Origin of the sequence: Nocardia suismassiliense (assembly GCF_900269665.1) — a bacterium.
Classification (GTDB): domain Bacteria; phylum Actinomycetota; class Actinomycetes; order Mycobacteriales; family Mycobacteriaceae; genus Nocardia; species Nocardia suismassiliense.
In genome coordinates, this window is sequence record NZ_LT985361.1 from 1068726 (window position 1) to 1299411 (window position 230686).

Annotated in this window: 179 protein-coding genes, 5 tRNA genes and 2 pseudogenes (2 of these 186 only partly in view); 96 read left to right on the forward strand and 90 right to left on the reverse strand. The window is 68.2% G+C overall.

The window, feature by feature from the left end:
• The 4 genes from DBO33_RS04895 to DBO33_RS04910 form a co-directional block, all read left to right on the forward strand.
• Nucleotides 1–222, forward strand: the 3' portion of a protein-coding gene (locus tag DBO33_RS04895; protein WP_199856931.1) for an ABC transporter ATP-binding protein. The gene continues 630 nt to the left of window position 1, outside the view; the window shows 222 of its 852 coding nt (coding positions 631–852); the start codon falls outside the window, past its left edge; it ends in the stop codon at nt 220–222.
• Nucleotides 219–1439 carry an ABC transporter permease gene (locus DBO33_RS04900; RefSeq protein ID WP_107653965.1) on the forward strand — a complete coding sequence of 407 codons (1221 nt, stop codon included), beginning with the start codon at nt 219–221 and terminating at the stop codon, nt 1437–1439. Before DBO33_RS04895 ends, DBO33_RS04900 begins: the two co-directional genes overlap by 4 nt.
• A 105-nt stretch (nt 1440–1544) precedes the next feature.
• The gene (locus DBO33_RS04905; protein WP_159080120.1) at nt 1545–3008 is read left to right on the forward strand and encodes a S1 family peptidase; all 1464 of its coding nucleotides are present in this window, start codon (nt 1545–1547) and stop codon (nt 3006–3008) included.
• 28 nt (nt 3009–3036) lie between these two features.
• Nucleotides 3037–4332 carry a M18 family aminopeptidase gene (locus DBO33_RS04910; protein WP_107653967.1) on the forward strand — a complete coding sequence of 432 codons (1296 nt, stop codon included), beginning with the start codon at nt 3037–3039 and terminating at the stop codon, nt 4330–4332.
• Here DBO33_RS04910 and DBO33_RS04915 read toward each other — a convergent pair.
• Entirely contained in the window at nt 4284–5603 is a 1320-nt protein-coding gene (locus DBO33_RS04915; RefSeq protein WP_107659987.1) for a glycosyltransferase 87 family protein, read from the reverse strand. The genes DBO33_RS04910 and DBO33_RS04915 overlap by 49 nt on opposite strands.
• 198 nt (nt 5604–5801) lie before the next feature.
• Between DBO33_RS04915 and purL the strand changes: the two genes are divergently transcribed.
• Nucleotides 5802–8096, forward strand: a complete 2295-nt coding sequence (purL, locus tag DBO33_RS04920; RefSeq protein WP_107653968.1) for a phosphoribosylformylglycinamidine synthase subunit PurL — start codon at nt 5802–5804, stop codon at nt 8094–8096.
• Nucleotides 8096–9856: an alpha/beta hydrolase gene (locus tag DBO33_RS04925; RefSeq protein WP_107653969.1), complete on the forward strand. Its 1761-nt coding sequence runs from the start codon at nt 8096–8098 to the stop codon at nt 9854–9856. Before purL ends, DBO33_RS04925 begins: the two co-directional genes overlap by 1 nt.
• A 57-nt stretch (nt 9857–9913) precedes the next feature.
• On the opposite strand, the gene DBO33_RS04930 is transcribed toward DBO33_RS04925, so the two are convergent.
• Nucleotides 9914–10204: a YiaA/YiaB family inner membrane protein gene (locus DBO33_RS04930; RefSeq protein ID WP_107653970.1), complete on the reverse strand. Its 291-nt coding sequence runs from the start codon at nt 10202–10204 to the stop codon at nt 9914–9916.
• A 283-nt stretch (nt 10205–10487) separates the two neighbouring features.
• On the opposite strand from DBO33_RS04930, the gene DBO33_RS04935 reads away from it, so the two are divergent.
• From DBO33_RS04935 to DBO33_RS04945, 3 genes are all read left to right on the forward strand, one after another.
• Nucleotides 10488–12203: an alpha/beta hydrolase gene (locus tag DBO33_RS04935; RefSeq protein WP_107659988.1), complete on the forward strand. Its 1716-nt coding sequence runs from the start codon at nt 10488–10490 to the stop codon at nt 12201–12203.
• Nucleotides 12200–12835 (forward strand): CPBP family intramembrane glutamic endopeptidase, encoded by a 636-nt coding sequence (locus DBO33_RS04940; RefSeq protein WP_107653971.1) that lies wholly within the window; start codon nt 12200–12202, stop codon nt 12833–12835. The genes DBO33_RS04935 and DBO33_RS04940 overlap by 4 nt, the downstream gene beginning before the upstream one ends.
• Nucleotides 12836–13039: 204 nt before the next feature.
• The gene (locus tag DBO33_RS04945; protein WP_107653972.1) at nt 13040–14500 is read left to right on the forward strand and encodes a serine hydrolase domain-containing protein; all 1461 of its coding nucleotides are present in this window, start codon (nt 13040–13042) and stop codon (nt 14498–14500) included.
• Nucleotides 14501–14558: 58 nt separating this feature from the next.
• Here DBO33_RS04945 and DBO33_RS04950 read toward each other — a convergent pair whose 3' ends face one another.
• From DBO33_RS04950 to DBO33_RS04960, 3 genes are all read right to left on the reverse strand, one after another.
• The gene (locus DBO33_RS04950) at nt 14559–15719 is read right to left on the reverse strand and encodes an FAD-dependent oxidoreductase (RefSeq protein ID WP_107653973.1); all 1161 of its coding nucleotides are present in this window, start codon (nt 15717–15719) and stop codon (nt 14559–14561) included.
• Entirely contained in the window at nt 15716–16366 is a 651-nt protein-coding gene (locus DBO33_RS04955; RefSeq protein WP_107653974.1) for a TetR/AcrR family transcriptional regulator, read from the reverse strand. The genes DBO33_RS04950 and DBO33_RS04955 overlap by 4 nt, the downstream gene beginning before the upstream one ends.
• A gap of 136 nt (nt 16367–16502) precedes the next feature.
• Nucleotides 16503–17036 carry a hypothetical protein gene (locus tag DBO33_RS04960; RefSeq protein WP_107653975.1) on the reverse strand — a complete coding sequence of 178 codons (534 nt, stop codon included), beginning with the start codon at nt 17034–17036 and terminating at the stop codon, nt 16503–16505.
• Between the two features lie 205 nt (nt 17037–17241).
• Between DBO33_RS04960 and DBO33_RS04965 the strand changes: the two genes are divergently transcribed.
• Nucleotides 17242–18012 carry a phytanoyl-CoA dioxygenase family protein gene (locus DBO33_RS04965; RefSeq protein WP_107653976.1) on the forward strand — a complete coding sequence of 257 codons (771 nt, stop codon included), beginning with the start codon at nt 17242–17244 and terminating at the stop codon, nt 18010–18012.
• A gap of 10 nt (nt 18013–18022) precedes the next feature.
• Nucleotides 18023–18415, forward strand: coding sequence for a sterol carrier family protein (locus DBO33_RS04970; RefSeq protein ID WP_107653977.1), 393 nt, complete (start codon nt 18023–18025; stop codon nt 18413–18415).
• Nucleotides 18416–18490: 75 nt separating this feature from the next.
• Here DBO33_RS04970 and DBO33_RS04975 read toward each other — a convergent pair whose 3' ends face one another.
• The gene (locus DBO33_RS04975; RefSeq protein WP_107659989.1) at nt 18491–19759 is read right to left on the reverse strand and encodes a YhgE/Pip domain-containing protein; all 1269 of its coding nucleotides are present in this window, start codon (nt 19757–19759) and stop codon (nt 18491–18493) included.
• A 235-nt stretch (nt 19760–19994) separates the two neighbouring features.
• Here DBO33_RS04975 and purF point away from each other — a divergent pair, with 235 nt between their 5' ends.
• The 6 genes from purF (at nt 19995) to purM (ending at nt 29063) form a co-directional block, all read left to right on the forward strand.
• Nucleotides 19995–21575, forward strand: a complete 1581-nt coding sequence (gene purF / locus DBO33_RS04980; RefSeq protein WP_107653978.1) for an amidophosphoribosyltransferase — start codon at nt 19995–19997, stop codon at nt 21573–21575.
• 649 nt (nt 21576–22224) lie between these two features.
• Nucleotides 22225–23841 (forward strand): ABC transporter substrate-binding protein, encoded by a 1617-nt coding sequence (locus DBO33_RS04985; protein WP_107653979.1) that lies wholly within the window; start codon nt 22225–22227, stop codon nt 23839–23841.
• A 122-nt stretch (nt 23842–23963) separates the two neighbouring features.
• Nucleotides 23964–24974, forward strand: coding sequence for an ABC transporter permease (locus DBO33_RS04990; RefSeq protein ID WP_255528054.1), 1011 nt, complete (start codon nt 23964–23966; stop codon nt 24972–24974).
• 92 nt (nt 24975–25066) lie between these two features.
• The gene (locus DBO33_RS04995) at nt 25067–26077 is read left to right on the forward strand and encodes an ABC transporter permease (protein ID WP_234391329.1); all 1011 of its coding nucleotides are present in this window, start codon (nt 25067–25069) and stop codon (nt 26075–26077) included.
• Nucleotides 26078–26088: 11 nt separating this feature from the next.
• Nucleotides 26089–27765, forward strand: a complete 1677-nt coding sequence (locus DBO33_RS05000; RefSeq protein ID WP_407670598.1) for an ABC transporter ATP-binding protein — start codon at nt 26089–26091, stop codon at nt 27763–27765.
• Nucleotides 27766–27986: 221 nt separating this feature from the next.
• Nucleotides 27987–29063 (forward strand): phosphoribosylformylglycinamidine cyclo-ligase, encoded by a 1077-nt coding sequence (gene purM, locus DBO33_RS05005; RefSeq protein WP_107653981.1) that lies wholly within the window; start codon nt 27987–27989, stop codon nt 29061–29063.
• Between the two features lie 149 nt (nt 29064–29212).
• On the opposite strand, the gene DBO33_RS05010 is transcribed toward purM, so the two are convergent.
• The 4 genes from DBO33_RS05010 to ygfZ all read right to left on the reverse strand — a co-directional run bounded on the left by DBO33_RS05010 (nt 29213) and on the right by ygfZ (nt 32520).
• Complete coding sequence (locus DBO33_RS05010; protein WP_107653982.1) at nt 29213–29419, reverse strand: DUF3073 domain-containing protein; 207 nt, start codon at nt 29417–29419, stop codon at nt 29213–29215.
• A gap of 176 nt (nt 29420–29595) precedes the next feature.
• A complete protein-coding gene (locus DBO33_RS05015; protein ID WP_107653983.1) occupies nt 29596–30549 on the reverse strand; it encodes an asparaginase in 954 nt (317 codons plus the stop codon).
• On the reverse strand, nt 30546–31286 hold the full coding sequence (locus tag DBO33_RS05020) for an MOSC domain-containing protein (protein ID WP_407670474.1): 741 nt from the start codon (nt 31284–31286) through the stop codon (nt 30546–30548). Before DBO33_RS05020 ends, DBO33_RS05015 begins: the two co-directional genes overlap by 4 nt.
• Nucleotides 31287–31407: 121 nt before the next feature.
• Complete coding sequence (gene ygfZ / locus DBO33_RS05025) at nt 31408–32520, reverse strand: CAF17-like 4Fe-4S cluster assembly/insertion protein YgfZ (protein ID WP_234390698.1); 1113 nt, start codon at nt 32518–32520, stop codon at nt 31408–31410.
• A 194-nt stretch (nt 32521–32714) separates the two neighbouring features.
• Between ygfZ and DBO33_RS05030 the strand changes: the two genes are divergently transcribed.
• The 5 genes from DBO33_RS05030 to DBO33_RS05050 all read left to right on the forward strand — a co-directional run bounded on the left by DBO33_RS05030 (nt 32715) and on the right by DBO33_RS05050 (nt 40001).
• Nucleotides 32715–33635 carry an aminodeoxychorismate lyase gene (locus tag DBO33_RS05030; RefSeq protein ID WP_107653986.1) on the forward strand — a complete coding sequence of 307 codons (921 nt, stop codon included), beginning with the start codon at nt 32715–32717 and terminating at the stop codon, nt 33633–33635.
• A gap of 292 nt (nt 33636–33927) precedes the next feature.
• On the forward strand, nt 33928–35424 hold the full coding sequence (locus DBO33_RS05035; protein WP_107653987.1) for a cytochrome ubiquinol oxidase subunit I: 1497 nt from the start codon (nt 33928–33930) through the stop codon (nt 35422–35424).
• A gap of 9 nt (nt 35425–35433) precedes the next feature.
• Nucleotides 35434–36456, forward strand: a complete 1023-nt coding sequence (gene cydB, locus DBO33_RS05040) for a cytochrome d ubiquinol oxidase subunit II (protein WP_107653988.1) — start codon at nt 35434–35436, stop codon at nt 36454–36456.
• 3 nt (nt 36457–36459) lie between these two features.
• Entirely contained in the window at nt 36460–38265 is a 1806-nt protein-coding gene (locus tag DBO33_RS05045) for an ABC transporter ATP-binding protein/permease (protein ID WP_107653989.1), read from the forward strand.
• Nucleotides 38266–38348: 83 nt separating this feature from the next.
• Nucleotides 38349–40001 carry an ATP-binding cassette domain-containing protein gene (locus DBO33_RS05050; RefSeq protein ID WP_107659991.1) on the forward strand — a complete coding sequence of 551 codons (1653 nt, stop codon included), beginning with the start codon at nt 38349–38351 and terminating at the stop codon, nt 39999–40001.
• Between the two features lie 267 nt (nt 40002–40268).
• Here the strand turns inward: DBO33_RS05050 and DBO33_RS05055 are convergent, their stop codons facing one another.
• The 6 genes from DBO33_RS05055 to DBO33_RS05080 form a co-directional block, all read right to left on the reverse strand.
• Nucleotides 40269–40976, reverse strand: a complete 708-nt coding sequence (locus DBO33_RS05055; RefSeq protein ID WP_107653990.1) for an FABP family protein — start codon at nt 40974–40976, stop codon at nt 40269–40271.
• A gap of 191 nt (nt 40977–41167) precedes the next feature.
• The gene (locus DBO33_RS05060) at nt 41168–41473 is read right to left on the reverse strand and encodes a DUF1416 domain-containing protein (RefSeq protein WP_040730884.1); all 306 of its coding nucleotides are present in this window, start codon (nt 41471–41473) and stop codon (nt 41168–41170) included.
• A gap of 5 nt (nt 41474–41478) precedes the next feature.
• Nucleotides 41479–42312 carry a sulfurtransferase gene (locus DBO33_RS05065; protein ID WP_107653991.1) on the reverse strand — a complete coding sequence of 278 codons (834 nt, stop codon included), beginning with the start codon at nt 42310–42312 and terminating at the stop codon, nt 41479–41481.
• A gap of 29 nt (nt 42313–42341) precedes the next feature.
• Entirely contained in the window at nt 42342–42839 is a 498-nt protein-coding gene (locus DBO33_RS05070; protein WP_107653992.1) for a DUF4395 domain-containing protein, read from the reverse strand.
• A gap of 288 nt (nt 42840–43127) precedes the next feature.
• Nucleotides 43128–43568 carry a thioredoxin family protein gene (locus DBO33_RS05075; RefSeq protein WP_107653993.1) on the reverse strand — a complete coding sequence of 147 codons (441 nt, stop codon included), beginning with the start codon at nt 43566–43568 and terminating at the stop codon, nt 43128–43130.
• On the reverse strand, nt 43565–44362 hold the full coding sequence (locus tag DBO33_RS05080) for an LmeA family phospholipid-binding protein (RefSeq protein ID WP_107653994.1): 798 nt from the start codon (nt 44360–44362) through the stop codon (nt 43565–43567). The genes DBO33_RS05075 and DBO33_RS05080 overlap by 4 nt, the downstream gene beginning before the upstream one ends.
• Before the next feature lie 195 nt (nt 44363–44557).
• On the opposite strand from DBO33_RS05080, the gene DBO33_RS05085 reads away from it, so the two are divergent.
• From DBO33_RS05085 to pstB, 6 genes are all read left to right on the forward strand, one after another.
• The gene (locus DBO33_RS05085; RefSeq protein ID WP_107653995.1) at nt 44558–45322 is read left to right on the forward strand and encodes a winged helix-turn-helix transcriptional regulator; all 765 of its coding nucleotides are present in this window, start codon (nt 44558–44560) and stop codon (nt 45320–45322) included.
• 196 nt (nt 45323–45518) lie between these two features.
• Nucleotides 45519–46439, forward strand: a complete 921-nt coding sequence (mshD, locus tag DBO33_RS05090) for a mycothiol synthase (protein ID WP_107653996.1) — start codon at nt 45519–45521, stop codon at nt 46437–46439.
• Nucleotides 46440–46681: 242 nt separating this feature from the next.
• Nucleotides 46682–47794 carry a phosphate ABC transporter substrate-binding protein PstS gene (gene pstS / locus DBO33_RS05095; protein WP_107653997.1) on the forward strand — a complete coding sequence of 371 codons (1113 nt, stop codon included), beginning with the start codon at nt 46682–46684 and terminating at the stop codon, nt 47792–47794.
• 93 nt (nt 47795–47887) lie between these two features.
• The gene (pstC, locus tag DBO33_RS05100) at nt 47888–48859 is read left to right on the forward strand and encodes a phosphate ABC transporter permease subunit PstC (RefSeq protein ID WP_199856932.1); all 972 of its coding nucleotides are present in this window, start codon (nt 47888–47890) and stop codon (nt 48857–48859) included.
• Nucleotides 48859–49761: a phosphate ABC transporter permease PstA gene (pstA, locus tag DBO33_RS05105; protein ID WP_107653998.1), complete on the forward strand. Its 903-nt coding sequence runs from the start codon at nt 48859–48861 to the stop codon at nt 49759–49761. The genes pstC and pstA overlap by 1 nt, the downstream gene beginning before the upstream one ends.
• 9 nt (nt 49762–49770) lie before the next feature.
• Entirely contained in the window at nt 49771–50547 is a 777-nt protein-coding gene (gene pstB, locus DBO33_RS05110; RefSeq protein ID WP_107653999.1) for a phosphate ABC transporter ATP-binding protein PstB, read from the forward strand.
• A 68-nt stretch (nt 50548–50615) separates the two neighbouring features.
• On the opposite strand, the gene DBO33_RS05115 is transcribed toward pstB, so the two are convergent.
• From DBO33_RS05115 to DBO33_RS05185, 14 genes and pseudogenes are all read right to left on the reverse strand, one after another.
• Nucleotides 50616–51041 carry a hypothetical protein gene (locus DBO33_RS05115; RefSeq protein ID WP_107654000.1) on the reverse strand — a complete coding sequence of 142 codons (426 nt, stop codon included), beginning with the start codon at nt 51039–51041 and terminating at the stop codon, nt 50616–50618.
• 144 nt (nt 51042–51185) lie between these two features.
• A complete protein-coding gene (locus DBO33_RS42590; protein ID WP_159080122.1) occupies nt 51186–52700 on the reverse strand; it encodes a hypothetical protein in 1515 nt (504 codons plus the stop codon).
• Nucleotides 52697–52990 (reverse strand): type VII secretion target, encoded by a 294-nt coding sequence (locus DBO33_RS05130; RefSeq protein WP_159080123.1) that lies wholly within the window; start codon nt 52988–52990, stop codon nt 52697–52699. Before DBO33_RS05130 ends, DBO33_RS42590 begins: the two co-directional genes overlap by 4 nt.
• Nucleotides 52991–53149: 159 nt before the next feature.
• On the reverse strand, nt 53150–53812 hold the full coding sequence (gene phoU, locus DBO33_RS05135) for a phosphate signaling complex protein PhoU (RefSeq protein WP_107654002.1): 663 nt from the start codon (nt 53810–53812) through the stop codon (nt 53150–53152).
• Nucleotides 53813–53913: 101 nt separating this feature from the next.
• Nucleotides 53914–56244, reverse strand: a complete 2331-nt coding sequence (locus tag DBO33_RS05140) for an LCP family glycopolymer transferase (RefSeq protein WP_107654003.1) — start codon at nt 56242–56244, stop codon at nt 53914–53916.
• Nucleotides 56245–56435: 191 nt separating this feature from the next.
• Nucleotides 56436–57578 (reverse strand): tRNA dihydrouridine synthase DusB, encoded by a 1143-nt coding sequence (dusB, locus tag DBO33_RS05145; protein WP_107654004.1) that lies wholly within the window; start codon nt 57576–57578, stop codon nt 56436–56438.
• 97 nt (nt 57579–57675) lie between these two features.
• Nucleotides 57676–58092: a hypothetical protein gene (locus DBO33_RS05150; RefSeq protein WP_107654005.1), complete on the reverse strand. Its 417-nt coding sequence runs from the start codon at nt 58090–58092 to the stop codon at nt 57676–57678.
• A gap of 18 nt (nt 58093–58110) precedes the next feature.
• A complete protein-coding gene (locus DBO33_RS05155; protein ID WP_107654006.1) occupies nt 58111–58899 on the reverse strand; it encodes a hypothetical protein in 789 nt (262 codons plus the stop codon).
• Nucleotides 58900–58928: 29 nt separating this feature from the next.
• Nucleotides 58929–59246 (reverse strand): hypothetical protein, encoded by a 318-nt coding sequence (locus DBO33_RS05160; protein ID WP_107654007.1) that lies wholly within the window; start codon nt 59244–59246, stop codon nt 58929–58931.
• 17 nt (nt 59247–59263) lie between these two features.
• Nucleotides 59264–59902, reverse strand: a complete 639-nt coding sequence (locus DBO33_RS42595; protein WP_159080124.1) for a hypothetical protein — start codon at nt 59900–59902, stop codon at nt 59264–59266.
• 612 nt (nt 59903–60514) lie between these two features.
• Nucleotides 60515–61393 carry an SDR family oxidoreductase gene (locus DBO33_RS05170; protein ID WP_107654009.1) on the reverse strand — a complete coding sequence of 293 codons (879 nt, stop codon included), beginning with the start codon at nt 61391–61393 and terminating at the stop codon, nt 60515–60517.
• A gap of 29 nt (nt 61394–61422) precedes the next feature.
• The gene (locus DBO33_RS05175) at nt 61423–61857 is read right to left on the reverse strand and encodes a type II toxin-antitoxin system Rv0910 family toxin (protein ID WP_107654010.1); all 435 of its coding nucleotides are present in this window, start codon (nt 61855–61857) and stop codon (nt 61423–61425) included.
• Between the two features lie 45 nt (nt 61858–61902).
• A pseudogene (locus tag DBO33_RS05180) lies at nt 61903–62127 on the reverse strand (thiolase C-terminal domain-containing protein); the annotation flags it as partial.
• On the reverse strand, nt 62100–63116 hold the full coding sequence (locus DBO33_RS05185; RefSeq protein ID WP_234390700.1) for a MaoC/PaaZ C-terminal domain-containing protein: 1017 nt from the start codon (nt 63114–63116) through the stop codon (nt 62100–62102). The pseudogene DBO33_RS05180 and the gene DBO33_RS05185, both read right to left, overlap by 28 nt.
• Before the next feature lie 122 nt (nt 63117–63238).
• Here DBO33_RS05185 and DBO33_RS05190 point away from each other — a divergent pair, with 122 nt between their 5' ends.
• Nucleotides 63239–64282, forward strand: coding sequence for an AraC family transcriptional regulator (locus DBO33_RS05190; RefSeq protein ID WP_159080125.1), 1044 nt, complete (start codon nt 63239–63241; stop codon nt 64280–64282).
• Between the two features lie 58 nt (nt 64283–64340).
• Here DBO33_RS05190 and DBO33_RS05195 read toward each other — a convergent pair whose 3' ends face one another.
• From DBO33_RS05195 to DBO33_RS05215, 5 genes are all read right to left on the reverse strand, one after another.
• Nucleotides 64341–65207 carry an SDR family oxidoreductase gene (locus DBO33_RS05195; protein WP_107654012.1) on the reverse strand — a complete coding sequence of 289 codons (867 nt, stop codon included), beginning with the start codon at nt 65205–65207 and terminating at the stop codon, nt 64341–64343.
• A gap of 150 nt (nt 65208–65357) precedes the next feature.
• Nucleotides 65358–66503 (reverse strand): acyl-CoA dehydrogenase family protein, encoded by a 1146-nt coding sequence (locus tag DBO33_RS05200; RefSeq protein ID WP_107654013.1) that lies wholly within the window; start codon nt 66501–66503, stop codon nt 65358–65360.
• Nucleotides 66504–66957: 454 nt separating this feature from the next.
• Nucleotides 66958–67929, reverse strand: a complete 972-nt coding sequence (locus DBO33_RS05205) for an acyl-ACP desaturase (protein ID WP_107654014.1) — start codon at nt 67927–67929, stop codon at nt 66958–66960.
• A gap of 283 nt (nt 67930–68212) precedes the next feature.
• Nucleotides 68213–68818 carry a DUF937 domain-containing protein gene (locus tag DBO33_RS05210; protein ID WP_107654015.1) on the reverse strand — a complete coding sequence of 202 codons (606 nt, stop codon included), beginning with the start codon at nt 68816–68818 and terminating at the stop codon, nt 68213–68215.
• Between the two features lie 162 nt (nt 68819–68980).
• Nucleotides 68981–69053 (reverse strand) — tRNA-Lys (locus DBO33_RS05215).
• Nucleotides 69054–69915: 862 nt separating this feature from the next.
• Here DBO33_RS05215 and DBO33_RS05220 point away from each other — a divergent pair.
• The 7 genes from DBO33_RS05220 (at nt 69916) to DBO33_RS05250 (ending at nt 73234) form a co-directional block, all read left to right on the forward strand.
• The gene (locus DBO33_RS05220; protein ID WP_107654016.1) at nt 69916–70581 is read left to right on the forward strand and encodes a TetR/AcrR family transcriptional regulator; all 666 of its coding nucleotides are present in this window, start codon (nt 69916–69918) and stop codon (nt 70579–70581) included.
• Nucleotides 70582–70676: 95 nt separating this feature from the next.
• A tRNA-Glu gene (locus DBO33_RS05225) sits at nt 70677–70749 on the forward strand.
• A 28-nt stretch (nt 70750–70777) separates the two neighbouring features.
• Nucleotides 70778–70851, forward strand: a tRNA-Asp gene (locus DBO33_RS05230).
• 59 nt (nt 70852–70910) lie between these two features.
• A tRNA-Phe gene (locus DBO33_RS05235) sits at nt 70911–70984 on the forward strand.
• A gap of 643 nt (nt 70985–71627) precedes the next feature.
• Complete coding sequence (locus DBO33_RS05245; protein ID WP_407670477.1) at nt 71628–71975, forward strand: hypothetical protein; 348 nt, start codon at nt 71628–71630, stop codon at nt 71973–71975.
• Between the two features lie 113 nt (nt 71976–72088).
• Complete coding sequence (locus DBO33_RS43495; RefSeq protein ID WP_199856532.1) at nt 72089–72256, forward strand: hypothetical protein; 168 nt, start codon at nt 72089–72091, stop codon at nt 72254–72256.
• A gap of 276 nt (nt 72257–72532) precedes the next feature.
• On the forward strand, nt 72533–73234 hold the full coding sequence (locus DBO33_RS05250) for a polyprenol monophosphomannose synthase (protein WP_107654018.1): 702 nt from the start codon (nt 72533–72535) through the stop codon (nt 73232–73234).
• A gap of 72 nt (nt 73235–73306) precedes the next feature.
• On the opposite strand, the gene DBO33_RS05255 is transcribed toward DBO33_RS05250, so the two are convergent.
• The 3 genes from DBO33_RS05255 to DBO33_RS05265 all read right to left on the reverse strand — a co-directional run bounded on the left by DBO33_RS05255 (nt 73307) and on the right by DBO33_RS05265 (nt 77776).
• Nucleotides 73307–73741, reverse strand: coding sequence for a DUF6069 family protein (locus DBO33_RS05255; protein WP_107654019.1), 435 nt, complete (start codon nt 73739–73741; stop codon nt 73307–73309).
• A 160-nt stretch (nt 73742–73901) separates the two neighbouring features.
• Nucleotides 73902–75317, reverse strand: coding sequence for an HAD-IB family hydrolase (locus tag DBO33_RS05260; protein WP_107654020.1), 1416 nt, complete (start codon nt 75315–75317; stop codon nt 73902–73904).
• Complete coding sequence (locus DBO33_RS05265; RefSeq protein WP_107654021.1) at nt 75314–77776, reverse strand: glycerol-3-phosphate 1-O-acyltransferase; 2463 nt, start codon at nt 77774–77776, stop codon at nt 75314–75316. Before DBO33_RS05265 ends, DBO33_RS05260 begins: the two co-directional genes overlap by 4 nt.
• 130 nt (nt 77777–77906) lie before the next feature.
• Here DBO33_RS05265 and DBO33_RS05270 point away from each other — a divergent pair, with 130 nt between their 5' ends.
• Both DBO33_RS05270 and DBO33_RS05275 read left to right on the forward strand, forming a co-directional pair.
• Entirely contained in the window at nt 77907–78674 is a 768-nt protein-coding gene (locus DBO33_RS05270; protein ID WP_199856933.1) for a DUF2127 domain-containing protein, read from the forward strand.
• Between the two features lie 103 nt (nt 78675–78777).
• Entirely contained in the window at nt 78778–80094 is a 1317-nt protein-coding gene (locus DBO33_RS05275; RefSeq protein WP_107654022.1) for a salicylate synthase, read from the forward strand.
• A 28-nt stretch (nt 80095–80122) separates the two neighbouring features.
• On the opposite strand, the gene DBO33_RS05280 is transcribed toward DBO33_RS05275, so the two are convergent.
• On the reverse strand, nt 80123–81736 hold the full coding sequence (locus DBO33_RS05280; protein ID WP_107659995.1) for a (2,3-dihydroxybenzoyl)adenylate synthase: 1614 nt from the start codon (nt 81734–81736) through the stop codon (nt 80123–80125).
• 131 nt (nt 81737–81867) lie between these two features.
• Between DBO33_RS05280 and DBO33_RS05285 the strand changes: the two genes are divergently transcribed.
• Nucleotides 81868–85389, forward strand: a complete 3522-nt coding sequence (locus DBO33_RS05285; protein ID WP_107654023.1) for a non-ribosomal peptide synthetase — start codon at nt 81868–81870, stop codon at nt 85387–85389.
• A 27-nt stretch (nt 85390–85416) separates the two neighbouring features.
• Nucleotides 85417–86295 carry an oxidoreductase gene (locus DBO33_RS05290; protein ID WP_107654024.1) on the forward strand — a complete coding sequence of 293 codons (879 nt, stop codon included), beginning with the start codon at nt 85417–85419 and terminating at the stop codon, nt 86293–86295.
• A 12-nt stretch (nt 86296–86307) separates the two neighbouring features.
• Here DBO33_RS05290 and DBO33_RS05295 read toward each other — a convergent pair whose 3' ends face one another.
• A complete protein-coding gene (locus DBO33_RS05295) occupies nt 86308–86937 on the reverse strand; it encodes a disulfide bond formation protein B (RefSeq protein ID WP_107654025.1) in 630 nt (209 codons plus the stop codon).
• On the reverse strand, nt 86937–87101 hold the full coding sequence (locus DBO33_RS43500; RefSeq protein ID WP_199856534.1) for a DUF5993 family protein: 165 nt from the start codon (nt 87099–87101) through the stop codon (nt 86937–86939). The genes DBO33_RS05295 and DBO33_RS43500 overlap by 1 nt, the downstream gene beginning before the upstream one ends.
• 174 nt (nt 87102–87275) lie before the next feature.
• Between DBO33_RS43500 and DBO33_RS05300 the strand changes: the two genes are divergently transcribed.
• The 4 genes from DBO33_RS05300 to DBO33_RS05315 all read left to right on the forward strand — a co-directional run bounded on the left by DBO33_RS05300 (nt 87276) and on the right by DBO33_RS05315 (nt 90687).
• Nucleotides 87276–87746, forward strand: coding sequence for a carboxymuconolactone decarboxylase family protein (locus tag DBO33_RS05300; RefSeq protein WP_107654026.1), 471 nt, complete (start codon nt 87276–87278; stop codon nt 87744–87746).
• A gap of 293 nt (nt 87747–88039) precedes the next feature.
• A complete protein-coding gene (locus tag DBO33_RS05305) occupies nt 88040–89131 on the forward strand; it encodes a 3-deoxy-7-phosphoheptulonate synthase (protein WP_107659996.1) in 1092 nt (363 codons plus the stop codon).
• Nucleotides 89132–89266: 135 nt separating this feature from the next.
• Complete coding sequence (locus DBO33_RS05310) at nt 89267–89911, forward strand: LysE family translocator (protein WP_107659997.1); 645 nt, start codon at nt 89267–89269, stop codon at nt 89909–89911.
• Nucleotides 89912–89979: 68 nt separating this feature from the next.
• Complete coding sequence (locus tag DBO33_RS05315) at nt 89980–90687, forward strand: trimeric intracellular cation channel family protein (RefSeq protein WP_107659998.1); 708 nt, start codon at nt 89980–89982, stop codon at nt 90685–90687.
• A gap of 30 nt (nt 90688–90717) precedes the next feature.
• Here DBO33_RS05315 and DBO33_RS05320 read toward each other — a convergent pair whose 3' ends face one another.
• From DBO33_RS05320 to DBO33_RS05330, 3 genes are all read right to left on the reverse strand, one after another.
• Nucleotides 90718–91266, reverse strand: coding sequence for a dihydrofolate reductase family protein (locus tag DBO33_RS05320; RefSeq protein WP_107654027.1), 549 nt, complete (start codon nt 91264–91266; stop codon nt 90718–90720).
• 67 nt (nt 91267–91333) lie between these two features.
• Nucleotides 91334–92503 (reverse strand): pyridoxal phosphate-dependent aminotransferase, encoded by a 1170-nt coding sequence (locus tag DBO33_RS05325; protein WP_107654028.1) that lies wholly within the window; start codon nt 92501–92503, stop codon nt 91334–91336.
• Nucleotides 92504–92598: 95 nt separating this feature from the next.
• The gene (locus tag DBO33_RS05330; protein WP_107654029.1) at nt 92599–93504 is read right to left on the reverse strand and encodes a sigma-70 family RNA polymerase sigma factor; all 906 of its coding nucleotides are present in this window, start codon (nt 93502–93504) and stop codon (nt 92599–92601) included.
• A gap of 107 nt (nt 93505–93611) precedes the next feature.
• Between DBO33_RS05330 and DBO33_RS05335 the strand changes: the two genes are divergently transcribed.
• The 5 genes from DBO33_RS05335 (at nt 93612) to DBO33_RS05355 (ending at nt 98854) form a co-directional block, all read left to right on the forward strand.
• Nucleotides 93612–94214: a GNAT family N-acetyltransferase gene (locus tag DBO33_RS05335; protein ID WP_107654030.1), complete on the forward strand. Its 603-nt coding sequence runs from the start codon at nt 93612–93614 to the stop codon at nt 94212–94214.
• A gap of 104 nt (nt 94215–94318) precedes the next feature.
• Nucleotides 94319–95977: a DNA repair helicase XPB gene (locus tag DBO33_RS05340; protein WP_107654031.1), complete on the forward strand. Its 1659-nt coding sequence runs from the start codon at nt 94319–94321 to the stop codon at nt 95975–95977.
• 41 nt (nt 95978–96018) lie between these two features.
• Nucleotides 96019–96687: a DUF3239 domain-containing protein gene (locus DBO33_RS05345; protein ID WP_107654032.1), complete on the forward strand. Its 669-nt coding sequence runs from the start codon at nt 96019–96021 to the stop codon at nt 96685–96687.
• A 53-nt stretch (nt 96688–96740) separates the two neighbouring features.
• A complete protein-coding gene (locus DBO33_RS05350; protein ID WP_107654033.1) occupies nt 96741–97379 on the forward strand; it encodes a LysE family translocator in 639 nt (212 codons plus the stop codon).
• Nucleotides 97380–97450: 71 nt separating this feature from the next.
• Complete coding sequence (locus tag DBO33_RS05355) at nt 97451–98854, forward strand: M1 family metallopeptidase (protein ID WP_107654034.1); 1404 nt, start codon at nt 97451–97453, stop codon at nt 98852–98854.
• Between the two features lie 10 nt (nt 98855–98864).
• Here DBO33_RS05355 and DBO33_RS05360 read toward each other — a convergent pair whose 3' ends face one another.
• The gene (locus DBO33_RS05360) at nt 98865–99686 is read right to left on the reverse strand and encodes a hypothetical protein (protein WP_107654035.1); all 822 of its coding nucleotides are present in this window, start codon (nt 99684–99686) and stop codon (nt 98865–98867) included.
• Nucleotides 99687–99987: 301 nt separating this feature from the next.
• On the opposite strand from DBO33_RS05360, the gene DBO33_RS05365 reads away from it, so the two are divergent.
• Nucleotides 99988–100518 carry an LppU/SCO3897 family protein gene (locus DBO33_RS05365; protein ID WP_167768924.1) on the forward strand — a complete coding sequence of 177 codons (531 nt, stop codon included), beginning with the start codon at nt 99988–99990 and terminating at the stop codon, nt 100516–100518.
• Here DBO33_RS05365 and DBO33_RS05370 read toward each other — a convergent pair whose 3' ends face one another.
• Nucleotides 100519–102813 (reverse strand): helicase-associated domain-containing protein, encoded by a 2295-nt coding sequence (locus tag DBO33_RS05370; protein ID WP_107654036.1) that lies wholly within the window; start codon nt 102811–102813, stop codon nt 100519–100521.
• Nucleotides 102814–103014: 201 nt separating this feature from the next.
• Here DBO33_RS05370 and DBO33_RS05375 point away from each other — a divergent pair, with 201 nt between their 5' ends.
• Complete coding sequence (locus DBO33_RS05375) at nt 103015–103203, forward strand: hypothetical protein (protein WP_040731009.1); 189 nt, start codon at nt 103015–103017, stop codon at nt 103201–103203.
• Between the two features lie 72 nt (nt 103204–103275).
• Here DBO33_RS05375 and DBO33_RS05380 read toward each other — a convergent pair whose 3' ends face one another.
• Nucleotides 103276–103914 carry a resuscitation-promoting factor Rpf1 domain-containing protein gene (locus tag DBO33_RS05380; RefSeq protein WP_107660000.1) on the reverse strand — a complete coding sequence of 213 codons (639 nt, stop codon included), beginning with the start codon at nt 103912–103914 and terminating at the stop codon, nt 103276–103278.
• A gap of 459 nt (nt 103915–104373) precedes the next feature.
• Nucleotides 104374–104640, reverse strand: coding sequence for a hypothetical protein (locus tag DBO33_RS05385; protein WP_407670479.1), 267 nt, complete (start codon nt 104638–104640; stop codon nt 104374–104376).
• A 201-nt stretch (nt 104641–104841) separates the two neighbouring features.
• Here DBO33_RS05385 and DBO33_RS05390 point away from each other — a divergent pair, with 201 nt between their 5' ends.
• Nucleotides 104842–105273 (forward strand): cold-shock protein, encoded by a 432-nt coding sequence (locus DBO33_RS05390; RefSeq protein WP_186818879.1) that lies wholly within the window; start codon nt 104842–104844, stop codon nt 105271–105273.
• 40 nt (nt 105274–105313) lie between these two features.
• Here DBO33_RS05390 and DBO33_RS05395 read toward each other — a convergent pair whose 3' ends face one another.
• The 3 genes from DBO33_RS05395 to DBO33_RS05405 form a co-directional block, all read right to left on the reverse strand.
• Nucleotides 105314–105820, reverse strand: a complete 507-nt coding sequence (locus DBO33_RS05395) for a DUF2771 domain-containing protein (protein ID WP_107660001.1) — start codon at nt 105818–105820, stop codon at nt 105314–105316.
• Between the two features lie 64 nt (nt 105821–105884).
• Nucleotides 105885–107774: an MFS transporter gene (locus DBO33_RS05400; protein WP_234390701.1), complete on the reverse strand. Its 1890-nt coding sequence runs from the start codon at nt 107772–107774 to the stop codon at nt 105885–105887.
• Nucleotides 107775–107924: 150 nt separating this feature from the next.
• A complete protein-coding gene (locus DBO33_RS05405) occupies nt 107925–108698 on the reverse strand; it encodes a glutaminyl-peptide cyclotransferase (protein WP_107654039.1) in 774 nt (257 codons plus the stop codon).
• Between the two features lie 17 nt (nt 108699–108715).
• On the opposite strand from DBO33_RS05405, the gene DBO33_RS44550 reads away from it, so the two are divergent.
• Nucleotides 108716–110056, forward strand: coding sequence for a DUF3027 domain-containing protein (locus tag DBO33_RS44550; RefSeq protein ID WP_107654040.1), 1341 nt, complete (start codon nt 108716–108718; stop codon nt 110054–110056).
• 32 nt (nt 110057–110088) lie between these two features.
• Complete coding sequence (locus tag DBO33_RS05415; RefSeq protein ID WP_107654041.1) at nt 110089–112908, forward strand: sacsin N-terminal ATP-binding-like domain-containing protein; 2820 nt, start codon at nt 110089–110091, stop codon at nt 112906–112908.
• A gap of 30 nt (nt 112909–112938) precedes the next feature.
• Here DBO33_RS05415 and DBO33_RS05420 read toward each other — a convergent pair whose 3' ends face one another.
• Entirely contained in the window at nt 112939–113553 is a 615-nt protein-coding gene (locus DBO33_RS05420; protein WP_228540917.1) for a TetR/AcrR family transcriptional regulator, read from the reverse strand.
• 124 nt (nt 113554–113677) lie between these two features.
• Between DBO33_RS05420 and DBO33_RS05425 the strand changes: the two genes are divergently transcribed.
• Nucleotides 113678–115735, forward strand: coding sequence for a neutral/alkaline ceramidase (locus DBO33_RS05425; RefSeq protein WP_107654042.1), 2058 nt, complete (start codon nt 113678–113680; stop codon nt 115733–115735).
• Nucleotides 115736–115740: 5 nt separating this feature from the next.
• On the opposite strand, the gene DBO33_RS05430 is transcribed toward DBO33_RS05425, so the two are convergent.
• Complete coding sequence (locus DBO33_RS05430) at nt 115741–115986, reverse strand: DUF2530 domain-containing protein (RefSeq protein ID WP_107654043.1); 246 nt, start codon at nt 115984–115986, stop codon at nt 115741–115743.
• Between the two features lie 56 nt (nt 115987–116042).
• On the opposite strand from DBO33_RS05430, the gene DBO33_RS05435 reads away from it, so the two are divergent.
• A complete protein-coding gene (locus DBO33_RS05435; RefSeq protein ID WP_107654044.1) occupies nt 116043–116480 on the forward strand; it encodes an Rv0880 family HTH-type transcriptional regulator in 438 nt (145 codons plus the stop codon).
• Between the two features lie 28 nt (nt 116481–116508).
• Here DBO33_RS05435 and DBO33_RS05440 read toward each other — a convergent pair whose 3' ends face one another.
• Together DBO33_RS05440 and DBO33_RS05445 are read right to left on the reverse strand one after the other, a co-directional pair.
• Nucleotides 116509–116910, reverse strand: coding sequence for a YccF domain-containing protein (locus tag DBO33_RS05440; RefSeq protein ID WP_107660004.1), 402 nt, complete (start codon nt 116908–116910; stop codon nt 116509–116511).
• 74 nt (nt 116911–116984) lie between these two features.
• On the reverse strand, nt 116985–118190 hold the full coding sequence (locus DBO33_RS05445; protein WP_107660005.1) for a GNAT family N-acetyltransferase: 1206 nt from the start codon (nt 118188–118190) through the stop codon (nt 116985–116987).
• A gap of 151 nt (nt 118191–118341) precedes the next feature.
• Here DBO33_RS05445 and DBO33_RS05450 point away from each other — a divergent pair, with 151 nt between their 5' ends.
• Both DBO33_RS05450 and DBO33_RS05455 read left to right on the forward strand, forming a co-directional pair.
• Nucleotides 118342–119142 (forward strand): TrmH family RNA methyltransferase, encoded by an 801-nt coding sequence (locus DBO33_RS05450; protein WP_107654045.1) that lies wholly within the window; start codon nt 118342–118344, stop codon nt 119140–119142.
• Nucleotides 119139–119423 carry a DUF2537 domain-containing protein gene (locus tag DBO33_RS05455; RefSeq protein ID WP_107654046.1) on the forward strand — a complete coding sequence of 95 codons (285 nt, stop codon included), beginning with the start codon at nt 119139–119141 and terminating at the stop codon, nt 119421–119423. The genes DBO33_RS05450 and DBO33_RS05455 overlap by 4 nt, the downstream gene beginning before the upstream one ends.
• A gap of 7 nt (nt 119424–119430) precedes the next feature.
• Here the strand turns inward: DBO33_RS05455 and DBO33_RS05460 are convergent, their stop codons facing one another.
• From DBO33_RS05460 to serC, 3 genes are all read right to left on the reverse strand, one after another.
• Nucleotides 119431–120174: a DUF6928 family protein gene (locus DBO33_RS05460; protein ID WP_107660006.1), complete on the reverse strand. Its 744-nt coding sequence runs from the start codon at nt 120172–120174 to the stop codon at nt 119431–119433.
• A gap of 281 nt (nt 120175–120455) precedes the next feature.
• Complete coding sequence (gene sepH, locus DBO33_RS05465; RefSeq protein WP_107654047.1) at nt 120456–121526, reverse strand: septation protein SepH; 1071 nt, start codon at nt 121524–121526, stop codon at nt 120456–120458.
• A 201-nt stretch (nt 121527–121727) separates the two neighbouring features.
• Entirely contained in the window at nt 121728–122852 is a 1125-nt protein-coding gene (gene serC, locus DBO33_RS05470; protein WP_107654048.1) for a phosphoserine transaminase, read from the reverse strand.
• Nucleotides 122853–123020: 168 nt separating this feature from the next.
• Here serC and DBO33_RS05475 point away from each other — a divergent pair, with 168 nt between their 5' ends.
• Nucleotides 123021–123698 (forward strand): hypothetical protein, encoded by a 678-nt coding sequence (locus DBO33_RS05475; protein ID WP_107654049.1) that lies wholly within the window; start codon nt 123021–123023, stop codon nt 123696–123698.
• Nucleotides 123699–123705: 7 nt separating this feature from the next.
• On the opposite strand, the gene DBO33_RS05480 is transcribed toward DBO33_RS05475, so the two are convergent.
• Both DBO33_RS05480 and DBO33_RS05485 read right to left on the reverse strand, forming a co-directional pair.
• Nucleotides 123706–124581, reverse strand: coding sequence for a polysaccharide deacetylase family protein (locus DBO33_RS05480; RefSeq protein WP_234390702.1), 876 nt, complete (start codon nt 124579–124581; stop codon nt 123706–123708).
• A 97-nt stretch (nt 124582–124678) separates the two neighbouring features.
• Nucleotides 124679–125827: a citrate synthase 2 gene (locus DBO33_RS05485; RefSeq protein WP_107654051.1), complete on the reverse strand. Its 1149-nt coding sequence runs from the start codon at nt 125825–125827 to the stop codon at nt 124679–124681.
• Nucleotides 125828–125990: 163 nt separating this feature from the next.
• Between DBO33_RS05485 and pdxH the strand changes: the two genes are divergently transcribed.
• The 4 genes from pdxH (at nt 125991) to DBO33_RS05505 (ending at nt 129973) form a co-directional block, all read left to right on the forward strand.
• Nucleotides 125991–126719: a pyridoxamine 5'-phosphate oxidase gene (gene pdxH, locus DBO33_RS05490; RefSeq protein ID WP_107654052.1), complete on the forward strand. Its 729-nt coding sequence runs from the start codon at nt 125991–125993 to the stop codon at nt 126717–126719.
• 70 nt (nt 126720–126789) lie between these two features.
• Nucleotides 126790–128073, forward strand: coding sequence for an MFS transporter (locus DBO33_RS05495; protein ID WP_107654053.1), 1284 nt, complete (start codon nt 126790–126792; stop codon nt 128071–128073).
• 187 nt (nt 128074–128260) lie between these two features.
• A complete protein-coding gene (locus tag DBO33_RS05500) occupies nt 128261–129571 on the forward strand; it encodes a citrate synthase (RefSeq protein ID WP_107654054.1) in 1311 nt (436 codons plus the stop codon).
• A gap of 42 nt (nt 129572–129613) precedes the next feature.
• The gene (locus DBO33_RS05505; protein ID WP_107654055.1) at nt 129614–129973 is read left to right on the forward strand and encodes an FKBP-type peptidyl-prolyl cis-trans isomerase; all 360 of its coding nucleotides are present in this window, start codon (nt 129614–129616) and stop codon (nt 129971–129973) included.
• Nucleotides 129974–130030: 57 nt separating this feature from the next.
• Here DBO33_RS05505 and DBO33_RS05510 read toward each other — a convergent pair whose 3' ends face one another.
• The 5 genes from DBO33_RS05510 to DBO33_RS05530 all read right to left on the reverse strand — a co-directional run bounded on the left by DBO33_RS05510 (nt 130031) and on the right by DBO33_RS05530 (nt 136068).
• Entirely contained in the window at nt 130031–131203 is a 1173-nt protein-coding gene (locus DBO33_RS05510) for a YhgE/Pip domain-containing protein (RefSeq protein ID WP_107654056.1), read from the reverse strand.
• A gap of 121 nt (nt 131204–131324) precedes the next feature.
• Nucleotides 131325–132695 (reverse strand): sensor histidine kinase, encoded by a 1371-nt coding sequence (locus DBO33_RS05515; RefSeq protein ID WP_107654057.1) that lies wholly within the window; start codon nt 132693–132695, stop codon nt 131325–131327.
• Nucleotides 132692–133402 carry a response regulator transcription factor gene (locus tag DBO33_RS05520; RefSeq protein ID WP_107654058.1) on the reverse strand — a complete coding sequence of 237 codons (711 nt, stop codon included), beginning with the start codon at nt 133400–133402 and terminating at the stop codon, nt 132692–132694. Before DBO33_RS05520 ends, DBO33_RS05515 begins: the two co-directional genes overlap by 4 nt.
• Before the next feature lie 48 nt (nt 133403–133450).
• Nucleotides 133451–133837, reverse strand: coding sequence for a hemophore-related protein (locus DBO33_RS05525; protein ID WP_107654059.1), 387 nt, complete (start codon nt 133835–133837; stop codon nt 133451–133453).
• A gap of 179 nt (nt 133838–134016) precedes the next feature.
• Complete coding sequence (locus tag DBO33_RS05530; RefSeq protein ID WP_234390703.1) at nt 134017–136068, reverse strand: AMP-binding protein; 2052 nt, start codon at nt 136066–136068, stop codon at nt 134017–134019.
• A 316-nt stretch (nt 136069–136384) separates the two neighbouring features.
• On the opposite strand from DBO33_RS05530, the gene DBO33_RS05535 reads away from it, so the two are divergent.
• The 6 genes from DBO33_RS05535 to DBO33_RS05560 all read left to right on the forward strand — a co-directional run bounded on the left by DBO33_RS05535 (nt 136385) and on the right by DBO33_RS05560 (nt 144077).
• Nucleotides 136385–140071, forward strand: coding sequence for an ATP-binding protein (locus DBO33_RS05535; protein ID WP_199856535.1), 3687 nt, complete (start codon nt 136385–136387; stop codon nt 140069–140071).
• The gene (locus tag DBO33_RS05540; protein ID WP_011207200.1) at nt 140068–140481 is read left to right on the forward strand and encodes a roadblock/LC7 domain-containing protein; all 414 of its coding nucleotides are present in this window, start codon (nt 140068–140070) and stop codon (nt 140479–140481) included. The genes DBO33_RS05535 and DBO33_RS05540 overlap by 4 nt, the downstream gene beginning before the upstream one ends.
• Nucleotides 140482–140488: 7 nt before the next feature.
• A complete protein-coding gene (locus DBO33_RS05545; protein ID WP_040731099.1) occupies nt 140489–140863 on the forward strand; it encodes a DUF742 domain-containing protein in 375 nt (124 codons plus the stop codon).
• Nucleotides 140844–141446, forward strand: a complete 603-nt coding sequence (locus DBO33_RS05550) for a GTP-binding protein (protein WP_014981574.1) — start codon at nt 140844–140846, stop codon at nt 141444–141446. Before DBO33_RS05545 ends, DBO33_RS05550 begins: the two co-directional genes overlap by 20 nt.
• Before the next feature lie 52 nt (nt 141447–141498).
• Nucleotides 141499–143025, forward strand: a complete 1527-nt coding sequence (locus tag DBO33_RS05555) for an acetyl-coenzyme A carboxylase carboxyl transferase subunits beta/alpha (RefSeq protein WP_107654060.1) — start codon at nt 141499–141501, stop codon at nt 143023–143025.
• Nucleotides 143026–143219: 194 nt separating this feature from the next.
• Complete coding sequence (locus tag DBO33_RS05560; protein WP_107654061.1) at nt 143220–144077, forward strand: aldo/keto reductase; 858 nt, start codon at nt 143220–143222, stop codon at nt 144075–144077.
• Nucleotides 144078–144080: 3 nt separating this feature from the next.
• Here the strand turns inward: DBO33_RS05560 and DBO33_RS05565 are convergent, their stop codons facing one another.
• Nucleotides 144081–145184: an NAD(P)-binding domain-containing protein gene (locus tag DBO33_RS05565; RefSeq protein WP_107654062.1), complete on the reverse strand. Its 1104-nt coding sequence runs from the start codon at nt 145182–145184 to the stop codon at nt 144081–144083.
• Nucleotides 145185–145274: 90 nt separating this feature from the next.
• Between DBO33_RS05565 and DBO33_RS05570 the strand changes: the two genes are divergently transcribed.
• From DBO33_RS05570 to DBO33_RS05595, 6 genes are all read left to right on the forward strand, one after another.
• Complete coding sequence (locus tag DBO33_RS05570) at nt 145275–146003, forward strand: enoyl-CoA hydratase (protein ID WP_107654063.1); 729 nt, start codon at nt 145275–145277, stop codon at nt 146001–146003.
• The gene (locus tag DBO33_RS05575; RefSeq protein WP_107654064.1) at nt 146003–147145 is read left to right on the forward strand and encodes an MBL fold metallo-hydrolase; all 1143 of its coding nucleotides are present in this window, start codon (nt 146003–146005) and stop codon (nt 147143–147145) included. The genes DBO33_RS05570 and DBO33_RS05575 overlap by 1 nt, the downstream gene beginning before the upstream one ends.
• A 37-nt stretch (nt 147146–147182) precedes the next feature.
• Nucleotides 147183–147467 (forward strand): antitoxin, encoded by a 285-nt coding sequence (locus tag DBO33_RS05580; RefSeq protein ID WP_107654065.1) that lies wholly within the window; start codon nt 147183–147185, stop codon nt 147465–147467.
• A 51-nt stretch (nt 147468–147518) separates the two neighbouring features.
• Nucleotides 147519–149852: an ATP-dependent DNA ligase gene (locus DBO33_RS05585; RefSeq protein WP_107654066.1), complete on the forward strand. Its 2334-nt coding sequence runs from the start codon at nt 147519–147521 to the stop codon at nt 149850–149852.
• Nucleotides 149853–149933: 81 nt separating this feature from the next.
• Nucleotides 149934–150113, forward strand: a complete 180-nt coding sequence (locus DBO33_RS05590) for an antitoxin (RefSeq protein ID WP_107654067.1) — start codon at nt 149934–149936, stop codon at nt 150111–150113.
• A gap of 432 nt (nt 150114–150545) precedes the next feature.
• On the forward strand, nt 150546–151766 hold the full coding sequence (locus tag DBO33_RS05595) for a lipase family protein (protein ID WP_159080126.1): 1221 nt from the start codon (nt 150546–150548) through the stop codon (nt 151764–151766).
• 103 nt (nt 151767–151869) lie between these two features.
• Here DBO33_RS05595 and DBO33_RS05600 read toward each other — a convergent pair whose 3' ends face one another.
• From DBO33_RS05600 to DBO33_RS05615, 4 genes are all read right to left on the reverse strand, one after another.
• Entirely contained in the window at nt 151870–152517 is a 648-nt protein-coding gene (locus tag DBO33_RS05600; RefSeq protein WP_107654069.1) for a hypothetical protein, read from the reverse strand.
• Between the two features lie 433 nt (nt 152518–152950).
• Nucleotides 152951–153688, reverse strand: a complete 738-nt coding sequence (locus tag DBO33_RS05605) for a CbiQ family ECF transporter T component (RefSeq protein WP_107654070.1) — start codon at nt 153686–153688, stop codon at nt 152951–152953.
• A gap of 209 nt (nt 153689–153897) precedes the next feature.
• Nucleotides 153898–156030: an ABC transporter ATP-binding protein gene (locus DBO33_RS05610; RefSeq protein WP_107654071.1), complete on the reverse strand. Its 2133-nt coding sequence runs from the start codon at nt 156028–156030 to the stop codon at nt 153898–153900.
• Between the two features lie 72 nt (nt 156031–156102).
• A complete protein-coding gene (locus DBO33_RS05615; RefSeq protein WP_107654072.1) occupies nt 156103–157569 on the reverse strand; it encodes a flavin-containing monooxygenase in 1467 nt (488 codons plus the stop codon).
• Nucleotides 157570–157759: 190 nt separating this feature from the next.
• Between DBO33_RS05615 and DBO33_RS05620 the strand changes: the two genes are divergently transcribed.
• Nucleotides 157760–158818 (forward strand): AraC family transcriptional regulator, encoded by a 1059-nt coding sequence (locus DBO33_RS05620; RefSeq protein WP_107654073.1) that lies wholly within the window; start codon nt 157760–157762, stop codon nt 158816–158818.
• 4 nt (nt 158819–158822) lie between these two features.
• Here the strand turns inward: DBO33_RS05620 and DBO33_RS05625 are convergent, their stop codons facing one another.
• From DBO33_RS05625 to DBO33_RS05635, 3 genes are all read right to left on the reverse strand, one after another.
• Entirely contained in the window at nt 158823–159500 is a 678-nt protein-coding gene (locus DBO33_RS05625) for a phosphodiesterase (protein WP_107654074.1), read from the reverse strand.
• A gap of 77 nt (nt 159501–159577) precedes the next feature.
• Nucleotides 159578–160357 (reverse strand): metallophosphoesterase, encoded by a 780-nt coding sequence (locus tag DBO33_RS05630; protein ID WP_107654075.1) that lies wholly within the window; start codon nt 160355–160357, stop codon nt 159578–159580.
• Between the two features lie 152 nt (nt 160358–160509).
• A complete protein-coding gene (locus tag DBO33_RS05635) occupies nt 160510–160947 on the reverse strand; it encodes a MarR family winged helix-turn-helix transcriptional regulator (RefSeq protein ID WP_107654076.1) in 438 nt (145 codons plus the stop codon).
• 88 nt (nt 160948–161035) lie between these two features.
• Between DBO33_RS05635 and DBO33_RS05640 the strand changes: the two genes are divergently transcribed.
• Nucleotides 161036–161680 carry a TIGR03086 family metal-binding protein gene (locus DBO33_RS05640; RefSeq protein ID WP_107654077.1) on the forward strand — a complete coding sequence of 215 codons (645 nt, stop codon included), beginning with the start codon at nt 161036–161038 and terminating at the stop codon, nt 161678–161680.
• A gap of 1 nt (nt 161681) precedes the next feature.
• Here DBO33_RS05640 and DBO33_RS05645 read toward each other — a convergent pair whose 3' ends face one another.
• The 3 genes from DBO33_RS05645 to DBO33_RS05655 all read right to left on the reverse strand — a co-directional run bounded on the left by DBO33_RS05645 (nt 161682) and on the right by DBO33_RS05655 (nt 165766).
• Nucleotides 161682–162446, reverse strand: coding sequence for an RluA family pseudouridine synthase (locus DBO33_RS05645; RefSeq protein WP_107660008.1), 765 nt, complete (start codon nt 162444–162446; stop codon nt 161682–161684).
• 51 nt (nt 162447–162497) lie between these two features.
• On the reverse strand, nt 162498–163505 hold the full coding sequence (locus tag DBO33_RS05650) for an adenylate/guanylate cyclase domain-containing protein (protein WP_107654078.1): 1008 nt from the start codon (nt 163503–163505) through the stop codon (nt 162498–162500).
• A gap of 110 nt (nt 163506–163615) precedes the next feature.
• On the reverse strand, nt 163616–165766 hold the full coding sequence (locus DBO33_RS05655; RefSeq protein ID WP_107660009.1) for a galactose oxidase-like domain-containing protein: 2151 nt from the start codon (nt 165764–165766) through the stop codon (nt 163616–163618).
• A 113-nt stretch (nt 165767–165879) separates the two neighbouring features.
• Here DBO33_RS05655 and DBO33_RS05660 point away from each other — a divergent pair, with 113 nt between their 5' ends.
• A complete protein-coding gene (locus DBO33_RS05660) occupies nt 165880–167340 on the forward strand; it encodes an aminotransferase class I/II-fold pyridoxal phosphate-dependent enzyme (protein WP_107654079.1) in 1461 nt (486 codons plus the stop codon).
• Between the two features lie 79 nt (nt 167341–167419).
• Here DBO33_RS05660 and DBO33_RS05665 read toward each other — a convergent pair whose 3' ends face one another.
• The 3 genes from DBO33_RS05665 to DBO33_RS05675 all read right to left on the reverse strand — a co-directional run bounded on the left by DBO33_RS05665 (nt 167420) and on the right by DBO33_RS05675 (nt 170412).
• A complete protein-coding gene (locus tag DBO33_RS05665; RefSeq protein ID WP_107654080.1) occupies nt 167420–168079 on the reverse strand; it encodes a DJ-1/PfpI family protein in 660 nt (219 codons plus the stop codon).
• A 101-nt stretch (nt 168080–168180) separates the two neighbouring features.
• The gene (locus DBO33_RS05670) at nt 168181–169329 is read right to left on the reverse strand and encodes a lipase family protein (RefSeq protein ID WP_107654081.1); all 1149 of its coding nucleotides are present in this window, start codon (nt 169327–169329) and stop codon (nt 168181–168183) included.
• Between the two features lie 159 nt (nt 169330–169488).
• Nucleotides 169489–170412 (reverse strand): LysR family transcriptional regulator, encoded by a 924-nt coding sequence (locus DBO33_RS05675; protein ID WP_107654082.1) that lies wholly within the window; start codon nt 170410–170412, stop codon nt 169489–169491.
• Nucleotides 170413–170482: 70 nt separating this feature from the next.
• On the opposite strand from DBO33_RS05675, the gene DBO33_RS05680 reads away from it, so the two are divergent.
• Nucleotides 170483–171370, forward strand: coding sequence for an SDR family NAD(P)-dependent oxidoreductase (locus tag DBO33_RS05680; protein ID WP_107654083.1), 888 nt, complete (start codon nt 170483–170485; stop codon nt 171368–171370).
• A 93-nt stretch (nt 171371–171463) separates the two neighbouring features.
• Here the strand turns inward: DBO33_RS05680 and DBO33_RS05685 are convergent, their stop codons facing one another.
• Complete coding sequence (locus DBO33_RS05685) at nt 171464–174733, reverse strand: AfsR/SARP family transcriptional regulator (RefSeq protein ID WP_199856537.1); 3270 nt, start codon at nt 174731–174733, stop codon at nt 171464–171466.
• A gap of 97 nt (nt 174734–174830) precedes the next feature.
• Here DBO33_RS05685 and DBO33_RS05690 point away from each other — a divergent pair, with 97 nt between their 5' ends.
• Together DBO33_RS05690 and DBO33_RS05695 are read left to right on the forward strand one after the other, a co-directional pair.
• Nucleotides 174831–175709: an alpha/beta fold hydrolase gene (locus DBO33_RS05690; protein WP_107654084.1), complete on the forward strand. Its 879-nt coding sequence runs from the start codon at nt 174831–174833 to the stop codon at nt 175707–175709.
• Nucleotides 175710–175874: 165 nt separating this feature from the next.
• Nucleotides 175875–176117: a helix-turn-helix transcriptional regulator gene (locus tag DBO33_RS05695; protein ID WP_107654085.1), complete on the forward strand. Its 243-nt coding sequence runs from the start codon at nt 175875–175877 to the stop codon at nt 176115–176117.
• 53 nt (nt 176118–176170) lie between these two features.
• On the opposite strand, the gene DBO33_RS05700 is transcribed toward DBO33_RS05695, so the two are convergent.
• Complete coding sequence (locus DBO33_RS05700; protein ID WP_107654086.1) at nt 176171–177436, reverse strand: helix-turn-helix domain-containing protein; 1266 nt, start codon at nt 177434–177436, stop codon at nt 176171–176173.
• Nucleotides 177437–177445: 9 nt separating this feature from the next.
• Nucleotides 177446–177874, reverse strand: a complete 429-nt coding sequence (locus tag DBO33_RS05705) for an NUDIX hydrolase (RefSeq protein ID WP_107654087.1) — start codon at nt 177872–177874, stop codon at nt 177446–177448.
• Between the two features lie 97 nt (nt 177875–177971).
• On the opposite strand from DBO33_RS05705, the gene DBO33_RS05710 reads away from it, so the two are divergent.
• From DBO33_RS05710 to DBO33_RS05730, 5 genes are all read left to right on the forward strand, one after another.
• A complete protein-coding gene (locus DBO33_RS05710; protein WP_107654088.1) occupies nt 177972–178718 on the forward strand; it encodes a TauD/TfdA family dioxygenase in 747 nt (248 codons plus the stop codon).
• Nucleotides 178715–178957, forward strand: a complete 243-nt coding sequence (locus DBO33_RS05715) for a hypothetical protein (RefSeq protein ID WP_107654089.1) — start codon at nt 178715–178717, stop codon at nt 178955–178957. Before DBO33_RS05710 ends, DBO33_RS05715 begins: the two co-directional genes overlap by 4 nt.
• Nucleotides 178954–179232: a hypothetical protein gene (locus tag DBO33_RS05720; RefSeq protein WP_107654090.1), complete on the forward strand. Its 279-nt coding sequence runs from the start codon at nt 178954–178956 to the stop codon at nt 179230–179232. The genes DBO33_RS05715 and DBO33_RS05720 overlap by 4 nt, the downstream gene beginning before the upstream one ends.
• A 243-nt stretch (nt 179233–179475) precedes the next feature.
• Nucleotides 179476–180135 (forward strand): type IV toxin-antitoxin system AbiEi family antitoxin domain-containing protein, encoded by a 660-nt coding sequence (locus DBO33_RS05725; protein ID WP_407670481.1) that lies wholly within the window; start codon nt 179476–179478, stop codon nt 180133–180135.
• Nucleotides 180136–180249: 114 nt separating this feature from the next.
• The gene (locus tag DBO33_RS05730) at nt 180250–180672 is read left to right on the forward strand and encodes a nucleotidyl transferase AbiEii/AbiGii toxin family protein (RefSeq protein ID WP_325050793.1); all 423 of its coding nucleotides are present in this window, start codon (nt 180250–180252) and stop codon (nt 180670–180672) included.
• Nucleotides 180673–180774: 102 nt separating this feature from the next.
• Here DBO33_RS05730 and DBO33_RS05735 read toward each other — a convergent pair.
• The 6 genes and pseudogenes from DBO33_RS05735 to DBO33_RS05765 form a co-directional block, all read right to left on the reverse strand.
• A tRNA-Arg gene (locus DBO33_RS05735) sits at nt 180775–180847 on the reverse strand.
• Nucleotides 180848–180912: 65 nt separating this feature from the next.
• Nucleotides 180913–181931: pseudogene (locus DBO33_RS44650) on the reverse strand (SAM-dependent methyltransferase).
• A gap of 86 nt (nt 181932–182017) precedes the next feature.
• Nucleotides 182018–183391 (reverse strand): S41 family peptidase, encoded by a 1374-nt coding sequence (locus DBO33_RS05750; RefSeq protein ID WP_107660012.1) that lies wholly within the window; start codon nt 183389–183391, stop codon nt 182018–182020.
• A gap of 119 nt (nt 183392–183510) precedes the next feature.
• Nucleotides 183511–184308 (reverse strand): DUF1542 domain-containing protein, encoded by a 798-nt coding sequence (locus DBO33_RS05755; protein WP_407670599.1) that lies wholly within the window; start codon nt 184306–184308, stop codon nt 183511–183513.
• 20 nt (nt 184309–184328) lie between these two features.
• Nucleotides 184329–185888 carry a flavin-containing monooxygenase gene (locus DBO33_RS05760; RefSeq protein ID WP_234390704.1) on the reverse strand — a complete coding sequence of 520 codons (1560 nt, stop codon included), beginning with the start codon at nt 185886–185888 and terminating at the stop codon, nt 184329–184331.
• A 146-nt stretch (nt 185889–186034) separates the two neighbouring features.
• A complete protein-coding gene (locus tag DBO33_RS05765; RefSeq protein ID WP_107654092.1) occupies nt 186035–187177 on the reverse strand; it encodes an acyl-CoA dehydrogenase family protein in 1143 nt (380 codons plus the stop codon).
• Between the two features lie 183 nt (nt 187178–187360).
• Between DBO33_RS05765 and DBO33_RS05770 the strand changes: the two genes are divergently transcribed.
• The 5 genes from DBO33_RS05770 to DBO33_RS05790 all read left to right on the forward strand — a co-directional run bounded on the left by DBO33_RS05770 (nt 187361) and on the right by DBO33_RS05790 (nt 193320).
• Nucleotides 187361–188317, forward strand: coding sequence for an extracellular catalytic domain type 1 short-chain-length polyhydroxyalkanoate depolymerase (locus DBO33_RS05770; RefSeq protein ID WP_159080127.1), 957 nt, complete (start codon nt 187361–187363; stop codon nt 188315–188317).
• A 357-nt stretch (nt 188318–188674) separates the two neighbouring features.
• Nucleotides 188675–189061 (forward strand): ArsR/SmtB family transcription factor, encoded by a 387-nt coding sequence (locus DBO33_RS05775; RefSeq protein ID WP_107660014.1) that lies wholly within the window; start codon nt 188675–188677, stop codon nt 189059–189061.
• A gap of 173 nt (nt 189062–189234) precedes the next feature.
• A complete protein-coding gene (locus tag DBO33_RS05780; RefSeq protein ID WP_107654094.1) occupies nt 189235–190224 on the forward strand; it encodes a cation diffusion facilitator family transporter in 990 nt (329 codons plus the stop codon).
• A gap of 201 nt (nt 190225–190425) precedes the next feature.
• Complete coding sequence (locus tag DBO33_RS05785; RefSeq protein WP_234390705.1) at nt 190426–191652, forward strand: serine hydrolase domain-containing protein; 1227 nt, start codon at nt 190426–190428, stop codon at nt 191650–191652.
• Between the two features lie 30 nt (nt 191653–191682).
• Nucleotides 191683–193320 (forward strand): long-chain fatty acid--CoA ligase, encoded by a 1638-nt coding sequence (locus DBO33_RS05790; protein WP_107660015.1) that lies wholly within the window; start codon nt 191683–191685, stop codon nt 193318–193320.
• 70 nt (nt 193321–193390) lie between these two features.
• Here DBO33_RS05790 and DBO33_RS05795 read toward each other — a convergent pair whose 3' ends face one another.
• Nucleotides 193391–193783: an SCO5389 family protein gene (locus DBO33_RS05795; protein WP_107654096.1), complete on the reverse strand. Its 393-nt coding sequence runs from the start codon at nt 193781–193783 to the stop codon at nt 193391–193393.
• A 60-nt stretch (nt 193784–193843) separates the two neighbouring features.
• Entirely contained in the window at nt 193844–194890 is a 1047-nt protein-coding gene (locus DBO33_RS05800) for a nitronate monooxygenase (RefSeq protein WP_107654097.1), read from the reverse strand.
• Between the two features lie 248 nt (nt 194891–195138).
• Here DBO33_RS05800 and DBO33_RS05805 point away from each other — a divergent pair, with 248 nt between their 5' ends.
• The 5 genes from DBO33_RS05805 to DBO33_RS05825 form a co-directional block, all read left to right on the forward strand.
• Nucleotides 195139–195960: a M23 family metallopeptidase gene (locus tag DBO33_RS05805; RefSeq protein WP_107654098.1), complete on the forward strand. Its 822-nt coding sequence runs from the start codon at nt 195139–195141 to the stop codon at nt 195958–195960.
• Nucleotides 195961–196051: 91 nt separating this feature from the next.
• Nucleotides 196052–197038 carry a helix-turn-helix domain-containing protein gene (locus DBO33_RS05810; protein WP_107654099.1) on the forward strand — a complete coding sequence of 329 codons (987 nt, stop codon included), beginning with the start codon at nt 196052–196054 and terminating at the stop codon, nt 197036–197038.
• A 295-nt stretch (nt 197039–197333) separates the two neighbouring features.
• On the forward strand, nt 197334–204680 hold the full coding sequence (locus DBO33_RS05815) for an amino acid adenylation domain-containing protein (protein WP_107654100.1): 7347 nt from the start codon (nt 197334–197336) through the stop codon (nt 204678–204680).
• A 200-nt stretch (nt 204681–204880) separates the two neighbouring features.
• Complete coding sequence (locus DBO33_RS05820) at nt 204881–217090, forward strand: non-ribosomal peptide synthetase (protein ID WP_234390706.1); 12210 nt, start codon at nt 204881–204883, stop codon at nt 217088–217090.
• Nucleotides 217091–217363: 273 nt separating this feature from the next.
• Nucleotides 217364–230686: the 5' portion of a non-ribosomal peptide synthase/polyketide synthase gene (locus tag DBO33_RS05825; RefSeq protein WP_407670482.1), read on the forward strand. It continues 3504 nt past the right edge of the window; only the first 13323 of its 16827 coding nucleotides appear in the window; it begins with the start codon at nt 217364–217366; its stop codon lies off the right edge, out of view.

Consider the following 230686-nt stretch of genomic DNA (forward strand, 5'->3'; position numbering starts at 1 on the left):
CCGGGCCTGGACGACGACTGGATCACCCGAATGCCCGGAGTGTCGGTGCGCGGGCGCGAAGCGTCCCGATGGATCCTGCGCCTGGAAGACCACGTCGACGACCATCTGGTGCTGACCACCGCGCTGGCCGCCGGGCCGGTGCGCGAATTCGGCCGGGTGCAGCCCACTTTGACCGATTTGTTCCGGGACGCGACCGTCGACTCGGCCGAGGTGGCGGCATGAGTGAGCGGATGAGTGACCCGAAGCTGTCTCCGACACAAGCGATTCGCATCGTCGCGGGCCGCGAGATCAACGTGCGGGTGCGGTCGAAAGCCTTCGTCGCGATCACCGCCATCCTCGTGCTCGCCGTCGCGGGCACGGTGCTGCTGTTCCACTTCATCGATCGCGGCACCACCGCCGCCGTGGAAAAGGTTGGCCTGACGGCGGATACGGCGCAGTTCCAGCCGTTGCTGGTCGCCGCGGGCGCGGCGGCCGGTCAGTCGATCGAGACCACCGTGGTCGACCGGGCCGCCGGTGAAGAGCAGATCCGGGCGGACGATCTCGCGGCCTTGCTGGTCGGCGCCGCGGACGGGCAGCTGCAGGTGGTGGTGAAATCGGCGCTGCCGGACGGGCTGCGCACGGCGTTCGGCCTGGTGGCCAGGCAGGCCGCGCTGCATCAGGAAATCAGTTGGCTCGGCGGGGATCCGGCCACCGTCGAGAGCGCGATCGCCGCGGCGAAGATCGCCGTGCAGCCGCTGCAGCCGGCCGACGCTCATCGTGGCGCGCGCATCGGCATGGCGGCGGTGATCGGCGTGCTCACCTACGTGATGCTGCTGATCAGTATCCAGCTGACCGGGCAGGGGGTCGTCGAGGAGAAGGCCAATCGCATCGTCGAGCTGCTCCTTGCGACGATCCGTCCGTGGGAGCTGTTGGCGGGCAAGGTGATCGGCATCGGGATCGTGACGATTATCCAGGTCACGTTGATTGCCGTGGTGGGTATGGCCACCGCTTTTGCCACCGGGGTGCTGGACCTTTCGACCGCGATGGTCGGCAGCGTGGTCGGCTGGGCGGTGGTGTGGTACCTGCTCGGCTACTTCCTCTACGCCCTCGTCGTCGCGGCGGCCGCGTCGCTGGTGTCGCGGCAGGAGGATCTCGCGTCGGTGGCGGTCCCGGTGTCGGTGGTGTTGATCGCGGCGTATCTGATCGGGCAGTCCATCGTGCCCGCGGATCCGCACGGGACCTCCGCGACCGTGCTGTCGATGATCCCGCTGCTGTCGCCGGTGGTGATGCCCATGCGGGCGGCCTACGACGTACCCGGCTGGCAGATGACGGGCGCGCTGGTGGCCATGGTGCTGACCATCGCGCTGGTGGCCCGGTTGGCAGGCCGGATCTACGGCAACGCCGTCCTGCTCACCGGCAGCCGGGTGTCGCTGCGCACCGCGCTCCGCGCGCACGCATAGTGAAACGGCAATGACACGCGACTGGACCGGATAGTCCGTTTTGTGACTGGTGTGACTAATAGCATCGGGCGACACCCACTGTCAGGTCTGGTAGGAGGCTCATCGATGTCGTTCGGTCCCCGTCTACGCGACAAGACGCTAGGTCGCGGCACAGCACTACGTCGCTGCCGACAGGCGGCGCTGATGTGCTGTGTCGCCCTGGCCGCGGGATCGGCGGCCGTCCCTGTCTCGGCCGCCCCGCCGTCCGGGGCAATCTCCTTGCCGCCGAGCCTGATCGACGCGTTGGGGCGCGACCTCGGCATCGACGCCGCGGAGTACGCACGCCGGGTCGCGCTGACGACTCGACTGTCCGAGTTCGCCAGGTCGGCCCGGATCGCGCACCCGGCCGCCTTCGCGGGCGTCCGGATGGACGGCGGTCGCCCGATCGTCTCGCTCACCGACGGGGTGAGTTCCCGGCACGCACGGGCGGCCGCCGAGGCGGCGGGCTTCACCGTGGAAACGGTGTCCGCCAGCGAGGCGACGCTGCGGGAGCGGCGCGCCGCGTTCGAACGCTGGCTGGCCGCGCAGACCGGCGCGGTCGCCGAGTCGATCTTCGGGTACGGAATCGACCTGGCGGACAACAGTTTCGCGGTGCGGGTCGCCAAAGACACGCAGCTGCCCGCCGAGGCGGGGCCGGTGCGAGCGATCGCGGCGACGATGCCGGAAACCTGGTCCGACAACACCGCCGACGAGGTGCGGCCCATCGCGGCCGAGGGGCCCGACGACGCCATCGTCGGCGGCCAGTCCTACGCCTTCGAGGTCGACGGTGAGGTCCATCGGTGCTCGTTCGGCTTCCACGCCACCGACGCGAAAGGCCGCGCGGTCAATATCACCGCGGGCCACTGCGACCCCAACAACCTTGTCGCGCAGGCGAAACGCAAGCAGGGACCGCAGCGCGTCTTCACCGTGCGTGGCACGTCCGACAAGGAGTATGTGCCCGGCGAGAAGCCGAAGCTGGGCACCGAACTCGGCTACTTCGAGGTATCCAGCTTCAGCCCGTACGACTACGGGATCCTGCGGATCAACGAGGCGGCCGCGCCCCGATTCCGGAACAACCTGGTCTCGGCGGGCGAGCTGTCGCCGCCGACCCGGTCGGTGGTGCCGCCCACGCTGGATACCGGCAGCAACACCAGCCAGGTGCCGGACGCGTCGATCCGCGAGAGCGGGGTGGTGCCCATCGACGGCACGGCGGATCCGATCGACGGCGCCGTGGTGTGCAAGGCCGGATTCCGGTCCGGCTACTCCTGCGGCGTGGTGCTCGCGTCCGGCCAGGTCGCCCGGCTGAAAGGCGTACCGGGCCACGGTGATCCGGTCCAGTTCGAGGACATGTTCATCACCACCCTGTGCGGGCATCAAGGTGACAGCGGCGGGCCGATCATGGCGGGTACCAAGGCGGTCGGCATCACCAGCTCCATCGTCACCACCGCCACCCTGTTCGACGGCACCTGCGGGCACCTCCCGGTGCTGCTCGGTCAGCCGCTGAGCAGGGTGCTGCGCGACCATCCCGGCTTGAAAGTCCGCACCAGCTGATCCGGCGGTGCCCCCTAAGATCGCGAGCATGCCCGTTTCCACGACCGCCGCTACGGCCACCGGATTGTGCGCGTTCATCGACGCGTCGCCCTCGCCCTTCCACGTCTGCGCGACGGTGGCCGCCGAGCTGGACGCCAACGGCTTCACCCGGCTGGACGAATCGGCGCCGTGGCCCGCGGACGGCCCGAGCAAGCACTACGTGGTGCGCGGCGGCTCGCTGGTCGCGTGGGCGACGGCGGACGCCGCGGGGGTGACACCGTTCCGGGTGGTCGGTGCGCACACCGACAGTCCGAACCTGCGGGTCAAGCAGCACCCGGATCTGACGTCGGCGGGCTGGCAGCTGGTCGGCCTCGAGCCCTACGGTGGCGCCTGGCTCAATTCCTGGCTGGATCGCGAGCTCGGCTTGTCCGGGCGGCTCAGCGTGCGCGACGGAAACACCGTGCGCGAGCAGCTGGTTCGCATCGATGAGCCGATCCTGCGGGTGCCGCAGCTGGCCATCCATCTCTCCGACGACCGCAAGGGCGTCACGCTGGACCCGCAGCGGCACGTGAACGCGGTATGGGGCGTCGGCCACGAAGCACGCTCCTTCCTGGCGTTCGTCGCGGAGCAGGCCGGCCTCGACCCGGACGCGCTGCTCGGCTGGGAACTGATGACCCACGACCTGGCGCCGAGCCGGCTCGTCGGCCGCGACCAGGATCTGGTCAGCGCGCCCCGGCTGGACAACCAGGGCACCTGCTACGCGGGCCTGCAGGCCTTCCTCGCCGCAGTCGCCGAGCCCGGTGCGGCCATTCCCGTGTTCGCCACCTTCGACCACGAGGAGGTCGGCAGCCAGTCCGATCGCGGCGCGCAGTCCGATCTGCTGCCGACGGTGCTGGAGCGCATCGTGCTGTCCCGCGGCGGCGATCGCGGCGAATTCTTTGCCGCCCTGGCCGGTTCGATCTGCGCCTCCGGTGATATGGCGCACGCGACGCACCCCAACTACCCGGAGCGGCACGAGCCCGCGCACCGTATCCAGGTGAACGGCGGACCGGTGCTCAAGGTCAACCAGAACCTGCGCTACGCCACCGACGCGGCGGGTGCGGGCGCGTTCGCGCTGGCCTGCGAACAGGTGGGAGTTCCGTTGCAGCGCTACGTGCATCGCGCCGATCTGCCGTGCGGATCGACCATCGGCCCGATGACGGCGGCGGGCACCGGTATGACGACAGTCGACGTCGGCGCGGCCCAGCTGGCCATGCATTCGGCGCGCGAAATAATGGGCGCCGCCGATGTTCCGGCCTACGCCGCGGCGCTGGCCGCCTTCCTGACACCCGCCGTCACGGGGTGATAGGTCGCCACCGCGACCACGAACACCGCGAGGGTGGCGAGCACATAACTGCTACCGATGAGCTGCTGCCACCAGGCCCAGCCGAGTTCCTTGTCCTCGGAGTGCGGCAGCAGCCACTGCGGTCCGATGAGGAACATGACGCTCATGGCGCCGACGGAGCCGAGGAACAGCGGGCTGCGGGTGTTCCAGGTGCCGCGCTCGCGCGCGGGTCCGGCACTCCGGCCGCGTGCGATCGCGTCCGCCGTCACCACCAGCGCGGGCGCGATCCACACCCAGTGGTGCGACCAGGAGACCGGCGAAACCAGCAGCACCACCGCGGCATTCACCATCAGCGCGGCCACGGACGCACCCGTGTCGATCAGCCTGCGCATCCAGACGGCGGCCAGCACGACCGCCACCAGTGACAGCGTGATCCACAGCAACGTGGCCACCGAGTCGGCGACGCCGAGCCGGAACACCATGCCCTTGATCGACTGGTTACCAGCGAAGTACGGCGGCCCGATCCGGCCGGTGTCGGCGAGCGTGTGGAACCAGTACTCGGCCGAATCGCTCGGGAACAGCAGGAAACCCAGCCCGACGGCCCCGATCGCGGAGACGACCAGCGCGCCCGCCGCCTTCCAGTCCTTGCGCAGCAGGAAGTACAGCAGGTACCCGCCGGGAATCAGCTTCACCGACACGGCGATGCCGATCAGCATGCCGCGCGGCCAGAACGGCTTGCGCACCAGGCAGTCCAGCGTGATCGCGGCCATCAGCACCAGATTGATCTGGCCGAAACCGAAGGTCTGGCGCAGCGGTTCGAACGTCTGCAGCAGGGCGACCGCGCCGATGACAATCGTCCAAGCGGTGACCCGGGACAGCTCGGGCCGGATCCGCGCGAGCACCACCCGGAGCGTGACGGCGAGGCTGGCCAGCGAGGTCACCAGCACCAGCACCTCGGCTACCGGCAGCGGCATCAGGGCCAGCGGGGCGAAGAACAGCGCGGCGAGCGGGGGATAGGTGAACGGCAAGCCGATTCCGGCGACCGGCGGCATCGGCCCGTACAGTTCGCCGTCGTCGAGCCAGACCCGGGCACCGTTGCGGTACACCTGTAGATCGATGTAGCCGGACCACCAGTGCACGAGTAGCGACAGCGCCGCCGACGCGGCGAACAGGCCGACCGCGATCAGCAGCCAGCGCAGCTGCTCACGCGACAACGGGACGCGCGCCGTCGAGGTGGGGTTCTTCGAGGCAACCGGCTCAGCGGAATCCGCAACCCCCGATCGTTCGTTCACGGGGCCCAGCGTATCCGTGGCCGGTGTGTGACCCTCGTCGGCGCGCACGGTAGCGCTCGCGGCCTGTGACCTGGCGCACAGGATTCCGGCGAACCGGGCGCGGGGCCGATGCGGCCCGTTGCCCGCCAACGGTCACGGCTAAACTTCCAGGCGAATCCCCAGCTTCGCGCTCCCGGCCCGAAAGGACCCTGGTACCCCGTGACTTCGCAGGTCGACACCGTCAGCGCAGCCGCAGCAACTCCTGACGTGCCGCAACCCTATAAAGAGCTGGGTTTGAAGGACGACGAGTACGCGCGCATCAAGGAAATCCTCGGCCGCAGGCCGACCGACGCCGAACTGGCGATGTACTCGGTGATGTGGAGCGAGCACTGCTCCTACAAGTCGTCGAAGGTGCATCTGCGCTACTTCGGCGAGACCACCACCGAGCAGATGCGGGCCTCGATGCTCGCGGGCATCGGTGAGAACGCCGGCGTCGTCGATGTCGGCGACGGCTGGGCCGTCACCTTCAAGGTCGAGAGCCACAACCACCCGTCCTATGTCGAGCCGTATCAGGGCGCGGCGACCGGCGTCGGCGGCATCGTGCGCGACATCATGGCGATGGGCGCGCGCCCGATCGCGGTGATGGATCAGCTGCGTTTCGGCGCGGCGGACGCGGCCGATACCCGTCGCGTGGTCGACGGCGTGGTGCGTGGTGTCGGTGGTTACGGCAACTCGCTCGGCCTGCCCAATGTCGGCGGCGAGACCGTGTTCGACCCGTCCTACCAAGGCAATCCGCTGGTGAACGCGCTGTGCGCGGGCGTGATGCGGGTCGAGGACCTGCACCTGGCCTTCGCCTCCGGCACCGGCAACAAGATCATTCTGTTCGGCGCGCGCACCGGCCTCGACGGCATCGGTGGTGTCTCCGTGCTCGCCTCGGACACCTTCTCCGGTGACGAGTCGGGCACCGGCCGCAAGAAGCTGCCCAGCGTGCAGGTCGGCGATCCGTTCACCGAGAAGGTGCTCATCGAGTGCTGTCTCGAGTTGTACGCGGCCAAGCTGGTGGTCGGCATCCAGGACCTCGGCGGCGCCGGACTGTCCTGTGCCACTTCCGAACTGGCCGCCGCGGGCGACGGCGGCATGCGCATCGAACTGGACCAGGTGCCGATGCGGGCCACCGGGATGACCCCGGCCGAGGTGCTCTCCAGCGAATCGCAGGAGCGTATGTGCGCGGTGGTCACCCCCGAGAACGTGGACGCGTTCATGGCGGTGTGCCGCAAGTGGGACACCCTGGCCACGGTGATCGGCGAGGTCACCGACGGTGACCGGCTGATCGTCACCTGGCACGGCGAGACCGTGGTCGACGTGCCGCCGCGCACCGTCGCGCACGAGGGCCCGGTCTACGAGCGCCCGGTGCGGCGCCCGGACGAGCAGGACGCGCTGATCGCCGACAGCACCGACAAGCTGACCCGCCCGAAGACCGGCGACGAACTGCGCGCGACGCTGCTGCAGATGCTGGCCAGCCCGCAGCTGTGCAGCCGCAAGTGGATCACCGAGCAGTACGACCGGTACGTGCGCGGCAACACCGTGCTCGCCGAGCACGCCGACGCCGGTGTCATCCGGATCGACGAGCAGACCGGTCGCGGTATCGCGCTGGCCACCGACGCGTCCGGCCGCTACACCAAGCTGGACCCGTACACCGGCGCGCAGCTCGCGCTGGCCGAGGCCTACCGCAATGTCGCCACCACCGGCGCCACCCCGAAGGCCGTGACCAACTGCCTCAACTTCGGTTCGCCCGAGGATCCCGGCGTGATGTGGCAGTTCCAGCAGGCGGTCCGCGGTCTCGCGGACGGCTGTGTGGCGCTCGGCATTCCGGTCACCGGCGGCAACGTGAGCTTCTACAACCAGACCGGGCAGACCGCCATTCTGCCGACCCCGGTGGTCGGTGTGCTCGGCGTCATCGACGACGTGCACCGGCGCATCCCGACCGGGCTCGGCCTGGAGCCGGGGGAGACGCTGATCCTGCTCGGCGACACCCGCGACGAATTCGGCGGCTCCATCTGGTCCCAGGTCGTGCACGACCACCTCGGCGGCGTGCCGCCCACGGTGGACTTCGCCCGCGAGCAGTTGCTGGCCGAGGTGCTCACCGCGGGTTCGCGCGACGGCATGATCAGTGCCGCGCACGACCTTTCGGAGGGCGGGCTCATCCAGACCGTCGTCGAGGCCGCGCTGGCCGGCGAAACCGGTTGCCGCATCCTGCTTCCCGAGGATGCCGATCCGTTCGTGACGCTGTTCTCCGAGTCGGCGGGTCGCGTGCTCGTCGCGGTGCCGCGCTCGGAGGAGACCCGGTTCACCAAGATGTGCACCGCCCGCGAACTGCCGTGGGTGCGCATCGGTGTGGTCGATCAGGGCACGGACTCGGTTGAGGTGCAAGGACAGTTCACCGTCCCCATGGACGAGCTGCGGGCCGCGCACGAGGGCACGCTGCCGAAGTTGTTCGGAGCAAGCGCCATCTGATGACAGCTGAGGCTGGAGCGGTCTCAGTAAGTCAGCGCAACGGCGCCGGTCGATTTGCCGGCGCCGTCGAGCGCTTCTTTCGCCCGAACTATGTCGGGCTGGTCGTTGCCACTCTGTTCTTCTCGTTGTCGCTGACACCGTCACTGCTGCCGCGGGATTGGCTGTTCGAAGGGCTGATCGGCGGGGTCAACGCGGCCATCGGCTACGGCGTCGGGTGCCTGCTGGAGTGGGTGTACCGCAGGTGGATTCGGCCGAAGGTGCAGTTACCGCCCGCCGTGGCAAAGGTATTCGCTGATCTGCCCGCGTGGTTGCCGACTGTGGTCAAGGTGGCGGTGCTGCTCGGCTGCGTGATCGTCGCGATCGTGATGCTGGTGCAGTCGGCCCGGTGGCAGCGCGAGATCACCGCGTTGATGGGCATGGACGACATCACGACCACGGGCTTCCTGCGCACCGGTGCGCTGAGTGCCGCCGTGATCGCGCTGGTGATCGGGGTGTTTCGGGCCGTCCGATGGCTGATCAGATGGGTGGCGGGCGAATTGACCGCGCGGGTGCGCATCCCGCGTCAGTTCGCGTTGCCCATCGGCGCGCTGATCGTCACCATCCTCGCCGTCACACTGTTCAACGGCGTGCTCGCCAAAGCCTTTTTCGCGGCGGCCAATTCGGCGTTCAGCGTGCGCAACAGCCACACCTCTCCCCACGCCACCCAGCCGCAACTGCCGGAACGGTCCGGCAGTCCGAGCTCGCTGGCCAAGTGGGAGACCCTCGGCTCGGAGGGCCGCTGGTTCGTCTCCTACGTGCCGAGCGCCGACGACATCGCCAGGGTCACCGGCAAACCCGCGCGCGAACCCATCCGGGTGTACACCGGTCTTGAATCGGCGGACGGACCGGAGGCGCAGGCCGAGCTGGCCGCCGCCGAGCTGGAGCGCACCGGCGCCTTCGACCGCAAAGCGCTGGTCGTGGTGACCACGACGGGCACCGGCTGGGTCGACTCGACCAGCGCCGAATCCGTCGAGCTGATGTACGGCGGCGATACCGCGATCGTGGCCACCCAGTACTCGTATCTGCCCAGCGTGCTGTCGTTCCTCTCGGACAAGGAGAAGGCGACGCGCATGGGAAAGCTGGTGTTCGACAAGGTGTATGAGCACTGGTCGGCACGTCCGGCGAACGCCCGTCCGAAACTGCTCGTCTACGGGGAGAGCCTCGGCTCGCAGGGTTCGGAGGGCGCGTTCACCGGCCTGTCGGATCTGCGGACCAAATCCGACGGGGTGCTGTGGGTCGGTCCGCCCAACTCGAACCGGCTGTGGCGCGAATTCGTCACCCGTCGCGACCCTGGCTCACCCGAGGTATTGCCGACCTACGCCGACGGCCTGGTGGTGCGGTTCGCCGACGGCCGCGGCGACCTGTGGCGGCCGTCGAGCACCTGGCTCACCCCGCGCATCGCCTATCTGCAACACGCGTCCGATCCGGTGATCTGGTGGTCGCCGGATCTGCTGTTCACCGAACCGGATTGGCTGCGCGAGCCGCGCGGCGCGGATGTGTCGCCGACCATGGCGTGGTATCCGATCGTCACCTTCTGGCAGGTGGCCGCGGATCTGCCGAACGCGCAAGGCGTCAACGACGGGCACGGGCATCGTTACGGCACGCTGGTGCTCGATGCCTGGGCCGCGCTCGCCGAGCCGCCGGACTGGTCGGCGGAGCTCTCGGATCGGATCCGAAACTACTTGGAAGCGTCGGCGGTTCGCGAACGCTCGCTGAAATAGGACGCGGTCCTGGGCGGGCCGGGACCCCTCGTGCACAAGGCCCGCCCAGGCGCGTCGTCAGGTCACGGTGTTGAACGGATCGTGCTCTGCGAGCAGCTTTTCCAACCGTGCCTGATCGATGCGACCGTGTACGGTCGCGGCCTCGTGCTGGTCACGCACCACCTTCGCCAAGGTGAAGGTGCTGGTCACCAGGAACAGCAGCGACATCGCGAGGAAGCCGCGCTGCCACATGTCCAATGGGAGATAACAGATTCCGATGCCCGCCCCGAGAAAGCTGACACCGAACGCGATCGCGGCCTGCGCGATGAAGGCCGAGGTGGTCTTCGACTGTGCGTTGGGAGTGCTCATAGGTAGGAAGTCTGCCGACACGCGCACGCGCGCAACCGCGTACAACTACTCGAGCGGTCTGGGTAGTTGCCGATCGAGGTCGGGGACTCCGTGACGGCGTCGCGTTGCGCATCCGATCTTCGGCGTCGGCCGACCAGGCGGCCCGGCGGCAACATCGCCTCGGCCCACCGTGTCAGAAATATCCGTGGGTCGCCCGCCATACTGTTGCGGTGATGATCGCAACGGACCCGCCCGCGCCCGAACTCCGCGCGCGCTGAGTCCCGTGCTCGTGCCCGCCTCCACCATGACGAAGCTGCGTGCCCGCGGCGTCGTCCTCGTGCGGCGCGCGGAAGACATCATCGATCTGAACTATGCCGGGCTGGTCGTCGCGACGGTGTTCTTCGCCCTGTCGGTGACGCCGTCGCTGCTGCCGCGCGACTGGCTGTTCCAGGGCCTGATCAGCGGGATCAACGCCGCGCTCGGGTACGGCGTCGGCTGCGTGCTGGAGTGGCTGTTCCGGCTGTGGGTGCGGCCCCGGCTGACCCGGATTCCGCCACCGCCGACCTGGGTGCGCTACGCGGTGAAGTCCGCAATCCTGTTCACGGCCGCGCTGAGTGCGGCGCTGATGCTGGTCCAGTCGGCGCGCTGGCAGCGCGAGATCACCGCGTTGATGGGCATGGAAGGCACCACGACACCCGCCTACCTGCGCACGGGCCTGCTGAGTCTGGCAGTCGGCGTGGCGGTGGTCTCGGTGTATCGCACGGTGCGCGAGATCATCCGGTTCTTCGCCCGGCTGCTCAACCAGTGGGTGCGGGTGCCGCGCGAGCTGGCGCCCGCCGCCGGGTTCCTGGTACTCGTCCTGCTGGCCGTGACGATTTTCAACGGTGTGGCCTCGCGCGCGTTCTTCGCCGTGGCGAACTCCGCGTTCAGCGTGCGCAACGATCACACCTCGGCGAACGCGATCCAGCCGGTGCAGCCCGAACGCTCGGGCAGCCCCGCCTCGCTGGCGAAATGGGAGACCCTCGGGTACGAGGGGCGGTGGTTCGTCTCGCACGGGCCGACCGCGAGCAAGATCGGCGAGGTGACCGGCAAGCCGGCCCGCGAACCGATCCGCGCCTACGTGGGGCTGGAATCGGCCAAGGGAGACGAGGATCCGGCGGAACTGGCCGCCGCGGAGCTCGAGCGCACCGGCGCGTTCGATCGCAAGGTGCTCGTGGTGATGACGACCACCGGCACCGGCTGGGTGAACGCCATGGCGGCCGGCGCGATCGAGTACATGTACGGCGGGGACAGCGCGATCGTCGCCTCGCAGTATTCGTATCTGCCCAGCGTGCTGTCGTTCCTGGCGGACCGGGGCAAGGCGATGACCGCGGGCCGGGCCATGTTCGACGCGATCTACCGGCACTGGAGCGCGCGGCCGCGGGAGCAGCGCCCCAAGCTGCTGGTGTACGGGGAGAGCCTGGGCTCGCAGGGCTCCGAGGCCGCCTTCGACGGGCTGGCCGACCTGCGGACGAAGGTGGACGGCGCGCTGTGGGTGGGCCCGCCGAACTCGAATCGACTATGGCAGCAGTTCGTTTCGCGGCGCGATCCCGGTTCGCGGGAGGTCCAGCCGGTGTACGCCGACGGGCTGGTGGTGCGATTCGCCTCCGACAGTGCCGATCTCGCGCGACCGTCCACCGAGTGGCGGCCGCCGCGGATCGCCTATCTGCAGCACGCGTCCGATCCGATCGTCTGGTGGTCCACGGATCTGATCTTCTCCCAACCGGATTGGCTGTCCGAACCGCGCGGCGCCGACGTCTCCTCACAGATGCGCTGGTGGCCGTTCGTCACCTTCTGGCAGGTCGCCGCCGACCTCACCAATGCGCAGGGCGTCACCGACGGGCACGGGCATCGCTACGGCAGCCTGGTGCTCGACGGATGGGCGGCCATCGCCGCGCCGCCGGACTGGAACGCGGGCCTGTCCGACCGGATCAGGGCCGAGATCGAGGCCACCGAGGACTTCGAGCGGAAGATCAAGTGAGTAGAGTTCCGGAAACTGTTGTCGCCGTCGGGATTCCACTGGCGTGGAGCAACTGGGTGCTACCCGGGCTCGGGCTCGGTGTGCGCGGTAGGACCGCCGCCAATGCCGGATTCGCCACCGCCTATGCCATCGCTTTCCGTGGCGAGCCGAAGTGGTTCTCCGCGAAGGCATTTCGATACGGTGCTGTGTCCGCCGCGCTGGTCGCCGCCGGTTACGGGGTGGCCTTGGCGATTCCCTCGGTGCGGAAAGGGCTGCGCGAGTTCATCGATCGCGGGCCGGAGGTCGACGCCGCCGAATGGATCATGGTGCATATCCCGATCGGCACTGTCTACGGCGAAGAGATGATCTTTCGGGCCACCTTGGAACCGTTGCTGGACAACGTCTTCGGTTCCCGTGCCGGATCGGTGCTGGGTGCGTTGACCTTCGGGCTCTGGCATGTGCATCCGGCCCGTGCCGCGGGTGACAGTGTTCCAGTCACCGTGGCCGCCACGGCTGCGGGTGGTTTCGCGTTCGGCTGGTTGCGCCGCCGCACGGGAAGCATCACGGCGCCGGCCATGCTGCATCTGGCCACCAATGCGGGTGGCGCTGTCGCGCCTCGTCTGGCTCGGCTGATCGGTACTGCCGAAAAGTAAACCGGCTCAACACATCCGGGCAGCTGCTGTCGGCGGGCCAGGTCCTTCCTCGCCCCACATGACGTCTGCGCAACTCTCCGACCGCTTACGAGGCAAATATCGAGGAACACCATGCGCACTTGCGCACAGCGTTCCGCTGTGCGTACAGTGTTCGCAACAGGAGAACGGCGTACACGCCGACTGGATGTAGAGCAGGAGAACACAATGTCGAACACCGTGAGCTGGGACACCGAGGGTGACTGGAAGGCGCAGGGCGACTGGGGCAGCACCGATTCGACCGGGCGAGATTTCTCGGTTGCGCGCTGGCAGCGGCGGCTCGACGAACTCCGGGCCACCCATCATGTGCCGGGTGCGGCGCTGGCGATTCTGGTCGACGGCAAGGTCTACGAGCTCGCCAGTGGCGTCCTGCACCGCGGTACGGGCGTGGAGGTCACCCCGGACTCGGTGTTCCTGTGCGGCTCGGTCGCCAAGGTCTACACCGCCACGATGATCATGCGACTGGTCGATCAGGGCAAGCTCGACCTCGACGCCCCCGTCGTCGACGTGCTGCCCGAGTTCGCCACCCCGGACGAGGAAGCCACCGCGACCATCACCGTCCGGCAGTTGCTCAGCCACACCGGCGGCGTGACCAACGACTTCAACTACGACGGCGGCCGCGGTGACAACTGCCTTGCCGAATATGTCCGGGCCGCAAGAGAAGTCGCGCTCGACTGCACGCCGGGCGCCGGGACGTCCTACGGCGGACTCGGTTTCGTGGTGCTCGGCCGGGTGATCGAGGTGCTGACCGGCAAGACCTTCGACGAGGCCGTGCAGGACCTGCTCGCCACCCCGCTGGGTCTCGACCAGCTGATGACGTTGCCGGAGCAGGCCCTGCGGTTCCGCGTGGCGATGAGCCACCTGGGCGAGCCGGGTAGGTACCCGGACCCGGCGCCGCAGTGGGACATCATGCCGCGCTCGGCCGCGCCCGCAGCACGGGTCATCAGCTCCGCGGGTGACATGGTGCGGTTCGCCCGGATGCACCTCGAGGGTGGCCGCGCCGCCGACGGCACCGTGGTGATGTCGCCGGAAACCGTTGCGGCGATGCAGCAGCGGGAGGTCGACGTGCCGGACAAGTGGACCGTCAGCGCGGACGGCTGGGGCCTGGGCTGGACCCTGTACGACTGGGACGGCATCAAGGGCTTCGGTCACGACGGCGCCGCGATCGGCCAGTACGCCTACTTGCGAGCCATCCCAGAGGCGGGCGTCGCCGTCGCTCTGCTCACCAATGGTGGTGGCGCACGCCAGCTTTACGCCGCGCTGTTCCGGGAACTGCTCGCCGAACTGGCCGGGGTGCGGATGCCGGAGCCCTTCGCTCCCGCGAATCCGCCGGTCCAGGTGGACATCGCACCGTTCGCCGGCACCTACCGCCGCGCGGGCGTTGTCGTCACGGTGAGCAAGCGCGACGACGGCTCCGCGCACATGCTCTACGAATTCGTGGACGAGATGAAGGACATGTCGCCGCCGCTGAGCATGGAGCTCACCCCGGTCGCCGAGGCGGTGTTCGCCGCCTCCGGTGCGGGCCCGTCGTTCAGCGAGGACTATATGCCGGTCGTCTTCGCCACCCTCGCCGACGGCACCGAGGTCTGCTACGTCGGTATGCGCGCCACCCCGAAGCAGTCCGTCTGATCAATCCGAAACCGAAGGGCCGGGCCATAACCCGGCCTTTTCGGCATGCCGCCAGCGGTCAAGCTCCGGTCTTCGTGACCGATATCGCCGCTCGGTGAGCCGCTTGCAGCGCGCTGTTGATCGCGATTTCGCCACGCATGCCCGGGGCGGCGACTTGGTCGCCGATCAGGTAGACGTCGTTGCCGCGGTCGATGGCGGGCCGGTCGCGCCAGGTCTGACCGGGTAGGTCCAGTGCGCCGGTGCGGCCCTTCGCGGCCCCGGTGCGGTGGAATGTGGTGCGGTCCCGCCAGCCGGGCAGCACGGTGTCGGCGAACCGGCCCAGCCGCAGTTGCGTATCGCCGGGGGATTCGCCCGCGCGGGTGGGCATTTGCAGTTGGAACAGCGATTCACCCGGCGGCGCGATGGTGTCGTCCTGCATGGTGTAGCTCTCGTGGAACCCGCCCTCGTCCAGGTCGAACACCAGGGTGCGGTCGCCGCGAGACGCGGTGACCGCGATGTCGAGCAGGGCGCACTGGCCGCTGGTCCACTGGAGGCTGTCGTCGCCGAGCAGCATTCTGGCGGAGCTCAATTCGGTGGCGACCAGCACCGGCCCGTCGGTCGGCAGCTGATCGACCCGCGCGCCGGTCTCGATGGTGACGCCGAGTTCCGTTGCGCGCTCGGCCATTCGGCCGATGACGCGTTGCCAGCCGCCGCGTACCCAGCGCACCGCAGGAATATTCGGTCCGAAGACACGCTGGAACAAATCCCATACGAAGGCTGCGGACAGGCGGCCGGTGTCGGCGTCGTAGGTCACCACGCTGATCGCGTTGGCCAGTTGCTCGGCGGTGCGCTCGCCCCAGCGGGCCGAGGCCCAGCCGCGGAAGTCCTGATCGACCGGGGCGCGCAGCCTGCCGCGGGCCTGGGCACGCAGCATCCGGATCGGCGGCAGCGCGCGCACCCGGCCGTCGACCCGGAAACCCGCCCGCGTCCAGTCCCCGAGGCTGGGCCAGCCCAGATCACTGACGAAGCCATGCTTTTTCAGCCACGTGTAGTGCGGGCCGTCGGCGTAGAAGACATGCGCACCGTCGTGTGCGACATACGGCGGCGCGGTGGCCCGGCCGCGGCCGCCGAGGGTGTGGTGTGCCTCGTACAGGCGCACCGCCGCACCCGCCTCGGCCAGTGCGATGGCCGCGGTCAGGCCGGCCAGGCCGCCGCCGATCACCGTGACGTGTGTTGTCATGCTGTTCCCTCTCCCTGTGTGCCGGTCCACCCCAGTCGGGCGACGACCATCTCGGCGATGGAGCGCAGATAGCGGTCCGGGTCGACCGCGGTGGGGTGTTCGCCGCCGAAGGTGTCACTGATCAGCCAGTAGTGCGCGACCGCGCCGACGACCACCGCCGCGGCGGCCTCCCAATCCTGGTCCTGCCGTTGCGGATCGGTGAGCTCCAGCAGTCCGCGCAGTACCGCCGAGACGAAAACCAGGTACTCCTCGCGCCGGAACACCTCGAGCGCAGCGGTCCCGATCGAGTTGTCGCGCATCAGGATTCGGTTCACATCGCGGTCGTGCTCGAGCCTGGCCAGCCCGATCCGGCACAGCATTGTCAGCTTGTCGACCGTGGAGCCCTGCGGCTCCAGCGAATCGAGCCAGGCCAGCACCGAGAAATCCGGGTTGAGGAACGATGCCCATTCGCCCCGCTCGGTCAGCCGCGACCGCACCGCCTCGACCAGCAGCTCGTCCTTGGACCGGAAATGCCGGTACATCGCCCCGGACCCGCCCGAGAGTCCTGCGGCCCGTTCGATCTGCGTCACGGTGGTCCGCGCGAAACCCTGCTCCCCGAACAGCCGCAGCGCCGCCGCCATGACCCGTTCTCGCGTCGAGTCAGCCATCCGCACTCCTGTAAGTAACTACTTACTTACAGTATGAGTGAGCGGCGCAGCCGCGCAAGCATTTCCACGTTTCGTGCGCGGGTGAGTGCGGCGGCTTGCCTCGAAACCGGTGAGTAGCGGCTCCAGTTCCCGACGGCTATTCGGTCGGCATTTCACCGCGTGCCGCCAATGCGGCAAGAACGTGTGGGGCAGCGAGCTGCTGGAGCACGGCGAGTGGCCCCATGCCCTCGAAATGTGCGGCCGCCGCAGCGAAGTCGTCATCGAGCGGTAGCCCCGCCGCCTGTAGTTCCGCGGGGAGACGGCGGACGGCGTCGAGAATGGCCGGTGCCGGCAGCCATTCGTCGTCTTCGACCGGCTCCACCGTGCCCGCCTGGTACGCGGCGGCGAGTGCTGCTCCGGTCCGCTGCACGTCGGGGTGTTCGGAGAGCCGCTCGAAGCGCGCTTCTTCGTCCTCGAGGTTCTCCCACTCCAGGGGATACCACGCGTCTTCCGGTGCCACGTCGGCTCGTTGCTCGGAGTCGAGCACATGGACGCCGAGATTCAGCGGGTTGTCTTCCTCGAACCAGCGGATCACGACACGCACGAGCGCACCCGCAGGTGGATGCGCTCTCAGGTCTTCGGCGATGGCCCGAGCCAAGGCTGCGGCGAACTGGACTTCCTGCACAATCACCGTCGCAGCGTATTCGCCACGTGCGACATTGCCGAGACGTCGACAGCAGGGGAGTAGCGCAGCCGCGCAGGCATTTCCACGTTTCGCCTGGTCACCGCAGGTGACCGTGTTCAGGTCGGCCGCCCTGGGATGCCGCCGCGGCGGGACAAAATCGGTGGCGATACGTGCCCGCTCTCGGCCATGGTTGGGGCGACGAAAGGATCTCATGCTCGACGACACGCAGATCGAATCCTTCATCAGCGATGGCTTCGTCAAACTGGAGCAGGCGTTTCCGGGCGAAGTGGCGGCTGCGGCCCGGGCGATTCTGTGGCGCGCGACCGGCTGCGACCCCGACGACCGCTCGACCTGGACGCAACCGGTGATCCGGCTCGGCGACTTCGCCGACGAACCTTTCGCGCGCGCAGCCACCGCGCCCGCCTTGACGGCGGCGTTCGATCAGCTCGTCGGCCGGGGGCGCTGGTTGCCGCGAAACAGCCTGGGCACCTTCCCGGTTCGCTTTCCGGTCGGCGGGCCGCCCGGTGACGACGGCTGGCATATCGACGTCAGTTTCCCCGGTGACGACCCGGCCGACTACTTCACCTGGCGGGTGAATCTGTGGTCGCAAGGCCGCGCCCTGCTAATGCTGTTCCTGTTCTCCGATATCGGCGCCGACGACGCGCCGACCCGCATTCGGGTCGGGTCGCACCTTCGGGTGCCCGCTCTGCTGGCACCGTTCGGGGAAGCGGGTGCGGACCTGGCGCAGTTCCCGTACGTGCGGGCGACCGCCGACCTACCCGAGGCGGTGGCCACCGGCCGGGCCGGCGACGTCTACCTCTGCCACCCCTTCCTGGTACATGCCGCGCAACGACATCGGGGCACGTCGGCGCGTTTCCTGGCGCAGCCGCCGTTGCTGTCGCGCGGCCCCTGCGTACTGGATCGCGCGGACGGCGCGTACTCGCCGGTGGAGCGCGCCATCCGCCGCGGACTCGACCGGTAATCTCGGTTACGTGGCTCGACAAGCGGTAAGTCCGGCCGAGCTGCGGTCGGCGGTGGATGCGGTGAGTGCGTGGCTGCGGGACGACTCGGTGGACGCGCCCGCGCGCACCGAACTCGCGGCGGCGGTCCGCACGACCGCGCGCACTTTGGCGGCCGCGGCCCCCGGGCATTCGGTGGAGGTGCGGGTCCCGCCGTTCGTCGCGGTGCAGTGCATCGAAGGTCCGCGGCACACCAGAGGCACCCCGCCGAACGTCGTCGAAACCGACCCGCGCACCTGGCTGCTGCTGGCCACCGGCCTGCTGGACTTCGCCACCGCCCTCGACTCCGGCGCCCTCACCGCCTCGGGCAGCCGAGCGACCGAAGTCGCGCGCTGGCTCCCCATCGCCCGTCCCGCCGAGGACTGACCCGCACGCTTTCGCGGGATCCGCACCCGCCCTCAGCGAGTGCGGCTCCCGCGACCGAGTGCGGATCCGCCCTGATCAGGCGGCGACGCGATTGCTGCGGTGCAGACCCTTGTGGTCGTAGAAACGGGTGATGATGGCGCCGAAGGCCAAACCGATGGCCAGTCCGGCCACGGCCATCCAGACGCCGCGGGCCAGGCCCGCTTCGAAGTTGGCGTCGAAGTAGAGGATGGCGCGGATCCCCAGGAACACCTGGTGCATCGGTTCGAAGGAGGCCAGCCAGCCGAAGTACTGCGGCGTCGCCTCGATCGGCACGGTGCCGCCGGAGGAGGGCAGGCCCAGAATGATGAACAGGATCAGGTTCACCAGCAGGCCCGCCGAGCCGATCGCGGCCAGCGTGGACAGACCGGTGACGCCGACAGCGATCATCGCGAGCGCGCTGTAGAGGAACAGCGCCAGCGGATGATCGATCGGCATGTCCAGGATCTTGCCGACGATCAGGAAGACCGCCGAGACGATGTTCGCGGTCACCACCATCACGCCCCACTTGATCAGCAGGGTGCGGAAGCGGGAGATGGGCGTCGGCGGATAGTGCACGTACCACGGCCCGTACTCGGTGGGGATGAAGCCGAGCTGGGCATCGATCATGGTGTGGATGACCATCGCGCCGACCACCCCGGCGAGCAGCAACAGCAGTGCGTAGAAGAACGCGCTCAACCCTTGGCCGGTGCCGTCGGGCAGTGGATGGTACTGCTGGACAACCACTTTCACCGGATCGGCGAGCGCGACCCGGGCCGCGCCGGACAGCTCGGGCCCGGGCGGCGCACCGGCCTGCGGCTTCAGCTGCTCGGTCACCTGATCGGTGAGCTGCTTGCCGACCTGCTTGTTCACCTCGGTCAGCGCCTGGTTGCCCACCCGCAGCACGATCTGGGTGCCGAACGCGCCGGTGCGCGGGTTGGTCTGCAGGGTGATGATCGGGCGTTCCATGTCACCGGGAATCACGCTGCCGACGCCGAGGATGCCGAGGCGCTTGCTGAAATCGCTCGGGATGACCAGCGCGCCGTAGACCTCGCCGGACTGCAGCTGCCGCTCGGCCTCGCTGATGCTGATCACCCGCAGGTCGACCTTGTCCGCGGGCACGCCCTTTTCCAGCGCCTCGGTGATCTGGTTACCGAAATTCACCTGCTGCTGGCTGTCGGCCTTTTTGATGACATCGCCCACATCTTGGTTCACCAGGGCGATGGGGAAATCGTGCAGATTTTTCTCCGGATCGACGACGTAATCCAGATACATGATGCCGAGCAGAGCCGTCAGCAGCGTCAGCACGCCGATGGGAAACAGCACCAGCCGTGCCCATGGCCTGCGCTGCGGCGTGCTGCCTCCGGTGTTCGATCCCGCCCCGCTGCCTGAATCCGCGCTGTCGGTAGTCGTCACGGATCGCACCGTAACAGCTACCGTCACCGAATTCCCCGGCCGCTGCGCCACGCCGGATTGCTACTGGTATGCGGTGGCGGTGATCGCGATCGAAGTTTCACCCGTAGAATGAAACGTGCCCCCAGCCCGCCCGAACAGGGAGCAAACGGTGACCAACGCCGAACTGCCGGTTGACGCTACTTCCGCCACCCCCGATCAGGACGAGAACGAGCCACGCGAAGAGTGTGGCGTGTTCGGAGTCTGGGCGCCGAGCGAGGACGTGGCGAAGCTCACGTACTACGGCTTGTACGCGCTGCAACACCGCGGACAGGAGGCGGCGGGCATCGCGGTATCCGACGGTTCGCAGATCTTGGTCTTCAAGGATCTCGGCTTGGTCAGCCAGGTGTTCGACGAGCAGACGCTGGCCGCCATGCCGGGCCACATCGCCGTCGGGCACTGCCGCTACTCCACCACCGGCGGCGTGACCTGGGAAAATGCCCAGCCGATCTTCCGGACCACCTCGGTGGGTTCCGGACTTGCCTTGGGCCACAACGGCAATCTCGTCAACACCGCCGAATTGGCAGGCCGCGCAAGGGAACTCGGGCTCATCGGCGCGACGGTGGCCAACGGCCGCCCGCAGCCGATCGCCGCGACGTCGGACTCCGATGTGATCACCGCGCTGCTGGCGCACGCCTCCGCCGACTCCAGCATCGAGAAGGCGGCGATGGAGCTGCTGCCGACGCTGAAGGGCGCGTTCTGCCTGACCTTCATGGACGAGCACACGCTCTACGCCGCGCGTGACCCGCACGGCGTCCGCCCGCTGTGCCTGGGCAGGCTGGACCGTGGCTGGGTTGTTGCCAGCGAAACCGCGGCACTCGACATCGTCGGTGCGGCGTTCGTCCGGGAGATCGAGCCCGGCGAACTGCTGGCGATCGACGCCGACGGCGTGCGCTCGATGCGCTTCGCCAATCCCGAACCCAAGGGCTGCGTCTTCGAGTTCGTCTACCTGGCCAGGCCGGACAGCACCATCTCGGGCCGCTCGGTGCACGCCACCCGCGTCGAGATCGGGCGCCTGCTCGCCAAGGAGCATCCGGTCGACGCGGATCTGGTGATCCCGGTGCCCGAATCCGGTACCCCGGCCGCGGTAGGCTACGCCCAAGGGTCGGGCGTGCCCTACGGCCAAGGCCTGATGAAGAACGCCTACGTCGGACGCACCTTCATCCAGCCGAGCCAGACCATCCGTCAGCTCGGCATCCGACTGAAACTCAACCCGCTGCGCGAGGTCATCCGCGGCAAGCGGCTCATCGTGGTGGACGACTCGATCGTGCGCGGCAACACCCAGCGCGCGCTCATCCGCATGCTGCGCGAAGCGGGCGCGCTGGAGATCCACGTCCGGATCGCCTCGCCGCCGGTCAAGTGGCCGTGCTTCTACGGCATCGACTTCGCCTCGCCCGCCGAACTGATCGCCAACGGGTCCGGCGCCGAAGGCAGCTTCGACGAGATGGTGGAGGGCGTGCGCCGTTCCATCGGCGCGGACACCCTCGGCTACATCTCCACCGAGGGCATGATCGCCGCCACCGAACAGCCCCGCTCGCGACTGTGCTGCGCCTGCTTCGACGGCAACTACCCGATCGCCCTGCCCACCGAGGCGGCCATCGGCAAGAACGTGCTCGAAGGCATGCTCACCGGGCAGCCGGAGGCGCTGCTGCTGGGCGAGAACGCGAATGCGAGTGCGCTGAGTCGTCCGTAGTGCTTGGGCGGGCCGTTGATTCGGGCCGTGCCGTCACGGTCGTCAGTCCGGCCCCGGGGCGTCCGCGCTGTGGCCGTCGCGCGGTGGACGGTCGTCCTGCCTTGGCAGCCTCCATTGCCGGCGGTCACTCGCGCATGCGCCTGCCGGGTACTCGTGCGCACGCCGGGTAGGTATGCGCAACCGCCCGTCATCGTCGGTCTGTCATGCGCCGGATGACTGTTCTTGCAGGCTTCGCGCTGCCGCGTGTCGGTAACTGCGACACCCAGCCGCCTATCTCGGCCCGGTCTCTTCCGCCTTGGTACGAACCACCATCCGGTGCACCGAAACGCGCCCATTTCGCGCAGCACACACGGCGAGTCGATTTCGCGCGTCGCGGTAAACGCCCATGTTTGTCCTGCCATGTGCCGTGGCGTCTTCGAGACGCCCATATCGGCGATCCAGTGCGTTCCTGGACATTCGTCCGGTGATCTGGCCCCCTCGGTGCACTATTTGCAACGCCTGCTAACGGCCCGGTGATTTTTTCTGTGAAAACGCAACGTGCCGGAAATGGTTCGTGGGTACGGTGCCCGTCAGATCGGAAGTTCATTGCGTCCGCACCTGTCCTGCGATCCAGGACAGCGCGGTGCGGCGCTCGAGAAGTGGGGCCCTGATGTTGGTTTCTAGAACACCTGGGGGCCGGACCCGGACGCGAACTATCGCGGCCGTCGGCCTGGCGACGCTGGTGGCGTCGTCATTGGCAGGCTGCGGTTCCGGCCGGACCGGTGATGGTGGTGACGGTGGCGGCTTGCTGGCCGGCACCACGGACAAAATCTTCTCGCTCGACCCGGTAGCCGCCTACGACAACGGCTCGCTGGTCGCGGAGACGCAGTTCTACCAGTACGTGCTGAACTTCGCGCCCGGCGACGCGACGCCGAAGCCGGACGCCGCGGAGAAGTGCGAGTTCACCACCCCGACGGTGTACAGCTGCACCATGAAGCCGGGTCTGAAGTTCGCCAACGGAAACCCGTTGACCGCCAAGAGCGTCAAGTTCTCCTTCGACCGCATGGTCAAGATCAATGACCCGAACGGGCCCGCCTCGCTGCTCGGCAACCTCGAGAAGACCGAGGCCCCGGACGATCGCACCGTGAACTTCACGCTGAAGGTCGCCAACGACCAGACCTTCCCGGCGATCCTGCCGACCCAGGCCGGGCCGATCGTCGACGAGAAGGTGTACTCGCCGGACAAGGTGATGGCCGACGAGGACGTGGTGAAGAACAAGGGCTACTCCGGCCCGTACACCATCGCGAGCTACGACAAGAACAAGCTGGTCGAGTACAAGGCGAACCCGGATTACAACGGGATCCTCGGCACCCCGAAGACCAAGACCGTCTCGACGAAGTACTACGCCACCACCGACAACATGAAGCTCGACCTGCAGAACGGGTCGCTCGACGTGGCCTACCGGTCGCTGACGCCGACCGACATCGAGTCGCTGCGCGGCGACAGCAAGGTCACCGTGCACGAGGGCCCCGGTGGCGAGCTGCGCTACATCGTGTTCAACATGAACACCATGCCGGGCGGCACGCCGGAGCAGAAGCTGGCGGTGCGTAAGGCGCTCGCCTCCACGGTGGACCGGGCCGCGCTGGCCAAGAACATCTACAAGAACACCTACACGCCGGCGTATTCGTCGGTGCCGCAGGGTGTTCCGGGCGCGACGGAGCCGTTCAAGGACATCTACGGCGCCGATCCGAGCAAGGAGAAGGCCGCCAAGTTCCTCGCCGACGCGGGTGTCGCGACGCCGGTCGAGCTGAACCTGCAGTACAACCCGGACCACTACGGTTCGAGCAGCTCCGAGGAGTACGCCTCGATCAAGTCGCAGCTGGAAGCCAGCGGGCTGTTCCGGGTGAACCTGCAGTCCACCGAATGGGTGAGCTACCAGCGGGAACGGGCACGCGATTCGTACCCGCTCTACCACTTCGGCTGGTTCCCGGACTTTCCGGACCCGGACAACTACCTGACCCCGTTCTTCGGTCCGAACAACTTCCTGCAGTCGCACTTCGAGAATCCCGGCGTCACCGCGCAGCTGATCGCCCAGATCACCGAACGCGACAAGACCAAGCGGATGGAGATCCTCAAGAACGTGCAGCAGGATCTGGCACAGAACCACCTGCCGATCGTTCCGCTGTTGTCCGGCAAGCAGATCGCCGTCTCGGGTAAGAACGTGCAGGGAGTGGAGCAGACTCTCGACGCGTCGTTCAAGTTCCGTTACACGGTGCTGAGCAAGTGACATCCGGCGAAGCCGGGCCCGGGACGACAGCTGCTCCAGAAACGAAGCCAGCGCCGGCCCGGGCCCGGCGCTTCGGCGTGCCACGAGCACGGAAGGGCGGCGGCGATTCGCGCCAGCTCGCCCTGCTGCGCTACTTGGGTGTGCGATTGATGTTGATCCCGGTGACCGCGTGGATTCTGGTCACCGTCGTATTCTTCCTGATGCGCGTGGCCGGCGACCCGATCAGTGCGGCCATGGGTGGGCGGATGACCCAGGAGCAGATCGAGGTGCGCAAGGAGGCGGCCGGGCTGAACCGGCCCATCCTGTCGCAGTACTGGGAGTACATCACCGGCCTGCTGAGCGGGGATTTCGGTAAGTCGCAAGACAATCGGCAGATCAGCGAAGTGGTGATGACCTACGGCGCCGCCTCGCTGGAGCTGATGTTCTGGGCGCTGATCGTGGCCTTCGCGGTCGGTATTCCGCTGGGTAGATACGCGGCGACCCGGCGCGATTCGCCGACCGACACCGGTCTGCGGCTGTTCGCGATCCTGGCCTACGCGGCGCCGGTGTTCTTCGTCGGTCTGCTGCTGAAGCTGGTCTTCGCGGTGCAGCTGGGCTGGCTGCCGGTGGCGGGCCGGGCCAGCACCAATGTCGAGCTGCAGCTGCAGCACGTCTCACCGAAGACCAACATCATGCTGATCGACGGAATCCTCTACGGCGACATGGGTTACCTGCTCGACGTGCTGAAACACGCTGTGCTGCCCGCGATCGCGCTCGGGCTGCTCACCGCGGGCATCTTCCTGCGGCTGGTGCGGATCAACCTGATCCAGACCCTGCGGGCCGACTACGTGGACGCCGCGCGGGCGCGTGGACTCTCGCAGCGGGTGGTCACCGGCCGGCATGCCTTCCGCAACGCGATGATTCCGATCGTCACGGTGATGGGCATGCAGATCGCCATGATGCTCGGCGGTGCCGTGCTGACCGAGACCACCTTCGAATGGAAAGGTCTGGGTTATCAGCTCGCGACGTATCTGTCGGCGCGTGACTTCATCGCCGTGCAGGGCATCGTCGCGTTCATCGCGCTGGTCGTCGCGGTGATGAGCTTCCTGGTGGATGCCCTTGTGGCACTGATTGATCCGAGGGTGAGGTTCTGATGACCGCACCGGAATTGCTGAACGAACCGGTGATCGCGCCGCCGGTGCCCGTGAAGGCGCGCCGGGGCATACCCGGTCTGCGCTTGTTCTCGATGACCGCGGGCTTGCAGCGGGTGACGTTGATCTTCGGGCTGAGCCTGGTCGGGTTCTTCGTGCTCGCGGCCATCTTCGCTCCGCTCATCGCGCCGTACGGCTTCGCCCAGAGCACCGCCGACGGTGTCGATTTCGCACGGCAGCAGGCGCCGTCGGCCGAGCACTGGTTCGGTACCTCGGTCCGCGGCGAGGACGTGTTCTCCCGGGTGATCTTCGGCGCCCGCACCGCGCTGTTCGTCATCGCGATCTCGCTGGTGCTCTCGCTGTTCGTCGGGGTGCCGCTCGGCTTGCTGTCCGGCTACGTCGGGCGCTGGCTGGACCGCGTGCTGGTGCTGTTCATGGACGCGATGTACGCGTTCCCGACGCTGCTGCTGGCGATCGTGGTGTCCATCGTGGTCGCGGGTGGCCGGTCCACCAGTTTGGGTGGCGTGCTGTCCGCGGCGGTGGCCATCACGGCCGTCTTCGTGCCGCAATACTTTCGGGTGGTGCGCAACGCGACCATCGCGGTGAAGAACGAACCGTACGTGGACGCCGCCCGGGTGACCGGCGCGTCCACCACGCGAATCCTGTTCCGGCACATCTTCGCCAACGTCACGCAGTCGCTGCCGGTGATCGTCACCCTCAACGGGTCCGAGGCCATCCTCACGCTGGCCGGGCTCGGCTTCCTGGGATTCGGCATCGAGCCGACCCAGGCCGCCGAGTGGGGTTACGACCTGAACAAGGCGCTGTCCGACGTCTCCAACGGCATCTGGTGGACCGGTATCTTCCCCGGTTTCGCCATCGTGCTCGTGGTGCTCGGCATGACCCTGGTCGGCGAGAGCCTCAACGAGGTGCTCAACCCGATCCTGCGTACCCGGCGCTCGGTCGCCTCGGCGCCGGGCGACGCCATCACCGTCGCGGGCATCGAAGTCGCCGACCCGGCCGAACTCGACCGTGCCGCCGTCACCCAAACCGACGGCAAGAACGTCGATTTGGTCAAGGACGGCACTGCCGGGAAGGAGACACCATGACCACCCCAGCGGTGACCGTCGATCGCGGGCAGCCTGCGCTGTCCATCGAGTCGCTCTCGGTCACCTTCGCCACCGACGCCGGACCCGTCTACGCGGTCTCCGACGTCTCCTACGAGGTGTTCCCCGGCGAGGTGCTCGCCATCGTCGGGGAGTCCGGTTCGGGCAAGTCGGTCAGTTCGCGCACCGCGATGGGTCTGCTACCGCAGACCGCACGGGTGCGCGGTCTGGTCACCCTCGGCACCGAGACCATCACCTCGATGAACGAGCGGCAGCTCACCGCGCTGCGCGGTGGCGCGATCTCGATGGTGTTCCAGGAGCCGGGCCTCGCGCTCGACCCGCTGTTCACCGTCGGCTTCCAGATCGGCGAGGCGCTGCGCGCGCACTCGCAGATGAGCAAGAAGGACGCGAAGGCCCGCGCCATCGAACTGCTTCGCATGGTCGGGCTGCCCGACCCGGAGCATCGGGTCAACTTCTACCCGCACCAGCTCTCCGGCGGGCAGAAGCAGCGCGTGGTGATCGCCATCGCCATCGCCTGCGAGCCGAAGGTGATCATCGCCGACGAGCCGACCACGGCCCTCGACGTGACGGTGCAGGCGGAGATCCTGGAGCTGCTGCGCGACCTGCGCGACCGGATCGGCAGCGCCATCGTGCTGATCACGCACAACATGGGTGTGGTGGCCGACCTGGCCGACCGCGTCGTGGTGATGCGCAACGGCCGGGTGGTCGAGCAGGCTCCGGTGGACGAGCTGTTCGCGAATCCCAAAAAGGACTACACCCGGGCGCTGCTCGCGGCCGTCCCGCACCTGGGCACCGAGCAGCTGGCGCACGGTCCGGCCGAAGAGGTGGCCGCGACCGCCGAGCCGGTGCTCGAGGTGTGCGATCTGGTCGTCGAGTTCCCCGGCTCGTTCGGGCGGCCGCCGTTCCGCGCGGTCGACGAGGTGAATCTGTGCATCGGGCCCGGCGAAACCCTGGGCCTGGTGGGCGAATCGGGCTCGGGCAAGTCGACCATCGGCCGCTGTGTCGCCGCGTTGCAACGCCCCACCTCGGGCGTGGTGAAGATACGCGGGCAGGACATCGCGGGCCTGTCCGGGCGCAAGCTGCGGCCGATCCGGCGGCGCTTCGGCTTCGTCTTCCAGGATCCGGCCAGCTCGCTGAATCCGCGGCTCACCGTCGGCGAGTGCGTCGCCGAGCCACTGCTCGTGCACAAGATGGGCAGCGCCGCGGAGATCAAGGCACGGGTGCGCAAACTGCTCGACGATGTGCAGCTGCCCGCGGGCACCGAGCGGCGGTATCCGCACGAGCTGTCCGGCGGTCAGCGCCAGCGTGCCAGCCTGGCCAGGGCACTGGTCCTGGATCCGGATCTGCTGGTCGCCGACGAGCCGACCAGTGCGCTCGACGTCTCCGTGCAGGCCGCGGTGCTGGAGCTGTTCGGTCAGCTGCAGCGCGAATGCGGGTGGGCCTGCCTGTTCATCAGCCACGATCTCGCGGTTGTCGATCAGCTGGCCGACCGGATCGTGGTGCTGCGCAACGGCGCGGTGGTGGAGCAGGGCGATCGCGATCGCATCCTGCGCGCACCGACCGAGGAGTACACCCAGCGCCTGGTCGCCGCGGTGCCGGTGCCCGATCCGGTGGAGCAACGCAGACGCCGGGCGGAGAGCGCGGCATTGTTCGCGACCGAGATCACGTGACGCGACAAGTGGTCTCGTAGGTATATGGGTAGCTCGTCGGGTACGCCCGGGACCCGACGAGCAACCTCCGGCCGGTCCGGTTGTCAAGTCCCACGACGCTTTCGACCGGCAAAATACGCGCAGAGGCGGATCAGCGGCGGGACAGCTGCGAGGTCGTTATCCGGTTCCGGTAGCGTGAGCAGGCATCTATCCGCCGATTCGGTTTGGAGCTTTCCCCGAAAATGACTGAACAGACCCCCAGTGGTGGTGCCTCCTACGCCGCGGCAGGCGTGGATATCGAGGCAGGTGACCGCGCAGTCGAGTTGTTCGGGCCATTGGCGAAGAAGGCGAGCCGACCCGAGGTGCAGGGTGGCCTCGGCGGGTTCGCCGGGCTGTTCGCGCTGAAGGGCGGCTACCGTGAACCGCTGCTCGCCGCGTCCACCGACGGGGTCGGTACCAAAATCGCGGTAGCGCAGGCGATGGACAAGCACGACACCGTCGGCCTCGACCTGGTCGCGATGGTCGTCGACGACCTCGTCGTGTGCGGCGCCGAGCCGCTGTTCCTGCAGGACTACATCGCCATCGGCAAGGTCGTGCCGGAGAAGGTCGCCGAACTGGTCTCCGGCATCGCCGAGGGCTGTGTACGGGCCGGCTGCGCGCTGCTGGGCGGCGAGACCGCCGAACATCCGGGCCTGATGGACCCGGACGACTACGACCTGTCCGCGACCGGCGTCGGCGTGGTCGAGGCCGACGCGGTGCTCGGCCCGGACCGGGTGCGCCCCGGTGACGTGGTGATCGCGATGGGCTCCTCCGGCCTGCACTCCAACGGCTACAGCCTGGCCCGCAAGGTGCTGCTCGACATCGACCGGATGTCGCTCACCGGCCACGTCGAGGAGTTCGGCCGCACGCTCGGCGAGGAACTGCTCGAGCCGACCCGGATCTACGCCAAGGACTGCCTCGCGCTGATCGCCGAGACCGACGTGCGCACCTTCGCCCACGTCACCGGCGGCGGCCTGGCCGCCAACCTGGGCCGGGTGCTGCCCGCGGGCATGGTGGCCGAGCTCGACCGCGGCACCTGGAACCCGGCGCCGGTGTTCAAGATGATCGCGCAGCGCGGCCGGGTCGAGCGGGTCGAGATGGAGAAGACCTTCAACATGGGCGTCGGCATGGTCGCCATCGTCGCCCCCGAGGACGTCGACCGTGCCCTGGCCGTGCTGACCGCCCGGCACATCGAGTGCTGGACCCTGGGCACCGTCAAGAAGGCCAAGGATTCCGACGCCCTGCGCGCTGTATTGGTGGGCGAACACCCCAGGTTCTGAGCTTCACCCAAATACAACAAACCAGCGTCCCGCATCGCTCAGATGCGGGACGCTGGTGTGTTGTAAGCCTTTTCGGCGGTATCCGTCAACGCGCGGCAACGCCTGAAGGGGGAGGAACGCTGTCCTCCCCCTTCAGACGTTGCTCCGAGTCAGCGGCGCCAGTCGTCGTAGTCGTCCTCTTCCCACTTGGATGAGGACTTGTCCGCGTCGTGCTCATCGGACAGCACACCACTCCGTTGGGAGTTGGGGCTTCCCGAAAGCTCGCGCTGAAGGCTCGCGAAGTCGCTCGGCGGGCTGCTGTACTTCAGCTCGCGTGCGACCTTGGTCTGCTTTGCCTTAGCCCGGCCACGGCCCATGGCTGACCCCCTCGCGTCACTGCGGGGCGGCCTGGGGTTTGGTTGGCGGCCCCGTTCGAATTAATACTCTTCCTGACAGACACTTTAGCGTGTGTCCGGCCGTCCCGCTTCCAGGAGTGCCTGAAGAACCTTCGAAGTGGTTCCGTTTGCCCGGTTGTCGCCCTCGGTCCGCCCGGCTAGAGCACCCCGGGGATCGCCCGGATCACGCCGACCCTGGCCCCGCCGCCGAGCACCGGAGGTGCCGCGAGCTCGGCGTGCGCGTCGGTCCAGTCGATCCCGATCCGGTGCAAAATGGCCAGCGTCAGGGGCATTCGAGCACGGTCGCTACCGTCCTCGATCTTGTATGCGAACGCGGTGCCGTCGGGCAGCGCACCCGCGTGCACACCGTCCGCGCCGATCTTGCAGACCAGTCCCGGGGTGGCCTCCATGGTCAATAAATCGGGGGCGTTGGTGCCGGAAATCACTCGCGGATGGGCGCGGATGGCGTCGGCGACGCGGCGCTCCGGCGCGTCGGGCGCGGCGGTCGCCATGGTCGCGAACACCCGAGCCAGGTTCACCAGCGACACCGGAATGATCGGCAGGCCACAGCCATCGATGCCGAGATCTGTCTCGGGTTCGCCGGTGAGATCGGCGACGGTGGCGAGCACCGCCTGCTGCAGCGGATGGCCCTCGTCGAGGTAGCCCTCGGTCGGCCAGCCGTTGATCGCACAGGTCGCCAGCATCGCGGCGTGCTTGCCCGAGCAGTTCATGTAGATGCGCCGAGATCCCTGCGAACCCGAAAGCACGGCCGCGCGCGCCTTGTCGTCGACCGGCAGATCCGGCGGGCACTCCAGCGACTTCTCGTCGAAGCCGAAGCGGTCGAGCAGCCTGCGCACCAGCGCGACATGATCGGGTTCGCCGTAGTGCGAGGCGGTCGCGATGGCGAGCTCGGCATCGTCGACGGGCTCGAACCCGTGGCGCAGCAAGGTGATCGCCTGCATGGGCTTGTTGGTGGAGCGCGGGAAGATCGGCAGGTGCACCTCGCCGAGGGTGAGCGTCGGCTCGCCGTCGGGATCGAGGATGACCGCCGAGCCGCGGTGTACGCACTCGCGGAATCCGGAGCGGACTACTTCGACCAGTTCCACACTCACAGTTGTGCTCCCGTGTCGAGTTCGGCGCCACGTCGGGTGGCCGGATCTGCTGGTTCGTCGGCGCGCTGCCGGACCGCGCGGTCGGCGTTGGCCTGCCTGCGCGTATGACGTTCGATCTGCATGCGGATGTCGTCGGAGAGGGTCGGCTCCGCGGCCGCGAGGAACACGAGCCGGTCCGGGTCGGCGCCGGTGAAGACGTCGCGCACGGTGATGCCGTGGTCCGGCACGTGCACCACCGACACCGGGTCGCCCGCGCCGATCGTGCCCTCGGTCAGCACCCGCAGGTAGGCGCCGGTGTCGCTGCGCAGCGCGAATCGCTTGACCCACTTGGCTTCCCCGGCCCAGTGCTGGAAGGTGGCGCACGGCACCCGCGGCGCGCTCACCTCGAGCAGCGTGTCGCCGATGGTCCAGCGGGCGCCGACCACCGCGTCGCTGACCGCGAGTCCCTCGATGCGCAGGTTCTCGCCGAACCAGCCCGCGGGCAAGTCCCGATCCAGCTCGCTGCCCCAGCGCTGGGCGTCCTCGTCGGCATAGGCATAGACGGCCTGGTGCACACCGCCATGATCCTTGACGTTGCAGACGTGATCTCCGTCGAGCCCGAGCGCGCGCACTGGTACCCGGCCCGGCCTCGGCCGCTTGTCGATCGCGGATTTGCCGACGCGGCCCGGCACGTCGAGGTCGGCGTGCACCACGCAGACGGCCAGCACCTGGCCGGTATCACCTGGTCGCACAGTCACTTCCTCTCGTCACGTGGTCGGGTGCCGTCGGTACGCCGGAATGGCGGATGCGGTCGCTCGGCTGGTACCCAGCGGGCGACGCGGGGCCGGTGCCCCTGCGGTATTCGATGGCCATGGCGGGTCAGCGGCCGCGGGGCCGATCGACGGCGAGCCTGCCCGCCTGCGGTTCGTCGTCCCTGGGGACGGAGTCGGGATCGATGGCCGCTGCGGTCGTTCCGGCCGTCAGCGCGGTGTCCGCCGGGACGGTGCGTTTGACCAGTGCGAGCGCGATGGGGCCGAGTTCGTAGTGGTCGATGACGGTGCCGAGGCGACCGATGGTGCGGCCGCCCGCGGTGAGGTCGTCGCCGGTGGCGGGGCGCTCGTCGGCCGAACCGTCCAGGTGCAGCAGCACCAGGTGCCGCGGCGGCTTGCCGAGGTTGTGTACCCGTGCCACCGTCTCCTGGCCGCGGTAACAGCCCTTGTCCAGGTGCACGGCGCCGTATTCGGCGACTCCGCCGATCCAGCGGGCCTCGTGCGGGATGGTGCGCTCGTCGGTGTCCAGGCCGATGCGGGGTCGCACGGCGGCGACTCGCAGCGCCTCGAACGCCCACATGCCCGCCGGTTCGGCCCCGGCCTCGGTCAGCCGGGTCCACCACTCGGCGAGCCGGTCGCGGGGGACCAGCAGATCGAAGGAGTCGGCGGTCGGCCACGGCATGCGCCGCAGGAAACCGCCGTCGGGCAGCGGCACGGCCTCGTAGGTGCCGGGCAGGGTCGCGACGCCGACGGCGGCGGCCACCTCGGCGGCCTTGGGTCCGAGCAGGCTCAGCACCGTGTACTCGGACTCCGCCGGCTTGGCATCGGCCCAGAAGACCATCTTGCGCAGGAACTCCAGCAGCGCGGGGCCGCGGTCGCCTTCGGTATCGATCCAGACCGTGTTGTCCAGCTCGGTGAGTACGAAATGGTTCAGCACCCGGCCGTTGAGATCGAGGTCCAGGTTCTCCGCCGACTGCCCGTCGCTCAAGGCGGCGATGTGCTGGCTGCTGATGGTGTGCAGCCAGGTCAGCCGCTCGGCGCCGGTGATGGTCAGGACGAAACGGTGCGAGCGATCGACGACCGCCGCGCGCTGGACGGCGGCGCGTTGTTCACCGAGCGGGTCACCGTAGTGCCACGCGACGGCGGCGTCGGGCGAACCCGGCGCTCCCGCGACGGCTCCCGAAACAGCGAGGATGGGGCTGGGCGCAACGACCACGGACACGTTTCCACTGTAGGCGGGGCCGGAGTCGGGTGCCCGAACCGGGGCTGTGCGGGAGTGTGCGCGCGGCCGTTCGGAGACGTTCATGACGGCGAGTACGCGGCGTCCGGGTGAACCTCGGGCGGCAGCTTGTAAAAGATGCCGCGAAGTCTGCCGTGACATAGGCGAGACATAGCAACACCGCCTACTCTCGACGCATGGTAGATCGGGTTCTTGTCTCACTCGACGGCGCTGTCCGGGATCCGGACGCGCCGTTGTTGTATGCGGACGATATCGGCGTATTGCGGGGCGACGGTATTTTCGAAACAGTTCTGGTGCGCGCGGGCAACGCGTGTGCGATCGAGTTTCATCTAGGCAGGCTGCGCCGGTCGGCGCAGGCGCTGGATCTGCCCGAGCCCGAACTGGGGCGGTGGCGGGAGGCGGTCGAGCGGGCCGCGAAAGAGTGGGGTGCAGACCGCGAAGGGGTGATGCGGCTGGTGCTCACCCGGGGGCGCGACTCGGAGCTATCGGGCGTGACGGAGAAGGTGACGACCGGTGATCTCGCGGCCGCCGTTCCGGTGCCCACCGCGTACGTGCTCGTGCTACCCGTGCCGGATCGGGTGCAGAAGGCGCGGACCGACGGTGTCGCGGTGGTGACGCTGTCCCGCGGCATCTCGATCGACCTGGCGCAGGCCGCGCCGTGGCAACTGCTCGGCGCCAAGACGCTGTCCTACGCGTCCAATATGGCGGCCCTGCGGTTCGCGGCCCGGATGGGCGCCGACGACGTGATCTTCACCAGCACCGAGAACCGGGTGCTGGAGGGTCCGCGCTCGTCCGTGGTGATCGCGCGGGACAAGCAGCTGATCACCCCGCCCGCCAAGAACGGTGTGCTGCCGGGTGTCACCCAGCGTGCGCTGTTCGCCGAGGCGGAGAAGGCGGGGTGGGAATGTATCTACAAGTCGCTGTTCACCGCCGACCTGCTCACCTGCGACAGCGTGTGGATGATGTCGAGCGTCTCGCTCGCCGCGCGGGTGAACTCGCTGGACGGCTTGCGGATGTCGGCGCCCGATAACGCGCAGGAAATCATCGACCTGGTCGACCGTGGCGTCGAACGGGCCGGAGCCATCGGCGACTGGTAACGCTCTGCGGCGACCGGTGACTGCCCGCACCGGCCGCCGACGGGTAGCCGTCGACGTGATGTGCGTCCTACTCGCCCGGCCGCAGGGCGGTAGGAGCTCGCAAAAGCGCTGTTGAAGGCCGAAAGTCCCCGTGTGTCGTGTCCTACGACTCACTGCTGCCGACCCTCCTCCGACGTAGTATTACTACGTCATGTCGTAGACGACGAGGAGGTCGTGGCACCGTGAGCGAGCGAACCGATGACGGAGCCGCCCCGGCGGTCATGACGCAGCCGAGCGCCGGCGAGGTCCGGCGATGAACGCACTGGACATCTCGCGGTGGCAGTTCGGGATCACCACGGTCTACCACTTTCTGCTGGTGCCGCTGACCATTGGACTCGCACCGCTGGTCGCCGCCATGCAGACCGCGTGGGTGATCACCGGTAAGGATCACTGGCTCCGGCTGACCAAGTTCTTCGGCAAACTGTTCCTGATCAACTTCGCGCTCGGTGTCGCCACCGGCATCGTGCAGGAGTTCCAGTTCGGGATGAACTGGAGCGAGTACTCCCGCTTCGTCGGTGACGTGTTCGGCGCGCCGCTCGCGCTCGAGGGTCTGGTCGCCTTCTTCATGGAGTCGACCTTCCTCGGGCTGTGGATCTTCGGCTGGTCCCGATTGCCGAAACTCGCGCACCTGGCCGCGATTTGGATGGTCGCCATCGGGGTGAACGCCTCGGCGTACTTCATCGTCGCCGCGAACTCGTTCATGCAGCATCCGGTCGGCGCGCGGTTCAACCCGGAGACGGGCCGGGCGGAGTTGGAGAGCATCGTCGCGGTGCTCACGAACAACACACTGCTGGCTGCCTTTCCGCACGTGGTCGCCGGATCCTTCGTCACGGCAGGCACTTTCGTGGCGGGGATCGCCGGCTGGTGGATGGTGCGTAAGGCGCGCAGCGGGGACGGCGCCCAGTTGGCGGAGGCGCGCACCATGTGGCGGCCCGCGGCGCTGGTCGGCACCTGGGTGATGCTGGTGTCGCTGGTGGCGTTGTTCTTCACCGGCGACACCCAGGGCAAGCTGATGTTCGAGCAGCAGCCGATGAAGATGGCCTCGGCGGAGTCGTTGTGCCACACCGAAACCGACCCCGACTTCTCCATCCTCACGGTCGGCACGCACAACAACTGCGACAGCGTCGTCCACGTGCTCGAGGTGCCGTTCGTGCTGCCGTTCCTGGCCAAGGGCGAGTTCAGCGGCGTCACGCTGCCAGGCGTGGTCGACCTGCAAAAGGAATACAACGAGAAGTACGGCGTCGGCGACTACCGGCCGAACCTGTTCGTCACCTACTGGTCGTTCCGCGCGATGATCGGCCTCGCGGCGGGCTCGGCGTTGCTGGCGCTGGCCGGGTTGTGGCTCACCCGCCGCGGCCGGGTGCCGAACCAGCGCTGGTTCTCCTGGCTCAGCCTGCTGATGATTCCGACGCCGTTCCTGGCCAACAGCGCGGGCTGGGTGTTCACCGAAATGGGCCGCCAGCCTTGGGTTGTCGTGCCGAACCCGACGGGTGACCCGAACGTGCGGCTGATGGTGCAGCAGGGTGTGTCGAACCATTCGGCCGGGGTGGTGCTGTTCTCGCTGATCGTCTTCACGCTGCTGTACGGCGCGCTGGCGGTGGTCTGGTTCTACCTGATGCGGCGCTACGTGGTGCACGGGCCCGATCCGGCGCCGGTGGTCGCCGGCGACGACAAGCCGGGCGATACCGGCGGACCGGGCGGGCCGCGGACCGAAGAGCCTGCCGTCGAACAACTTTCGTTCGCCTACTAGGAGCCGACGATGAGTTTGCAAGAGTTCTGGTTCGTGCTGATCGGCGTGCTGTTCACCGGTTACTTCGTGCTGGAGGGCTTCGACTTCGGCGTCGGCATGCTGATGCCGATCCTGGGCCGCGGCTCCGACACACGAAGGCGGGTGGTGCTCAATACGATCGGGCCGGTGTGGGACGGCAACGAGGTCTGGGTGATCACCGCGGGCGGCGCCATGTTCGCCGCCTTCCCGGAGTGGTACGCCAGCATGTTCTCCGGTTTCTACCTGGCGCTGCTGTTGCTGCTCGTCGCGCTGATCCTGCGCATCTGCGCCATCGAATATCGCGGCAAGATCAACGATCCGCGCTGGCGGGCCCGCTGCGATCTCGGGATCGGCATCGGTTCCTGGATTCCGGCGCTCGCCTGGGGCTGGGTCTTCGCCAATATCGTGCGCGGGGTGCCGCTGAACGAGAAGAAGCAGTTCGCCGGCTCGGTGTGGGATCTGCTGGGCCCCTACGCCTTGCTCGGCGGATTGACCACCGCACTGTTGTTCGCGCTGCACGGCGCGGTGTTCCTCGCGCTGAAGACCGGCGGCGAGGTGCGCGACGACGCCCAGCGCACGGCCAGGCTGCTGCTGGCGCCGACCGCCGTGATCGTCGGCGCCTTCGGGCTCTGGACTCAGCTGGCCTACGGCACCGGATGGACGTGGATTCCGCTGGGGCTCGCGGTACTCGGGCTCGTCGGCGCCTGCGCCGCGGTGCTCGCCGATCGCGACGGCTGGGCCTTCACCGGCACCACCGTCACGGTGGCGGCGGCGACCACGCTGCTGTTCGGGTCGCTGTTCCCGAATGTGTTGCCCTCCACCATCGATGCGGCCTTCGACCTGACCATCCACAACGCGTCGTCCACCCCGTACACGCTGAAGGTGATGAGCTGGGCGGCGGTGATCGTCACGCCGGTCGTGCTGCTCTACCAAGGCTGGACGTACTGGGTGTTCCGCAAGCGGATCACGGTCGACCAGATCCCGGCCCCGGTCGGGCTACCGCTGAAGGACTGAGCCATGGCCCGCCCGCCCGTCGACCCGCGCCTGTGGCGGTATGCCCGCTCGGCACGCCGTTACCTGGTGGTGAGTGTCGCACTGTCCGTGGTGATCACCGGAACGATCGTGGTCGCGGCGGTCATGCTGGCCCGGGTGCTGTCCGGGGTCGTCACCGATCCCGGGCAGCGCAGCCTCGGCGCATGGACGACCGAGCTGCTGGTGCTCACGCTCGCCATCGCCTGCCGGGTGCTGGCCACCTGGCTGCAATCGCGGCTGGCGCACCGGGCGGGCGCGGGCGTGGTGGCCGAGCTGGAGACCGCGGTGCTCACCGCCGGTGCGCGGTTGCCACCGCGGGAACTCGAAACCCGCAGAACCGAACTCGCGGTGGTGGTCGGCACCGGACTGTCCGGGTTGCGCGGCTATCTCATCGGTTACGTTCCGGCCCTGCTGCTCGCGGTCCTGGTGCCGCCGATCGTATTGGCGGTCATCGCGATCCATGATCCGCTCTCGGGCCTCATCGTGGTGATCACGCTGCCGCTGATTCCGATCTTCATGATTCTGATCGGGCTGCTGACGCAGGGGCGCGCCGAGGCAACCCTCGCCGCAACCACCCGGCTGTCGGATCAACTGCTCGACCTGTTCGCGGGGATGCCGACGTTGCAAGCGCTCGGGCGGGAGCGGGGCGGAGTGGTTGCCGCGGAACGGGTTCCGGAGCACGACGCGGCCGATTCGCTGGCGGTCCGCCCGGGCACCATGGCCGACCGCGTGCGTGCGCTCGGCGATGCGTTGCGGCAGCGCACGATGCGCGCGCTGCGGATCGCGTTCCTGTCCTCGATGGTGCTCGAGCTGCTCGCGACGTTGAGCGTCGCGCTGATCGCGGTGTCCATCGGACTGCGGCTGGTGTTCGGTGAGATGAGCCTGTACGCGGGCCTGGTTGCCCTGGTGCTGGCCCCGGAGGTGTATCTGCCACTGCGAATGGTGGGGGAGCGGTTTCATGCCGCACAGGACGGAATGGCGGCCGCGGACAAGGCCTTCGCGGTGCTCGAGTCGGTACCCGATGCAGCGGAGTCCGGTCGGCCGGATAGTGGCAGCCTGGGTGCCGGTGGCGTAGCGCCGTCGCGGGTTGCTGGAGTTGTCGAACTGCACGAGCTGTCCGTCCGGGCGCGTGGCGGTTTCGCTCCCGACGGGTTGTCCGCGGTGCTGCGGCCCGGTGTCGTCACGGTCCTCGCCGGGCCCAACGGCAGCGGGAAATCTACAGCGGTGCAGGCGATTCTGGGACTGATCGAGCCGGACCAGGGCGCGGTGACCGTCGACGGCATCGATGTCCGTGAGCTGGATCAGGATGCATGGTGGGCCCGCGTCGCGTGGCTGCCGCAGCGCCCCGTCCTGGTGCCCGGCACGTTGCGCGAAAACCTCGAACTGTTCGGCGCGCAGGCCGGGCCGTCGAGCGCGCACGGAGCGGCCCGTGTGGTCGACGACCTCGAAGCCGCTTGTGTGGCCACCGGATTCGACACGGTGCTGGATGAACTGCCCGATCGGTGGGACACCGTGGTCGGTCCGGGCGGCGTCGGGCTGTCCCTCGGCCAGCGCCAGCGACTGGCGTTGACCAGGGTGCTCGCCGCGGACCGGCCGATCCTGTTGCTGGACGAGCCGACGGCCCACCTCGACGCCGACAGCGAGACCGCGGTCCTCGCGGCACTGAAGCAGCGCGCTCGCGACGGCGCGACGGTCATCGTGATCGGCCACCGGCCAACGGTTCTCGCGGCGGCCGATCAGGTGGTTCGCGTACGCGCCTCGATCGATGAGCGGGCGGAGGTGGGTGTCTGATGAGTGTTCGGGCGGACGGCGTCGCAGCGAAGACGCCCGGCGCGGCAACGGAAAGTGTGCCGCTGCTCGGCGATCTGCGGCGCATGTGGGCATTGCTCGAACTGTCCCGCTGGCGGGTCGTGGTGGCTGTTGCCTGGGGCGTGCTCGCGCTCGGCAGCGGGCTCGGGCTGGCGGCGCTGGCCGCGTGGCTGATCGCCCGTGCGTGGCAGATGCCGCCGGTGCTGGATCTGAGCATCGCCGTGGTGACCGTGCGAGCGCTCGGTATTTCGCGCGGACTGTGCCGATACCTGGAAAGGCTTGCCACTCATGATGTCGCGCTGCGTGCGATGGCGACGGCACGCACCTCGGTCTATCGCACGCTGGCCGGATCCGACTTCTGGCTGCGCAGGCCGTCGAGCGGCCGACGAGCAGCCGTTGTAGGTGCGGGGCGGCCGAACGGGCAGCTGCGCCGGGGCGACCTGCTCGTCCGAATCGGTAGCGACATAGACGATCTCGGCGCCGTCGTGGTGCGGGTGTTCGTCCCAGTCGCGGTCGCTGTCGTGCTTTCCGCGGTCGCGATCGGCCTGCTGGCCACGATTTCGATGGCCGCGGCCGCGATTCTGGCCGGGGCGCTGGCGCTTTCGGGGGTCGTCGCCCCATGGCTGTCGGCAAAGGCGGCACGGGACGCCGAACGGGCCGTGCGTGCGGACCGGGCCGAGTTCACCGCGCAGGCACTGACGGTGCTGGACCACGCGGCCGAACTGCGCGTCGCGGGTCGGCTGGACGCGGCACTCGGCGCCGCCACCAAAGCCTCGCGCCGGGCGGTCGCGGCGGAGGATGCGGCGGCCGCGCGCAGCGCGTGGTCGGCCGCGGCCACCCCGCTCTCGATCGGCGTGAGTGTGCTGGGTGCTTTGCTGATCGGCATCACCCTCTACGGTCCGTCGGGCGGTGCGCCGGGTGCGATGACACCGATGGCGCTCACCGTGCTCGTCCTGCTTCCGCTGTCGGCCTTCGAGGCGGTCGGCCCGCTGCCCGCCGCCGCCCAGGCGTTGACGACCGCTCGTGCGGCCCTGCGTCGGCTGACCGAGCTCGATGACGCCGAACCCGCGCCTACCGACCGTGCGCTCGAAGACGTTTTGTTGCAACAACTTCCGGAACTGCCCCAGGGCCGTAGGATTGCCGTGGTCGGGCCGAGCGGTGCCGGAAAGACCACGCTGCTGATGGCATGGGCGGGACTCTTCGACACTCCCCGGCCCGGTGTCACCTTCTTCGCCGAAGACGCGCATCTCTTCGGCACGTCCGTACTGGAGAACCTGCGTGTCGCCCGCGGCGATCTCACCGCGGCTGAAGCCGAGAAGGCCTTGGCCAGAGTGGGTCTCGGCGACTGGCTCGACTCCCTGCCGAAGGGCGTGCACAGCGATCTGATCGGTGGCGGGGCCGCGGTCTCGGGCGGTCAGCGCCGCCGCATCCTGCTCGCCCGAGCTCTCGTATCGCCGGCTCGGGTACTGCTGCTCGACGAACCGACCGAACACCTCGAGGCAGACGCGGGTGCCGAGCTGCTGCGCGAGTTGTTGGACGCCGACAGCGGTTTGGTGGAACCCGATCGAATTGTGGTGGTCGTCACACACCAGCTGCCACCACACCACAGTGCCGACGTCGTCGTCCGGGTCGAAGCATCAGCCCAGGTGAAAGCCGATTTCGTAGATCGCGCGACGCACACTTCCGCCCTCGGAGAAATTCCGTTGCCGACCCGCTGATCCATGGCTAAATTCGTCAGTACACAGGAAGGAGGTGGTTCGAAGAATGGTTATTCAAAGGACGCGTGAGGTGGCTGCGCGCTAGCGCCACCGCTGCAGTGTTTCGCCGCGCGAGCGCTAGCGAATACCACGCAGTCACCCGGCCCCCGAGCCCCTGGTTGAGTCCGACCAGGACCTGAGCGACTAACCCCGCTTCGGTAAGGCTCGGGGGCTGTACCTTTTCCGGATGCGTTTCGGCACAACGACCGAAAGTCGTCGCTCTGATACCTAGCCGATGTAGCGCTGGAGCCGGGCCGAGAGGCGAGGCTCGAGGGGACCGTCGGCTACGACGCGTTCCTCGACATAAGCGAGGTCGCCGCCTTCGACGATGCCGTAGAGGCGCTTCGCGCCGCCGACCACGATGCCGGACTGGCTGCGGATGACCACGTCGGTGGCGAGCTCCCAGGAGGACTGGGTGAGCGCCTGGCCGTAGAAGAGTTCGACGATGCCGGTGCTGTGTGTGAGCAGCAGCTCGATGACCTCGTCGTTGCCGTCGATGCCGACCCGCCAGAAGCCGCTCTCGCGCAGATCGGGGCCCGAGTAGTTGCCCTCGGTGTCCAGCGCCCAGGAGCGCGACTCCCAGGACAGGTAGTCGCCGCCGTCGTGCGCGACGATGATCTGCTGACCGAAACGGTAATCGCCACGCTCCGGGTTGTTGCCCTCACCCTCGCCGCGCCACACGCCGACCATCGGCAGCAGCGCAAGCATGGAGGAGCTCAGATCCGGCCCGAGCCGCAGATTCGCGGTGTCCTCGGGCAGCGGCAGATCGGGCAGCACCGGAATGTTGCGGGCACCGGTCGTCTTGGCCCGCTCGACGGCCTCGGACACGGCTTGATCGCCGCTGCGGCGACCAGCCGATTCGGGGGAGCCGTTGCCGTTCAGTTGTTCACTCGCTTGCTCGGCCGGGTTTGAACCTTCGCTCGCGAGATCGCTCATGACTCGGTGAACAGCCGGTAGAAGACGTACAGGCCGAACCAGCCGATGAGGATGGCGACGGCCACCAGCAGAATCTCGAAGAAGAGGACCACATCTGGAGTCTATCGACAACCACCGCCGCATATGCAGACGACCCCGGTGCTTCCCGTCACGGTGCGGGAAGTCCGGGGTCGTTAGCTGCGTGCGGTCTCTTACTTGGCGACTGCGACGTCCACGGGATGGATTCCCGCGCCTTCCGGACGAACCTCGGCGGAACCGTTACCGGCCGAGGAGAGCGCCCGCAAGGTCCATGCGCCCGGCGCCGCGAAGAAGCGGAAGTCGCCGGTGCCGGAGGCGACGACCTCGGCGGTGAAATCACCGTTGCCGTCGAGCAGGCGCACGAACGCGCCGCCGACCGGCTGGCCGTCGGTGCTCAGGACACGGCCGGTGATGACCGTTTCCTTCTCCACGTCGACGCCTGCCGGAATGGCCTGACCCTGGGTAGGTGCTGCACACATGTTGATTACGCTCCCAACTCGATCGGTGCACCGACGAGGGAGCCGTACTCGGTCCAGCTCCCGTCGTAGTTCTTGACATTGCTGTGGCCGAGCAACTCCTGCAGCACGAACCAGGTGTGCGAGGAACGCTCGCCGATCCGGCAGTAGGCGATGGTCTCCTTCTCGCCGTCCAGGCCCGCTTCCTTGTAGATCTCGGCGAGCTCGGCGTCGGACTTGAAGGTGCCGTCCTCGTTCGCGGCCTTGCTCCACGGCACGTTGATGGCGCCGGGGATGTGGCCGGGACGCTGGCTCTGTTCCTGCGGCAGGTGCGCCGGGGCCAGGATCTTGCCGGAGAACTCGTCGGGCGAGCGGACATCGACCAGGTTCTTGGTGCCGATGGCGGCGATGACCTCGTCGCGGAACGCGCGGATGGTCACGTCGGGGGCGGCGGCCTTGTACTGGGTGGCCGGGCGGTTGACGCCGTCGGTGGACAGCGGGCGGCCGTCGAGCTCCCACTTCTTGCGGCCACCGTCGAGCAGCTTGACGTTGGTGTGGCCGTACAGCTTGAAGTACCAGTAGGCGTACGCGGCGAACCAGTTGTTGTTGCCGCCGTACAGGATTACCTCGTCGTCGTTCGAGATGCCGCGCGCCGAGAGCAGGTCGGAGAACTGCTCCTGGTTCACGAAGTCACGACGAACCTGATCCTGCAGGTCCTTCTTCCAGTCGAGCCGGACGGCGCCCTCGATGTGGCCGTTGTCGTAGGCGGAGGTGTCCTCGTCGACCTCGACGAAGACGACGCCGGGGGCGTTGAGGTTCTCTTCGGCCCAGTCCACGGAGACCAGGACATCGGAGCGAGCCATGTTGTTCCTTTCAGAGATGAAACAGCGGATCAGTTCGGTGCCGGGGACGGGGTAATCCGGCGGAAGCGGGCGACCAGGGGATAGATCTGGCAACCCAGGCAAATCCCGAACGCCGCGTTCAAGAACGCCGCGAACAGGGCAAAGCCGGCGAAGACCACGCCGACAACTGTGGAGCCGAGCGCGAAGCCCAGCAGGCTGACCACCGCGAAGACCAAGCCGAGCAGCTGCGCGAACTTCAGCGGCGGCACGGGTTCGGTCTCGGTGGCCGGGGCGACCCGCGGCGCGACGAACTTCGCGTAGAGGCGGCCGTACGGATGCTTGCGCGGACCGTAGGCGGCGCCGATCGCGAAGACGACGGCTTGCGCGGCGATGAGCACCGCGGCGGCGACGGGGGAGAAGATGGCGGCGATCAGCACCAGGACCAGGACGGCGGTGGTGACCCACGCGGCGAACCGAGGTCCGCGAACGTCTACCTGTCCCTGGGGAATTGGCTGATTCTGCGAAGTGTTACCGATTTCGGTGGACATTGTGCGTACTCCTGCGCTGGATGCGACTGATGGCTGGAAAATTGCCAGTTCGCCGGGGGATCAACGAGATCACTCGCACGGCGGACAAAGGTCGGCGTCAGGAAATCTGAGAAGAGCCGACCGCTCAGCGGCACAGGCAGCAACAACCACCGAGGCGGCACAGGTCAACTGTGCGGCGTCGGGTGAGCATCAGCTCGTGGTTGTAAAGCACGAATGCAGTTTACCTAATCAGGCGGGGGAATTGGACCCCGGGTTGATCACAGCCGTCCGGGGACCTTGTCAAGGCCGCTAGGCGGCGACAGTCAGTGGCTCCAAAGCGGAGCGCAGATCGGTCACCTTCGGCACGCCGGAGATCCGAAAGCGTTCGCGGCCTGCACTATCGAAGACGAACGTGGTCGGCAAGGAGAGCACGTTCAGTTCCTTGGCGAGCACCGGGTCGGCGTCGATATCGATCTCGATGTCCAGCGGCGGCTGCGCCGACTCGGCCAGCTGGCCGGTGACGTCGGCGACGACGCGGCGCACCGCGACACAGGGGCCACACCAGTCGGCGGAGAAGTGCAGCACGGCGGGGCCGGTGCCGGTCACGCCGACGGCGGCGAGCAGATCGGCACGCGCCGACCCGATTTCGACTACCTCAGCGGCGCGGACCTTGCCTTCGCGGCGGCGCAGGAAAATGCCCACCGCCAACGCGGCGAGCAACACCGCTGCCAGAACTGTGATTTCAATCATGATTGCTGCAATCGGTCGAGGTCGATCGTCACATTCACACCCTTGCCTTCAGCCACGATCCACCCACCATCTGCACGTACCTTGGCGGGTTGCACACCGAACGGCAATTCTTTGATGTCGATAGTACGGGTGAACCGCGCGAGCACCGCGGGCTGATCGGCCTGCGGGAGCAGCGCCAGCGGGATGGTGTCGGTCTCGGCCGGGCAGGAACCGGTCGCCGTGATCTTCACCTCGCCACCGTCGACCACGAGCTCGGCCCGCACGGCGACCTTCTTGCCTGCGAACTGCTTGTCCGTCCCGTCCGGCAGGCTGCCGGTGAGGCACAGCACGCCATCGGTCGCGGTCATCCCGGAGCCGCCCGATCCGCCGGTGCCGTCGGATTTATCCGCCGGCGGGCCCTTGACCTGCAGGTCAGGAATGTTGAACAGCCTGCCGAGCTCGGTCGGCCCGATGCGCAAGGAACTCTCGACCCGCTCCACCGGCACGTTGCGCAGGCTGCCGTCGACCAGCTCGCCCAGCGGCAACCGCACGCCGGTCAGCGTCGCCTCGAACTCGTATTCACCCGGTGTGTGCGGCTGGTTTCCACCCGCCCTGATCCAGACATTGTCGTAGCGGCCATCGAGCGCCTGCATGAGGAAGGAGACGCCGCGGATGGCCACCGCCGGATCGGCAGGCAGATCGGCGCCCTTACGGAGCGCGCGCGAGACGCGGTATTCCGAATAGGCCGCGACGCTGAAATCAGTGACTACTGCGAGTCCCGCGAGAATCAGCAGCCCGATGATGAGCTTGCGCATTGGTGCACCTTAGCCATCCCCGGCGCGACGGTGCATTTCTGGTATCAGACATATCACTCGTGATGACTCGGCGACCCGGATGGCGAGGTCATCGGGGTCGACACGCTAATCTTGCATCGAATTACCTGTGATCAGCGACGTGGCCCCCGGCAGTGCGGCTGTTGTCCTCGGAGCTACGAGATGGGAGGAGAGCTTGTGGAGCTACTCCTGCTGACCTCCGACCCCAACCCTGAAGCGGTGCTGCCCTCACTGGCGTTGCTGGCGCATCACGTGCGTCCGGTGCCCACCGAGGTCTCCTCGCTGCTGGAGGCGGGAAGTGCGGATGTCGCGCTGGTCGACGCACGCACCGACCTGGCCGCCGCGCGCGGCCTGTGCCGCCTGCTGGGCAGTACCGGGTCGTCGGTGCCGGTGGTCGCTGTGCTCACCGAGGGTGGCCTGGTCGCGGTCAACGCCGACTGGGGACTCGACGACATCCTGTTGCCCGGCACCGGCCCGGCCGAGCTGGACGCCAGGCTGCGGCTGCTGGTCGGCCGCAACGGCGGCGTGGCGAGCCCGGAGAACTCCGGCAAGATCACCCTCGGCGAGTTGGTGATCGATGAGGGCACCTATACCGCCCGCCTGCGCGGGCGCCCGCTCGATCTCACCTACAAGGAATTCGAGCTGCTCAAATACCTCGCGCAGCACGCGGGCCGGGTATTCACCAGGGCCCAGCTGCTCCAAGAGGTGTGGGGCTACGACTTCTTCGGCGGCACCCGCACGGTCGACGTGCACGTCCGGCGGCTGCGCGCGAAGCTCGGCAGCGAGTACGAATCGCTCATCGGCACCGTGCGCAACGTCGGCTACAAGGCGGTGCGGCCGTCCAGGACGGCGAGCAAGAACGACCAGGCCCCCGCTGCGGAGGACGAGCCGGAGGGCACGGACGACGCGCCGCTCGCTCCGGTCAACGGCTCTGTGCAGTGAGGTCGGTGGGCGAAGCCGCCCAATCCGAAACACCGTTGCGTCATTATGTGTTCGCGCTGTGTTCAGCCCGGTATTCGCCGCGGCACCAGGCGGCCGCGCACCGGCCCGAACGGACGCGAAATGCCGCGTCGCGCAATGACGTTGTCCGAGTGGGCAGCCCGGTCGGGCCGCCGCGGAAAACGAGGAATGGAGCCCGATGAACGGCGTGGCAGCACAGTGGACCGAGCGGCTGGATTCGGCCGCCGCAGCCGCCGTCCGGCAACTGCTCGAACGCGCGACCGCTGCCGACGGTGTCGCCCCCGTTTCCGAGCAGGCGGTGCTGTCACTGAGCGCGGGCGATGATCCCTCGGTGCGGCACCTGCTGGCGGTCCGCGGCGACGTCGTCACCGGTTACGCGAATCTGGTACCGGCGCACGGCGAACATCCGGCGATGGCCGAGGTCGCGGTCGATCCACCGGCCCGTGGCCACGGCATCGGCACCGAACTGGTCGCGGCCGCACTCACCGAGGGCGGTCCCGGTACCCGAGTCTGGGCGCACGGAAATCTGCCCGCCGCGAAGGCAGTTTCGGCTCGGCTCGGCCTGGCCACCGCACGCGAGCTTTGGCAGATGCGCCGACCGCTGGCAACACCAGAGCTACCGCAGGTTGCCGCGCGCGGCGGAGTGACGATCCGGACCTACGCGGGTGCCGCCGACGATGCCGAATTGTTGCGGGTGAACAACGCCGCCTTCGCCTGGCATCCGGAGCAGGGTGGCTGGACCGCACGCGACATCGAGGCCCGCCGCGCCGAGCCGTGGTTCGACCCGAGAGGCCTGTTCCTCGCGACCGACACCGCCCACCCCGACCGGGTCCTCGGATTCCATTGGACGAAGGTGCATTACGACGAGGCGCCGCCCGTCGGCGAGGTCTACGTCGTAGGCATCGATCCGGCCGCGCAGGGCCGTGGACTCGGCCGCCTGCTGACCCTGGTCGGCCTGCATTATCTACGCGATCGCGGCCTCGCCGAGGTGTTGCTTTACACCGAGGCCGACAACACGTCGGCGGTACATACCTACACCCGGCTGGGGTTCACCCCGGCACACATCGATGTCGCCTATGCGGCGGGCTCAACTGAATAGCAGGGGCCGCGCCGGGGGCCGTCGAGTAAAACTGCGGCTAATGTCACACATAACGCCCTAATCGCGCTTGCCTGTTCACTCGCCGTTCACTCAGTTCGGTCCAACTGTAAACCAGGCGACTTTACGTTGAGTGGTGGGCAGCCCACGGCTGCCTGGTGCGCAAGTTCCCCGCGAACAGCACCACATCACCCGTCCGGGCCGGTGAGGGACCGGACGAGTAGGACGCCTTTCCGGAGGAATCAGTGAATTTCAAGCGCAGCAGCGCCCTCGTTGGTGTGCTGGCCGTTGGTGCCATGACCCTCGTCGGGTGTGGCAGTGACGACAACACAGCCGGCACCGAAGGCAACAACGCCAATGCGGAGATCGCCTGTGGTGGCAAGAAGGCGCTGAAGTCCAGCGGTTCGTCGGCGCAGAAGAACGCGATGGACCGCTTCGTCGCCGCCTACGAAACCAACTGCGACGGCCAGACGCTGAACTACACCTCGAGCGGCTCCGGCGCAGGCGTCAACGAGTTCATCGGCAACCAGACCGATTTCGCGGGCTCCGACTCGCCGCTCAGCTCCAAGAAGGAAGAGCCGGCCAAGGCTCAAGAGCGTTGCGGTGCTCCCGCCTGGAACCTGCCGACCGTCTTCGGTCCGATCGCCATCACCTACAACATCGACGGCGTCACCGACCTGGTGCTCGACGGCCCGACCGCCGCCAAGGTGTTCAACGGCACCGTCACCACCTGGGATGCCCCGGAGATCAAGGCGCTCAACCCGAACGCCAAGCTCCCCTCCGACAAGATCGCGGTGATCTTCCGCAGCGACGAGTCGGGCACCACCGACAACTTCCAGCTCTACCTCGACGCCGCCTCCGAAGGCGCCTGGGGCAAGGGTGCGGGCAAGGCGTTCACCGGCGGTGTCGGTGAGGGCGCGAAGGGCAACGAAGGCTCCTCGGCCGCGGTCAAGAGCACCAAGAACGCGATCACCTACAACGAGTGGTCGTTCGCCAAGGCGCAGAACCTGTCCATCGCGCAGATCATCACCTCGGCCTCCAAGACCCCGGTGAAGCTGGACACCGCGTCCGCGGGCAAGGCCATCGACAGCGCGAAGATCAAGGGCGAGGGCAACGACCTGGTGCTCGACACCAGCTCGTTCTACAAGCCGACCGAAGCGGGCGCCTACCCGATCATCCTGCCCACCTACGAGATCGTCTGCTCGAAGTACAAGGACGCCGACACGGCCAAGGCGGTCAAGGCGTTCCTGACCTCGGCGATCAGCAACGGCCAGAAGGGTCTCGACGAGGCCGGGTACGTCCCGATCCCGGAGAAGTTCAAGACCCGCCTGACCACCGCGATCAACGCCATCTCCTGATCGCACGCCAAAGCCATGACCGTGCACCCTGAGGTGACCGCCGCCGGCTCGTCGGATTCGACGGGCCGGCGGGCGGCCGGAGACATCGACCCCATGTCCAGTGAACCGAGCACCGAGCCGGCCAAAAAGGCTCGCCCCGCCCATAACCACCGGGCCGAGATCATTTTCCGGTCTCTGGCCACGGCATCGGGCGCGACCATCGTCGCCGTTATCGCGCTGATCGCGCTGTTCCTGCTGATCCGCGCGGTGCCCTCGGTCATGGCGAACGACGCCAACTTCTTCACCACCAGCGAGTTCAATACCTCGAACGCGGACAATCTCCGGTTCGGTATCCGTGATCTGTTCATGGTGACGGTGCTGAGCTCGATCTTCGCGCTGGTGATCGCGGTGCCGATCGGGGTGGGCATCGCCCTGTTCTTGACGCACTACTCGCCGAAGCCGTTGGCACGGCCCTTCGCGATGCTCGTCGATCTGCTGGCCGCAGTGCCGTCGATCGTGTTCGGCCTGTGGGGCTTTCTGGTCCTCGCGCCACACCTGAAGCCGGTGCAGGAGTTCCTGAACGACAATCTCGGCTGGTTGTTCCTCTTCTCCGACGGCAATGTGACGATCTCCGGTGGCGGCACGATCTTCACCGCGGGTGTGGTGCTCGCGGTGATGATCCTGCCGATCATCACCTCGGTGTCGCGTGAGGTCTTCGCGCTGACGCCGCCCGCGCACGTCGAGGCGGCACACGCCCTCGGCGCGACGAAGTGGGAGATGGTGCGGATGACCGTGCTGCCCTACGGCCGCAGCGGTGTCATCGCGGGCTCCATGCTCGGACTCGGGCGCGCGCTCGGGGAAACCATCGCGGTACTGGTCGTATTGAAGACCTCCGCGCAGGCCGGCGGCTGGTCGCTGTTCGACGGTGGGTACACCTTCGCCTCCAGGATCGCGGCCTCGGCCTCGGAATTCAGTTCGCCGCTGCCGACCGGCGCCTACATCGCGGCCGGCTTCGTGCTGTTCGCGCTGACCTTCGTCGTCAACGCGCTGGCCCGGCTCGCCGCGGGCGGAAGGGTGAACGGGTAATGACCACGACCACGCTCGACAAGCCGATCAAGGCGCCGACCTTCCGTGACGTCAGCACGAGTCGCCGGCTTCGCAATCACCTCGCGACCGGCCTGGTGTGGCTGTGCTTCGGTATCGCGCTGATCCCGCTGGCCTGGGTGCTCATCATGGTGGTGAGCAAGGGCTTCGAATCGGTCATCTCTATCGACTGGTGGCAGAAGTCGCAGAAGGGCATCCTGCCCGACCAGTCCGGTGGCGGTGTCTACCACGCCATCTACGGCACCATCGTGCAGTCCGCGATCGCCGCGGTGATCGCGGTGCCGATCGGCATCATGGCCGCCGTCTACCTGGTCGAATACGGTCGCGGCTGGCTGGCCAAGACCACCACGTTCATGGTGGACATCCTCGCGGGTGTGCCGTCCATCGTCGCGGCGCTGTTCATCTTCGCGCTGTGGATCGCCACCTTCGGCGCACCGCAGAGCGCGTTCGCGGTCGCGCTGGCGATGGTGCTGCTGATGCTGCCGGTGGTGGTGCGCAGCACCGAGGAAATGCTGAAGCTGGTTCCCGACGAACTGCGCGAGGCCGCGTACGCGCTCGGCGTGCCGAAATGGAAGACCATCGCGCGGATCGTGATACCGACCGCGCTGCCCGGCATGATCAGCGGCATCCTGCTCGCCCTCGCCCGAGTGATGGGCGAGACCGCGCCGGTACTGGTGCTCGTCGGCTACAGCAAGTCGATCAACAGCAACGTCTTCGACGGCAACATGGCCTCGCTGCCGCTGATGATCTACCAGGAGCTGGCGAACCCGGAGCCCGAAGGCCGGGCCAGAGTCTGGGGCGCGGCGCTGACGCTGATCCTGCTCATAGCGCTGCTGTACGCGGCGGCCGCGGTCGTCAACAAGCTGCTCACGCGGAATCGATAGGAAACTCAGATGGCCAAGCGGATCGACGTCAAAGACCTGAACATCTTCTACGGGAAGTTCCACGCGGTCGCCGACGTGGACCTGACCGTGCTGCCCCGCAGTGTCACCGCCTTCATCGGCCCGTCCGGTTGCGGTAAGTCCACCGTGCTGCGCTCGCTCAACCGCATGCACGAGGTGACGCCGAACGCCCGCGTCGAGGGCGCCGTGCTGCTGGACGGCGAGGACATCTACGGCTCGCAGATCGACCCGGTGGGCGTGCGCCGCACCATCGGCATGGTGTTCCAGCGCCCGAACCCGTTCCCCACCATGTCGATTCGCGACAACGTGGTGGCCGGGCTGAAGCTGCAGGGCGTGCGCAGCAAGAAGGAACTCGACGAGGTCGCCGAGCGCTCGCTGCGCGGCGCGAACCTCTGGAACGAGGTCAAGGACCGCCTCGACAAGCCGGGCGGCGGCCTGTCCGGCGGTCAGCAGCAGCGCCTGTGCATCGCCCGTGCGATCGCGGTGTCCCCGGACGTGCTGCTGATGGACGAGCCCTGTTCGGCGCTCGACCCGATCTCCACGCTCGCGATCGAGGACCTGATCACCGAGCTGAAGAAGGAATTCACCATCGTCATCGTCACCCACAACATGCAGCAGGCTGCCCGCGTGAGTGACCAGACCGGTTTCTTCAACCTGGAGGCCCAGGGCAAGCCGGGTCGGCTGGTCGAGATCGACGACACCGAGAAGATCTTCTCCAACCCCGGCAAGAAGGCGACGGAAGACTACATCTCCGGTCGTTTCGGGTAACAGTCGCGACGGATCGTCGAAAAAGCCCCTGTGCCGGACCAAGTCGGGCACAGGGGCTTCGGCGATGTCTACTGGTTCCAGGTGCTGTTCTGGATGTTCCAGCCGCTGCATCCCTGGCCCTCAGCGCACACCTTCAGGCCGACACTCCAGACCCGTGCCGCACCCTTCGCGAATGCTTGGTCGTGGGCCGGTCGGCCGCTGCCGTACTGCACGGTTTCGATTTGGCCCGACTGCAGTTTGAATTTGGCCTGTACCTCGAAACTGCATTTGGCATTGGAGTTGTCGTTCCGGCCCGTCTTGATATACCAGGAAGTTCCGTAACCATCACGCGGAAGTCCGCCGATATGGACAACGTCAGCCGACCATACGCAGCTCCCGTGCGATTGGCTGACGACCGGACTCGCGCTCGCAAATCCGGTGCCGCCCACCATCATGGCGAAGGCCGCCGCCCCGACGGTGGCTCCGGTGAGCAGGCTCTTCTTGGTGTACGACATGGTTCCCCTCCATTGTTCAAAACGCTTCCCGCGGCGGGGTATTGCTGTCTTCCCCCGTGCTGATAATTGTGCTGTGCCACGCTTAATATCGGCTTGTGATGATCTTGTAAGTGCGTGGCGGAGAAGGCTTTGCTTCGCAGCGCCTTATTCTTCGGGCGTCACCGCGTCGGCGGTCTGCGCCACGTAATTGTTCGGGCGATGCTCGCTGTCGGATTCGGAGCCACGGGTGGGCGATGGCAGTCCGAAGAGGCTGCTGCTCGCGGGTGCTGTGGCAGCGGGACTCGCGGTGGACGCGGGAACGCTGGTGGCAGCAGGGGTCTGCTCCGCGAGTGAGCTCTGCGGTTGGGTATAGGTAGCCGCAGGCGGTGTTGCGGGGGTGCCGGATGGCGGCGTTGCCGGTGTGCCGGATGGCGGTGTTGCGGGGGTGCCGGATGGCGGCGTTGCCGGTGTGCCGGATGGCGGTGTTGCGGGAGTGCCGGACGGCGGCGTTGCCGGTGTGCCGGATGGCGGCGTCGCGGGAGTGCCGGACTGTGGCGTTGCGGGAGTGCCGGACTCCGGTGTGCCGGGCTGCGGCGTGGCAGCCGGCTCGTCCTTCTTCGGTGCCTCGCCGGGCACGCTGTCGACCGCCTTGTCGACGCTGTCGATCACCTTTTCGGCTGCGGTGCCCGCGGAGTCGAGCAGACCCTTACCGGCCTCGCCCCCCGCCTTGATGAGGTCATCCCAATCGTCGTCGAATTTGGCGACCGACTCGAGCAAGGTGGGCACGTTGCCGGTAATGGTGCCGATCGTGCTGATCAGGTTGATGACATTCTCCGGCTTCCAGGAGTCCGGATTACTGGCCGGGCCGGACGTCGTAGGGGCCGCGGTGGCCGGGGTGACCGGAGTGGTCGGCTCGCTGACGGGCTTGGCCGTCGGGTTTTCTTTGGATGGCTCGGTGGCCTTGGGCTGTTCCGTGGTGGGCTTGGCCTCTTCCGCAATGTTTTTCGGAGTACCCGCCGCCGGCGTCTGCGTGTTTTCCTTGGACTTCTCCTCGGTCCCGGCGGGCACCGTGGCCGGTTGTTCGGCGCTGATCTGCTGTGCGGTGAGCGTCGACTTCGGCTGTCCGGTCAGGGTATCGAGCGGATCGCCGGTGCCGAGCGCCGTGCTCTGCGTCTGTACCGCGGTGTTCGCCTGCTCGATGGCGGTGGTGATACCGGTTTGGGTGCCGACCATCTCGTTGAGGGCGGTGGTGATCGCCGTCTGATAGGTGTGCAGGTCGTCGCCCGAGCCCTCGCCCGACGCGGTGACCTGCCAGTCTTCGGAGACCTGGTATCCGGCGGCGGTGGCTTCGGTGACCTTGTCCAGCAACGCTTGCCGGTAACCGGTGAGCGTATTGCCGCCGTTGATCAGCGCGTTGGCGAGTTCGGTCGTCTCCTGCGCCATCTTGTTCGCGGTGTCCCGGTCGCCGGCGATGCGGTCGTAGGCGGCGTAGTAGGCGTCGCCGCTCCAGTGCGAGCCCGCCTCCCTGATCTGGGTGACGGTCTTGTCGATCATCGTGACGAAATCGGTGTTGCGTGCCTTGATTTCCTCGCCGGCCTCATTGAGTTTCCAAGGCTGCCACTGTGTTTGCACCTGGCTGAGCGTCGGAATCGCGGCGGCGGTCTGGTCGCCGCTCCTCATTGTCCGCCGCCGAGTGCCTTGAGGCTGTCGCGGAAATCCTGGTCCGTCACTTCATAATTGGCGGCACCACCTTTGGCGATATTGGCTATCGCCTTGCAGCGCTCCGCCATTCGCAGCCAGCCTGCTTCGATCTGGTCACCGGCGGTGGTGCACGCCGCGGTGATCGTGGAGCCGGGCAGCGCCGCACTCAGCGCATCCGTCTTGGCACGCGCTTTCAGCGCGGCGATCTCGCCACTGATGGTGTCCATCGATGTGGCCAACGCGCGCAACTCTGTTGGATCGACCTTCATTTCCGCCCCTTCGTGCCGTAACTCCCATAACGGCATCCCCGCAGCGAGTCATGCATCGCTCTACTGCGCGGTCAATCTTTCATCTCTCGACCATGAGACGTCAAGCCCCCCGGCGGAAAACTGCCTGCCATCCTGCGGCGGTTGGCAGGCAGTCGTTGCTCACGACTCGACGTCGGAGTCCGGCGGCAATACGCCGGTGACGAGGAAGATGACGCGGCGGCCGATTTCGACGGCGTGGTCGGCGAAGCGCTCGTAGTAACGACCGAGCAGGGTGACGTCCACGGCGGCGGCGACGCCGTACTTCCAGTCGCGATCCATCAGCAGCGTGAAGAGGTGACGATGCAGGTCGTCCATCGCCTCGTCGTCCTCGTTGAGCTGCGCGGCGCGCTCCGGGTCGCGGGTCTCCAGCACCTCTTTGGCGCCCGCACCCATGTTGACCGCGATGCGGCCCATCTCGGCGAAGTAGCCGTTGACCGCCTCGGGCAGCGCGTGGTTGGGGTGGCGCCGCCGGGCCACCTTGGCCACGTGCAGCGCGAGCGCGCCCATCCGGTTCACATCGGCCACGATCTGGATCGCGCTCACCACCTGCCGCAGATCGCCCGCGACCGGTGCCTGCAGCGCGAGCAACGCGAACGCACGCTCCTCGGCGTCCTGGATCAGCTCGGCGATCCGGTCCGACTCGGTGATCACCTGCTCTGCCAGAGCGAGATCGGCCTGGAGCAATGACTGGGTCGCCCGGTCCATGGCCGATCCGGCCAGCCCGGCCATCTCACCCAGCAGGTGGGCGAGATCGGCCATTTGCTCGTTGTAGATGACACGCATGAAACCAGACATTAGTTGCCGGCGCTGACCAAGTCACGAACGGAGGGTGAATGACCGGTGCCGAACGGTAGCGCTGGAGTTGCCGCAGGTCGCGGCTCCGCTCACTTGCAGGTCTCGTCGGCGGCGTTGACGTGCTCCAGATCGGACGGCAAGGTGACCGGCGTCGCAGGTGCGGTCGTCGCGGGCACGTTCGAGATGACGTCGCCGACCGGGGTCGGCGGGCGCACCGTGCCGGTGAAATCGCCGCCGATGACGACCTCGACGATGCCGCCGAGATCACTCGCCGATTCCATCAGCGCACCGGGTATCGAGCTGGCCACCGTCGCCGCGGCGGCCTCCTGCCCCGGGCCGTAGCGCACCTTGGAGGTGACCTCGCTGCCGCCCGAATAGTTGCCGATATTGAAGATCTGGAAACCCTGGTTGCCGAGCTTGGTCGCCGCCCGCTGCGCCAGACCCGAGGTGCCCGAGGCGTTGGAGACCAGCAGCGACACCGTGCTCGGATCGACCGCATTCAACTTGGGCGGGGCGGGCGGCGCAGACGGGATGGAACCGGGGGCCGGGCTCACCTTCTTCTCGCCCGGCAGCGGCTGATCGTCGCGGATCGCCTTGAAGATCGCCTTGATGTCCTGCTCGCGCGGGATCTCGTTGCCGTAGGAGGTGGTGCCCGCGGTCGGGATGGTCAGGAAGGTGACGGTGCCCGCATCCAGCTTCTGCAGCGAACGGCCGAGCGTCAGCAGGTCCGACGGCTGCACCTTGTCGACCCAGGTGTGTTTGGTGAACTCGCCGATGAAGCCGTTCAGCTTGCCGGGATCGAAGAGCACCTTGCTGGAGAGCGCGCCGCGCAGCAGCGAGGCCATGAAGCGTTGCTGCCGGTTGATCCGGTCGTAGTCGCTGCGCTCCTCGCCGTAGACGTGCCGGGCCCGCACGTAGTTCAGCGCGGTCGAGCCGTCCACCTTCTGCTTGCCGGGGTGCTCGAGCACGGTGCCGAGCACCTCGTCGGTGATCGGCTTCGGCGCGCACACCTCGACGCCGCCGATCTGGTCGACCATGGCCTCGAAGCCGGCGAAGTCGACCGCGATGAAGTGGTTGATCGCGCTACCCGTCATGCGCTGGATGGTGGTGAACAGGCACTTGGGCCCGCCGAGCGCGTAGACGGCGTTGAGCTTGTCACCGATGGCCGAGGGGAAGGTCTCGGCGGTGTACTGGACCTTCTCGTTGTCCCAGCCGTTGCACTGCGGCCGGGTGACGTCGAGGTCGCGGGGGAAGGAGACGACCACCACCCGCGAGCGGTTCTTCGGGATGTTCACCAGCATGACGGTGTCCGCGCGGGAACCCTCGGCATCGTCGAGCGTGCCCGCGCCGACCTGGCTGTTCACGCCTGCGCGGGTGTCGGTGCCGACGAGCAGGTAGTTCTCGTCACCGAGCTGGGCATTGGAGTCGACGACGTCGTCGGTGTTGTTGTCGATCGCCGAGATCTGGGTGAAGTTGTTGCCGGTGGAGCGGAGATAGCTCCAGCCGCCGCCGGTGGTGAGCAGGCAGAGCACCGCGAACATGGCCAGCGCGCTGCGGCCCGCGAGGCGTAGCCGTTTGTTGCGGCGCTGCTTGCTGGCGGCCAGGCGGGACAGCGGCGCGGCGCCGACGGACTTGGGTTGTGCGGCACCGGATTCGTCGTCGGTCTTCTTGCGCTTGGCGCGGGTGGTCTCGGCCAGCGGCGGCAGGATGTCGGTGACCTCTTCGGCCGTCTCCGGCTTCCCGCGGGTCGGTGCGGGGGCTTTCCTGCCGTCGTCGGCGCTCGGGCCGCGACGATTCGGGGTGCGCGCAGCGGGGGCGCCGGTGATGTCCTGTACGACCGGGGAACCGGCGGTGCGCGGTGGTGGGCCATCAGCGGAGCGGCGCGGGGCCTGCTCGGTCGGGCGTCCCGGCGCCGCCGGGCGTCGAGCGGCCGGATCACCCTGGCGGCGGGCGGTCTGGTCCGGCTGACGGGGTGGCTCGCCTTGGCGTCGCGTCGGCTCCGCAGGGCGACGCTGGGTGGGTTCGGCAGGTCGTTGATAAGCCGGGTCGGATCCGGCAGGCGGTTCACCGCGCCGGACGCCTCGGTTCGGTGCGGGGGTCTCCGGTTCGCCGCGTCGGGCGCCCCGGCTGGGCGCGGCGGCCTCCGGTTCACGGCGCGGACCTCGGTTCGGCGCGGGTGCGCCGGCTTCCGGTGTAGCCGCGGCGCGCCGGCCACGACGGCCGGACCGCTCGTTGTCCACCTTCTGCACCAAATCCTGCACGGTCAGCGGGGCGGCGCCCGGGTCTGCCGTGGCGTCGGTGTGGCGGGATCGCCGGGACGACCGGCCACCGTCTCGCTCGGTGTTGTCCTCCGTGGGATAGCGCTCCCACGGGGCGCGATCTCCGGGCCGTGGCGAACGCCCGTGCCGATCGTCCCCCACCAACGAACCTCGCTTTTCGTCTACGTCGCCGCCTCGGGCCGTACTCGACCGGCATGACCGATTCCGCAATGATAACGATTCCGCCACGGCGGGCCACTCGAGTACGAAATCGAATTGGCCACAGTGTCGTTTGGATACCCGATTCGCCGTCGCTTCGCCTGGGTGTCAGCCCTGTCGATGTCGCTCGGTTCTCAGCCGCCGCTGTGCATTACGTCGGCGCCGTGCGGGACCGCCGGGTCCTGTGGGTCGTCGAGCCAACCGTGCGGCAGCGCGACTTTGCCTGGGGAGCCTTGTCTTCCGCGCGGACCCTCGGCGTCCCTGGGGAACGGAGCCGTCGGATCGAGCTGTGCGACAAGGTCTTCCAGCTCGACGAGGCTGGACACCGTCGCGAACGCGCGGCGCAGCTCGGCGCCGACCGGGAAGCCCATCAGATACCAGGCCATGTGCTTGCGCAGGTCGCGCATGGCCTTGTCCTCGCCGACGTGCTCGGACAACAGGGCGCCGTGCCGGTACAGCACCTCGCCGACCCGGCCGAGGTTCGGTGGTTCGGGCAGCTCCTCGCCGCGCAGTGCGGCCTGGAGCTCGGCGAACAGCCACGGGCGGCCGAGGCAGCCACGACCGACCACGACACCGTCGCAGCCGGTCTCGGCCATCATCCGGACCGCGTCGGCGGCCGAGAAGATATCGCCGTTGCCGAGCACCGGAATGGTGGCGACGGCCTCCTTGAGCCGGGCGATGGCGGTCCAGTCGGCCTGCCCGGAGTAACGCTGGGCGGCGGTCCTGGCGTGCAGCGCAACCGCTTGCGCGCCTTCGGCTTCCGCGATGCGTCCGGCGTCGAGGTAGGTCAGGTGCTCGTCGTCGATGCCGATCCGGAACTTCACCGTCACCGGGACGCCCGCCGGTTCGGCGGCTTCCACCATGGCGCGCACGATCCGGCTGAACAGCGCCCGCTTGTACGGCAGCGCGGCGCCGCCGCCGAGCCGGGTGACCTTGGGCACCGGGCAGCCGAAGTTCATGTCGATGTGATCGGCCCAGCCCTCGCCGACGATGATCCGCACCGCCTCGGCGAGCGTGGCCGGGTCGACGCCGTAGAGCTGCATCGACCGCGGCGACTCGTCGGCGTCGAACGACATCATCTCCAGCGTCTTCTCATTGCGCTCGACCACCGCCCGCGCCGTGATCATCTCGCAGACATAGATCGAGGTCGGGCTACCGAATTCGCGGCACAGCTTGCGGAACGCCAGATTCGTGATGCCCGCCATCGGCGCGAGCACCACCGCCGGATCGACCGGATACGGCCCGATCCGCAGCGCGCTCGGCACTCCGGTAGTCATCGTCACGCCGTCCAGTCTCTCATTTCCGCACGTAAGGAGGCTGTGGGGGGCCGGTACGTCCACTTCGTCGACGGTCCAGCCCCGCCGCGCGGGCCCTTCAGCTGGACATCTCTCCACGAATTCGTGAGCTGGTAATGATCCGTATCACGACGCCTGCCAAAAACGCCGCGATACAAACGAACGCAAATACGAATGAAATAGACAAACCGCTTCTGTATCGAAATGCAAGCACGACGCCGTCGCCGACAAGACTTGCTGCGGCCAGCGTCAACGCGGCTACCGCCGAGTTCCGCACCCACGCCGGGGCACGATCGCTCATCCATAAAACTGGGAGGCAACACACGGCAAGTGCTGAAGTAATGACGAGGATTGCCATATCCGCGCTGGTGGTCTCCGCGCTTCCGCCCGTGTGCTCCAATTTCCACATCAACAGAGCCAAGAACCCGGCCATCAGCGCCGCGCTCAGTGAGTACACGGTCCCCTGAGCTCTTTGTGAGCGCGCCTTGCTGTTCATACCACTACTCTCGGCCGGTTATCTGATAGACCATTCGGCGGTGCCGTCCAGTCGGGTTCCGTTGTCGAACGATGACGTCGCAGAATCGGGCCATTTGCCATTGTTTGTCCACACCGAGTTGTCTGTCGCGGTGGCCTTGAGCGCTACCAGCGTGCCGACCTGGGCGCCGAGCACTGCGGTAAGCCCCGTTACCGCAGCCACAATCATGGCGGGATCTGCTATTGCCTCCTCAGCGATCAATGCGGCCCCAGCCCAGGAGAACACTCCCGACGCGATACCGCCCAGAGAGGCGGTTACAGCGGCGGCTGCTTTGACAACAACGGCGAGAACGCCTCCATAAAAGGCGAAACCGGCGACCGCCGAGGTTCCGAGCGCGATGGCCGCGTCTTTTCCGATATCGCTGATCCGCTTCGCCGACGCGTTGTGCGCTGTAGCAAGAGACTTGTAAGCAAACTGCGCGGCGCCCTGCCACTCCGCAGTCGACTTCAGTGCGTTCGGATCAATGTTTCCGGCGACTTGAGATGCGCTTCCGCGAATATCGAGCCAGTCCAACGCCCACATCGACATGTAGACCGGGGCGGCAACCCCCTTCAGGAGATCCGTGATCGTTTCGATGAGCCACTTGCCGAACTCGACAACCTTGTCGCCCGCCCATTTGATGGCCGCCTCCATCGCATCAGTGATCCACCAATGGTCGATCGCACTCGATACTATGCCTGGCGCCGCGTCTATCTTCTTGTCGACTTCCCTCAGCTTGGTATCTATATTGTCGATTATCTCTTCGAACTGGGTGATGCTGAATTCCATGATTCGATGCCTAACTCAGCTGTAAGGATCTACCAGATGTTCTTCAGCTGCTCGCCATATTTGAGATCCTCTTCGTCATACGTATCGGCGACGCTTTTCAGCGTGGCACCGGTATCGGAGAAAGCGACCGAGCCTTCTTTGCATCTGTCCGATGCTTCCTGTACGAGTTCGGAGTGGGTTGTGACGAAGGCTTGAAACAGTCCGGCTTCAGGTCTGTTGAACTTCAGTTCGGCAATCGAATTCGACACGGCGGTCAATGTTTCGGACTCGCGGATCCAAATACCGGCTTCTGCCCGAAGATCGCTGGTTACGACCTTTATACGGTCGGCGCTGGGGCGTGTACCCATGATTCGATACTTCCGATCTATTTATTGAGATTCGCCATAAAGGCGATGACATCCGATATGACCTGATCGGCTTGCGACATCTTTCCAGTGGGTGTCGCAATCGATGTGAGGTCACGCCGCGCCGCCGTGGCGGCCTCGTTGAGTGCGGAGGTAATCGCAGAACCGCTACGGCCGGTAGCCCAGTGGGATCCGATTTTGCAGCCGACCATCGTGCCGTCGCGTGCGAGAGTTACCGCTACCCACCCCTCTGCTTCCTCGCTTACCCCGACGACGTCATCGTTCTCGTCTTCCGATGCCGATCCATCGACCAGGCTGAAAACGGCGGCCGTCAACTGATCGAGCGATAACACCCTCCCGGGACCAGTGGTATCCGTGGCCGCGGGGACCGGCGCTGCCGCGAAGTCCTCGACACGCATGGACTTCAGCCTGTCGAGAACACCCGAGTCGACTGCTGCATCAGCATTCGCTACAGCGCGGGCCCGTTCGGCATTCCTACTCGCATCGACCACTGCCTCGCCAAGTGCTGACGGGTCCAGACGTCGCTCCCAGGTCTCAGCCACCCGTATTTCCAGAAGGTCGTTCCGCCGACCGAGCACTGTTGTAATAATGCCGGCGTTATCTGTTCCCATCACCTGTTGAGGTAAAGACTCAGTCACCAGGTTCAGTAGACGTTGGCTCTCCTGTGCGTATGCCTGAAAGCGTAATGTTTTGTCCAGTAGTTCTGCTGTCCCGTCGCCGGTCTGTCCACTGGACGGTGAACCTGTGGACCGAGTGGCGTGTTCGGAAACTGCTGGAGAAAACGGTGCTGACTGTGCTGTGGAATTGGGAACGGACTGGGATGGCGCAGCTGCCGCCGGCGGTTGAGAAGGGGCTAGGGGATATGCGGGAGGAGTGGCGGGCGTAGGTAGAGGAGGCATCTTAGGAGCTGCGCGGAGTGGCTCCTCGTCCCAGAATTCATCCGGGTCGTCATAGTGGTTGTAGAATCCGCCCGCCATTACCACACCTCACAGTGAAAACCGTCAGCAGAGGTGGGAGACTTTGTGTGCTGGATAATCAGCATCGAACCCCCCGGTCGTACTATCTGCCGCCGCCACGGCGACCGAAGCTACCCTCTCCGGCCTCATTCGGTTTGTCAAGTCGACCGGTGCGGGCAGTTGCCTGAACAGTTGTCGCGAGAGCGAGAATTTACGGCGACGTATCGACCCTTGTAGTTGAGCGGGAGAGACCAGTCCGCTCGGTTTTCCCGTCAACTTTCGGGCTGCGCCGGATCAGGCGAGGGTGGGGAGTCGGTCGGCCAGGTCGGGCAGCTGCCAGGGTCCGTCGGTCTCGATGGTTGCGGTGGCGGTCCAGCCGGTGAGGGCGGAGATGGCGCCGCCCTGGACGGCGAAGACCTGGCCGGTGATGGGGCAGTTCTCCTGGGCGAGGTAGGCGACGATGGGGGCGATGTTCTCGGGGGCGAAGGCGTCGAATTCGCCGGCGGGGACCGCCGCGGCGAACATGGCGCCCATGCCGGGGGTGGCGAGGGTGAGGCGGGTGCGGGCGACGGGGGCGATGGCGTTGACGCGCACGCCGTAGCGCTCCAGTTCCAGCGCGGCGACCTGGGTGAGTGCGGCGATGCCCGCTTTGGCCGCGCCGTAGTTGGCTTGACCGGGGTTCGGCAGGAAGGTGCCCGACGCGGAGGCGGTGTTGATCACCGATGCGGCGACCGGCTGGCCCGCCTTCGACTGCGCCTTCCAGTACGCGGCGGCATGGTGCAGTGCCGCGAAGTGGCCCTTGAGGTGCACCGCGATCACCGCGTCCCACTGCGTCTCGTCCATCGCGGCAATGAATGCGTCGCGCAGGATGCCCGCGTTGTTCACCAAGATGTCCAGCCCGCCGAAGGCGGTGATCGCCTGCTCGGCAAGGGCTTTCGCGCCCGCCCAGTCGGCGATGTTCGCGGTGTCGGCGATGGCGCGCCCGCCCGCTGCGGTGATCTCGTCGACCACCTGCTGGGCCGGGCCGGCGTCGGCGCCGAGACCTTCGTTGTTCCCGCCGAGGTCGTTGACCACGACGGCCGCTCCTTCCGCGGCCAGTAGCAGCGCGTGAGCGCGGCCGATGCCGCGGCCTGCGCCGGTGACGATGGCGACGCGTCCGTCCAGCGAACCCATGTCGTTCCTTTCGAGGTGAGTGCGCGCGGTCAGACCAGCAGGCCGGCGAGGTTGGTGAGGGAGGCGTCGAGTTCCTTGGTGCTGGCGCGTTCGATCGCACCGCCGATGGCGCCGACCATCATCTGGCTGACGAACTCCGCGTCGATGCTGACTTCGGAAGCGTTGTCGCCCTTGGCCGCAACGGTGAGCGTGAAGGTGATCCGCGCGCCCGCGAGACCCGTACCGGAGAACTTCGTCGAGTTCGGCGCGTCGTAGTCGTCCACAGTGAAGGTGATGGTGTTCGCCATCCCCATGATGGTGAGCACCTCGGTCATGGTGGCCCCGGTGGACAGCTGGGCGGGCGGCGGCTCCTTCCACTTGGTGTGCACCGTCAGCCATTCCGCGAAACGGTTCGGGTCGGACAGCACCGCCCACACCTTCTCCTGGGCGGCCGGAAACTCCTTGGAAACCTTGGCTTGCGCCATGGTGGTTCTCCTCACATCGGTAAAACAATTGGCGTAGTGCCGAATTCAGCGATCGGTCGGCCGGTACGCGGTGACGATCGCCGCGCCGCCCAGCCCGATGTTGTGGGCCAGCGCGACTTTCGCGTCGCCGACCTGGCGGGCCGCGGCCTCGCTGCGCAATTGCCAAGTCAGCTCGGCGCACTGGGCCAGACCGGTGGCGCCGAGCGGATGCCCCTTCGAGATCAGGCCGCCGGACGGGTTGACTACCCACCGCCCGCCGTAGGTGGTGTTTCCTTCTTGATCGCGGGCTCGAACTCCGCGAGCCCGTCCTGGATGACGAATCGGTCGCTGTCCGACCAGGTTTCGAAGGTGTAGCGGTCCCGCCCGTCCTGGTGGCCGGTCGCCCACGTCGCGGTGGTGGTGGTCTGGCCAGGGAACGCGGGCGAACTCAGCCGCACGGCAAGCCTTTTCAGCCGGGTCGGGTCGTCCGGGCTGATCCGGGTGATCAGCGCGTGCGAGATGAACGCGATCGTGCACAGGCCGTGGATGATGATCCCGGGCAACCCCATCGCTTTGGCGAACTCGTCGACGAGGTGGATCGGCATCGGATCGCCTGCGGCCCGGGCGTATCGGAAGGTTTGATCCGCGTCGAAGGTCTGGGCCGTGGTGAAGTCCGGCTCGCGGGCCCGCAGGTTCTCGTCGAAGAAGTGCGCGGGGCTCGGCTCGCCGCGGGCGCCGTCGAACCGGCCGCCGCGGAAGAAGCCGACGAAGTACTGCTCGTTGACGAGGTCGCCGCGGCGCACGCTGTAGGTCTCGATGTGTGAGGTGACGACCACGCCCGAGGATTTGCCCTCGATCCCGACCGGCCGCGCGCGCACCTCCAGCAGCTCGCCGGGCTCGATCGGCCGGTGGAACCGGAAGTCGTGTTCGCCGTGCAGGATTCGCAGCATCAGATCGTCGGGCACCACCGACATCGCGGCGTCGGCCATCATCACGGTGATCGGCACGACCGCGAAAACCGGTGGCGCGTATACCCCGTCGAGATGCTGCCGGATCGGATCGTTGGTCGCCGCGGCGTAGGCGATCGTGCGCGCCCGGTCCACCTCGAACCGGTCCCGCGCACCCCAGCTGCCCAACCGGTTTAGGTTGAATGTCGTCCCGTCCGGCACCGCTGCCGCACCCGCCGCCGGTGTGCTGCGGGAGTTCCCGCGCTCCGGCATGCAGACGAGCGCCGCACCCGAGGCCTCGTCCGGCCGCTCGGCCGTCGCGTCGTTGCCCATAACTCAACGCTAGGAAGCGGCACTCCCGCCCGGGATGACCGCGCGGCGCACGTTCGGTGACCGCCGCGCTCACCGCATCCGGCCTGGTAGGTTCGCCTCGACCAGGGACGCAGGAGGTAGTGGTGACGGCGAGGACGGTGCCGATCGACTTCGTGCGCTCCGCCGTCGCCACCGCCGAGCGCGAGGGCGTCGACATCGGCCAGCTGCTCGGCAGCGCCGGGGTCGCGCCGGAGCTACTGGCCCAGGATCGCGCGCGGGTGACGGTCGAGCAGATGGCCGCGACCATGCGTCAACTGTGGCGGATCACCGACGACGAACTGTTCGGCCTCGGTCCGGCGCCGGTGCCGCGCGGGTCGACCCGGCTGGTCGGCTTCGGCTTGGTCGGCTGCCCCGATCTGGGTGCGGCGATCGCGCGGTTCGGCGAATACCAGCGACTGCTGCCCGGATTGCCGCCGATGGTGGTGACCACGGCCGGCGGGCGTACCCGGTGCACGCTCGACACCAGCGTGCTCGCCGCGGCCGAAGAGCTGCTCACCGTGTTCCTGCTCGCGGCGATCCACCGGATGATCTCCTGGGGCATCGGCCGCCGAGTCCCCTTGCGCCAGGTCGAGTTTCCTTATCCGCGGCCGCGCAATGTCGCCGACTACGACCTCGTCTTCGGCGCTCCGCTCGTCTTCGAGGCCGCCACCGCGGCGATCACCTTCGACAGCGAGCTACTCGCCGCCCCGCTCACCAAGACCGAGCAAGACCTCATCGACTGGGCCCGCAACGCCCCGATAGACGTGCTGTCCCGGCGCGACTACGGCACCTCGCTCGCCGAGCAGGTGCGCAAGATCCTCGCGCGGGGCCTGCACAGTGGGCGGGCAACGGCGGCCGGCCGGGCGGGCGAACACTGGCCTACTGCGGACGAGGTGGCCAAGCGGCTGGCCATGAGCCCACAGACGGTGCGCCGCAAGCTCGGCGAGGAGGGCACCTCGATCACCCAGATCCGTGAGGACATCCTGCGCGACGCCGCGGTGGCCAGCCTGGTGCGCGGCGACGAGACGGTGGAGGCGCTGTCGGCCCGGCTCGGCTTCTCCGAACCGAGCGCGTTCCGGCGGGCGTTCCGCCGCTGGACCGGGAGCCCACCCGGTTCCTACCGCAATGCATCGCCGGCGGAGAGCTGAATCCCGCACCGCAGCAGGCATTCCGGTGGTCGTGCCGTTCGATCGCGGCAGCAGCTTCTCACTCACCGCGCAAACGGCGGTGGTACTTCTCCCTGATCTCCGGATCGGGCTGGGCGTAAGCCGTTGTCGCCCCGGTGATTCGCGCGACGACGAGCTGCGCCCGGTACGGCAGCAACTGCGCGGACTTGATGATCGCGGCCAGCCTGCGCGGCACCGTCACCAACGGCTTGCCCTTGACCACTGTGCGCACGATCGCCTGCGCGACATCCTCGGGGTCCACGGTCGTCATCGGCTCGATCCACCCCGGCATGTTCGCACCGGCGGACAGCTCGGTGCGCACGATGCCCGGCAGCACCGCCGAGACCTGCACGCCGTGCTCTTTCATTTCCAGATGCAGCGCCGACGTGAAGCCCACCACCGCGTGCTTGGTCGCACAGTAGGTGGCCAGCCCCGGAAAGCCTTGCGTGCCAGCCAGAGACGCGATGTTGATGAGGTGCCCGCTGCCGCGCGCCAGGAACCGCTGGGTGGCCAGCCGCGACCCGTGGATCACCGCGCGCAGGTTGATGTCGACGATGCGATCGGTCATCGCCTCGTCCTCGTCCGCGAACAGCCCGGTCGGCATGATGCCCGCGTTGTTGACCAGCACGTCCAGCGGTCCGAGCTCCTGCTCGAGGGTGTCGAGGAACGCGGCGAACGAGGCACGGTCGGTCACGTTCAGCGGCAGGCCGATGATCCTGGCCGCCGGGTCGGCGCCCAGCTCCACCGCGGTCTTGTCGACCAGTTCCACATCGATGTCGCCGATCGCGACCGCGGCGCCCGCCCCGAGAAACGCCTCGGCGGTGGCTCGGCCGATCCCGCGCGCTCCGCCGGTGATCGCGACGACCTTGCCGCTGAGCGGGGTGTCGCCGTTGGCTGCACTGGTCATGATCTCGGCCTCCCGGTGGGCCGTGGGGTTCGGCAGGGGCGGCCTGGCCCGTCGATCACAGCCACCTCGGCGCTGTATCCAGTGTCGGCGCTCGGCGCAGGATTGATTGCGGATTCGGCAATCATGATGCGGCGGAGCAAAATCTGACGCTCAGAGCCCGCGCGCGATGATCTCCTTCATGATCTCGTTGGTGCCGCCGTAGATCTTCTGGATCCGCGAATCGGTGAAGATGCGCGCGATCGGATACTCGGCCATGTAGCCGTAGCCGCCGAACAGCTGCAGACAGCGGTCGGCCAGAACGTTCTGCTGCTCGGACAGCCACAGCTTGGCCTTGGCCGCGGTCGGGATGTCCAAATCGCCGGTGACGTGCTTCTCGATGCACTCGTCGAGGAAGCTCCAGCCCACGGTGACCGCCGTATCGCATTCGGCCAGCGTGAATTTGGTGTTCTGGAAGGCGAAGATCGGCTTGCCGAAGGCGCTGCGTTCCTTGGTGTACTCCAGGGTCAGCTCGACCGTCTTCTCCATCGTCGCCATCGCGGTGACGGCGATGATCAGCCGCTCCTGCGCGAGCTGCTGCATCAGCTGGATGAAGCCCATGTTCTCGGCCTCGCCGATGAGGTTCGCGCGCGGCACCCGCACCTCGTCGAAGAACAGCTCGCAGGTGTCCTGCCCGTGCTGGCCGATCTTGTGCAGATTGCGCCCGCGCCGGAAACCGGCCTGGCTCGTCTCGACCGCGATCAGCGACAGACCGCCCGCGCCACCCGCCTCGTTGGTCTTGGCGACGACCAGCACCAGGTCGGCCAGGAAACCATTGGAGATGAACGTCTTCGCGCCGTTGACGACGTACTCCTCGCCCTGCACGGTCGCGGTGGTGCGGATCGCCTGCAGGTCCGATCCGGTGCCGGGTTCGGTCATCGCGATCGCCGCGACGATCTCCCCGGACGCCAGCTTCGGCAGCCAGGTCTTCTTCTGCTCGTCGGTGCCGTAGCCGGCGATATAGTGCGCGATGATCGTGCTGTGCACCGGCCCGCCGAAGCTGGGTGCCAGCGCGCGCACCTGCTCGATGGCGATCACCGCGTCATGGCGGAAGTCGCCGCCCCCGCCGCCGTACTCCTCCGGGATGCTGGGGCACAGCAGGCCGAGCTCGCCGGCGCGCAGCCAGACCTCGCGGTCGATGTGCTGCTGCTGGGCCCACCGCTCCTCGTGCGGCGCGCACTCCTTACCGAAGAAGTCCCGCGACAGTTCGGCCAGCGCGTCCATCTCCGCGTCCATCCACCGTGAGCGGTGCCTTGCCATGTTCGCCCGTCCCTTCGCGCATCCGACGCCGTCGTCCTGTCCCACGGTAGAAACCGCCGGAGCGTACCGGTAGGACCGAGCCGCCCGAATCCGATGACCGTAGCGCTCTCGTATCGACGCAGGAGATATCCACCGATTCCGCGCTTCGACTAGCGGCCCATCAATGGCGCGGTGAATGGGTTCGAATCGAATACAACCTGCGGTCGGCGAACGGGGCGAGCCGAGTTCGAATTTCTGGTTCCAACTGGAAGCTGGCCGGGGCCGGCGGAATCACCGACGCGCCCTGCGGGGGTTACCAGCGACGGCCGCAATGTTTGAAGGTTTATTGCGTCGAAGCGATCTTCGACGCAATAAACCTCAAAACTCGGTAATTGCTTGGGCGGTGTTAGCCGAACATGCGCGAGCCGCCGCCCGGAAAGTCCGGGCGGCGGCTCGAGGTCTATCGGAAGCGAGCTCAGCTCGCGGTGCTGCTCGCCATCTGGCGTTCGGCCTTGGCGGCCTCGCGGGCGAGCATGCGGTCGCGCTGCTCCTCGAACTTCACCACGTCCTTGCCGAGCTTGTCGAGGTACGCGGCGAGCCGCTCGCGGCAGGCCTCGCCGCGACCGGTGAAGTCGGTGCGGTCGAAGATGTTCCACTTCTTGAGCACCGGCTGCACCACCTCTTCCATGTGCTGGCGCAGGTCGTAGATGCCGTGCTTGGCCATCAGTACGCCGTTGCGGCGGAAGTTGGGCATACCGGCGCCGGGCATCTGGAAGTTCTCCAGGATCAGCGTGATGGCCTCGATCGTCTGGTCCGGGGCCAGGTCGAGCGCCGCGCCGCACATGTTGCGGTAGAAGATCATGTGCAGGTTCTCGTCCGCGGCGACGCGCTGGAGCATGCGGTCGGCGATCGGGTCGTCACACACCTTGCCGGTGTTGCGGTGGCTCACTCGGGTGGCCAGCTCCTGGAACGTCACGTACGCGACGGAGTGCAGGAAGCCCGCGTCGGCCTCGGTCGGCGACGCGAAACCGTTGGTCATGTGGATCATCCGCGCCTCTTCGAGGGCGACCGGATCGACGCCGCGGGTGACCACCAGGTAGTCGCGCATCACGATGCCGTGCCGGTTTTCCTCGGCGGTCCAGCGGCCGACCCAGGTACCCCACGCGCCGTCCTGCGAGAAGTTCTCGGCGATCTCGCGGTGGTAGGAGGGGAGGTTGTCCTCGGTGAGCAAGTTGGTGATCATGGCGGCTTTCGCGACCTCGCCGAGCCGGGACTGCTCAGGATCCCAGTCGATGCCCCCGAGTGCGGCGAAATTGCGGCCTTCATCCCACGGGACGTAGTCGTGCGGATGCCATTCCTTTGCCAAGGAGAAGTGCCGGTTGACGTTTTCTGCGGCAACCGGCTCCAACTCCGTAAGAAGCTCGAGTTGAGTCAGATCCCTTGCCATGTATGAACCCTTCAGTCTGTGCGTCCGGTCGTGCAGGTCATCCCCCCAAGGTAGACCGATGCCGTGCGGCCATACCTTACGGCACCGTAGGTGTGATGCGAAGCGCATCCGAATGCCTGTTGATGCCCCGTGATACACGTCATACGCCCTCGTTGGCGTTCGGCGACCACTGTCGAGTGTATGGCTTCGGCCCGCAGCGAGGGGATTATCGCCACGGGCCGAGCAGTGTTAGCGCGGCGTGCTGTACTGCACACCGGGGGGTCGAACGTATAGTCCGCCCCGGTCAGCGTTTCCCGCCGAACAGACCGCCGAGTACGTTTCCAAGTGCGCCACCGGCGTTCTTGGCCAGCGCCTCGCCGATCGCGCCGCCGATGCCGCCGCTCTTGCTGCTGCCGCCGAGCAGACCGCCGAGCAGGTCGCCGATCCCGCCGTTGCCGGCCTGCGGCTGGGTCTGCGGCTGGGTCTGTGGCGCGGCGTTTCCGCCGCCGCCGGTCAGCTGCTTGGCCAGGTAGGCGAGCACGATCGGCGCGAGGATGGGCATCAGCTTGGCGATCAGGTCGTTGCCGCCCGTGCCCTCGGTCGCGCCGAGCGCACTGATCACGGTGTTCTTCTCGTCGCCGAAAACGTTCTCGACGATCTTGGAGCCGTCGGCGACGTCGACCTGGTCGATGTCCACCTGGCCCGCGCCCTCGACCAGGCCGCCGTGGTTGTCCAGCGCGCCGACCAGCGAGGCCGCGCCTTCGGGCTGGGTCGCGTTCGCTTGCAGGCCGCCGAGCAGCGTGGGCAGCGCCGCCTGGACCGCGGTGGTCGCGGTGTTCTCGTCTACGCCGAGCTTCGCGGCGATCTGGGCGATGGGTACCTGAGCGAGCAAATCATCGAAGGAAGTCATCAGCTCCGCCTTGTCGAGGGAAGACCGGGATTGCCCCTGTCGGGCTCACAGTAGGGGAATGCTCGGAGGCAGTGCGGTCTTTCGAGTCCCGCGCGCCGGGTGCGATGGCGGCCGCTGTGAAACGAGAGCGGGCGCCCGGTGGAACACCGGGCGCCCGACGAGTGCCCCCAGTAGGGCTCGAACCTACGACCTGCGGATTAAAAGTCCGTAGCTCTACCAACTGAGCTATAGGGGCGCGGTGGGCCAGTGTAGTAGGCGCTGCCGCGATGGCCCAAATGGGGGAGCGGGCGCGTCGCGAGTCCGCCGCTGCCGCGGTGCGCGGGTGTCGGCGAGTGATGGCAATCCTGCGCCGAGACTTGTTGTGGCGCCTGGTAACGCGGGACGTCTGGCGCACGATCTTGTCGGTAAACATTTGGTACCCAACTTTGTTCATCGCGCCGATAATTGGCTACCATCCAATCATGTTGGCTAGCAATGTCTTTGGATTTGCGGGGGGTGAGGGGTCTGAGCTCGGGTGCGTGCGCCGGTGGGGTGAGCGGGCAGGCGCGCGGCCGAGGATCGGTGGGCCGGTCGGCCGGTCTCCTCGGGTGAACGTTGCTGCGACGCTGTCGAATTGGGGGAACGGGTATGCGCCGAAGCTTGGTTGCGAGATGTTTGCTGTAACAGTAAACCAACCCGGTCAGTTACCTGACTCGTCGGTTTGCCGCGTGTCGGATGGGGTTTCCGGGTACGGTGACGACTTGATGAATTCCGAAAGAATCGCCGACTGGTCCGGTGATTCGGAATTCGGCTTATCGTTGATGTGCCCGAACTTGTCGCGACCGGTCCGGCCGATCGCGGCTTCCCTGAACACAACGCCGCGGGAGGCAGATCCGAGACAAAGGAATACCCGGGTGCGCACCCCCTGCGGTGCACCCGGGCAGGAAAACTATACCAGCTGGTGTGTTTCAGGTTTTTCGCAAGTTTTCGTACCGAAAGTTTGAAACTGGGCGAAAACCCGGTTTGAAGTATTGATAAAACTCATAACTTCGCGCCAAGGGCCCGTTCCTTTGGGGGTGGCTGTTTGGCGGCGAGTAGGCTTCGGAGGCGTTTCGAGCATGGCACGGCAGCAAGAGCGGGCCCGCCGGACACGTGCGGCGATTATCAGGTCCGCCGCCGTTGAGTTCGGGAAGAGCGGCTATGCCGCTGCATCGCTCAACCGCATATTGGAAGGGTCGCGTGCCACCAAGGGCGCCATGTACTTCCATTTCGATTCCAAGGAAGATCTCGCGCGCGCCGTACTGGAGACGGCGGTCGAACGCTATCGCGCATCGGCCGAGCGTTGGCTCGGCCGAACGGATCTCGGACCACTGGACATCATGCACGGCATGATCGACGAGATGGCACTACGGCTCGAACACGACATCATCGTGCAAGCCGAATACCGGTTGATCATCGAACCGGACTTCTATCGAGACGTGCAAAGCGGTGGCGGACGGATCCTCGGGCGCGCCACCCGCGCGCTCACCGTGCGCGCCATCGATCAGGGACAGCTGCGCGCCGACGCGGACGCCGACCGATTCACCCGCACGCTGACCGCCGCACTGGCCGGCCAGCGCTACCTGGTCGACGCGCAGGGCACCGGCATCGACCTGCGCGCCCGCTTCGAGGAAGCACTCGAGGTCGTCGTCGAGTCCATGGCCACCCCGGAATGGACCGAGAAGTTCCGCAACGACGGCTGGCGCACGCGCGCCCGGCTCGAAGAGCTCAGTTTGGGCCTTTGACCAGCCGGTTTGGGAAACGAGTCCGGTCTGTCATAAGCTAACCGGGCTCCCAACGGACAGCCGTTGAAGCCGGTTCCGGAGAAATCCGGAGACGAGCCCCCTTCGTCTAGCGGCCTAGGACGCCGCCCTTTCAAGGCGGTAGCGCGGGTTCGAATCCCGTAGGGGGTACGGTCTTCGGACCGTTGGTAGTACGCAAGGCCCTGTGGCGCAGTTGGTTAGCGCGCCGCCCTGTCACGGCGGAGGTCGCGGGTTCGAGTCCCGTCAGGGTCGCAAAAGAGGCGCCGGAGCAATCCGGCGTTTCGCGTATGGCATTCAACTCGGGTGCCTGCGGCCAGGTAGCTCAGTTGGTACGAGCGTCCGCCTGAAAAGCGGAAGGTCGCCGGTTCGATCCCGGCCCTGGCCACTCGGAAGCGAGGGAACTCTGCGCGCAAAGTACGCGCGCTGGAGCTCCCTCGCCTTTTTTGTTTTGTGGGGTGCAACCCCACACCCGCTCGGCGGGGCTTCGCCCCCCGAACCTCCGCATCGTGGTTGCGTTGGTGGGCTGCTGCGGATTTGGCTGCGACGTGCTCGACGGGGCTTCGCCTCCGAATCCACCCATCAAGTCCCGGCGGCGCCAGTTGGTGTTCGCGAGTGGGACTTGGGGGCGGGGAAGTGCGAGTAGTGGCTGCGTGATGTCCCGGTGGGTAGTCGTCCGTAGGCTGGGAGGGACATGGTGGCTCTCTTACTGGCGCTTGCAGGGTTTGCGGTGCTGGATTCCTTGGATGTGCTGTTGGTGGGCGTTACTACGGCGGTGGTGGCGGACAGTCGGCTGGGGCGGCGGTCGCCGGTGCCGGGTGGGGGGGGGTGTTATCGTGGGGGTTTTCTGGCGCTCGCAGGGTGGGGGGCCTGCGGGGCGGCCGGGGTGCCGAATTGGTCGAGCCGCTGCGTCTGCTGTTCAAGGACGAGGTGCGCGCGGTCGGCCGCGAGCTCGGGCTGCCCGAGGAGATCGTCGGCCGCCAGCCGTTCCCCGGACCCGGTCTCGCCATCCGCATCGTCGGCGAGGNGGGGTGTTGCGGCGGCGGCCTTGGTTGTTCGGATTCGTGGGGATGGCGATTGGTCTCGTGCAGGCGCCTACTGCTGTGCCGTATCTGGCGGGGCTGGCGATGATCTCGGCGCAGGAGCCGTTGCCGGCGTTCTGGCCGTTGATCGTGGTCGCTTACTGTGCGCTGGCTTTGTTGCCGCCGTTGTTGGTGTTGTTGCTTTCGCTCCGGCGAACACGGAGAGCTCGACGGGTGTACCGCACGATCGTGCGTGTGCTCACTCGGTATGCCCCGCCTGCATTACGGGTCCTGTTCGTGACGTTCGGCGCAATTCTGCTCGTCGACGCGCTCGTCAACTTCCGTCAGCTCGCGTGAGTGGCACATGGCTGTGGCAAAACGCGAGTAGTTCACTCGATGGTGTGCCACGCACGACAATCGTGATCTTGGAAAAGCAGTGTGGGGGCGGCTGACGGTGCAATGCTGGAGGCATGGCTGAGCGCTGGTATTACTGCTTGAAGCACAAGCGCGCCGAGAAAGGTCGGCAGTGCTGGTTCCAGGATCGGATGGGACCGTATCCGGACCAGGCGACCGCGGAGCGGGCATTGGAGATCGTCAAGTCGCGCAATGCGCAGGCGGATGCCGCGGACGCGGATTGACGCGACGGTGACCGGGCGCTTTCTCGTATGTGCTGAGTGGCAACCGATTTCGTCCGAACAGGGGTAACTCGGCGGGTACCGGCTGACTATCGCGCGTCGCCGATGCCGCTCCAGCGCATGCTGAGCCGGGCCGGAGGCTCGGAGAGGCGAGGGAGCCCTGTTCAGGTCCATCAAGTACGGTTTCTTGAACTCAGACGAATGCTCGGTGGTCCTGACGTGGGCTGCGAGCTGGACCAGGATCAGCAGGGAGGGCGACCCTTGAGGGTTACCGTTGTTGTGCCGACCTACAACGAGCGGGAAAATCTGCCGGTTGCGGTGGCGCGGCTCACCGCGCTGCCGGTGCCCGACCTGCACGTGCTCGTGGTCGACGACAGTTCACCGGACGGCACCGGTGAGGTCGCCGACAAGCTGGCCGCGGAGCTGCCGAACGTGGTCGGCGTGCTGCACCGCACCGAGAAGGACGGCCTGGGCCGGGCCTACATCGCCGGGATCACCCGGGCGCTGGACGAAGGCGCCGACGTGGTGATCCAGATGGACGCCGACCTGTCGCACCCGGCCGAGGTGATTCCGGCCATGCTGGAACGGCTGACGACCACCGACGCCGGCGTGGTGCTCGGCTCGCGCTACGTGCCGGGCGGGTCCACGGCCGAAGAGTGGAAGTGGCACCGCAAGGCGCTGTCGGCGTGGGCCAACTTCTACGTGAACCTGATCCTGCGGCTGCATGTGAAGGACGCCACCGCGGGGTTCAAGGCGTGGAAGGCGGACACGTTGCGCGCCATCGACGTCGCGTCGATCCGCAGCAACGGGTATTCGTTCCAGGTCGAGATGAACTACCGGACGGTCAAGCGGGGCATCGAGATCGCCGAGGTGCCGATCCGCTTCGAGGAGCGCACCCTGGGCGCCTCCAAGATGAGCCTGAAGGTGCAGCTGGAGTCGGCGCTGATGCCGTGGAAGCTGCTCTTCGGCAAGTCGGTCTAGAGCGCACCACCGAACAGCCAGCAGGGCCCCATCTCCGCAATGGAGGTGGGGCCCTGCGTGGTTCGCGGCGGATCAAGCGGTCAGTCCGCGACGCAGCGCCTCCAGCCCGACGATGATGACCGGCGCAAGCACCAGGTGCATGACCGACAATGCGACGGTGGTCGCCGCGTCCAGCCCGGCGCTGACGGTCAGTCCGATGGTCGCCACGGCGAGCACGCTGCCGACGACCTGAGCCACCCGCAGCACGCCGACCCAGCGGTAGGACAGCAACGCGGCCAGAGTCATGCCGATGAGCAGCGGCACCGCGGACGACATGATCACCGTGCCGCCGCCGATGTAGGTGGTGACGCCCTTGTCGACCACCTCGAACGAGCCGCCCGCCGCCTTGCCGATCAGCCAGACGACGAGGTTGACGGCGACCGCGACGACGGCGCTGCCGAGCACGGCGACCGGACGGTTGACCGCCGGGATACGGAGGGCGGGGGCGATGGTTTGTGTGGTGGTCATGGTGTTCTCCTCATCCGAAGCTGTGTGCTTGGTACTGAGAACAATGGTGGAACCTGAACAATTGTTTAGGTCAAGCCGGACGTCGAGTGGCCTGGATCACAGGGGTAAATTCGCCGCGGCGGAATGCCGGGCGGCGCAACGGGGTTCGCGCGAGCGCTGGTCAGCCTGCGTCGGGCTCCGGCCAGTTCAGCAACGTATCCAGGTACAGCTGCCGGACCGCCGCCACCTTGTCGTCCATGTTGTTCGGATCCCAGCCGCTCACGTCGATGGGGTCGAGGATCGCCACGTCCACCGTGCCGGGGCGCGCGACCATCGAGTTGCGCCAGCAGATTTCGCCCGCATTGCGGATGACGATCGGGATGATCGGCACCCCGGCCTGGATGGCGATGTGGAACGCGCCTTTCTTGAACGGCCCGACATCCGGTGTGTAGGAACGGGTTCCCTCGGGGGCGACGGCGATCGACAGGCCGCTGCGCAAGGTGTCGACGACCGGGGCGAGCGCGGCCTTGGCCTTGTCGGTGCTGGACCGATCGATGAAGGTGACGCCGACGAAGCGCATCAGCGGGCCGAAGACGGGGTTGCGGGTCAACTCCTTCTTGCCGATTCCGGTGACGCCGCCGTTGAGCACCTCGGGCACGATGATGATGTCGAACTGGCTCTGGTGGTTGAACAGGAACACTGCGGGCCGTGGCGCGCGGGCGTTGGCGGCGCCGGTCACCCGCAGGTGCACGCCTGCGATGCTCAGGGTGTTTCCGGCCGCGTGCTCGAGCAGCGCGTCGGCCATCTGCCGGCGGTCTCTGGTGGGCGACTTGGCCGCGACGCCGTAGAACGCGCCGCCGAGCAGTCCGGCGAAGCCCGCTGTGGTGCGCACGTAGTCGGCCGGACGGGGGCCTCGCCTGGGCCGGAAGTGCAGCGTCGGCCAATCATGTTCCGCGGCAAGAGCGGTCAGCTGCTCATCGGGGTTCACCGCCGTCGGGTGGCCGACCAGCGACAGTAGCGGCAGATCGGCGGCGTTGCCGGTGTAGGCGTAGCTGCGCGCGAGATCTATTTTGTCGGCGGCGAACTCGCGGACGGCTTCGGCTTTTCCGTTGCGCCACAATGTCTTGCCGTCGACGTAACCGGTGAGGATGCCGTCCTGGGTCGCCATCGGGGTGTACAGCACCTGCTCGATGCCCAGCGCGGCCGCCGTGGGAGCGACCTGGAAGCGGGTTAGCGAGCTGGCCAGCACCACGGTGTGCCCGGCCGCCTGATGCGTCCGAATCAGTTGCCATGCTTCGTGATACAGGTGGCCGTACACGGCGCTCCGGAACAGCCGCTCGCCGAGCGCGGTCAGTTCGTCAGCGGACTGGCCCGCCAGCACCTCGGTGAGCTGGTGCAGGTAACGCCCGTACTCACCGTCGGTGGTGCCGTTGCGAATCCCGCCGAGCAGGACGGCCTCGACGCTGCGGCGGCGAAACAGCCTGGGGCGTTTGAACCCGCTGACGACGGTCCCGCCGAAGTCGAAGATCGCGGCTACCTCGGGACCTTGCGGACCCGATCGGATCGGCTCGGTCGCGGCGTGCAGCTCACTGTTCACCGAGTCTCCCGATTGGACGGATCGAGCGCGGCCGCCTGCGAGATGCGCGCGCCGATGGTGCGCAGCCGATCCGCGAACTCCACTCTGCGCTCGGTCAACTCCGCTCTGCGCTTGGCCGAGTCGTTCGACACCGGTTCGAGCAGGCCGTAGTTGTCGGCGAGTTTCAGTGCGCTGGTGAACAATTCGGTGGAGACCGATTCCGGGCTGTGCAGCCGCTGCTGCAGCATCATCTGCTTGCCTACCGCGACACATTCGGCGATGAACTGCTTGCGGTCGAGCTCGATCTCGGGGTCGCGGTCGGCCAGGCGTTCGGCCACCACCAGCTGCGCGTCGAAGAACGAGCGGAGCACGCGGTGCGCCATCATGAAGCCGGAGTCGGTGAGCTTGGCCATCACCTCGGAGCCGAGGGTGTTGTCGCGGGTGTGGCTGCGCCACTGCGGATCCAGCAGCAGCATCTCCGCCGTGATCTGCTCGGCGAACTCGGCTCGCTCGGGGAAGAAGAACTCGAACTTCAACAGGTCGCGCAGCCGGAACGCCTCGTCCCAGCCGGTGCTCAGCTGGTCGGCGCCGTCGCTGTCGAGCGCGGCCAGGATGGACAGTTCGAGAATGGCGCGGTGCACGAACCAGTGCACCGCGCTGTTGCGGTAGAACGCGGCCTCGAGGTGTGCGCCGGCCTCGATCGAGTACACCGGCTCCAACCCACCGCGATAGACCGTCACCACCTTCGCCAGCGAAAGCTGTTCCAGCACAACGGCCAGACCCTGATCGTCCTGCAGGGTGTCCAGCTCGCCGTGCGGCAGCTCGCGCTTGCGGATGTAACCGAGCACCGGAGCCAGCACCGTGCGCACCTCGCCGAGGGTGAGCGCGCGCTCGTGCACACCGAGCAATGCGAGGGTGACCAGCGCGTTCACCGTCACCGGCGTGACCGCGTTGATCCCGACGGCGATCTCGAACGCCAACCGCTGCACGGCCTTACGCTCCAGCTCGGCGACCTCGGGTGCGTCGGGCTCGCCCTGACCGATCTCGGTGAGACCGGCGGGTGCGGGCTCGGTGCGATGCAGTGGGATGGTCAACGGTGGTGTGACGAGCGGATCGCCGTGTGCCGCCAGCCGGTCGCGGGCCGAAAGCGGTTCGCCGAACCGCACATACACGTGCCCGGCCGAATGCTGCTGGCTCCGGATATAACGCGCGAGCCAGGCCAGACCCTCGGGTTTCTTCCGGCCGCCGACCTGTTCGGTGGCGATGGCGCCGAGTTCGTTGAGCCGCTCGTAGGTGATCGACACCGGAACCAGCATGACGTCCTCGACCCGGTCGGCACGCACCGCCGCCGCAAGGTAATTCAGCAGGCCGTAGCGCGGCGGCCGCAACTTGCCGGTGCGGGTGCGACCGCCCTCGAAGTACCACTCCAGGTTGAATCGTTTGGCCAGCAGGAAGGCGAAGTACTCCTCGACGACCGCCTTGTACACCTCGTCGTCGCCGAAACTGCGCCGGATGAACACGGTTCCGGTGCGCCGGGCGATCGGCCCCATCGGCCAGAAGCTGAGGTTGGCCCCACCGATCACGTGGTTGGGCGGGAAGTCGTTGCGGGCCAGCACATCACCGAGCACGAACGCGTCGACGTAGGAGCGATGCGAGGGCAGGAACACCAGCGGATAGCGGCGGTTGAGGTCGCGCAGCGCGGCCAGCCCCGAATCGTCGGAGTCCACCTTCCAGGTCGACGCGTGGATCGGCCGCATCGCCTGGGTGAACAGGTCGGAGACCAATCTGCTTTGCGCGGCGACGAGTTCGTTCAACGCCTTCTCCGCGCGGCGATACACCTCGTGCGGGGCGGCGCCGATCTGGTCGGCGATGAGCTCGAGCCTGCGCACGAAATCGGGGGAGTCCATGATTTCCTCGGCCACCAGCCGGGGCACCTTGTACCGGTCGCCGATGATGGTGCGTTCGGCGCGCTCCAGCGCCACCACCGCGGCGCGCACGATGGCGCGGGCGAACGGCTCGGCGCTGCCCTTGGTGACCAGCGTGGCGGCCTCCGGGTTGTTCGTGCGCAGTTCGCTGAGCAGTGCGGGCTGCCCGGTCAGCACCACATGGCGGTTCGATTGGCCGACCAGCTTGCGCTGTGCGAGCCGGTTCGGCTTGCGCGGGTTGGTCAGCAGCGCCATGTCCGCGAAGGTGATCCGGCGCACGCCGTCGCGTTCCGGCGGCAGCCAGAGCACGCGCACCGGCACCACCAGCGGATCATCGTGCCTGCCGACCAGCCGGGTAGCGAGGGCGCCCGCGTCCAGATCCAACTGGGTGATCGGGGCATCGGTGCCGAATTCCTTGGCGATACCGCCCTCGGCCAACCAGTTGCCGATGAGTTCGCGCTCCACCCCGGATGCCGCGTCCACCAGCGCCACCACCGACCCCGGTGCCGTCGCTCGCCCGATGTCCGCGGGCGCTCCGCCACGGTGCTCGATCATGCCTGGTTCCCTCCGACTGAAGATCTCCCTATTGAATCCCCCCAGGTCTGTTTCGCGCAGGCACTCGGGCGTGCAAGTTGAACGCGCGGCCAGGATCCCGCGTTCCGTCGGCGCGGCGATCTACGCTGCGCTGATGGATTGGGCCTTACGCGCGTGCGGTTGGCACGGTCACTACACCTATGCGCCGGACGAGGCGGCGCTGGCCGAACGGTTGCGGGTCGACACCGTGGCCGGGGTGGCGTGGCGCTGTCTGCGGTGCGGGACATTCGTGCCGGGTGCGCCGGTTGGGTCGGGGCCCGCCGACCATGCGCCCGAGGTGCCGCGTGGGCGGCTGCTGCGAGATCGCTGGCTGATGCGGGCGTTGGCGATCGAGCGGTTGCTGCGCGGTCTGCTGCTCGTGGTCGCCGCGCTGGGGGTGTTGAAGTTCCGCTCATCGCGGGAGACCATGCGGGCCGCGTTCGATCAGGATCTGCCGCTGCTGCGGCCGTTCGCCGACCAGATCGGCTGGGATATCGATCGGTCCAAGATCGTGCATCTGATCGATGAGGCGTTCTCCTTGTCGAATACGACGCTGCTGTGGGTGGCGATCGGCATCTTCGTCTATGCGACGCTGCAGGGCATCGAGGCACTCGGACTGTGGCTGGTGAAACGCTGGGGCGAGTACTTCGCCGTCGTCGCGACGAGTCTGTTTCTGCCGCTGGAGATCTACGAATTGACCGAGAAGGTGACCGCCCTGCGGGTCGGCGCGCTCCTGGTCAATATCGCTGCGGTGGTGTGGCTGCTGTACTCCAAGCGGCTGTTCGGGCTGCGTGGTGGCGCGGCCGCGTACCACGCGGAACACAGTGCGGAGAGTTTGCTGAGCGTCGAGCGCTCCGCGTTGGCTGTTCCGGCGAAGTAGCCGCTCGGCGTTCGATAGTTGTGTCCGCGAGCACAGTACCAGCGTAATCAGGTAATGCTAACCTTACCTTCAAAGACGGGCCAGCTAGAGCTTTGGAGGATCGTTGTCGACCACGGACGAACGCTTGCGGGTTGAGTATGTGACCGATCCGGCGGCAGCGATGTCCCGGCTGGCGGGGGCCGATCGGTTCGGCGAGTACGTGATGTACGAGCGACCGGGCGAGTGGGTGTTCGCGGCCGATCCGATCGGCGGCATCGAACTCGATGTCGAGGAACTGCGGGTCACCTGGGCGGGGCAGACCACCGCGACCCGCTGGGAGGGCCGCCCGGCCGGCGTCGTCGATCGGGCACTCGGCTCGCTGCCGCTCGACGGTCGCAATGCCTACGGCTGGATCGGCTTCGAGTTCTGCGCATGGGCATTCGACGCGACCCAGTACCTGGACCCGCGGACCACCCTGGTGCAGTTGATGATTCCGCGCATCGAGGTCCGGATCGGTGAGTTCGGCATCCGGGTCTCCGGTGCCACCCCGGCGGAGACCGGCGACATCCACGACCTGATCACCGAATCGCAGGAAACCGAACTGCCGCAGCCGCATCCGACGGATATCCGGCTGGACCCGACGGCTTACGCGGACCGCGTGGCCCAAGCTGTCGGTGAGATCGAGGCGAACCGCTACCAGAAGGTCATCCTGTCGCGGAAGGTCGATCTGCCGTTCGTGGTGGACATCCCCGCGACCTATCGGCTCGGTCGCGCGCACAACACGCCCGCGCGTTCGTTCCTGCTGCGGCTCGGCGGGCTCGAAGCGGCCGGGTTCAGCCCGGAGCTCGTCGCTTCCGTCGACGAGAACCGTCTGGTGACCACCGAACCGGTCGCGGGCACCCGTGCCTTCGGCCGTGGCGCGGAGATCGATATGGCGGCGCGGGCCGACCTGCTCACCGACCCCAAAGAGATCGTGGAGCACGCGATCTCGGTGCAGACTTCGTTCGCGGAGATGGCCTCGGTGTCCGATCCGGGCACCACCGCCGTCTCCGATTTCATGGCGGTGCGCGAGCGCGGCAGCGTGCAGCACCTGTCCTCCACGGTGTGCGGCAGGCTGGCCGCCGACCGGTCCAACTGGGAAGCGCTCGAGGTGTTGTTCCCCTCGGTCACCGCCTCCGGGATTCCCAAGCGCGCGGGCATCGACTCGGTGTTCCGGCTCGATCACGACCCGCGCGGGCTGTATTCCGGTGCGGTGGTGACAGTTTCGCCGAACGGCGCACTGGAGGCGACTCTGGTGCTGCGCGCGATCTATCAGAACACCGAAGGTGCCTGGTTGCGTGCGGGTGCGGGCATCGTCGCGCAGTCCAAGCCGGAGCGGGAATTCGAGGAGACCTGCGAAAAGCTCGGCAGCATCGCGCCTTACGTGGTGCGGGCGCGGTAGCGAACTCCGACCCGGCGTCGGCGCCCCATCAGCTCTCGGCGGCGCGCAGTGCCTTCTTGTCGATCTTGCCGACAGCCGTGATCGGCAGCCGATCCGAGCGGCGCAACACATCGGGCAGCTTGTACGTCGCCAAGCCGCGCGCGGCGAGGAAGGTCTTGATCTCGGCCAGGGTCGGCATCTCGCCGTCGACCACCAGTACGGCGCAGACCTTTTCACCGAGGGCCGGATCGGGCAGCCCGACGGCGGCGGCGTGCCGGACGGCCGGGTGGGTGAGCAGATGTTCCTCGAGCTCGTCGCACGAGATGTTCTCGCCGCCGCGATTGATGACATCTTTGATCCGGCCGGAGACCACCAGGTGCCCGCTGGGCAACCGGCGCACCAGGTCGCCGCTGCGGTAGTAACCGTCGGGGGTGAAGGCGCGGGCGTTGTGCTCGGGCGCACGGTAGTAACCGCGAATGGTGTACGGACCCTTGGTGAGCAGTTCACCCTCCGCGCCCGGTGTGACGTCATTGCCTGCCGCGTCGACGATCCGGATCTCGTCGGCGGGGGACAGCGGCCGGCCCTGTGTGGTGTGCAACAGCTCGTCGGCGTCGTCGAGCCTGGTGAAGTTGAGTAGTCCCTCCGCCATGCCGAACACCTGCTGCAGGGTGGCGCCGAGTGCGGGGCCCACCTCGCGGGCGTTGACCTCGGCGAGCCTGGCGCCGCCGACCTGGAGCAGTCGCAGCGAGCTCAGGTCGGCCGCCTCCCATTCGGTTGCGGCACACCACAGCTGAGCCAGCGGCGGCACCACGGCGGTCACCGTGACGCCGTGCCGTTCGATGGTCGCGAACGCGCTCTCCGGACTGGGATCGGTGACGAAGGCGATCGCGCCGCCGACGCTTACCGTGCCGAGGATGCCCGGGCAGGCCAGCGGAAAGTTGTGCGCCGCGGGCAAAGTCGCGAGATAGACGTCGTCCTCGGTGAGCGCGCACACCTCGGCGCTAGCCGTGGCGTTGTAGGCGTAGTCGTCGTGCGTGCGGGCGATCAGCTTCGGCAGGCCCGTGGTGCCGCCGGAGACCAGCATCAACGCGATATCGCCCGGATCGATCTCCGGTAGTGCACCGCCCTCGCGCGGTATCGAACTCAGATCGATGCCGGACCCCGGCTCGCCGAGCACCAGCACGTGCCGCAGCGAGGGCACCGACTCCCGCACGGCGGCGGCCAGCTCCCGGTAGTCGAAATCGCCGAGCTGATCGATGACGATGTAGGCGACGGCCTCGGAAAGCGCTGCCAGATGCTCGATTTCGGCCCGCCGGTGCGCGGGCAGGGTCAGTACCGGAATGATCCCGGCGCGCAGTAGGCCGAACAGTACGGTCAGGAACTCCGGCACGTTCGGCAGCTGGACCACCACCCGGTCGCCGGGCGCGATGCCCAGCGTCAGCAGTCCGTGCGCCATCCGGTCGGCCTCGGCGTCCAGCCAGGCATAACTGCGTGTGGCCTCGGTATCGAGCAGCGCGGGCCGGTGCGGATGCCGCCGTGCCGTCTCCCGCAACAGGTCACCCAGCGCGCGCCCGCGCCAGTACCCGGCCGCCCGATACGCCTCGCCCGCCGCGGTGGGGAAGGGCACATATCCGTCGCGATGCGGGGTGGATGTCGAAGTCACGGTCTGCCTCACAGGTAGCTCACGCCGATCCCGGCGAATATAGGTAAGGCAACCCTATCTCAATGCGATACGCTCGATCGAGCAGTCTCGATCCGCCGGACACGGCGGCGACCAAGGAGTGACAGCGCCAGATGGAGCCAGCACAGCGACCGGGGGACGGGGCGGAACGTAAGGACAGCGCAGCCAGGGGACCGGTGATCGCGCGCGCCGACATCCGCGCCGCCCTCGCCGAGCACCTCGGCGTGCCCGCCGACGCGATCGACGACAACGCCGACCTCATCCAGCTGGGCCTGGACTCCATCCGCACCATGAAGCTGGCCGGCGGTTGGCGCAAGCGCGGCGCCGAAATCAACTTCGCCCAACTCGCCGCCGCGCCGACGGTCGCGCAATGGGCGCACCTGCTCGGGGCCGACGACGAGATTGCCGCGGACCCCGAGGTCGCCGAGACGCTGGATCTCGTCGCGGTACCCGAGGATGAATCCGCCCCCTTCCCGCTGGCGACGATGCAGCATGCCTACTGGATCGGTCGCTCGGACGAGCAGGATCTCGGGGGTATCGCCGCGCACCTGTACGTCGAATTCGACGGCACCGCAGTCGACCCCGTGCGGCTCGAGCGCGCGGTCGGTGAACTCGTTGCCGCACATCCGATGCTGCGCACCAGGTTTCTGCCGGACGGCACGCAGCAGACCATGGCAGCGGCCGGGCGCCCGGTCTTCTCGGTGGTCGATCTGCGCGGAGTCTTCGGCGACGCGGCCGAGGCGGAACTGATTCGCCTGCGCGACAGCAAAACACACCAGCGGCTGGCGATCGAGGACGGTCAGGTACTGGATGTGACGCTCAGCCTGCTCGCCGACGACCGGACCCGGCTGCACCTCGATGTCGACATGCTGGCCGGTGACGCGATGAGCTACCGGGTGCTGATCGCCGATCTCGCCGAGCTGTACCACGGCGCGACGTTGCCGCCGCAGGGCTACAGCTATCGGCGCTACCGCACCGAGCGCCCGATGGACACCGCCGCGTGGGAGCGGGATCGGCAGTGGTGGCAGCAGCGGCTGCCCGAGCTGCCGGGCGCACCCGAGCTGCCGACGATTCCGGTCAGTGAACGCACCGACCCGCACCGCACTGTCCGCTACGACTACTGGCTCGCACCGGAGGCGAAGCAGCGCCTGCTGGCCGCCGCCCATGCCCGCGGCATCACCCCGGCGATGGCGTTGGCCGCGGTGTTCGCCGAGACCATCGGCGGCTGGTCGGCGCAGAGCCGGTTCCTGCTGAATGTGCCGCTGTTCCATCGGGAGCCGGTGCATCCGGACGTGGAGCGCGTCATCGGCGATTTCACCTCGTCGATCATGCTCGAGGTGGACGTCAGCGCGGATGTGACGGTAACGGAGCGGGCCAAGGCTTTACAGCGCGCCATGCACGAAAGTGGCGCGCACACCGCGTATTCGGGCTTGGAGGTGCTGCGCGATCTGGGGCGGCAGCGCGGCGAGCCGGTGCTGGCGCCCATCGTCTACACCAGCGCATTGAACCTGGGCGAGTTGTTCGCCGAGTCGGTGACCGACATCTTCGGCGAGCCCGTCTGGATCATCTCGCAGGGCCCGCAGGTCTTGCTGGACGCGCAGGTCACCGAGGTGCGCGGCGGACTCCTGCTCAACTGGGACGTGCGGGAATCGGCCTTCCCCGCGGGAATGGTCGACGCCATGTTCGCCAGCTACACCGACGCCATCGGCAGGGTCGCGGGCTCCGCCGGTTGGGATGCCGAAGCCGCTGTGCGCCTGCCGGTCGCGCAGGCTTCGGTGCGCGCCGCGGTGAACGCGACGGACGGACCGGTCAGCGGCCGCGCACTGCACGAGGGCTTCTTCCAGCACGCCATCGCCACCCCCGATTCTCCCGCGGTGCTGTGGGGTGTCGACAGTGGCTGGACTTATCGCGAACTGGCCGACCAGGCGCTCGCTGTGGCAGGAGCATTGCGAGACAACGGAGTTCGACAGGGTCAGACGGTCGCGGTACAACTGCCTAAGGGACCCGACCAGATCCTGGCCGTGCTCGGCGTGCTGGCCGCCGGCGCCTGCTACCTCCCGATCGGATTCGACCAGCCGGTCGGGCGCCGCGCGGAGATCCTGCGCACCGGCGACGTGGTCGCGGCACTCACCGCCGACGGCGCGGACCTGGGCCGCACCGAGATCACCTGCCTGCCGCTGTCCATGGCGCGCGACCATGCGAACCCGCTGCCGGAACCGGTGATTCCGGAAACGGACGCGATCGCCTACGTGCTGTTCACCTCCGGCTCCACCGGCGTGCCGAAGGGTGTCGACGTGCCGCACAGCGCCGCGATGAACACCATCGACGCGGTGAACAGCTGGTTCGAGGTCGGCGCGCACGACCGGGTACTCGGGCTCTCCGCGCTGGAGTTCGATGCCTCGGTCTACGACATGTTCGGCATGTTCTCGGTGGGCGGCGCCGTGGTCGCACTGGACGCCGAGCAGCGCGCGGAAGCCACCACCTGGGTGGAACAGCTTCGGCGCCATCGGGTCTCGATCCTCAACTGTGTGCCCAGCATGCTGGACATGATCCTGGACGTCGGCGGCGACCAGCTCGGCGATTCGCTGCGCGCGGTAACCCTGGGTGGCGACTGGGTCGGCGCCGATTTGGCGCGCAGGCTCGCCCGCCAGGTGCCCGGCTGCCGTTTCGCCGGCCTCGGCGGTGCCACCGAAACCGCCATCCACAACACCATTTGCGAGGTCACCGACCCGCCCGAGCACTGGACGACGGTGCCCTTCGGGGTCCCGCTGCGCAATGTGCGTTGCCGGGTCGTCAACGCGGCGGGTCGCGACTGCCCCGACTGGGTGCCCGGCGAATTCTGGGTCGGCGGTGCGAATGTCGCGGCGGGCTACCGCAACGATCCGGAGCGGACCGCCGAACGTTTCGTCCTGCACAACGACGTCCGCTGGTACCGCACCGGCGACCTGGCGCGGTACTGGCCGGACGGCACCATCGAGTTCCTCGGCCGCGCCGACCATCAGGTGCAGCTCCGTGGCTACCGGGTGGAACTCGGTGAGGTGGAGAGCGGACTACGCAGCGCCCCCGGTGTCCGGCATGCGGTGGCCGCCGTAGTGGGCGGCGCGGCACCGAAACTCGTCGCCGCCGTCGCCGGCGCGACCGGCAGCGCCGACGAGATCGTCGCAGCTGTCTCGGACCTGTTGCCCGGCTACATGATTCCGTCCAGGATCGAGCTCCTCGATCGAATGCCTTTGACCGACAACGGAAAGCTGGATCGCCGCGCCGTACTTGCCCTGCTCGAACCAGCAGGCACCGAAGCACGCGACGCCGCGCCGAGCGGACCGCTGGAAGCGGCGCTGGCCGCGATCGTCGCGGAAGTGCTCGGCTTGGCGAAGATCGGCGTGCACGACGACTTCTTCGCGGCGGGCGGCGATTCGGTGCTGGCGACCACGGCCATCGCCCGCGTGCGCGAATGGCTCGACGTGGACCACGCGCTGGTGGCCGATTTGCTGATCGGCCGCACCGTCGCCGACCTCGCCCAGCGGCTCACGGCCAGGGAAACCGACCTCGGCACCCCCGGCCGATTGCACGGCGTCGCTGAGCTTTACCTGGAGGTCGCCGCGATGAGCGACGACGAGGTGCTTGCTCGGGCCTGAGCCGGTAGCCGGTTTAGACTCGCCGGTATGAGCAGGTGGGATACCTCGTCGATGCCCGATCAGACCGGTCGCACGTTCATCGTGACCGGCGCGAACAGCGGGCTGGGGGCGGCCACGGTGCGCGCGCTGGCGGGGGCCGGTGCGCAGGTGGTGCTCGCCTGCCGGAACGTGGCCAAGGGGGAGCAGGTGGCCGCGCCGTTCGGTGACCGCGCGGTGGTGCGCAAGCTGGATCTCGCGGATCTGGCGTCGGTGCGGGAGTTCGCCGCGGCGGCGGAACCGGCCGATGTGCTGATCAACAACGCGGGCGTGATGGCGCTGCCGGAGCTGCGCACCGCCGACGGCTTCGAAATGCAGGTCGGCACCAACCATCTCGGGCACTTCGCGTTGACCGGGCTGCTGCTGGACAAGATCTCGGAGCGGATCATCACCGTCGCCAGCGGCGCGCACACCATCGGCAAGATCGATCTGGACGACCTCAACTGGGAGCGCCGCAAATACCAGCGCTGGGCCGCGTACGGGCAGGCGAAGCTGGCCAACCTGATGTTCGCCTACGAACTGCAGCGCAAGCTGACCGCGGCGGGTTCGCCGAAGATCTCCGTCGCCGCCCATCCCGGGTATGCCTCGACCGAGTTGCAGTCGCACACCGAGTCGATCCTGGACGCGGTGATGTGGCTCGGCAACCTGGTGCTCGCGCAGAACGCCGAAATGGGTGCGCTGCCAACGCTGTACGCCGCCACGGCGGACGTCGAACCGGGCGGCTACTACGGTCCGACCGGCCTGCGCGGTTTGCGCGGCTACCCCGGTGTCTCCGGTTCGTCCAAGGCGTCGCGGGACACCGATGTCGCCCGCGCACTGTGGGAACTGTCGGAGAAGCTGACCGGCGTCACCTACGACTTCGCGAAGTGAACGCCTGCCGCGTCAGCTGAGGATGTGCAGGTCGTAGAACAACTGGTAGCGGCTCGGATCATCCGGCAGGAACCAGTGGAAGCCTTCCAGCGCGAAGACCGCAACAAGGTTGATCGCCAGCACGATGCCGAGGAACCACAGCGCGATCAGTCCGATCAGTCGATGCGGGGTCGCCGGGATCGTGCGCGCCGCGGTGCCGTGGGAAAACGACAGCAGCGCACCGGCGGTCGCGATCGCGGCGACGAAAAGGATGAGGGCCCAGACGTATAGGTGCAGACCGAGCACCGGCGCACCGTAGCCGGGGTCGCCGGGCAGGATGTGCAGCATGGTCTGCCGCCAGGACGTGAATCCGCCTGCGACACAGCCGACTATGGCCAGGCCCCAACCCATCGCGTAGTCGCGGGCGGCGATCACCCCGGTCATACCCTTGCGCACGATGGCCGCGGCGCCCAGCGCGGCGAGCGCCATGAACATGCGCTGCACCATGCACAGTGGGCACGGATAATCCCAGCTGCCGAACTGCACGCCGAGCCCGCCGCAGATCACGCCGGTCCAGCCCACCACGAAGAGCACGGCCAGCCAGTACTGCAGCTGTCCTGCAATGGTTTCCGTCGTACGGACGGGCACGGTCTCGGTGGCCATCAGTAGTTCAGGCCGAGGCCGAGTCCGCCGGTGATGTGGTGCGCCATCAGCAGCAGCGTGGCGATCAGCAGCACCCACCAGGCGCCGAGCACCATCCGCCGGGAGCGCTGCCCGCACAGGATGACCAGGACCGCAAGCAGGCCGCCGAAGATGAGCGTATCCATAGCTGAAGAACATTACTCGGGTCTGGGGAGGCGGCTCGTGGACACGCCGCGCCCCGAGCTGCGACGATCGATCGAAATCGGGAGTGGCCCAAGTCACGTGCGCCGCCGAGTCACACTCCGCCGACCCGTGTCGTCGTCTCTGTGCAGACGCAGAACAACGAAGGAAGGCACCCCATGGAACCCCGCTTCAACCTCCACGCCAACGCCATCGCCGCCAGCTTCGCCAAGCGGCTTGTCACGGCGTCCAAGGTCATCAACGACTCCGGCCTGCCCGCCGCCACCTACGAACTGGTGAAGATCCGCGCCAGCCAGATCAACGGCTGCGGCTACTGCACCGACATGCACACCAAGGACGCCGCACACGCCGGTGAAACCTCCGTGCGGCTCAATCTGGTCGCCGCTTGGCGCGAGGCCACTGTGTTCACCGAGGCCGAGCGGGCCGCGCTCGCGCTCGCCGAGGAGGCCACCCGGATCGGCGACGGCCGCGATGTCAGCGACACGGTCTGGCAGGAGGTGCGCAAGCACTACGACGACGACCAGATCGCCGCGCTGATCGCCGCCATCGCGATGATCAACGCCTGGAACCGGATGAACGTCATCGCCCGCACCCCGGCCGGCGACTACGTGCCCGGTCAGTGGGGCTGAGCTGGTGCCACTGCCGCCGCGCACCGAACGTCAGGCCGGCGTTCGGTGCGCCCCGCGATATGTGCGAGCGGCCCGCACTGTGCGATACGGCACGGTCCCCGCTCCCCTCGGTACCTGCCTGGTACAGTCCCTGACGTGCAGCGCGTGTATTTCTGGTTTAGCAAGCCGGCCCTGGGTGGGCAGGTCTGCGGCTACCAGCTGCGCTGACGACATTCCACCCCGAGCCGGATTATGGACCGGCTCGACGGGGTTTCACGTCCGTGGGGTCGGCCGAAGAAAAGGAACCGACGACCATGACTACCGCTGCCGACATCGATGCGCGGCATTCTGATCTCGACGATCAACGCACCCTTAGTGTGAGCCCGTTGCGCTCGCCCGCCGAGGTGCGCAGTGTGCACCCGATCACCGACGGACTCGCGAACACGGTCCGCCGTGGCCGCGCGGCCACCGTGGATGTGCTCAACGGTGTGGACGACCGCCTGATGGTGATCGTCGGCCCGTGCTCGGTGCACGACCCCGCCGCCGCCCTCGACTACGCGCGCCGCCTGGCCGCCAAGGCCGCTCAGCTCGACGACCGGCTGCACGTGGTGATGCGGGTGTACTTCGAGAAGCCGCGCACCACCCTCGGCTGGAAGGGGCTGATCAACGATCCGCACCTGGACGGCTCCTTCGATGTCAACACCGGCCTCGGCTTCGGCCGCAAGCTGCTCGCCGACATCAGCGCGCTCGGCCTCCCGGTGGCCTGTGAGTTCCTCGACCCGATCACCCCGCAGTACATCGCGGACCTGGTCTCCTACGGCGCGATCGGCGCCCGCACCGCGGCCAGCCAGGTGCACCGCCAGCTGAGCAGCGCGCTGTCCATGCCGGTCGGCATCAAGAACGGCACCGACGGCGATGTGCAGGTTGCCGTGGACGGCGTGCGCGCCGCCGCGGCCAGCCACGTATTCCCCGGCACCGACCTGGACGGGCGGGCCGCGCTCATCCGTACCAGCGGCAACCCCGACTGCCACGTCATCCTGCGCGGCGGCACCTCCGGCACGAACTACGACGCGGCGTCCGTCGCCGAGGCGTGCATGCGGCTGGAGAAGGCCGGGCTGCCGCAGCGGCTGGTGGTCGACGCCAGCCACGGCAACAGCAACAAGGATCACAACAAGCAGGTCGACGTGGTCACCGATATCGCGGCCCGGCTGGCCGTCGGCGAACCCGGTGTAGTCGGCGTGATGCTGGAAAGTTTCCTCGTCGCCGGTCGGCAGGACCTGACCCTCGGCCACGCCGACGAGCTCACCTACGGCCAGTCGATCACCGACGCCTGCCTCGATTGGGACACCACCGCCCGCCAGCTCGACCGGCTCGCGGACGCGATCCAAGAGCGCCGTAACCTCTGACCGCCGTGCTGTTTTCAGCTTCCCGCCCGGAGACCGCGGCGGGAAGCTGACAGCCGCAGCGCACGATCGATCACCGGGCCAGCAACCTCGAAGTGGACCGAGACGCGTCGGCGCGGGTGCGTGACGATCGACTGTGTGATCGAAATGGCGGCGGTGTTCGGGGTAGCGGTGGTGGCGTTGGGGTTGGTGCTGACGCCGGGGCCGAACATGATGTATCTGGTTTCTCGGACGGTGTCGCAGGGACGGCGCGCCGGGCTGGTATCGCTGGGCGGTGTCGCGGCGGGTTTCGCGGTGTATCTGATCGCAGCCGCGGTCGGGATCACGGCGGTGTTCGCGGTGGTGCCCGGGTTGTATCTCGCGGTGAAGCTGGCCGGCGCGGCCTATCTGCTGTGGTTGGCCTGGCAGGCGTTGCGGCCCGGCGGGACTTCGGTATTCGCGCCCTCGGCGTTGGCTCCGGATCCGGCGCGGCGGTTGTTCACGATGGGGTTCGTCACCAACCTGCTGAATCCGAAGATCGCGATCATGTACATGGCGCTGATCCCGCAGTTCGTGGCGCCCGATCAGGGACAGGTCTGGCTGCAGAGCCTGTGCCTCGGGCTGGTGCAGATCGCGGTGGCGTTGACGGTGAACGGGCTGATCGTGCTCGGCGCGGGCAGCATCTCCAACTTCCTCACCGGCCGCCCACTCTGGCTCCGCACCCAGCGGTACGTCATGGGCACCATGCTCGGCACCATCGCGGTCCTCGTCGCTACCGATCGCGCCCGTCCCGTTCCGGCCTGACGCCGCGACCCGTCTCAGCCGCGCCTGTCGGTGCGGTATGTGTGGCGGGATATGACACGGTGAGCGGCATGGTGGATTTCGGTGCGGGGGTGTCGGCCGCTCACTTCGGGCTCTCGGTCGATGCGGTGCAGCATATCGGCGAGTTGTTCGGGGTTTTCGCGTTCGCGAGTTCGGGTGCGCTGCTGGCCGTCCGGCGCGATTTCGACATCTTCGGCATCCTGGTGCTCGCGTGCGCCACCGCGCTCGGCGGCGGCATCATCCGGGATCTGCTGATCGGCCGCACACCGCCCGCCGCGTTCGTCGACCTCAGCTATCTGTACACGGCGATGCTGGCCGCGGCGGTGATCTTCTTCTGGCATCCGTCGCGGCGGCTGACCCGCGGTCCGCTCGAGGTCGCCGACGCCTTCGGGCTCGGCTTGTTCTGCGTGACCGGGACGGTCATCGCCTACTCCCGCGGCCTCGGTGCGCCCTCGGCGGCGTTGCTCGGCCTGGTCACCGCGATCGGCGGCGGCGTGATCCGGGATCTGCTCGGCGGGCAGACGCCGAATGTGCTTCGGCCCGACCAGATCTACGCGGTGCCCGCCCTCATCGGGGCCGCCACCACTGCGACACTGCTGCACTTCGGCGTCTATCAGGCGTGGACCGGGGCGCTGGCCGCGCTCGGCGCCATCGTCTTCCGTTTGCTCGCGCTGCGCTTCGGATGGCATGCGCCGCAAGCCCGTCGGTATCCACGCAGCAGGCCACCGGCCGATCCGACGCTGCCGCACCCGTCCTGATCGGAAGGCAGGACGGGTGCCGCACAACGGCTAGCGCGACAACCGATAGCGCAGCTCTGCCCACTGCCCCATATGCGTGACCTCGACGAGTTTCATTCGCGCGGACAGGATTCGGCGCGGCAGCACCGGCGCACCCGCGCCCAAGGTCACCGGCGCGATGCCGGCGATGATCTCGTCGAGCAGCCCGGCGTCGGCGAACTGACCGGCCAGGTCGCCGCCGCCGAGGACCCAGATATTCTGCTCGCCTGCGGCTGCCGCCATTTCCTTGTGCACCGACTCGACCGAGCCGGACACGAAACGCAGGTTGGCGCCCGGGATGGCAGGCAGCGTGCGATGGGTGAAGATCCAGCACGGGCGATCGCCGTAGTTCTTCGCCCAGTTCTCCGGCGGGTCGTTGGCCACGATCCACTCGTAGGTGGTCGCGCCCATGCACATCGCACCGACGTTGCCGAGAAACTCGGTGATGTGGTGCTCTGCGGAGCCGTCGGCGTCGTCGATCTGGAACAGCCAGTCGAGCGAGTTGTGCTCGTCGGCGATGTAGCCGTCGAGGCTGGTCGCGGTGAAGTATTGGGTTGCCATGCGTCATACCCTGTCAGTGAACCTTGACAGGGTATGACAGGTTTTCCGGCGGATCTCCGCGCGCGGTTCAGCCGGCCGTGCGCAGGCGGCGCACGCCTTCGTCGAGCGTCTCGTCGCGTTTGCAGAAGGTGAAGCGCACCAGCTGGCTCCAGGCCGCGGCATCGTCGGCGAAAACGCTGACCGGGACCGCGGCGACGCCGAGCCGCTTGGGCAGCTTGCGGCAGAAGGCGAGACCGTCGGACGCGCCGAGGGCCGTGATGTCGCCGCACACGAAGTAGCCACCCGCACTGGACTTCACGCCGAACCCGGTGTCGGCGAGTGCCGCGGAAAGGCGAAGACGCCGGTCGGACAACGTGTCCCGCAGTCCGGCGACCCACTCGAGCTCGTGGTTCAGCGCGTGCGCGACCGCGGGCTGGAACGGCCCGCCCGCGACGAAGGTCATGAACTGCTTGGCGGCCAGCACACCGTCGATCAGCCCCGCCGGGCCACACGCCCACCCGGTCTTCCAGCCCGTGACGTTGAAAGTCTTTGCCGCACTGGACACCACGATGGTGCGCTCGGCCATGCCGGGCAGCGTGGCCAGGCTGATGTGCTCGACGCCGTCATAGACGAGATGTTCGTAGACCTCATCGGTGAGCACCAAAATATCGTGCTCGCAGGCGATTTCGGCGATCGCCTGGAGGTCGGCGCGGCCGAGCACTGTGCCGGTCGGGTTGTGCGGGGAATTGACGATCAGCATCTTGGTCGCCGGGGTGATCGCGGCGCGCAGGCTGTCCAGGTCGAGCACGAACCGATCGCCGTCGGCGACCAGCCGCGCGGTGCGTCGTTGCGCACCCGCCAAAGCGACTGCGGCGGCGTAGGAGTCGTAGTACGGCTCGATCAACACCACCTCCGACCCCGGCTCCACCAGGCCGAGCACGGCGGCGCTGATCGCCTCGGTCGCCCCGACGGTCACCAGCACCTGGGTGTCGGGATCGTAGTGGGTGCCGTAGCGGCGGGCCCGGTCGTCGGCGATCGCCCGCCGCAGCACCGGCATGCCGCGCCCCGGCGGGTACTGGTTGAGACCGTCGGCAATGGCCTGCCTGGCGACCTCGAGCATGCCGGCGGGCCCGTCGGTGTCGGGAAAACCCTGGCCAAGGTTGACCGCGTCGTACCGGACGGCGAGCTCGGTCATCTCGGCGAAGATGGTGGCGGCGAACGGGCGCAGTCGAGCAACGGTGGCGGGTTGCGGAGGCATGTTCGGAGACTAGCTCAGCATTCGTGGTGTGAATCCGGCCACATCGGGGGTCGACGGATCGGTACCCGGTCTGCTACGGCAGGCCGGGTACGAGCTCAACCCAATCGGATGCCGGTGAGCTTGGCCGGGTTCGCGAGATCGTAAGTGCCCCACACCAGTCCGTCGCACACCGTAAAGCCCATGACCCGAGCGGGATGCCCGTCCCCCGCAGCGACCACCAACCCCAGTTGTCCATTGACCGAAGCGAATTCGTAGTCGTACGCCGGCTCCACGTCGGTGCCGTCCAATCCGTACTTGCGAACCAGCCCGAGGTAGAACCGCGCGATCCGGTCCGCGCCGCGCAGGATGTTCACCGCGGTCGACGTGGTCCCGTCGGCGTCGCCGATCACCACCGAATCCGGGTGCAGGGCAGCGGTTACCGCGCCGACGTCACCGGACCGCAGCGCCGTCAGGAACCGCTGCACCGCGACCTCGTGCTCGGCGTCCGGCACCGGCGGCGGTGTCTGCGCCACGGCCTTGCGCGCCCGCACCGCGAGCTGCCTGGCGGCGTCGGGGGATACCTCGAGGATCTCGGCGATTTCGTCGAACGGCACCGCAAGCCCGTCGTGCAGCACGAAAGCCACCCGCTGCGGCGGGGTCAGACTGTCCAGCACCACCATGGCCGCGAGGCGGTATTCCTGCCTGCGCACCACCGTCTCCAACAGGTCCGGCGTGCTGGACGGTGTGCGCCCGGTCACCACCGGCTCCGGCAGCCATTGCCCCACATAGCTTTCCCGGCGCACCGCGGCGCTGCGCAGCCGGTCCAGGCAGATGCGGCTCACCACGGTCGTCAGCCAGGCCCGCGGGTCGTCGATTTCGGATTGCCGGGCGCCCGCCAGGCGCAGCCAGCTCTCCTGTACCGCGTCCTCGGCGTCGCCGACGCTGCCCGTCAGCCGATACGCGACCGAGAGCAGATGCGCTCGATGTGATTCGAACAATCCGGCAAGCAGAGCGGCAACCATCACCGAGATTCTACGAGCTCCCGGCGGGTCGATTTACCGCGGTGCCGCCGACCGAACACGCGGTAAACCCGATGATCCCACCGGGCGATTCGTGACAACATGACTCGATGGACGCACAAGCGCTGTCGAACGGAACCGTCTGGCTCTCCATCCCCACCGAGGCGGACATCGACGTCATCACCGAGTGCTGTCAGGACCCGTCCATCGGCGAGTGGGTGACCATCCCGGTGCCCTATACCCGCGACAATGCCCAGACCTTCATCGACGACATCGTCCGCCCCGGCTGGGCGGGCCACAGCCCCACCTGGGCGCTGCGCCTGTCCGCGGACGGCCCCGTCGTCGGCATGATCGGTCTCGGCGAACGCGACGAGTCGTCCGCCGAGATCGGCTACTGGCTGGCCCCGGGCGCACGGTCGCGCGGCCTGATGACCCAGGCCGTGAACCTGGTCTGCGACTACGGCTTCCGCCCCGCCGGCCTGGCCTTGCAGCGCATCAGCTGGCGCGCCTTCGTCGGCAACTACGCCTCCGCCGCGGTCGCCCGGCGGGCCGGCTTCCACTCCGAGGGCCTGTCCCGTCAGGGCAGCCTGCAGCGCGGCCGCCGCCGCGACCACTGGCTGGCCGCCCGCCTGCCCACCGACCCGCCGGGCCCCGCCCTCGACTGGCCCGCGGAGTTCCACCGCACCCTCGAACAGACCCCTCGACCGCACTGAGCCGACCGGCGCCGAGTCCACGATTGTGGTGGTCAGGGACCCGGCCGTGCCGGGCTGTCGGAGGTCTCAGGGAGAATGGTCCGGAATCGACGCGAGGAGGGGCTGTGACGGACGGTCCGCTGATTGTGCAGAGCGACAAGACGCTGCTGTTGGAGGTCGACCACGAGTTGGCCGACGCGGCGCGGCAGGCCATCGCGCCGTTCGCCGAGTTGGAGCGGGCGCCCGAGCATGTGCACACCTACCGGGTGACCCCGCTGGCGCTGTGGAACGCGCGGGCGGCCGGGCACGACGCCGAGCAGGTGGTGGACGCGCTGGTCAGCTTCTCCCGGTACGCGGTGCCGCAGCCGTTGCTGGTGGACATCGTGGACACGATGGCGCGCTACGGGCGGTTGCAGCTGGTCAAGCATCCGGCGCACGGCCTGGTACTGGTCAGCCTGGACCGGGCGGTGCTGGAGGAAGTACTGCGGCACAAGAAGCTGGCGCCGATGTTCGGGGCCCGCCTCGACGACGACACGGTGATCGTGCACGGTTCCGAGCGCGGCCGGATCAAGCAGATGCTGCTGAAGATCGGCTGGCCCGCCGAGGACCTGGCCGGGTACGTCGACGGCGAGGCGCACCCGATCGAACTGGACTACTCCGACGACAAGTGGCACCTGCGCGACTACCAGGAAATGGCCGCCGACTCGTTCTGGGCGGGCGGGTCCGGCGTGGTGGTGCTGCCGTGTGGCGCGGGCAAGACGATGGTCGGCGCCGCGGCGATGGCCAAGGCCAAGGCGACCACGCTCATCCTGGTCACCAACACCGTCGCGGGCAGGCAGTGGCGGCGCGAGCTGCTGGCGCGCACCTCGCTGACCGAGGAGGAGATCGGCGAATACTCCGGCGAGCGCAAGGAGATCCGCCCGGTCACCATCGCGACCTATCAGGTGATCACCCGGCGCACCAAGGGCGAGTACAAGCACCTCGAGCTGTTCGACAGCCGCGACTGGGGCCTGGTCATCTACGACGAGGTGCATCTGCTGCCCGCGCCGGTCTTCCGGATGACCGCCGATCTGCAGTCGCGCCGCCGTCTCGGCCTGACCGCGACGCTGGTCCGCGAGGACGGCCGCGAGGGCGACGTCTTCTCGCTGATCGGCCCGAAGCGCTACGACGCGCCGTGGAAGGACATCGAGGCGCAGGGCTGGATCGCCCCCGCCGAGTGCATCGAGGTGCGGGTGACGCTCACCGATGCCGAGCGGATGTCCTACGCGACCGCCGAGCCGGAGGAGCGCTACAAGCTGTGCTCCACCGCGCGCACGAAAATCCCGGTGGTGCAGTCGATCCTGGCCAAGCACACGGACGCGCCGACCCTGGTGATCGGCGCTTACCTGGACCAGCTGGACGAACTCGGCGCGGCGCTCAACGCGCCGGTGATCCAGGGCTCGACGAAAACCAAAGAGCGCGAAGAGCTCTTCGAGGCGTTCCGGCAGGGCGAGATCCCGGTGCTGGTGGTGAGCAAGGTGGCCAACTTCTCCATCGATCTGCCGGAAGCGTCGGTCGCGGTGCAGGTTTCGGGCACCTTCGGCTCCAGGCAGGAGGAGGCGCAACGCCTCGGCAGGCTGCTGCGGCCGAAACACGATGGCGGCCAAGCCCATTTCTACTCGGTGGTGGCCCGGGACACCCTCGATGCCGAATATGCCGCGCACCGTCAGCGTTTTCTGGCCGAACAGGGGTATGCCTACCGCATCATGGACGCCGACGACCTGCTCGGTCCGGCCATCGGATAAGCGGAGGCTTTTCCTCCGCAAACTGTGCTAGGAATAGGGACGTGCGACGCTTCGAATTTCCGGTGGACCGCAAGCATGCCCATGCGGTCAACGAAGTCTTCGCCGACCAGCGGCGGCTACGGATCATGGCGCTGGCCGCCGCGGTCGTCGCGACGGCGTGCGCCGCGTATCTGATCTGGCTGGACCACCCGTGGGCCTATCTGCTGGCCGTCGCCTTCGTGCTCGGCGCGGTGGTGGCGCTGTGGGTGGCCTTCTGGACCGCGCGGCACGCCAGCATCGACAAGCTGTACACCGACGGTGAGCTCGTGCCCGCGGTGGTCTCGGAGACCTACCCGTCGAGCGTGGTGCTGCTCGCCCTGGTCGATGTGGCCAAGCCGGGCGCCACCGATTCCCGCTACGCACTGGTGATCCGCCGGGTCCGCGCGCTGCCCGGTCATGCGGCGGAGGCGGGAGAGCGGGTGCCCGCAGTCGCTGTACGCACCGATCGCGCGCCGCGGCAGGTGGGTGAGCGCTGGCAGTCGGTCAGCGCCATGCCGATCGCCTGGGGCACCACGGACGAGGCGGTCATCGAACGCGCCCGCGCCGCGATCAGCGACATCGAATGGCGTTTGCTCACCGACAATCTCGCGCTCCCCGACAAGGTGCGGCGCGCGCCCGCCAAGCGGCTGCTGCTGGATCCGGATCAGTTGCCGGGCGATCTCGGGTCCTGAGTCCGCCGGCGATCTACCCTTTTTCGGGTTGCGCGCCCGCTTAGACTCCGTAAATGGTTCCAATGTCCAACCTGCTGGCGTTTCTCGCGGCGGCGACCATCCTCATCATCGTCCCCGGGCCCGGTGTGCTGTTCACCATCGGACGTGCGCTCACGCTCGGCAGGCGCGCGGCGCTGCTCTCGGTGGCCGGGCACTGCATCGGTGTCTTCTTCGTGCTGCTGCTGGTCGCGGTGGGGCTGGGCACCTTGCTCATGGCCTCGTCGCTGGCGCTCACCGTGATCAAGTTCGCAGGCGCGCTGTACCTGATGTACCTGGGGGTCCAGGCGTTCCGTGAGCGCAAGTCGCTGCGCGCCGCGCTGGGCACCACGATCGAGTCCGTACCGGACGCGAAGGTGCTGCGGCAGAGCATCATCGTCGGGCTGACCAACCCCAAGGCGATCGTCTTCTTCGCGGCGATCCTGCCGCATTTCGCCGAGCCCGCCGCCGGCTCGCTGCCGCTGCAATTCCTGATCCTCGGCTCCGTTTTCCTGGCGGTGGCCGTGGTGTCCGACAGTGCCTGGGCCCTGCTCGCGGCCTCGGCCCGGACCTGGTTCGCCCGCTCGCCACGTCGGCTCGAAGCGGTCGGCGGGGCAGGCGGGATGATGATCGTCGGCCTCGGCGCGTCGGTGGCGCTCAGCGGCAGCACGGACTGAACCGGCTACCATCCATCGGGGTCGGTACGGCCGTACCGGAAGGTGGGGGGCGAAAAAGGGGTGGTTGTCGAATGAGGTTGTCCGGCTGGATAAGCGCCGCGGTAGTGGGCGCACTGGTCACCGCCGCGGTCCCCGCTGCCGCCCAACCGCCGCCCGATCCGATCACCGGGTCGTCCGGGCTCGGCGACCCGTACTACCCCGAGGACGGTAACGGCGGTTACGACGTCCGCCACTACGACGTCACCATCGACTACGACCCGCCGAGCCACCAGCTCACCGGGTCGACCCGCATCGACGCCGTGTCGACCCAGGCGCTGCGCGCGTTCAACCTCGACTTCGCCGGGCCGGACGTGCGCGTGGTGTCGGTGAACAACCTGCCCGCCGCATTCCACCGCAACGGCGCGCACGAACTCACCGTCACGCCCATGCTGCCGCTGCTGCCCGGCCTGCCCTTCACGGTGACCGTGGACTACGCCGGTCCCGCCGCGAACACCGAGGGCGAGGGCTGGACGTTCGCGCCGAGCGGCGGTGCCTTCGCGGCGGGCGAGCCGCATTCGGCCACCACCTGGTACCCGCTCAACGACACCCCGCTGGACAAGGCCACTTTCGCGCTGCACGCCACCGTTCCCGCGGAATGGGAGGTCGTCTCCAACGGTGTGCGCACCCAGGACGTGGTGCAGGGCGAGCGGCGGACCGTCAGCTGGGAGGCCCGGCAGCCGGTGCTCGGCTACCTGACCACGGTGGCGATCGACAAGTTCAGCTTCCTGGACCAGCAGCGCGCCAACGGCACCCCGCTGATCAGCGCCTTCGCCCCGGGAGCCGAACGCAACCGGGAGACCGAGCAGCGGCTGCCGGAGATCCTCGACTTCATCGAAAGCCTCTACGGCCCTTACCCGTTCGACTCGTCGGGCGGCATCTACGTGGACGCCGACATCATGTTCTCGCTGGAGACCCAGACCCGCCCGATCTACGCGCCGTGGACGGATTTGCCGACCGTGGTGCACGAGATCGCGCACCAGTGGTGGGGTGATTCGGTATCGGTGCGCCAGTGGTCCGATATCTGCCTCAATGAATGCTTCGCCAGCTACACCGCCGACTATCTGTGGCCGGAGTACAAGGAAGGCAAGGACGTCGACCAGCAGTACCGCGAGACCATTCAGCAGTTCCTGGGCAACGGCGAGTTCTGGCAGATACCGCTGGGAAACCCCGGTGCCGGAACGGAATTCACCTCCGTCTACTACCGCGGTCCGCTGTTCCTGCACGCGTTGCGCAAGCAGCTCGGTGACGACGTGTTCTTCGCTACGGTGCGAGAGTTCAACGCGCGCTACGTGTATGGGAACGCGTCCATGCCGGAGTTCCGCACGTTCGTCCAGTCGAAGTCGCCTACGGACCTGACCGGGTTCTTCGACGCCTGGCTCAACCAGACGGCGCCGCCACCGGAGCAGTACCTCTTCCCGGGCGGCCTGCGCGGCTGAGCCGGCTTCGTTAGTCGCCGTCGACGCGCTCGCGCGCCCGCTCGACCCACCGCTCCACTCGATCGAGCTGTCGCTGCGCCGAGCGCAACTGGTCCTGGGCCGTGCGTTCGGTCGTGCGGCAGAACTGACGCTCCTGCTCCGCGCGGGCGAGCTCTTCCTTCAACTCGGTGATCCGGGCATCGATGTCACCCAGCTGATCGGCTGCCCGCTCGACCTCCTCGTGCGCTGAATCCCTTGCCTCCCGGGCAGATTCGAGTGCCTCCAGCGCGTCGTCCAGTTCCTGGCGGGGGTTGTCCTCGGCCGGTTCCGCAGCGGCGGGCTCGGGTGCCTCGTCGTCGACCGCGACCAGGCCCGGACCGGCGGGGCCGAAGCCCTCGTAGGTCGCCGCGGTCGCCAATGTTCCCGAGTGCACCTGCTCGGCGACGTCCGGGTCGGCCAGCGCCGCGGTCAAGGTCTGGCCGATCTCGCGCAGCACGCCCTCGTTCACCGGATGTCCGTGCTGCTCGGCCAGTGTGCCCGCCTTCTTCGCGAGCGCGTTGACCGCCTGCTGCCGCTGCCCGGTGAGGCTGCGCAGCTCGTCGCCGGAGAGTTTCCGCTGCGCCGAGCGCAGCGCCGCGCCCAGCTGTAGCAGCGCCTCGACGTCCGCGGGAGCCTCGCGGGCCAGCAGATTCACCGTCCACGCGGTGACCGTGGGTTTACGCAATTTGCCGATGGCGGTCGCGAGCTCCTTGTCGCCCGCCTCCTTGGCCGCTTTGACCTGGGCCGTGCGGGCAGCGACGAACTCACTCGGAGCGAGTCCGTACAAGTCGCGGGCAACGTCGTCCAGCGTCATACTGGCCAAGCGTAACGACTCGGTCTGTCGAAGCGAAAGAACCCACGTATTGGACGAACGTCCACGTTATGGGTGATACGCGAAAGGCGTTGCTAGTGAACTTCTTTGGATTGCAAGTGCTCGGCAGTCTGCTCCCGAGGATCCTCGGGTACGCGTTGCTCGGCATGTCCTACATGTTTTAGGCCCGTCGTTTCCCGTCCGCTGATATCACCCCAGGAGCTGATGCGGCCGTACTCGGCGTCCGGGTATCCTCACCGCGTTCGCGAGCGGCGTGAATGTGTTCGGTGAGAGAGGTTTTCAGGTGAAGTTTCCAGGAGCGAGGCTGCTGGCACGCGTGGTGCTTGCCCTCGTAGCGGTGGCGGCGGTGGTCGTCACGGTGGTCGGTTGTTCGGCGGCCAAGGATGCCAGCAAGTCCGACACGGCCAAGGCCAATGTCGGTGACTGCATCAATGTCACCAAGAGTTCGTCGACCGACGCCAAGACCGAGCCGGTCGACTGCTCGTCGGAGAAGGCGGTCTACAAGATCGCGCAGACCTTCGACAAGAAGACCGAGTGCCCGACCGACTACACCTCCTATGAGGAGACCCTCGCGGGCGGCACCACCGCCTTCCTGTGCCTGGCGCCCAACTTCAAGCAGGGCAGCTGCTACAACGAGAGCCCGGCCACCGGCTACAAGCACGTGGACTGCACTACCCCCGAGGCCAGCTTCAAGGTGGTGAAGCGGATCGACGGCGAAGCCGACGAGCTGCTGTGCGGGGCCGACGCGGACAGCTTCCGCCTCATCTCGGAGACCCCGAAGATCACCTTCTGCCTGGCCAAGCCCAAGGCCTGATCATTCGAGCAGGGCGACCGACGCGATCCGGTGCAGCGTGAAGTGCCGGACCGCGCCGGTCACCGGGTCGAGCGCGTCGAGCTGGCCGTTGCCGACCTTGAGCGGCTCCACCACGCGCTGCGTCGCCACGCCGGAGGCGTCGACGTAGCCGATGTTCACCGACCGCCGCACCCGCGCCGCCAATTGCAGCAGCGCCAGGGTCGCCGCGGTATTGGTGCGGGTGCCATCCATTCGCACCGACTGTCCGGAGCGGGCGCTGGTGGCGCGGTCGGCCGCGCGCAGCTCGGTGACGAGCAGCTCCAGCTGTTCGGTGCTCGGCGGCGTCGGCCGCCACGGCGGCCTGGCATTGGGCCGCGCCGAGATCCGGGCGCCCCGCTGGCGCAGATCCACGATGATGCCCGAGGAATCCTCGCCCGCCGGCGCGAAACCGGCCGCGCGCAGCTGCTCGAGCACCTCGCCGAGCGGCGCCTGGGCGATCGCCACCGTCGGCGCGATGGCCCGCAGCGCCAGCGCCCCGGCCACCGGCGCGGCCAGCACCTGGGCCAGCAGCGCCGGGTCGTCGCTGCGCAGGAACGACTGGGCCATGCCCGCGCGCAACTGCCCGTGCCGCCGGGCGACATCGTCGATCAGATAGGTCAGCGCCTGCGGAATCGGGGTCCGCGAATGCTTCGTGAACAGCGCGTGCAGTTCGGCCGCGGTGAGCCCGGCATCGAGCGCGCGCCGCACCGACGTTTCGCTGATGCGGTAAACCGTTGCCGCACCGGCGGATTCGACGTCGGCGACCAGCTCGACCCGATGCTGTAACTCGGCGGTGAGCGGGCCGGGCGCGATCACCGTCAGATCCGCTTGCACGAGCACGTGATCGACCGGCGCGGGCAGCGCCGCCTCCATCGCGGCCTCGGCATCGGCGGCGCTGGTCGGCGCGCCGTGCAGCAGCGCGCGAGCAGGCGAGCCGAGCGCGCCACGGCCGACGAAGCCGAGCGCGGCGGCCTCGGCCAGCGTCTGCTGCACCGCCTCCAGCCGGAAGTGCCTGCGCCAGCGCGGTTGCCGCCAGGCGAGCACGCGGCCGATATCGGCGGGGGTGAGGGCGCTGCCGGACGGATACTCGGCGAGCAGGCCGAGCATGGCGTGCCGGTCGCGCGGCGCGTGCGGGTTGCGCAGCTCCAGTGCGAGCGCCGCGAGGGGTTTGTCGTTGGCGTCGCGCATGCCGATCATCCATGGCATCCGGTCCAATTCGAGCCAGGCCATGGCCAACGCGACCCAGCGGCGAGCCAGTGGGGCTTCGAGCCACGCGTCGACCGCGGGGGTCGGCGCCCAGAAATCGTCGGCCGAGTCGACCTCCGGCGGCGGGTCCGGCAAACCCTTTTCGATCAGTCGGGCGGCGGCCAGCAGTTCGACCAGCAAACCCGCGCGGGGCTCGTCGATGCCTGTCTGTTTGGCAATGCGACGTAGCTCCCGCACGCCGAGCCCGCCCGCGCGCAGAGCGGGGGCCGGTGCCTGGCCGAGGATGTCGAGGACGGCGGTGCAGTGCCGGAGCAGTTCGCCCACTTCGCCTGCCGCGACGGCATTCACGTCGGCGGCGGCCTGCTTCTTCGGTTTCGGGGCAGGCGGCGTCAACGCGTGCGGATGCGTAACCGGCTCGTCGCGCAGCACCTGTCCGACGGTGACGGGCAGCTCGACCGTCTCGTCATCGATCCGGTTCAGCAGCCTGCGGGCCAGTAGCTGCTGGACCGGCCGGTCGGCCGGCGTGCCCGGCGCGGCGTCCCTGGTGCGCCCGCGCGGGCCGGTGCCGGCCAGCTTGTCCAGCAGCGCCCGCGCCGCCGAGGTGAGGTCGGGCAGTGCCTCGCGCACTTCGGGTTCGGTGAGCGAATCGGGAATCTCGGTGGTGCTGCCGATCGGCCAGGGCAGCGCCTCGACGGCCGCGGTGATCAGATGCAGCTCGTCCTCGCTGGTCCAGACCAGGGCGCGGGCGGTCAATCGATCGATGGCCGCGTCGATCGCGGCGGCGGGCACGCGATCGCTCAGCTGCACGTGCAGCTCGGCGCGCGTCAGCGGGGCGCCGTTGCTGTCGGTCCGCGTCACCCCGTGCACCGCAAGCGTTTCCAGGATCGCGAAATCGAGAGTGTCCAGGTCATCGGTGGCGCGCAGCACCGAGGCGCGCTGCTCGGCCCGCGCGGCCAGCACGGCCATCGACGAGGGCAGCGGCACAGCCAGATCGGGCCGGAGCTGGAGCAGCGTTACCAATTGGGCATCAGTACGCGCACCCAACCACCCGGCTAAGGAGGTCGCGGTCATCCGATCCAGCCTACGGTCTCGGGCCGTGGCCTGCCGGGGCGCACATCGGATACCCACGTCACGCCCGATTTCGGTAGCACGTGGGTAACTCACCGAATATCGGCTGACTCCAGCGCGTCCCTACCGCCGGTCGCCGACGTGCCGAGCGCCACACCAGGGTCCGGCCTGAAGACTCGCAGCGGCGGCATTAGCATGAGGCTTGTGGTGAACAAATCGAAGAAACCTTATGTCGACAACGGCTGGCCGAAGGTCGCCGAAGGTGACCACGCGGTCACCGAACTCTCGTCGACCCGTTCCGGTGGGCTCTCGCCGTACGGTGAGGACACCGAGTTTCCGGTCCCGGCGGATCAGCTGCCTTACATGCACCCGAACACGGTGATCAACCGCTGATTTCCGGACGGAAAGTCCGTAGATACGACTAAGGCCCCGCATCCTCGGATGCGGGGCCTTAGTCGTGGTCGATCAGGAGGGCAGGAGGCCCTTGTTCGCCTCGTAGAAGTTCACGATGGCGGGATCGAGCTTGGTATTGCTCGCCTTGGCGGCGTTGAAGAAGTCGAAGGCTTCCTTGGGCACCTGAACGCCCTGGCTCTGCACGACCTCGAGCGCGCGGTCGACGGCCGTGAAGACCTGCTGGGTGCTGTCCGGCGCGGCCTGCGGGGCTTGCGCCTGCGGCGCGGGCGCGGGGTTCCAGCGGGGGGTTTCGTTGGTGGCGGGAGCCGAACGCGGAGTGGGTGCGCTGCTCAGGCCGAGGTTGGAGGAGCAGCTGGGCCAGGCGCCCCAACCCTGGGAGGCGAGCACCTTCTCGGCGACGGCGATCTGCTGCTCGCGGGTGGCCTGGTTGGCGCTGGCGGCATACTCGCCGCCGCCGTGGGCCTTCCAGGTGCTCGGCGAGAACTGCAGCCCGCCCTGGTAGCCGTTGCCGGTGTTGATGCCCCAGTTACCGCCGGCCTCACACTGTGCGAGGCGATCCCAGTCGGAGTCGGGTGCCGCGCTGGCGTTGCCTGCCAGGGCCACACCTGCGGTGCCCATGATCGCGCCGGTCACGGCAACCTTGGCAACCGTGCGCCCGGTGGAGCTTGGCTTGCGATGGCGTCCACTCATATCGGGTTCGTCTTCCTCTCGACGCACCTGCGAGGTCATCGGTCGGGCTGGACTGAGAGGTCGTCATGCCCGCCCTCGCCCCTACGTTTCCGTCGGGTTTCCGGGTCCCGCGGGGCGAGGTTCGGTGCGGCGGGCCGGTGGTTGCCGGTTGTCCCGGCTCGCTAAGAACGGTACGACGATCGCCGGGAAAAATCACCATTTGATAACCGGCGTGTACGAGCGGGTCTCGGTGCGGTCTCGGCGCCGACGTAGCCCCTTCTTTGCAGCTAGAAGCGGTGCGCTCAGAGCAGTGCCGGGCCGTCACCGGTCCGTGACCTCTCCGTTATGTGACTAGGATCACAGTCGGGATTTGGTAACGACAGACTCGGGTAACCCGTTCGCAGCCCGCTGGTGGCCGTTCCGTCAGATCGGCACCACGCGCAGGTCGGAGTCACCGCGACCGGTCGACAGTCGGGCGGATCAGCGTGAGCGTCGGCCCGAACGCAGCGTGAAGACGATCGCGACGAGAAACCCGAGCGGCGCGAGCATCGCGGCGAAATAGAGCCACAGCCCCGGCGTGCCGTCCGACAGCACCGGGATCAAGAAGATGGCGATGATCGCCAGCAATCCCAGCGCGAACAGCCCCAGCGCGACTTGCAGCAACCAATCACCCGGCCTGCGCCCACCGCCCCCGCTCGGTGCGGGATCGGCGTCGCTGGACGGTGGCGGAGCGGGAGGGTTCGTCACCGCATGACCGTAAAACTGATGTGCTTGCGTTATGGGCACCGGGGTAGACTCTTAGGCACGCGCGTCCCGCATCACTGCTGGGCGCGTTCTTTTCGCAAACAGAAAAGGATCTGCTCGTGGCGTTGTGCCGCAGCGGGTTCCGTGGACAGATGTGCTCGGGCCGGTGGGGTCCGAGTTTTCGATGATGAACGGGTGAGCGCAGTGCCGACCGGCAGGGTGAAGTGGTACGACGTCGAAAAGGGCTTCGGCTTCCTTTCCCAAGACGAGGGTGAGGACGTCTATGTCCGCTCGTCCGCGCTGCCCGACGGAGTCGAAGGACTCAAGCCGGGCCAGCGCGTCGAGTTCGGGATGGCCGCGGGCCGCCGCGGACCGCAGGCGCTGAGCCTCAAACTGCTCGAGGCGCCGCCCTCGGTCCGTCAGGGCCAGGAACGCCAGGAACGCGAGCGCGCCCGCAAGGAGCCCGTCGCCCGCAGGCACACACCGGACGAGTTGCACGGGATGGTCGAAGACATGATCACCCTGCTCGAAGCGACCGTGCAGCCGGACCTGCGCAAGGGCCGCTACCCGGATCGCAAGACCGCACAACGCATCTCAGAGGTCGTCCGCGCGGTAGCGCGCGAACTCGACCACTGAAATATCGGCCCGGTCGTAACTACTCGCTGTGCGCGAGTAGTTACGACGCGGTGCTGATCGACCAGGCTGCGTGGGGGAGGTAGAACTCCTTACCGGTGTCCTTGTCCATGGCGAGGATCGGGAGCTGGAGTTCCAAGCCGACGAGGCGCAGGTCGGGTTCGGGGCGGGAGTCGATGGTGACGGCCATGGCGCCCTCGGCGAAGTTGGTGTGGTTGATCACCCGGTCGATGCGGTCGCCGTTGGGCAGGGCGTAGACGAGCTGGGCCAGCCAGGGGGCGTCGGCGATCTGCTTCGGCAGCGACAGCTGCAAGGGGTAGTCCGGGGGGACGTCGAGCTGAACGGTCTGGCCGTAGCGGCAGTCTTCCATCTTGACCGAGCAGTAGACGTACGGTTCGACCTCGACGGTTTTGCCGTGGGCGTAGGCGGTGATCACCGGGTCGTGCTCGTCGGCGTTGCGCACGAGGACCACCAGGACGCCGACGAAGGCGACGGTGCACACGAGGAGGGCGGCAACGACCAGCGCGAGAATGGTGCGGGGGTTCTTCACGCCGCCGCCTCGCTGACCCACGGCCGGGCCGTGAGCACAGCTGCTGTGTCGAAGGTTCGCTCGCTCACTGGCTGGGGTCTCCTATTCCTGGTTGGATACGGGTCGTCTCGCCGCCACTGGACGCCGGCCTACGGTATGCGTTCGCAGTGTGTGGCATCGGCCGGGTCGGTGGAACTTCCTGCTCCGCGTGTTGCGGACGATTTCCGCCGAGGCCGGGCAGCAGCGAGTGGCCGCGGTAGCTGACGAAGGTCTGGACAAGGCCGATCACCAGGATCGCGGTGATCACCGCGAAACCCTTCCAGTAGTCGGTCGGCAGCAGCACGCCCGCCGAGCCGCCGACCACCCAGCTCAGTTGCAGCACCGTCTCCGAACGACCGAAACCGGAGGCGATCGACTCGGGCGGCAGATCGTCCTGGATCGCGGCGTCCAGCGACACCTTCGCCAGCGCGCTGGTGCCCGAGGCGACCACGGTGGCGATCGCCGCACCCAGCAGATTGTTGGTGAACGTCGCGAAGAGCGCGACCAGCGCACAGGCGGCGGTGCAGGCGAGCACGATCAACGTCGGTTTGCCGAGCTTGAGCCGGGCGCCGGTGGCATTGCCGGTGAAGTTGCCCAGCGCCGCCGCCGCGCCGACCACGCCGAGCATGGCGGCCTGCTGGGCCGGGCGGTGCTCGGTGGCCTTGGCGACGAACGCGACGTAGAAGGTCAGGAATCCGGTCAGCACCCGGATGGCGCTGTTGCCCCACAGTGCGGTCACCACCGAACGGCCCAGCGGCTGCCTGCGTTTGCGCGGCGGCGTCGTGGCTTCCTTCTCCGGCGTGAGGACCTCGGTGGGCGCGTGATAGCTCAGCGTCGCGGGCACCTCACCCTCTGTGACCTCGACCCAGGACGGGATCCGCAGGCTCAAATAGGTTCCGGCGCAGGCGATCACGATGGCGAAGATCAGCGCGCCCTTGGAGTCGGCGATCGCGGCGGCGAGTGCGGCGATCGCGCCCGCGCCGATGGTGCCGCCGACCAAACCGAACACGGTGAGCCGAGAGTTGGTGCGCACCAGGTCGATATCCGGTGGCAGCACGCGTGGTGTCACCGCGCTCTTGAGCACCGAGAACGATTTACTGCCGATCAGCATGCACAGCGCGAGTGGATACAGTGCCCAGCTGTCGAATTCGAGGATCAGCACCACCGCGACCACCGCGCGCAACGCGAACGAGGTCGCCAGCGCCACCCGGCGCCCGTGCTGCAGCCGGTCGAGCATGGGGCCGATCAGCGGGGCGATCACCGCGAAGGGGGCGATCGTGATCAGCAGGTACAGCGCGACTTTCGTCTTGCTCTCCGCGGTGGCACTGGCGAAGAACAGCGTGTTGGCCAGCGAGACGGCGACCGCGGCGTCGAGGGCGAAGTTCGCCATCGTGGCGTAGGTGAGCGCGGTGAGGCCGGACTTGTCCGCGCCGTCGGCCTTGGCCGCGCGCTGGAAAGTGGCGATGCCTTTCTCAGTCAACTGGCGCCCGCGCATGGCGGCGACGCGGGTAACCGTGAGCTTGCGCGGCACGCGCGCGGTGCCGGGCGGCGTGGGGGCTTCGGTCGGCTCGGCGGCGTCCGATTGCTCGGGCAGTGGTGCGGTGGGCGGCGGGGCCGAGTGCTCCGGCTCCGGGCGGCGTGGTGGTTCCGGTCGATGCGGGAAGACGCGCCGGGGAGTCTCGGCCAGCGGCGGATCGGCTCGGGGGGCTGCGTGCCTGCGGGTCTCGGCATCCGGCGAGACGGGTACCTCGCGGCGCCGGGTCGGCGGCTCCGGTCGGTAGTTGCGGTCCGGGTCCAGCGGTGGCAGCGGCCTGCGGCCTGCGGCAGTGTTGGGCGGCGGGTACCGGTCGAAACCGGGATGCCGTTCGACCGGCGGGTACTCCTCGCCGTCCCACCGATCACGGTCGGGACCGGAAGGTTCGCGGGGAGTAGTCACGTCGTCAATTCTGTCGTACTTCGGTACTGGGTGTTCACTCGCTCTCGAAGGTGTCGGCGGAAGGTGACGTTCGTCGCGTCGCGGACGGCGGGGCATGTCCCTAGGACTTCCCCGCAGCCGCGAATCGCAAGCGAATCGTGGGCGCGGTGCTCAGGCGGGCACGAAGCGGACCTCGAAGGTGGTCGGCCAGTTCTTGCCGGCGAGCAGGAACCGGTCGGTGCCGGGAATCTGCGCGATGCCGTTGAGCGTGTCCTCGGTCGTCCGCGTCAGGCGTGGCAGCAGGGCGCCCGCGTCGATGACGGCGAGCACCTGGCCGGAGTCGGGATCGATGCGCAGGATGCGATCGCTGGGCCAATCGTTGGCGTACACCGAACCGTCGTCGGCGCAATCGAGTTCGTTGAGCCGTGCGTTGTGGTTGCTGGTGAGCCGGATCGAGCCGGTCGGCGCGAAGGTGACCGGATCACGGAAGGTGAGCGTGTCGGTGCCGTTGCTCATCACCAGCCGGCCTGCCCGGGAGCAGAGTCCCCAGCCTTCGCCCTCGTAGGACGCGCGGCCGACTTCGGCCAGGGTGTGCGGGTCTCTGGCGAAGGCGATGTGGTTCTGCCAGGTCAGTTGCCACAGGGTGTCCCCGGCCACGGTGATCCCCTCGCCGAAGAAGGGGGCGGGCAGGTCGGCCCGGGCCAGTTCGACTCCGGTGCCGAGGTTCGTCGCCCGCACGCTCGACGCGCCCGACAGCCCGGTGCCTTCGTAGAGCACCTCGCCGTGGATCTCCAGGCCCTGAGTGAAGGCGCGCGGATCGTGCGACCTGGTGGCCACGACCTCGATATTCATCGTGGGCGACGGTTCTTCGGCCGCGCCACACCCGCTCCAGATGACCAGACCGACCAGCACACCTATGGCCAACGAACGCCGATTGCGTTTCATACGGCAAAATGTAGGCCGTGAGCGCAGTTTCTGTTTCTGAGTCCGGTGTCAGGCCGATTTTGGCCGACGCCGTCGATCTGGCCCGCCGTGCGCTCCTGGAGTTGGAACCAGCTGGTGTCGGGGCACATCTCGGCGTGGCTGCCGAGGACGACAGCGCGGCGACCCACCGCTTCGAGGCCACACTGCCCGGCTATCGCGGCTGGCAGTGGGCGGTCGTGGTGGCGGCCCCACCGGAGGCCGACTACGCGACGGTGAGCGAATCGGCGCTGCTGCCCGGTCCCGACGCGCTGGTCGCGCCCGACTTCGTGCCGTGGGACCAGCGGATCAGGCCCGGTGATCTCGCGCCCGGCGACCTGCTCGCCCCGGCGCCGAACGACCCGCGCCTGGTGCCCGGCTACGTCGCCAACGGCGACCCGGCCGTCGACGAGGTCGCCACCGAGATCGGCCTCGGCCGCACCCAGGTGCTGAGTCTCGAAGGCCGCGAAATGGCCGCCGAGCGCTGGTACGGCGAGTTCGGTCCCGACACCGAGATGGCCAAGGCGGCACCGTCCACCTGCGGCCTGTGCGGCTTCTACCTCCCGCTCGCCGGCTCCCTGCGCGCCGCCTTCGGTGTCTGCGGCAACGCCATGGGCGCCGACGGTCACGTCGTACACGCCGCCTACGGCTGCGGCGCCCACTCCGACACCGTCGCCCCCACCGGCGGTGGTTCGCCGCTCTACGAGGCATTCGACGACGCGGCAGTGGAGCTGATCCCCGCCGAGGAGCTGGCGCCGGTCAAGGAAACCCCTGCGGCCGAAGCGGCGGCCACCGAAGTGGCCGACTCCGCCGTGGAAAGCGCTGCGGCCGAAGCTGATGCAGCGCAGGTGGCCGACACCGCGGTGGAGACACCGACTGGGGAAGTGCCCAGTGCCGAGGCCGGATCGGCCGATGTACAAGCTGCTGAGTCCGTCCCGAACGCCGAGACCACGGTTGCTGAGGCCGACGCGGCAGTTGCCGCAGGCATCGAGGCGCCGACTGCGGTCGCCGAGACCGACAGCGCTGCTGCGGTTACCGAGTCTGCCCCGGACACCGCGGCCGGCGATGCGGTGGCGGAAGGCGAGTCGAGCGTCGTAGCGGAGCCGAGTGCGGCCGCCAGCGCTGCCGACGAGGCTGCAGTTGCGCGGGACGGCGACGAAAGTGGCGACGCTGCTGCGGATGTCGAGTCCCCTGTGGATAACTCGGGCGAGGCGGCTGCCGACACGGCAGCTCAGGCTGACGATGCTGAAGTCGCGCAGGCGTCTTCGGGTGACGAGCAGGTTGCCGAGGGTGCGGCCGAGGTGGTTGAGGGCCGGGCGGTCGAGTCATCGCCGCAGAACTGACCGAGACGGCCGATCCGTTCGGCACGTCGGCTTTGCGGGCGGGTGTTCTTGCCGCGTGGCGTGATTCGCCGACCCGGTTGCGCGAGGACGCGGCGACCGAGGCGGATCTGGTGCGGGCCGGGTACCGTGACCGGCTGCTGACCGAGCTGGCGCAGAACGCCGCGGACGCGGCCGCCAAGGCGGGGGTCGCCGGGCGGCTGCTGGTTCGGCTGGACGACGGGGTGCTGCATGTCGCCAATGCCGGTGCGCCGCTGGATGTCTCCGGTGTGCACGCGCTCACCGCGCTGCGGGCGTCCGGAAAGTCGGATGTCACCGCTGTCGGGCGGTTCGGTGTCGGTTTCACCGCGGTGCTGTCGGTCAGTGACGAGATCGAGTTGCGTTCCGCGACCGGGTCGCTCCGGTTTTCTCGCGAGCTGACCTGGGACGCCCTGCGACAGCACAGCATTCGTATCCCCGAGAGCTCAGCGGAGGACGTAGACGGTTTCGTGCCACCGGTGCTGCGGATGACCTGGCCGATCGAGGCCGCGCCGATGGCCGGCTTCGATACCGAGGTCGTGCTGCGGTTGCGCCCGGATGTGGACGCCGCCGCACTGCTCGCGGGTATGCACGCGGAAGCCATCGATCTGCTACTGGAACTGCCTGCGCTACAGAGCATCACGATCGATTCGGCGGAGTTCACCAGCACGACCGCCGATCTCGAGAACGGCTTGCAAGAGGTGCGCGTCACCGGCCCCGAGGACGCACACCGAGTCTGGTGGCAGTACCGCGCACCACACGCCCGCTGGTTGCTCCCGATCCGCAACGGCAGGCCGATCCCCGCCGCCCCCGACGTGCTGCGCGCCCCGACCCGTTCCGACGAGGAACTGTCCCTCCCGGCCTTGCTGATCGCCGACATAGCCATGCAACCGGACCGCCGCCGCCTCCTCCCCGGTGCCCGCCTCACCGAATTGGCCGCCGGTTACGCCGATTTCGCCCGCGCCCTGCCGCCCCGCGACCGCCTCGTCCTGGTCCCCACCCCCGCCTTCGCCCGCAGCGAAGCCGACGGCCTGCTCCGCGAAGCCCTCGTGCGCGACCTCCAGACCCATCCCTGGCTGCCGGTCGTCGCCACCCGGCACACCACCCCAGAAGTCGCTGACGACGCAGCCACGGGCCTGTACGACCCCACGCTGCCAGAAGGTTCGCCCGCAAGCAGGACTGCCGAAGCCGACGTCGCCGTCCCGACCCGGGCGAGCGCGCTCACCGGCCTGACCGAAGACCTGGCGCGACTGCTCGATGACGTCGTCGGCCCCCTGGTGATCCCGGAGTTGTCCGGCCGCGGGCAGGCCGAGGCGCTCGGCGTACTGGATGTCCACCGCCTGGGTTTGGCGCGGTTGGCCGAACTGTCGAGCGGACTGGAGCGCCCGCCGCACTGGTGGTACGCGCTGTATGCGGCGCTGGAGCCGTTCGTGGTGGATCCACTGGCAGCCGAAGAGCTTGGCGCGCTTGCTGTTCCGCTGGCCGACGGGCGGCTGGTCACCGGTCCGCGTACGGCGGTGCTCGACGATCAGCTCGAGGTCGCGATCCCGGTGCATTGGGCCAGGCTCGTGCACCCGGAGGCCGCGCACCCGCTGCTGGCCCGGCTGGGGGCGCGTTCGGCGACCGCCGAAGATCTGCTGAGCGAGCCCGATCTCCGCGCCGAGCTGGAAGACCACCCGGACGACCCGGACATCACCGATGCCGTGCTGCGCTTGGCCGCGCACGCCGATCCGGCCGCCCTCCCATCCTGGCTCGGGCTGCTCGAATTGCCCGATGCCGACGGCGAATCGCGGCCCGCCGACGAACTGCTGCTGCCCGACGCACCGCTGCGTGAGCTGCTGGTGGAGGATTCACCGTTCAGCTCGATCGACCCCGCCATGGTGGAACGTTATGGCGCGCAAGCGCTGCGGGCCATCGGCGTCGGCTGGGACTTCAGCGTGGTGGTCGAGGCCGATCCGACCGGCCCGGACCACGACCTGGACGACGAGGACGCCTGGTGGTCGACGCTGCGGGAGGACCCGCCGGAGCTGGCCGCCGTCCGCGATCTGGACCTGGTGGACGAGGCCGCGTGGCCGGAAGCGTTGTGGCAGTTGGCTTCCACGCCGCGTACCCGCCGTCTGCTCACCGACCGCGACGGTTACACGGCGTGGTGGTTGCGCGCCAACGCGCGCATCGACGGCACCCCACTGGGTTTGTTCCGTCACCCCACGGACACCGAATTCGCCGGTCTACTCCCGACCTTCGCCGTGCCCGGCTTGACGGAGGACGCTGCCGCGGTCCGCGCGATACTCGCCGACCCTTCGGTGATCACCCCGGAATTGGCCGCCGCCTTGCTCGAGGCTCTCGCGGATTCCGCGAAAACACCTACCCCCGAGGTCATTTCGCGAACCCACGCGCGATTGGCCGCCGCTGTCGCCGCCGAGCACCTCGATCTCGCCGACCTCGAGCTGCCGGATCGGGTCCGCGCACTGTCCGGCGCAGTCGTCGATCCGGCGCAGGCCGTCGTCCTCGACCAGCCCTGGTTCGGTTTCGCACTGCCCCCGAATCGCCTGGTAGTCGGCGATATCGACAACGCACCCGCGCTGGCGACGCTGCTCGACCTGCCGCTGGTTTCGGAGTCCGTCACCGCCGAGGTGCTGAGCGCGGGCCGCCGCACCAGCTGGTCCACCGAGCCGCTGGGTGTCGTACTGCGCCAACTCTTCTCATTGCCGCCGCAGGAGGGCGACCTGGTGCTGCACGACGACCTGACGGTACGTCTGCACGGCGCGGTGGAAGCCACTGCCTCGGTGCCTTGGTGGCGCGAGGGCGACACCGTGCACTTCCGGCTGCCGCGGTAGCGAATCCGGCTGTGCCGCAGCGGTAGCGGGCTAAGCCGCGTACTCGGAGATCATGTGGCTGAGCAGATCCAGCTGCGCACGCACGCTCTCGCTGTCGTTGTCCACCAGCCAGCGCAGCACCACTCCGTCGATCACATTGAGAGTGAATCGGCTGAGCGAGGTGAGCGGAACCGACCACTGATTCCCGGTCGCGTCGCGCGCGTGCTCCAGGATGTCGGCGACGGTGGAGTCGTTGAAGTTGTACTGCTCGCGGGCAATCGCGAGTTTCGCCGGAGTTTGCTCACCCTCGCGCAGTGCGTAAGTCGTCGTTTCATAAGTGAGCAGTTGACGTTCCGGAGTGGCTTCTATGTTGAGCCACATGAGTTCCAGTCCCGCGCGGATCAATTTTTGAAGTGCTTCTTTTCCACTTCCGACGTCCTGCCATACCGTTTCATTGGCGTCGACAGAATCGCGTAATTCCATCGACAGCGCCTTGACCAGCTCGGTCATCAGCGCATCCTTGTTTTCGAAACAGTAATGGACCACACCAAGCGAGACGCCCGCCGCTTGGGCGACATCGCGCGTGGTCACGCCCGCAACGCCCTTTTTTTCGGCAAGACCGATCGCGGCCTCGATAAGGTGGGCCCGTCTTTCTTCGACGCTCAATCGGGAGGACACCCAAGGGAGTTAAGCGCTCGCGAAGCGTGCAGTCAATTCGTCGGTGGAAAAATCTCGACTGGACGAGTGACCAGTTGTGTGGTTCAGTGCCATCAGATCGAAGGAGGCGCGTATGTCGCTGTCGCGCAGAGCCGTTCTTGCCCGAAGCGTTGCCGGTTCGGCGCCGCTGGCCGCCGCGGCGGCGGTGCCCGCCATGTCCGGCCCGCTCGGCGCCACGGCGGCGGCCGTTCCCGGTTCCGGCGGGTACGAGATCGGTGTCGGACTTTCCGACATCACCGGTCCGGCCGCCGAATGCGGAATGATGGGTTATTCCCAGCTCGAGCAGCAGACGGCGGGCATCCACCTGCGCCCGCGCGCCAGGGCGTTCATCATCGGTCACGGCGGGCGGCGCATCGTGTTCGTCGTCGCGGAGAACGGCATGATCTTCCAGTCCGTGCACCGCGGCGTGCTCGCCGAGCTGGCCCGCCGCTTCGGCGATCGGTACACCGAGCAGAACGTGCTGCTCACCTCGACGCACTCGCACGCGACCTGTGGCGGCTCCAGTAACGATTACGCATACAACCTGTCCATCTTGGGTTTTCAGCAGCAGGTGTACGACGCGGAGGTCGACGGCATCGTGGCGGCCATCGCCGCCGCGGACGCCGATCTCGGCCCCGGTTCGCTGGCGCTCGGGCGCGGCGAGCTGCACAACGCGAGCGTCAACCGGTCGCGGGTGGCCTGGGAACTCAATCCGGTTGCCGATAAAGAACACTTTCCGGATGCCATCGATCCGGCGGTGACCGCGCTCTCCCTTGTCAAGGGCGGTCGGCAGGTCGGCGCCATCACCTGGTTCGCCACCCACAACACCTCGATGACCAACGAGAATCGCCTGATCAGCTCGGACAACAAGGGTTACGCGTCCTTCGCCTACGAGCACATCGAGCACGGCGTGCGCTACCTCGACGGCGCACCGGATTTCGTCGCCGCCTTCGCGCAGACCAACGCGGGCGACATGTCGCCGAACCTGAATCTGCGCCAGGGCTCCGGTCCCACCGAGGACGAGTTCGAGAACACCCGCATCCTCGGCGAGCGCCAGTATGCGGCGTCGAAAGCCGCACTGGCCCAAGCGCGATCGATGAGCGGACCGGTCGACTCGATGCTCTGTTACATCGACCTGGCCGACATCGCCGTCGACGGCCGGTTCACCCCGGACGGACAGCCGCGGCGCACCGCCCCCGCGGCGGCCGGCGTCTCGCTCATCGCGGGCAGCATCGAGGACGGCCCGGGGCTCCCCGGCGCGCCTATCCCGGAGGGGGTGCGCAACCCGTTCCTGCAGGCGCTGGGTGGCCAGGATGCCCCCGTGCCGGCGTGGCTCGCGGATGCCCAGGCGCCCAAAGCGATTGCCGTGCCGTTCGCGCTGCTGCCGCCGGTCGCATGGGTGCCGAATGTGCTGCCGATCCAGCTCGTCCGGGTCGGCGAGCTCTACCTGGCCGCCGCGGGCGGCGAGTTCACCATCACCTCGGGCCTGCGCGTGCGCCGTGCCGTCGCCGCCGCGCTCGGTGTGCCGCTGGAGCAGGTGCTCCTGCAGGGCTACGCCAACGCGTACCACGAATACGTCACTACCCCTGAGGAATACGACTCCCAGCAGTACGAGGGCGCCTCGACCCTGTTCGGCCGCTACACCCTCTGCGCGTACCAGCAGGAATTCGCCCGGCTGGCAACGGCATTCGCCGCCCGCCAGGCGGTGCCGCGCGGCCCGGCACCGCGCGATGTGTCCAACCTGCAGCCGAATTTCCAGCCCGGTGCGGGACCGGACACCGTCCCGCTCGGTCGCACCTTCGGCGACGTGCTGACCCAGCCTGCCCCGGCGTATGCCCCTGGCACCCAGGTCGCGGCCGAATTCGTCTCCGCCCACCCGAAACACAACATCCGCCGCAACGGCACCTTCCTGGAAGTGCAGCGGCAGCAGGCGTCAGGGGAGTGGGTGCGGGTGGCCAACGAGGGCGAATGGGCGGTGAAGTTCTTCTGGAGCAAGCGCGGCACGGCCGAATCCGTGGCGCGGTTCACCTGGGACATTCCCGCCGACGCCACGCCGGGGCGGTATCGCTTCCAGCACTACGCCGACAGCCTGAGTCCCGACGGCGCGCTGCACCCGTTCACCGGAACTACCAACGACTTCCAGGTCGGCTGAGGGCCTCACAGCCCCGTCTGCGCACCCTTGTCGCCGCGGCGCGCCCCGCGCCGCTGGATCAGGAAAATCCCCAGCGCGAGCACGCCGACCACCATGCCCATCAGGCAGACCGGCAGCACCGAAGCCCACCGGTCGCCGGTGGCCCACACCACCACGGTGGCGAGCAACCACAGCGCGCTGCCGACCGCGAGCACCGGCCGCGGGTCGGTGAGCCGCGCCGGGATCTGGGGCACTTTCTGCGTCACAGTCATAGCCTAGCGGCGAGAACACACGTCGGACGCGCACCCTTCCCGTATCGTTCACCTCTGTGACAACGCCATCCGATGTTCGAGCCCTCGCTGGTGAGCTCTCACTGGCGGTGGTTCGTCTGACGCGTCATCTGCGTGGCCGCCGTGCCGACTCGCAGATTTCGCTGACGCAGCTCTCCGCCCTCGCGACCCTGTCTCGCGACGGCGCGATGACCCCCGGGGCGCTTGCCGCCAAAGAACGCGTCCAGCCGCCGTCGATGACGCGCGTCATCGCCTCGCTCACCGATCTCGGCTTGGTCGAACGCAAGCCGCATCCGACCGACGGCAGGCAGATCATCGTCTCGCTGTCCGACGCGGGGTGCGCCCTCATCGCCGATGAGACCCACGCCCGCGAAGCCTGGATGACCGAGCAGCTGTCCAACCTCACCGAGGATCAGGTCGTGGTGCTCACCAAGGCCGTCGCCATCATGAAGCAGATCGTCGCCGAATCCGAGTGACCTTGCCCGGCCGGTGCTTTCGCCGGTGCTAGCGGGCGCCGAACGGCTGGTCGCTGTCCACGATGTCGCGCCCGAGCGGGAACAGCGACAGCGGGATCAGCTTCAAATTGGCCCAGCCGAACGGGATTCCGATGATCGAGATGAACAGCGGAATGCTGGTGAGCAGGTGGCCGAGCGCCAGCCACCAGCCCGCGACGACGACCCAGATGATGTTGCCGATCAGCGACCCCGTGCCCGCGCCCGGCTTCTCCACCGTGGTCCGGCCGAACGGCCACAGCGCGTACGCCGCGATCCGGAACGACGCGATGCCCCACGGAATCGTGATGATGAGAATGCAGCAGATGATCCCGGCCAGGATGTAGCCCAGTGCCATCCACAACCCGACGAACACCAGCCAGAGAACGTTGAGGACGAGCTGAATCGGCTTCATGCCCACCAGCATGCCAGCAGAGCGGCGATCCGGACATTTCTCCTCGATCACAGTTCGCCGCTCGACGGCCTGACTCAGAAGAACCAGCCCAGTACGGCGTCGCGGTCGGTGCCGAAGGCTGCTTCGAGGGCGTGCAGGTGGTTGGTGTCCTTGGCCTGCAGGCGGTTTGCGGCGGCGAACACCCGAGCGGGGTAGGCACCGAGGTACATGCTGCCCAGGACGTCGATGCCGAGTTCGATATCGGCGGACCCGGTTGTGGGCGCGCACTCGGCGATGCCGTCGCGCACGGTGAGCGCGAACGTGCCGCCTGCCTCGCGGAACGGATCGGTCACCGCGAGTACCAGATCCAGGTCCCGCTGATAGGTGCGGGCCGTGAGCGCCGCGGGAATGTCCATGAGCCGCAACCACAGTCCGTCATAGCGTCCGGTGGTTCGCACCAGCCGAGTGTCGGTCAGCAGGTAGGGCAGCGGGTCGTTGTCGCTGAGCGTGGCCGACACCTGCTTGACCAGATCGAGCCCGAGCAGCGCCCGCCAGAGCGCGGCATGGGCTTCGGTGGTCACCGCGCGCAGCTCGACCACGTCGACGTCCATGCCGGTTTCGCGGTAGTGGTAGCGGTACAGGGCATAACCATCCGGGTGGGTGAATACGAAAAGGCTGGTGCCACCGCGCCGGGAACGTTCCGCGTCGGCGAACAGCCCGGCCCAGGAGGCGTCCGGGCGCACCTGCGCGGCGGGCACGAGCCTGCGCCACCGGTCGTACACGGCCTTGATGTGCTCGGCGACCTCGTCCGGCGCCGCCAGGTCGACACCGCCCGGATCCGGGGCGGTCGGCCGGAATTCGGCGAAGCGGCGATCGAGGGTGACCGCGTTCTCGCGCACCGTCGGGCCGTAACCGAAGCGTCCGTAGATGGTGGCTTCGCTCGCGGTGAAGATGGTCAGCGGCAGCCCGGCCGCCTCGGTGCGGCGATGCTGCTCGGTGTACATCGCGCGCAGAATCCCGCGCCGCCGATGCGTCGGCGCTACCCCGACCGCCGCGATTCCGCAGGCGTCGACCGCCCGTTCGCCGGGCACGGTCACCGTCATGGTCCTGGACTGCACGTGTCCGACGATGCGCGCGCCGTCCGCCGCCACGATCGCGTCCTCCGGTGGGAACAGCTGCCGGTAGCGGTCGAGCTCGTCGTTGTCCGGTCGACCGCCGAAGGAGGTGGCCACCAGCGTCCGGATCGCGGTCGCGTCCTCGGGGGTGGCCGATCGAATGGTGATGCCGTGCGTCAGCGTCATCGTTGCACCCTGCCACGCCGCGACACCGCGCCGCACTCGAATTTCGGCGGGCGCACGAGCGGCCTTCGCCAACCGCCTGCACGCGCCTCCCCACCGGCGGAAATCACACCTGTTCCGGTGTTTGTCCGGTTCACCCGGCAGGATGTAGCCCGTGGCCGAAGTGATCGATATCGACGACCCCGCCGACCCGCGGGTCGATGACTTCCGCGACCTGAAGTCCGCCGACCGCCGACCCGATCTGCCCGGCCGGAAGGGCCTGGTGATCGCGGAGGGTGTGGTGGTCGTGCAGCGGATGCTGGACTCCCGGTTCGCACCGACCGCGTGGCTCGGCGTGGAGAAGCGCCGCGAAGAACTCGCGGACGATCTCGTCGCCGTCGACGTGCCCTACTACCGCGCCTCGGCCGAGGTGATGGCCGAGGTGGTCGGCTTCCACCTCAACCGCGGTGTGCTCGCCGTCGCGCGCAGGCCTGCGCCACTGGAGCTGGACGAGGTACTCGACAAGGCGAGCACGGTGGCCGTGCTGGAGGGCGTCAACGATCACGAGAACATCGGTTCGATGTTCCGCAACGCGGCCGGTCTCGGCGCGGCGGCCATCCTGTTCGGTGACCGGTGCGCCGACCCGCTGTATCGGCGGGCGGTGCGGGTGTCCATGGGCCACGTGCTGCGCGTTCCGTTCGCTTCCGTCCCCGACTGGCCGGACGGTCTGGATATACTGCGGCGCAAGGGGTTCCAGATCATCGCACTCACGCCGAACCCGGCGGCGGTGAATCTGGCCACGGCGATGACGGGGGAGCGGGTGGCACTGCTGCTCGGTGCCGAAGGACCGGGTTTGAGCGAGGACGCGATGCGAGCCACCGACGTGCGGGCGCGCATCCCGATGTCACCCGGCACCGACTCGCTCAACGTCGCCACCGCAGCCGCGATGGCTTTCTATGAGCGGGTACGGATGTGAATTACCCGTCGTATCGAGGTCCGACCCCGTGGGGCGCCGGCGTCGGCGTCGCGGTCATGGTCGCGCTGCTGGCGACTGTCGCGGTGTTCTCCTTCGGTCGTGCGCTCGCCGAGGTGCATCCGCTGCTCGCGGTGGCGGTGAACCTGATCGCGGCGGGCGGCGCCGCGCCGACTGCCTGGCGGATGCGGTGGGCGCCGGTGACCAGGTGGGTGGTCGGCGGTGGTGCGGCGGGCGTGCTGCTGGGGTGGGTGGCGTTGCTGATCAACGGGTTAGCGGGCTGAGACGTGGTCAGGACACCCGGTCGTGCCCGCGTAGCCAGCTGAACAGGCCGCGTTTGGGGCGCACGCTGTCCGGCTCGTGTCGCGGTGGGGCGAGGGTGGCCGGGTCGGGCGCTTGGCCTTTCGGATACAGCGTGAAGCCGCACACCGCGACGTCGCCGGGGACCAGCGCGCCCTCGGCGGCGGGGGCGCGGTAGTGGAAGCCGAGCCACTCGTTGTTGGCGGCGTCGGCGAAATCGGGTGGGTCGAACGGCAGCGTCTGCGGGTCGGGCAGCTCGCCCGCGTGCCAGCGCACCGGATGTTCGCCCGCCCAGTACGGGCGCTCCCAGACCAGCGGCAACCCCTCGTCCTCCAGGATGTTCACCCGGCTGGAACTGAACGCCCTGCGGAACTCGCCACGCTCCCAATGCGCGAACGCACCCCAGCCATGCGCGGTGTCGAAGGACACCAGATAGGTGTGCTCGGAGGCCAGCGGGCGAACCAGCAACTCCGGCAGCTCGGTCGGGTGGATGCGGGCGGCCTGCGCCGAACACACCACCGTCACACCGGGATAGCAACCGATGTACACCTCGTCGAGGTCCGGACCCGCACAGCCCGCGAGCGTGCCGACCATGATCGGCAGCACGTCCCGGTCGCTGTGCAGCTGTTTCGCAAGCGCCAGTGCGGCATCGGGATCCGGATCATGGTTGGCGCGCAGTACCGTCAACGGATCGGGTGCGTCGACGTACCAGAGCGACGAAGCTTTCGATAGCATTTCCGGCACCTCCCGATGGTTGCACGAATCAGCTCCGCGAACTTCGAGCAACGCACGGGGTTTCGAACAATTCACCGCTGTGGTGAATCACCCGACGCCGTCGCGCGCAGTCGACAACACACCAAAAAATCTACTCGCCTCGAGCCCGTCCAGGCGCACCTTCCGCTGCTGAACACGCTGGGGAACCAGCTATCCGGTCGCGCGCAATGCTGCGGGGTAACTGACGAAGGCACGCCACCGTGGTGGCGTGCCTTCTTGTCGTTCGGCTTTGCGGGTCTTGCTCAGTGGCCCGAGCTGCGGACTCCGAGCAGGACGTCCTCCCAGGACGGCATGGGTGCCTTGCCGCGCTTGGTGCGGGCCGGCTTGGCCGTCGTCTTGCCGTTGGCGGCCGGCTTGGCCGGTTCCTCGGCGGCGGGCTTCGTCGACGCGGCGGGCGCGGGCGGAGCGGTTTCGGCGGGGGGCTCGGCCGGCGGAGTCGGGGCCGGCGCGGTGGGCGCGGGCGCCGGGCTCGACGCGGCGGGCGTCGTCGTGGTTGCGGCAGTGGGGGTTGCGGTCGCGCCCGCGGTGATGGCGGGGGTGCTGCTGCCACCGGCCGCGACGGCGCGCTGCTCGTAGTACTCGTCCAGGGTGGGCTGGCTCTGCCGGGCCGCGGGGCGCGCTGGCGGCGCCGACGGAGTGGGGCGTGGCTCGACCACCGGCTCCGGCTGCGGCGCGGGTGCGGCCACCTCGGGCTCGGCGGGCAGGATCGTCGCGAGACCGCGTAGCGCTCGGCCGAAGTCGGGATCGATCAGGTCGGAGGCGGGATCGTCGAGCGGGGAGACCGAGCCGCCGTGCGCGTCGGGCTGGTAACGCCAGTGCGCGGCGATCTCGGAACGCCCGTTCTGCCACTGCAATTGGGCGACCCAGAAGCCTTTTTCGTCTTTCCAGGCGTCCCATTCGGCGCCTTCGATGTTGTGCCCGCGCTCGGTGAAGGCGGCGGTGACGACATCGATGAGGGTTTCCACGGCGGGGCCGTCGGGGCGGACGGGATGCGCCTTCTGCGCGAGTTCGGCGGCGCGGGCACGCTCCAGCAACACCGGGTAGGCGAACCGCTCGACGCGGCTGGCCGGCATGCCGGATTCTTCGGTGACCTGGTCGACGGAGGCACCGGCCCGGATCCGAGCCTGGATATCGCGAGGACGCATAGTTGCTTCCATTTCGATCTCTATCTGGCCGAATCGGGCAAGGTCTCCGCGTGCTGCGGCTCGTAGCTTGTCGTCGGCGGGAAGCCGGTACTTCGCTCCGGACTCGGTGTCGATACACACGATGTGCGTGGAGTCGGGCGTCACCCCGATCACTCGAAGTTCACGCACCGTTACCTCCTTACCGCGTCGACTCGCGACACCGCCCACTTTCCGAAACAGTAGTGCACTTCTGGGATCCGTGGGGCGAGACACGCGGGGCGGAAATCTCTGTGCAGACTCCCGCACCCCGCTAATCTGCTCTGTTCGACTTGGCGCAGCACCGGAAGCGGCGTGTCGATTGTGGCGTGTCGCGCTCGGATTCGGCTGTCGTCAGCCCAGATTCTGCACGACCCAGTCGATGCTACGGGTCAACTGGCTGATGTCTTCCGGGTCGATGGCCGGGAACATGCCGACGCGCAGCTGGTTGCGGCCCAGCTTGCGGTACGGCTCGGTGTCCACGATTCCATTGGCACGCAGCACCTTCGCCACCGCGGCCGCGTCGACCGAGTCGGCGAAGTCGATGGTGCCGACCACCTGCGAGCGGTGCGCCGGGTCGGTGACGTACGGCGTGGCGTACTCGCTCGACTCGGCCCAGTTGTACAGGCGCGACGACGAATCCAGCGTCCGCTTGACCGCCCAGTCCAGGCCGCCGTTGCCGTTGAGCCACTCGATCTGGTCGGCGAACAGCAGCAGGGTGGCCAGCGCCGGGGTGTTGTAGGTCTGGTCCTTGGTGCTGTTGTCGATCGCGATCGGCAGCGACAGGAACTCCGGGGTCCACCGGCCGCTCGCCTTGATCTCGTCGACCCTCGCCAGCGCGGCCGGGCTCATCAGCGCGACCCAGAGTCCGCCGTCGGCGGCGAAGCACTTCTGCGGCGCGAAGTAGTAGACGTCGGCGTCGGTGATGTTCACCGGCAGACCGCCCGCGCCCGAGGTGGCGTCGATGGCGATCAGCGCGTTTTCCGAGCCCGCCGGGCGCTGCACCGGAATGGCGACACCGGTGGAGGTTTCGTTGTGCGCCCAGCCGATCAGGTCGGCCGATGGGTCGGACACCGGCTCCGGCGCGCTGCCCGGCTCGGCCGAGATGACGATCGGGTCGCCGATGAACGGGTTGCCCTTGGCCACGGCGGCGAACTTGGAGCTGAACTCACCGTTGGTCAGGTGCAGCGAACGCTCGCGGATCAGGCCGAAGGCCGCGGCATCCCAGAACGCCGTCGTGCCACCGTTACCGAGCACCACCTCGTAACCGTCGGGCAGGCCGAACAGTTCGCGTAGGCCCGAGCGCACCCGCGCGACCACATCTTTCACCGGCTTCTGCCGGTGACTTGTTCCGAACACCGAGGCGCCGACCGTCACCAGAGACTGCAACTGCTCCGGTCGCACCTTGGAGGGGCCACAGCCGAACCGTCCGTCGGCGGGCTTGAGGTCGTCGGGAATCGTCGGGAACGCAGTGGTCATGCCGAACAGGGTAAAGCGTGTCGGACCAGCTCGGTTCGTGCGGGTCGGCAGCTGTGCCCTCCGCCACCGGCGCTCGCGCGGGCGCCCGGTGCCGGAATTGTCACGGTCCACTCCGGTTGCGGTGGTATTGCTGTGTCGCGCACCACACTCCAGCTAACCTTTGCGCCCATGAACATGGCGCCGGCTAACTCGGGGTGGCGATTGCTCGGTCGACGACCACGGACCTTCGGGCCGCGCATCGGCGCGATGTCCGACAGCGCGCGCCGGGAGTTGCTGCTACACGGCACCCTCGGTTCGGCAACCATCCTCGGCGTGCGGCCGAGCAACAAAGCGGTCGCGGGCGAGCACGACGCGGACGGCTCGTCGCCGTGTCAGGTGTTCTGGGTGCGGGTCGAGGTCGACGGGATGGCGCCGTACGAGGCCAGGGTGCGGCAGCGGGTATCCGCGGCGAACCTGGAGTGGATGCAGCCGGGCGATGTCGTGTGCTGCCGGGTCGACCCGGGCGACCGGGATCGCTTGGTGCTGTACGTGCCCGATTTCGCGGAGACCGGCCGGGTCAGCGTCGCGAAGATTCTCGCCGACGGCCGCCGCGCCGACGCGACGGTGCTCGCCGCGGCCCCGGTCGCCGCGGACTACGTCGGCCGCGACGATCCGGTGCTGCGCCTCGACCTCGAACTGCGCGCGTGGGACGAGCCGGCCCCGTGGCTGGTCCGGCTCGTGCAACCGGTTCCGCTGCCCGCGATCGGCCTGATCGATCTGGGCCAGCACCTGGAGGTCGCCTTCTTCACCGTCGATCACGGCGAGTCGGTGGCCGTCGACTGGGACGCCTCCCTCGGCGAGGACTGACCCGGCCTCACAGGTGGACGAAGCTGAACCCCATGTCGCGCAGGGCCGGCAGGACGGCGATCATGCCCGCGCCGGTGCCGGACTGCGGGCGGTGCATATGGGCGAGCGAAATCGCCCCCGGCGCAGCGGCATTCATCGCGGAGCGGACCTTGGCGGCGCTCGCGGTCGCACCGTAGTCGGCGTTGATGCTGAAACCGACGGGGGTTTCGCCCAATTCGTGCACGATGGCGACCGCGACATCGTCGTAGTGCGCAGTGCCCGCGCGGAAGAAGCGGGGCGGCTTGCCGACCAGCCCCGTCAGCCGCTCGTGGTTGGCCCAGACCTCGTCGGCCGCCTCCTGCGCCGAGCCGGTGCCCGCGATGCCGTAGGCGGCGCGACCGTTCACCGACAGCGGCTTGTGTGCGACACCGTGATTGGCCAGCTCGAACAGCGGGTTCACCGCCAACTGGCCGGCCCGCACCGGGTTCGCGTCGATCCAGCGCTTGTTCAGAAACAGGGTCGCCGGAATCTGCTGGGTGACAAGAAAATTGATGAGCGAGTCGTCGATGTCGTTGTTGCCCGGCCCACCGCACGCGTCGAAGGTCAGGGCCAGCTGCTTGCCGGTGGCCTCGAAAGTGCTTGTGATGCCCTGCATTTGCACGCCCCACCGCTGCGGCTGGTCAGCGGCGTGCCTGGCGGCCACCGCGGCGGGTGAGTTGTCCGGTGGTGGCGCGGTCCTGGAGGCTACGGCGGCGTCGCCGATCGAGGTCCGGGCGCGGGTCGAACTCGGTGCCGCGGCCGCGGTATCGCTGCGCGCGGTACCGCATCCGGTGGCGGCGAACCCGGCGGCCAGTGCGGCGCCGACGCCCAACATCCGCCGCCGCGACATTCCTCGTTCCTGCACCCGGCCCTCCTCCGTCCGTCCGGACCCGGATGCTACGCGAGCCGAATGTCCTATTGGTGCAGGACATTCGGCTCGCGGTGATGCGTTTCAGCTATTGCTAGGCGTGCTGAATGCTCGCCCAGCCCGCGACGTCGGCAGGCTGACGCGGCGCCGGTCCGGTGTAGATCGCCGCCGGGCGCACCAGCTTGCCGAGCTGCTTCTGCTCGAGGATGTGCGCACACCAGCCCGCGGTCCGGCCACAGGTGAACATGGCGGGCATCATGTGCGCGGGCACCTCGGCGAAGTCGAGGATCACCGCGGCCCAGAACTCCACGTTGGTCTCGATCGCCCGGTCCGGGCGACGCTCACGCAGCTCGGCCAGTGCGGCCTGCTCCAGCGCGGCGGCCACCTCGTAGCGCGGCGCGGCGAGCCGCTTCGCGGTGGCGCGCAGCACGCGGGCGCGCGGGTCCTCGGCCCGGTACACCCGGTGCCCGAAGCCCATCAGCTTTTCCTTGCGGTCGAGGATGCCCTTGACCAGTGCCCGTGCGTCGCCGGTCTGCTCCACCTCTTCGATCATCGGCAGCACGCGGGCGGGCGCGCCACCGTGCAGCGGGCCCGACATCGCGCCGATCGCGCCGGACAGCGAGGCCGCGACATCGGCGCCGGTGGAGGCGATCACGCGCGCGGTGAAGGTGGAGGCGTTCATGCCGTGCTCGGCGGCCGACACCCAGTAGGCGTCGATCGCCTCGGTGTGCTTGGGGTCCGGGTCACCCTTCCAGCGGGTCATGAACCGCTCGGTGACCGTGTTGCACTCGTCGATCTTCTTCTGCGGGACCGCGGGCTGGTAGATGCCGCGCGCGGACTGCGCGACGTAGGACAGCGCCATCACCGAGGCGCGGGCCAGGTTGTCGCGCGCGGTTTCGTCATCGATGTCCAGCAGCGGCTGGTAGCCCCAGATCGGGGCGAGCATGGCCAGGCCGGCCTGCACGTCGACGCGCACATCACCGGTGTGCACCGGCAGCGGGAAGGGTTCGGCGGGCGGCAGGCCGCGACCGAACTCGCCGTCCACCAGCAGGGCCCACACGTCGCCGAAGGTCACCTGGCCCTCGACCAGGTTCTCGATGTCGACGCCGCGGTAGCGCAGCGCGCCGCCGTCCTTGTCGGGCTCGGCGATGTCGGTGGTGAACGCCACCACACCCTCGAGGCCGCTGACGAAATCGCTGGGTACGGCGGTCTGCCCGGTAGGCACCGCGGGGCTGGTAGTCATGTCGGGACTTCTCCTTGCACTTCGGGACGCGCTCCGTAGCGACTGCTCGCAGCTCGCTAGAACAGGCCTGATCCTCGGCGATGAGGGGTACAACGAGGCTCGCCGAGCACATGCCGATCAACAACACCTTAGATCCTTGCTACCCCGGAGTAACGTCTGGCCCATGCGTGACCTGGACAATTCACCTGGCGGCCAGGAGACGGCCGAAATCCTGCCGAGCACCGATTTAGCCGGCATGCGCGCCGAGTACGGGGGCGCCCCGTTCGGCAGCGGCGAAGACATCGATCTGGACGAAACATGGCTGGCCGGCGGCTGGGAGCCGTTGCTGCGCCACTGGATCGAGCAAGCGACCGCGGTCGGCGTCGCGGAGCCGAACGCCATGGTGCTGGCCACCGTTTCACTGGCCGACGGCACGCCGCGACCGGTCGCCAGAACCGTCCTGTGTAAAGGGCTCTCTCCCGAGGGTGTGACTTTTTACACGAACTACGACTCGGCCAAGGGCAGCCAGCTCGCGGCCGTGCCGTTCGCCGCCGCCACCTTTGTCTGGCCCGCGCTCGGCAGGCAGGTGCATGTGCGCGGCGCGATCGAGCGGGTGCCCGCCGAGACGACCGAGGTCTACTGGCGCTCCCGGCCGCGCGACTCGCAGCTGGGCGCGTGGGCCTCGCGGCAGTCGAAGCCGATCGGGTCGCGGGCCGAGTTGGACCGCACCATGGCCGAGACGATCGCGCGCTTCGAGAACGTCGACGAGATTCCGGTGCCGCCGCACTGGGGTGGCTTTCTGCTGCGCCCGGACGAGGTGGAGTTCTGGCAGGGCCGACGCGGCCGGCTGCACAACCGGATTCGGGTGCTCGTCGAGAACGGCGCCATGAAGGTGGAGCGACTACAACCCTGAACTATTCCCGGCCGGCCGGTGAGAAATCTCGTATCGAACCGGCCGGGATTCAGTCGCTACGCTGCCGCCGGTGAGATTGCTGGCCGATACCGCTCCGCTGCGACACCCAGATTTCCGGCGTCTGTGGACCTCGGGCATCGTCACCATGATCGGCGCGCAGCTGTCCATCGTCGCGGTGCCGCAGCAGATCTTTCAGATCACCGGCAGCTCAGGGTATGTCGGCCTGGCCGGGCTGTTCGGCCTGGTGCCGCTGATCGTGTTCGGGCTGTGGGGCGGCGCGCTCGCGGATGTGATGGACCGGCGCAAGCTGATGCTCATCACCAACGCGGGCACCGGCCTCACCGCGGTGGCGTTCTGGGCGCAGGCCGCGTCGGGCATCGACAACGTCTGGGTCGTGCTCGGCCTGTTCGCGGTGCAGCAGGCGTTCTACGCGGTGAACCAGCCGACGCGCAGTGCGGCCATCCCGCGCCTGCTGCCGGAAGACCAACTGGCCGCGGCGAATTCGCTCAGCATGACGGTGATGCAGTTCGGTGCCATCGCCGGACCGGTGCTGGCGGGCGCGCTGATCCCGGTGATCGGGCTGTCCACTCTCTACTTGATCGACTCCATCGCCCTGCTCGCCACAATCTGGGCGGTGTGGAAGTTGCCCGCCCTGCCGCCGACCGGAACCGCGCGCAAGGCCGGATTCCGCACGGTGCTGGACGGTTTCGGCTATCTGGCTACGCAGCGGATTTTGCTCGCCTCGTTCGCGGTGGACGTGATCGCCATGGTGTTCGGCATGCCGCGCGCGCTGTTCCCGCAGATCGCGCACGAGACCTTCGGCGATCCGACCACCGGCGGGGTCGCGCTCGGCCTGCTGTTCGCGTCCATGTCGGTGGGCGCGGTGCTGGGCGGAGTGTTCTCCGGCTGGATACCGCGCATTCAGCGCCAAGGCTTGGCCGTACTCGTCTGCATCGTGCTGTGGGGCCTGGCCATGGTCGGCTTCGGCGCGGCCGTCGGATTCACCGGGCACGGACTCGGCCTCGGACTCGGGCTCACGCTCGCGCTGCTCTGCTCGGCCTTCGGCGGCGCGGTGGACATGGTCTCGGCCGCGCTGCGGGTCACCATGTTGCAGCAGGTCGCGACCGACGAGATGCGCGGACGTCTGCAAGGCGTGTTCATCGTGGTTGTCGCAGGTGGGCCCCGAATCGGTGATGTTGCCCACGGTTTTGCGGCGGCGAGTCTGGGTACCGCTGTCGCGGCGGCCGGTGGTGGTGTTCTCGTGGTGATCGGCGTGGTGATCGCCGCGCTCGCGTTCCCGGCATTCGTGCGATACCGGGTAGGGCGCGCACATGCGGAAATAGTGGCACCATGAGCCTGCGAATATCCAGCAATCGCTGTTCGGCGCGTACTTCGGACCTCACACCGCCACGAGATGTTTGTGAGGTCGCACAGGACTACCCTCCTGGTTGTCCGCGTCGGTGAACGTCTAGCGTTGAGACAAGTGCATCGTGCGCCGACCGCGACGATGCCTACGGTTCTAGCCTGAGAGGGATCCTTCCGTGCCCGCTGAGAACATCATCAACGTCGACGAAGACGCCAAGCCGGTGCTTACCTACCCCGGCGGGGAGTTCCCGATGACGGTCGCCAAGGCCGCCGAAGGCAACGACGGAATCGAGCTGGGAAAGCTGCTGGCCAGCACGGGTTACGTCACCGACGACCCGGGCTTCATGAACACCGCCCCGACCAAGTCGGCGATCACCTACATCGACGGTGAGGCAGGCATCCTGCGCTACCGCGGTTACCCGATCGACCAGCTCGCGGGCTCCTCCACCTTCATCGAGGTCAGCTACCTGCTGATCTACGGCGAGCTGCCCTCGCAGGCCCAGCTGGAGGACTTCACCGACCGGATCCGCAGGCACACCCTGCTGCACGAGGACCTGAAGCGCTTCTTCGACGGCTTCCCGCGCAACGCGCACCCGATGCCGGTGCTCTCCTCCGCGGTGAACGCGCTGTCGGCCTACTACCAGGACTCGCTGGACCCGCGCGACCCCGAACAGGTCGAGCTGTCCACCATCCGGCTGCTGGCCAAGCTGCCCACCATCGCGGCCTACTCGTACAAGAAGTCGGTCGGCCAGCCGTTCCTCTACCCGGACAACTCGCTGAGCCTGGTGGAGAACTTCCTGCGGATGACCTTCGGCTTCCCGGCCGAGCCGTACGAGGTCGACCCCGAGGTCGCCGCGGCGCTGGACATGCTGCTCATCCTGCACGCCGACCACGAGCAGAACTGCTCCACCTCGACGGTGCGGCTGGTCGGCTCCTCGGACGCCAACCTGTTCACCTCGGTGTCCGGCGGCATCAACGCCCTCTGGGGCCCGCTGCACGGCGGCGCCAACCAGGCGGTGCTGGAGATGCTCGACGGCATCAAGTCCGACGGCGGCGACGTCAAGGAGTTCATCCGCAAGGTCAAGAACAAGGAAGACGGCGTGAAGCTCATGGGCTTCGGGCACCGCGTCTACCGCAATTACGACCCGCGCGCCGCCATCGCCAAGAAGCACGCCGACGCCATCCTCAACAAGCTCGGCAACGACGAGCTGTTCGAGATCGCCCAGGCGCTGGAAGAGGCCGCGCTCACCGACGACTACTTCGTCGAGCGGCGCCTGTACCCGAACGTCGACTTCTACACCGGCGTCATCTACAAGGCCATGGGCTTCCCCACCCGCATGTTCACCGTGCTGTTCGCGATGGGCCGACTGCCGGGCTGGATCGCGCACTGGCGCGAAATGCACAGCGAGCCACTGAAGATCGGCCGCCCGCGGCAGATCTACACCGGCTACGGCGCCCGCGACTACCGCGAGATCACCAACCGTTAGTTCCACCATCACCACCATCACCCACCGAAGGGGATATGCCGAATGACCAAGCCGGAGATCGAGTTCCAGGGTGGGCCCGCGCCCGCCGAGCTGGTGATCAAGGACATCATCGAGGGCGAAGGCAAAGAAGCCGTGCCCGGCGGCAACGTCGAGGTGCACTACGTCGGCGTTGAGTTCGACACCGGCGAAGAATTCGACTCCTCCTGGAACCGCGGCGAATCCATCAACTTCCCGCTGCGCGGCCTGATCCAGGGCTGGCAGGACGGCATCCCCGGCATGAAGGTCGGCGGCCGTCGCCAGCTCACCATCCCGCCGGAGCTGGCCTACGGCCCGACCGGCGCCGGACACCCCCTGGCAGGCAAGACGCTGGTCTTCATCATCGACCTGCTGGACGCCAGCTAATCCGAAACGCGTACCGCGGCCCGTGTTCCACTCGGTGGAGCACGGGCCGCGGTCGTGTTACTCGCGGACGATCTCGACCGGATCGGTGAGGGCCAGGGCGAGCGCGGACTGCTGGGCCGAGCTGCGCTGGGGGAGGGCGTCCACGGCCTTGTCGGTCTGGGTGCTCAGGTTGTTGACGATGGTCTGCAGCTGGGTGACGCCGCCGCCGGTGAGCTGGCTGATGGCGCTGACCAATTGGGCGCCGCCCTCGTCGGCGAGCTTGGGTAGGCCCTCGGCCAACTTCGCGCCCTCGTTCAATTGCGCACTGGCACTGGTCAATCGGTCGACCACGGTGCGAAGCAGGGTGCCGAGGTCGGTGTTCGGGTCGACCGCGCCGCCGACCAGCGAGCCGAGGCCGGTGAGCTGGGAGCCGGCCTGACCCGAAATGCCCTGCAGCGCTTCCAGTTTCTTGATGATGTCGGCCAGCGCCGGATCGTTGGCGAAGGGCAGGGCGCGCAGTAGCGGGAGGATCTGGTCCAGGCCGGAGTTCACCGTGTTCGCCGTCTGCTCCACCTGGGCAATCGTGATGCCGGTCGAATCCAGCGCGGAGGCAAGCTCGTTCGCCTGCTTGGCGGCGCCGTCGACGGTCGAGTTCAGCAGTGCGATGGCCGAAGTCAGCTGGGCGGAACCCTCTTTGGCGAAACTCAGGAAGCCGAGCAGTTGGTCGGCGCCTGCGCTGAACTGCTCGGTGCCCGAAGCGGCCGTGTTCACTCCGGCTTTGAGTAACTGCGCAGTGAATTGCACCTGCGACATCTGGCTGCGGGCCTGCCCGACCGCCGCGAGCGCGGCATCGACGCCCGCCGCGCCGACCCGGTGCGTCACCTCGGACACCGCGCCGTTCACCAGGTCGGTGTCCGCGCCCTTATGGGTGGCGACGGTGACCTTGGCCCGGCGCGGCTGGGTACCGGCCAGGGTGCCCATGGATTCGGTGAGGTCGGCGGGCAGGGTGATCACCGCGGCGTAGTCGTCGGCGCTCGCCTCGCCCGGCTTCGCGGCGGTCCATTCGTATCCGCCCGCTTCCGTCAGCGCCTTGACGACCCGCGCGCCCGTCGGGCCGGTGTCGGCGTTCACCAGGGCGATGCCGGTGGGGCCGTCGTGCGATCGGCCGCACGCGGTGAGGCCGGCACCGAGCGCGCCAGCGCTGACGAGAGCAACGGCGAGAAGAGCCCAGCGGGCGCGTTTTCCGATCACAGCCAGACGATAGAGCCGCCCCTTGGCTCAACCGCTGGCGTTTCTATGAGAGTTCGCTAAGGAGCGTCCCGCGCGAATCCGCCGGCGGTGTCGTGCGCGGGTCGAGAGACCTGTGGAGCGGTCAGGCGCTGGTGGGGTCGGGCAGGTCGAGGACGAGGCGAATGCCGCCCAGCGTTCCGTCATCGAAATAGGCACGGCCGCCGTGTAATTGGGCTTGCTGGGCGACCAGGGCCAAGCCGAGTCCGGAGCCGCCTTTGCTCGCTTGACTGCCGCGGAAGAACCGATCGAACACGGCTCGACGCTCATGCGCCGGAATACCGCGACCGTTGTCGTCGATGCTGATCACGATGTGCCCGTTCGGCGCCCGGTGCGCGGACACCAGCGCCTCGGTGGCCCGCCCGTGCTTGACCGAGTTGGCCAGCGCGTTGTCCACCGCGAGCCGCAGACCGGCGGGCAGCCCACGGGTGACCAGCTCGGTATCGCTGTCGATGCGGACCTTCAAACCGGGAAAGTGCCGCATGGCGTCGTGCGCGGCCTGGTCGCAGAGGTCGCCGACATCGGTGGCGACGTGATCGCGTTCGTTGGTGAGATCGCCCGTGGCCAGACGCTCCAGCGCGGCCAGCGTGGTCTCCACCCGGCCCTGACTGCGCTGCAAGTCGGCGAGGATCTCGGTGCGCTGTGCCTCGTCCAAGTCCAGGGTGCGCAAAACCTCGAGGTCGGTGCGCATGGCGGTGAGCGGCGTGCGCAACTCGTGCGCGGAGACGGCGGCGAAATCGCGCGCGGTCTCCAAGGCCGCCGCGGTGGCGGACTGCGCCTGATCCACCCGTTGCAGCATCGTATTCACCGCGTCCGCCAGCTTTTCCGCCTCCCGCACGCCCGACCCGTCCACCGGTGTCTGCGGGTTGTGCGGATCGGGCAGACCGCTGCGGGCACCGACCTGGCGGGTGAGCCGCACGATCGGGCGCACCGCGCGTCCGGCCAGCAGCCAGCCGAGCGCGGCCGCGGCGGCGATGGCGAACAACGCGCCGCCGAGTACCCAGCGCTGCTGGTCGGCCGTGGCCGCGGCCGCCGAAGCGGCGGGGATGCCGATCGAAACCACCCGTCCCGCAGGCTGATTCTCGGTCGTCGACAGGATTCGATAGGGCGTGCCACCGACCGGGACCGTGCGCGAACCCGGTGCCAGATCGGGCAATTGGGTCGGTGTACTCGCGGTGACCGTGCCGTGGTCGCGGACCGTGACGGCCATGTCGTTGTTCAGACCCGTCAAGCTGACGAACCGGACCGCGATGACCGGTTCGATCAGCACGATGCGCGCGGCGATCGCGAGCTGCTGATCGGACTGCTGCACATTGTTGCGTTCGATCGCGTGAATACTGATCACGCTGATCACCGAGACGATCACGATCGCACCGGCCGCTGCCGCGCCCGCGACCCTGGTGCGTAGCGAAAAGGCCCGGCGCCGACGGGATTTCGGCGCGGTGAGCTGCGTCATTTGGGCGCCCGCAGCACGAACCCGACGCCGCGGATGGTGTGCAGCAGCCGCGGCGCACCGTCCACCTCCAGCTTGCGCCGCAGGTAGCCCACGAAAACGTCCACCACATTGGTGTCGGCCGCGAAGTCGTAGCCCCACACCAGTTCCAGCAGCCGCTCCCGGCTCAGCACCACGCCGACATTGCGCGCCAGCGTGGACAGCAGCTCGAATTCCCGCTTGGTGAGCTCGATTTCATCGCCGTTCAGCAGCGCGCGATACCCGGCGACATCGACTTCGAGCGGGCCGACGGTGATCGCGCCCGGCGTCGCGGGTGACTGGGTGTCGGTCCGCCTGCGCAGCAGCGCCCGGATCCGCGCGACCAACTCGGCGAGCACGAACGGCTTGACCAGATAATCGTCGGCACCGGACTCCAGCCCGGAGATGCGATCGTCCACCGAGGCGCGCGCACTGAGCACACAGATCGGCACCTCGTTGCCCATCGCGCGCAACGCGGTGACCACCCCCGCGCCGTCGAGCACCGGCATGTTCATATCGAGCACGATCGCGTCCGGCGCGTGCTCGTTCACGCTGCGCAGCGCCTGCGCCCCGTCCCTGGCGACCAGCACATGGAACCCGGACAGCCGCAGGCCCCGCTCGACCGAGGCGAGCACGTCCTCGTCGTCATCGACGACGAGGACGGTCGGAGTAGAGGGCGTCACATCGCTCATTCTGCCGTCACCGATCGGTCCAACCGGTCAGGCGGGCGATGCGCGCGTTCAGTAGTTGTGGCAAGAATCGGCCACGGTGCGGATGGTGTCGCGCAGCTGGGCGTAGCGCGGGTCGTTCTGGGCTTCCTGGACCGCGCCCGGGTTCTGGTCGATGGCCCGCTGGAGTTCGGCGCGGCGCTGCTCGACCGGCTGATCGAACTTGCGCTGCAACTCGGCCTTCTGCTTCGGGTTCGCGTCGAGCATGGCGGCGAGCTGCGGGGCCTTGTCGTGCAGGGCGGCGTCGACCTGGGCGAACGAACAGTCCGAGGTGAGCAGCGGACCGGCGAGCTCCATCGGGTCGGCGGAGGCGATGGCCGGGCTGAGGAACATGGCGACAGTGGCCAGCCCGCCTGCGGCGAATGCGGCGACAGCGGGACGGCCAACGGAACGCTTCATGGGGTGACTCCAAATATCGAGGGGTACTAGCGCCCTCGACGCTAGGCCGCCGCACTGGCACGCGTGTGAACGCTTCCTAAGGAATCTCTGAGCAGTCGACGCTGCCGAGCCGGGTCCACCACGGAATATCCAGCAGGACAACTGATCTCATCAGCATCCGGGTACCGGCTGAGCTGGCCTTACTCGCCGCCGGGCGCCGAGGTCACCGGTGTGGCAGCCGAGTCCGGCCCGAATTCCCTCAGCGGCGGAAGCTCGCGTGCCGCGTGGATCTGCTCCTCCAGCGCCTCGAGCACCGCGGGATCCTCGATGGTGGACGGCACCTCGTACGGATCGCCGGAGGTGATCTGCCGGATCGTCTTGCGCAGGATCTTGCCGGAGCGGGTCTTCGGCAGCGCGGTGACGATGACGGCGTCGTGCAGCGTGGCGATCGCGCCGATCTGGCTGCGTACCCGCTCGATCAGCTCGTCCCGCAACTGCGCGGGATCCACCTCGACCCCCGACTTGAGCACCACATAGGCCAGCGGCCGGTGCCCCTTGAGTTCATCGGGCAGCCCGATCACCGCGCACTCGGCGACCGCCTCGTGGCCGGCGATGGCCGCCTCGATGCTGCCGGCCGACAACCGGTGCCCGGCCATATTGATCACATCGTCGCTGCGGCCGAGCACATAGAGGTAGCCGTCCTCGTCGAAGTACCCGGAGTCGCCGGTGAGGTAGTGGCCTGGGTAGGCGGACAGGTACGAACGCTTGTAGCGCTCGTCGTCGTGCCACAGCCCGGTCAGCGTGCCGGGCGGCAGCGGCAGCCCGATCACGATGTTGCCCTCGGTATTCGGCGGCACCGGGTTGCCCTCGGAATCGAGCACGCGCAGGCGATACCCGGGCACCGGCACCGAGGCCGAACCCGCCTTGATCGGGAGTTGTTGCAGACCGAGCGGATTCGCGCAGATCGGCCAGCCGGTCTCGGTCTGCCACCAGTGGTCGACGACGGGGCAGTCCGTGCGGTCGGCGAGCAGAATCTCGTCGGCCCAGGCGTAGGTGGCCGGATCTAGTCGCTCGCCCGCGCAGAACAGTGCGCGCAGCGAGGAGAGATCGTGGCCGTGCGCGAGCGCGGCGTCCGGGTCGGCCTTGCGGATGGCGCGCAGCGCGGTCGGCGCCGTGAACAGCACGCGAACATTGTGTTCCGCGATCACCCGCCAATACGCGCCCGCATCCGGGGTGCCGATCGGCTTGCCTTCGTACAGCAGCGTGGTCGCGCCGACCAGCAGCGGCGCGTAGACGATGTAGGAGTGCCCGACGACCCAGCCGACATCGGAGGCCGTCCACATCACCTGGCCGGGGCCTACGTCGTAGATATTGCGCATGGACCAGGCGAGGGCAACCGCGTGTCCGCCGTTGTCCCGCACCACGCCTTTGGGTTTCCCGGTGGTACCCGAGGTGTAGAGGATGTAGAGCGGGTCGGTCGCGGCGACCGGGACCGGCTCGGCCAGTGGCGCACCCCGGACAGCGTCGTCCCAATCGAGCCATTGCGCCGCGATGGTCTGTGACGAACTCGGCAGTGATTCGGTCGCGGCCTGCGGCGCGGGGAAGTGGATGGTCGGGAACTGCGGGCGCTGCTTCACGATCACGGTGCGCGGCGCGGTGGTCTCGGCGAGGTCCAAGGCCTGCAACACAATCGGCGGGTATTCGAGCTGTTTGCCCGGTTCCAGACCGCCGGATGCTGTGATGATCAACACTGGTTTCGCGTCATCGATGCGCGCGGCGAGCTCCGGTGCGGCGAAGCCGCCGAACACCACCGAGTGCACCGCGCCGATGCGCGCGCAGGCCAGCATGGCGATGACGGCTTCGGGAATCATCGGCAGGTAGATGACGACGCGATCGCCCGCGACGACGCCGAGCCGGCTCATCGCGCCCGCGAACCTGGCTACCTCTTCCAGCAGCTCCGCGTACGTGAAAACGCCTCTGGTGCCGGTCATAGCGGAGTCGTATATTAAGGCGGGCTGATTCGCTAGGCCCCCCTCCGCCGCGGCGCCACCGTGCACATGCCGGTCGAGGGCGTTGAAGGAGGTGTTGAGGCGAGCGTCGGTGAACCACCTGGCCACCGGACGAACGGCCGGGTCCACGATCTGGGTCGGCGGTACCTCCCAATCGATCGCTTCAGCCGCCCCGGCCCAGAACTCGGCGGGGTCGACCAAGCTGGTCTGATAGACCGGTCGGTACTCGTGCCGCACGTTCAAACCCGTGACTCCCTAGCCTCGCCTCGATGCCCGCCTCGATAGATCTGGTTGATTGTGGCAGACTTCACGCGACGCCCGGGTGGGTGTTGTGACCATTGGTTTTGCCTGGAACGGGCAGGTCAAGGATCGCATGCTTACTCGGAGTCACCCAAGAAGTTATTGATCCGTTAGAATCTGATGTCACTTATTTGGGCCGTCGTAGACGCAATTTCTCGGCCAGCCGCAGTTCTCGGCCAGCTCCGCCTGTCGAGCCAGTATGCGTGTGGAGGTTCGCTGATGGCGCGTGGTTGGGGCCAGTTTGGAAAGTGAGTGGGAGATGCGTGAGGCCGCTAGGTCCGGCAGAAGGCGCTGGGCGCTCGGCAACTGGGACCTGCGCTGGAAGGTGACGGCGGTGCTGGCCGTCCCGCTGGCGGTCGCGGTAGGCCTTGGCGTGTCCAGGATTTCATCGGAGTTCACCAACTCGGGTCGGCTCGCCGATGTCGCCGAGAACGTGGGGGCCATCCCCGCGGTCACGGCGCTGAGTGCGCAGACGGCAACGACCGTCGGTTCGCAGATGATCGCCGTCGCGCCGAACGTGTCCGTGGTGACGGATCAGAACCTCGCCGATCTCGACAAGGCGATCGCCAACGCGGAGAAGGCAGGCGACAAGCTCAGTGGTGTCGCCGGTGCCCGCGCGGCGCTGGACAGCATGCTCAACCAGGCAAAAGCCGTTCGCCAGCAAGGCAAAGCGGTGAACACCGGGTCGAGCGACGATGCCATCGCGCTGATCGACCGGGTGCGCAACGACAGTGTGCGGATCGTCGAGACGACGGTCGGCCAGGTCAGCGACACCGCGGTGGATACGGCCAAGCTCCGTCTGGTCGATTCGCTCAACACCCGAGCCACGCTGGTCGGTGAGGTCGCGGCGTTCCCCGCGGTATTGAAGGACCCGAAGGCAGGCACACCGGGCTTCCTGACCGCGGCCAATACCGAGCGTTCGCTGCTCGGCGTGCTGTCGCACCGGTTCTCCGACGGTGACACCTCGATCGCCGATCTCCGTGCGGGCATCGACACTCGGGTCACCTTGCTGAACAGCCCGGAGGCGCAGGCCGGTCGGATTCCGGTCGGCGAACTGAAGAAGTCGCTGACCGACAGTCTCGCGGTCTACGAACTCGTGGTGACCAGGGCGACCAAGGACATCGACAGCGCGATGAACGCGCTGGTGTCCACCGCGCAGCGCGACGCGTGGACCTACACCGGCGTCGTGGTCGCGACCATCCTCGCCGCGCTGTTGCTCGCCGTGTTCGTCGCGCGCTCGATGATCGTGCCGCTGCACCGGTTGCGCCTCGCCGCGCTGCGCGTCGCCGAGAGCGACCTGCCGCACGAGGTGGCCCAGCTCCGTAACGGCGCCTCGCCGGAAGAGGTGCCGCTGGAACCGATGCCGGTGCGCAGCACCGAGGAGATCGGCCAGCTGGCCCGTGCCGTCGACGACATCCACGGCCAGGCGCTGCGCCTCGCGAGCGACCAGGCGCAGATGCGTTCTCAGGTCAACGACATGTTCGAGACGCTGGCCCGGCGGTCCAAGTCACTGGTCGACCATCAGCTCAGCCTGATCGAGGCGATGGAGTACGACGAGAAGGACCCGCGCCTGCTGGAAAACCTGTTCCGGCTGGACCATCTCGCCGCTCGCATGCGCCGTAACGGCGACAACCTGCTGATCCTCGCAGGCACCAGGCAGCGCCGCGCCAAGTCCGCCCCGGTCGAGATCGCCGACGTGCTGCGCGCCGCGATCTCCGAGGTCGAGGACTACGAGCGGGTGAAACTGGGTGCCACACCGCGTGGTTCGCTGGTCGAGCCCGCCGCCTCCGACATGGCGCACCTGTTCGCCGAGCTGCTGGACAACGCGCTGCGCGCCTCCCCGCCGGAGACCGACGTGAAGTTCACCTTCGCGCAAGCGCACGACCAGGGCATGCTCATCGAGGTGGCCGACCGAGGCATCGGTATGCCGCCCACCGAGATGGCCGACATCAACCGGCGGTTGGAACAGACCGCCGAGCCCGGCCCCGACACCGCACGGCACATGGGTCTGTTCGTGGTCGGCAGGCTGGCCGAGCGGCACGGTCTCACCGTGCGGCTGCGTCCCACCTTCGACACCGCGCGCGATCCCGGCGTCACCGTGACCGTGCACGTGCCCGGCAATCTGATCGTGGCGGGCAAGCCGATCACGGCGCAGCCCGTCACGCCGAACCCGCAGGCACCTGAGCGGCAGCGGCCGTCCGCCCCGTCCTCGATGCAGATGCGTGCGATCACCCGGACCCCCGGCGGCAACGTCATGGTCACCGTCGATCCGGGTGTCAGCGGGCCGATTCCGATCACCAACCCCAATGCGAATCCGAGCGGACCGGTTCCGGCCGGCGGCGGATTGCCGCAGCGGCAGCCGGGCAACAGCATGGCGTCCGGCCTGCAGTCGAACGCGCAGCAGGCGAGCCCGACCCTGCGACCCGCACCGGGTCAGCAGTCGAGCGGACCGCAGCGGGGCAAGCTCGCCGCCGCGAACCTACCCAAGCGCAACCTCGCTCCCGGCGGTCCGCCGCCGCGGCAGCCGGGGGCCCCGGCCGAGCCGACCGTGACGGGACTGCCGCCGCGCGACGCGAACTCGGGTGAACTGCCGAAGCGGCAGCCGGGCAACAACGGTGTGCCGCAGCCGAGCATCAGCGGCCTCGCCCAGCCGCCCAGCGGCCTGCCGCAGCGTCAGCGTGGCGAGAACGGGATGCCGCAGCGTGATCCCAACGCGGGTGGTCTGCCACAGCGAGATCCGAGTGCCGGTGGCTTGCCGCAGCGCGATCCCAGCGCGGGTGGTCTGCCGCAGCGTGATCCGGGTGCCGGTGGTCTGCCGCAGCGTCAGCGTGGCGAGAACGGCCTTCCGCAGCGGGAGTCCGCGTCCGGCGGTCTGCCGCAGCGTGATCCGAGCGCGGGCGGCTTGCCGCAGCGGGACCCCAACGCGGGTGGTCTGCCGCAACGGGAGCCGAACGCGAGCGGTCTGCCGCAGCGTGATCCGACCGCCGGTGGTCTGCCCCAGCGTGATCCCAGCGCCGGTGGTCTGCCGCAGCGTCAGCGTGGCGAGAACGGTCTGCCGCAGCGGGAGTCCGCGTCCGGTGGTTTGCCGCAACGCGACCCGAGTGCTGGTGGTCTGCCGCAGCGAGATTCGATGCTGCCGCAGCGTGATCCGAACGCCGGTGGTCTGCCCCAGCGGGAGTCCGCGTCCGGTGGTCTGCCGCAGCGTGATCCGAGTGCTGGTGGTTTGCCGCAGCGGGATTCGAGTCTGCCCCAGCGTGATCCCAGCGCCGGGGGTCTGCCCCAGCGCCACGCGGCGGCGTCGAGCCTGCCGCAGCGGGAGACGACGCCGACCGGGCTGCCACAGCGGCAGCCGGGCAGTCAGGTGCCGCCGAATCTGCCGCAGCGGGAACCGGGCGACGGTCTGCCCCAGCGGGATTCCACGCCGGGACTTGGTCTTTCGCAGCGGGGACGCGGTACGCTGCCCGGCAGCGACGAGCAGCCGAAGGACACCGAAGCAGCCGGCGCCGACCCGGGTAGGCACAGCTACCGGGCCAACCCATCCAGGACGGCGTCGTTCTTCCAGACCAGGCTGCAGCCCGCGGTCGAAACCGGGGACTCCGTCATGGGCGGAACACCGATTTTCGCGGAAATGATGTCGGCGTGGCTCTCAGACCCGAATATGGACAGGTCCCAAGTGGCCGCGTCCTTCGAGTCACCGGGTGACGAGGGTTGGCAGGCGGCTCGCCGGGCCAGCGAGGCACAATCCGAGACGAGGACGGCGGCTGGGTTGCCGCAACGCAATCCGGGCGGAAGGCTGGTCCCGGGCGCCGTCAACGGTGCGGTGGAACGGGCACCGAGCCGCGATCCAGAAACGATCAGGTCCAGCTTGAGTCGTCATCAGCAGGGCGTCCGGGATGGCCGCGCAATGAGAGCAATGAACTTAACCGGAGATAAAGGAGACCGATGAACCCCGATCTAGGTGGTACGAATCGTCAGCTGGATTGGCTGGTTTCGAACTTCGCCAACGAGGTTCCTGGCGTAGCCCATGCCGTCCTGGTCTCGGCTGACGGCCTACTCATGGCCGCGAGCGCTCAGCTGCCCGTCGACCGTGCCGAGCAGCTCTCGGCCGTCACCGCCGGACTGGCCAGCCTCTCGGTCGGTGTCTCGAACCTGTTCGAGGGCGGCACCGTGCTGCAGTCCGTCGTCGAGATGGAGCACGGCTACCTGCTACTCATGGCGGTCGGCGACGGCTCGTACCTTGCCGTGCTGACCAACACGTCGTGCGACATCGGTCAGGTCGGTTACGAGATGGCGTTGTTGGTCGAGCGGGTTGGCCAGACAGTTCAGGCCACGCCACGCGTCACGATGGGTTCCTGATGGTGGGATGGACATAGAAGATCACCGCTTGGGGAGCGCCGAGCCCAGTCTCGTCCGCCCATACTCGTTGACCGCAGGCCGAACGAGGCCCGCGGTCGAGTTGGCGTTGGAGGCTCTCGTCGCATCGCATCCGGTCGCCCTGGAGCGGCAGTTCGAACTGACCAACATCGAGACGTCAATCGTGGAGTTGTGCAGAGAATCGCCGTCCGTTGCCGAGGTAGCAGCCCGACTTGGTATCCCGATCGGGGTGGCACGCGTGCTGGTAGCCGACCTGATCGAGGCCGGGCATGTACGCGTTTCGGCGACTTTGAAAGACGATTCCAGCGACGATGAACGTCGCGAGCTGATCGAAAGGGTTCTCAGTGGACTCCGGCGTATTTGATTCGACGGCGCAGGTCGACACCCGCACCAGCAAGCCGACGTCGGCCAAGATCGTCGTCGCGGGTGGCTTCGGTGTCGGCAAGACCACGATGGTCGGTGCTGTCTCGGAGATCGTTCCGCTGCGCACCGAGGCATTGGTGACCAATGCCAGTACCGGAATCGACAATTTGACCGGCATTCCGATGAAGTCGACCACCACGGTGGCGATGGACTTCGGCCGGATCAGCCTCGCCGACGATCTGGTGCTGTACCTCTTCGGTACGCCGGGCCAGTACCGATTCTGGTTCATGTGGGACGACCTGATCCGCGGCGCCATCGGCGCCGTGGTGCTCGTCGACACCCGCAGACTGGAGGACAGCTTCGCGGCTGTCGACTACTTCGAAGCGCGCGGCCTACCATTCCTGGTGGCGCTCAACGAATTCGACGATGCGCCGCGGTACCCGATCGAGGACATCCGGCAGGCGCTCGCGGTGCCCGCGGACGTGCCGATCCTGTCCATCGACGCTCGGCGTCGCGAGCCGGCCAAACAAGCCTTGGTCGCGCTCACCGAGTACGCCCTGCGCAAGGTGATGCAGGGCTACTGACCGAAAGGGTCAGCATCCCGCCCGCCGGTTGCCGAGTGGATAAGCTCCCTCGGTGAAGATTTCGGCGCGCGAGCTGCTCGGGCAACTGCTCGACACCGACTCGTATGTCAGCTGGGACCGGTCACCGATCACGGTGGCCGCGACCCCGCGGTACCGCGAGACGTTACGCACGGCGGCCGTCGCGGCGGGCACCGATGAATCGGTGCTCACCGGCGAGGGACTGCTGCGCGGCCGCAGGGTGGCCGTAATCGCCTGCGAGTTCGGCTTTTTGGCGGGCTCGATCGGCGTCGCGGCGGCGGAACGGATCGTCTCGGCGGTCGAGCGCGCCACCGAACTCGGGCTGCCCCTGCTCGCTTCGCCGACCTCCGGCGGCACCCGGATGCAGGAGGGCACCGTCGCCTTCGTGCAGATGGTGAAGATCGCCGGTGCGGTCGCCGCGCACAAGAGCGCGGGCCATCCCTATCTGGTCTACCTGCGCAACCCGACCATGGGCGGCGTGTTCGCGTCGTGGGGTTCGTTGGGGCACATGACTTTTGCCGAACCCGGCGCGTTGATCGGTTTCCTCGGGCCGCGCGTCTACCAGGCCCTGTACGGCGAGGCTTTTCCCGAGGGCGTGCAGACCGCCGAGAATCTCTACCGCCGCGGTGTTATCGACGGCGCCGTCACGGTCCGCATTTTTCGCCGCATCGCGCACCGCGCCCTCAGCGTCTTCAGCGGTATCCCGCTGCCGGATTCGACTGTGGGTGAACAAGTTCCGAGTCCGGACCGACGCGCGGCCGCCGAGCCGGTCTCGGCATGGGAATCCGTGGAGATCTCCCGACGCCCGGATCGGCCCGGCATTCGTGACTTGCTACGTCATGTGACGCAACGGGTTCCGCTCAGCGGGACCGGGCAGGGCGAGTCCGACCGAACCGTGGTGCACGCGCTGGCGCGCTTGCGTGGCCAGCCGTGCGTGGTGTTCGGCCACGACCGTGCCGGGCAGCAGGACGGATACCCCATGGGACCCGCCGCGCTGCGCGAGGCGCGCCGCAGCATGGCGCTTGCTGAGGAGTTGCGGCTGCCGCTGGTTCTGGTCATCGACACGGTGGGCGCCGCGCTGTCGAAGGAGGCCGAGGAACGCGGATTGGCCCCTGAAATCGCCCGCTGCATCGCGGATTTGGTGACATTGAACACGCCGACCATCTCGGTGCTGCTCGGTCAGGGCACCGGTGGCGGCGCGCTGGCCCTGCTGCCCGCCGACCGCGTCCTGGCCGCCACCCATGCCTGGCTGGCCCCGCTGCCACCGGAGGGCGCGAGCGCCATCGTCTACCGCGACACCGAGCACGCCGCCGAACTGGCGCAGTCCCAACGCATCCGCGCCGCCGACCTACTGGCCGACGGTGTCGTCGACCGCATCGTGCCCGAATTCCCCGACGCGGCCGACGAATCGGTCGACTTCGCCCGCCGCATGGTCGCCGCCGTCGCCGGCGAGCTCGCCCGGCTGCGCGACCGGCCCGCCGCCGAACTCCGCGCGCTCCGCAAGCAGCGTTACCGCAGACTCGGCCTGCCGGGCGCAGTCGACCACCAGGCGGACGGCTAGTTCCGCGCCGACGCCCTTCGCGGCGCCCACTGTTCGGCGCGGCGCGACCCGCATCCGAGGGCTCGGCTCAGCGGCCATCGAGTCATCACCATCACGGTCGGGCGGTACGAAAGTGCAGGTCGAGCGGTAAACCGGGGGCCAACACGCCAAGGGGCAGCGTTGACGGCTCGCCGCCACACTTCTACCGTCGCAGGGTGACCTTCAGAAGCGAGACCTCCGCCGTCCCCTCGATCGTCCTCAACGACGGGAACGTGATCCCGCAACTCGGCTTCGGTGTGTTCCAGGTGCCCGAGGAGGATGTGACCTCGGTCGTCACCACCGCGCTGGAGGTCGGCTACCGCAGTATCGACACGGCGGCGGTCTACGGCAACGAAGAGGGGACCGGTCGCGCGATCCGCGATTTCGGGCTGCCGCGCGACGAAATCTACGTCACCACCAAGGTCTGGAACTCCGAGCAGGGCTTCGACTCGACGCTGCGCGCGTTCGACGCCAGCATGCAGCGGCTCGGTCTGGACTACCTCGACCTGTACCTGATCCACTGGCCGGTGCCCGCGGCCGACCGCTACCTGGACACGTTCCGCGCGTTGCAGGCGCTCAAGACCCAGGGCCGGGTCAAGTCCATCGGCGTCTCCAACTTCAACCCCGCGCACCTGGAGAGGGTCATCGGCGAGATCGGTGAGATCCCCGCGGTGAACCAGATCGAGCTACATCCGCAGCTCGCACAGCGCGAGCTACGCGAGTTCCACGCGGGTCACGCGATCGCCACCGAGGCGTGGAGCCCGCTCGGCCAGGGCACCCTGCTCGACGACCGGACCATCACCTCGGTCGCCGCCGCGGTCGGCCGCACGCCGGCCCAGGTGATCATCCGCTGGCACCTACAACTCGGCAATATCGTCATTCCGAAGTCGGTCACGCCGTCCCGGATCGCGGAGAACTTCGACGTGTTCAGCTTCGAACTGTCCCGTGATCAGATGGACGCGATCAACGCGCTGGACACCGGCTCCCGCCTCGGCGGCGACCCGGAGACGTTCGCCGCGGGCCTGGACGACTGAGGGTCACTGCGCGTTCAGATATCGGGTGAGCTCCGTGGCCGCCGCGCGCCCGGCGCGGTTCGCGCCGATGGTGCTCGCGGACGGTCCGTAACCGATCAGGTGAATGCGCGGATCCGCGGCCACCTGGGTGGCGAGTCGCCCGGTCATGGTGATGCCGCCGCCGGGCCCGCGTAGTCGCAGCGGCGCCAAATGGTCCAGTGCGCTGCGGAATCCGGTGGCCCAGAGGATCACCTCCGCGGGCTGGAACGAGCCGTCGGCCCAGCGCACCCCGTCCGGTTCGATGTGGTCGAACATCGGCAGCCGGTGCAGCGCGCCGCGTGCCTTGGCGGCCCGCAGCCGATCGTCCAGCCGCAGCCCGGTAACCGAGACCACCGACCCCGGCGGCAAGCCCCGGCGCACCCGGTCTTCCACCTGGGCCACCGCCGCGCGCCCGTCCTCGGGCCCGAAGGAGTCGTCGCGGAAGACCGGTTCGGTTCTCGTCACCCACGTGGTGGAGGTGACCTGGGAGATCTCGTCCAGCAACTGCACCGCCGAGACACCGCCGCCGACCACCACCACATGCTTGCCCGCGAACTCCGCCGCGGTGCGGTAGTCGTGGGTGTGCAGCTGCCGCCCGGCGAAGGTCTCCGCGCCGCGGTAGCGGGGGATGAAGGGGTGTTCCCAGGTGCCGGTGCCGTTGATCAGGCCGCGCACCCGGATCGTGCCCGCCGCGTCGGTCTCGGCATTGAGGATCGGCCCGTGCTCGGCGGGGCTACCGTCCTCGGTCCGGTCACAGACCACGGTGACCGACACCTGTCTGCGCACTCGCAGGTCGAAGCGCTTCTCGTAGAGCTCGTAGTAGTGCGGCACCGCGGTCGCCGCGGGCGCCGATTCCGAGCCAGGCGGCAATGTTTCCGCGAACGACATGCCCGGGAGGTCGTGCACCCGATTGACGGTGGTCAGGGTGAGCGAGGGCCAGCGGAACTGCCAGGCCCCGCCGGGACCGGGTGCATGGTCCACGATGAGAAAGTCCTGTTCGGGGCGTAGCCCGAGGCGCTGGAGGTGATAACCGGCCGACAGTCCGGCCTGACCAGCGCCGATCACCAGGATTTCGAAGTCTGTCGGCACAGCCGGAGATCGTAACCGCTTGAGCGGTCTGCGCCGTCGGCTGTGGCAAAGTGAATGTAACCAGACGGATCGCTCAGTTGGGGAGGTCGCATGCTCGGAGTTAGCCGAGACGGTGACGTAGTGACCATCGGACTTCAGCGGGAGGAGCGGCGCAACGCGCTCAACCTCGAGCTCATCACGCTGCTGCGCGAAGCCGTCATCGCCGCCGTCGCGGACGGCGCACGGGTGATCGTGCTGACCGGCCGCGGCCCCATCTTCTGTGCGGGCGCGGATCTGTCCGGCGTCTACTCCGAGGAGTTCCTGGCCGGGCTGATGGAGATGCTGCACACCGTCGAGTCCGTGCCGGTGCCGGTGATCTCGGCGATCAACGGCGGTGCGCTCGGCGCGGGCGTGCAGCTGGCCATCGCCTCGGATCTGCGGGTGATCGGGCCGGACGCCTACATCGCGATTCCCGCGGCCAAGCTCGGCATCTCGGTCGACCGGTGGACGATGCGCAGGTTGGTCTCGCTGATCGGCGGCGGTCCGGCCCGGACCATCCTGATCGGCGCGGAGCCGGTGACGGCGGCCGACGCCTACACCTTCGGCTTCGCCAACCGGCTCGGCACGCTGGCCGACGCACAGGCCTGGGCCAAGCAGATCGCCGAGCTCGCCCCGCTGTCGCTGCGGCACATGAAGCTGGTGCTCAACGACGACGGCACCCGCGAGCCGGAGACCGCGCAGCAGCGCGACGCGCTCGAGGCGGCGTGGTCCAGCGCCGACGCCCAGGAGGGCAGGCTGGCCAGACAAGAGAAGCGCGCCGCGAAATTCGTGGGGCGATGATGAACATCCGCAGCATTGCCGGTGCCGCGGCGGGCGCGCTCGGCCTCACCTGGGTGGTCCGGGCGGCGTGGGGCATCCCGTCCGCGATGGGCGCCTCGATCTCCGCCATCCAGCCGTACGCGACGGGCGCGACCACCTACCGCGACCGCCACTTCCACAACACCGAGCCGAGCAGTCAGCTGGCCGCGGGATCGGCGCCGTCGCTGCTGGTTTCGGCGTTCACCAAACGCAATGTGGGCCGCCCGACCGGGGTGATCCCGCTGCAGACGCCGCAGCTGCCGGAGTCGGCCGCCGACCTGGCCGTCACCTGGTACGGCCACGCCACCGCGCTCATCGAGATCGACGGCTACCGAGTGCTCACCGATCCGGTGTGGAGCGAACGGGTTTCGCCGTCCGCGCTGGTCGGGCCGACCCGCATGCATCCGGTGCCGACGCCGCTGGCGGAGCTGCCCGCGGTCGACGCGGTGCTCATCTCGCACGACCACTACGACCATCTGGACAAGGACACCGTCCGCGAGCTCGTGCTGCGCCAGACCGCGCCGTTCCTGGTGCCGATCGGCATCGGCGCGCACCTGCGGCACTGGGGCGTGCCGGAGCACCGGATCATCGAATTGGATTGGGGCGGTTCGGTTTCGCTGTCCGCGCTGGGCCGGGCCCACGAGGGCTCCGATCTGGTGCTCACCTGTACCGAGGCGCGGCACTTCTCCGGCCGCGGGCTGATCCGCAACACCACCCTGTGGGCGTCCTGGTCCATCGTCGGGCCGACCAAGCGGGCGTACTTCGGCGGCGACACCGGATACACCAAGGCGTTCGCGGAAGCCGGTGCGGCCCTTGGCCCGTTCGATCTGACGCTGCTGCCGATCGGCGCCTACGACGAGCGGTGGCGTGATGTGCACATGAACCCGGAGGAAGCCGTCCGCGCGCACGCCGATCTGTGCGCGGGCGACGCAGATCACGGCCTGCTGGTGCCGATCCACTGGGCCACCTTCAATCTGGCGTTCCACGGGTGGTCCGAGCCGGTGCGGCGCATGGTGACGGCGGCCGAGGCGGCGGGCACCGCGATCGCGATTCCGATGCCGGGCCAGCGGGTCGACCCCGGTGGTGTACCACCGCGGGATTCATGGTGGGAAGATGTGGGTTGACATCCTGCTAGTGGGCTAGAGGAAGGATCGGAAAGCTATGAGCTTCGCAGATACTTTGAAGGGCCTCGTCGGCAAGGGCAAGGACGCGGCGGCCAAGAACGCGGACAAGATCAACGACGCCATCGACAAGGGCGGCGACTTCATCGACCAGAAGACCCAGGGCAAGTACTCGGACAAGATCGCGAAGGGCAAGGAGGCCGCCAAGAAGGTGGTCCCGCCGGAGGATCAGCCGGGTGCGCCGGGTCAGCCGGGCGGTGCGGGCGCGCCGGGCACCACCCCGGACCAGCCCAGCACCCCGGATCAGCCGGGCACACAGGTCTGACGAGCGGCGGGGGCCCGCTTTTTGTCGGTCCCCGCCTCTAAAATCGTTGTCATGGCGTCCCGTCGGCGGTTCGGGGGTATCGAGGTTGAACTCAGCAACCTCGACAAAGTGCTGTATCCGGCCACCGGTACCACCAAAGGCGAAGTCATCGCTTACTATTCGGCGATCGCGCCGGCGATGCTGCCGCATATCGCCGGTCGTCCGGTCACCAGGAAGCGCTGGCCCAACGGGGTCGACGAGCCTTCCTTCTTCGAGAAGAACCTGCCCGCGCACGCGCCGTCGTGGATCGAACGGCACACCATCCAGCATTCCGACCGCAAGGTCACCTATCCGCTGATCGACTCCGAGGCCGGGCTGGCCTGGCTCGGGCAGCAGGCGGCGCTGGAAGTGCATGTGCAGCAATGGCGTTTCGACGGCGACTCGGTCGGGCCGGCCACCCGCATCGTCTTCGATCTCGATCCGGGTCCCGATATGGAGCTGGCGGATTGCGCTCGGGTGGCGCTCGCGGTACGCGACATGATCGAGGACATCGGCCTGCGCGCGTTCCCGGTCACCAGTGGTAGCAAGGGAATTCACATCTACGTCCCGCTGGATCGTGAGGTGAGTTCGAGCGGCGCGTCCACCGTGGCCAAACAGGTGGCCACGAATCTCGAACGGCTGCACCCGGATCTGGTCACCGCGACGATGGCGAAGGCGGCCCGCGGCGGCAAGATCTTCCTCGACTGGAGCCAGAACAACGCCGCCAAGACCACGATCGCGCCGTACTCCATGCGCGGCCGCGCACAGCCCACTGCGGCGGCCCCGCGCACCTGGAAGGAGATCGAGAACCGGAAGAAGCTGCGGCACTTGCGCTTCGACGAGGTCCTCGCGCGCTGGCAGGCCGACGGTGACCTGCTCGCCGAGCTCGATCCGCCACTGCCGCAGGGCAATACCGCGTCGCCGGAGTCCGGCGCCGACGCGCTGGCCAAGTATCGGTCGATGCGCGATCCGGCGCGAACGCCCGAGCCGGTGCCCGCCGAGCGGCCGGAACCGGGCGAGAACAATCGCTACGTCGTGCAGGAACATCATGCGCGGCGGCTGCATTGGGATGTGCGGCTCGAACGCGGCGGCGTGCTGGTGTCCTGGGCGGTACCGAAGGGACCGCCGACCACCTCGAAGCAGAACCGGCTCGCCGTGCACACCGAGGATCATCCGCTGGAGTACCTGGACTTCCACGGCGCCATCCCGAAGGGGCAGTACGGCGCCGGCGAGATGACGATCTGGGATTCCGGCACCTACGAGACCGAGAAGTGGCGCGACGACGAGGTGATCGTGCGATTCCACGGTGAGCGGCTCAATGGGCGTTACGCGCTGATCCAGACCAACGGCAACCAGTGGCTGATGCATCTGATGCGCGAGCAGCATCCCGACGGTGCCGATCCGGGCGACCAGGCCACGAGCGGTCTCGGCGAAGAGCCCGCCAAGCCGTCCGGCCGCATCATCCGGGTGTCGAGCGGGCCGTCGCCCTTCCCGAAGGGGCTGGCGCCGATGCTCGCGACCCCCGGTGACGTCGCCGATCTCACCGCCGACGAGTGGTGCTTCGAGACCAAGTGGGACGGCTTCCGGCTGATCGCTGAAATCGAGTCCGGCAGAGTCACTTTGCGCAGCCGGCATGGCATCGTGGTGAACAACCGCTACCCGGGCATGGCGGTGCTCGGCGACGAACTGGCCGGGCACAACGTGGTCCTGGACGGCGAGGCGGTGGTCTTCGACGACCACGGTGTGGCGAATCTCGGCCTGCTCCAGGCGGATGCGGCGCGGGCCGTGTTCGTCGGCTTCGACGTGCTGTATCTGGACGGCACTTCGCTTGTCCGCAAACGCTATTCTGATCGCCGCCGGGTGCTGGAGGCGCTCGCCGGCACCGCGCCCTCGCTGCTCGTGCCGCCGCGACTGGACGGTTCCGGGGCCGACGCGGTGCGCTACAGCCAGGACCAGGGCATGGAGGGCGTGGTCGCCAAGCGCAAGGACTCGGTGTACCTGCCCGGCAAGCGCGGCCACTCCTGGGTGAAGCAGCGCAACTGGCGCACCCAGGAGGTGGTCATCGGCGGCTGGCGGCGCAGCGACGCGCGGGACTTCAAGTCGCTGCTCGTCGGTATCCCGTACGAGGGCAGGCTGATCTACGTCGGCCGGGTCGGCACCGGATTCAACGACACCGACATGCGGGAGCTGGCCAAGCGCCTGAGCCCGTCCGAGCGGAAGACCAGCCCGTTCGACAACGACCTGACCGCCGAGGAGCGCAAGGAAGCGGTCTGGGTGACCCCGAAAATCCATGGCACCGTGCGTTTCATGAACTGGACCGAGACCGGCCGCCTGTGGCATCCGGCGTGGCTGGGCGCCACGGACTGACGTGTACCGGCGCGTACTCCCGTTCGGCCGCGCCCATTACAGTGATCCGCTGGTGGACCCATCTTCAATGAGGAGTGCGTAGTGGACTTCAAGAACCTGGCGAACAAGGCTGTCGACCTGGCCCAGCAGCACGCGGACAAGGTGGAGACCGTCATCGACAAGGCGGGCGATCTGGTCGACCAGAAGACCGGCGGCAAGTACGCGGGCCAGGTCGACTCTGCCCAGGAAGCCGCCAAGAAGGCGCTGCGCGAGCAGAAGTGACCCGGCTCGACTGCGCCTGAGGCACTTTCGACACGCTGGGCCGGGCCGCGCCGGACATTCGCGGCGGTGGGTCTGACCATGGGTTGACCGTTGCCGGGGGTCCGGAACGGTCAGTACCGTGAATGGCCTCGAGGCCCGAGTGCGTCGGCGCGGACCCGTATCCGGCGCACGGCGTCGTGGCCGCACCGGACAGGGGAGGTCCCCATGCGCAGCAGCCATGAACCGGCCGGAGCCGGTGTGCCCGCGCTATCAATACTGGTCGGCCGAGTATTTCGTTCCGGCAACAAGTTAGGGGTGTCGGGGATACGTCGCGCGAGTGCCGAACGGTTCGGTCACGCGCAAGGTAGGTTGCCTGCCATGGCGACTCCGCACGGAATCGGTAGGGGGACTTCACTCCTCAGCACAACGCCCTTCGGCCCGCTAGGCCGGAGAGTGGCTCGGGCCGGCTCGTCGGCAGTCATCCTGTCGGTGCTGGCGCTGGCTTCGACCTTGATCATGGCGCCGGGCAGCGCGCGAGCACAGGTGCTGCCGCCCGACGCCGACCCGTTCTACACGGCGCCTGCCGACCTCGCCGCCTACCCCGAGGGCGCGATCGTGGAGTCGCGGCAGAGTGCGTTGTTCGGTGTGCCGCTACCGGTCTCGACGTGGCAGGTGAAATACCGGAGCACCGACGCGGGCGGCAATCCGGTGGCCGACGTGGCCACCGTCATGGTGCCGATGCTGCCGTGGCTCGGCCCGGGCCCCCGCCCGCTGCTGTCCTATCAGATCGCCGAAGACAGCCTCGGCACCCGGTGCGCGCCCTCCTACGCGTTGCGCGGCGGCGGCGACCCCGGTGGTGCGCAGGCATTGATCGACACCCCGTTCATGGCAACCGCACTGAGCCGCGGTTGGGCCGTGGTAACCAGCGACTACCAGGGCCCGCAGTCCCGGTTCCTCGACGGCGTCAACTCCGGGCGCGGCGTGCTGGACGGTATTCGGGCCGCCCGCGCCCTGCCCGCCGCGGGACTCGGACCGGCGACTCCCGTTACCGCGTGGGGTTATTCGGGCGGCGCCTTCGCCACCTTGTGGGCCGCCCAGATGCAGCCGAACTATGCGCCGGACGTGCGATTCGCCGGCATCGCCGCGGGTGGCGTCCCGTCGAATTGGCCCGCCATCGCCCAGCACGTGGACGGCACCATGCAGGCCGGTCTGGCCATGCTCATCGTGATCGCGGCGGTCCGCGACAATGCGAACGCGGGCCTGATGGAGCTGCTCAACGACCGTGGCCGCGCGATGATCGCCGCCGACGGTGCCGCCTGCGGCCCCGACCTGGTGGCGAAATACATGAACGCGCGCGTCGACGACTACGCCGCGGTGCCGAACCTGCTGGCGCACCCCGCTTTCCGCGCGGCGACCGACCCGCACGAACTCGGCAACCCCGCGCCCACCGTGCCGATGTACCTGTACCACAGCACCACTGACGATGTGGTTCCCGTGGCCGGCTTCACCGACATCCTCGGCCGCTACTGTGCCCAGGGCGCGACGGTCACCTCCGTGCACTCCGCGTTGCCCGGCCACAACCCGGCTGCGGTCGGCGAGGCGCTCGGTGCGATGTCCTATCTCGCGGACCGGGTGGCGGGTGCGCCGGTCGCGCCCGGTTGTCGCGCGAGGTAGCGCACGGATCGGTCACAACCCGTGGCACGCAGACAATGACGCGGCCCGCACCGAATCGTCGAGGATTCGGTGCGGGCCGCGTTCGGTCGATCCGGGTCGGTTCCTACCGCGACCGGGGGTCGTCCATCCACTTCGTGGTTCCCGGCGGTGCCGCGAGGGTGTTGATCAGGTCGATCCCCGCGATGATCAGTGTCGGACCGCCCGCCACGATGGTGCCGATGACCCCGCCGATGGCCGCGCCCGCCAGCACGCTGGCGATCACCGTCGGCCCGCCGATGATGCCGGTCAGCCCGACCACGGCGCCGATCACGGTGCCGATGAAACCGCCGACCGCGGTGGCGATGCCGAACTGGGTCAGGAAGGCATCCTGGGCGCGCTGGTTCTCGAACGGCGAGGCGATAGCGGTCGCCGCCGGGCGCGCCTGCGTGACGTCCTTGACCACCGTCAGTTCCAGTACACGGCCCGCGTCGCGCACCGCGTGCGGGAGCGGGAATTCCAGACCGTCCTGCCGGAAGGCCAGCGGCATGGTGACCACCGTGTTCCCGGCCTCGTCCTTGATGTCGACGACATTGCCCGCCAGCTCGAACGATCCGCCGGTGAGCGTGGTGATGATGGTGTCGCCCACCAGCTGTGCCGAGTAACCGATCTCAGGAGTCGGCGCGGCGGTGGGCTGCGCATGGGCGGTGCCCGCGCCGACCGCGACCGCGGCGACGAGAGGCACTGCGGCCGCAGTGATCTTGCGGAAAATCATTCGGGTGTTCCATTCTTCATCAGGTTTTCAAGCATCGGAGAAACGGCGCGCACGTCCGATTTCCTTTCCCCCACTGCGGTGCGCGGCCACGTGATTCAGCGGACAGCTACTCCGCAGATAACACTACTGCCTCGAGGGTGTTCCAGCCCATGAAATAGGGGGCAACAATCCTTTTAAATACCGCGAAACAGGTTATAGCCGTTGGCTATTCACGTCCTTCTGTGCAGGACCACGATCGACGCGCACGATGAGCCGGTGAGCGGTGGTGTCTCGTTCCACTCGACCCGCACCGGGCCGGCACCCACCACCGAACACCGAAAGCGGCGCCGCAAACCGGAGCAGCAACCATTCAGATTCGGGTAAAAATCCAACTGGCAACCCCACGACCGCCGAGGCCGCACCGTGACTCGGCCCTGGAAGCGTCGGCGTCCGGCTACAGGAGCGCGAAACCGAGCGTGAAGGCACCCGCGCACACTGCGACGACGACGATCAGTGCGACGGCGTCGCGCCGACCGGGGGAGCTGGGGTAGGCCGCGAGTTCGCCGGTGCCGCCGCGCGCGGTGATCGCCTCACCGAGTTCGCCTGCGCGCCGGGTGGATACGGCCATGGCGGCGGTGAGGATGTCGATCAGCGGGTTCTCCGTGGCGAGCGCGACCAGGGTGTTCTTGGGGCGAAGTTTGCGGGCCGCGCGCAGCACCCGGATCTCCTCCATGAGCAGCGGCAATCCGCGCAGGGTGAGGGCGACGACCACCGCCCATTCATCCACGGGCAGCTTGAGTTTGCGCAGTGGCGCACCGAGTTTGGCCAGCGCGGGGGCGATATCGCTCATCGGCGTCGTCCAGGCGACCAGGAACGAGGTGGCGACCAGTAGCAGGCCGAGCACCACCGTCTGCGCGTAGCGCAGCACCGCCTGGCCGTCCACCGCGGCGTTGACCAGGCCGCCGATCGCGAGCAACCCCCAGAACCACCACGGCAGGCGCGGCAGCGTGCCGAGCGGAATCCGCGCCAGCACACCGATGAACACCAGAAACGCAACCATCACGCCGAGCACCGGCCAGGTCGGCAGGAACATGAGCAGACTGATCAGGAACGCGCCGATCATCTTGGTACCGGCCCACAGGTCGTGCACGGGGCTCTGCACCGGAACCCGGCGGAACAGCACAACACTCATGCCTGCACCTCGCTGGCGCTCGGTTCCGGCATGTGCGTTGCACGCTGTGACATGATTCGCTCGCTTCGCTCACTCATGCCTGCACCTCGCTGGCGCTCGGTTCCGGCATGTGCGTTGCACGCTGTGACATGATTCGCTCGCTTCGCTCACTCATGCCTGCACCTCGCTGCCCTTCAACTCCGGAACATGCGGCGACATGATTCGCTCACTCATGATTGTCCTCCGTGCTCGAGCCGCCATGCGGGTTCGCCCGACCGGGGCGGTGGTGCCGCAGTGCGGGAATCGCGCTCGGGCGCAGGCTTATTGGGTGAGGGCGCGCCGTCGGGCACCGCATCATCCGCCGGTATCCGCCCGGACCGCAGGTGCACCGTCCGATCGCACACCGTGGACATGTCCTCTACATCGTGCGAGATAACGATCAACGTCAAACCGGAATCCCGCAGCCGCGCAAGCAGTTCCACGATGTCCGCCCGCCCTTCGGGGTCGAGCCCGGCCAGCGGCTCGTCGAGCACGACCACCTGCGGGTGACTGGCCACGATCGCGGCGAGCACCACCCGTTTCGCCTGTCCGCCGCTGAGTTCCTCGATCGACCGCGCGGCCAGCGACCGATCCAGCCCCACCGCGTCCAGCGCCCGGCCGACGGCCCCGGACCCGGTGGCCCGCCCACCCCAGTCCGCGATCTCCGTGCCGACCGTCTGCTTCTGTAGTTGCAACCGGGAATGCTGGAACGCCAGTCCGACCCGGCCGATCTGCTGGGTGACCGCCTTGCCGTCGAGTTCGCAACGGCCCGAAGTCGGTTCGACCAGCCCGGCGATGATCCAGGCCAGCGTCGACTTACCCGAGCCGTTGCCGCCGACGATGAGCAGCGCCTCGCCGCGGCGCACCGAGAGATCGACCGAATGCAGCGCGGCCGCTTCCCACGGTGGGCCGCGGTTGTAGGTGTATCGCACGTCGCGCAGTTCGAGCAGCGGCTCACCCATCGGCCTGCGCCGCACATCCCGGACCGGGCGCGGCCAGGCGGCCAGCCGCTCGACCGCGCGGCCCTGCGCCAGGTGCACCACCCGGCTCGCCGCGGCCGCGTCGGCCTCGTGGTGGGTCACCAGCACCACCGCCATCCCGTGGCGTTTCGGCAGTGCCGCAAGCAGTTCGACGAGTTCGCGGCGCCCCTGCGGGTCGATCATCGAGGTGGCCTCGTCGGCGATGAGCAGCGCGGGTTGCCGGGCGAGGGCCGCGGCGACCGCGAGCCGCTGCTGCTGACCGCCGGACAGGGTGGCGGTTTCCTTGTCGCCCATGCCGTCCAGCCCGACCTCGCGCAGCAGTCCGTCGACGTCGACGTCCGCGGCGAGTTCCGCGGGCAGCCCCCACACCACATCGTCGGCGACGAGCACGCCGAGGGTCTGGCTCTCCGGCCGTTGCAACACCAGCGCGGTGCCGCCGAGGTGTCCGAGCCCCGCGGAACCGGGACGCTGCACCGTTCCGGTGGTGGGCGGCAGCCCGGCGAGCAGCCGGGTGAGCGTCGACTTGCCGGAGCCGTTGTGCCCGACGACCGCGACGAACTCGCCGACGTCCACGGTGAGGTCGATATCGCGCAGCGCGTCGCGCACCGCGCCCGGATAACGGAATCCCGCCCCGCGCAGGGTGACCGGCAGCGGCGCGATCGCGCGATCGTCCGGCGGCGCGTCGAGCCGGTCATGACCGGGCAGCCAGGCCAGCCGATCGAGCACCGAGCCGAGCACGAACCAGGAGAAGAGCGCGGTTGTCACCATGCCCGTCACCACGCCGCCGCCGACCCAGAGCCACCACCAGCGCAGCACGGAATCGGTGACGTCGACGGCCGCGCGCCCGAGCGGCGCCAGCTGTTCCTGGCGGTCGGCGAGTTCCTGGATGCCGCGCGAGGTATTGCGGACGGTGTCGAACAGCAGGTTCCTGGTGGCGGAGAGCAGCTGCAACATCCCGACCGCGAAGCCGGCCCAGACCAGACCGGCGAGGGTGGAAAGCCCGAGCACCGCGCCGATGCCGCCGCCACGTCGTTTGGTCGTGCCGATGATGCCCGCGATGGTGGCCGTCGCCATCAGCCCGGTGGTGGCCAGCAGGCCGGTGGCGACGAAGGCGACCACGGTCGCCGCGGCGGCGGCGGTGACCAGCGCACGCAGCCGGTAGCGCTGCGCGAGCAACCCCATCGGCACCGCGGCGACCAGGTTCAGCGCGGCCGCCAGCGGGATCACCGAGCCGACGGTGACCAATCCGACGGTGGCGCCGCCCAGCACGGCGCCGAACGCCAGCTCGATCGGTCGCAGCGGCCCGTGTTCGGCCGTGCCGTCAGCTATCGGGCGTCCAGTCACGGCACAAGTCTGCCAGTGCGCGCGGGCGGTCAGTGTGCGGGCGCGTCCCGGCGGCGCCCCGTCCGGTAGCCGTCATGCGGCCGGAGTGAGGGTGTAATCGGCGGGATCGAGCTTGCGCAACCTGCGGCGATAACTGGTCTGCGAGCCGGGCCAGTTGTTGGTGATGCGGCCCGCGGCGTTGCGATACCAACTGGCACAGAAGTTCCACGGGGTACGGGCGAGGCGTTGCTGCAGGGCCTCGTTGAACCGCGCCTCCTGATCGGCGCGAACCTCCAGCGAGTGCCCTGGGTGCCGGCCGAGCAGCTCGACCGCCTGGCGGATGTAGCGGGCCTGCGATTCGATCATGTAGATGATCGAGCCGACACCGAGATTGGTGTTCGGCCCGTAGACCAGGAACAGATTCGGAAACTCCGGCACCGTGACGCCGTAGTAGGCGTGCGCTCCATCGGCCCAGACGTCGGACAGTTTGCGGCCCGCGCGGCCGTAGATGTGCATCGGCCAGAGGAATTCGGTGCCCTTGAAGCCGGTGCCGTAGATGATCACGTCGACGTCGTGCACGGTGCCGTCTGCGGTGCGCACGCCCTGCGGCAGCACCTCGGTGATCGCGGTGGTCTCCACCCGCACATTCGGCTGGGTCAGCGCGGGGTAGTAGTCGTTGGAGAACAGGCCGCGTTTGCAGCCGATCGGATAGTGCGGGGTGAGCTTGGCCCGCAGCTCCGGGTCGGCCACCTGCTTGCGCAGATGACGCTCGGCGAGCGTCGCCACCAGCCCGGCGACGGCCGGGAACTCGACCAGGCCGAGCGAGACGAACTCGGCGATCGACCACCAGCCGAAGCGCTCGACCAGCAGCGCGCCGGGCAGCCGGGCGAACAGCCGGTGCTGGATGGGCGAGTAGTCGGTGTCGAACTTGGGGATCACCCACGCGGGCGTGCGCTGGAACAGGGTGAGCTGGTCTACCTTCGGCTGGATCTCCGGAATGTATTGGATAGCGCTGGCGCCGGTGCCGACGCAGGCCACGCGCTTGCCGCGCAGTTCGACACCGTGGTCCCACTCGGCGGAATGGAACGCCGCACCCGCGAAGGTGTCGAGCCCCGCGATATTCGGTAGCGCGGGCCGCGACAGCTGGCCGACCGCCGAGATCAAGACGTCCGCCGTCCTGGCGGTGCCGTCGGCGGTGCGCACGGTCCAGCGGCCGGTGGCGTCGTCGAATTCGGCCTCGGTCACCTCGGCGCCGAACCGGATCGTGTCGAATACGCCGTTACGCTCCGCGACGCCACGCAGATAGGCGTGAATGGACTCGCGCCCGGAGTAGCGCTGCGGCCAGTCCGGTTTCGGCTCGAACGAGAAGGAGTACAGCGGGGACGGCACGTCGCAGGCGGCGCCGGGATAGGTGTTCTCCCGCCATACGCCACCGAGGTCGGCGGCCCGCTCCAGGATGGTGATGTCGTCGAAACCGTTGCGGCGCAGCTCGATCGCCATCCCGATGCCGCCGAAGCCCGCGCCGATGATGAGGACCGATGGCCGGTTGCCCGCTGTCATGTGACACTCCTCACAACACCCACGATGATTCCACTGTAGGGGGCGTCCGGATAACCGATCGAGAAATTCGGCCAAGCGCTTGCGGGTCGCGGATGCGCGAGGCCGCTGGGAGCGCTTGCGGGTCGCGGATGCGCGAGGCCGCTGGGAGCGCTTGCGAGTCGCGAATGCGCGAGGCCGCATACTGTGCGCTGTGGAGCGGGTGCAGGATCCGGGGATCCGTGACTGGAACTTTCCGCGCGGGATAGCCAGCGTGGCGCTGATGGTCGGCTATGCCGCCGAGCACGGCGTGTCCGCCGGGCGCATGCTCGCCGGAACGGGGTTGTCCGAGTCATTGCTGCGCGACCCGGACGGGCAGATCGACGCGCACATCGAACTCGCCGTGGTCCGCAATCTGGTGCGCGAACTCGCCGACCGGCCCGCGCTCGGCGTGGAGGTCGGCCGTCGCTATCGGATCACCACCTTCGGCATCTTCGGTTTCGCGTGTGTCAGCAGCCCGACCCTCGGTGAGGCGATCTCGTTCGCGCTGCGCTACCTGGAGCTGAGCTTCACCTTCTGCCTGCCCGTCGGGGAGTGGCGGGCGGGGGAGTTCGTGGCCTGGGTGCACGACGAGCTGATTCCGGCCGATGTCCGGCAGTTCCTGGTCGAACGTGACGTCACCGCCATGCATCAGGTGATGAGCGACCTACTAGGCAGGCAGCTACCGCTGGCCAGGGCCGAATTCCGTTTCGCGGAACCGGCATACGCCGATCGGCTCCAAGAGATCACGGGCGTGCGCCCGCGCTTCGGGCAGGCACGCAACCTGTTCGCGATCGATCCCGCGGTGCTGGAACAGCCACTGCCGCAGGCGAACGAGCAGACCTGGGCCATGTGCCTGGCGCAGTGCCGGGAGCTGGTGGATCGCCGCCGGGCCCGCACCGGTATCGCCGCCGAGGTGCGCGAACGCCTGGTCCCCGGCGGCGCCGACGGATTCACCGCGCCGCCCGGAATCGACTCCGTCGCACGTGATCTCAATATGAGCACGCGCACACTGCGCCGCCACCTCGATGCCGCGGGCACCGGCTACCGTGCGCTGCTCGACGAGGTGCGCCGCGCGCTGGCCGAGGAGATGCTCACCGCGACACCACTTTCGGTGAGCGACGTCGCGATCCGGCTCGGCTATGCGGAATCGTCGACGTTCATCTACGCGTTCAAACGCTGGACCGGCGCGACGCCCGCCGCCTATCGCCGCGAACGGGCCGTGCGGCGCTGAGCGGTCACGCGCCTTCGCCGCGTCCGCTCCGGCTGCCCGAGTAGGCGAATTCCCTTACCTTGCCGACGATCCTGGGCAACAACTCCACGCCGTCCGGGTGGTTGAGCATCGGGTCGAAGTAGTCGGTCCGATGGTCCGCGGATTCCGAGAGCCGCAGCGTCAGCTCGGCGAGGCGCATGGTCGTCCCGGTCACCCCGCTCGCCAGCAGGGTGAACGAGATCGGCTGCTCGCGCAGATGCTCGGTCATCGCCGCTAGCGACGCGGCGGCGGGCTGGCCGGTGTCCGGTTCGGCGAAGAACCACAGCGGCGCGGTCTTGCCGACCCGATAGGGCATCAGGCTGCCGTACCTGGCGCTGACCCAGCCACGCGCGGGGGTGATCAGGAACTTGCTCAGCGGTCCGCCGCCGGTGGTGGCCAGCGCGAAATCCCACGGCTCGTCGCGGCGATCCAGCACCCGGAACGCCAAGCCGAGCACATCCGGCAGGCTGCCCGGCGTGCCCGCGCCCTTCGACAGGCGCGCGATCACCGCACGCTCACCCGTGCCGAACAGGTGCTCGTACTCGCTTTCCGCGTGCAGCCGCCCGGACAGGTGCAGGCCGTCGGGGTGAAAGACCCTGGCATGGCGCAGCTTGGCGCCCACGGCGAAGGTGCTGCGCACTACTGAAGCGGCGAGATCGGTCATCGGAGTTCCTTCGAATCGAGGGGAACTGTCATCCCTCGACTGCCCGGCCCCCGGGCGGCTAAACGGCCGGGCCCGCCTCAGTTCGGCGCGACGCCGAGCCAGCCGCCCATCGGGATGCTGCGGAAATGCGTTGTGAGGCTGTGCTTTTCATCGATCATGTGCAGTGCAACGGCGGGGTCGGGCGCGTAGTCCATCACGTGGGCGGGCAGGTCCAGCTCCCAGATGCCGCCGAGCACCGACGCGGTGCTCGGCGCGACCAGCAGCGGACGCCCTGCGAATGTCGTTGTCGCCGCGGAGTGTGCGTGCCCGGTGAGCACCGCGACGATGCGCTTGTCACCGGCGACCAGTTCGGCGAACTTCTCCGGCTCCTGGAGCGAGATCTCGTCGACGATCGGGCTGAACAGGTACGCGGGCGGATGATGCAGGGCGAGCAGCACCGGTTTGTCGGCCGGGGCGGTGGCGAGCACGTCGTGCAGCCAGGTGTAGGTCTCGTCGGCGAGCCGGCCGCTCGGCTCACCCGGAATGCTCGAATCCAGCAGTGCGACGGTCAGATCCCCGATCCGGTGGGCGTGGTTGATCGGCGCGGTCGAGGCCGGTTCGCCGAGCAGCGTGCCGCGAAAGGCGGAGCGATCATCGTGATTGCCGGGGATGGCGTACACCGGAATGTCGATGTCGAACGCGAGCCTGGCCTGCGCGTACTGGTCGGGCTTGCCCCCGTCGGTGACGTCGCCGGTCACCAGAATCGCGTCCGGCCTGCGGCGCAGGCCGCTCAGAAAGGCCATGACCTGCTCGACCCGTTCGGCGTTGCGGGCGCCGAGATCGAAATGTGTGTCGCTGACCTGAGCCACCAGGATCATCGGCGTTCGCTTTCTCTGGGGGATCGCTCCGTTGCGTCAGAGTGTGCCCGCCTCCCGTGCGCGGCACGTAATAAGGCTAGTTGACCTGCGTGTTACGCGTCGCCATGAGGCTCGCCACCAGCGGAAACCTGCGCGGTGGTCTGTGTGCGTGCTCACGGCGACTGCTCTTCGACGTGCGTCGCCAAGGTCTGCAGCGAGCGCAGGAAGACGCGCCGATCAGCCGCGGGCAACTCCGAAAGCAGGCGATTTTCCACCTCCTGGATATCGGCCTGCACCCGGTCGCGCAGGCTGCGCCCGGCCGGGGTGATGGATACCAGATTGACGCGCCGATCCGCTGGGTCGGGTTCGCGCCGGATCAATCCGCCCTGTTGCAGCTCGTCGAGCACCGGGATGATGCGGGTCTTGTCGGCGTTGATCGACTTGGCCAGCGCGGCCTGGGTGTACACGGGTTCCTTGCCGAGCCCGAGCAGCACCGCGTAGCCCCACATGGACACGCCATGTCGTTCGAGCACAGGCAGTTCCACCGCCATGAGCGCCCGCATGAGTGGGGCCATCATCGCGGCAAGATCGGGACGAGGAGCTTGCGGCATGGGAAGAAAATACTGCTTGGCAGATGATAAGCATGAGCATACGATAGGCGCGTACTTATTATTTGGATCTAGTAGAGAGCAGCCATAGATGGCGACCGATTCGGATACCAGCGCAGAACTGCGCACCCTCGACGCGCTGATGAGCGAGGTCGATCTCATCGCGTTGAACGAGCGGGCGGTGCGGACGAGCATCGGCCTGGTCGAGCAACTGACCAGTGCCGACCTGAGCAAGCCGACGCCGTGCGCCGATTGGACGCTGCACGGCCTGTTGACGCACATGATCGCCCAGCACTACGGATTCGCCGCGGCGTCCCGTGGCGACGGCGACCCGGTCCAGTGGAAGCTACGTCCGCTCGGTGCGGATCCGGTGGCGAGTTATCGCGCCGCCGCCGAGCACGTCATCGCGGCGTTCGCCGAACCCGGCGTGCTCGACCGGAAGGTTCCGCTGGTCGAGTTCAGTACCGACTTCGAGTTCTCCGGAGCTCAGATGGTGAGCTTCCACTTCATCGACTATGTCGTGCATTCCTGGGATGTGGCAAAGACTTTGGGGTTGCCGGTGGATTTCGACGATGAACTGATCGATGCCGCGTTCCCGGTGGCCGAGGCGGTTCCCGGCGGCGAGATCCGGCTGGCGCCCGGTGCCGCATTCGGCCCGGTGGTGCCGTCGTCGAGTGCGGACCGGCTGGACCGGATCGTCGCGATGCTCGGTCGGTCACCGGAATGGCCGCACTGAGCTAATCGCCGCGCAGCAACTCGCCTGCGCGGTTCAGCAGGTCGGTGGTTTCGTTCGGCTCGGCCTGGATCGGACGCCAGAAGTCCGTGCCTGGTGTCGCCTCCAGTTTCAGTTCCGGCGGGGTACGCCAGTCCGCCGTCAGGCCGAGCCGCCACGAATGCAGGTAGGTCCGCTCGTGTGCACCCGACTTGTCGAACAGCGGGTCGCCGACGATGGGGTGGCCGATCCAGGCCAGCTGCACCCGAATCTGGTGGCGGCGCCCGGTGATCGGGCGCAGTGCCAGCACCGCGTGGTCGTCGCGGCGGAGCACCGTGGCGAACTCGGTGCGGGATGGATAGTTCTTGGTATCGAGCAGATCGGCGTCGGCGACGAACCAGCGGTCCGCGTCGCGGCGAATGCTCTCCCGCGGCGCCGCGATGCGGACCCGGTTCTTGCGTCCGACGCTCAGCGGCAGGTCGATCGTCCCGGTGTCGGGCAGCTCGCCCGGCGTCACGATGGCGAGGTAGGCCTTTTCGGCGGTCTGCTTGTTGAACTGCCGGGTCAACTGGCCGTGCGCGGCGAGTTCCTTGGCCAGCAGCACCAGTCCGGAGGTCACCTTGTCGATGCGGTGCACCGGATAGAGCGTTTCGCCCGCCGCGGCGGCCATCTGGACCAGGTCGGTGTCGTGCCGCTCGCCGGTGACGGAGATGCCCGCGGGCTTGTGCAAGGCCAGGATCGCCGCGTCTTCTTCGACGAGGAATCGCGCGCGCAGCTCGGACCAGTCCATTTCCACTGGGACGAGCTTAGGTCGCGGTCGGCGCCGTGCTCGAAGCGGTGCTCAGTGGTTCTTCTCGTTGCGCCGCAGGATGTGCGGGCGCAGCCGATTGAAGCCGCGGACGCGGACGCTGCGCAGGTTCTTGATCAGGAATTCCGGCTCGCCGTCCAGCGCCGCGGCGGCCTCGTCATCGATGAGTACCGTGCCGGGCCGGGCGACGCCGGTGAGCCGGGACGCGATGTTCACGACCGAGCCGTACAGATCGCCGAACCGCTGGAGCACCGCGCCATAAGCCACCGCGACGCGCAGTTCCGGCGTGCCGCCGACCATCATGGTGGACTCCTGGATGGCCAGCGCGATGCGCGCCGCGTTGGCCGCGCTGTTCGCGGCGAACATCACCTCGTCGCCGACGTTCTTGACCACCCAGCCGCCGTTCTCGGTGATCGCGGCGGTCGTGGTGGACTCGAAGGACTCGAGCAGCAGCGAGAGCTCGTCGGGGTGCAGGTGCCTGGTCAGTCGCGTGTAACCGACCATATCCGCGAAGCCGACCGCCAGCTCGCGCACCGTGTCCCCGGCGGAGGTGCCCGGATCGAGCGACCGCGACAGAGCGGCGGCCAGGTGGCGGCGCCAGGCGTAGGTATTGAGCTGTTCGAGGGTCGCGATGGTGCCCTCGGTGGCGGTGCGCACCGTTTCCTCGGGGTCGGCGCCGGGGTCGGCCGCGGCGATGCGCTCGCCGATCTCGGCGAGCACCAGGTCGACCTGCCACTCCGCGAGCCGCGCCATGCCCTGACCGAGCGTGCGCGCGGTCGCCGCCTGCTGCCGGGAGTCGGCCGAGGCCAGCACGTTCAGGTCGCGGAAGTTGCGCAGGGCCGCGATGTCGGCGTCGGTGTAGTCGACGGCGTCGTCGTCCAGCCCGGCCGGGAAGCCGAGGGCGGTCCACAGTCGTTTGGTCAGCGCCGTGGTGGTGCCTGCCTGATCGGCGACGTCGGTGCGGCTGTACTGCCTGGCCCCGTCCAGCAGATACGACTCGACGATCGACTGCACCAACTCGGACTTCTCGATGGGCACCATGCCCGTACCTTACGACGACCGCGGCGCCACTCGCCGCAAACACCGCCACCACTGGGCCACCTCACAGCGGGCGGCCCGGTCGGCGTGTCCCTGGAACGGTTGGCCGCGGGTCAGCCGAGGCGTAACCAGCGGCCGAGCGACGGCACGCCGCCGGTGTCGACGGCGAAGATCAGATACCAACCCGGCGGCGCCAGCGCGGGGTTGTCCGGCAACGTGATGGTCACCGAATCCGGTGCGGTACTGGTGAATTCGAGGTCGACGAGGCGTTGTTCGTTGTCGCAGGAGTGGGTGCACGCGCAGGGGCGGACGAGGTTGATCTCCCGCAGCGTCGCCGCGCTGGTCGCGGTGATGGTCGCACCGTACGCCGCGGATTCGGCGCCGAGCTGGAGATCGGGCTGGTCACCCTGGAAAAGGTAGGGCGGCCAATACATTTCGATCCGCAGCTCCTCGGTCTTGCGGGCCGGATTTGAGCCTGCGGTGATCACCTTGCCGTCCGGGGTGAGCAGGGCGACGGAGTGGTAGAGCCGGGGGACGCGGCACTTCGCGGTGTGCATCCAACGGCCGGTGGCCGGGTCGAAGATCTCGGCATGCGGCGGCGCGGCGTGCGCCATCTCCTCCATGCCCGAGCCGCCCGTGGCCAGCACGGTCCGGTCCGGCAGGATGACCGCGCTCAGATGCATGCGGGCATGGTCCATCGGCGGGCCCGGCTGGTAGACGGGTGCCGGCCCGGAGCAATCGACGATCCTGGTGTCGGCCAAAGCTGGTGCGGGACTGTGCATATCGAATCCGCCACCGCCGAGGATCATTACGCGCTGCTGTTGCGCGGGTGGCAGCAGCACGCTGGCGGATTGGTTGCGTGAGCCCGGATCGGCGAGGCCGGGCACCTCGGTGGTCGCGCCGGTCGCCGGATCCCAGATCGACGGCCGCATACCGTTGTTGCCGCCGTACTGGCCGCCGGTGTAGAACAGGCGGCCGTCGGCGAGCAGCACCAGGTGGCCGTACATCGGGATGGGGCCGGGCACCGGCAGCTGCGACCAGGTCTGGGTCGCGGTGTCGAAGAGTTCGGGCACCACCGAGAGGAAGTTGTCGGCGCCGAGTCCCGACACCGAGACCACGTTGCCGTCCGGCATGGTGACGAGCGAGGGATACCAGCGGCCGAAAGCCATGTCCGGCATGCGGTTCCAGGACAGCGCGGCGGGGTCGAAGAGCAGCGCGTCGGGCAGGCCGTAGAATGGGTCGTAGCGTTCGGTGCCGCCCGCGGCGAGCAGCCGGCCGTCCGGCAGCATGGCCTGGCCGACGCAGAACAGGTCGATCGGCGTATCCACCGAGTCCAGCCCGGGATTCGGGTAATGCCATACGCGCGTGCGGAAGTCGTGTGCGTGGTGGCGATCGGGGTCGTTGCCCGAGCCGGCGAAGAACAACACATCGCCGGTGTGCAGCAGCGCGGCGTGCACCGGATTGATCTCGGTGCCGAAATCCAGGATCCGCCACACGCCCATATGCGCGGCGTGCATCAGGTCGGTCTCCAGCTCGACCACCCGCAGGTAGCCCGCGTTCTGGCCGGGCAGCGCGTCGATGGTGAAGACGACCAGCTCCGGCGGCGCACCCGGACTGGTGAGTAAAGCCGTTGCGGCACCTTGGTTTTCGGTGAATCCCCAGTCGGGCACCGTGGACCACGTGCTCCAGCCGTCGACCGCGTGACCGGAGCCGTCCAGCCCCCAGCCGATGGTGTACACCCCGACATTGCCCTCGACCGGATTGTCCACCGCGAACACGATCAGCTCGGGCCGGCCGTCACCGTCCAGATCCGCGACAGCGAGGCCCGCGCCCTGGTTTTCCCAGCCGTACCAGTCGGGCACCGGCAACCACGGCGTCCAGCCGCCGGTCACCGTGCCGTCGGCGGCCAGGTCGCGGCCGATCCGGTAGTAGCCCTGATTCTGGCCCGGCGGATTATCGACCAGGAAAATGACCAGGTCCAGCCGGCCGTTGCCGGAGAGGTCGGCGAGGGCGATCCCGGCGCCCTGGTTTTCCCAGCCGAACCACTCCGGCACCTCCAGCCACGGTCCCCAAGCGGGCACCGAGCCGTCGGTCGCGAACCGGGAGCCCACCCGGTAGAAACCCGCGTTCTGGCCCTCCGGGTTGTCCACCATGAACACCACGACATCGGTGTTTCCGTCGCCGTCGATATCCGCGACCGCGACGCCGCAATCCTGGTTTTCCCAGGCGAACCACCCCGGGACGGGAACAAATTGTCCGGCCACACTCATATCGTCGTCCGTCGCGGCCGATCCGGCGAGACCATCCTTTCGTGGTTACCGAAAAACGGGGGCGTAGCCCGGAGTGTGCTGCACCGGCCCGTGGGTACTCGACCATCGTGGATCACTCGAAGGCACCGCTTGTAGACGCACTGGCCGAGTACCACCGACTCGGCCGTTACGGCTTCACTCCGCCGGGGCACCGGCAGGGGCGAGGCACTGACCAGCGCGTTCTCGACGCGCTCGGCGCGGACGCGTTCCGCTCCGACGTGCTGGCCGGTCCCGGACTGGACGATCGGCTATCCCGCAACGGCTATCTGCAGGATGCTGAGAAGTTGATGGCCGACGCGGTCGGCGCCGAGACGGCCTTCTTCTCCACCTGCGGCAGCTCACTTTCGGTAAAAGCAGCGATGATGTCGGTCGCCGGTGGCAGTAAAGACGGCTTGCTCGTCGCCCGGGACAGCCACAAATCGATCATCGCGGGACTGATTTTCTCCGGCGTCCAACCGCATTGGATAACGCCGCGGTGGGACGCCGAGCGGCACTTCTCACATCCGCCGTCACCCGAACAAGTACGCGAGGAGTGGGAGAAACACCCCGACGCGGCGGGTGCGCTGATCGTGAGCCCCAGCCCGTACGGCACCTGTGCGGATCTCGCGGGGATCGCCGAGGTGTGTCACGAGCGTGGCAAGCCGCTGATCGTCGACGAAGCGTGGGGCGCGCATCTACCGTTCCACCCCGATCTGCCGACCTGGGCGATGGATGTCGGTGCGGACGTGTGTGTGGTCAGCGTGCACAAGATGGGTGCGGGTTTCGAGCAGGGCTCGGTCTTCCATCATCAAGGCGACCTCATCGACTCCAAGCATCTCAGCTCGTGCGCCGACCTGTTGATGACAACGAGCCCGAATGTGCTGCTGTACTCGGCCATCGACGGATGGCGCAGGCAAATGGTCGAGCAGGGACACGAATTGCTCGGCAACGCACTGAAACTCGCCGATCGGGCCAGGACCGAACTCGCCGCGATACCGGACATCGAGGTGATGGAGGAGGCGCTGCTCGGTGCCGAGGCCTCGCACGATCTGGATCGCATGCAGGTGTTGATGGACGTATCCGCCACCGGCGCAAGCGGTTACCAGATCGCGGACTGGCTGCGGGAGCACCGGCGCATCGATATGGGGCTGTGCGACCACCGCCGTATCCAGGCGACATTGTCGTTCGCCGACGACAAGGCGACGATCGACGGGCTGGTCGAGGCGCTCAGCGCATGGCGAGACCAGCATGACGGGCAGACGGCCCCGGAGATCCGGCTGCCATCGCCCGACGAATTGCAGCTGGATACCGTCATGCTGCCCAGGGACGCGTTCTTCGGCCCTATCGACACGATTCCCTTCGCGGAGTCGGCGGGCCGGATCGCGGCCGAGCAGGTCACTCCGTACCCGCCGGGCATACCGGTGATCCTGCCCGGTGAACTGATCGATGACGCCGTGATCGAATACCTGCGCTCCGGCATCGATGCGGGCATGAATGTCCCTGATCCCGCGGATTCGGAATTGAAGACCATCCGCGTGGTCGCCCGCTGAGCAACGCACCAGGCGGGCGGTTCGTCGGGGTGGGTGGCGTGGCACGCGAATGATGAGTTGCGGTTTACCGGGCAGCCGATCAGGCGGCGACGGGCACGGAACCTGTATTGCGCCAGACGGTTCCGCGACGTTCGTAGGCGATCAGCTGCTCCACGGCGTGCGCGACCTGCGGACCGAGTTCGCGTTCCAGCAGGTAGAGGCCGACGTCCAGACCCGAGGTGACGCCCGCACCGCAGATCAGGTCACCGTCATCGATGACGCGGGCGTCCACCACCTGCGCCCCCGTGCGCGCCAACGCCGTCATGCCCAGCGGATGCGTGGTCGCCGGCCGGCCGGTGAGCAACCCGGCGAACCCGAGCAACAGCGAGCCGCCACAGACGCTCGCGACGGTGAGTCCCGGCCGGTCCATGGCATCCTTCAGCAGGCCAGGCAGTTCGGTGCCGAGGGCTCGGACGAGGACGGCCAGCACGCTGTCGTCCCGGTGGTCCTCCGCGTCCGTAGGCATTCGACCCATTCCGCCGGGCACGACAACCAGGTCCGCACGTTCCGGATCCAGCCGCCCGGTGGCCCGCAACGACACCGGAGCTACGCCGCTGGGTACCTCCCGCGCGCCCTCCGCAGCGACCAGTTCGACCTCGAGCGATCCACCGGTGGCCGTGCCGCCCGCGCCGAGCACCTCGTAGGGTGCGATCACGTCCAGCGGATCGAATCCGTCGAACAGTACGAACTGTGCGAGCATCGAAAGTCTCCTTCTCGTCGGTGATTACGACGCTAAGTGCAGCGCCGGTCCGCGAGAAGTAGCTCGATCGTCAGGTTGCAACGGATTCTCGCCAGGGTCTGTTACCTGACGCGAGTCAGGAAAGCGTCGATGGCGGACCACATTTGGGGGTTGAGCTGGGTGTGCGTCCCGGTGCCCGTGACGGTCTGGAAGTCCACCCCGTTGGCGGCGAACTGAGCGGCCAGTGCCGCGTGCAGCGGCGACGGGACCGTGGTATCGGTGACGTTGAGCAGCAACAGGATCGGGGCGTCGTAGCCGCTGGTCGGCACCGTCAGGTAGGACTCGTAAGCGGCCCGGACCCGGCTGTCGGACAACGGCTTCGACAGCAGCTCGCCGATGCCGACACCGTCCACCCGCGCCTCGATCTCCGGCTTGCACATGGTGCCGATCTCATCGAGCAGCGTGCGCCCCGCCGGACTCAGGTACTGATCGAAGTCGATGTCGGGGCGCGCGGCTCGGAAGCCGGCGAAAATGCTCGTCAAGAAGCCCAGTGTCTCCGACGTTCCCGGCACCGTCGGAATAGCGGGACCCGCTATGGGCAGCGCCTTTTCGACATCGGACTCCGGGTCGATCGCGATGGTGCCGCGGTAGTCGAGGTCCGGGGCGTAACTCGCCTGGAGGTGTCCGGTGCCCAGTGCGGCCTGGCCGCCCTGCGAGGGGCCCAGCGCGGCCCAGGTGCGCGACAGTTCGGGGTGCGCGGAGCGGGCGGCGCGCAGCAGATCGATGGTGGCGGTCGCCTCGGTCCGCAGCTCCAGGTATGGGTGCGGGCCGGTGTCGAACAGGCCGAGCCCGAGATAGTCGGGAGCCACCACCGCGAAGCCTTGGTCGATCAGGCGCAGCATGATGTCGTCTTCCTCGGTATGCCAATGCGAGTGTGGTGCCGTGCTCGGATCGGATTCGCCACCGCACCCGCGGCCGAGGCCCGTCGTCCCGTGGTCGAACGCGATGACCGGCCAGCCGTTCGGCGGCGGCGTGCCCGTCGGCAGGAACAGCGCCCCGCTGGCTTGCTGCGGCGTGCCGTCGGACCCGGCCATCCAGTACGTGATGACCGAGCCGTTCGGCATCGGCCGCCAGCCGTCGGCCTGCGGGGTCGACGAGATCAGCGTCCCCGGAGTTTCCGCGGCGGCCGGAGCGGCCTGGAGACCGAGCAGGACGCTTGCCGAGGCGGTGGCCAGGGCCACCGCACTCTTCCAACCACGAATAACACGCATCGAAGACTTCTCCTTGTGCTGGGCCGACGACCAGGTGAACAGCAGCTCAGGACGGTTATGCAGGTACTGCGGCGGGCGGAAGCAAACTGCAAGCAAATCCAAGGTACTCCGCGCTGAGTCGGGTCGTCGTGCACCGTGGGGTGGAGTCGCTGTCGGTGGTCAGCGGGGTAGGTCCAGCTCGATCGCGGCGGCTCGCAGTGCTTCGGCGGTGCGGGTCGCCGCGTCGCTGAGCGGGGACGGAAGGTGTGCCAGCAATAAACGCCGCTGTTCCTGTGGGCCGCCGCGGACCGGCAGGATGCGCACGCCGGGCGGTGCGGCGGGAGCGAGAATGGCGGGGAGGGTGGTGAGTCCGCAACCCGCGGCGACCAATTGCAGCTTGGCCAGCCAGTCGCGCGCGGTGTGGGTGATCTCGGGACGCTCGTCCAGTCCGGGCCAGACGCCCATCAGCCGGTCGTCGGTGGTGTTCGGTCCGGCGATCCACTGCTGGCCGTGCAAGTCGGCGACGTCGATGTAATCGCTGCGCGCGAGTGCGTGCGTGGCGGGTACGGCCACGCACAGGCTGCGCTCGGTGAGGGTTTGCAGGATGAGCGCGGGCGACTCGGTGTCCGGCGGCCGGAAGGGTGGCTCGGAGCCGAGGAGGGCGAGGTCCACGCTGCCTGCACGTAAGGCGCGGACCAGTGCCGGTGTGCTGCCCTCCCGGCTCCGTACGGTGATGCCAGGATGGGTTCGGCGCAGTGCCGCAATCGTTTTCGGTAGCAGAGCGGCGCCCGCGCTGGGGAACCAGCCCACCCGCACCGTCGCCGTCTGGGCGGGCAGCCCGGACAGTTCGCGGGCGGTCGCGTCGATCTGCTCCAGCACTCTGGTGGCTCGACGCAACACGAGATGGCCTGCCGCCGTAAGTTTTACGCCGTCACGGCGACGCTCGAGCAGTTCCGTGCCCGCCATCCGCTCGACCGACGCGATCTGCCGGGAGACCGCGGACTGGGTGTAACCGAGTGAGCCCGCTGCCGCGGTGAAGGTGCCCTGCTCGGCGACGGCGCGGAAGACGCGTAGCGCGGTCAGCGAGACGTCGGTGAAGTCCATGAGTTTTACGCATACCAGGTGTGCCTGACTTTCGTTGGACTCATGGTTGCGGCGTTCCTAGTTTGGAGTCATGAATGTGGCACGTATTGCCCTGGTGACCGGGGCGAATCAAGGTTTGGGGCGGGCGCTGGCCGAAGGGCTGGCGGCCCGGCTGGACCCGGCTGATCTGGTGTTGCTGACCGGACGCAATGCGCAGCGAGTCGCGGATGCCGCGGCCGAGGTTGCGGCGGCTTCCGGCACTCGGAGCCAGGTGCAGGGACGGGTGCTCGATGTCGCCGAAACTGCGGGCATCGCTGACTTCGCCACGGAGCTGTGGGACAGCTACGGCGGAGTGGACCTCGTGTTCTCCAACGCCATCACTCGGCTCACCCCCGATCGGTCCCAGTCGGCGATGGCCGATGAATTCATCGATGTCTCCAACACCGCGACGCATGCCGTCCTGCGTAGCTTCGGCCCGATCCTGCGGCCCGGTGGGCGATTGCTCGTGGTGGCAAGCACATTGGGTGCGCTGGGGCACTTGCCTGAGCGACTGCGTCCACTGTTCGACGGTGCCACTCTCGATCAGGTCGAGGAGGCCGTTGAATCGTGGCGCAGCGCAATACATTCGAAGACCGCGCAGGAGGTCGGTTGGCCGCGTTGGCTGAACGTGCCATCGAAGGTGGCTCAGGTTGCCGCTGTGCGCGCGGTGGCCGCTGAGCGTCGCGATAGTGACTTGGCCAGTGGCACTTTGGTCGCCGCGGTGTGCCCCGGCATGGTCGATACCGCGACATCGCGGCCGTGGTTCAGCGATTTCAGTCATGCGCAGACTCCGGCCGAGGCGGCCCGCGCGGTGCTCGATCTGGCGTTGACTCCGGGCGTTGATCCAGCGCTGTATGGAGAGCTGGTTCGCTTTGGTCAGGTGGTGCCTTGGCATTCCGGGAAACCGCCTGTCGAGCAGGATCTTCTGCTCACTCCGTGAGTCGTCGGCATCAGTCGAGCAAGGTTGGGCTCCTGCGGTTCTCGGTCGTCGAAGTAAGTCGTATGGTCGTGCGTCGAGCAAGTGACGACGTGCTCACCTCGGGCTCAGCGGCGCGGTGACGGCGTCGATGAGATGGGTCGAGTGGGTTCGGCGGGCGAGGGTGCGGGCTTGCTGCTGGTGCGTTGCGGCGGCTTCCGGGTTGCCGAGGGCGGTGGCCAGTTCGGCCAGGTAGTAAGCGACCGGTTCGAGGGTGATCAGGCCGCTGCCCGCGCCGGCGAGTTCGGTTGCGGCCGGGCGGAGTTGGTCGTAGCAGCGCTGCATGGTCGATGTGTCGCCGAGGGCGTGGGCGGCGCGGGCGACGAGGCAGGTGCGTAGTTCCAGCAGCAGGTCGCGTGGAGAGTCGGGGACTTCTTGTAAGGCGGCGGCGGCTTCGGTGCGAAGTCCTTTGTGCAACAAGATGATCGGGCGTACCCATGGTTCGTACGGCCCCCAGGCCGTTGCGTCGTCACCGGGCGGCAGCCGGTGCTGGAGCCGCAGGCACAGCAGTGCGAGGGGGAGGAGGCCCTGTTCGACGCCGGGCATGCCGCTGCCGGTGAGCTTCCTGGCGGCGGTGCGGTAAGCGGTCTCGGCAGCGTGGTAGCTGCTGGTGAGTGCGGTCCGGAGCGCGGCGTACCAGTGGGTGAAGACGCCGACCATCGGTAGCTCGTATTCGGTGGCCAGCTGGTCGGCCGCGGCCGCGTGTACGTCTGCTGATTCGAGATCGGCTGTAGCGCAGGTTGATTGGATGCTGATCAAGTTGCCGAGCACTTCGAAGGTGACCAGCCGATACCGTCGTGCGACAGCGGTGAGTTCGTCGCTGAGGCGAGCGCGTTCCGCACTCAGGCCGGTGCGCTGGAAGGTATGCATGAAACGGCCGTTGAGGGCGAATGCCAGCAGGGCGGGATCGTTGAGCTCCCTGGCGATCGCCTCGGCTTCTTCGGCGGCACGTAGACCGCGGTCGTCGTCTGCGCCGCGCAGTTCGAGGGCAACCGTCGTGCACAGCCTGGCGCGCAGCTCACGCTGTCCGGCGGGCAGGATCGCGAGGACGCGCTCGGCGGCGGTGACGATGTCGCGCGCGAGGGCGGGGTCGTCGTTGGTGGTCCAGATGGCAGGGACATCGAAAGCGCTGATCACTCGCGCGGCCTGTACCGGATCGGCCCACTGTCCGGCCTGTGTGATGGCCAGCCCGCGGTAGTGCCTCGCCTCGGCCAGGTTGCCGGTGACCGCGAGCGTCCGAGCGAGTCCGGTGATCGTGTCGAGTCGCGCGGCCGGATCGGGCCGGGGCATCCGGTCGAAGGCTTCGAGGGCTGCGCGCCATTGCCGCACTGCCTCGGCGAGTGCGAAGCCGCGTTCCGCCGCGACCGCCGCGGCACCGGCGTAACGGCCTGCGCTCGCCGCAGTGGCCCGGCTGTTCGCGCGGACGAAATGATGTGCCAAGACGGAAACATCTGCGATGCCGACCTTTTCGAGTAGCTCGCCGATCTCGCCATGCCAGCCGGCCCGGCGCGGACCGCTGATGTCGCGGTACACGGTGTCGCGCACCAGTGCGTGGGTGAATCGCAGTGATTCGTCCGGCGATTCGGTGAACAGCCCTGCTGTCAGCGAAATCTCGAGGTCGTCGAGGGCGCGGGCCGTGTCGCCCGCGAGCTCGATGAGGATCTCGCGGTCGACTTCCTCGCCGAGTACCGCCGCCTGCTGGACGAGGGTCTGCGCGGACTGCGGCAGCATCGCCAAACGATGCCGGATGACCTCGCGGACGCCCGCCGGGATGGTGTCGAGTGCGTCGGACCCCTCGTCGCGGAGCAGCCGGGCCAGCTCGCGAACGAAGAACGGATTACCGTTGCCGCGCCGGTGAATTCGGTGGCCGTCGCGCTCGGCGATATCCGGTCCGGCGATCGCGCGCACCAGGGCGACGGTGTCGTTTTCGGGCAGGCCGCTGAGATACACGCGAACCGGCTCTGCGGGAGCCATTTTGGCCAGTGCGGCGGTGAGTTCGGTGGTGATGTCGGTGCTGCGGTACGTCGCCAGTATCAGTACCGGGGCAGTGATACCGCCGGTTACGAGCACGGAGAGCAGGTCCAGGGTTTCCGAACCGGCGTTGTGTATGTCGTCGAAGACCAGCAGGGCCGGTGCGCGTTGCGCCACCGACGCGAGATAGTCGGCTGCGGCACGGTGGAACAGGAAGCGCGCCTCGACCGGATCTGTGGGTGCGGCTTCGTTGTTCGGTCGTTCGTCGCTATTCGCTGGAGGACGCTCGTGTGCTGCCCCTGCGGAGGTCAGTGCCGCGAGGATCCTGGCCCAGGCCCAGCCGGGTGGAACGCCGAGGTCGGCCGGACTCTCGCCGCGCGCGACGATCCAGCCATCGGCGGTCAATACGGACGAAACCTCTTCGGCGAGAGCGCTTTTACCGGCTCCCGCTTCACCCGCCAGCAGCACCAACCGGGTGCGGCCGTGCCGGGCAACTTCGTTCGCAACGTGTTGGATGGCGGCGAACTCCTGCCGACGACCGACGAAATCCTTGCCGGGCGAGGATGTTCCGGCGGGTACGGCCGAGGAAAGCAGATGCGGCGCGTGCGCCAGGATGTCCGCCTCCACCCGCTGGAGTTCCGGACCGGGGTCGGTGCCCAACTCGGTTCGCAGCAGGTGACGGATGCGGCGCAAGGCGGCAAGCGCGTCACTCTGCCTACCGGAGCGATAGAGCGCGACAGCGAGCAGCTGCCAAGCGTGTTCGCGCAAAGGATGTTCGGCGAGCAACGCATTCAGCGCCGATTCGGCTTCGGCGGGCCGCGCGAGCTCGATCAGCGCGGTGGCACGATGTTCGACGGCCAGCAGGCGCAGCCCGTCGAGCCGGTCGACTTCGGCACGCGCCCAACCCTGTTCGGCGAATTCCGCATAGGCAGGTCCGCGCCACAATGCGGCCGCCACGTCGGCCATCGTCAATGCACGCTCGAAGTGTTTCGCGGCAAGCAGTTCCGTTGTCCGCGCGACGGCGGTCTCGAATCGGTCCGCATCGACCGCATCCGGCTCGGTGCGCAACGCGTATCCCGGCGTGACGGTCACCAGCACCTGTGCCGGTGTACGTGGTGCGCGGTCAGGTTCCAGCACCCGTCGCAGCTCGGCGACGAACGTCTGGATCGCGCCGACCGCACCGCTCGGCGGCCGTTCCCACAGGTCGTCGATCAACTGATCCACCGTGACCATGCGTCCCCGCGCGACGAGCAACCGTGCGAGCACCGCGCGATGCTTCGGCCCCTTCAGCGGCAGTGGCGTCCCGGCGCGCTCGGCGCCGATCGGGCCGAGAACACCGAAGTTCAGCTGCGCCACGCGCCCGCCGACGCCGTACTCAGTCGCTGCTGACCAGTTGCTGAGTGCGCGAGAAAAGACTGTCCAACGTCACCAACGAACATCGGAAGGACACCTCATGGCACCGAAGATTACCGGATTCGACTACCAGCGGATCGCCGTCGCCGACCAGGTCGAACTCAATGTCGCGGTAGGCGGCTCGGGCAGCCCCATCGTGCTGCTGCACGGTTTCCCGCAAACCCACCTGATGTGGCGCCACGTCGCCGCCGACCTCGCCGCCGACCACACCGTCATCTGCCCTGACCTGCGCGGTTACGGCGACAGCGACAAGCCCGCCGACTCCGACGGCACCACCTACTCGAAGCGCACCATGGCCGCCGACATAGTCACCGTCGCCCGCACCCTCGGCCACGATCGCTTCGCCCTCGCCGGCCACGACCGCGGCGCCCTCGTCGCCATCCGCGCCGGCCTCGACCACCCCGACACCATCACCCACCTAGCCTCACTCGACGTCCTCCCCACCCTCGACATGTGGGACGTCATGCACGGCGTAACCGCCGCCGTCGGCTTCCACCTCTACCTCATGGCCCAACCCCCCGGCCTCCCCGAGAAAATGATCGCCGCCACCCCCGACCTCTTCTTCTCCTACTTCCTGGACACCTGGACCCACGACCCCGCCGCCATCCCACCCGAAATCCGCGCCGCCTACCTCACCGCCTCCGCCGCCGCCATCCCCAGCATCGTCGCCGACTACCGAGCCTCCGCCACCATCGACCTAGACCACGACCGCACCGACCGCACCACCGGCAACCACCTCCGCATGCCGGTAACCGTCCTCCAACAAGACTGGGGCGCCGCCCTAGGCTTCGACGCCCCCGCCCTCTGGAAACCCTGGGCCCCCAACCTCACCCACACCACCGTCACCTCCGGCCACTTCATGGCCGAAGAATCCCCCGCCACCGTCACCCAAGCCATCCGCACCCTGTTGACCCGCTGACCCCACCGACCGATTCGTGGAAAACACCGCCACCTCGAAGCAAGTTGGCGGCGCGATAACAAACACCAAGCCGAAGGTGATGATTCATATATCGATCTTCAAGGCCCCTCGGCGTGATTGATCGTTATATGGATCACTTCGGTGTACGTGGGTCATGATCGATATATGGATTTTGCTAGAGCTGTCACCTCGGGCGAGTTCGGCCAGGCAGTTCGCCGAGCTCGGGAGCAGCGAGGCCTGAACCAAGCAGATCTTGCCGAGCGGCTCGGCGTCACCAGGATGACTGTGTCGCGGTTGGAACGAGGAGGCGCGGTCAACATGGAAACCGCCATTCGTGCGCTGTCGGAGTGCGGCTACGAAACCGTTGTGGTGCCCAAGTTCCGTCGGGTCACTGTCGAGGGACGGTAGCTCGATGGCCCGCAACAAGGTCCCCGGTTTGGATGTGTGGTTGTACGGCGCGGTCACGGGCCGTGCTGTGTCGCCAACAGCGAGCGAGTTCGCCCGAGTGCCGCACGTGCTTCGTCGGCCAGATCCACCATGCCGGATTTGATCGACGCCCGGATGGTCCGCTGGATCTGATGTGGCAGGCGATGTTGCTCGGCGGCCGCGATCGCCTCGGTGAAAGCTCCTACAGCACTGTGGCTTTCGCCGATTGCTGACAGTACCTCACCCGTAGTCACTCGTTCGATTATGTGCCACTGCGGGGCAGAAGGCGTTCCAACGGTGATGTTGACGAGTCGACCGGCTTCGACCACGCGACCGGTCCCCAGCAAGCCACGGAGCTCGATCTCGCGCAGCGTGAACGGCTGGAATAGTAGGCCGCTGCCCGTATTTCGTTCCAGCAGGCTGCGATATTCGAACAAGGCGCGGTCGAATCGTTCGCAGTCGCCGAGTTCACCAGCGGCGCGGCACAGGAATGCCAGCGAAGTGCCTTGATCTGCTGGCGTGGTCGCGAGCGCGAGCGACTGCGTCAGCCGTGCCACGGCCGCGCCGACATGGTCCGCCTTACGCAACTCATTGCCGTGCATGCGGAGCGTATGCGCATAGAACGTCGAATCACCGAGTTGGGCAGCGATTTTCACTGCCTGACCAGTCCACCGGGCTGCGGATGACAGGCGTTCCTCGGGAAGGACCGTGCCGAGGGAGACGCCGAGCGCCACCCGTGCTTGGGCGAGCAGAATGAGACTGTCCCGCTCCATATTCCCTTCGGCCGCCCGAGCTTCCAGACGGGCGACGAGGGGCCAGAGTTCATTGACGGCTTCGACTGCGTGCCCGGCCTGTCGGGCGATCTCAGCAAGACGGACCGTGCTATCGCCGAACTGAAGCATCGCGTGGAACTCCGCATCATCGATGTCGGTGACACCAAGTATGTGCGTGGGCAAGCCGAGACGTGCTGCGATGTGGCGACGTGAGGCCACGTCCGTGATGGTCCGGCGGCCGGTTTCGATCATCGACACGTACGACTTGTCGTAGCCGAGGAGATCGGCCATCGCGATTTGGTTCAGACCGTTGATGCGGCGATACGCCCGCAGGATCGTTGGCAGGTCGCGATTTGCTATCGCTGCCGCCGCGTCCGGAGCAGCCCACAGCCAGATGGCCGACACGATAGGGGAGGCACGAACGACCGCGCTGCCTCCTGAGTTGTTCGCGGCGCAGGTTGGACACACATAATCACTTGCGTAGCGAGTGACGCTGACGCCGCATGCCTGACACCTGCCGCCGTTCACGGATATCTCCTAGACGTTCTCCGATGCCCGAAGCTGGGAAAACCATGTCATGATCGAACGCTTGTATCCGTCGGGCATGTTCAGTCCCGCGATTTCGTCCTCACGGAACAACCCGACCTCTTTATGTTCATGGGACAAAACAGGTTCGGTGTCGGTGTCCGGGTAGCAGCCGTAGGTCACGATGAATACGTGGCGCTCGACCTGATTGATGTAGTAGATCCATGAGTCCAGAATCGGCCCCGTGGTCACCGGCCACTGCGTTTCCTCGCTGATCTCGCGGGCTACACACTCTTCGGGAGTTTCATCCGGCTCGACCCGCCCGCCCGGCAGCTCCCATTCGTCGCGTTCGTTTTTCAGCAGCAGCACGCGGCCGTCGCGGACTACAACACCCTTGATCGAAACCGAATACCTGTGCGGTACGTAATCGGATGCAGTCATACCGTGACGCTAACACCGGAGATGGCGGACAGACCGCTGGTTAGTGGTTGACGATCTGTCAGTGGACGCACCAGCAACGCCAGCGCACCGTTATCCCATGTTGGTTGACTTGCAGCAGGATTGGGCAGCAGCGGTCGCGGCCAAGCTCGCCGCCGACGGCTTCGCCCCCATCGAAAGAATCAGCACCCGAACGCAATTCGTGACACTGGGTGCCTCATTGGGGTGCATCATCGCCCACCGTGACAGCGACAAGGATGGAGTGACGACCCTTCGAGATCGCGGTCCCCTCGCGTCGAAGGTTGGTTTCGAGGGGTTCGGCACCGGGCCTCTTCCCCCACATACGGACCGCTCGGGCGTCACGGAACCGCCTGCCCTTCTCCTGGTGGTTTGTGAGCAGAAGAGCGTGACGGGCGGCTACTGCACCGCAGTAGACGGGCGCGCCGTCTACGCCGATTTGGCGGCCTGCGACCCTGACGTCCTGGATGCTCTAAGCCGCTCCCGCATAGCCCTTTTCGGCGGCGCAAGCGGTCATCTCGGCTCGATCTTCGAGCCTGCTCAGGGTGGACGGATACGGATTCGGTATCGCACCGATGGGCTGGTCAAGTACTCGCCGGACATCATGCGCTACCTGCCCGTGCTCGCCGCAGCGATCAAGCGGCACACGATCCTATTCGGCCTCGAGCCCGGCGAAGGCTACGTGTTGCACAACCATCGCTGGCTGCACGGCCGGACGGCCTTCACCGGCGACCGTGTCATGTACCGGCTGAGCTTGAACCCGCACCCGGAATTCGCGATTCCGTCCGGCTTCATCCGGCCGGACTTACCGATGGCTGTGGCTGGATGAACGTCGATTTCGACACCGTGCGGACGGCTGTCCGTTTCGAGAACGGCTCCGACGATCCGAACGCCTACCCGTACTACGACCACTGCGGTTTCGACCCTGGACCGCTCACCGCCGAACAGGCGCACCAGCTCTCGCAAATCCACTTGCACAGCGATTCCGTGCAGTGCAGGCAAAAGCAAGCGGCCTTGGCGGCGCTGGAGAAGTCCGGGAAGCTACGACGGCCGGGAGCACGACAATGAACGGATTGTCTTGGCTGCCGTGGCGCGGCCAACTCGAATCGGCGGAGTTTGCCAAGGTCGAAGCGATTCTCAGAGAAGCCCGCCGCGCCGACGTCGAGACCATGACGCGCATCGCCGAGGAACTGAGGGCGGAAACCGAACGGCCCCGCCAGCAAGCAGAAATCGACGGCGTAATAGCCCGGTACAGAGCGACGCACCCGGAATCGTCCATACGCCTCGGGCGCGCCGCGGAACCGATATCCGAGGACAGAAACGAAGAGAAGGAAGGCGACTGACGACAGTTCGATCGGATACGAACAGATCGCCCCTTCGCGATGCCCCCGGTGGGGCGCTTCCATCAGTCGTCGTAGGCCAGCCTCTTCTTGCTGTGCAGCTGGTCATCAAAAATCATTTCGTCCTAGCGGGCCGCAGCGTAAGTGCTTACGTGGGCAGGCAACCATGCCGATGAGCAACTGCCACCAATCCAGTAGTATGCAGTTAGTTGGGTTATAGCCAACTATTTGCATACTCTTAGGGAGGTGGCGCTGGTGGCTGAACATCGCGGCATCGTCCTGCCCAGTGAGCTCTGGCGGGCACCGCTGCGAACCCTGCGGCCGCAGGACTTGGCTGGCATCTACGCCCAACCGCGGCCCGAGGTCGCGCGGCTCGTCGATCGGGGCGTGTTGCACCGCGTTGCTCATGGCTACTACATCATCGTCCCGCTGGACTATGTCGGTCGGACCTGGCTGCCCGAACTCGAGCCAGCCGCCGCAGGTATTGCCTCATCGATTTACGGGCCGGATCGCACCATTGTCATGGGAATCAGCGCAGCCCGCGTGCTGGGAGCCGTACCTCGTGCGCTGGCGACCGCGGTTGTCGCGGTTCCGGGTCAGCACCGGTCGATCGCGCTGACTGATCGTGCGGCGCAAGTCCGGTTCGTCCGCCGGGATACCGAAGCGCTGGACGCGGAGCGTGTCGAAACACCGCTGGGCCAGGTGCTGGTCACGACGCCGGAGCAGACAGTGCTCGATCTTGCCCGGCGTCCGGAACTGGGCAATGCCGAGATCGAGGTTCGTCCGGCGATCGAGACGCTTTATCACCGGAGTGATTTGGCGAGACTTGCACAGCTCGCAACAGACCAGCGGCGGGTTGCGGCGCTACGACGTGCGGAAAGTTGGGTGGGGCATGAGCATCGATGAACATGACAGGGTCGCAGCTCAATTCGGAGTTCCCCAGAGCAGATCGAACGCGACCATCTGATCTCCCACCTGCTGGCCGCGATCAGCCGAGGATTCGGCGAACAACTCACATTTATCGGTGGAACTGCTCTTGCCCGTACACATCTGACGAGCGGCAGGCTCAGCGAAGACATCGATCTGGTCGCGCTGGACAACCGATCGTCACTGGTATCCGAACTCGACGCCGCTTTGCCGCGATCGGTCGCACGAAGCTACGGTCGGTTGGAATGGGCACCGTCATTGACGGATATCCCGGATACCGGATCCGCCCACCTTCGCGCCGCATCCGGCGTCTCCGTCAAGATCCAGCTGCTGTCAGCACGTGGCAGACCGGCATGGCCAACTGAACTCCGCGACCTCGAGCAGCGATACAGCGACGTGCCACCAGCCGAACTTCTCGTGCCCACATTGCCGGCTTTCGTTGCAGGGAAGACGGCAACATGGCACGACCGGCGCGCTGTCCGTGGTTCGAGATGCCTGGGCGCGTATACGGAGTGAGTGACAAGACTGACCAACGTGGCCGGGAAGCTGGACAGCGCACCTACTGGTTTCGCTGCTGCATACCCAACCGGGTGCGGTAGTCGGGCCCCGTGGAGCTTGTGCCCTCGGCAGGATTCGAACCTGCGACACCCGCTTTAGGAGAGCGGTGCTCTATCCCCTGAGCTACGAGGGCTGGCGCGGTTTGCACCGGGACGTCGGGGAGTCTACCGGGTGGATGCGGCTAGGACCGAAACGGATTCAGGGGGACTTGGTGCCGACGGCGATGATGTAGTCGGCCCAGGGGCCCCAGAGGGTTAGGGCGGGGTGGCTGAAGGCTAGGCGGAGGGCTGGGTTTACGCGGCGCATGTCGGGGTCGCGGAGGCGTTTGGTGAGGTAGGCGGCGAGGTGGGTGTAGACGTGGCGGCGGATGGAGTAGGTGGTGGCGTTGCTGAAGCCTGCGGCGGTCAGGGCGCGGCGGTAGTGGTGGAGGTCGAAGATGTCGGTTTTGGGTAGGGGGCTGGGGTGGTCGGTCAGGTTCATCTGTTGGCGCCGGCGCAGGATTTCGGCTGTCTCTTCTACGCATCTGCGGCTGCCACAGAAAAGTAAGGTGGAGGTCTCATGTTGTTGTCTATCAGTGACACGAGTCGAGTTGATGGGGGNCGGGTGGTGGGGGTTGTGCGGGGGACTATGTCGGCGGTGACGAGTTTGCCGCCGGGGCGGAGGACGCGGTGGGCCTCGGCGAAAAACTTTGGGTACGAGGGGAAGTGGAAGGCTGACTCAAGGGCGGTCACCTTGGTGCAGGACTGGTCTGGGCAGGGGAGGTCGATTGCTGAGCCGTACTGGTAGCGGATGCGGTGGGCCAGGCCGAGTTCGGCGGCGCGTCTGGTGGCGATCTCGATCTGTTCGACGGCGATGTTGACACCGATGATCTGCTCGGGCTCGAATTCCTGGGCCCAGAGGAAGTCCTGGTCGCCGTAGCCGAAGCCGACGTCGAGCTGGATGTCGCCGGGGCCGAGTTCGGCCTCGCGGGCGACCAGGCGCGCCAGGTCGCGGCTCGCCTCGTCGAGGGTGGCCGGGTTGTCGCGCCAGTAGCCGAGATTGATGAACAGGGAGTCCTCGCCGAACAGGTTTCGCGGGCCGACTACGTCGTAGACTCGGCCGACTCGCTCGCCCGAGGGCAGGAACGGGACTCTGGACCACTCGTAGCATTCCTTGGCCCAGCGCAGGGATCGCGTCCGGAAGTCCTCGACTGGGATGTCGGCGGTGGTCAGCGTCATGAGCTCTCCCGATGCTCGCTCGACCAGTTGCCGCCAGTCGATTCGGATTCCCGACGTCAACAGTCTCAGACAGTTTGCTCGAACCGTCAAGAGCCGCTGGTCAGCCAGCTGACCGCGCGATCGAAGGCGGAGTCACGGTTCAGGGCGAACTCTTCTTCGGTGAAGACCGGCTCGGTCAGTTCGGGTGGGACGCCGGTGCCATCGAAGGTGCGGTCGTCGGAGGTCAGGAATTGCTCGTTCGGCACGCCGAACCACCAGTGCTCGTGGCCGGCGCCGGGCAGCTTGCGCTGCATGACATCGGAGAACACGCCCTGCGTCGGTTGCCCGATTCGTGTTGTGCGCGAGGGGCGTTCGAGCATCGCCTGAGTGAAGGTCTCGCCGGCGCTGACCGTGGAGCCGCCGGTCAGGATCGCGACGGGGCCTGCGTACGCCCCGTGCGCGGGTTCGACGCGCTGCGGCTGGGGTCCGATGGTGCGGGTCTTCTTGGCGTAGGCGAAGTACGGGCGGTCGGTGAGCCGGGCGGCCAGTTGCAGGCCGAGGCTGTCCGAGCCGCCGCCGTTGATCCGCAGGTCCAGGATGAGTCCTTGGAGCCGGATGCGTCGGTCCTCGGTGAAGATCGCGTCCAGGGCGCGGTCGAGTTCGGCGCTGTCGGCGGCGAAGGTCCGTTCGGTGGTGTAGCCGCTGAACGCGGAGAGCCGCAGGTAGCCGTAGTTCTGGCCGGGTAGGTCGGCGTAGCCGATGCGGCCGTTGGCGTATTCGGTCAGTGGATGCTGCTGGAGATCGCGGCGCTGGACGTACTCCTTGACCTGTTGGTCGAGTTGCGGACTGGGGATGGTCGTTCCCGGCCGGACCGTGCCGAAGAACCTCCCGTCGCCTGCCGACACGACCACGTGTGCGTCGTGCAGTGGCGCGACCATGTCCCGCAGCGCCGAGAAGAGCGCGTCATCATCGCCGCGCTGCTCGGCCCGGGTGGCGCGCTCGCGGAACTTCTCTCGAACCTGCTGCCAGTCAACGCCTTTCGCCGCGAAGAAAGGGTAGTGCTCCTGAAAGGTCTGCCAGAAGACATCGAAGGCGGCGGGCACGACCGAGCTGGTGCACGACAGCGGTAAGGCGGAGAGACGGCGTAGCGTGCGGTCTCCGGGCGATCCGTCGATGTGCAGCGTGGCCCGGTCAGGGCTGTCGCCGGGACGCAGGGTGAGCACGTCCTTGCCTTCGGTGACGTAACGGCCCTGACTTCCGGAACGTACTGCGGTGTCGTCCTTCAGGCAGCTGAGCGCGGTCAGCTGGTAGGACTCGAGCGCGTCGGCGTGCACGGAAAGCACGCTGCCGTAGTCGTCGACCTGCCAGAAGCCGGACGGAAAGTCAGCGGCGGACGGTATGTCCGCGGAGCAGCCCGTGATCGTGCCGACGGCCACCAGTGCGGCGGCGAGGGCTGCGGTTCGCTTGCGCTGCATGGTCATTCGTCCACCGTTCACCATGGCTCGGCGCGGTGGCAACCGGGGAGGCAGGTCGAACGAGGGTGGGGCTAGCCGTACTACTCGCTCGCGCAGCGAATTTGCCGTCAGTTCGCCAACGGGTCTCAGAAGCTCCCACCGTCGAACCCACCACCACCATCGAACCCACCACTGCTATCGAACCCGCCGCTGTCCCAACCCCCATCGAATCCGCCTGTGTCACCGCCGGACTCGTACCCACCGGAGTCGACCGCGCCGCTGTCGCCACCCGCCTCGAACCCACTGTCTCCGGCGGCCAACCCGTCCTGATACCCGTCGCCGTACCCACTCTCGAACCCTTGCGCGTCGTACCCGACCCCGGCCATCCCGGAGAACAGCGAGGAGAACAGCAGCGCCGACCCGATCCCCCAGGCCCCGCCGACCAACGCGGGCTTCCACCACGGCTCGGAGTACCAACCCGCGGGCACCGGCCGCCCAGCCACCCGCCCACCCGGGTAGTAATTCGGTGTCGCCGACGAGGGATTCGGCGAGGCCGCGATCTCCCGCCCCTCATGCTCGATTACCCGCTGCTCAGTGACCTTGCCCGCAGCATCCTGCCCATCGAGAACGGGCACCTCGGGCCCGGGATCCATGCCCATCGCACTGCGCGCGGCCCGGATGTAGTACAAACCTTCGAGCGCGGTGTGCTTCGCCAACCGCGCCTGCGTGGGCGTGCGCGCCTGATCCAGCTGTGACCCGGCGGCGAGATGCCGTTCGGACGCGTCGACCAACGCCTGCTTCGCCGCCTCGTTACTGCCGCTGAGGTTGTAGATCTGACCGCCGAGCCGCTCGTTGACCTGGCGGGCGTCGGCCAGCGCGTCAGCGAGCGCGTCGGCCGTGCGCTGCTTGCTCTGCCGGGCCAGCACGAGGACGAAGGCGCCCATCGCCACGATCACCACGACGATCAGTAGCCACAACACCGCGCACCTCTTCCGTTGCCGGGATCCGAACTGGTGTCCAGTTTACTGGGCGCTTGCTGAGACCTGGCTGAAAAACGGTGGCGCGCGTCTGCCTGCGCTTCGTCGAAGTCGGCCACATCGAAAGTCTTTGTCTTCCAACGGTAGAGCACGGTGGCGCCCGGCCAGTTGTTGGTGATCCGGCCCGCCGCGTTGCGGTACCAGCTGGAACAGAAGTTCCACGGCGTATCTTTCAGCCGCCGCTGCAGCCAGTCGTCCCACTGCTGTTCGGCGTTCGCGCGGGCGGCGAGGTAGCGGCCGGGCCGGTCGGTGAGGTACTGCACCACCTGACGGATGTAGCGCGCCTGCGATTCCAGCATGTAGATGATCGAGCCGGAGCCCACATTGGTGTTCGGGCCGTACATCATGAACAGATTCGGGAAGTTCGGCACGGACAGTCCGAGGAAGGCCCGCGCGCCTTCGGCACCCCAGACGTCGGTCAGTTTGCGACCGCCGATGCCGTAGATGTTCATCGGCGCGAGGAACTCGGTGCCCTTGAACCCGGTGCCGTAGACGATCACGTCGACCTCGTGCTCGACGCCGTCGGCGGTCCGGATGCCGGTGGGCGTGATCGCCTCGATGGCGGTGGTCTCCACGGTGACATTCGGCTGGGCCAGCGCCGGGAAGTACTCGTTGGAGAACAGGCCACGCTTGCAGCCCGCCGCGTAATCGGGCGTCAGCTTGGCGCGCAGGTCGGCGTCGGGTACTTGCTTGGCCCGGTGCCGGTCGGCCAGCGCGATCACCGGCGTCTTCATCGCCGGAATATCGGTCAAGGCCAGCGCGAGCACCTCGAACAGGGACCAGATGGCGAACCGTTCGGCGAGCCGGGTCGGCGGCAGATATTTGAACACCGCCTTATGCGTGGTGCTGTATTCGGTGTCGAACTTGGGCAGCACCCAGGCCGCCGAGCGCTGGAACAGCGTGAGGTGCGCGGCCTCGGGCTGGATGCGTGGAATGTATTGGATCGCACTGGCTCCGGTGCCGATGCAGGCGATCCGCTTGCCGCTCAGTTCGACGTCGTGATCCCACTCGGCGGAGTGGAAGGCGGGGCCTGCGAAGGTGTCGATGCCGGGAATGTTCGGCATGGCGGGCCGGGACAGCTGGCCGACCGCGGGCACCAAAATATCGGCGGTGAGCTGGGCGCCGTCCGCAGTGGTGACGGTCCAGCGTCCGGTCTGCTCGTCGAACTCGGCATCGGTCACCTCGGTGCCGAACCGGATGAAACGCTCCAGGTCGTGCTTGCCTGCGACACCACGCATGTACTCGTGGATATCGCGCTGCTCCGAAAACCGCCGTGGCCAATCGGATTTGGGCTCGAACGACCAGGAGTACAGCGGCGAAGGCACGTCGCACGCGGCACCGGGGTAGGTGTTCTCCCGCCACACCCCGCCCAGATCCGCGGCACGCTCCAGGATGGTGAACGTGTCCACCCCGGCCCGCCGCAGCTCGAGCGCCACTCCGAGCCCCGCGAACCCGGCTCCGATAATGATGATGGACGGCGTTGTCATGATCCGAGCCTAAGGTGCGAACCCGCAGGTCCGAAGAGATCCGCGGTCAATGAATCGGCATTTTCGGCCATATCTGCCGCGAAAGTCCGCACGCTTTCGGGGTCCCGGACCCGCAGCCGGTGCGATACCGACGACGGGTGCGGCGGTCAGTTGCCCGCGAGCTGGCGGGCGATGACCAGGCGTTGGATCTGATTGGTGCCCTCGAAGATCTGCATCACCTTGGCCTCGCGCATGTAGCGCTCGACCGGGAAGTCCTGGGTGTAGCCGTACCCGCCGAAGACCTGGACGGCATCGGTGGTCACCTTCATGGCGGCGTCGGTGGCGATGAGTTTCGCGACGCTCGCCTGGCGCGAGTAGGGCAGTCCGGCGTCGCGCCGGCGGGCCGCGTCGAGGTAGGTGGCACGGGCCGAGTCGACGGCGGCGGCCATGTCGGCCAGCACGAAACCGAGCCCCTGGTGGTCGATGATGTGGCGGCCGAAGGCTTCTCGCTCCTTGGCGTAGGCGACCGCGTCGTCGAGCGCGCGCTGCGCCAAACCCGTTGCCACGGCGGCGATGCCGAGCCGACCGGAGTCCAGGGCGCTGAAGGCGATCGAAAGTCCTTGTCCCTCTTCGCCGATCAGCCGCTCGACGGGCAGGAACGCGTCGTCGTAGGCGGCGGTGGTGGTCGGCACGGCGCGCAGGCCCATCTTCTCCTCGGGCTTGCCGAAGCTCAGGCCCTCGGTGTCACGCGGCACCAGGAAACACGAAATGCCGCGGGAGCCTTCGCCGGTCCGCGCGAAGAGCGTGTAGAAATCGGCGCGGCCACCGTTGGTGATCCAAGCCTTCGCGCCGTTGATCCGGTATCCGCCGTCGACCTTCGTCGCCCGGCAGCGCAGCGCGGCCGCGTCGGAACCGGCGTGCGGCTCGGAAAGGCTGTACGCGCCGATGGTTTCGCCGGAGAGCATGGTCGCGAGCCAGTTCTGCTGCTGCTCTTCGGTGCCGAAGGTGAACAGCGGATGGCAGGACAGGCTGTGCACGCTGACCGCCACCGCGACCGCCGCCCAGCGCGCCGCGAGCTCCTCGAGCACCTGCAGGTACACCTCGTAGGGCTGGGCGCCACCGCCGAATTCCTCGGGATACGGCAGGCTCAGCAGGCCGGCCGCGCCGAGGGCCGGGAAGACACCGTCGGGAAAGGTCCCGGTCTTCTCGCACTCGACCACCCGCGGTTCGAGCACCTTGTCGGCGATATCGCGGGTCAGCTCGAGCAGGTCCCGAGCCTCGGACGTCGGCAGCATTCGATCCACTGGCATGCCCCTACGCTAGCGAGTCCGCCGCCGTCCGGGGCGCCAGGTCGTCCCCATCGATCGGGTAGCTGGCGCGGTAGGTGGCGCCAGAGTTGCCGGCGCTCGTTCGGGACGCGCGGAATCCACTGTGCCCGTTTATATCCGGCGGCCGGTACATTCGACCGTGACCCTCGCTGGAAGGAATCGATGGTGCGCGGTACTACTCGTCGCGGCAGGTTCGTCGTCGTGCTCGCCCTGGTGGCGCTGAGCATGCAATTCCTGCTGTCCGCGCCGTCATCGGCGCAGGCGGTGGTCGAGCGCGGCTTTGCCAATGCGGCGGGCACCCGCGACTACTACCTGCATGTCCCGCCCGGCGACCCGGCGGGCAAGCCACTGATGATCTACCTGCACGGCTGCACCGACCCGTGGCGCCAGCTCGCCGACACCGGATTCTCGCTGACCAGGATCGCCGACGAACTCGGATTCGTACTCGCCTACCCGATCCAGACCGAAGCGGCCAACGACCGGTACTGCTGGAACTGGTTCGATCCGGCGAATCAAGCACGCGGGCAAGGGGAGTCGTCGATCATCGCCGACCTCACCGCCGCGTTGATCGGCGAGTTCGGGCTGGACCGGTCGCGGGTCTACGTGGGCGGATACTCCGCGGGCGGCGCGATGTCCACCGTGCTGGCCGCGACCTACCCGGACCTGTACGCGGCCATCGCACCGATGGCAGGCGGTCCGTACCAACTGGATCCGCAGACGTTCCGTGCCGACCTGAGTGGCGCGTCGATCGTGGCGGCGATGGGGGAGCGGGCCAGGCCGGTGCCCGGGTTCTTCCTGCAGGACTTGCTCGATCAGACGAGCCTGTATCCGATCGGGCGCACGAACCTGGTGCAGTGGCTCGGCGTGTACCGTCTCGCAAGCGATCTCGCGGTGCTCGCGGTGCCAAGCACGGTCACGACGAGCACGGATCCGGTGCCGACGACCATCGAGCGATACGACGCGGGCGGTTGTGTTCTCGCCGAATTCCGTACGCCCATCGGGCCCGATCACATCGGCGGCGGGCTGCTGATGCAGTCCGAGCGCGGTCTCGGCCTGCAACGCGAGCTGATGAATTTCCTACTGGCACACCGGCTCGGCGGCCCTCGGCAGGCCTGCGGCTGAGCGGCCGGTGCGCGAACGGACCGAGCCGACCGGTCGGCCCGCGATGCACGTGCAGATGTGAGTGCATATCGATGGCTCGAACTTTGCTGGCGCATCGCTGAATTCGCGCAGGTCAGAGCGGTCGCCAAGGGATAGCCAGTACTGGCCGACCGGCTGGTTTTGTCTCATTCGGGATGATATTCGGCAGGTCGCCTGGCGCAGTAGTGCCATAGCGACTAAGTATGTGAGTGGTTCGATCGGGACGGACCGGCATGTCGGCGGCCACGCAGGGGGTGTCGCCGCCATTCCGGTCCGAGGGGCGACGGGCGCGTGCGATTCGGGGTAGCCGCGCCCATCCGTCCGCTCTATTATCTGCGTATGAATGCAGATAACCAGGAAGCTCGCCCGCTGGCGGACGACCAGGTAGGTCTGGTCGTCGAGGTCTTCCGGATGCTCGCCGATGCGACCCGGGTCCAGGTGCTGTGGGCGCTGGTCGACCGCGAACTCTCGGTGAACGACCTCGCGGGCAGTGTCGGCAAACCCGCGCCCTCCGTCTCCCAGCATCTGGCCAAACTGCGGATGGCGCGGCTGGTCAGCACCCGACGCTCCGGCACCACGATTTATTACAGCCTGGAGAACGAGCACGTCCGGCAGTTGGTGGTGGACGCGGTCTACAACGCCGAGCACGCCGGTCCCGGAGTGCCGCCGCATCACCGCGACGACGCCGCCGTTCGTGCGCTACCGGGACGGCGGGCGGCGAAATGAGCTGCACGAAACATATTGCTGCACAACATGTCTTGGAGTGTGACGTGGGCAGTGCGACGGATGAACCCGCTCCCGGACGCGGTGGCGGCAATCACGAAAACGACGGACACACTTCAGGTTTGGGGCACCGGCAGGCGCACCCGGAATCTCACGCGCACAACCGAAGTCACGGAGTGCACGAGCACGTGCACGAACACGGCGAGCACACCCATGCGCATCCGAAAGGGTTGCGCGGCATCCTGCGCGAGATTTTCGTACCGCACAGCCACGACGCGGCCGACAGCGTCGATGACGCGCTGGAAGCCAGCGCCGTCGGCATCCGGACGGTGCAGATCAGCCTGGCCGTACTCGGCGTCACCGCGGTATTGCAGGTGCTGGTCGTGCTGGCGTCCGGCTCGGTGGCCTTGGCTGCCGACACCATTCACAACTTCTCCGACGCGCTGACCGCGGTGCCGCTGTGGATCGCGTTCGCCCTCGGGCGGCGCGCGGCGACCCGGCGCTACACCTACGGATTCGGTCGCGCCGAGGATCTCGCGGGCCTGTTCGTGGTCGCCATGATCGCGCTGTCGGCCTTGATCGCCGGGTACGAGGCGGTTCGCCGAATGATCGCGCCGGTGCCGATCCAGCATCTCGGCTGGGTCGCGCTGGCCGGCGTGATCGGTTTCCTCGGCAACGAGACGGTCGCGCTGTATCGCATCCGGACCGGACGGCGCATCGGCTCGGCCGCCCTGGTCGCCGACGGCCTGCATGCCCGCACGGACGGATTCACCTCGCTGGCGGTGCTGCTGGGCGCCGCGGGTGTCGCGCTCGGTTTCCCGCTGGCCGACCCGATCATCGGCCTGCTGATCACCGTTGCCATCCTCGCCGTGCTGCGCACCGCGGCCAGGGACGTGCTGCGCCGTCTGATGGACGCGGTCGAACCGAGCCTGGTGACCGCCGCCGAGCAGGCCCTCGCCGCCGAGCCGGGCGTGCAAGGCGTGCGCAGCCTGCGCATGCGCTGGATCGGGCATCGGCTGCACGCCGACGTCGAATTGGACGTCGCATCGACCATTACGCTCGCCGACGCGCACCGCGTCGCGCACGAGGCCGAGCACACCCTCACCCACGTCGTGCCCAAGCTGAACACCGCCGTCGTGCACGCCTACCCGGCGCACGCGGGCTGACCTGCCATGACTGAGGGCAGACGCCGTCGATCTACTCTCCGGAGCACATTTGTGATCGGGCCCGCCCTAGCCGCCTTACCGTTGGGTAGCATTCGCGATGTGATGTGGCTCATGGTCAGTGTGGGGTGAACAATGCTGACTCGCGTCCGGAACCTTTCAAAGCTGCCTGACCTGCTCCATCGCAGCTGGATTCCGGACGATATGGAGTCCGTCGCGAGCATCGGTGCCGAGGCGGAACCGACCGAGCTCGGGTTGCCGCCGGATTACGCCGAGCGGATCTGGCGGCGGATGCAGGTCGTGTATCGCAGCGGCGTCCATCCGGCGATCCAAGTGTGTATCCGTCGACACGGAGTTGTCGTCTTCGACCGAGCGCTCGGCCACGCGCACGGCAACGGCCCGGACGATCACCCGGAGACACCGAAGGTGCCCGCCACTCCGAGCACCCCGTTCGTCACCTACTCGGCCTCGAAAGGCGTCACGGCGTTCGTCGTGCACCTGCTCGTCGACCGTGGCCTGATCGAGCTGAACGCACCGATCTGCCGATACATCCCCGAATACGGTTGCCACGGCAAGGAATCCATCACCGTCGGGCAGGTGCTCGCGCATCGCTCCGGGGTGGCGAACCTGCCGAGAGAAGCGCTCACCGCCGAAGCCGTCTCGGAACGTGCACTGCTGGTACGAAATCTGTGCGCGGTGCGGCCCTCTATCGCACCCGGCCGATTCCAGTCCTACCACGCGTTATCCGGCGGTTTCATCCTCGGCGAAGTGGTGCACCGGGTCACCGGCAAGGACATCCGCACCGTGCTCGCCGAGGAGATCCTGGACCCGCTGTCGTTCCGTTGGACCAATTACGGTGTGGCACCCGAAGATTTCTCTGCCCTCGCGCGGAACTACCGGACCGGCCTCGCCCCGCTGCCACCGTTGTCGCTGGCGATGGAGCGGCTGCTCGGCGTGTCCTTCGCCGAGGCCGTCGAAACCGGCAACGACCCCGCCTATCTCAGCATCATCGCGCCCGCGGCCAACGTGGTCAGCACCGCGAACGAGCTGTCGCGCTTCTACGAGATCTTCCGGCGCGGTGGCGAACTCGACGGTGTCCGGGTGATGCGGCCGGAAACCATTGCGGCCGCGCTCGTTCCGCAGTCCAGGATCGAGCCCGACCTGTCGCTCGGCATGAACTTCGGCTTCGGCTACGGCCCGATGCTGGGCGGCCGGGTGGTGAGCCTGTTCGGCCCCGACACCCGCCGCGCCTTCGGCCATCTCGGTTTCACCAACAACGCGGCCTGGGCCGACCCCGAGCGCGCGCTCTCCTGCGCCGTGCTCACCAGCGGGAAACCGATCCTGTATCCCGAACTGATCCGCTGGGTCGGACTGCTCTACGGGATCACCTCGGAGACACCGAAGGTCGCCGAAACAGACTTGGCTTTCTGAGTGGAAGTCACTGAAGAAAAAGGAGTTCCGATGTTGAGCACTATGCAGGACGAGCCGTTGTCGCTGGCGACGTTGCTGCGCTACGCATCGACGTTTGTCGGCGATTCGACCGTGTCCACCTGGACCGGTACAGGCGTGCGCACCATGACCTATCGCGAACTCGGCGCGGACGCCGCCCGGCTGGCGAACGCATTGCGCGAGCTGGGCATCGGCATCGGCGATCGGGTCGGCACCTTCATGTGGAACAACAACGAGCATATGGTGGCCTACATCGCGGCGCCCGCGATGGGTGCGGTGCTGCACGCGCTCAATATCCGGTTGTTCCCCGACCAGCTGGTCTACGTGGCCAATCACGCCGAGGACAAGGTGGTGCTGGTCGACGGCACCCTGCTGCCGATGTTCGCCCAGTACTTGCCGAACCTGAAGACGGTCCGCCACGTCATCGTGGTCAACGGCGACGCGTCGACGCTGGACGCGCCCGAGGGTGTGCAGGTGCACGCCTACACCGAACTCCTTGCCGCACAGCCGGACACCTACGACTTCCCGGTGATCGACGAACGGTCCGCCGCGGCAATGTGTTACACCTCCGGCACCACCGGCGACCCGAAGGGCGTGGTGTATTCGCACCGCTCGAACTGGCTGCACGCCATGCAGGTGTGCTCGCCGAGCGGCATGGCCTTCACCGGCCGGGACTCGATCCTCGCGATCGTCCCGCTGTTCCACGCGAACGCGTGGGGCATCCCGTACGCGGCGTTGATGTCGGGCGCGAATGTGCTGATGCCCGACCGGTTCCTGCAGCCGGGCCCGCTACTGGAGATGATGGCGGCGCAGCAGCCGACCTTCGCCGCCGCGGTGCCGACCATCTGGGGCGGCGTGCTGGCCGGGCTGGCCGCGCACCCGCAGGACATCACGCATCTGCGCACCGCGGTGGTGGGTGGCTCGGCGGTGCCGCCGTCGATGATGCGGACCTTCCAGGAAAAGCACGGCGTGCGAATCCTGCACGCGTGGGGCATGACCGAGACCTCCCCGCTCGGCAGCGTCGCGCATCCGCCGACCGGCGTGACCGGCGAGGACGAGTGGGAGTACCGCTACACCCAGGGCCGATTCCCGGCGAGCGTGCAGGCCAGGCTGGTCGGCGACGACGGCGCCGTGCTGCCGAACGACGGAGCAGCGCTGGGTGAGTTGGAGGTTCGTGGTCCGTGGATCACCGGCTCCTATTACTCGCCGGACGGCGCCGAGGTGGACCCGGACAAGTTCAACGACGGCTGGCTGCGCACCGGTGACGTCGGCAAGATCAGCAGCGACGGCTACCTGACCCTGGTGGACCGGTCCAAGGATGTGATCAAGTCCGGCGGGGAATGGATTTCGTCGGTGGACCTGGAGAACGCGGTGATGGGTCACCCCGCCGTTGCCGAGGCGGCCGTGATCGGCGTGCCGGACGAGAAGTGGGACGAGCGGCCGCTGGTGGCGATCGTGCTCGCCGAGGGCGCCGAGGCCAAGGCCGACGAGCTGCGTGACTTCCTGGCCGATAAGTTCGCGAAATGGCAACTGCCGGAACGCTGGACGTTCATCGCCGAGGTGCCCAAGACCAGCGTCGGCAAGTTCGACAAGAAGCGCCTGCGCGCCCAGTACGCCGACGGCGACCTGACGGTCACCACACTGTCCTGATCGGACCCGGTCGACGCATCGGCCCGGCGCGGCGGAAACCCTTGCCGCGCCGGGCCGTTGCGTTCGACGATCAGCAGTTACGCAGTTCCGGGTTCTGATTCAGCAGCTGGGCCCTGGTGCCGATGAACGTGCTGTAGGTCTCGCCGCCGACCGCGGCGAGCGGGAAAGCGGCCACCCGGTGGCAGTTCTGGAAGGCGAGTTTCACGCCGAAGTGCCGCTCCAGGCCGCCGCGGATCGCGTCGGAGGCCATGGCGCGCAGCAGCTGCCCGCGGGCCACCTCGTCCGGCGGCGGAACCACGTTGTCGGCGTATTCGGCGGTGCCCGAACGCAGTTCGCCGGCCACCCGACTCACCACTTCCCAGGCGTAGGGCAACGAAGTGCGGACGACCTCGACGAAGTCGGCGTCGTCGACTTCGCCGCGTTCGGCGCGTTCGAGCAGTGCGGTGGGGACATCGAGAGACATAGCGCTCCTCCAGAGTGGATGGCCGATGCGATGCGTCTCGATTCTAATCGAAAGTCGTTGTCAACAAACCTGGATTCGCCGCGAAAGTGCTGCGTTCAGTGCGGATTTCGTATCGGCCGCCAGCGTGCGGACCAGTTCGCCGGCCGGTAACTCCGGTGCCAGCGAATGGGTTTGCCCCGCCCAGAGATTCACGTTGTCCGGGTCGCCCGCGGCCCGGGCTTCGGCCCGCAAAGCCGCGGTGGCGTAATGGATCTCCGGGTACGCGGCCGGTGCGGTCGCGCTGTGCTCGACCATGAATTGATTGCGCAGGCCACGGGCCCGGCGGCCGGTGAAGGCGCGGGTGAGCATGGTCGGGGTTTCGGTGGCCAGCGCGGCGCGGTGCACCGGATTGGTGCCCGCTTCGGGGCAGCGCAGGAACACCGTGCCGAGTTGCACGGCCGCCGCGCCCGCGGCGAGTGCTGCCGCGATGCCCGCGCCGGTGCCGAGGCCGCCGGTGGCTATCACCGGTCGATCCGTCGTCGCGGTCAGGATCTGTAACAGGGCGAGCACGCTGAGTGGATCGGTGGCGTCGTCCTCAGGCCGGTCGACGAAGGTGGCGCGGTGCCCGCCGGCTTCCGCGCCCTGCGCGATGAGCACGTCGGCGCCCCGCTCGACCGCGATCCGTGCTTCGGCCGCCGAGGTCACCGTCACCCAGCTCTCCGAGCCGACCGCATGGAGACGGGCAATCTCCTCGGCAGTCGGGCAGCCGAAGGTGAACGAGACGACCGCCACCGGATCGGCGACGAGCAGGTCCAGCTTGGCGGCCCAGTCGTCGGTGTCGTACTCAGCCGCACCGACCGGATGCTCCCGCGCGAGTTCGGCGAGGTATCCGGCGTAGTGATCAGCGGGGGTCGCGGGGCCCGGCACGAAGAGATTGACGCCGAACGGTGCGTCGGTCGCGGCGCGGGTCGTGGTGATCCGGGCGGCGGTGTCGTGCGCACTGAGGTAACCGGCGGCCAGCAATGCGAAACCACCGGCTTCGGTGACGGCGACGGTCAACTCGGGCGTCGAGGGTCCGCCTGCCATCGGCGCGAGCACGATGGGGACGGCCAAATCATCGATGATCACGGCTCCAGTGTGGCTTACTGGACAACCGACCCGGTGTTTACCTGCGTCTTTGCGCAGAAGGTTGCGGAATGGTCACGCTGGCGTAGAGTTCCCATCACAACGGATGCCAAACCGTTACATCGCAAGCTTGATCGGATCGTTACCGAACCTGATTCGCGAGAGGCCCGGCACCGCTGAACCACCTGTTCTTCGGACGCAAGGACGCAGCTTTGTCGCACCATCGGGTAGGCCCCAGTTCCATTACCGTCATGAGCCTTATCGGCGATGAGATTTCGGGTCGGCCGACGCGGCATCGCGTCGAGTCCACCGCGACCGAGCGGGTGAAGGCCGCCGCTGGTGTCGCGGTCGCCGCAGGCGCCTTGATCGGCACCGTCACGCAGATCGCCCCGGCTGTCGCCAGCCCGTTGCTGCCCGGTGCGCACGACGGCGACGAGGCCGACGCCCCCATGACATTCCGTGGCACCGGCATCATGCCGGTCGCCCAGACCAAGCTGGCCCCCGCGCCGGAGGCTCCGGCCCCCGAGGCGCCGGTCGCCACCCAGGTCGCCGCGCCGGTGGCCGCCCCGTTCGGCCTGCCGAACCTGCCGCCGGAGATCGCGGGCCCGCTGGCCCAGGCCGAGCAGATCCTCAAGGGTGTGCAACAGCAGGTCGCGCCCGCGCCGTCGGGTGCGGTGCGCCCGGTCGCCGGCGAGGTCAGCTCCGGATTCGGTAGCCGCTGGGGCGAATTCCACTACGGCCTCGACTTCGCCGACCAGATCGGCGCCCCCATCCACTCGGTGAGCAACGGCACCGTGATCGAGGCGGGCCCCGCGTCCGGCTTCGGCCTCTGGGTCCGCGTGCAGCAGGACGACGGCACCATCGCCGTCTACGGCCACGTGAACGAGATGCTTGCCCGGGCGGGCCAGCGGGTGAACGCGGGCGACGTGATCGCCACCGTCGGCAACCGGGGCAACTCCACCGGTCCGCACCTGCACCTGGAGATCTGGGACCAGGGCGGCAACAAGATCGACCCGATGCGGTACCTCGCGGCCAAGGGTGTGCCGCTGCAGTGGGGCCCCTCGGCGCACTGATTTCGCTGCCGGGCTTGATATTCCGCCGATTCCCCCGCCTCTCTGCGGGCAGGGCTCCCCACAAGGACCGGTCGGTCGATAGGCTCGGGCCGTGACCGAGCTGGGCGACATCTTCGAGCCTGGATCACCACACGGCCGGACCTATGCCGTGCTGGTGCATCATCCGCGATCGAGTCTCGCCGATATCGCGCAGTATCTGGGCGTTTCGGAGGAGGCGGCCGCGGCCTCATTGGACGTGCTGTGTGACTTGCGCGCCGCCGTGCGCGTGAGCACTCCCGACGGCGCGCCCGCGGTGTGGGACGCCCACGCCCCGGAGTCGTTGTCGGAGGCCGAGGCTCGGCGAAGACAGCAGCAGATCAACCAGATGCACACGGCCGCAGCGCGGCTCAGCGAGACGTTCCGTTCGGTGCGCCGCTCGCCGCGCAGCAACGGCGCCGTGGTGCCGGTCTTCGAACGCCTGGAGATGCTCGCCGATTTCGAGGAGATGCAGACCGCGGCGCGCAGCGGCGTCAAGGTGATCGAGCGCGGACCGTATCTGAGCGATGTCGAGCGCGAGCGGCAGTTGTTCCTGCTCAAGCGCGGCCGGCTCGGCGAAGGCATCCGCTACCAAACGCTCTACCAGGACACCATCTATCAGGATCCGGAACGGCTGCGGCACGCGCTGTCCACCAATGCCAGTGGGGCACAGGCGCGCACGCTGCCCGAGCCGCCGTTCAAAATGATTATCAGCGACGACGAACGCGCTAGCCTGGTGCTGCACGTCGACGAACGCCGCCCGGACCCCATGGGATTGCGGATCACCGGCTCACCCGCGCTGGATCTGCTGATCAAAACCTTCGACGTGCTGTGGTCACTGGCCGCTCCGATCTCGGTGAACCCGACGGCGGAGGCGCTGGACGAACGTGACCGCGCGATCTTGACCCTGATGGGTCTCGGTGCCACCGACGACACCATCGCGCGCAGGCTCGGTATGTCGCGGCGTACTGTGGTCCGCCGGACCGCGCGACTGCTGGAGCGGCTCGGCGCGAGCACCCGATTCCAGGCCGGGGTGCAGGCAACCCGGCGTGGTTGGTTGTGAACTAGTTCACCGATCCGGGTACTCCTGCAACGCGACCGGCTCTAGACCGATATAAACCCTGGCATCTGGCAAGACACCGCTTCCATGGGGGTAGCGGCGGATGTACGACGTGAGAACAGGAGCGGAACTAGGGGGCGGGCCGCTGTCAGCGGGCCGTATTAATCCAAGACAGCACTGCGTGGACACCGAACAGTCCCTTATATGATTGCTCGGACCGCGCTGGCCCCGGACGATACGCCCTTGATATAGGGGTTGGGCCGGGTCCTAGCTCGATGCGAGAGGTGAATGCACTCGAATGGAAACTGCCCGTCGTTCCGCTCGTGGTAGCCGTCGCCGCAGGTCGGGCAGCCCGCTGTTCGGGCAGTTGCTGACCGCCGCCGTCGAATCCGAGGCCAATGAGGTCGCCGTTCGTTTCAACCCGTCGGGCCAGCTCGACGACGAACGCCAGCTCACCTACGCCCAGCTCGACGCGGCTTCCTCGCGGCTGGCCAGGGAACTGATCGAGCGCGGTGTCGGACCGGGCGACGTGGTCGCCATCGGTATCGCCCGCAGCCTCCAGTCCGTGGTCGCCGTCTGGGCCATCGCGAAGACCGGCGCGGCGTACGTGCCGGTCGACCCGGCGTACCCGGCCGATCGCATCAACCACATCCTGTCCGACTCGGGCGCCGTGGTCGGGCTCACCACCTCGGCGCACCGCCCGGTGCTCGGCACCGGCGTGTACTGGATCGAGCTGGACGATCCGGTGCAGGCCGCGCGCATCGCCGCCCGGCCCGAGCACCCGATCTCTTACACCGACCGGGCGCGTCCGCTGGACGAGCGGCACCCGGCCTACGTCATCTACACCTCCGGCTCGACCGGGCGGCCCAAGGGCGTCGTGGTCACCCACACCGGCCTGGCCGGCCTGGTGGCCGCCGAGCGCGACCACTACGGGGTGACCGCGGATTCGCGCGTGCTGCACGTGTGCTCGCCGAACTTCGATGTGTCGGTGCTGGAGTTGCTGCTCGCTTTCTCCACCGGCGCGACGCTGGTGATCGCGCCGCCGTCGGTGTTCGGCGGCTACGAACTCGCCGATCTGCTGCGCCGCGAACGGGTCACGCACATGCTGATCACGCCCGGCGCCCTGGAGTCGGTCGACCCGACCGGCCTGGACGACCTGCGCGTCGTGGTGGTGGCCGGCGACAAGTTCGGCCCGGAACTGGTGGGCCGCTGGGCCGCCGACCGCGAGTTCTACAACGGCTACGGGCCGACCGAGGCCACCATTCTCGCGACGAGTTCGTCGCGGATGCTGCCCGACGACGTCATCACGATCGGCTCGGCGATTCCGGGAGTCGGTGCGTTCGTCCTGGATTCGCGGCTGCGGCCGGTGCCCGCCGGTGTGGTCGGCGAGCTGTACCTGTCCGGTCCTGCGCTCGCCCAGGGGTACCTCGGCAAGCCGGGGCTCACCGCGGAGCGTTTCGTGGCCAGCCCGTTCGGGGCCGACACCGATACCCCCGGTGCGCGGCTGTACCGCACCGGAGACCTGGTGCGCCGCACCGAATCCGAAGACGGGGGCGTGATCGAGTATCTCGGCCGCTCCGACTTCCAGGTCAAGATCCGTGGTTTCCGTATCGAACTCGGCGAGATCGACAACGCGCTGACCGCGCATCCGGACATCGACTACGCGGCCACGCTCGGCAAGACGCTGCCGTCCGGCGCGACCGCGCTGGTGTCCTACGTGCTGCCGCGACCCGGAACCACCGTGGACACCGGCGAACTCGCCGAGTTCCTCGGGGAGTCCTTGGCCGCGTACATGATTCCCGCCGCCATCATGGTGCTCGACGAGATCCCGCTGACCCCGGTCGGCAAGCTGGACCGCGCGGCACTGCCCGCTCCGGTGTTCGCCGCCAAGGCTTTCCGCGCGCCGTCCACGCCGGTCGAGGAGATCGTCGCCGACGTGTTCGCGGCGCTGCTGATGTCCGGGGACGAGGGCCGCGTCGGCGTGGACGACGACTTCTTCGAGCTCGGCGGCAACTCGCTGCTGGCGGCGCAGGCCGCCGCCCGGATCGGCTCGGCGTTGCAGGTGCGGGTGCCGGTGCAGCTGCTGTTCGAGGCGACCACCGTGGCCGCGCTCGCCGAACGGGTCGAGCAGCACGCGGGTTCGGCTGCGGGACAGGCTCTGCACGCCCGGCCGCGTCCGGCCAGGGTGCCGCTGTCCTACGCGCAGCAGCGGATGTGGTTCCTGAATCGGTTTGATCCGGCCAGTGCCGTCAACAACATTCCGGCCGCGGTGCGGTTGTCCGGACACCTGAACCTCGACGCGCTGCGTGCCGCCGTGCGCGATCTCGCGGAGCGGCACGAGGTGCTTCGCACGGTGTACCCCGAGGTCGACGGCGAGGGCTACCAGCGGGTACTGCCCACCGGCGATCCGCGCGCAGTACCGGAATTCGTGGTCGAGCAGGCCACCGAGGCCGAGCTGCCCGGACGGGTCGCCGCGGTGGTGACCGAGGGCTTCGACGTGACCGTCGCACCGCCCGTGCGGGTTCGAGTGCTCGAGCTGAACGACACCGAGCACGTGCTGGTCTGCGTGGTGCACCACATCGCGGGTGACGGGTTCTCGATGGGCCCGCTGACCCGTGACCTGATGGCCGCCTACCTGGACCGGATGCGCGGTGGCGCACCGGAATGGCCCGCGCTCGAGGTGCAGTACGCCGACTACGCGATCTGGCAGCGCGAGATTCTCGGCGCCGAGGACGATCCGGAATCGGTGCTCACCAAGCAGATCGAGTACTGGCGCACCCAATTGGCCGCGCTGCCCGAGCAATTGGAGCTGCCCGCGGACCGGCCGCGGCCCGCGGTGGCCTCCAACCACGGCGCCACCCTGGGCTTCGAGGTCGGCCCCGAGGTGCACGCCGCGCTGAGCCGCTTGGCGCACAACCACAATTCGACGCTGTTCATGGTCGTGCATGCCGCCCTCGCGGTGCTGCTGGCTCGCCTGTCCGGCACGCGCGACATCGCCGTCGGCACCCCGGTCGCCGGCCGTGGTGAGGCCGCGCTGGACGACCTGATCGGCATGTTCGTCAACACCCTGGTGCTGCGCACCGATATCGACTCCGGCGCGACATTCGACGACCTGCTGCGCGAGGTGCGCCGGATCGACGTCGAGGCGTTCGGCCACGCCGATGTGCCGTTCGAGCGGTTGGTCGAGCTGCTGGATCCGGCGCGCTCCGCGGCCAGGCACCCGCTGTTCCAGGTGATGCTGACCTTCCAGAACCTGGCGCGCACCGAGCTGGAGCTGCCCGGCCTTTCGGTGTCGGCGGTAGATCTCGCGATGCCGCTGGCGAAGTTCGACCTGCAACTCGCGCTGGTGGAACGGATCGACAGGCACGGTGCGGCCGAAGGCATCTCGGCGGCGTTCACCTACGCCACCGATCTGTTCGACGAGGCCACCGTGCAGGACTTCGCCGATCGCTTCGGCCGGATCCTGCGCGCGGTCGCGAACGACTCCGACGTGACCATCGGCGACATCGACGTGCTCGCCCCGGGCGAGCGCGAGCTGGTGCTGCACGAGTGGAACAGCCCGGGTGCCGCGGTGCCCGAGGTGACCCTGGTGGACCTGATCGGCGCCCAGGCCCGCAGTCGTCCGGACGCCGGAGCGATCCGTTTCGGTGACACCACGCTCACCTTCGGTGAGTTGCAGCGCCGCGCCAACAAGGTGGCGCGGGCGCTGATCGCGCAGGGCGTCGGCCCGGAATCGCTGGTCGCCGTTGCGGTCCCGCGTACCGAGGAACTGCCGGTCGCGCTGCCCGCGGTGCTCACCGCCGGTGCCGGGTACCTGCCGATCGATACGACCTACCCCGCGCAGCGGCTGGAATTCATGCTCACCGATGCGGCCCCGGCCTGCATCCTGACCACCGCGAGCGAACTGGAATCCGTTCCCGCGGGCGACATTCCGGTGATTCTGCTGGAGGACACGGCGGACTTCGCCGACGGCCGGATCCGCTCCGCCGAACGGACCGCGCCGCTGCGGCCGGACAACCTGGCCTACGTCATCTACACCTCCGGCTCCACCGGCGTGCCCAAGGGTGTCGGCGTCGCGCACCGCAATGTGGTGCAGCTGTTCGCGAACACCCAGACGATGTTCGAGTTCGACGAGACCGACGTGTGGACCCTGTTCCACTCGTTCGCCTTCGACTTCTCGGTGTGGGAGCTGTGGTGCGCGCTGGCCAACGGCGGCACCGTCGTGGTGGTCGACTACCTCACCTCCCGGTCCCCGGAACTGTTCCGCGAGTTGCTGATTCGCGAGCAGGTCACCGTGCTCAACCAGACGCCGTCGGCGTTCTATCAGCTGGCCGAGGCCGACCGGGCCGCGCAGACCGCCGACCAGGCCAAGTTCGCGCTGCGCTACGTGGTGTTCGGCGGTGAAGCGCTGGACCTGCGCCAGCTGCAGCGCTGGTACGACCGGCACGCGGTGGACGCGCCCTGGCTGGTCAACATGTACGGCATCACCGAGACCACGGTGCACGTCTCGTACCTGTCGCTGGACGAGCAGATGGTGGACAACGCGGCCAGCGTCATCGGCCGTGCGCTGCCCGGCCTGGACGCCTACGTGCTCGAGGATCGGCTGCACCCGTCGCCGGTCGGCGTGGCCGGCGAGATCTACGTCGCCGGTCAGCAGCTGTCCCGCGGTTACCTCGGCCGCCCCGGCCTGGCCGCGACCAGGTTCGTCGCGAATCCGTTCGGCGCGCCGGGATCCCGGATGTATCGCACCGGCGACATCGGCCGCTGGGTCGGCTTCGGCGGGCAGGCGACGCTCGAATACGCCGGTCGCGGCGATCAGCAGGTGCAGTTGCGCGGCTTCCGCATCGAGCTGGGCGAGATCGAGTCGGCGCTGGTGCGCTGCCCTGGCGTGAGCCAGGCGGTGGTGCTGGTGCGCACGGACGAGAACGCGGGTGACCGGCTCATCGGTTATGTGGTGCCCGACACCGGTTCTCAGCTCGATCCGCTCGAATTGCGCGGTCAGGTCGGCGAATTCCTCACCGGCTACATGGTTCCGGACGCGCTCGTGGTGCTGGACGTGCTGCCGCTGACGCCGAACGGCAAACTGGACCGAAAGGCCCTGCCCGCACCGGAGTTCCTCAGCACGGCCACCTTCCGCGCGCCCGGCTCGCCGGTCGAGCAGGCGGTCGCCGAGGTGTTCGCCGGACTGCTCGGTACCGCCGAGATCGGCCTGGACGACGACTTCTTCGGCCTCGGCGGCAACTCGCTGCTCGCCACCAGGGTGGTCGCCAGGATCAACGAGGCACTGGACGCGAACCTCGTGGTGCGGGAGCTGTTCGAGTCGCCCACCGTCGCGGCGCTGGCCGCCCGCGTCGTGCCCGGCGCGGGCAAGGCGGCCGGCGCTCGGCCGCCGCTGGCCCGGGTACCGCGCACCGATCGGGTGCCGCTCTCCCTTGCCCAGCAACGGATGTGGGTGCTCAACCAGTTCGATCCGGACTCGCCCGCCTACAACATCCCCTTGGCCATCCGGTTGTCCGGCGTGCTGGACGTGCCCGCGCTGCGCAATGCCGTCGCCGACGTGCTGGAGCGGCACGAGACCTTGCGCACCCGCTACCCCGCGGACCCGTCCGGGGTGGCCTACCAGGAGATCCTCTCGGTCGGCGAGGCGCTGCCCGGCGGCCTGGAGACGGTCACCACCGCGGATCCGCTCGGCCGTATCACCGAGTTGATGGCCACCGGTTTCGATGTGACGCACCAGGTTCCGGTGCGCGCGCTGCTGCTCGCGGTCGGCCAGGACGAGCACCTGCTCGCCTTGGTCGTGCACCACATCTCCGCCGACGGCGCCTCCATGGCCCCGCTGGCGCGCGACCTGGTGACCGCGTATCTCGCTCGCATCGGCGGTAATTCGCCGCGCTGGTCGCCGCTCGAGGTGCAGTACGCCGACTTCGCCAGCTGGCAGCGCACGGTCATCGGCACCGATGACGACGAGAACTCCATCGCGGCACGGCAGTTGGCTTACTGGCGCAGCCAGCTCGACGGACTGACCGGCGAGCTGAACCTGCCGCTGGACCGCCCGCGCCCGGCCATCCCGTCGATGCGCGGTGCGTCTACCGGCTTCGCTGTGTCGCCCGACGTGCACGCCGCACTGGTTCGGCTGGCGCGCGAACACAATTCGACGCTGTTCATGGTCGTGCACGCCGCGCTGGCGGTGCTGCTGGCCCGGCAGTCGAACAGCAGCGACATCGCGATCGGCACCCCGATCGCAGGCCGCGGCGAACGCGCGCTGGACGACTTGGTCGGCATGTTCGTCAACACGCTGACGCTTCGCACCGCCGTCGAGCCCGGCGTGACGTTCGCCGAACTGGTCGACCGGGCCCGCGAGACGGACCTGGCCGCCTTCGCCAACGCGGACATCCCGTTCGAGCGGGTCGCCGAGGTGGTGGCCGCCGGTCACGCCTCGGTCTACAACCCGCTGTTCGGCGTGGTGCTCTCGTTCCAGAACAACGAGCAGCCGTCGCTGGAGCTGCCCGGCCTGACCGTCACCGGCTTGGACGGCGGCGAGATCGCGGCCAAGTTCGACCTGCAGGTGAACGTCGACCCGCGGCACCGCCCCGACGGTGCGCCCGACGAGCTGATCACCGCGATCACCTACGCGACAGACCTTTTCGACGAGTCGACGGTGCAGGCGCTGTGCCGCAGGCTGGAGCGGGTGCTGACCGCGGTGGTGGCCGATCCGCAGGTGCGGGTCGGCGATATCGACCTGCTCGACGCGCAAGAGCGTGAGCGGGTGCAGTCCGCCGCGGAGTCCGCGCAGGAGTCCACCGCCAAGGGTGGCACCGCCACCACCGGCACCGCGCTGACGCAGGCGCTGACCGCCGTGGTCGAGGACGACCCCGACGGTCCCGCGCTGGTCTTCGGCGAGGACGCGGTGAGCTACCAGGAACTCGATGCCCGCTCGTCCCGCCTGGCGCGCGTGCTCGCCGCCCGTGGCTGCGGCCCGGGTGACGGTGTCGCCGTGCGGTTCGACCGCGGTGCCGATGCCGTGGTCGCGACCTGGGCCGTGCTCAAGGCCGGGGCCGCGGTGGTACCGGTGGCCTCGCTCGACGCGCCGATTCCGGCGGGGCCGGTCGTGAAGACCGGGCTCACCAGTGCCACGGCGCCGGTGGCCGGCGAGGTCGATTGGCTCGTGCTCGACGATCCGGCGGTGGCCGCCCAGATCGCGGCCGAATCGCCGCGGCCGGTCACCTACGCGCACCGCACGCGGGTGCTGCGCGGCACCGACCCGGCCTTCGTCGGGGCGCGCACGCTCGACTACGACCAAGTAGCCGGTGCGGCAGACCGGTTGCGTACGGACACCGAGCTGACCTTCGAATCGCGGACCTTCCAGTTCGGCGGTTCGGCGGAGCTGGCGTTGATCGAGGTGGTGGCCGCGGGCTCGTGCGGGGCCTCCATGGTGCTCGTCCCGGCCGACGCCGACCTGACCGAGGCGCTGGCCGACGAGTGGGTCAGCCACCTGCTGACCGACCGAGCGGGACTCGGTACCCTCGATCCGACGGCGTTGGAGGATCTGCGGGCGGTGGCGCTCGCCGACGGCGCCGATGTCGACAGCGCATGGACGCAGGTGGCGACGGTGGTCGCCCTGTCCGATCTGCTGCGTGCGGGGTAAAACCCGTCAAGTACCGGGTGCAAGCCCCTAAAAACATGACTAGGGTCACTCGGGACCGGTTTGCCGAATCAGGGCGGCCGTTGCAAGTGTGGCGTAAACATGTTCGACAGGCAGGATGAGCAGAGTTTCATGGTTCGTGTAGTGGGGGACGTGCGGTCGGCTCGGCGACGGGGAAGCAAGACCCTGGCACTGGTGAACGCATGACGCGTCCCGCTCGTGTCCGCCCGGCCCGGACCCGGCGGCCCCGGGTCATCACGCTGCCGCAGCTGATGGCGACGGCCGTCGAAGCGAACCCCGACGGCATCGCCCTGCGCTACGCCGACGCCGTCGCGACACTGGCGCAGGTGAGCTACGCCGAGCTCGACGAGCGGTCGACCCGGTTGGCGCGGCTGCTCATCGACCGCGGCATCGGCCCGGAAGACCTCGTCGCGATCGGCATCCCGCGTTCGATCGAGTCCGTGCTCGCGGTCTGGGCGGTGGCCAAGTCCGGCGCCGGCTTCGTGCCGGTGGACCCGAACTACCCGGCCGACCGGGTCGAACATATGGTGAAGGACTCCGGCGCGGTCTTCGGCCTGACCACCAGGCAGGCGGCGACCCAGCTGCCCGGGCAGGTCGAATGGCTTGCCATCGACGGCGATTCGACGCTGCACGCGCTCGAACAGCACTCGACCGAGCCGATCACCAACGCCGATCGGGTGCGTCAGCTGCGCGCCGAGCATCCGGCCTGGGTGATCTACACCTCCGGTTCGACGGGCGCGCCGAAGGGCGTCGTGGCCACCCAGGCCGGGATCGCCGGTTTCTGCGAGGAGCAGCGCACCCACTACGGCGTCACCGGTACCGCACGAACCCTGCACTTCTCGTCGCCGTCGTTCGACGCGTCGATGCTGGAGATGCTGCTCGCGCTCGGCGGCGCGGCGACCATGGTCGTGGTCGCGCCGACGGTGTTCGGCGGCGACGATCTGGCCGAGCTGCTGCGCCGTGAGCGGGTGACCCACGCGTTCATCACGCCCGCCGCGCTGGCCTCCATCGATCCCGCCGGCCTGGACGACCTCGGGGTCGTCGCGGTCGGCGGCGAGGCGTGGCCGCCGGATCTGGTGCGGCGCTGGCTGCTTCCGGTGTCCGGCGGAATGCGCGCGCTGTTCAACATCTACGGACCGACCGAGACCACCATCGTGGTGAACATCGGTGCGCCGCTGGAGCTGGACGCGCCGCTGACCATCGGCGGGCCGATCCGTGGCGTCACCGAATACGTGCTGGACGAGCGGCTTTCGCCGGTACCGGACGGCGTGGTCGGCGAGCTGTACATTTCGGGCGCCCAGGTGGCGCGCGGTTACCACGAGCGCCCCGCGCTCACCGCGACGCGTTTCATCGCGAACCCGTTCGACCCCACCGGTTCTCGGCTGTACCGCTCCGGCGACTTGGTCCGCTGGACTGCGGACGGCAGGCTGGAGTACGCGGGCCGCAACGACTTCCAGGTGCAGGTGCGTGGTTTCCGCATCGAGCTCGGGGAGATCGATGCGGTGCTTGCCGGACACGACAGCGTGGACTTCGCGGTCACCATCGGCCACCAGCTCGACAGTGGCGCCACGATTCTGGCCTCCTACGTGCTCGCGGCCCCCGGTGCGGCGGTCGCTACCGACGAGCTGATTGCGCTCGCCGAACGCAAGCTGCCCGCGCACATGGTGCCTACCAGCATCACGGTGCTCGACGAGATCCCGCTGACCCCGGTCGGCAAGCTGGACCGGCGCGCGCTGCCGGCACCGCAGTTGCAGACCAAGGAATTCCGTGCGCCCAGTGGCGAACTGGAGCTGCTGGTGGCGGATATCTTCGCGGAGCTGCTCGACGCCGATACCGCGATCGGCGCCGACGACGACTTCTTCGCCCTCGGCGGCAACTCGCTGATCGCCACCAAGGTGGTGGCCAGGCTCGGCGCGCAGATCGGCGCCAGGGTGCCGGCCCGGACGGTTTTCGAGGCACCGACGGTCGCCGGTCTGGCGGCCCGGCTCGAGCCGATCGCGGGCTCGGGCGGGCGGCAGGCCCTGACGCGCATGCCGCGCCCCGAGCACATTCCGTTGTCGCTGGCACAGCAGCGGATGTGGTTCCTGAACCAGTTCGATACCGCCTCGGCGGCGAACAATATTCCGTTCGCGATCCGGCTGACCGGCGCGCTGGACGTGCCCGCCCTGCAGGCGGCGGTCGCCGACCTGGTCGAGCGGCACGAGACCCTGCGCACCGTCTACCCGGCGGTGGACGGCACCGGTTACCAGGTGGTGTTGCCTGCGGCGCAGGCGATTCCGGAGCTGGTGGTGACCGAGCTCGCGGCGTCGGCGCTGCCGAACACGCTGGCCGAGTTCATGCTGGCCGGTTTCGACGTGGCGGCCGAGGTGCCGCTGCGCATGGCACTGTTCCAGGTGGGCAGCGACGATTACGTGCTCGCCGTGGTCGTGCACCACATCGCCGCCGACGGCACCTCGATGGCGCCGATGGTGCAAGACCTGACCGTCGCTTACTTCGCGCGCGCTGCGGGCACCGCGCCCGACTGGGCGCCGCTGCCGGTGCAGTACGCCGACTACGCGCTGTGGCAGCGCGCGATGCTCGGCGACGAGAACGATCCACGGTCGGTGGCCGCCGCCCAGATCGAGTACTGGCGAACCGCGCTGGCGGGGCTGCCCGGCCGGCTCGAGCTGCCGACGGATCGACCGCGCCCCGCGCTGGCTTCCGGTCGCGGCGGGGGCTACACGTTCGAGGGGGACGCCCAGATCCGGGCGAAGCTCGAGGCGATCGCACTGGACACGGGCGCCTCACTGTTCATGGTGGGGCACGCGGCCTTCGCGGCGCTGCTGGCCAGACTGTCGGGATCCGCCGACATCGCCATCGGCACCCCGGTGGCGGGACGCGGCGAGGCCGAGCTGGACGGCCTGATCGGCATGTTCGTCAACATGCTCGTGCTGCGCACCGACACCGCGCCGGGCAAGTCGTTCCGTGAGCTGGTCGAGTCCGCCAAAAAGGTTGACCTCGCGGCGTTCTCACACGTCGAGCTGCCGTTCGAGCGGCTCGTCGAGGTGCTCGATCCCGCCCGTTCGCAGGCGCACCATCCGCTGTTCCAGGTGGCGCTGTTCTTCCAGAACATGGACAAGCCCGCGTTGGAACTACCGGGGCTGTCCGCGGCGGCCCTCGACCTGGACGGTGCGGCAGCCAAATTCGACCTGCAGCTGACCGTCACCCCGCATGAGGGCGACGACGCGGGTCTGTCGGCCATGTTCACCTATGCCACCGACCTGTTCGACGAGGCGACGATCGCGCGCTTCGCTGCCAGGCTGCGCAGGCTGCTCCGTTCGGTCACCGCCGATCCCGACCGCGCGTTCGGCGATGCCGACCTGCTGTCGCTGGTCGAGCGGGATCGAATTCTGTTCGAGTGGAACGACACCCGGCAGCGGGTGGCACCGGATCTGCTGCTCGACGGTTATCGGCAGATGGTGGCCACGACGCCGGATGCTGTCGCGCTGGCTTACGAGGGCACTGAGCTCACTTATCGTGAGTTCGATCAGCGGGTGAACCAGCTTGCCCGGCTGTTGATTTCGCAGGGTGTCGGTGCGGAGTCGCTGGTAGGGCTGGCGATTCGGCGTTCGCTGGATCTTGTTGTCGGCATGTACGCGATCGTGACCGCTGGTGGCGCTTATGTGCCGTTGGATCCGGATCATCCGGCCGAGCGGATCGCGCACATCCTCGATACCGCGCAACCCGCCTGTGTCGTGACAACTTCCACCGACGCGGCCGCCGTGCCCGCCGGCGTTGCGACCGTGACCATCGACACCGCCGAACTGGCACGGTTCGACAGTGCCCCGGTCCGCAAGGACGAGCTGCTGCGGAGGGTGCTGCCGCAGCATCCCGCGTACGTCATCTTCACCTCGGGTTCGACCGGTCGCCCCAAGGGTGTCGCGGTCTCGCATGCGGCGATCAACAATCAGATCGAGTGGATGCTGGCGGAGTACCCGCTCAACCAGGACGATGTCTATCTGCAGAAGACCGCGACGACGTTCGATGTGTCGCTGTGGGGCTTCTTCATGCCGCTGCGGGTCGGCGCGAAACTGGTCGTCGCGACCCCGGACGGTCATCGCGACCCGGCCTACGTCGCGGAAACCATTGCCGCGCAGTCGGTGACGGTCACCGACTTCGTGCCGTCGATGCTGACGATCTTCGCGGCGCACACCGCGAAGGGCGCCGTGCCGACGCTGGAGCAGATCTTCGTGATCGGCGAGGCGCTGCCGCCGGAGACGGTCACCGCGGTGCACGCGGTGATCGACGCGGACGTGCACAACCTCTACGGGCCCACCGAGGCCGCGGGGTCGGTGACCTACTGGCCGGCCGACGGGTCGGATACCCGGTCGGTGCCGATCGGCTTGCCGCAGTGGAACACCCAGGTCTACGTGCTGGACTCGCGGTTGCGCCCCGTGCCCGACGGTGTGGCGGGCGAGCTGTACCTGGCCGGTGATCAACTTGCCCGCGGCTACGTCCGCAGGCCGGACCTGACGGCGGATCGTTTCGTGGCGAGCCCGTTCGGCACGGGTCAGCGGATGTACCGCACCGGCGATCTGGTGGTGTGGCGCAAGGCCTCCGGTGCCGACGCCGACGACGAGATGGTGCTGGACTACCTCGGGCGCACCGACTTCCAGGTGAAGTTCCGCGGCCAGCGCATCGAGCTCGGCGAGATCGAAACCGCGTTGCTCGCCCACGATTCGGTGAGCCAAGCCGTCGCACTGGTCAGCCAGTCATCGCTCGGTGACCAGCTGGTCGCCTACGCGGTCGCCGCGCCCGGCGCGCACATCGACCCGCAGGAGCTACGGGCCGCCGTCGCGGAGACGCTGCCCGCCTACATGGTTCCGGCCGCCGTCGTCGCGCTCGACGCGTTCCCGCTGAACCCCAGCGGCAAGCTCGATCGCAAGGCGCTGCCGGAGCCGATGTTCACCGCCCGTGAATTCCGGGCCCCCGCAACGGCGGTCGAGGAGATCATCGCGGGCGTCTTCGGCGAGGTGCTCGGTTTGGCCAGGGTCGGCGCTGACGACGACTTCTTCGCCCTCGGCGGCAACTCGCTGATCGCCACCCAGGTGGTGGCGCGGCTCGGTGCCGCGGTCGGCGGCCGGGTGCCGGTGCGGACGCTGTTCGAGGCGCCCACCGTGGCCGGTCTCGCGGCGGTGATCGACTCGCAGGTACACGGGCGCCCCGGCGTCGAGCTCGGCAGCATCGCGCGACCGGATCAGTTGCCGCTGTCGCTGGCGCAGCGCCGGATGTGGTTCCTCAACCGCTTCGACCAGGACGACGAGACGGCCGGCTCGGCCGCCTATAACCTGCCGTTCGCGCTGCGGTTGACCGGTGCGCTGGATGTGGCCGCGCTCGGCGCGGCGCTGCACGATGTGGTGGCGCGGCACGAGGTGCTGCGCACCGTGTACCCGGAAACGGCCGACGGCCCGATCCAGGTGGGGTTGCCGCCCAACGGTGTTGACCTCGATGTCACGCCGCGGGTACTGAGCGAGGCCGACGTGGCGGGCGCGGTGTACGCGCTGGCGTCGAGTTCGTTCGACGTGACCGCCGAGGTGCCGGTCCGGGTGGCGCTGCTGCAGGTCGACGGTATGGCGGACACGTATGTGCTGGCCGTCGTGGTGCATCACATCGCCGCCGACGGTTCCTCGATGGGCCCGCTGGCGCGCGACGTGATGGTCGCCTACGCCGCGCGGACCGCGGGCGAGGCGCCGAGCTGGGCGCCGCTGCGGGTGCAGTACGCCGACTACGCCCTGTGGCAGCGGGCGGTGCTCGGCGACGAGTCCGACGCCGAATCGATTGCCGCGCAGCAGATCGGCTTCTGGCGAGCGCACCTGGCCGACCTGCCGGATCTGCTCGAGTTGCCGACGGATCGGCCGCGCCCTGCGATCGCGTCGATGGCCGGTGCGCGAGTGGACGTGCAGATCGATGCGGCCACCCATGCCGGTCTCGTGGAACTTGCTCGCGCGCACGGTGCGACGCTGTTCATGGTCGTGCACACCGCGCTGGCCGTCCTGCTGGCCCGGCTCTCGGGCGCCACGGATGTCGCCATCGGCACGCCGCTGGCCGGTCGTGGTGAGCGCGAGCTCGACGACCTGATCGGCATGTTCGTGAACACCGTGGTGTTCCGGACACAGTTCGAGTCGGGTGAGTCGTTCGCCGAATTGCTGACCAGGCAGCGGGAATCCGATCTGCAGGCGTTCGCGCATGCGGACATTCCGTTCGAGCGGCTGGTCGAGGTGCTCAACCCGCCGCGGTCGACGGCGCACCATCCGCTGTTCCAGGTGGGGTTGTCGTTCCAGAACATCGCGCGCACCGCGCTCGAACTGCCCGGCCTCACGGTCGCGGGGCTGGACGCGGATCTGGCTGTGTCGCAGTTCGATCTGCACCTGATCGTGGGCGACGGCTACGACGAGTCGGGTGTGCCCACCGGCATGGGTGGGTTCTTCACCTATGCGACAGATCTTTTCGACGCCGCGACGGTGCAAGGTTTCGCCGAGCGGTTGACGCGGATTCTCGCCGCCGTGGTGGCGGATGCGCGGGTGCCCGTCGGCGATATCGAGATCCTCGACGAGGCCGAACGCGATGCGGTGCTGGCGCATTGGAACGTGACCGAACAGCAGGTCGACGAGTCGGCGACGCTGGTCTCGCTGTTGGACGCCGCGGTGGCGGCCGATCCTCGATCCGTGGCGCTGGTAGCGGATCTGCCGGAAGGTCGCGCGAAGGTGACCTACGGCGAGCTGGATGCTCGGGTGAATCGCCTTGCCCGGTATCTCGTTTCGATCGGTGTCGGTCCGGAGTCGCGGGTGGCGCTGGCGTTCCCGCGTTCGATCGATCTGATCGTGGCGATGTATGCGGTGGCCAAGTCCGGTGGTGCGTATGTGCCGGTGGATCCGGCGCAGGCGGCCGAGCGTACGAGCTACATCCTCGAGTCGGCGGCACCGGTGTGTGTGCTGACGAACGCTGCGGCCGAGTTCGATACCCCGGTAGCGCCTTTGGTGCGGATCGACGAGCTCGACCTCGAGGGACTCGATGCTTCCCCGGTAACCGATGCCGATCGGGTTGCGCCGTTGCGTCCGGCGAATACCGCGTATGTGATCTTTACGTCGGGTTCGACGGGTCGTCCTAAGGGTGTGGCTGTTTCGCATGCGGCGATTGCGAATCAGTTGCAGTGGAAGGTTACTGAGTTCGGGTTGGATGCGGCGGATGCGATTCTGCTGAAGACGGCTGCGACGTTCGATCTTTCGGTGTGGGAGTTCTGGTCGGCGGCGGTGTGTGGTGGTCGTTTGGTGATTGCCGCGCCTGATGGTCATCAGGATCCGGCGTACTTGAACGAGTTGATGGCCCGTGAGTGGGTCACCACTCTGCACGTAGTTCCCTCCATGCTCGACGCATTGGCGACGGCGGACTTCCCGACCTCCCTGTGGCGGGTATTGGCGATCGGCGAGGCGCTGCCCGGTGATTTGGCGCAACGCTTCCTGCGCGACTATCCCCGCGTCGAACTGTTCAACCTCTACGGCCCGACCGAGGCCGCGGTGTCCATCACCAGCCATCGGGTCACCCGCAACGATCAGACGTCGGTGCCGGTCGGTGCCCCCGAGTGGAACAGCCAAGTCTTCGTACTGGATTCGCGGCTGCGGCCGGTCCCGGTCGGCGTTTCCGGCGAGCTCTATCTGGCCGGTGTGCAGCTCGCGCGGGGTTACTTCGGTCGTGCGGATCTGACATCGGATCGGTTCGTGGCCAACCCGTTCCAGACCGGCGAGCGGATGTACCGGACCGGTGACCTGGTGGCGTGGAATGCCTCCGGTGAGCTGGAGTACCGGGGCCGCACCGACTTCCAGGTGAAGATCCGCGGTTTCCGCATCGAGCTCGCCGAGATCGAGGCTGCGCTGCTCGCGCTGCCGCAGATCGCGCAGGCCGCGGTCATCGCCAAGTCGGACCCGCGCACCGGTGACCGCCTCGTCGCCTACCTGGTCCCCGCGACCACCGGTGTCGATGTCGCCGAGGTGAAATCGGCACTGACCGCTGGTTTGCCGTCGTACATGGTGCCGTCGGCATTCATGGAGCTGGATGCGTTGCCGCTCAATGTGAACGGCAAGCTGGATCGGAAAGCACTACCGGAGCCCGAGTTCGAGGCTCAGGTCTTCCGTGCCCCGTCCACGCCGATCGAAGAGATCGTGGCCTCGGTGTATGCCGAGGTGCTCGGTGTCGAGCGGGTCGGTGCCGATGACGACTTCTTCGGCCTCGGCGGTAACTCGTTGCTGGCGACCCAGGTCGCGGCCCGCATCGGCGCCGCGCTGGACTCCCGTGTCCCCGTTCGTACTCTGTTCGAAGCCTCGACAGTCGCAGGTCTGGCTGCCAAGGTCGAACAGTACGCGGGCACCGGCGGCCGCAAAGCCCTTGTCGCAGGGCCCCGTCCGGAGCAGATCCCGCTGTCGCTGGCGCAGCAGCGTATGTGGTTCCTGAACCAGTTCGACACCGCCTCGGCCGTCTACAACATCCCCGCCGCCATCCGGCTGTCCGGCGACCTCGATGTCGCGGCACTGCAAGCGGCGGTGCGCGATCTCGTGGCCCGCCACGAGATCCTGCGCACCACCTACCCGCAGACCCAGCACGGCCCGGTGCAGTCCATCGCCGCGCAGGTGCCGGTCGATCTCGCGCCCGCACGCATCGACGCGGCCGACGTGCCGGACGCGGTATATCGCGTCGTCGCAGCGGGTTTCGACGTCACCACCGAGGTGCCGTTCCGCGCGAAGCTGTTCCAGGTCGCCGACACCACCGACCACGTCCTGGTCTTCGTGGCGCATCACATCAGCGCGGACGGCTGGTCGATGGGCCCGCTGACCCGCGACCTGGTGCTGGCCTATGCCGCGCGCACCGGCGGCGCGGCACCGGCCTGGGCGCCGCTGCCGGTCCAGTACGCGGACTACAGCATCTGGCAGCGCGACGTGCTCGGCGCCGAGGACGACCCGCAGAGCCTGATCGCTCAGCAGGCCGAGTACTGGCGCACCGCGCTGGCCGCGCTGCCCGACGAACTGGCCCTGCCCGCGGACCGCCCGCGCCCGGCCACCGCCTCCTACCGGGGCGCGACGCTGGACTTCGAGCTCGACGCGGAACTGCACGCCGCCCTCGATCGTGTTGCTCAGCAGCACAATTCGACCCTGTTCATGGTGGTGCACGCGGCGCTGGCCGTCCTGCTGTCGCGGTTGTCCGGCAGCACCGATATCGCCATCGGCACCCCGGTGGCCGGTCGTGGCGAGGCCGAACTCGACGACATGATCGGCATGTTCGTCAACACCCTGGTGTTGCGCAACGAGATCGAGCCGGGCGCCACCTTCGACGCGCTGCTCGCCGACGTCAGGCAGACCGACGTGGCCGCCTTCGGCCATGCCGACCTGCCGTTCGAACGCCTGGTGGAGCTGCTGGATCCGGTTCGCTCCGCGGCGCGGCATCCGCTGTTCCAGGTGATGCTGGTCTTCCAGAACCTGGCGCAGACCTCGCTCGAGCTGCCCGGACTCACCGTGTCCGGCATCGACCCGCAGGTGCAGGCCGCCAAGTTCGACCTGCAACTGACCGTCGCGGAACAGCCCGACACACAGGGTATTTCGGCGGTTCTGACCTACGCGACCGATCTGTTCGACGCCGCGACCGTGCAGAACTTCGCCGACCGCTTCCGCCGCATCCTCGCGGCGGTGGCGGCAAACGATTCGGTAGTGGTCGGCGATATCGACCTGCTCGCCGCCGGTGAACGCGAACTCGTCCTGCACGAATGGAACTCGCTGGGCGCCTGGGTGCCCGGTGCCACGCTGCCCGGCCTCATCGCCGATCAAGTGTGGCGTCGGCCGGACGCCATCGCCATCCGGTTCGGTGACCGCACACTTACCTTCCGTGAGTTGCAACGCCGCGCCAACCAAGTGGCACGCGCGCTGATCGCCCAGGGCGCGGGCCCGGAATCACTGGTGGCCGTTGCCGTGCCGCGCACCGAGGATCTCCCGGTCGCGCTGCTCGGTGTGCTTGCCACTGGTGCCGCCTACCTGCCGATCGACTCCACCTACCCGGCACAGCGACTCGAATTCATGCTCGCCGACGCCGCTCCGGTCTGTGTGCTGACCACGCTGGACGAACGCGCCGCCGTACCCACCGGTGACCTGCCCGTCGTCTTGTTCGAGGAGACAGCGGCTTTCGCCGACGCGCCCATCCACGACGCGGACCGGCTCGCGCCACTGCACCCCGACAATCTGGCCTACGTCATCTACACCTCGGGCTCGACCGGTGTGCCGAAGGGCGTCGGTGTCGCACACCGCAATGTCGTCGAGCTGTTCGCGAACACCCAGACCCTCTTCCGGTTCGACGAGAACGACGTCTGGACGCTGTTCCACTCGTTCGCCTTCGACTTCTCGGTGTGGGAGCTGTGGTGTGGCCTCGCGCACGGCGGCGCCGTCGTCGTGGTCGACTACCTGACCTCGCGGTCGCCGGAGCAGTTCCGCGAGTTGCTGGTCCGCGAACGGGTGACGGTGCTGAACCAAACCCCGTCCGCCTTCTACCAATTGGTGGAGGCCGACCGGGCGGCCGAGCCGGACGCGCTGGCGCTGCGCTATGTGGTGTTCGGCGGCGAGGCCCTGGATCTGCGCAAGCTGGAGCGCTGGTACGAACGGCACGGCGCGGCAACCCGTCTGGTCAATATGTACGGCATCACCGAGACCACGGTGCACGTGTCGTTCCTGCCGCTGGACGAGCGGGACCGGCACAATCCGGCCAGCGTCATCGGCCGGGCGATCCCCGGTCTGGACGCCTACGTGCTCGACCCGCGCCTGCACCCGACCCCGCTGGACGTGCCCGGCGAGATCCACGTCGTCGGCGCGCAACTGTCCCGCGGCTACCTGGGCAGGCCCGGCCTCACCGCGACCCGCTTCGTGGCAAACCCGTTCGGCGCGCCCGGCTCTCGCATGTACCGCACCGGTGACGTCGGCCGCTGGCGGGACTGCGGCGACAAAGCGCAGCTCGAATACGCCGGTCGCAGTGACCAGCAGGTGCAGTTGCGCGGTTTCCGGATCGAACTCGGCGAGGTCGAGGCGGCCTTGCTGCGGTGCGACGGCGTGAATCAGGCTGTTGCCCTGGTCCGTTCGGACGGCAACGGCGACCGGCTCATCGGCTACGTGGTCGCCGACAGCGACATCGACCCGGTGACCGTGCGTGCCCAGGCCGCGCGGTTCCTGACCGGCTACATGGTGCCGGATGCGATCGTGCCGCTCGACGCGCTCCCGCTGACGCCGAACGGCAAGCTCGACCGCAAGGCCCTGCCTGCTCCGGAGTTCGTCAGCGGCACCGTCTTCCGGGCACCGAGCTCGCCGCTGGAGCAGACGGTCGCCCAGGTCTTTGCCGAGCTGCTCGGCGCGGAGACGGTCGGGCTCGATGACGACTTCTTCGCACTCGGCGGCAACTCACTGCTGGCCGCGCAGGCGGTCGGCCGGCTGCGCGAGGCCACCGGCGCCACCGTCAGCGTGCAGTGGTTCTTCACCGACGCCACGGTGGCCGGCCTCGTCGCGCGGATCGACACCGCGGGGGAGTCCGACGCCGACGCCGCGATGCGGGTCCTGCTGCCGATCCGCACCGGCGGCACCGCGGCACCGCTGTTCTGCCTGCACCCGATGTACGGCCTGGCCTGGAGCTACGCGGGGCTCACCCAGTTCCTGCCCGCCGACCAGCCGATCTACGGCGTGCAGTCCCCGGCGCTGGCCGAGGACGGCGACCTGCCCGCCTCGATCGTTGAGCTGGCGCACCGCTACGTCAGCGAGATCAGGACCGTGCAACCGCACGGCCCGTACAAACTGCTCGGGTGGTCGCTCGGCGGCGTGCTCGCCCATGCGATCGCGACCGAGCTGCAGGCCGACGGCGAGCAGGTCGCGCTGCTGGCCATGATGGACAGCCACCCGAACCCCGACGTCGCGGGCTTCCGCGCGGCGGTGCGCGGCGCGCTGGCCGAACTCGGGCTCGGCAGCGACCTGATCGCCGACGAGGACGACATCTACGACCTGAGCGACCAGGCCCTGGCCGCGCTGCACGCGATGATCCCGCCGGAACTGGTCGCACTGACCCCCGAACGGTTGCGTCGCATCTATCGCAGCGCGGTCCGCTCGGCCGAACTGATCGCCGAGCACCGTCCAGGGGTGTTCCACGGCACGCTGCAGTACTTCAGCGCCGCCGTGGCCGATCCCGCGGATGTGCTTCGCGCCACTGCGACCGACTGGGCTCCGCACGTCACGGGTGCGGTGCACGACCGGCCGATCGGGGTGACGCACGCGCAGATGACCGCACCGGAGGCGCTGGCCGACATCGGTGCTCAGCTGGCCGTTCTGCTCGATACCTCGAGCTGAGCGGCCCCTGCCGAGGTGAGATCACCAATCGCGCCTCGGCAGGGAATAATCGTTCCCGGCGCTCGTTTCGCGCGGTCGGGGAGCGGTCTGTGGCACAGATCGCGAGGGCTGTGTCCGGTGTGCGCCGGTGCGGTCGGTAACGATGGGTATGCGCGCATTCGATGTCCATGGGGGTGGGGCCAGCGAGGCGTGTGTGCGGCGACAACAGGCAGGGTGAGGCATCTCCATGGTTCGGTCGGTCGGGCAGCGGTATGACGACGCTCGCGCAGCGGTGTGCGCATGACCCGCCCAGCCAGAGTTCGGCCTACCCGAACCAGACGAGCCAGGGTCACCACCCTGCCGCAGCTGATGGCGACGGCTGTCGAGGCGAACCCGAACGGCCTCGGTGTCGTGCTCGCCGACGCCGCCGGCACGCTGGCGGAGCTGAGCTACGCCGAACTCGATGAGCGGTCCACCCGGCTGGCGCGGCTGCTGATCGACCGTGGCGTCGGCCCCGAGGACCTGGTGGCCGTCGGCATCCCGCGCTCGATCGACTCCGTGGTCGCGGTCTGGGCGGTGGCCAAGGCAGGCGCCGGTTTCGTGCCGGTGGACCCGAACTACCCGGCCGACCGGGTCGAGCACATGGTCGCTGACTCCGGCGCCGTCTGCGGGCTGACCGTCGCCGCGGTGCGCGACGAACTACCGGACCGGGTCGACTGGCTGTCCATCGACACCGCCGACTGCGCCAGGTGGCTCGAGGAGTTCCCGGCGGACCCGGTGACCTACATCGACCGGGTGCGCCCACTGCGCGCCGAACACCCGGCTTACGTCATCTACACCTCCGGATCCACCGGCACACCCAAGGGCGTTGTCGTCACCCAGGCCGGCCTGTCCGGTTTCTGCGACGAGCAGCGTGAGCGCTATCAAGTGACGAGTGATTCGCGGACGCTGCATTTCGCGTCGCCGTCGTTCGATGCCTCGGTGCTGGAGCTGCTGCTCGCGATCGGCGGCGCGGCCACCATGGTCGTGGTGGCGCCGACCGTGTTCGGCGGCGAGGAACTCGCGGCGCTGATCCGCAGGGAACGCGTGACACACGCGTTCATCACGCCCGCGGCGCTCGCTTCGGTGGATCCCGCCGGGCTGGACGAGCTGCGGGTGGTCGTCGCGGGTGGCGAGGCGTGCCCGCCGGAGTTGGTGCGGCGCTGGGTGGTACCGGTGTCCGGCAGGCAAGTCCGGGAGTTCTACAACGGGTACGGGCCCACCGAGACCACGATCATGACGAACATCAGTGCGCCGCTGGTCCCGGACGCGCCGGTGCCGATCGGCGGGCCCATCCGCGCGGTCACCGAGTACGTGCTGGACGAGCAACTGGTGCCGGTCACCGGCGCGACGGTCGGCGAGCTGTACATCACCGGCGCGCAGCTGGCCAGGGGCTACCACGACCGGGCCGGGCTGACGGCGGCCCGCTTCATCGCGAATCCCTTCGACGCCAACGGCACTCGGCTGTACCGGACCGGTGACCTGGTCCGCTGGACCGCGGACGGCGAGCTGGAGTATCTCGGCCGCAACGACTTCCAGGTGAAGATTCGTGGCTTCCGCATCGAGCTCGGCGAGATCGACGCGGTGCTCGCCGCGCACGAGACGGTGGACTTCGCGGTCACCGTCGGCCACCAACTGGACAGTGGCGCCACGATTCTCGTCTCCTACGTGCATTCCGCGCCCGGCATGGACGCCGACGCCGCCGAGCTGGCCGCCGTCGCCGAGCAACGCCTGCCCGCACACATGGTGCCGACTGTGGTCATGGTGATCGCCGCGATCCCGCTGACGCCGGTCGGCAAGCTCGACCGCGCCGCGCTACCCGCACCACGCTTGCAGACCAAGGTGTTCCGCGCACCGGTCGGCCCGCTGGAAGAGCTGGTCGCCGACGTCTTCGCCGAGTTGCTCGGGCCCGGCGCCCCGGTGGGCGCCGACGACCACTTCTTCGAACTCGGCGGCAATTCGCTGATCGCCACGCAGGCGGCGGCCCGGCTGGGCACGGCCCTGTCCGCTCGGGTGCCCGCGCGGCTCATCTTCGAGACACCCACCGTCGCAGGCCTGGCCGAGCGGATGGAGTCGTTGAAGGGTGCCGGGGATCGGCGTGCGCTCGCGCCGACGGAACGGCCCGAACACATTCCGCTGTCGCTGGCGCAGCAGCGGATGTGGTTCCTGAACCAGTTCGACACCGCGTCGGCGGCGAACAATATTCCGATCGCGGTCCGGCTGTCCGGCGCGCTGGACGTGTCGGCGCTGCAGGCCGCGATCATGGATGTGATCGAACGGCACGAGACGCTGCGCACCGTGTACCCGGCCATCGACGGTACCGGCTACCAGGTGGTTCTCCCTGCGGCACAGGCCGTTCCGGACCTGGCACCGAAGCCGCTCGCCGAGCACGAGCTGGCGGACTGGCTGCGCGGGCTCGCGCTGGCCGGGTTCGATGTCGCCGCGGAGGTGCCGCTGCGCGTCGCGCTGGCCGAGCTGTCGCCCAGCGAACACGTGGTCGTCGTGGTGGTGCACCACATCGCCGCCGACGGCGCCTCGGTCGCCCCATTCCTGCGGGATCTGCTCGGCGCCTTCCTGTCTCGGCGCAACGGCGCCCCGCCCGCCTTGCCGCCGCTGCCGGTGCAGTACGCCGATTACACGCTGTGGCAGCGCGAGGTGCTCGGTGACGAGCACGACCCCGACTCGGTGGCCGCCGCGCAGATCGCCTACTGGCGCGCGGCGCTGGCCGGCATCCCGGATCGACTAGAGCTACCCGCGGACCGGCCACGCCCGGCCATCGCCTCGAATGCCGGAGCGGAATACACCTTCGAGGTGTCCGCCGAGGTGCATCGCGGGCTCACCGAGCTGGCCCAGCGGGCGGGCGCTTCGGAATTCATGGTGGTGCACGCCGCGTTCGCCGCACTGCTCGCCCGGCTCACCGGCACCGACGACATCGTCATCGGCACCCCGGTGGCCGGCCGGGGCGAGCGCGAGCTCGACGGGCTGATCGGCATGTTCGTGAACACCCTGGTGTTGCGCACGCCGATCGCTCCCGGCGCCTCGTTCGCCGAGTTGCTCGCGGCGACCAAAGAGACGGACCTGGCCGCGTTCTCGCATGCCGAGCTACCCTTCGAGCGGCTGGTCGAGGTGCTCGATCCGGTGCGCTCGCAGGCCCACCACCCGCTGTTCCAGGTGGCGCTGTTCTTCCAGAACATGAGCAAGGCGCACGTCGAGCTACCCGGCTTGTCCGCGCACGCGGTCGAATTCGACGGCGCGGTGGCCAAGTTCGACCTGCAGCTGACCGTGGTGCCCCAAAAGGAGGACGGGTTCTCGGCGCAGTTCACCTATGCCACGGATCTGTTCGACGAGGCGACTATCGCGGAGTTCGCGCAACGCTTCGAGCGGCTACTCGCCGCCGTGGGCACCGACCCGGATTGCGCGGTCGGTGAGATCGATCTGCTGGCGCCGGATGAGCTGGCGCGGATTCTCGTCGGCTGGAACGAGACCCGGCACGCGGTCGCGCCCGAACTGCTGCTCGACGGATACCGGCGGACGGCGGCGGCTTACCCCGATGCCGTCGCGCTGGCTTACGAGGGAACCGAGCTTACTTATCGTGAGTTCGATCGCCGAGTCAACCAGCTTGCCCGACTGCTGATTTCGCAGGGTGTCGGTGCGGAGTCGCTGGTAGGGCTGGCGATTCGGCGGTCCCTCGACCTAGTTGTCGGTATGTATGCGATCGTGACCGCTGGTGGCGCGTATGTGCCGTTGGATCCGGATCATCCGGCCGAGCGGATCGCGCACATCCTCGAGACCGCGCAGCCGGCCTGCGTGGTGACCACGTCGAAGGACGCGGTCGAGGTGCCCGCCGGTACGACGGCGCTGACCCTGGATACGGTCGATACCAACGCCTTCGACGGTGCACCGGTCCGCGACGAAGAACTGGTGCGTAAGGTGCTGCCGCAGCATCCCGCGTACGTCATCTTCACGTCGGGTTCGACCGGTCGCCCCAAGGGTGTCGCGGTCTCGCATGCGGCGATCAACAATCAGATCGAGTGGATGCTGGCGGAATACCCGCTCGGCCCCGACGATGTCTACCTGCAGAAGACCGCGACAACCTTCGATGTGTCGCTGTGGGGCTTCTTCATGCCGTTGCGCGTCGGCGCGAAGCTGGTAGTCGCCACTCACGACGGGCATCGCGACCCCGTGTACGTCGCGGAAACCATTGCCGCGCAGCGGGTCACCGTCACCGACTTCGTGCCATCGATGCTCACCGTGTTCGCCGCACACACCGCGGCGGGTGCCTGCCCGACCTTGCGGGACGTCTTCGTGATCGGCGAGGCGTTGCCGCCGGAGACCGTCGCCGCGTTCGCCACGGTGTCGGACGCACGGGTGCACAACCTCTACGGCCCGACCGAGGCCGCGGTGTCGGTGACCTACTGGCCCGCCGACGGCTCGGATCCCCGTACGGTGCCGATCGGCTTGCCACAGTGGAACACCCGGGTCTACGTGCTCGACGGGCGACTACGCCCGGTCCCCGCCGGGGTGCCCGGCGAGCTCTACCTCTCCGGTGATCAGCTGGCCCGCGGTTACGTCCGGCGCCCCGACCTGACCTCTGATCGGTTCGTGGCCGACCCCTTCGGCTTCGGCGAGCGCATGTACCGCACCGGCGACCTGGTGGTGTGGCGCGACCGCACCGGGGGTCGGTCCCATCGGCTGGATTACCTCGGCCGCACCGACTTCCAGGTCAAGTTCCGCGGCCAGCGTATCGAGCTCGGTGAGATCGAGACCGCGCTGCTGGCCCAGCCTGCGGTGAACCAGGCGGTGGCGCTGGTCAGCCGGTCCGCGCTGGGCGATCAGCTGGTGGCCTACGTCGTCGCCGTGCCGGGACAGCGGGTCGAGCAGGCGCAACTGCTCGCCGCGATCGCGGAGACGCTGCCCGCCTACATGATTCCGACGGCCATCGTCGCCTTGGACGCCTTTCCGCTGAACCCGAGCGGAAAACTGGATCGCAAGGCGCTGCCCGAGCCGACCTTCACCGCGCGCGAATTCCGGGCACCCGCAACGCCGGTCGAGGAGATCGTCGCCGAGGTGTTCGGCGAGGTGCTCGGCCTCGACCGGGTCGGCGCCGACGACGACTTCTTCGCCCTCGGCGGCAACTCGCTGATCGCCACCCAGCTGGTGGCCCGGCTGGGTGCCGCGGTCGACGCCAGGGTCCCGGTGCGGACGCTGTTCGAGACGCCGACGGTGCAGTCGCTGGCCGCCGCCATCGACTCGCAGACGCACGGCGCGCGCGGCGTGCCGCTGGGCAGCATCGCCCGCCCCGATCGGTTGCCGTTGTCGCTCGCGCAGCGCCGGATGTGGTTCCTCAATCGGTTCGACCAGTCCGACGGTGACGCGGCGGTGGGTTCGGCGGCCTACAACCTGCCGTTCGCCTTGCGGCTCACCGGCGCGCTGGACGTCGCGGCCCTCGGCGCCGCCCTGGACGACGTGGTGAGCAGACACGAAGTACTGCGCACCGTGTACCCGGAGAACGCGGACGGCCCGATCCAGGTGGTGCTGCCCGCGAGCCGGGTGCAGCTGGACGTCACCGCGCGTCCCGTCGCCGCGGCCGAGGTGCCCGGCGAGGTGTATGCGCTGGCGTCGACACCGTTCGACGTCACCGATGAGGTGCCGGTACGCGTGCGCCTGCTCGAGATCACCGACGGCACAGCGGAATCGGATCACGTCCTCGCGGTGGTGGTGCATCACATCGCGGCGGACGCGTCCTCGATGGGCCCGCTGGTGCGCGACGTGATGATCGCCTACGCCGCGCGGACCGCGGGCGAGGCGCCCGGGTGGAGTCCGCTGCCGGTGCAGTACGCCGACTACGCGCTCTGGCAGCGGGCGGTGCTCGGCGACGAAGCCGACCCGGAATCGATTGCCGCGCAGCAGATTCTGTTCTGGCGCAAGCAGCTCGCCGGGTTGCCCGACCTGCTGGAGCTGCCGACGGATCGGCCGCGTCCTGCCATCGCGTCGATGGCCGGTGCCCGGGTGGACGTGCAGATCGACGCCGCCACCCATGCCGGTCTCGTGGAACTCGCTCGCGCGCACGGTGCGACGTTGTTCATGGTCGTGCACACCGCGCTGGCGGTGCTGCTCGCCCGGTTGTCCGGTTCCGGCGACATCGCCATCGGCACCCCGGTGGCCGGTCGCGGCGAGCGCGAACTCGACGACCTGATCGGCATGTTCGTCAACACCGTGGTCTTCCGGGCCACGGTCGACGGCGGTGCGGCGTTCACCGATGTGCTTGCCAGGCAGCGTGATACCGACCTGCAGGCGTTCGCCCACGCGGACATCCCGTTCGAGCGACTGGTCGAGGTGCTCAACCCGCCCCGCTCGACCGCCCATCACCCACTGTTCCAGGTGGGCCTGTCGTTCCAGAACATCGCGCGCACCGCGCTGGAACTACCCGGCCTGGCCGTGACCGGCGTCGACGCGAATCTCGATGTGTCGCAGTTCGATCTGCACCTGATCGTGGGGGACAGCTACGACGAGTCCGGCACACCCACCGGCATGGGTGGGTTCTTCACCTACGCCACCGATCTTTTCGACGCCGCGACGGTGCAGGGCTTCGCCGAGCGGCTCGCGCGTATCCTCGCCGCCGTCGTAGCCGACGCCACGATCCCGGTGGGCGATATCGATCTGCTGGCCGCCGCCGAACGCGACGCGGTCCTGTCCCGCTGGAACGACACCGCGCACCAGGTCGACGCGGTCGTGACGCTGCCGTGGTTCTTGCAGCGCGCGGTGCTGGCCGCGGCTCCCGAGGCCGTCGCCGTGGTGACCGACTTGCCCGACGGCGCCCGGCACGAGCTGACCTACGTCGAGCTGGACACCAGGGTGAATCGCCTTGCCCGCTACCTGATCTCGATCGGGGTCGGGCCTGAGTCGCGGGTGGCGCTCGCCTTCCGCCGTTCGGTGGACCTGGTCGTCGCCATGTACGCGGTCGCCAAAGCCGGTGGCGCGTATGTGCCGGTCGACCCGGACCAGGCCGCCGAGCGCACCGGCTACATCCTGGAGACCGCGGCACCGGTATGCGTGCTCACCAACGCGGACGCCGACTTCGACACCGAGGTCGCGCCCGTGGTGCCCATCGACGAGCTCGTGCTGAGCTCCTTCGCCAGCGGACCGCTCGCGGACACCGAACGTCTTGCGCCGCTGCGGCCCGCGAACACCGCGTACGTGATCTTCACGTCGGGCTCGACCGGCCGCCCGAAGGGCGTCGCCGTCTCGCACGCCGCGATCGCCAACCAATTGCAGTGGAAGACTGCCGAATTCGGCCTATCCGACCGCGACGCCGTGCTGCTGAAGACGGCGGCGACCTTCGACCTCTCGGTCTGGGAATTCTGGTCGGCGGTGGCCTGCGCGGGCAAGCTGGTGATCGCCGCGCCGGACGGGCACCGCGATCCGGCCTACCTCAACGAGCTCATCACCCGGGAAGCGGTGACGACGCTGCATGTCGTCCCGTCCATGCTGGACGCGCTGCTGGTGCACACCGGCACCGAGTCCGCGCCGGCACCGTCGCCGTTGCGGCGCGTGCTCGCCATCGGTGAGGCATTGCCCGCCGCGCTGGCACAGCGCTTCCTGGCGACGCGGCCCGAGGCGGAACTGTTCAACCTGTACGGCCCGACCGAGGCTGCGGTGTCGATCACCCATCATCGGGTGACCGAGGCCGACCACGGCTCCGTGCCGATCGGTGCGCCCGAGTGGAACAGCCAGGTCTACGTGCTGGATTCGCGACTTCGCCCGGTGCCCGTCGGCGTCTTCGGTGAGCTGTACCTGTCGGGCACTCAGCTGGCCCGCGGCTACTTCGGCCGGGCCGATCTGACCGCGGATCGGTTCGTGGCCAACCCGTTCCAGTCCGGCGAGCGCATGTACCGCACCGGTGACCTGGTGGCCTGGAACCGCGACGGTGAGCTGAACTACCAGGGCCGCACCGACTTCCAAGTGAAGATCCGTGGCTTCCGGATCGAGTTGGGCGAGATCGAGGCCGCGCTGCTGGCGTTGCCGGAGATCGCACAGGCGGCAGTGGTCGCCAAGTCCGATCCCAAGACCGGTGATCGTTTGGTCGCCTACCTGGTCGGCCGAGCCGAGCCGGCCGCCCCGGCCGGGCCCGCCTCCTCGTTCGCCGTACAGGCCGCCGCCTTCGCCCAAGCCGCCGAAGGCGAGGCGTCCGAGGACGCCGGCCTCGATGTGGCGCAGGTGAAGTCGGCGCTGAGCGAGGCGTTGCCGTCGTACATGGTGCCGTCGGCGTTCGTGGTGCTGGACGCCTTGCCGCTCAACGTGAACGGCAAGTTGGATCGAAAGGCGTTGCCGGAGCCGGAGTTCGAGGCGCAGGTGTTCCGTGCCCCGTCTACACCGATCGAGGAGATCGTCGCGTCGGTGTACGCCGAGGTGCTCGGCGTCGAGCGGGTCGGTGCCGACGACGACTTCTTCGCCCTCGGCGGCAACTCGCTGCTGGCCACTCAGGTCGCAGCCCGCATCGGTGCCGCGCTGGACGCCCGCGTCCCCGTCCGCGCCTTGTTCGAGGCCGCCACCGTGGCCGGGCTCGCGATCAAGGTCGAGCACACGACGGCGGAGACCACCCGCACTCCGCTGGTCGCCCAGCCGCGTCCCGAGCACATTCCGCTGTCCTCCGCGCAGCAGCGGATGTGGTTCCTGAACCAGTTCGACACCGCCGCCGCCGTCTACAACATCCCGGCCGCCATCCGGCTGTCCGGCGACCTGAATGTGGACGCGTTGCAGCAGGCCGTCGCCGATCTCGTCGCACGCCACGAGATCATGCGCACCGTCTACCCGGAGACCATGAACGGCCCGGAGCAGCGCGTCCTCGCGCCGCACGAGGTGTCGGTGGATCTGGCCCCCGCGCAGATCGGCGAGGAACGCGTGGCGCACGAGGTGCAGCGCATCGTGTCCGCCGGTTTCGACGTCACCATGGAGGTGCCGTTCCGCGCCAGGTTGTTCCAGCTGGCGGCCACCGAATACGTCCTGGTGTTCGTCGCGCACCACATCAGCGCGGACGGCTGGTCGATGGGGCCGCTGACCCGAGATCTGATGCTGGCCTACGCCGCTCGCAGCGGTGGCGAGGCACCCTCCTGGGCGCCGCTGCCGATCCAGTACGCCGACTACGCGCTCTGGCAGCGCAGCGTGCTCGGCAGCGACGACGACCCCGAGTCCCTCGCGGGCGCCCAACTCGCCTATTGGACAACCGAACTCGCCGATCTGCCGGACGAGCTGAACCTGCCTGCCGATCGGCCCCGGCCCGCAGCGCAGAGTTTCGCGGGCGGCAAAACCGATTTCGTCGTCGACGCCGACGTGCATGCCGCGCTGGTCGGGTTGGCCAAGCAGCACAACGCGACGCTGTTCATGGTCGTGCACACCGCGCTGGCGGTGTTCCTGGCGCGCATGTCCGGCACCGAGGACGTCGCCATCGGCACCCCGATCGCGGGCCGCGGCGAGCCCGAACTCGACGATCTCATCGGCATGTTCGTCAACACACTGGTGCTGCGCACGAAGGTCGCGGCCGACCTCGGCTTCACCGAGTTGCTCGCGGCCAACCGGGAGACCGACCTGCGCGCCTTCGCCAACTCCGACACCCCGTTCGAGCGGCTGGTCGAGGTGCTCGATCCGGAGCGTTCCGCCGGTCGCCACCCGCTGTTCCAGGTGGCGCTGTCCTTCGAGAACCTCGCCGCCACCAGCTTCGAGCTACCCGGCCTGAGTTTTGCCGCGCTGGACCCGGCCGCGGACACCGCCAAGTTCGACCTGCTGCTGACCGTGCGCGAGCAGCGCACCGAGGCGGGCGCCGAAGCCGGCCTCGCCGCCGAATTCACCTATGCCCGCGACCTGTTCGACGAGCACACGGTCGCCGAGTTCGGTCGCCGCTTCCGCGGCATCCTCGCCGCCGTCGCGCAGGATCCGGCCACCGCCGTCGGCGACCTGGAGATCCTGGACGAGTCGGAGCGGGCCGAGCTGGTCACCCGCTCGGGCGGCGACGCTGTGGCGCCGCGCAGCCTGCCGGAGCTGATGGCCTCGGCGGTCACCAGAAATCCCACCGGCGCCGCCCTCGTCGTCGGCGGCCGGTCCTTCAGCTACGTCGAACTCGACGCCGCCTCTTCGCAATTGGCGCGCACACTGATCGATCGCGGCGCGGGCCCGGATGTGCTGGTCGCGCTGGCGGTCCGGCGCTCGGTGGAATCCCTGCTCGCGCTGTGGGCGATCGCCAAGACCGGGGCGGCGATCGTGCCGATCGACCCGACCTACCCGCCCGAGCGCATCGCGCACATGGTGGCCGATTGCGGTGCGGCACTGGGCGTGACGCTCACCGCTGAGCTGGGCGCGCTGCCCACCTTGGCGGGCGGGCGGCCCTGGTTCGTGCTCGACGATCGCGATTTCACCTTCGACGTCGCGTCCCGCTCGGACCGCCCGATCAGCCTCACCGAACGCCACGGCCCCATCCGGAGCAGCAACGCCGCGTACGTGATCTACACCTCGGGCTCCACCGGTTTGCCCAAGGGCGTGGTGGTCACGCACGCGGGCCTGGCCAACTTCAGCGCCGAACAGGTGGAGCGGTACGGTCTCGACCAGTCCACCCGCGCACTGGCTTTCGCCTCGCCGTCCTTCGACGCGTCGATGCTGGAGCTGTTGCTCGCGCTCGGTTCAGCGGGCGCACTGGTGGTCGCGCCGCCGCTGACGTTCGGCGGCAGCGAACTGGCCGACCTCATCCGGGCGGAAGGGGTGACGCACGCCTTCCTCACGCCCTCGGTGCTCGCCTCGCTCGACCCGGACGGTCTCGCGGGCATGCAGGCGATCGTGGCGGGCGGCGAAGCGGTGCCCGCCGACCTGGTCACCAAGTGGGCGGGTGCCGAGAACCGGCGCTTCTACAACGGTTACGGCCCCACCGAGACCACGATCATGACCAACATCAGCGACCCGCTGCGGCCGGGGGAGCCGGTAACCATCGGCGGTCCCATCCGCGGCATGCGGTCGCTGGTCCTGGACCGCAGGCTGCGCCCGGTGCCCGAAGGTGTTGCGGGCGAGCTGTATCTGGGCGGCATCCAGCTGGCGCGTGGGTACCACGCCAAGCCGGGACTCACGGCGAGCCGGTTCGTCGCGGACCCGTACGGGGTGCCCGGCGAGCGGCTCTACCGGACCGGCGACGTGGTGCGCTGGGCGCGCTCCGGCGGCGAGCCGGTGGTGGAGTATGTGGGCCGCAACGACTTCCAGGTGAAGGTGCGTGGCTTCCGGATCGAGCTCGGCGAGATCGACGCCGCGCTCACCGCGCAGCCCGGCGTCGAGTTCGCGGTCACCCTCGGCCGCGAATCCGGTTCGGGCGCGACGATGCTGGTGTCCTATGTGCTGCCCGCCACGGGTGTCACGCTCGATGTAGCAGAGCTGACCGAAGAGCTCGGCGCCATCCTGCCGGAGTACATGGTGCCCACCGCCATCGTCGTGCTGGACGAGATCCCGCTGACGCCGGTCGGCAAGCTGGATCGGCGCGCACTGCCCGAACCCGCCCTCGAGACCACCGCGTACCGCGCACCGCAGACCCACGCCGAATTGACCATCGCGGAGGTGATCGGCGAGGTGCTCGGCATCGACCGGGTCGGCCTCGACGACGACTTCTTCGCCCTCGGCGGCGACAGCATCGTCTCCATCCAGGTGGTGTCGCGATCGCGCGGCCGCGGCGTGACCTTCGCCCCGCGTGACGTTTTCGAGCTGCGCACCGTCGCCGCGCTGGCCAAGGCCGCCACGGTCGAGGACGGGCCGGGCGACGAATCCGGCGATCTGCCGTTGACGCCGCACGCGGCCCGGCTGCTCGACACCGGCGTCGAGGTACGCGCCATCGCGCTCGACGTGCCGGAGAGCTGCGCCGTCGAAGCCGTGCACACCGCGGTCGGCAAGGTGCTCGATCAGCATCCGATGCTGTGGGTCCGGCTGGATCGTTCGGGTGATACCCCGGTGCTGCGGATCCCGCCCGCCGACGAACGCACCGGCGAGGCATTTCGCAGGCTCGACGCGCAGCACGGCGAAACCACGCTGCCCATCGACGATGTGGTGCAGGCCGCCGCCGCGGCGCTCGATCCCGAGCAGGGCCGCAATATCCACTTCGTGCTGACCGGCGGTCCCGAGGGCCGGTCCACGCTGATCGTCGTCGCCAACGGCCTTGTGGTGGACGATATCTCGTGGCGGACCATGGTCGACCAGCTCACCGCGGCCTGGAGCCGCGGCAGGCACGCCGCGCCCGCGGCACCGGAATCCGGTCTCGGCGTGCTCATTCGGGCGCTCTCGACCAAGGCGCACGATCTGCGCACCGTCGGCGAGCTCGGCTGGTGGGAGCGGATTCTGGCGACCGTCCCCGAGGGGAACGTCGCAGACGGGCGTGACCTGCGGGTGCGCAGCCGCGTCTCGCTGGCCATCACCGCGGAGGGCGCGGCCGCGGTGGTCGCCGCTGCGACGGCCTACCACGCCACCGTGGACGACGTCCTGCTGACGGCGGTCGCGCTGGCGCTGCAGACCTCGGCGGGCGAATCCGTCACCCGCGCCCTCGGTTCGGTGATCCGGCTGTCCGCCGACGAGCGGTCCGCAACCAACGCCGACGAGAGCATGGTCGGCGGCTTCACCACCGAGTTCCCGCTTCCGTTGCGGCTCACCAGGATCGACGCCGACGACGCGCTCGTCGGCGGTCCGGCCGCCGGGGCCGCGCTGGCGCAGATCAAGGAGCTGCGCCGCTCGGTGCCCTCGCATGGCGTCGGCTACGGCCTGCTGCGCTACCTCAACGCGGACACCGCCGCCGAACTGAGCGAGCTCGGCCGTGGCCGATTCGCGCTGCGCTACCGGGATCTGCGCCCGGCCCGGGTACACACCGACACCCCGGCCGACGACCTGTTGCTCGACCTCACCGTCGACGCCGCCGACGACGGCCTGGTGGCCCGGTTCGACTACGCCTCTGCGGTATTCGCCGCCGACGAGGTGAAAACCTTTGCCGAGCACTGGATCTACGCGCTGGGCGGGCTGGCCGAGCACGGGCTGCGGGCGGACGGGGTCACCTATACGCCGTCGGACTTCACGCTGGTTCGGCTGAAGCAGCCCACCATCGACCGGCTCGCCGCCGCCTACCCGACCCTCACCGATGTCTGGCCGGTGACGCCGCTGCAGTCGGGCATGCTGTTCCACGCCTTGCTCGCCGAGTCCTCGGTCGACGTCTACACCACCCAGTTCGTGCTCGACCTGGGCGGCACGGTGGACACCGGACGGATGCACGCCGCGGCACAGGCCGTGCTGGATCGGCACGACAACCTGCGCGTCGCCTTCGCCGAGGACGACGCGGGCAATCCACTGCAGGTCGTGCAGGATTCGCTCGAAGTGCCGTGGCGCTACATCGATCTCGGTCAGCTCGCCCCCGAGGCCGCTGCCGAGGAATTGGCGGGCATCAAGGCGGCCGACCTGGCCGATCACTTCGATATGCGGACCGCGCCGCTGCTGCGGTTCGCGCTGATCCGGTCCGCCGCGGCGGATCCCGCGACCGCGGACGGCCCCGCCACCGGCACGTACCACCTGCTGGTC

Coding starts and splice junctions, on each gene's coding strand:
- DBO33_RS05640 (WP_107654077.1), top strand. CDS start 161,036: ATGGCGACCGATTCGGATACCAGCGCAGAACTGCGCACCCTCGACGCG.
- DBO33_RS05705 (WP_107654087.1), bottom strand. CDS start 177,874: ATGACTGCATCCGATTACGTACCGCACAGGTATTCGGTTTCGATCAAG.
- DBO33_RS05430 (WP_107654043.1), bottom strand. CDS start 115,986: ATGACTGTGACGCAGAAAGTGCCCCAGATCCCGGCGCGGCTCACCGAC.
- DBO33_RS05305 (WP_107659996.1), top strand. CDS start 88,040: ATGACTACCGCTGCCGACATCGATGCGCGGCATTCTGATCTCGACGAT.
- DBO33_RS05795 (WP_107654096.1), bottom strand. CDS start 193,783: ATGTCTCTCGATGTCCCCACCGCACTGCTCGAACGCGCCGAACGCGGC.
- DBO33_RS05405 (WP_107654039.1), bottom strand. CDS start 108,698: ATGAAACGCAATCGGCGTTCGTTGGCCATAGGTGTGCTGGTCGGTCTG.
- DBO33_RS05380 (WP_107660000.1), bottom strand. CDS start 103,914: ATGAGTGGACGCCATCGCAAGCCAAGCTCCACCGGGCGCACGGTTGCC.
- DBO33_RS05175 (WP_107654010.1), bottom strand. CDS start 61,857: ATGGCGCAAGCCAAGGTTTCCAAGGAGTTTCCGGCCGCCCAGGAGAAG.
- DBO33_RS05330 (WP_107654029.1), bottom strand. CDS start 93,504: ATGGTTGCCGCTCTGCTTGCCGGATTGTTCGAATCACATCGAGCGCAT.
- DBO33_RS05285 (WP_107654023.1), top strand. CDS start 81,868: ATGGAGCCAGCACAGCGACCGGGGGACGGGGCGGAACGTAAGGACAGC.
- DBO33_RS05650 (WP_107654078.1), bottom strand. CDS start 163,505: ATGGTGCCCATCGAGAAGTCCGAGTTGGTGCAGTCGATCGTCGAGTCG.
- DBO33_RS05625 (WP_107654074.1), bottom strand. CDS start 159,500: ATGACCGATCTCGCCGCTTCAGTAGTGCGCAGCACCTTCGCCGTGGGC.
- DBO33_RS05325 (WP_107654028.1), bottom strand. CDS start 92,503: ATGCCTCCGCAACCCGCCACCGTTGCTCGACTGCGCCCGTTCGCCGCC.
- DBO33_RS05370 (WP_107654036.1), bottom strand. CDS start 102,813: ATGACCGCGACCTCCTTAGCCGGGTGGTTGGGTGCGCGTACTGATGCC.
- DBO33_RS05630 (WP_107654075.1), bottom strand. CDS start 160,357: ATGATCCTGGTGGCTCAGGTCAGCGACACACATTTCGATCTCGGCGCC.
- DBO33_RS05460 (WP_107660006.1), bottom strand. CDS start 120,174: ATGCTATCGAAAGCTTCGTCGCTCTGGTACGTCGACGCACCCGATCCG.
- DBO33_RS05575 (WP_107654064.1), top strand. CDS start 146,003: ATGAACATCCGCAGCATTGCCGGTGCCGCGGCGGGCGCGCTCGGCCTC.
- DBO33_RS05710 (WP_107654088.1), top strand. CDS start 177,972: ATGTTGGTTGACTTGCAGCAGGATTGGGCAGCAGCGGTCGCGGCCAAG.
- DBO33_RS05195 (WP_107654012.1), bottom strand. CDS start 65,207: ATGACCAGTGCAGCCAACGGCGACACCCCGCTCAGCGGCAAGGTCGTC.
- DBO33_RS05690 (WP_107654084.1), top strand. CDS start 174,831: ATGGCACCGAAGATTACCGGATTCGACTACCAGCGGATCGCCGTCGCC.
- DBO33_RS05205 (WP_107654014.1), bottom strand. CDS start 67,929: ATGGCAAGGGATCTGACTCAACTCGAGCTTCTTACGGAGTTGGAGCCG.
- DBO33_RS05715 (WP_107654089.1), top strand. CDS start 178,715: ATGAACGTCGATTTCGACACCGTGCGGACGGCTGTCCGTTTCGAGAAC.
- purM (WP_107653981.1), top strand. CDS start 27,987: ATGACTGAACAGACCCCCAGTGGTGGTGCCTCCTACGCCGCGGCAGGC.
- DBO33_RS04905 (WP_159080120.1), top strand. CDS start 1,545: ATGTCGTTCGGTCCCCGTCTACGCGACAAGACGCTAGGTCGCGGCACA.
- DBO33_RS05160 (WP_107654007.1), bottom strand. CDS start 59,246: ATGGGTACACGCCCCAGCGCCGACCGTATAAAGGTCGTAACCAGCGAT.
- DBO33_RS05150 (WP_107654005.1), bottom strand. CDS start 58,092: ATGAACAGCAAGGCGCGCTCACAAAGAGCTCAGGGGACCGTGTACTCA.
- DBO33_RS05315 (WP_107659998.1), top strand. CDS start 89,980: ATGGTGGATTTCGGTGCGGGGGTGTCGGCCGCTCACTTCGGGCTCTCG.
- DBO33_RS05200 (WP_107654013.1), bottom strand. CDS start 66,503: ATGGCAAGGCACCGCTCACGGTGGATGGACGCGGAGATGGACGCGCTG.
- DBO33_RS05805 (WP_107654098.1), top strand. CDS start 195,139: ATGAGCCTTATCGGCGATGAGATTTCGGGTCGGCCGACGCGGCATCGC.
- DBO33_RS04945 (WP_107653972.1), top strand. CDS start 13,040: ATGTCGAACACCGTGAGCTGGGACACCGAGGGTGACTGGAAGGCGCAG.
- DBO33_RS05765 (WP_107654092.1), bottom strand. CDS start 187,177: ATGCCAGTGGATCGAATGCTGCCGACGTCCGAGGCTCGGGACCTGCTC.
- DBO33_RS05360 (WP_107654035.1), bottom strand. CDS start 99,686: ATGACGCTGGACGACGTTGCCCGCGACTTGTACGGACTCGCTCCGAGT.
- pdxH (WP_107654052.1), top strand. CDS start 125,991: ATGCGTGACCTGGACAATTCACCTGGCGGCCAGGAGACGGCCGAAATC.
- DBO33_RS05220 (WP_107654016.1), top strand. CDS start 69,916: ATGGCACGGCAGCAAGAGCGGGCCCGCCGGACACGTGCGGCGATTATC.
- DBO33_RS05290 (WP_107654024.1), top strand. CDS start 85,417: ATGAGCAGGTGGGATACCTCGTCGATGCCCGATCAGACCGGTCGCACG.
- DBO33_RS05670 (WP_107654081.1), bottom strand. CDS start 169,329: ATGCGTGTTATTCGTGGTTGGAAGAGTGCGGTGGCCCTGGCCACCGCC.
- DBO33_RS05600 (WP_107654069.1), bottom strand. CDS start 152,517: ATGATTTTCCGCAAGATCACTGCGGCCGCAGTGCCTCTCGTCGCCGCG.
- DBO33_RS05680 (WP_107654083.1), top strand. CDS start 170,483: ATGAATGTGGCACGTATTGCCCTGGTGACCGGGGCGAATCAAGGTTTG.
- DBO33_RS05695 (WP_107654085.1), top strand. CDS start 175,875: ATGGATTTTGCTAGAGCTGTCACCTCGGGCGAGTTCGGCCAGGCAGTT.
- DBO33_RS05055 (WP_107653990.1), bottom strand. CDS start 40,976: ATGAGCGATCTCGCGAGCGAAGGTTCAAACCCGGCCGAGCAAGCGAGT.
- DBO33_RS04935 (WP_107659988.1), top strand. CDS start 10,488: ATGACGAAGCTGCGTGCCCGCGGCGTCGTCCTCGTGCGGCGCGCGGAA.
- DBO33_RS05520 (WP_107654058.1), bottom strand. CDS start 133,402: ATGAGCGATGTGACGCCCTCTACTCCGACCGTCCTCGTCGTCGATGAC.
- DBO33_RS05545 (WP_040731099.1), top strand. CDS start 140,489: ATGGACATAGAAGATCACCGCTTGGGGAGCGCCGAGCCCAGTCTCGTC.
- DBO33_RS05355 (WP_107654034.1), top strand. CDS start 97,451: ATGAGGTTGTCCGGCTGGATAAGCGCCGCGGTAGTGGGCGCACTGGTC.
- DBO33_RS05750 (WP_107660012.1), bottom strand. CDS start 183,391: ATGACCATGCAGCGCAAGCGAACCGCAGCCCTCGCCGCCGCACTGGTG.
- DBO33_RS05050 (WP_107659991.1), top strand. CDS start 38,349: ATGTGGGCATTGCTCGAACTGTCCCGCTGGCGGGTCGTGGTGGCTGTT.
- DBO33_RS05440 (WP_107660004.1), bottom strand. CDS start 116,910: ATGAAGCCGATTCAGCTCGTCCTCAACGTTCTCTGGCTGGTGTTCGTC.
- DBO33_RS04950 (WP_107653973.1), bottom strand. CDS start 15,719: ATGACAACACACGTCACGGTGATCGGCGGCGGCCTGGCCGGCCTGACC.
- DBO33_RS05170 (WP_107654009.1), bottom strand. CDS start 61,393: ATGGGTTCGCTGGACGGACGCGTCGCCATCGTCACCGGCGCAGGCCGC.
- DBO33_RS04900 (WP_107653965.1), top strand. CDS start 219: ATGAGTGAGCGGATGAGTGACCCGAAGCTGTCTCCGACACAAGCGATT.
- DBO33_RS05515 (WP_107654057.1), bottom strand. CDS start 132,695: ATGACGCAGCTCACCGCGCCGAAATCCCGTCGGCGCCGGGCCTTTTCG.
- serC (WP_107654048.1), bottom strand. CDS start 122,852: ATGACCACTGCGTTCCCGACGATTCCCGACGACCTCAAGCCCGCCGAC.
- dusB (WP_107654004.1), bottom strand. CDS start 57,578: ATGACTACCGGAGTGCCGAGCGCGCTGCGGATCGGGCCGTATCCGGTC.
- DBO33_RS05210 (WP_107654015.1), bottom strand. CDS start 68,818: ATGACTTCCTTCGATGATTTGCTCGCTCAGGTACCCATCGCCCAGATC.
- DBO33_RS04955 (WP_107653974.1), bottom strand. CDS start 16,366: ATGGCTGACTCGACGCGAGAACGGGTCATGGCGGCGGCGCTGCGGCTG.
- phoU (WP_107654002.1), bottom strand. CDS start 53,812: ATGCGTGTCATCTACAACGAGCAAATGGCCGATCTCGCCCACCTGCTG.
- DBO33_RS05080 (WP_107653994.1), bottom strand. CDS start 44,362: ATGCGCAAGCTCATCATCGGGCTGCTGATTCTCGCGGGACTCGCAGTA.
- DBO33_RS05265 (WP_107654021.1), bottom strand. CDS start 77,776: ATGATCGAGCACCGTGGCGGAGCGCCCGCGGACATCGGGCGAGCGACG.
- DBO33_RS05445 (WP_107660005.1), bottom strand. CDS start 118,190: ATGACGCTGACGCACGGCATCACCATTCGATCGGCCACCCCCGAGGAC.
- DBO33_RS05155 (WP_107654006.1), bottom strand. CDS start 58,899: ATGGAATTCAGCATCACCCAGTTCGAAGAGATAATCGACAATATAGAT.
- DBO33_RS05675 (WP_107654082.1), bottom strand. CDS start 170,412: ATGGACTTCACCGACGTCTCGCTGACCGCGCTACGCGTCTTCCGCGCC.
- DBO33_RS42590 (WP_159080122.1), bottom strand. CDS start 52,700: ATGAGGAGCGGCGACCAGACCGCCGCCGCGATTCCGACGCTCAGCCAG.
- DBO33_RS43495 (WP_199856532.1), top strand. CDS start 72,089: ATGGCTGAGCGCTGGTATTACTGCTTGAAGCACAAGCGCGCCGAGAAA.
- DBO33_RS05045 (WP_107653989.1), top strand. CDS start 36,460: ATGGCCCGCCCGCCCGTCGACCCGCGCCTGTGGCGGTATGCCCGCTCG.
- DBO33_RS05645 (WP_107660008.1), bottom strand. CDS start 162,446: ATGGACTGGTCCGAGCTGCGCGCGCGATTCCTCGTCGAAGAAGACGCG.
- DBO33_RS05255 (WP_107654019.1), bottom strand. CDS start 73,741: ATGACCACCACACAAACCATCGCCCCCGCCCTCCGTATCCCGGCGGTC.
- DBO33_RS05540 (WP_011207200.1), top strand. CDS start 140,068: ATGAACCCCGATCTAGGTGGTACGAATCGTCAGCTGGATTGGCTGGTT.
- DBO33_RS05815 (WP_107654100.1), top strand. CDS start 197,334: ATGGAAACTGCCCGTCGTTCCGCTCGTGGTAGCCGTCGCCGCAGGTCG.
- DBO33_RS05570 (WP_107654063.1), top strand. CDS start 145,275: ATGCTCGGAGTTAGCCGAGACGGTGACGTAGTGACCATCGGACTTCAG.
- DBO33_RS05320 (WP_107654027.1), bottom strand. CDS start 91,266: ATGGCAACCCAATACTTCACCGCGACCAGCCTCGACGGCTACATCGCC.
- DBO33_RS05785 (WP_234390705.1), top strand. CDS start 190,426: ATGGAGTCCGTCGCGAGCATCGGTGCCGAGGCGGAACCGACCGAGCTC.
- DBO33_RS04930 (WP_107653970.1), bottom strand. CDS start 10,204: ATGAGCACTCCCAACGCACAGTCGAAGACCACCTCGGCCTTCATCGCG.
- DBO33_RS05775 (WP_107660014.1), top strand. CDS start 188,675: ATGAATGCAGATAACCAGGAAGCTCGCCCGCTGGCGGACGACCAGGTA.
- DBO33_RS05300 (WP_107654026.1), top strand. CDS start 87,276: ATGGAACCCCGCTTCAACCTCCACGCCAACGCCATCGCCGCCAGCTTC.
- DBO33_RS05505 (WP_107654055.1), top strand. CDS start 129,614: ATGACCAAGCCGGAGATCGAGTTCCAGGGTGGGCCCGCGCCCGCCGAG.
- DBO33_RS04910 (WP_107653967.1), top strand. CDS start 3,037: ATGCCCGTTTCCACGACCGCCGCTACGGCCACCGGATTGTGCGCGTTC.
- DBO33_RS05350 (WP_107654033.1), top strand. CDS start 96,741: ATGGTTCCAATGTCCAACCTGCTGGCGTTTCTCGCGGCGGCGACCATC.
- DBO33_RS05035 (WP_107653987.1), top strand. CDS start 33,928: ATGAACGCACTGGACATCTCGCGGTGGCAGTTCGGGATCACCACGGTC.
- mshD (WP_107653996.1), top strand. CDS start 45,519: ATGAACGGCGTGGCAGCACAGTGGACCGAGCGGCTGGATTCGGCCGCC.
- pstB (WP_107653999.1), top strand. CDS start 49,771: ATGGCCAAGCGGATCGACGTCAAAGACCTGAACATCTTCTACGGGAAG.
- pstC (WP_199856932.1), top strand. CDS start 47,888: ATGTCCAGTGAACCGAGCACCGAGCCGGCCAAAAAGGCTCGCCCCGCC.
- DBO33_RS05475 (WP_107654049.1), top strand. CDS start 123,021: ATGAACATGGCGCCGGCTAACTCGGGGTGGCGATTGCTCGGTCGACGA.
- DBO33_RS05425 (WP_107654042.1), top strand. CDS start 113,678: ATGTCGCTGTCGCGCAGAGCCGTTCTTGCCCGAAGCGTTGCCGGTTCG.
- DBO33_RS04925 (WP_107653969.1), top strand. CDS start 8,096: ATGACAGCTGAGGCTGGAGCGGTCTCAGTAAGTCAGCGCAACGGCGCC.
- DBO33_RS05185 (WP_234390700.1), bottom strand. CDS start 63,116: ATGGGCAACGACGCGACGGCCGAGCGGCCGGACGAGGCCTCGGGTGCG.
- DBO33_RS05605 (WP_107654070.1), bottom strand. CDS start 153,688: ATGAGTGTTGTGCTGTTCCGCCGGGTTCCGGTGCAGAGCCCCGTGCAC.
- DBO33_RS05755 (WP_407670599.1), bottom strand. CDS start 184,308: ATGGGCGCCTTCGTCCTCGTGCTGGCCCGGCAGAGCAAGCAGCGCACG.
- DBO33_RS05580 (WP_107654065.1), top strand. CDS start 147,183: ATGAGCTTCGCAGATACTTTGAAGGGCCTCGTCGGCAAGGGCAAGGAC.
- DBO33_RS05065 (WP_107653991.1), bottom strand. CDS start 42,312: ATGGCTCGCTCCGATGTCCTGGTCTCCGTGGACTGGGCCGAAGAGAAC.
- pstA (WP_107653998.1), top strand. CDS start 48,859: ATGACCACGACCACGCTCGACAAGCCGATCAAGGCGCCGACCTTCCGT.
- cydB (WP_107653988.1), top strand. CDS start 35,434: ATGAGTTTGCAAGAGTTCTGGTTCGTGCTGATCGGCGTGCTGTTCACC.
- DBO33_RS05615 (WP_107654072.1), bottom strand. CDS start 157,569: ATGACAGCGGGCAACCGGCCATCGGTCCTCATCATCGGCGCGGGCTTC.
- DBO33_RS05525 (WP_107654059.1), bottom strand. CDS start 133,837: ATGAAGCGTTCCGTTGGCCGTCCCGCTGTCGCCGCATTCGCCGCAGGC.
- DBO33_RS43500 (WP_199856534.1), bottom strand. CDS start 87,101: ATGGATACGCTCATCTTCGGCGGCCTGCTTGCGGTCCTGGTCATCCTG.
- DBO33_RS05585 (WP_107654066.1), top strand. CDS start 147,519: ATGGCGTCCCGTCGGCGGTTCGGGGGTATCGAGGTTGAACTCAGCAAC.
- DBO33_RS05335 (WP_107654030.1), top strand. CDS start 93,612: ATGGACGCACAAGCGCTGTCGAACGGAACCGTCTGGCTCTCCATCCCC.
- DBO33_RS05485 (WP_107654051.1), bottom strand. CDS start 125,827: ATGACTACCAGCCCCGCGGTGCCTACCGGGCAGACCGCCGTACCCAGC.
- DBO33_RS05760 (WP_234390704.1), bottom strand. CDS start 185,888: ATGACAACGCCGTCCATCATCATTATCGGAGCCGGGTTCGCGGGGCTC.
- DBO33_RS05115 (WP_107654000.1), bottom strand. CDS start 51,041: ATGTCGTACACCAAGAAGAGCCTGCTCACCGGAGCCACCGTCGGGGCG.
- DBO33_RS05030 (WP_107653986.1), top strand. CDS start 32,715: ATGGTAGATCGGGTTCTTGTCTCACTCGACGGCGCTGTCCGGGATCCG.
- DBO33_RS04995 (WP_234391329.1), top strand. CDS start 25,067: ATGACCGCGGGCTTGCAGCGGGTGACGTTGATCTTCGGGCTGAGCCTG.
- DBO33_RS04985 (WP_107653979.1), top strand. CDS start 22,225: ATGTTGGTTTCTAGAACACCTGGGGGCCGGACCCGGACGCGAACTATC.
- DBO33_RS05070 (WP_107653992.1), bottom strand. CDS start 42,839: ATGTCCACCGAAATCGGTAACACTTCGCAGAATCAGCCAATTCCCCAG.
- DBO33_RS05720 (WP_107654090.1), top strand. CDS start 178,954: ATGAACGGATTGTCTTGGCTGCCGTGGCGCGGCCAACTCGAATCGGCG.
- DBO33_RS04965 (WP_107653976.1), top strand. CDS start 17,242: ATGCTCGACGACACGCAGATCGAATCCTTCATCAGCGATGGCTTCGTC.
- DBO33_RS05535 (WP_199856535.1), top strand. CDS start 136,385: ATGCGTGAGGCCGCTAGGTCCGGCAGAAGGCGCTGGGCGCTCGGCAAC.
- DBO33_RS05295 (WP_107654025.1), bottom strand. CDS start 86,937: ATGGCCACCGAGACCGTGCCCGTCCGTACGACGGAAACCATTGCAGGA.
- DBO33_RS05790 (WP_107660015.1), top strand. CDS start 191,683: ATGTTGAGCACTATGCAGGACGAGCCGTTGTCGCTGGCGACGTTGCTG.
- DBO33_RS05130 (WP_159080123.1), bottom strand. CDS start 52,990: ATGAAGGTCGATCCAACAGAGTTGCGCGCGTTGGCCACATCGATGGAC.
- DBO33_RS05665 (WP_107654080.1), bottom strand. CDS start 168,079: ATGCTCGCACAGTTCGTACTGTTCGACGGATTCGATCCGCTGGACGTG.
- DBO33_RS05075 (WP_107653993.1), bottom strand. CDS start 43,568: ATGATTGAAATCACAGTTCTGGCAGCGGTGTTGCTCGCCGCGTTGGCG.
- DBO33_RS05060 (WP_040730884.1), bottom strand. CDS start 41,473: ATGTGTGCAGCACCTACCCAGGGTCAGGCCATTCCGGCAGGCGTCGAC.
- DBO33_RS05635 (WP_107654076.1), bottom strand. CDS start 160,947: ATGCCGCAAGCTCCTCGTCCCGATCTTGCCGCGATGATGGCCCCACTC.
- DBO33_RS05820 (WP_234390706.1), top strand. CDS start 204,881: ATGACGCGTCCCGCTCGTGTCCGCCCGGCCCGGACCCGGCGGCCCCGG.
- DBO33_RS05010 (WP_107653982.1), bottom strand. CDS start 29,419: ATGGGCCGTGGCCGGGCTAAGGCAAAGCAGACCAAGGTCGCACGCGAG.